Source organism: Flavisolibacter ginsengiterrae DSM 18136 (assembly GCF_059568575.1).
This window is the reverse complement of sequence record NZ_JCANTR010000013.1, coordinates 1-169,244: the sequence shown is the minus strand read 5'-3', so window position 1 is coordinate 169,244 and position 169,244 is coordinate 1. Positions and strand designations below refer to the sequence as shown.

Annotated in this window: 139 protein-coding genes, 2 tRNA genes and 1 rRNA gene; 86 read left to right on the top strand and 56 right to left on the bottom strand. The window is 43.2% G+C overall.

Annotated elements, in window-relative coordinates; translation table 11 throughout:
- Positions 1-891: 891 nt before the first annotated feature.
- Positions 892-4,170 (top strand): S41 family peptidase, encoded by a 3,279-nt coding sequence (locus BP74_RS14700; RefSeq protein ID WP_496375108.1) that lies wholly within the window; start codon positions 892-894, stop codon positions 4,168-4,170.
- 54 nt (positions 4,171-4,224) lie between these two features.
- Here BP74_RS14700 and BP74_RS14695 read toward each other — a convergent pair whose 3' ends face one another.
- The 3 genes from BP74_RS14695 to BP74_RS14685 form a co-directional block, all read right to left on the bottom strand.
- A complete protein-coding gene (locus BP74_RS14695; RefSeq protein WP_496375107.1) occupies positions 4,225-4,680 on the bottom strand; it encodes a methylglyoxal synthase in 456 nt (151 codons plus the stop codon).
- 81 nt (positions 4,681-4,761) lie between these two features.
- Positions 4,762-5,055 (bottom strand): hypothetical protein, encoded by a 294-nt coding sequence (locus BP74_RS14690; RefSeq protein ID WP_496375106.1) that lies wholly within the window; start codon positions 5,053-5,055, stop codon positions 4,762-4,764.
- Positions 5,056-5,171: 116 nt separating this feature from the next.
- Positions 5,172-5,750 carry a porin family protein gene (locus tag BP74_RS14685; RefSeq protein ID WP_496375105.1) on the bottom strand — a complete coding sequence of 193 codons (579 nt, stop codon included), beginning with the start codon at positions 5,748-5,750 and terminating at the stop codon, positions 5,172-5,174.
- 277 nt (positions 5,751-6,027) lie between these two features.
- On the opposite strand from BP74_RS14685, the gene BP74_RS14680 reads away from it, so the two are divergent.
- On the top strand, positions 6,028-6,159 hold the full coding sequence (locus BP74_RS14680; protein ID WP_262494390.1) for a hypothetical protein: 132 nt from the start codon (positions 6,028-6,030) through the stop codon (positions 6,157-6,159).
- A 266-nt stretch (positions 6,160-6,425) separates the two neighbouring features.
- Here the strand turns inward: BP74_RS14680 and BP74_RS14675 are convergent, their stop codons facing one another.
- On the bottom strand, positions 6,426-6,653 hold the full coding sequence (locus BP74_RS14675) for a CDGSH iron-sulfur domain-containing protein (protein WP_496375104.1): 228 nt from the start codon (positions 6,651-6,653) through the stop codon (positions 6,426-6,428).
- A 188-nt stretch (positions 6,654-6,841) separates the two neighbouring features.
- Between BP74_RS14675 and BP74_RS14670 the strand changes: the two genes are divergently transcribed.
- From BP74_RS14670 to BP74_RS14645, 6 genes are all read left to right on the top strand, one after another.
- On the top strand, positions 6,842-8,467 hold the full coding sequence (locus tag BP74_RS14670) for a DNA recombination protein RmuC (protein WP_496375103.1): 1,626 nt from the start codon (positions 6,842-6,844) through the stop codon (positions 8,465-8,467).
- Positions 8,468-8,521: 54 nt separating this feature from the next.
- The gene (locus tag BP74_RS14665) at positions 8,522-9,028 is read left to right on the top strand and encodes a hypothetical protein (protein WP_496375102.1); all 507 of its coding nucleotides are present in this window, start codon (positions 8,522-8,524) and stop codon (positions 9,026-9,028) included.
- Between the two features lie 229 nt (positions 9,029-9,257).
- The gene (locus BP74_RS14660; protein WP_496375101.1) at positions 9,258-9,590 is read left to right on the top strand and encodes a DUF2752 domain-containing protein; all 333 of its coding nucleotides are present in this window, start codon (positions 9,258-9,260) and stop codon (positions 9,588-9,590) included.
- Complete coding sequence (locus tag BP74_RS14655) at positions 9,547-9,903, top strand: TM2 domain-containing protein (protein WP_496375100.1); 357 nt, start codon at positions 9,547-9,549, stop codon at positions 9,901-9,903. The genes BP74_RS14660 and BP74_RS14655 overlap by 44 nt, the downstream gene beginning before the upstream one ends.
- A gap of 60 nt (positions 9,904-9,963) precedes the next feature.
- Positions 9,964-10,887 carry a M48 family metallopeptidase gene (locus BP74_RS14650; protein ID WP_496375099.1) on the top strand — a complete coding sequence of 308 codons (924 nt, stop codon included), beginning with the start codon at positions 9,964-9,966 and terminating at the stop codon, positions 10,885-10,887.
- 236 nt (positions 10,888-11,123) lie between these two features.
- On the top strand, positions 11,124-11,567 hold the full coding sequence (locus BP74_RS14645; protein ID WP_496375098.1) for a DoxX-related protein: 444 nt from the start codon (positions 11,124-11,126) through the stop codon (positions 11,565-11,567).
- A 143-nt stretch (positions 11,568-11,710) separates the two neighbouring features.
- On the opposite strand, the gene BP74_RS14640 is transcribed toward BP74_RS14645, so the two are convergent.
- The 4 genes from BP74_RS14640 to BP74_RS14625 all read right to left on the bottom strand — a co-directional run bounded on the left by BP74_RS14640 (position 11,711) and on the right by BP74_RS14625 (position 15,117).
- Complete coding sequence (locus BP74_RS14640) at positions 11,711-13,852, bottom strand: glycoside hydrolase family 97 protein (RefSeq protein ID WP_496375097.1); 2,142 nt, start codon at positions 13,850-13,852, stop codon at positions 11,711-11,713.
- A gap of 164 nt (positions 13,853-14,016) precedes the next feature.
- Entirely contained in the window at positions 14,017-14,193 is a 177-nt protein-coding gene (locus BP74_RS14635) for a hypothetical protein (RefSeq protein WP_496375096.1), read from the bottom strand.
- Positions 14,194-14,360: 167 nt separating this feature from the next.
- On the bottom strand, positions 14,361-14,753 hold the full coding sequence (locus BP74_RS14630; RefSeq protein ID WP_496375095.1) for a hypothetical protein: 393 nt from the start codon (positions 14,751-14,753) through the stop codon (positions 14,361-14,363).
- A 106-nt stretch (positions 14,754-14,859) separates the two neighbouring features.
- Positions 14,860-15,117 carry a hypothetical protein gene (locus BP74_RS14625; protein WP_496375094.1) on the bottom strand — a complete coding sequence of 86 codons (258 nt, stop codon included), beginning with the start codon at positions 15,115-15,117 and terminating at the stop codon, positions 14,860-14,862.
- Between the two features lie 404 nt (positions 15,118-15,521).
- Here BP74_RS14625 and BP74_RS14620 point away from each other — a divergent pair, with 404 nt between their 5' ends.
- Entirely contained in the window at positions 15,522-15,980 is a 459-nt protein-coding gene (locus BP74_RS14620) for a hypothetical protein (RefSeq protein WP_496375093.1), read from the top strand.
- 13 nt (positions 15,981-15,993) lie between these two features.
- On the opposite strand, the gene BP74_RS14615 is transcribed toward BP74_RS14620, so the two are convergent.
- Complete coding sequence (locus BP74_RS14615) at positions 15,994-17,094, bottom strand: serine hydrolase domain-containing protein (protein WP_496375092.1); 1,101 nt, start codon at positions 17,092-17,094, stop codon at positions 15,994-15,996.
- Positions 17,095-17,286: 192 nt separating this feature from the next.
- On the opposite strand from BP74_RS14615, the gene BP74_RS14610 reads away from it, so the two are divergent.
- Positions 17,287-17,862: an alpha-ketoglutarate-dependent dioxygenase AlkB gene (locus BP74_RS14610; RefSeq protein ID WP_496375091.1), complete on the top strand. Its 576-nt coding sequence runs from the start codon at positions 17,287-17,289 to the stop codon at positions 17,860-17,862.
- A 7-nt stretch (positions 17,863-17,869) separates the two neighbouring features.
- Here BP74_RS14610 and BP74_RS14605 read toward each other — a convergent pair whose 3' ends face one another.
- The 9 genes from BP74_RS14605 to BP74_RS14565 all read right to left on the bottom strand — a co-directional run bounded on the left by BP74_RS14605 (position 17,870) and on the right by BP74_RS14565 (position 26,378).
- Positions 17,870-18,403, bottom strand: a complete 534-nt coding sequence (locus tag BP74_RS14605) for an outer membrane beta-barrel protein (protein ID WP_496375090.1) — start codon at positions 18,401-18,403, stop codon at positions 17,870-17,872.
- A gap of 84 nt (positions 18,404-18,487) precedes the next feature.
- A complete protein-coding gene (locus tag BP74_RS14600; RefSeq protein WP_496375089.1) occupies positions 18,488-19,390 on the bottom strand; it encodes an SAM-dependent methyltransferase in 903 nt (300 codons plus the stop codon).
- Between the two features lie 95 nt (positions 19,391-19,485).
- On the bottom strand, positions 19,486-20,607 hold the full coding sequence (locus BP74_RS14595) for an ABC transporter permease (RefSeq protein WP_496375088.1): 1,122 nt from the start codon (positions 20,605-20,607) through the stop codon (positions 19,486-19,488).
- Positions 20,604-21,710: an ABC transporter permease gene (locus tag BP74_RS14590; RefSeq protein ID WP_496375087.1), complete on the bottom strand. Its 1,107-nt coding sequence runs from the start codon at positions 21,708-21,710 to the stop codon at positions 20,604-20,606. The genes BP74_RS14595 and BP74_RS14590 overlap by 4 nt, the downstream gene beginning before the upstream one ends.
- 44 nt (positions 21,711-21,754) lie before the next feature.
- On the bottom strand, positions 21,755-22,516 hold the full coding sequence (locus BP74_RS14585) for an ABC transporter ATP-binding protein (protein ID WP_072834897.1): 762 nt from the start codon (positions 22,514-22,516) through the stop codon (positions 21,755-21,757).
- A complete protein-coding gene (locus tag BP74_RS14580; RefSeq protein ID WP_496375086.1) occupies positions 22,509-23,435 on the bottom strand; it encodes an ABC transporter ATP-binding protein in 927 nt (308 codons plus the stop codon). Before BP74_RS14580 ends, BP74_RS14585 begins: the two co-directional genes overlap by 8 nt.
- Positions 23,432-24,376, bottom strand: coding sequence for an HlyD family secretion protein (locus BP74_RS14575; RefSeq protein WP_496375085.1), 945 nt, complete (start codon positions 24,374-24,376; stop codon positions 23,432-23,434). The genes BP74_RS14580 and BP74_RS14575 overlap by 4 nt, the downstream gene beginning before the upstream one ends.
- 10 nt (positions 24,377-24,386) lie before the next feature.
- Positions 24,387-25,685 (bottom strand): TolC family protein, encoded by a 1,299-nt coding sequence (locus BP74_RS14570; protein WP_496375084.1) that lies wholly within the window; start codon positions 25,683-25,685, stop codon positions 24,387-24,389.
- A 207-nt stretch (positions 25,686-25,892) separates the two neighbouring features.
- Positions 25,893-26,378, bottom strand: coding sequence for a TetR/AcrR family transcriptional regulator (locus tag BP74_RS14565; RefSeq protein ID WP_496375083.1), 486 nt, complete (start codon positions 26,376-26,378; stop codon positions 25,893-25,895).
- A 145-nt stretch (positions 26,379-26,523) separates the two neighbouring features.
- Here BP74_RS14565 and BP74_RS14560 point away from each other — a divergent pair, with 145 nt between their 5' ends.
- Together BP74_RS14560 and BP74_RS14555 are read left to right on the top strand one after the other, a co-directional pair.
- Positions 26,524-28,110, top strand: a complete 1,587-nt coding sequence (locus BP74_RS14560) for a sensor histidine kinase (protein WP_496375082.1) — start codon at positions 26,524-26,526, stop codon at positions 28,108-28,110.
- A 156-nt stretch (positions 28,111-28,266) separates the two neighbouring features.
- Complete coding sequence (locus tag BP74_RS14555) at positions 28,267-28,662, top strand: response regulator (RefSeq protein WP_496375081.1); 396 nt, start codon at positions 28,267-28,269, stop codon at positions 28,660-28,662.
- A 191-nt stretch (positions 28,663-28,853) separates the two neighbouring features.
- Here the strand turns inward: BP74_RS14555 and BP74_RS14550 are convergent, their stop codons facing one another.
- Positions 28,854-30,272 (bottom strand): sensor histidine kinase, encoded by a 1,419-nt coding sequence (locus BP74_RS14550; RefSeq protein WP_496375080.1) that lies wholly within the window; start codon positions 30,270-30,272, stop codon positions 28,854-28,856.
- Between the two features lie 274 nt (positions 30,273-30,546).
- Between BP74_RS14550 and BP74_RS14545 the strand changes: the two genes are divergently transcribed.
- The 3 genes from BP74_RS14545 to BP74_RS14535 all read left to right on the top strand — a co-directional run bounded on the left by BP74_RS14545 (position 30,547) and on the right by BP74_RS14535 (position 33,116).
- The gene (locus BP74_RS14545) at positions 30,547-31,821 is read left to right on the top strand and encodes an NfeD family protein (protein ID WP_496375079.1); all 1,275 of its coding nucleotides are present in this window, start codon (positions 30,547-30,549) and stop codon (positions 31,819-31,821) included.
- 9 nt (positions 31,822-31,830) lie between these two features.
- Positions 31,831-32,613, top strand: a complete 783-nt coding sequence (locus BP74_RS14540; RefSeq protein ID WP_496375078.1) for a slipin family protein — start codon at positions 31,831-31,833, stop codon at positions 32,611-32,613.
- Positions 32,614-32,885: 272 nt separating this feature from the next.
- Positions 32,886-33,116, top strand: coding sequence for a hypothetical protein (locus BP74_RS14535; RefSeq protein ID WP_496375077.1), 231 nt, complete (start codon positions 32,886-32,888; stop codon positions 33,114-33,116).
- Positions 33,117-33,186: 70 nt separating this feature from the next.
- Here the strand turns inward: BP74_RS14535 and BP74_RS14530 are convergent, their stop codons facing one another.
- The 4 genes from BP74_RS14530 to BP74_RS14515 form a co-directional block, all read right to left on the bottom strand.
- Positions 33,187-34,461, bottom strand: a complete 1,275-nt coding sequence (locus tag BP74_RS14530) for a cryptochrome/photolyase family protein (protein WP_496375076.1) — start codon at positions 34,459-34,461, stop codon at positions 33,187-33,189.
- 123 nt (positions 34,462-34,584) lie between these two features.
- Positions 34,585-35,172 (bottom strand): DUF6642 family protein, encoded by a 588-nt coding sequence (locus BP74_RS14525; RefSeq protein ID WP_496375075.1) that lies wholly within the window; start codon positions 35,170-35,172, stop codon positions 34,585-34,587.
- Between the two features lie 109 nt (positions 35,173-35,281).
- Positions 35,282-35,560: a hypothetical protein gene (locus tag BP74_RS14520; protein ID WP_496375074.1), complete on the bottom strand. Its 279-nt coding sequence runs from the start codon at positions 35,558-35,560 to the stop codon at positions 35,282-35,284.
- 222 nt (positions 35,561-35,782) lie between these two features.
- Positions 35,783-36,133 (bottom strand): ArsR/SmtB family transcription factor, encoded by a 351-nt coding sequence (locus BP74_RS14515; protein ID WP_496375073.1) that lies wholly within the window; start codon positions 36,131-36,133, stop codon positions 35,783-35,785.
- A gap of 580 nt (positions 36,134-36,713) precedes the next feature.
- On the opposite strand from BP74_RS14515, the gene BP74_RS14510 reads away from it, so the two are divergent.
- From BP74_RS14510 to BP74_RS14495, 4 genes are all read left to right on the top strand, one after another.
- Positions 36,714-37,136 carry an SgcJ/EcaC family oxidoreductase gene (locus BP74_RS14510; RefSeq protein WP_496375072.1) on the top strand — a complete coding sequence of 141 codons (423 nt, stop codon included), beginning with the start codon at positions 36,714-36,716 and terminating at the stop codon, positions 37,134-37,136.
- Between the two features lie 121 nt (positions 37,137-37,257).
- Positions 37,258-37,692 (top strand): hypothetical protein, encoded by a 435-nt coding sequence (locus tag BP74_RS14505; protein ID WP_496375071.1) that lies wholly within the window; start codon positions 37,258-37,260, stop codon positions 37,690-37,692.
- Positions 37,682-37,954 carry a short-chain dehydrogenase gene (locus tag BP74_RS14500; protein ID WP_496375070.1) on the top strand — a complete coding sequence of 91 codons (273 nt, stop codon included), beginning with the start codon at positions 37,682-37,684 and terminating at the stop codon, positions 37,952-37,954. The genes BP74_RS14505 and BP74_RS14500 overlap by 11 nt, the downstream gene beginning before the upstream one ends.
- 27 nt (positions 37,955-37,981) lie before the next feature.
- On the top strand, positions 37,982-38,341 hold the full coding sequence (locus BP74_RS14495; RefSeq protein WP_496375069.1) for a hypothetical protein: 360 nt from the start codon (positions 37,982-37,984) through the stop codon (positions 38,339-38,341).
- A 212-nt stretch (positions 38,342-38,553) separates the two neighbouring features.
- Here the strand turns inward: BP74_RS14495 and ligD are convergent, their stop codons facing one another.
- From ligD to BP74_RS14480, 3 genes are all read right to left on the bottom strand, one after another.
- A complete protein-coding gene (gene ligD / locus BP74_RS14490) occupies positions 38,554-40,602 on the bottom strand; it encodes a DNA ligase D (protein WP_496375068.1) in 2,049 nt (682 codons plus the stop codon).
- Between the two features lie 710 nt (positions 40,603-41,312).
- Positions 41,313-42,413 (bottom strand): SGNH/GDSL hydrolase family protein, encoded by a 1,101-nt coding sequence (locus BP74_RS14485; protein ID WP_496375067.1) that lies wholly within the window; start codon positions 42,411-42,413, stop codon positions 41,313-41,315.
- Between the two features lie 1,292 nt (positions 42,414-43,705).
- Entirely contained in the window at positions 43,706-46,768 is a 3,063-nt protein-coding gene (locus BP74_RS14480) for a T9SS type A sorting domain-containing protein (RefSeq protein ID WP_496375066.1), read from the bottom strand.
- A gap of 949 nt (positions 46,769-47,717) precedes the next feature.
- Between BP74_RS14480 and BP74_RS14475 the strand changes: the two genes are divergently transcribed.
- The 4 genes from BP74_RS14475 (at position 47,718) to BP74_RS14460 (ending at position 52,056) form a co-directional block, all read left to right on the top strand.
- Positions 47,718-48,707, top strand: coding sequence for a YncE family protein (locus BP74_RS14475; RefSeq protein ID WP_496375065.1), 990 nt, complete (start codon positions 47,718-47,720; stop codon positions 48,705-48,707).
- Positions 48,708-48,981: 274 nt separating this feature from the next.
- Positions 48,982-49,155, top strand: a complete 174-nt coding sequence (locus tag BP74_RS14470) for a hypothetical protein (RefSeq protein ID WP_496375064.1) — start codon at positions 48,982-48,984, stop codon at positions 49,153-49,155.
- A gap of 118 nt (positions 49,156-49,273) precedes the next feature.
- Positions 49,274-50,839 carry an FMN-binding glutamate synthase family protein gene (locus BP74_RS14465; protein ID WP_496375063.1) on the top strand — a complete coding sequence of 522 codons (1,566 nt, stop codon included), beginning with the start codon at positions 49,274-49,276 and terminating at the stop codon, positions 50,837-50,839.
- A 614-nt stretch (positions 50,840-51,453) separates the two neighbouring features.
- Entirely contained in the window at positions 51,454-52,056 is a 603-nt protein-coding gene (locus BP74_RS14460; protein ID WP_496375062.1) for a hypothetical protein, read from the top strand.
- A gap of 122 nt (positions 52,057-52,178) precedes the next feature.
- Here BP74_RS14460 and BP74_RS14455 read toward each other — a convergent pair whose 3' ends face one another.
- From BP74_RS14455 to BP74_RS14445, 3 genes are read right to left on the bottom strand one after another with little or no spacing between them, the layout of a single operon-like run.
- Positions 52,179-52,979, bottom strand: a complete 801-nt coding sequence (locus tag BP74_RS14455) for a HEPN domain-containing protein (RefSeq protein WP_496375061.1) — start codon at positions 52,977-52,979, stop codon at positions 52,179-52,181.
- 10 nt (positions 52,980-52,989) lie between these two features.
- The gene (locus tag BP74_RS14450) at positions 52,990-53,214 is read right to left on the bottom strand and encodes a helix-turn-helix domain-containing protein (RefSeq protein ID WP_496375060.1); all 225 of its coding nucleotides are present in this window, start codon (positions 53,212-53,214) and stop codon (positions 52,990-52,992) included.
- A complete protein-coding gene (locus tag BP74_RS14445) occupies positions 53,198-53,875 on the bottom strand; it encodes a hypothetical protein (RefSeq protein ID WP_496375059.1) in 678 nt (225 codons plus the stop codon). Before BP74_RS14445 ends, BP74_RS14450 begins: the two co-directional genes overlap by 17 nt.
- A gap of 193 nt (positions 53,876-54,068) precedes the next feature.
- Here BP74_RS14445 and BP74_RS14440 point away from each other — a divergent pair, with 193 nt between their 5' ends.
- From BP74_RS14440 to BP74_RS14400, 9 genes are all read left to right on the top strand, one after another.
- Positions 54,069-54,512: a helix-turn-helix transcriptional regulator gene (locus tag BP74_RS14440; protein WP_496375058.1), complete on the top strand. Its 444-nt coding sequence runs from the start codon at positions 54,069-54,071 to the stop codon at positions 54,510-54,512.
- A gap of 436 nt (positions 54,513-54,948) precedes the next feature.
- On the top strand, positions 54,949-56,523 hold the full coding sequence (locus BP74_RS14435; RefSeq protein WP_496375057.1) for an AAA family ATPase: 1,575 nt from the start codon (positions 54,949-54,951) through the stop codon (positions 56,521-56,523).
- A 6-nt stretch (positions 56,524-56,529) separates the two neighbouring features.
- Positions 56,530-57,588, top strand: a complete 1,059-nt coding sequence (locus BP74_RS14430) for a hypothetical protein (protein WP_496375056.1) — start codon at positions 56,530-56,532, stop codon at positions 57,586-57,588.
- Between the two features lie 65 nt (positions 57,589-57,653).
- Entirely contained in the window at positions 57,654-59,375 is a 1,722-nt protein-coding gene (locus BP74_RS14425; protein ID WP_496375055.1) for a type I restriction-modification system subunit M, read from the top strand.
- A gap of 9 nt (positions 59,376-59,384) precedes the next feature.
- Positions 59,385-60,962, top strand: coding sequence for a DNA recombination protein RmuC (locus tag BP74_RS14420; RefSeq protein WP_496375054.1), 1,578 nt, complete (start codon positions 59,385-59,387; stop codon positions 60,960-60,962).
- Positions 60,962-62,272 (top strand): restriction endonuclease subunit S, encoded by a 1,311-nt coding sequence (locus BP74_RS14415; RefSeq protein ID WP_496375053.1) that lies wholly within the window; start codon positions 60,962-60,964, stop codon positions 62,270-62,272. The genes BP74_RS14420 and BP74_RS14415 overlap by 1 nt, the downstream gene beginning before the upstream one ends.
- Before the next feature lies 1 nt (position 62,273).
- Positions 62,274-65,258: a type I restriction endonuclease subunit R gene (locus tag BP74_RS14410; protein WP_496375052.1), complete on the top strand. Its 2,985-nt coding sequence runs from the start codon at positions 62,274-62,276 to the stop codon at positions 65,256-65,258.
- Positions 65,259-65,291: 33 nt separating this feature from the next.
- Entirely contained in the window at positions 65,292-66,794 is a 1,503-nt protein-coding gene (locus BP74_RS14405; RefSeq protein WP_496375051.1) for a sensor histidine kinase family protein, read from the top strand.
- A gap of 3 nt (positions 66,795-66,797) precedes the next feature.
- Complete coding sequence (locus tag BP74_RS14400; RefSeq protein ID WP_496375050.1) at positions 66,798-67,727, top strand: hypothetical protein; 930 nt, start codon at positions 66,798-66,800, stop codon at positions 67,725-67,727.
- Between the two features lie 35 nt (positions 67,728-67,762).
- Here BP74_RS14400 and BP74_RS14395 read toward each other — a convergent pair whose 3' ends face one another.
- Complete coding sequence (locus BP74_RS14395) at positions 67,763-68,767, bottom strand: helix-turn-helix transcriptional regulator (protein WP_496375049.1); 1,005 nt, start codon at positions 68,765-68,767, stop codon at positions 67,763-67,765.
- Positions 68,768-68,827: 60 nt separating this feature from the next.
- On the opposite strand from BP74_RS14395, the gene BP74_RS14390 reads away from it, so the two are divergent.
- The 4 genes from BP74_RS14390 (at position 68,828) to BP74_RS14375 (ending at position 71,701) form a co-directional block, all read left to right on the top strand.
- On the top strand, positions 68,828-69,103 hold the full coding sequence (locus tag BP74_RS14390; protein ID WP_496375048.1) for a hypothetical protein: 276 nt from the start codon (positions 68,828-68,830) through the stop codon (positions 69,101-69,103).
- A 428-nt stretch (positions 69,104-69,531) separates the two neighbouring features.
- On the top strand, positions 69,532-70,074 hold the full coding sequence (locus BP74_RS14385; protein WP_496375047.1) for a hypothetical protein: 543 nt from the start codon (positions 69,532-69,534) through the stop codon (positions 70,072-70,074).
- A gap of 17 nt (positions 70,075-70,091) precedes the next feature.
- Entirely contained in the window at positions 70,092-71,075 is a 984-nt protein-coding gene (locus BP74_RS14380; protein ID WP_496375046.1) for a DUF4407 domain-containing protein, read from the top strand.
- A 5-nt stretch (positions 71,076-71,080) separates the two neighbouring features.
- Positions 71,081-71,701, top strand: a complete 621-nt coding sequence (locus tag BP74_RS14375) for a hypothetical protein (RefSeq protein WP_496375045.1) — start codon at positions 71,081-71,083, stop codon at positions 71,699-71,701.
- Positions 71,702-71,900: 199 nt separating this feature from the next.
- Here the strand turns inward: BP74_RS14375 and BP74_RS14370 are convergent, their stop codons facing one another.
- The 3 genes from BP74_RS14370 to BP74_RS14360 form a co-directional block, all read right to left on the bottom strand.
- Positions 71,901-72,164, bottom strand: coding sequence for a hypothetical protein (locus BP74_RS14370; RefSeq protein WP_496375044.1), 264 nt, complete (start codon positions 72,162-72,164; stop codon positions 71,901-71,903).
- A gap of 66 nt (positions 72,165-72,230) precedes the next feature.
- Positions 72,231-72,527: an ABC transporter permease gene (locus BP74_RS14365; RefSeq protein ID WP_496375043.1), complete on the bottom strand. Its 297-nt coding sequence runs from the start codon at positions 72,525-72,527 to the stop codon at positions 72,231-72,233.
- A gap of 49 nt (positions 72,528-72,576) precedes the next feature.
- A complete protein-coding gene (locus tag BP74_RS14360) occupies positions 72,577-72,888 on the bottom strand; it encodes a hypothetical protein (RefSeq protein WP_496375042.1) in 312 nt (103 codons plus the stop codon).
- A gap of 550 nt (positions 72,889-73,438) precedes the next feature.
- On the opposite strand from BP74_RS14360, the gene BP74_RS14355 reads away from it, so the two are divergent.
- From BP74_RS14355 to BP74_RS14345, 3 genes are all read left to right on the top strand, one after another.
- A complete protein-coding gene (locus tag BP74_RS14355; RefSeq protein WP_496375041.1) occupies positions 73,439-74,533 on the top strand; it encodes a nickel-binding protein in 1,095 nt (364 codons plus the stop codon).
- Between the two features lie 1,193 nt (positions 74,534-75,726).
- Positions 75,727-76,116, top strand: coding sequence for a DUF4242 domain-containing protein (locus tag BP74_RS14350; protein WP_496375040.1), 390 nt, complete (start codon positions 75,727-75,729; stop codon positions 76,114-76,116).
- A 74-nt stretch (positions 76,117-76,190) separates the two neighbouring features.
- Complete coding sequence (locus BP74_RS14345) at positions 76,191-76,820, top strand: hypothetical protein (protein ID WP_496375039.1); 630 nt, start codon at positions 76,191-76,193, stop codon at positions 76,818-76,820.
- A gap of 67 nt (positions 76,821-76,887) precedes the next feature.
- Here BP74_RS14345 and BP74_RS14340 read toward each other — a convergent pair whose 3' ends face one another.
- Positions 76,888-77,394, bottom strand: coding sequence for an OsmC family protein (locus BP74_RS14340; RefSeq protein ID WP_496375038.1), 507 nt, complete (start codon positions 77,392-77,394; stop codon positions 76,888-76,890).
- Between the two features lie 103 nt (positions 77,395-77,497).
- On the opposite strand from BP74_RS14340, the gene BP74_RS14335 reads away from it, so the two are divergent.
- The 6 genes from BP74_RS14335 to BP74_RS14310 all read left to right on the top strand — a co-directional run bounded on the left by BP74_RS14335 (position 77,498) and on the right by BP74_RS14310 (position 92,641).
- On the top strand, positions 77,498-80,458 hold the full coding sequence (locus BP74_RS14335; protein WP_496375037.1) for a GH92 family glycosyl hydrolase: 2,961 nt from the start codon (positions 77,498-77,500) through the stop codon (positions 80,456-80,458).
- A 70-nt stretch (positions 80,459-80,528) separates the two neighbouring features.
- A complete protein-coding gene (locus tag BP74_RS14330) occupies positions 80,529-81,437 on the top strand; it encodes an ROK family protein (RefSeq protein ID WP_496375036.1) in 909 nt (302 codons plus the stop codon).
- A gap of 309 nt (positions 81,438-81,746) precedes the next feature.
- Positions 81,747-84,197, top strand: a complete 2,451-nt coding sequence (locus tag BP74_RS14325) for a glutaminase family protein (RefSeq protein ID WP_496375110.1) — start codon at positions 81,747-81,749, stop codon at positions 84,195-84,197.
- 317 nt (positions 84,198-84,514) lie between these two features.
- Complete coding sequence (locus BP74_RS14320) at positions 84,515-89,473, top strand: T9SS type B sorting domain-containing protein (RefSeq protein ID WP_496375035.1); 4,959 nt, start codon at positions 84,515-84,517, stop codon at positions 89,471-89,473.
- 74 nt (positions 89,474-89,547) lie between these two features.
- Positions 89,548-90,558, top strand: coding sequence for a PorP/SprF family type IX secretion system membrane protein (locus tag BP74_RS14315; protein ID WP_496375034.1), 1,011 nt, complete (start codon positions 89,548-89,550; stop codon positions 90,556-90,558).
- 70 nt (positions 90,559-90,628) lie between these two features.
- A complete protein-coding gene (locus BP74_RS14310) occupies positions 90,629-92,641 on the top strand; it encodes an OmpA family protein (RefSeq protein ID WP_496375033.1) in 2,013 nt (670 codons plus the stop codon).
- 71 nt (positions 92,642-92,712) lie between these two features.
- Here the strand turns inward: BP74_RS14310 and BP74_RS14305 are convergent, their stop codons facing one another.
- Complete coding sequence (locus BP74_RS14305; RefSeq protein WP_496375032.1) at positions 92,713-93,489, bottom strand: DUF4846 domain-containing protein; 777 nt, start codon at positions 93,487-93,489, stop codon at positions 92,713-92,715.
- Between the two features lie 181 nt (positions 93,490-93,670).
- On the opposite strand from BP74_RS14305, the gene BP74_RS14300 reads away from it, so the two are divergent.
- Positions 93,671-94,531, top strand: coding sequence for a DUF4349 domain-containing protein (locus BP74_RS14300; RefSeq protein ID WP_496375031.1), 861 nt, complete (start codon positions 93,671-93,673; stop codon positions 94,529-94,531).
- On the opposite strand, the gene BP74_RS14295 is transcribed toward BP74_RS14300, so the two are convergent.
- The gene (locus BP74_RS14295) at positions 94,532-94,906 is read right to left on the bottom strand and encodes a YccF domain-containing protein (RefSeq protein ID WP_496375030.1); all 375 of its coding nucleotides are present in this window, start codon (positions 94,904-94,906) and stop codon (positions 94,532-94,534) included. It lies immediately after the preceding gene.
- A 246-nt stretch (positions 94,907-95,152) separates the two neighbouring features.
- On the opposite strand from BP74_RS14295, the gene BP74_RS14290 reads away from it, so the two are divergent.
- The 3 genes from BP74_RS14290 (at position 95,153) to BP74_RS14280 (ending at position 104,286) form a co-directional block, all read left to right on the top strand.
- Complete coding sequence (locus tag BP74_RS14290) at positions 95,153-98,419, top strand: TonB-dependent receptor (protein WP_496375029.1); 3,267 nt, start codon at positions 95,153-95,155, stop codon at positions 98,417-98,419.
- A gap of 308 nt (positions 98,420-98,727) precedes the next feature.
- Positions 98,728-103,263, top strand: a complete 4,536-nt coding sequence (locus BP74_RS14285; protein ID WP_496375028.1) for a lamin tail domain-containing protein — start codon at positions 98,728-98,730, stop codon at positions 103,261-103,263.
- A gap of 225 nt (positions 103,264-103,488) precedes the next feature.
- Positions 103,489-104,286 carry a DUF6662 family protein gene (locus tag BP74_RS14280; protein WP_496375027.1) on the top strand — a complete coding sequence of 266 codons (798 nt, stop codon included), beginning with the start codon at positions 103,489-103,491 and terminating at the stop codon, positions 104,284-104,286.
- Between the two features lie 76 nt (positions 104,287-104,362).
- On the opposite strand, the gene BP74_RS14275 is transcribed toward BP74_RS14280, so the two are convergent.
- A complete protein-coding gene (locus BP74_RS14275; protein WP_496375026.1) occupies positions 104,363-109,321 on the bottom strand; it encodes a PKD domain-containing protein in 4,959 nt (1,652 codons plus the stop codon).
- Between the two features lie 1,009 nt (positions 109,322-110,330).
- Between BP74_RS14275 and BP74_RS14270 the strand changes: the two genes are divergently transcribed.
- Positions 110,331-111,647: an IPT/TIG domain-containing protein gene (locus BP74_RS14270; RefSeq protein WP_496375025.1), complete on the top strand. Its 1,317-nt coding sequence runs from the start codon at positions 110,331-110,333 to the stop codon at positions 111,645-111,647.
- Between the two features lie 58 nt (positions 111,648-111,705).
- On the opposite strand, the gene BP74_RS14265 is transcribed toward BP74_RS14270, so the two are convergent.
- Positions 111,706-113,472: a hypothetical protein gene (locus tag BP74_RS14265; protein ID WP_496375024.1), complete on the bottom strand. Its 1,767-nt coding sequence runs from the start codon at positions 113,470-113,472 to the stop codon at positions 111,706-111,708.
- Between the two features lie 244 nt (positions 113,473-113,716).
- On the opposite strand from BP74_RS14265, the gene BP74_RS14260 reads away from it, so the two are divergent.
- The 5 genes from BP74_RS14260 (at position 113,717) to BP74_RS14240 (ending at position 118,214) form a co-directional block, all read left to right on the top strand.
- Entirely contained in the window at positions 113,717-115,606 is a 1,890-nt protein-coding gene (locus BP74_RS14260) for a hypothetical protein (RefSeq protein WP_496375023.1), read from the top strand.
- Positions 115,607-116,239: 633 nt separating this feature from the next.
- Positions 116,240-116,644 carry a hypothetical protein gene (locus BP74_RS14255; RefSeq protein WP_496375022.1) on the top strand — a complete coding sequence of 135 codons (405 nt, stop codon included), beginning with the start codon at positions 116,240-116,242 and terminating at the stop codon, positions 116,642-116,644.
- Positions 116,645-116,652: 8 nt separating this feature from the next.
- On the top strand, positions 116,653-117,078 hold the full coding sequence (locus tag BP74_RS14250) for a hypothetical protein (protein WP_496375021.1): 426 nt from the start codon (positions 116,653-116,655) through the stop codon (positions 117,076-117,078).
- Positions 117,075-117,563, top strand: a complete 489-nt coding sequence (locus BP74_RS14245) for a transposase (protein WP_496375109.1) — start codon at positions 117,075-117,077, stop codon at positions 117,561-117,563. Before BP74_RS14250 ends, BP74_RS14245 begins: the two co-directional genes overlap by 4 nt.
- Positions 117,564-117,641: 78 nt before the next feature.
- The gene (locus BP74_RS14240) at positions 117,642-118,214 is read left to right on the top strand and encodes a transposase (protein WP_496375020.1); all 573 of its coding nucleotides are present in this window, start codon (positions 117,642-117,644) and stop codon (positions 118,212-118,214) included.
- Positions 118,215-118,721: 507 nt separating this feature from the next.
- On the opposite strand, the gene BP74_RS14235 is transcribed toward BP74_RS14240, so the two are convergent.
- Positions 118,722-119,789 (bottom strand): ankyrin repeat domain-containing protein, encoded by a 1,068-nt coding sequence (locus BP74_RS14235; RefSeq protein WP_496375019.1) that lies wholly within the window; start codon positions 119,787-119,789, stop codon positions 118,722-118,724.
- Between the two features lie 851 nt (positions 119,790-120,640).
- On the opposite strand from BP74_RS14235, the gene BP74_RS14230 reads away from it, so the two are divergent.
- The 5 genes from BP74_RS14230 to BP74_RS14210 all read left to right on the top strand — a co-directional run bounded on the left by BP74_RS14230 (position 120,641) and on the right by BP74_RS14210 (position 123,457).
- Positions 120,641-121,591 (top strand): sugar phosphate isomerase/epimerase family protein, encoded by a 951-nt coding sequence (locus BP74_RS14230; RefSeq protein ID WP_496375018.1) that lies wholly within the window; start codon positions 120,641-120,643, stop codon positions 121,589-121,591.
- Positions 121,592-121,881: 290 nt separating this feature from the next.
- Entirely contained in the window at positions 121,882-122,067 is a 186-nt protein-coding gene (locus BP74_RS14225; RefSeq protein WP_496375017.1) for a YybH family protein, read from the top strand.
- Positions 122,064-122,240 carry a nuclear transport factor 2-like protein gene (locus BP74_RS14220; RefSeq protein ID WP_496375016.1) on the top strand — a complete coding sequence of 59 codons (177 nt, stop codon included), beginning with the start codon at positions 122,064-122,066 and terminating at the stop codon, positions 122,238-122,240. The genes BP74_RS14225 and BP74_RS14220 overlap by 4 nt, the downstream gene beginning before the upstream one ends.
- 117 nt (positions 122,241-122,357) lie before the next feature.
- Entirely contained in the window at positions 122,358-122,858 is a 501-nt protein-coding gene (locus tag BP74_RS14215; protein ID WP_496375015.1) for a sigma-70 family RNA polymerase sigma factor, read from the top strand.
- A gap of 2 nt (positions 122,859-122,860) precedes the next feature.
- A complete protein-coding gene (locus BP74_RS14210; protein ID WP_496375014.1) occupies positions 122,861-123,457 on the top strand; it encodes a hypothetical protein in 597 nt (198 codons plus the stop codon).
- 1,132 nt (positions 123,458-124,589) lie between these two features.
- Here BP74_RS14210 and BP74_RS14205 read toward each other — a convergent pair.
- Positions 124,590-125,729, bottom strand: a complete 1,140-nt coding sequence (locus BP74_RS14205; RefSeq protein WP_496375013.1) for a sensor histidine kinase — start codon at positions 125,727-125,729, stop codon at positions 124,590-124,592.
- A 307-nt stretch (positions 125,730-126,036) separates the two neighbouring features.
- On the opposite strand from BP74_RS14205, the gene BP74_RS14200 reads away from it, so the two are divergent.
- Positions 126,037-127,557 carry a PAS domain-containing sensor histidine kinase gene (locus BP74_RS14200; RefSeq protein WP_496375012.1) on the top strand — a complete coding sequence of 507 codons (1,521 nt, stop codon included), beginning with the start codon at positions 126,037-126,039 and terminating at the stop codon, positions 127,555-127,557.
- Positions 127,558-128,010: 453 nt separating this feature from the next.
- Positions 128,011-128,613, top strand: a complete 603-nt coding sequence (locus tag BP74_RS14195) for a hypothetical protein (RefSeq protein WP_496375011.1) — start codon at positions 128,011-128,013, stop codon at positions 128,611-128,613.
- An 830-nt stretch (positions 128,614-129,443) separates the two neighbouring features.
- Here BP74_RS14195 and BP74_RS14190 read toward each other — a convergent pair.
- The gene (locus BP74_RS14190) at positions 129,444-131,099 is read right to left on the bottom strand and encodes an ATP-binding protein (protein ID WP_496375010.1); all 1,656 of its coding nucleotides are present in this window, start codon (positions 131,097-131,099) and stop codon (positions 129,444-129,446) included.
- Between the two features lie 184 nt (positions 131,100-131,283).
- On the opposite strand from BP74_RS14190, the gene BP74_RS14185 reads away from it, so the two are divergent.
- The gene (locus BP74_RS14185) at positions 131,284-131,946 is read left to right on the top strand and encodes a hypothetical protein (RefSeq protein WP_496375009.1); all 663 of its coding nucleotides are present in this window, start codon (positions 131,284-131,286) and stop codon (positions 131,944-131,946) included.
- 203 nt (positions 131,947-132,149) lie between these two features.
- Here the strand turns inward: BP74_RS14185 and BP74_RS14180 are convergent, their stop codons facing one another.
- Positions 132,150-132,338, bottom strand: coding sequence for a hypothetical protein (locus BP74_RS14180; RefSeq protein WP_496375008.1), 189 nt, complete (start codon positions 132,336-132,338; stop codon positions 132,150-132,152).
- Positions 132,339-132,826: 488 nt separating this feature from the next.
- Here BP74_RS14180 and BP74_RS14175 point away from each other — a divergent pair, with 488 nt between their 5' ends.
- The 3 genes from BP74_RS14175 to BP74_RS14165 all read left to right on the top strand — a co-directional run bounded on the left by BP74_RS14175 (position 132,827) and on the right by BP74_RS14165 (position 135,071).
- Positions 132,827-133,363: a Cif family virulence factor gene (locus BP74_RS14175; protein WP_496375007.1), complete on the top strand. Its 537-nt coding sequence runs from the start codon at positions 132,827-132,829 to the stop codon at positions 133,361-133,363.
- A 236-nt stretch (positions 133,364-133,599) separates the two neighbouring features.
- The gene (locus BP74_RS14170; protein WP_496375006.1) at positions 133,600-134,751 is read left to right on the top strand and encodes a hypothetical protein; all 1,152 of its coding nucleotides are present in this window, start codon (positions 133,600-133,602) and stop codon (positions 134,749-134,751) included.
- Between the two features lie 158 nt (positions 134,752-134,909).
- A complete protein-coding gene (locus BP74_RS14165) occupies positions 134,910-135,071 on the top strand; it encodes a hypothetical protein (RefSeq protein WP_496375005.1) in 162 nt (53 codons plus the stop codon).
- Positions 135,072-135,095: 24 nt separating this feature from the next.
- Here the strand turns inward: BP74_RS14165 and BP74_RS14160 are convergent, their stop codons facing one another.
- The 5 genes from BP74_RS14160 to BP74_RS14140 all read right to left on the bottom strand — a co-directional run bounded on the left by BP74_RS14160 (position 135,096) and on the right by BP74_RS14140 (position 138,607).
- Positions 135,096-135,689: an HNH endonuclease gene (locus BP74_RS14160; protein ID WP_496375004.1), complete on the bottom strand. Its 594-nt coding sequence runs from the start codon at positions 135,687-135,689 to the stop codon at positions 135,096-135,098.
- A 63-nt stretch (positions 135,690-135,752) separates the two neighbouring features.
- Positions 135,753-136,031, bottom strand: coding sequence for a phosphorothioated DNA-binding restriction endonuclease family protein (locus tag BP74_RS14155; protein WP_496375003.1), 279 nt, complete (start codon positions 136,029-136,031; stop codon positions 135,753-135,755).
- Between the two features lie 113 nt (positions 136,032-136,144).
- The gene (locus BP74_RS14150) at positions 136,145-136,909 is read right to left on the bottom strand and encodes an HNH endonuclease (protein WP_496375002.1); all 765 of its coding nucleotides are present in this window, start codon (positions 136,907-136,909) and stop codon (positions 136,145-136,147) included.
- A 114-nt stretch (positions 136,910-137,023) separates the two neighbouring features.
- Entirely contained in the window at positions 137,024-137,554 is a 531-nt protein-coding gene (locus BP74_RS14145; protein WP_496375001.1) for a DUF3267 domain-containing protein, read from the bottom strand.
- Positions 137,555-137,566: 12 nt separating this feature from the next.
- Complete coding sequence (locus BP74_RS14140) at positions 137,567-138,607, bottom strand: tetratricopeptide repeat protein (protein ID WP_496375000.1); 1,041 nt, start codon at positions 138,605-138,607, stop codon at positions 137,567-137,569.
- Between the two features lie 295 nt (positions 138,608-138,902).
- On the opposite strand from BP74_RS14140, the gene BP74_RS14135 reads away from it, so the two are divergent.
- Together BP74_RS14135 and BP74_RS14130 are read left to right on the top strand one after the other, a co-directional pair.
- A complete protein-coding gene (locus tag BP74_RS14135; RefSeq protein ID WP_496374999.1) occupies positions 138,903-139,238 on the top strand; it encodes a YybH family protein in 336 nt (111 codons plus the stop codon).
- A gap of 101 nt (positions 139,239-139,339) precedes the next feature.
- Positions 139,340-140,020, top strand: a complete 681-nt coding sequence (locus BP74_RS14130) for a GNAT family N-acetyltransferase (protein WP_496374998.1) — start codon at positions 139,340-139,342, stop codon at positions 140,018-140,020.
- A 103-nt stretch (positions 140,021-140,123) separates the two neighbouring features.
- Here BP74_RS14130 and BP74_RS14125 read toward each other — a convergent pair whose 3' ends face one another.
- Complete coding sequence (locus BP74_RS14125; RefSeq protein WP_496374997.1) at positions 140,124-140,951, bottom strand: hypothetical protein; 828 nt, start codon at positions 140,949-140,951, stop codon at positions 140,124-140,126.
- Positions 140,952-141,273: 322 nt separating this feature from the next.
- On the opposite strand from BP74_RS14125, the gene BP74_RS14120 reads away from it, so the two are divergent.
- The 6 genes from BP74_RS14120 to BP74_RS14095 all read left to right on the top strand — a co-directional run bounded on the left by BP74_RS14120 (position 141,274) and on the right by BP74_RS14095 (position 145,851).
- Positions 141,274-141,855, top strand: coding sequence for a Crp/Fnr family transcriptional regulator (locus BP74_RS14120; RefSeq protein WP_496374996.1), 582 nt, complete (start codon positions 141,274-141,276; stop codon positions 141,853-141,855).
- A gap of 113 nt (positions 141,856-141,968) precedes the next feature.
- Positions 141,969-142,472, top strand: a complete 504-nt coding sequence (locus BP74_RS14115; RefSeq protein WP_496374995.1) for an NAD(P)-binding domain-containing protein — start codon at positions 141,969-141,971, stop codon at positions 142,470-142,472.
- A 33-nt stretch (positions 142,473-142,505) separates the two neighbouring features.
- Entirely contained in the window at positions 142,506-143,609 is a 1,104-nt protein-coding gene (locus tag BP74_RS14110) for an alkene reductase (RefSeq protein ID WP_496374994.1), read from the top strand.
- A gap of 49 nt (positions 143,610-143,658) precedes the next feature.
- Complete coding sequence (locus tag BP74_RS14105; RefSeq protein ID WP_496374993.1) at positions 143,659-144,360, top strand: DsbA family oxidoreductase; 702 nt, start codon at positions 143,659-143,661, stop codon at positions 144,358-144,360.
- A 25-nt stretch (positions 144,361-144,385) separates the two neighbouring features.
- Entirely contained in the window at positions 144,386-145,066 is a 681-nt protein-coding gene (locus BP74_RS14100; RefSeq protein ID WP_496374992.1) for a type 1 glutamine amidotransferase domain-containing protein, read from the top strand.
- A gap of 68 nt (positions 145,067-145,134) precedes the next feature.
- Positions 145,135-145,851: a 3-ketoacyl-ACP reductase gene (locus BP74_RS14095; protein WP_496374991.1), complete on the top strand. Its 717-nt coding sequence runs from the start codon at positions 145,135-145,137 to the stop codon at positions 145,849-145,851.
- 107 nt (positions 145,852-145,958) lie between these two features.
- Here the strand turns inward: BP74_RS14095 and BP74_RS14090 are convergent, their stop codons facing one another.
- Positions 145,959-147,116, bottom strand: a complete 1,158-nt coding sequence (locus tag BP74_RS14090; RefSeq protein ID WP_496374990.1) for a ScyD/ScyE family protein — start codon at positions 147,114-147,116, stop codon at positions 145,959-145,961.
- A gap of 336 nt (positions 147,117-147,452) precedes the next feature.
- On the opposite strand from BP74_RS14090, the gene BP74_RS14085 reads away from it, so the two are divergent.
- The 5 genes from BP74_RS14085 (at position 147,453) to BP74_RS14065 (ending at position 153,860) form a co-directional block, all read left to right on the top strand.
- A tRNA-Asn gene (locus tag BP74_RS14085) sits at positions 147,453-147,526 on the top strand.
- Positions 147,527-147,790: 264 nt separating this feature from the next.
- Entirely contained in the window at positions 147,791-149,461 is a 1,671-nt protein-coding gene (locus tag BP74_RS14080) for a DUF3472 domain-containing protein (protein WP_496374989.1), read from the top strand.
- Positions 149,462-149,603: 142 nt separating this feature from the next.
- Positions 149,604-150,506 carry an NmrA family NAD(P)-binding protein gene (locus BP74_RS14075; RefSeq protein WP_496374988.1) on the top strand — a complete coding sequence of 301 codons (903 nt, stop codon included), beginning with the start codon at positions 149,604-149,606 and terminating at the stop codon, positions 150,504-150,506.
- A gap of 281 nt (positions 150,507-150,787) precedes the next feature.
- Positions 150,788-152,575: a choice-of-anchor Q domain-containing protein gene (locus BP74_RS14070; protein ID WP_496374987.1), complete on the top strand. Its 1,788-nt coding sequence runs from the start codon at positions 150,788-150,790 to the stop codon at positions 152,573-152,575.
- Positions 152,475-153,860: a T9SS type A sorting domain-containing protein gene (locus BP74_RS14065; protein WP_496374986.1), complete on the top strand. Its 1,386-nt coding sequence runs from the start codon at positions 152,475-152,477 to the stop codon at positions 153,858-153,860. Before BP74_RS14070 ends, BP74_RS14065 begins: the two co-directional genes overlap by 101 nt.
- A 120-nt stretch (positions 153,861-153,980) precedes the next feature.
- On the opposite strand, the gene BP74_RS14060 is transcribed toward BP74_RS14065, so the two are convergent.
- From BP74_RS14060 to BP74_RS14040, 5 genes are all read right to left on the bottom strand, one after another.
- On the bottom strand, positions 153,981-154,331 hold the full coding sequence (locus tag BP74_RS14060) for a Rieske (2Fe-2S) protein (protein ID WP_496374985.1): 351 nt from the start codon (positions 154,329-154,331) through the stop codon (positions 153,981-153,983).
- Between the two features lie 13 nt (positions 154,332-154,344).
- A complete protein-coding gene (gene hflX, locus BP74_RS14055; protein WP_496374984.1) occupies positions 154,345-155,535 on the bottom strand; it encodes a GTPase HflX in 1,191 nt (396 codons plus the stop codon).
- 78 nt (positions 155,536-155,613) lie between these two features.
- Entirely contained in the window at positions 155,614-156,342 is a 729-nt protein-coding gene (locus BP74_RS14050) for an outer membrane beta-barrel protein (protein ID WP_496374983.1), read from the bottom strand.
- Between the two features lie 281 nt (positions 156,343-156,623).
- Positions 156,624-157,946, bottom strand: coding sequence for a LamG-like jellyroll fold domain-containing protein (locus BP74_RS14045; protein WP_496374982.1), 1,323 nt, complete (start codon positions 157,944-157,946; stop codon positions 156,624-156,626).
- 493 nt (positions 157,947-158,439) lie between these two features.
- Positions 158,440-158,688: a YetF domain-containing protein gene (locus BP74_RS14040; protein WP_496374981.1), complete on the bottom strand. Its 249-nt coding sequence runs from the start codon at positions 158,686-158,688 to the stop codon at positions 158,440-158,442.
- 367 nt (positions 158,689-159,055) lie between these two features.
- On the opposite strand from BP74_RS14040, the gene BP74_RS14035 reads away from it, so the two are divergent.
- The 3 genes from BP74_RS14035 to BP74_RS14025 all read left to right on the top strand — a co-directional run bounded on the left by BP74_RS14035 (position 159,056) and on the right by BP74_RS14025 (position 161,197).
- Positions 159,056-159,421, top strand: coding sequence for a DUF6799 domain-containing protein (locus tag BP74_RS14035; RefSeq protein WP_496374980.1), 366 nt, complete (start codon positions 159,056-159,058; stop codon positions 159,419-159,421).
- A gap of 231 nt (positions 159,422-159,652) precedes the next feature.
- Positions 159,653-160,543, top strand: a complete 891-nt coding sequence (locus BP74_RS14030) for an NAD(P)H-binding protein (RefSeq protein WP_496374979.1) — start codon at positions 159,653-159,655, stop codon at positions 160,541-160,543.
- A gap of 138 nt (positions 160,544-160,681) precedes the next feature.
- Positions 160,682-161,197: a nuclear transport factor 2 family protein gene (locus tag BP74_RS14025; protein ID WP_496374978.1), complete on the top strand. Its 516-nt coding sequence runs from the start codon at positions 160,682-160,684 to the stop codon at positions 161,195-161,197.
- Between the two features lie 134 nt (positions 161,198-161,331).
- On the opposite strand, the gene BP74_RS14020 is transcribed toward BP74_RS14025, so the two are convergent.
- Positions 161,332-161,405: transfer RNA gene (locus BP74_RS14020), tRNA-Ile, on the bottom strand.
- Between the two features lie 76 nt (positions 161,406-161,481).
- Complete coding sequence (locus tag BP74_RS14015; protein WP_496374977.1) at positions 161,482-161,721, bottom strand: hypothetical protein; 240 nt, start codon at positions 161,719-161,721, stop codon at positions 161,482-161,484.
- Between the two features lie 127 nt (positions 161,722-161,848).
- Between BP74_RS14015 and rimP the strand changes: the two genes are divergently transcribed.
- From rimP to BP74_RS13995, 4 genes are all read left to right on the top strand, one after another.
- Positions 161,849-162,319, top strand: a complete 471-nt coding sequence (gene rimP / locus BP74_RS14010) for a ribosome maturation factor RimP (protein WP_496374976.1) — start codon at positions 161,849-161,851, stop codon at positions 162,317-162,319.
- Positions 162,320-162,379: 60 nt separating this feature from the next.
- Entirely contained in the window at positions 162,380-163,627 is a 1,248-nt protein-coding gene (nusA, locus tag BP74_RS14005) for a transcription termination factor NusA (RefSeq protein WP_496374975.1), read from the top strand.
- Positions 163,628-163,737: 110 nt separating this feature from the next.
- Entirely contained in the window at positions 163,738-166,704 is a 2,967-nt protein-coding gene (gene infB / locus BP74_RS14000; RefSeq protein ID WP_496374974.1) for a translation initiation factor IF-2, read from the top strand.
- Positions 166,705-167,647: 943 nt separating this feature from the next.
- Positions 167,648-169,179, top strand: a 16S ribosomal RNA gene (locus BP74_RS13995).
- The last annotated feature ends 65 nt before the right edge of the window (positions 169,180-169,244 follow it).

The following is a 169,244-nucleotide window of genomic DNA, read 5'->3' as shown; positions in this document are numbered from 1 at the left end:
TTTGTTGTAAATCGATTGTTGAAATGCAGGCATCAAACTTTTCCATGGCCATGTCAATGCCGATTCCATAACGAATAGCATTCATAAAAAAAGTTTAGGACATTAATAATAATATCAATTTCTTCTACTGCCTTGGCTCATGATTTATTCAAGATTGAAATATATTATTTCATCTTTAAGTACTGTTCAGGCTAAGGAAGAAAAGGCACAAAGAAGATGTCTCGCGCCAACATAGTGAAATGTCACTTGTTTAGTCTCAATTTGAGGTATCAATGTGCCTTGATATCTATAGTAATTTAATTATTTAGCAAGATATGAGTCTCTTTGCATGAGTATAACATGATTCATCGAGCAGAATCATAAGCAAAGGACTCGCGGCCATTGAAATTTCATAGCTTAATCCACCAGGCGTACCTACGGCACGCTGATTTATCCACGATCTTTCCTGCTACCAACAAAATGTTCCTATGGAACATGAAGAACTCCAAAACTACAATCACGTATTCTCTCTCCTACACATTGAGCATTGCCCGTTGGGTAAAGACTGTAATTAAAAAAGACGCTTTGACCTACACTTCATCATTCAATATCCCACTTAATACCGCAGAGGGCGCGGTGCCTCTTTGTGACCCTCTACTTCCGTGGATCCTCTCTCTTCCTTCGAAATTCGATATTCCTTGTTCGACATTCGAGATTCTCTCTTCTCTCCCGACTCCTGACTCCCGACTCCCAACTCTTTCTTGTCAACCTTTCAACCTATCAACTTTTCAACCTCTCTATACTTCAAGCCTTTGCCGCTGCCACTCCTCAAAAATCCTTTTCAATCCAGTCAATCCTGGTTCTTTCTTCTTAAATTCATTACCTCAACATTTTTAACCCTCAACAGATTTTATGAGAAAATTGCTTGCCCTGCTGGCAGGGGTGTTTATGCTGCTTTCTGTTCATGCGCAGATAGATGCCGGTCTATTCAGGTTTCCTGATGTTTCTGCATCACAGATTGTTTTTACCTATGCCAATGATCTCTGGGTGATGCCTAAGGAAGGCGGCCAGGCTACACGTTTGAGTTCACCAGCAGGTGTGGAGATCTATCCCAAATTCTCCCCTGATGGCAGGACCATTGCTTTTACTGGTAATTATGATGGTAACAGCGATGCCTATACGATTCCCGTTACCGGTGGTATACCCGTGCGGCTGACAGCCCATGGCTATCCTGACAGGGTGGTGGACTGGACCGTTGATGGTAAAAATGTATTGTTTGCCTCCGGACGTGAAAGTGGCAAAGCAAGGTTCAACCAGTTTTATACGGTGCCCGCCACAGGCGGTGCCGAGCAGAAGCTGCCTCTTGCCTATGCGGAATATGGATCCTATTCTCCTGATGGTAAAGAGCTGGCACTGGTGTTTCGTTCACAGGTTGGCCGCAACTGGAAGCGCTACCGCGGTGGATGGAAGGCCGACATCCATATTTTCAACCTCCAGAACAATACTTCAACAAACATTTCACGTAATGATGATGCAGGTGCCGAGTTTCCCATGTGGCATGGCAACAGCATATACTTTCTTTCTGACCGCGGCCCGGAACTGCGCATGAATATCTGGAAGTACGACATTAACAGCAAGGCATTTTCACAGGTAACCCATTTCGGAGATTATGATGTGCATTATCCCTCCCAGGGACCTGATGATATTGTCTTTGAAGCAGCAGGAAAATTATGGCTGCTTCCTTTTTCATCTGCCCAGCTAAAGGAAGTGAAGGTGAGCGTGGTTACCGACAGGGCCATGCTGAAGCCAAAGATGGAGACAGCAGAAAAGCTGGTGGAAAATGTGGCGCTAAGTGCCGATGGCAACCGTGTGCTGGTAGAAGCGAGGGGAGATATTTTCTCCGTACCTGCAGAAAATGGCTTTGTAAAAAATCTCACCCGCAGCTCAGGGTCTGCAGAGCGGTCCCCGGCCTGGTCACCTGATGGAGAACATATTGCCTATTGGAGTGATGAATCTGGTGAATATGAATTGTGGATGGCGGAACCTGCAAAAGAAAACAGCGCCCGCAAGCTTACCAGTTATGGACCTGGCTTCCGGTACAATTTATACTGGTCGCCTGATAGTAAGAAGCTGGCATTTATAGACAAGGCCATGAACATAAGGGTGTATGATATTGCCAGCAAAACCACTACTGATGTTGATAAAGCCCTTCGCTTTATGCATGGCGATCTTTCGGGATTTACCTTCAACTGGTCGCCGGATAGCCGCTGGCTTACCTATAGCCGTGACCTGGATAATTCACACAGGGCGATTTTCATCTATGATTACCCGAATAAAAAACTGCACCAGGTAACGAAAGGTTATTATAATACTACCAACCCTGTGTTTGATCCTGAAGGCAAATACCTCTTCCTGATCACCTCTCAAAGCTTTCAGCCCAATTACAGCGATGTAGATAATACATTCATCTATGCCAATACCCAGCAGCTGGCTGCTATCAGTTTAAAAAAGACAACCCCCTCCTTGCTGGCTCCAAAGAATGATACGGTGACGCTGAATCTTCAGTCCCCCGAAAAGAAAGAGGCCCTGAAGAAAAAGGCGCGCAAGGAGAAAAAAGATTCACTCTCTGTTCAGCCTTTGCCGGAAGCAGTTAAAGTGGATATCGACTTTGATGGCCTTGAACAAAGGCTGGTGCTGCTGCCTGCCGCTCCGGGGAATTATGGAACCCTGGCTGCTACAAAAGATAAAGTGATTTATTTAAAGCAACCTAATACCGGCCAGACTGATGGAAAAGGAGTAATAAAATATTACGACAAGGAAAAGAGAGAAGAGAAAACCTTGCTGGAAGATGCCAATTACTTCCTGCTTTCAGAGAATAGGGCGAAGATCCTGGTGTTCCGTAATAATAATGCCTTTGCCATCATTAAGCCTGAGGAAGGGCAGAAGTTTGATAAACCCCTGAGACTATCGGAAATGCAGGTGATGGTGGACCCGGCAAAGGAATGGAAGCAACTGTTCCTTGACGCCTGGCGCCTGGAGCGTGATTATTTCTATGATCCAAAAATGCATGGCGTTGACTGGAACGGGGTGAAGGACCGGTATTCCAAAATGCTGGCGGGAGCCATGACCAGAGAGGAAGCTGATTTTGTAATAGGAGAAATTATCGGTGAGCTCAATGCTTCGCATACCTATCATGGTGGCGGAGATATGGAGCACCCTGAGCAAAAGGCGGTAGGTTACCTGGGCGTTGACTGGGAAGCCGATGGCGATCATTATAAGGTGAAAAAAATTATCAGGGGTGCAGAATGGGATGCTGAAGTGCGTTCACCGCTTGATAAGGCAGGTGTAGATTTGAAAGCAGGAGATTATATCCTCGCAGTAAATGGAGTGCCTCTGACCACCGCGCAGGAACCCTTTGCCGCCTTTGCAGGTTTGTCCAAAAAGGCAGTGGAGATCACCTATAACACTACTCCTTCCTGGAGTGGCGCTAAAACAGCTATAGTAGAAACCCTGGATGACGAATCCCGACTGCGCAACCTGGCATGGATCGAAGCCATGCGCAAAAGAGTGGAAGAAGCCACCAATGACGAGGTGGGATACATCTATGTGCCCAGCACGGGTATTGATGGGCAGAATGAGCTGATGCGGCAATTCAGTGCCCAATGGGACAAAAAAGCGCTAATAATAGATGAGCGTTTTAATAATGGCGGGCAGATACCTGACCGCTTCATAGAAATGCTGAACCGCGATCCTCTGGCATTCTGGGCTATCAGGGATGGCAGTTCCTGGCCTTGGCCACCATATGCCAATTTTGGCCCTAAAGTGATGTTGATCAATGGCTGGAGTGGTTCAGGTGGCGATGCCTTCCCGGATTATTTCAAAAGAAAAGGCCTTGGACCTTTGATCGGTGCCCGCACCTGGGGCGGGTTGATCGGTATCTCCGGCGCACCCAACCTGGTGGATGGTGGAAGCATTACCGTGCCTACCTTCCGTATGTACAATCCTGATGGTACCTGGTTCAGGGAAGGACATGGAGTGGATCCGGACATTGCGGTGGATGAAGACCTTGCTTCTATGGCTAAAGGGGTTGATCCGCAATTGGAACGGGGTATAGCAGAAATTAAAAACCTGCTCAAGACAAAGGCATTTAAACAGCCACCTGTACCCACCACGGAGAAAAGGGCCTATTAAGCATTTGGAGAGCCGTTAATAATAGTAATGACCCGGGATGGCCCGGGTCTTTTTTTATTCGTTCATCCGGTTTAGGTATTTGGAATAGTCAGGGATACTGATAGCATGTTCCTCCTCCATTAGCAGGGAGGTCAATACAAAATCTGCCGTACTCCTGTTGCAGGCGATGACAATATTCCAGGCAACGGCAATACGTAACAGGGCTTTTACATCACTGTCGTGTGCCTGTGCCATCATCGGGTCCCAAAAAAACAGGATGATATCCAGCTTACCTTCAGCTATCATGGCGCCTAATTGCTGGTCACCACCCAAAGGCCCGCTCATCAGCCTTGTAACCGGGGTTCCAATGATTTTTTCCAAAAGAGATCCAGTCGTACCCGTGGCTATCAACCGGTGACGGGTCAGTACTCGTTTGTTATAAGTAGCCCAGTCCAGGAGGTCGGCTTTCTTATTATCGTGGGCCACAAGGGCAATACGTTTGACCGGCTGCATTTTTCTTGACGAATCCATAGTTCACATTTTAAGGGTGAAAAGATCCTCTATCCAGGCAGCGATTGTTAGCAGTAAAAACCAGTAATGGCCGGGGCCAGGTTAGTTATGTATGATCTGAACATTCTTTCCCGACTGTAAAACGGCCTGTATCAAAGGCATGTCATTCACTTCCGGGGTATAAATAATCACATGGTCGATCAGTTCATCTTCAAGGATGAATTCTTTCTGAGCCACGATCTCGGCCTGCGGATAGCGATGCTTAAAAAAGGATGCATCCACCTCTGAAGGGATATATAATTTACTAACTGAAGTATTGGGATGGAGCTCAGTATTTAAATTGAACTCCTGGGCTTTTACGCCACATTTTATTATTGCTGTTTTACTTGTTGTCATGTTTAGGGGGTGTGTATTATGTACACATTAAGAACAAAGTAACGCCTTTTTGGATAATTAGGGTTTCCCGGGTTGTTAATCAATTATGATCAAATGGTTTATTGACCAGGAACAAGTTATTGAAAAGCATATAACAGGCTTATAGTCAAACCATTAGACCTTCCATCTTCGTTTTTTAAGAGGGAAGTGATGCCAAAGTTGTAACGGGCGCCCATACCAAACCTCCCTTTTAGGTAGCCGCCACCCACCGCACCTGAAAATATCCAGCGGTTTGTCCAGGTATCAATCGGGAAAAAGTCAATAGCTCCATTATTGTTATCAGCCTGCTGCTTGCCACTAATGCGCAGCCCCACCTGCGGGCCTGTTTCAAAGTAAAGGCCATAACGGGTCCTGAATTGTAAAAGAACAGGCAGCTGCAGGTAATTGAATGTATTGGTGATGGTTTCAGCATTATTTGAAAACTTCCAGCCCTCCATGGAAAAAAGCAATTCAATTTGTGTACTGAAAACCGGGGTGATATTATGCCTGTACCAAATACCGGCATCAAGCCCTGTTCGGCCAGAAACCCCATCGCCTCCCGGGCTGATGGTATAAAAGCCAGGTCCTGCCTTCAGACCATAAAAAGAAGGGATGCTGTCCTGTGCCTGGCATAGTTGGGTAATTAGGGCAGCTAATAAAAGAAGTAAGCTTTTCATTGGCAGTAGTTCTGTTTTACTTACTTATCCTAAAGTTCCAACAATCTTACCAGCAAACAAGATTTAGTATAAAAAAAGCCAGGGCTGGTACCAGGCCTGTTCCGAAAATAATATCTCTTCCGGGCTTAGATCATAGAGGACGTATCTATTCTTTGCCGGTCACGGAAATACACCTCGTAATTGTTTGTGAGGGACCATGTTTCTTTTCTATTTGCTTCCATTTCATCAAGGTCCGCTGTAAATTGGTGGAAGAAAACACCTCATTAAATAGCATCCTATGAAACACCTGGTCAATCTTTATCAAACCAACCGCCTGGTAGCCCTGCTGCTTGACGGCATCGCTCTTATTGTATGCTCCCTGGCACTCATTTTCACATTAACCATTATTGCGGTGGCTTGTGCATTATAGCCCCCTAGCCGGGAGTTTTCAACAGTAGCATTAATGATCCTCCATCCAGTTTGCGTCCATTTTGGCCCATCCTACTGTATGCTTCCTCTATAGTTACGCCCTATCTACGGTATAGGAAAGGTATAGATACTCCGTGCCCGCACGGAGTATCTATACCGTAGATAGGGAGTAGATAGGGCGTAGCTATGCCTTAAGTATAGGTTAAACGGGCTATAAATACAAAGGACCGCCATTGGTTGCGTCCTGGTTACAAATAAATAACTGGTTTAGGCTTCTTTTTTGGGAGGCAATGCAAAGGCTACGGCATTATGTTCAAAATGCCCCCTGTGTGATCCATCACAAAAAGGTTTATTATTGGAAAGACCACACCTGCAAAGGGATACGATGGTACGGCCACCAAGGTCATAGACATTGCCATCTTTGTCCACTATTTCAAAATCCCCTTCAATGCGGGTAGATCCATTGCTATTGATCACGAGTTTTGTTGTTGCCATATTTTCATTGGTTTGCGGTAAAAATAAGGATAATCAAAGGCCAGTAAGCTTTAAAATAGCAGTAACCTTTTGAAGGAGAATATCTTATAATAACAAAAGGACCGGAATTGCCTGGCCGTCATCATACCATTTCTCAATTATATTCGTTTAATTTATCAGCTTAATTATTCTTATTTATAAAATTCTCTATGGATATCCTTCTTTATGTTGTTTGCGCGCTGGTAATAGTGGCCATTGTGTTGATCATCGTTTTTCGTCCCCGTCCCAATAACAACCTTTTTGCCTTGTCTTACAAGCTGGATGAACTGTTTTCCAAGCTGGATAAGATAACCGATAACCTGAAAGAGGATTTCCGTACCAACAGGGAAGAGATCTCCAGGGTGTCGAGGGAGAACCGGGATGAACTAAGTGAAACCCTGCTGAAGTTCAAAACCGAGATGAACGAGACACTCAGGCTGATAACAGAACAAAACCGTGCGGGTGCTGAGACCATAAATAAGACCCTGGAAGACAGGATATCCGCTTTGGTCCAGAAGGTGGAGACAGGGCATAAGGATAGCCGCGAAGCCATTAGTACAGACTGGAAGGAATTCTCACTGGTGCAACGCAATAAGTTTGACGAGTGGAAGATGCTGCAAAAAGAAGGAACCAAAAATACAGTGGAGCAACTGGACAAGATCACTATGAGGGTGGAAGAAAGACTAACCGCTGTCAACGAACAATCTAAAGCGGACAGTAACCAGATGCGGCAGGCATTGGAGGCTTCTTTCAAGGGTTTCAGGGAGACCTTTTCCAAAAGTGTGGAGGATATGAACAACCTGCAGCGGGAGAAATTCGGCCTGATGGAGGTAAAGCAGACAGAATTGGTGCAAAAGACCGAAGAGAAGCTGGAAAAGATGCGGGAAACAGTGGATGAGAAATTACAGAAGACCCTCAACGAGCGTTTAGGTCAGTCCTTTGAACTGGTGGGCAAGCAGCTCGAAAGTGTTCAGAAGGGATTGGGTGAAATGCAAACGCTGGCACAGGATGTAGGCGGACTGAAAAAAGTGCTGAGTAATGTGAAGATGCGTGGTGGACTGGGAGAAGTGCAACTGGAGATGCTGCTGGAGAATATCCTGGCGCCTGACCAGTACGAGGCCAATGTGCGTACCAAACAAAGTAGTTCTGACGTGGTGGAGTTTGCCATCAAGATGCCCAACCGGGATGAAGACCGTAATTATGTTTGGCTGCCCGTAGACGCCAAGTTCCCAAGGGATGCCTACGAATATTTGCAGGAAGCATATGATACCAATGATATAGTAAGAATAGAAGAAGCGCAGAGGAACCTGGAGGCCACCATTAAAAAGATGGCGCGGGATATTTGCGAGAAATACATTGACCCACCCAATACCACTGATTTCGCCATTATGTTCCTGCCTTTTGAAGGCATCTATGCCGAGGTAGTGCGCAAGGCCAGCCTGCTGGAGGATATTCAAAAGAATTGTAAGGTAGTTGTAACAGGGCCAACCACATTTGCGGCTATACTAAACAGTTTGCAGATGGGTTTCCGCACCCTGGCCATTCAAAAAAGAAGCAGCGAGGTATGGACGATACTGGGAGCTGTGAAGAAGGAATTCGAGGCCTTTGGTGGCATGCTGGAGAAAGCACAGAAAAATATTCAAACTGCCAGTAACCAACTGGATGAAGTAATGGGCAAGCGCACACGTGCCATCCAGCGTAAACTGAAAGGAGTGGAAGCCCTGGAAGATGGGGAGGCGCAGGTGGTGCTATCGAATGTTACCACTAAGGAACTACTGGAAGATGAAGAGCTGTAAATAAATTAGATGCTGTGATGAACAGCTGATAAATAGATATACCCAAATAATTAGATGAACAACCTAACAGAAGAGCCACCAGATTTCAATTATCAATGTGCGTTTTGTGGTTTAACAATTGTCGAACGTTCAGCAGTCACAATTACATGGGCCGAGACTGAAACTCCCGATGAGGTTCAATCGGTAATGGCTCACAAAGCCTGCTTAACTTCAGTTTTACACCACAGTATTCCTAATAAATTAAGTTCTGATAGTGAAGATTTGATTAATCAAATTGATAATAAGATATTAAAACTTCTTAAGTGTAGAGACTCTATAGAAGTTTTTGCTAAACCGAAATTACGGGCCACAATATGTAATGTCATTTCTAAAGCATATTACTTGCAATCAATAATTCTTTTAAAAGAGAAATTTGAAGAGAAACAAGACGATCAGTTTTTTTCTGCCAATACTTCAGTCAATAGACACTTTAGAGATTGGGGTGTTGATAAAGTTGGAGATATTTATAATGAACTTCAAAGTATTGCAAAAGATTATATTGTCCAGTCAAACTCAAAATAAGATATTCAAGATTAGGGCAGGCAAGATACTATTTTCGGCAACTTTGAGTTTCCATAATGTTTTTAGCTAATAGTCAAATCAGTTGTGATCATAAAAACAACAAACATTATTCTAATTATCTTCAATAAGTGATTTGAGAAACAGAAAGCGGCAATATTATTAAATCCAGATTTGTTGGTTGCGCGATTTGTGAAATAGACAGGTATATTGATTGGGAATCATACTGCAAATGCCAGTTATAAAGAACATAACACGTTATCGTGAGCCAGCTATTTGGCTGGCCTCATTGTGCATGTTGTTTTTCATGAACACTGATGGACCTTCTCTATGCCTGTTTCGATGGATAGGTTTTTATTCCTGCCCGGGATGTGGATTGGGTCATTCCATGCACGAAGCCTTACATGGCAACTGGAAGGCGTCTTTGAATTATCATATTCTTGGACTGCCTGCTGTTTTGTTACTGCTTTCACATATTGCCACCAGCATATATTCTATAACCAAAACAACCAACCAATTATATGGATCAAAGAATGCTTATGATGCTGCCGGGACTTCAGCCTGAAGAATTGCAAACCATCCAGGACATAACCCGGGACATGACTGAAGATCAGCAACGGCAATTTATTTTATTCTATAGCGGGAAGCGGAAAGAAGAACAAAGCCTGATGATCATGGCTATTATCGGCTTTTTTGGAGTGGCTGGGATACACCGGTTGGTAACAGGTGAAACCGCCCTGGGCATTTTGTACCTGTTTACTGTTGGATTTTGTGGTGTGGGTACCATCATTGACCTAGTAAATATTAAAAGACTGACATTGGAATTTAACCAGAAGAAAGCGATTGAAGCGGCACAGATGGTGCGTATGATGGGGTGATTTCAATCAAAGTTTTGTAAAGCCTTGCTAATTCATTTTTCTTTTGCCAACAAGGCAGGGATGCTGCTATCTAATTGGCGTTTGTTTTGCAGTCTACAGATCATGATACGTTACCTGGTACTATTTGTTGCATTATTTCAATTGATTGCCTGCGATAACCTGGCGCAGGATTCGGACAAACCTGTAAACAAAAGAGCACAGAGCTATTCGTATAGCTGCATTGACAGCGGGGTGGCCGCCAAACCAATGAGCCGAAAGCTGGAGAAGGCCGGTGACCTGATCCGCAACCTCGGTGTTTCCCGCAAATCCATCACGGATAGTGTGCAAACAGCTTATGGGCTAATGTTTCATCAACAAATGCTCCAGGAAGGAGAGTTTAAATTGGTTAATGATGCTGCTCTGAAAACAAAACTTACCAAAGTGATGAACGATTTATTGAGTGTGAGGGAAGATCCTTCACATATTCAATATGCCATCTATGCTTTGAAGGATACCATGATCAATGCCTTCACTTTTGGTGGCCGTATTTACATCACCTCAGGCATGCTGGAAAAATGCAAGGGCAAGGATGATTTGCTGTATGCCATTATAGGGCATGAAATAGGTCATTCAGAAATGGGACATATTAAGTCAACCATCCAGGAGATGGAATTGTCGACAAAGGTGTTTGGTGAGCAAACCGGGGCTACCGTATTTGAACTGAAAAAATTTCTCACGGCTTCCTTCAATCAAAAGAATGAGCTGGAAGCAGATTATTATGGCATCAACCTTACCAACGAATTGGGTTATGATGTCTGCACTGCCGTTTCCTTCTGGATAGAAATGGCAAGTCATGAGAACCGCTATAATGAACTGGAAGATTTCTTTCGTACGCACCCCTTTTCTTCTTTACGTGCAGAGTGCCTGATGAATCATATACGTACCAATTTTGGAAAAGACTGCGGTTTGGATAAAAAGCAATTGTTGCCACAGGTGGTCAAATGAAAAAATTAGACTCCCCGGTTCATTGTAAGGGAACGGGGCAGTAAATCCTTGATGATATTGTAGAATCTTCAAAGCTCAATCACAGTGTTGAATGGTACATTTAATGCCTGTTTATGGCTGTCTTTGTTAACCTGGTTAACGTAGGGCTCCCCCTGGATGTGAAATACATCCGCTTATCCTCTTAAACCGGGGCTGCCATTGAAAAATAGTAACTTTATAGTACTAAATCTATGGTGATGAATCAACACATTGTTTCGAGGATCGCCATCTATATCTTAGCTATAGCAATGATCGTTTTTGGAATTCAACATTTCCTCCACCCTTACGATCTGCTGGTCAAAGTCCCTGATTTCTTGCCCGGAGGCATAGCCTGGGTTTACCTGGTGGGAACCGCTTTTATTTTAGCGGCCATTTCCTTCATGACCAACATTTGGGTGAAAACTGCTGCCTACCTGTTGGCCCTGATGCTATTTAGTTTTGTTCTCACTATTCACCTGCCCAATTTTATGGATACGGCAGATAAGGCTTATCGCCAAATGGCCCTGTACAATTTACTCAAGGACTCTGCACTGGCTGCCTTTGCGCTTTACATTGCCAGCAATGCACGACATCAGCGCATACTGGAGAATGTGGAAGAAGTGAAGGAACGTGAGGAGCGTTTTGAATTGGTGGAACAATAGCTAAGTAAAAACAGCGACATCCTGCTAAGTAAGGAAGTGCCTTACCTTAAGAGCCATTATATGTAGGTAAAAGGAAATTGGCCCTGGTTGGGAGCTTTCAATGAATTAAAAAGCCCGGTGGTGCCGGGCTTTTTTTATCAGATCTATTTCAGCTTCTTCAATTTTTTCAGGTCATCCGTACCTGCCTTCTTCACACTGATGGCAAAGCCTCCGCTTGCTGCCAGTTTTTGTTTCAGCTTCGATTTGCTGGTCACAATGGTTTTATAAATATGATAGCTCTGTGGATTGGTGATGTAATGCGCATCCTTACCATCTTCATAGATAGTAGCTACATAAGATGTATTGGGGTCCAGGAAACTAAAGTCCACTAAACTGGTACGAGGATTCTCATCGGTGATACCACCCACATACCAATCATCCTTGCCCTTGGCTTTACGGGCAATGGTGATGTAATCTCCTGGTTCAGCGCCGAGGATCTTTGTATCATCCCAGTCTACAGCCACATCTTCGATGAACTGAAAAGCATCAGGGAAGCGCTCGTAGTTTTCCACCAGGTCAGCTGCCATCTGCAATGGGCTGTACATGGTAACATATAAAGCGAGCTGTTTTACCAGCGTGGTTTTTACAAAGCGTTTATCTCCTTTTTCATAATAGTCCAACCTTGTCTGGAAGATGCCGGGCGTGTAATCCATAGGTCCACCCATCAGGCGTGTGAATGGCAGGATGGTAGTATGCTCAGGATTGTTGCCACCAAAGGTTTCAAACTCCGTTCCTCTTGCTGCTTCCGCTGCAATGGAATTGGGGTAGGTACGGTTCAACCCTGTAGGATGCACCGACTCATGTGAATTCACCATGATCTTATAGGTGGCTGCTTTTTGTATGGCCCTGTTATAATGGTCTATCATCCACTGGCTATAGTGATGCTCGCCACGGGGAATAATATTGCCTACATAACCAGATTTTACTGCATTATAGCCATGATTCACCATGAAACGGTAAGCAGTATCCATCAACCTGTCGTAGTTGGTGGCTGATGAAGAAGTTTCGTGGTGCATGATGATCTTAACACCTTTAGAGTCCGCATATTTGGTAAGCATGTCCACATCGAAATCAGGATAGGGCGTTACAAAGTCAAACACATATTCTTTGGAATGACCAAACCAGTCTTCCCATCCCTGGTTCCATCCTTCTACCAGCACGCCATTGAGGCCATGCTTAGCCGCAAAGTCAATGTATTTTTTTACATTGGCATTGTTGGCGCCATGGGTTTTGTTGGGTTTCATTTTTGAATAATCACTGATACCCAGGTGCACATTATTGGTATCGGCATAGCTCCAGGACCCTCGTCCAGGTACAAACATCTGCCACCATACACCCACATATTTTACTGGTTTTATCCAATCAGTCGAAGCATATTTTGTAGGCTCATTCAAATTGAATATGAGTTTAGAAGCCAGTATTCCTTCTGCATGTGGGGAGACTACTACTGTACGCCATGGTGTATGAAAAGGTGTTTGTATATAACCTTTATTGCCCTGTGCATCAGGAGTGAGGTGGGTTTTCAGGATAAAGTTTTTATCATCCAAAGTCACATTCATTCCTGCATAACCCAATAGCGCCGCTTCATGAATATTCACATACAGACCATCATTGGTCTTCATCATGAGCGGAGTTTGCAATCCCATTGGGATGAGGGTCTGAGATGCATTGCCATCGTAGCTTTTGTCAAACAGTTTTGAAACCTCTGATAGCTTAGATGTAGTATAACTGTATTCTTCCGTATCATAATCACCCGGTATCCACCAGGTCTTATTATCGCCCGATAGAGCGAATTGCGATTCCTCCTCTTTGATAACAAAATAATTCAGGTTCTTTTGCTGCGGGAATTCATACCGGAATCCCAGGCCATCATTAAAAACCCTGAAGCGTACAACCAATTGCCTGTTGGCAACTCCTGGTTGTGCCAGTGTCACTTCCAGTTCATTGTAATTGTTGACAATTGTTTTAAACTCTCCCATCACCGGGTGCCAGCTTTCATTGAAAGAAGAGGTCTTTTGATTTGCCTGTACAAATCCTGAAATAAATGATGGCACATCAACGGTTGACAATCCCAACTTACTGGGTTTGATAACAGCAGCGCCTTTATAGTTCAACTGGTAATAGGGTACACTGTCTTTAACAGAAAACTGCAACTGCAGTTGTCCATCAGGTGAGGTAATGGATTGGGCCATAACCATACTGCCTGTTAGCATCAGCAACAAGAAAAAAGAAAAAGCTTTATTCATTTGGAAATGTTTAATTGGAAGGCGTTATTAAGAATGCAAATAAAAAGTACTTAGGGCAATAAAACTATGACCCCAGGCATTTTCCTCCTGTAATTTCCATTCAGCTTTTGGCCCATTGCAATGGCTAACTATTACCCGGTCATGCCTTGTGACAGGCGCGAAAATTATTTCTCTTCTTTTGTGGAAGTTTTTTCTTTACCCTCATCCAGGGGTTCAAGTCTTTCATTGGGATCTACGAAGCCTCTCAGCTCTGTAAGGTTGGGATCTGCTTTTTCCTGGTGACTGGGATTGGGCATTTTAGGTTCTTCTTTACCTACTGTTGTTTTATCGTCCTTTTGCATACAATTCTTTTTAATGATAGATGAGTTAAAGGATAAAACACTTAAAAAATCATTCCAGATTGCTTTGATGGAAAATATACACGAGTGGTAAGGGAAGATAAAACATGAAGACTCAATGCATTATATTCAAAATGACGATATTATATCTAAACAAGTAAAAAGATCAGTTATACCTGGCCTTTAAAATAAATGTCCTGGAATCCAAGTATCGACTGTTTGAATTGTAACCAGGAAGTTTTTTTGTCAGAATCATTATTGTCCGAAATAAAGCTGATTTTTTCACTGGCTTCCTTTAGAAGTTTTTTCAGATCAAGGTTGCCTGAAATCACCGCTTCGCCACAATTGGATTTTACTTTATTGAACAATATTTCCATATCTGCTCTTTCCTTTCCTGCATCTATAGGTGTATTATTCCAAAGCCTGTTTTGAATATCTTTCAGGTAGGTTGTTAAGGCCTTTAAGCTCAATGATGCTTTAGAAGAGCTAAAGCTCGTTATCAATGCAAAGGTTACTAAGGCCAGTGTGATAAGTAATAAGATGATTTGAAAGGGGGTTATCATAAATAGATGTTGTTGATTACATTCCTTGAATTGCTTTTTCCATTCAGTAATTTGATCATTCATTATGTTGTTCAAACTATTTGGTTTTTTGAACTGGTGATCAATGTCAGGTTAGTTTGTTTTGAAGGTATTCAGCCATTTGCTCCCTGAAATCAATATTATTTTCACTACAGCTGAATAGCGATCCAATATTGGCCAGGGGAAGGGTGCCTGATGAAATAGCGGCTGCCAGCAAAGGATTTGCCTCCACCCAATTCTCATTCATACTATTATATTTCATAAAGGAGATCAGCATTTCCTGCTTGTACGTACCAGGAAAGTGTGCAGTACCTGCATTAATGTCTTCAATGTCATCTTCAATCATTGGAAAGTTATACGAATTGAACTGATCAGTGTCTTTGACTAAAAACCTTGGATATTCGAACATACAATTGCGTAAATAGTAATAAAAAAAGATATGGCTACAATGCGGAAACCAGGGATGAGAACATCACAAGGTAGACCTATCTCCTCTATTACTGGTATTTGTTTTATTGTAATTGTCCTCCCTGCTTAATTTGAGAATATGTACTGACAAAGCAATGCCTTAACACCTGCTTCGTGGTAATAGAACTATCTTTCCAGTTGCATTTTTCTTGCGTACAAAAGGTTGATAAATACTGATTTAACACAAGAAATCGCATTGCTTGCTGTAACTACCGGAGACGGGTTCTTCTATGAATGGTCATTTCCTCTATACAGCTGTGCGCATTAAAGGAAAGAATACTAATGGTAGATCCAAAAGACATACGACCAGGTAATATGGTGTTAAGGGTAACAGGCAAAGATGTAACCGGCAAATCCTTTTTTGAATATACACCAGTAGCAATAGATGAATATTTCTTCACCTGGGCTAAGTATTGCTTTCCTATAAAATTAACCCCTGACCTTTTAAGTAAATGTGGCTTTGTATTTAATAAAAATGTTTGGTATATCAATCCTGCCCATTTCAGTTGGGAATATGACACGCCATTCCTGAGTTGGAATCCAAAAGAAGGTTGGTTTTTAAAAGACCTGAAGTTATTATACCAACCTGTTTATTTACACAAGCTTCAAAACCTTTATTATAATTTGACTGGCAAGGAACTTGTAATAGATCCTATGCTTTTTCAAAATATAGATATTATCGGCCCTATAAATTTTGCAGGAAAAGTTATTTCAAAAGCACCACCACGGCCGCTTTTATAATAGATGGTTGTTATTATTGTAGAGCCTCATCTACCAGTGATTTTAATTCCCTGTACTTTTCGTTTCTTCCCTTGTTCTTCAGGTTATAGGTCATCAAAAAAGCTGCATAGTGTTTTTCGTTGTCAAGCCATGGGAAGGAACCAAAGAGTCCGGGACTGCTAACAGATTTGGTAGTTTTAGATCCCTTTGGCTGGTCCATGATCCACTCACCATAGCCATAACCAAATCCCCCTGCTTCGGAAGGAGAATAGGCGATCTTCACTCCTTCTTTTAACCGGTTCACCTGCATTTCATTGATGCTTTTTTCGCTCAATATCCTTTTGCCATTGAACATTCCTTTGTTTAGAATCATAACGAGGAAGTTCATATAATCTATGGGTGTGCTGTACGCACCGCCCGCCGGTAGTGCCACCTTGTTTTTCCCAAAATCTGTATTCGTCATACCAAGTGGTTTTGCTATGCGTTCGGCAAACAGGGTTTCAAAGCTTTTGCCACTGATCTTTTCCAGGACAGCACCTGCTATCTGAAGGCCAGCATTGCTATAATGAAAAACGGAACCCGGTTGTCCTTCCATTGACAGGTCTGCCAATAGCTCAATGGCTTCATCCATAGTTTGTATTTGCTTCATCCCGGCCAGGCTTTCCTTCAATGGAGGAGCATTGATGCCTGTAAGTTGCGACAGGCATTGGCTAATGGTAATACCACCTTTTCCATGCGCGGTCAACACTGGTAAATACCTGCCCACGGTGTCTGAAAGTGTAAGGCTTCCATCATCAATAAAGGTCATCACCAGTGCTGCGCTTAGCCATTTGCTGCAACTGGCAATTGGTTGCCTGGTGTTCACATCATAATCTTCTATATTGGCATTTTTGCCCTGTCGCCGGGCAATCAACCGGTTGCCCAGTTTTTGTTTGGGGCTCATTTTATTCACGGCTTTGGAATAGACTATTTGTCCACCTTTATAAATCAATAGCATCGAGCGTCCACCCAATGCCGGGGTATTTTCTTCCATCCAGTTATCGAGTTTTTTGAATGACTGGGCCTGGGTATGTATGGCCAGGAGAGCAGGTATGATTAGAAAAAGGGCGTAATGCCTGTATTGTTTTGGATGCATGGCCGTATGACTAAGCAGTGGTTGAAAGGTTTATTGATGGGAAACTATTGCCAACAATTTTAAAAATTCCTGTGATGGAATCATTAACTTAAAATATTGAAATATAACGTGAAAGGCTATCCGTTCTTTGTTGTTAAGGCAATTATAAAAACTAGTTTCACATGCTGGCATAGCTTTTACTTCAATGATTATATGAACACCTTATTCCCTGTTGCGCCTGAGTTTCCACCTGGGTTTCACTATTATCCTGATTTTATCAATGAAGCTGAAGAGGCGAAGTTAGTTTCTGCCATAAGAGAAACACCATTGCATACTTTTCATTTCCAGGGCTATGAAGCGAAGAGGAAGGTGGCCAGTTTTGGCTATGACTGGAGCTTTGAAAAACGAGTGCTGTCAAAAGGAAAGGAAATCCCGCAAAGCTTTTCCTGGGTAGTTCAGAAAGTTGCTGCATTCATGGATATAACCCCTGATCATTTTGCAGAACTGCTGGTGACTGAATACCCCTTGGGTTCCGTGATCAACTGGCACCGGGATGCTCCGCCATTTGATATTATTGCGGGCATTTCATTACATACCGATTGTGTGTTTCGCCTGCGACCACAGGAAAAAGCCAAACAAAACAGGAAGTCTGTTATTTCATTTACTGTTCAAAGGCGTTCATTGTACATCATCCAGGGAACAGCCCGAACTGAATGGCAACATAGCACCTCGCCTGTAAAAGAAGTCCGTTATTCTATTACATTGCGCAGTTTGAAGTCACCAGTATGATACCCGGTTATCGTTTGACGAGGCTGTAGCCTGCATTAATGCCAAAATAGCTAATAGTACCACCTCCCGGGAAGCCTGCCTGGTAGCGTAATCCCAGGTCTAAACGGCTGACTTTGACACCTGCGCCCAAGCCGAGCGTGAACCCGGAATCTGAACTTTTTGTTGTTGTGCTGGTACCACCATTATCCACTTTCGTTTTAAAGTGGTACAATCCCAGGCCAGCCTGCGGATGCGCATAAAATAAGGACCAGTTGTATTTATATCCTATAAGCAAGGGGATGATGGAAGTTTTAATTTTTTCATTAGCAGGAGGTGTCTTGAACGTAAACGTATTGTACCCGGTGGTAAAAGAAACCTGTCCTGATTCACCTACACCCAACAGTCCCTGGACCCATCCGCCAACACCTGTTTTATAAGAATTAAAATCACCGGTAGGAAAGGCAGCTTCCACACCTAAAAGAAAGTCATAGGTTCCGCGTTGGGCTTTTGCTGAGATAGATAAGCTTGAGCTAATTAGCAGCAGGAGTAAAAATTTATTCATAAGTAGTTTTTTGTTTATGAGTTGCAAAAAAAGGACCACTGATAAGTTTATTATTTTCTTCAGTCTTATAATTCTTATTATCCTTTATTTCTTTTCAAAAACAATACGGAAGTGATCCATCAATTCCCTTTCAAAACATTTTTGATTGGCCTTATGCCTGAATACCTGCAGCTTGTACCTGAACTCTTTGTTTTTAATGAAACTGGGTAATAATTTCAGGTATAGTGCATATTTCTCCAGGCTGAATTGCCTGATACGCTTTCTCCATTGTTTGGTGGTTTCAATATAGTCAAGCCGGCCGCTGCTGTAATCAATTACGTTAAAGAAAGGTGCGGCAGTATCAAAGATCATTTCCTTTCCATAAGGTAGCCAGGAACCAGGGAAGTGGTCCGTCATCAACCTGATAAGAAAAGCATCAGACCCCGGCGCTGCATTTGCATCCAGTACATCCACTGGTATCATATTCTTTCCCCATGCCATGGTTTGAAGGTAAAATCTTCCTTTTGGGGGCAACAGGTTATAAACCCTTTCAAAAAAATCATGGTAGATCTTTTCCTGTTTACCCTCCTGGTATTCTGCGTAGGAACAAAAATGTTCAAAGGCTCCCACAGAAACGATGGCATCAAAGGTTCCAAGATCTCCAGGCTGAATAGAACGTGCATCTTTGATATGTACATCAAATCCATTTTTCCTGCATGCCTTATACTGTCCTTCGGAGAAGGTAAGGCCTGTAGCTACTGCTCCCCGTTTAGTGATATAGGCCAGGAAGGGCCCCCAGCCACAGCCCATATCCAGTACCCTGCTGCCCTTTCCAATATGAAGTTGTTCCGCCATATAACCATGCTTGGCCGCCTGGGCTTCTTCCAGCGAAAGCTTAAAATTTCCATTGTACATGGCGCCGCTAAAGTCTGCCGTTTCGCCCATGCTTTGGCGGAATATGCGGTCCATGGTGGAATAGGTAAAATCTATATCCTGTTGAGTAGCCATATGTAATTATTTTATTCGTCTTCAACAGGGAGATAAAGGAAAGAATAGTATAAGTTACAGCTTTTGTAATGAATAGTCATTAGCAAATTGAAGGGCTAACTACTTCTTTTGCGATAGCTTATAATAGCCCATGTGTTCAGTACAATAGCAAACCCGAAAACAGTAATTATATGCCTGGTGATATCAGAAAGATCACTCCCTTTTAATACGACAAGGCGCATAACTTCAATAAAATAGGTCACAGGGTTGAAGCGGGTAAACCACTGAGCCCAAATGGGCATACTTTCTATGGGAGTATATAGACCTCCCAACAAGATGAATACCATGAACAAAAAGAAAGTGATCAGCATGGCCTGTTGTTGAGAAGATGCAAAACTGGATATGAGTAAGCCAAAACCCAGCACAGCCAGCAGGTACACTGCCGCAAAAACATAAATAGTGAAAAGGCTGCCAACGGGCACTATGCCATAAAGCAACCAGGCGATGAACAATCCTATGGATAATATGATAATACCTAAAAACCAGAATGGTATCAGCTTACCCAAAATGAAATGGTATTTCTTTATGGGCGTTACATTGATCTGCTCTATAGTCCCTACTTCCTTTTCCTTTACAATGTTGAGACAGGTAAGGAAGGAGCCGACAATAGTTACCAGCATCACCAGGATACCCGGTACCATGAAGAACTTGTAGTTCAAGAGGGGATTGTACCAATTGGAAGGCCTGATGTCTATATTAACTTCAGGATTGAAGCGGGGCAGCTGAATCCATTTGCTGCGAACTTCATTATTAAAATCATGAATGATCGATTGCAGGTAAGAGGCTCCCAGTCCTGCTTTAACTCCATTGATGGCATCAATGGATAAAAGCAGCGTAGCTTCATTTTCCCTCACCAGGTCTTTTTCAAAGTGAGCCGGTATTTCCAGGATGATATCAGCCCTGTTCTTTTCAATATCCACCAGGGCTTCTTTATAGGAACTGGTGTACTGGTCCAGTAAAAAATAACCGGAAGATGTGATCTTTGAGATCATCTGCCTGGTGTAACTGCTATGGTCATGATCGATAACGGCCAGCTTTATATTCCGCACTTCATAATCAGCAGCCCAGGGTAGCAGCAATAATTGAAGTATGGGCACCACGAAGATCACGCGCAGGATGGCCGGGTTCCGGAAGATCTGCCGGAATTCTTTTTCCAGTAAAAAACGGAGTGTTCTCATGCCAGCCTTGTTTTAAAATTTTTCAGGCTTGCCAGCAAAAGCATGACTGCCATTCCACCCAGTATCACTGTTTCTTTCCAAACGGCAGATAGTGGCAACCCCTTGATCATAACTGCCCGTACCACCTGGTAAAACCAGCGGGCAGGGAAAATATTGGACGCTACCTGCAAAGCTTTTGGCATGTTTTCAATGGGGAATAAAAAACCACTGAGCATTATAGTGGGCAGTAATAAACCGGTAAGAGATATGAACATGGCCATCATTTGGGAATCCGTCGCTGTAGATATCAATAAACCAAAAGAAAGGCAGGTGATGGTGAACAAAATGCTTTCACTCATTAACAGCAACAGGCTTCCGCGAATGGGCACCTCAAGTACAAAATAACTCAGTAACAATATGCTGATGATATTGATTATGGATATAATAAGGTATGGAACGGCCTTGGCAACGATGACTTTAATGGGTGATACCGGCGATACCAGCAATACTTCCATGGTGCCTGTTTCTTTTTCCCTTACTACAGTTATGGCTGTCATCATGGTGCACACCAGCATCAGGATCATGGAAATGACACCGGGCACAAAGCTGTAAGTGCCTTTCTGCTGCGGATTATAGAGCATCCGCACCCTCGTTTGAATGGTATATGGATATTTCCTTTCCTGGTTATAGCGGTTTTGGAAATCCATAATGATGTTGCCGGCATAATTGGTGAGCGTGGTAGCCACGTTGGGATCTGAAGCATCTGCTATGATCTGTATTTGTGGATTGTGCACATGCTGTAACTGGCTTTCAAAGGAGGGAGGGAAAACCAGGATCAGCTTTGCCTTGCCTTTGTGAAATATGTCCTCAATTTCATTATAGCCATGAATTTCAGCAGCAAGGTCAAAATAACGACTGGTTTCCATTTCATTCGTGATCTCTCTTGTAGCGTTGTCTTTGGAAAAATCAAGCACCGCAAAGCGGGCGTTCTTGACCTCGGTAGTCAGTGCAAAGCCAAAGATCATGATCAGGGCTATGGGCATGCCTAGCAGTATGAGCAGGGTTTGCCTGTCTCGCAGGATATGGTGAAATTCCTTCCGTACAAATGATAAAAACTGTTTCATACTTGTTTATCCCATTTACGTTCAACCCCAATTGTTAGAACATGTTATGCTGTTTTTACTTCATCGCCATTTCTTTTTGCTTTGCGTGCCAGTTGCAGGAACACTTCATTCATGCTCGACGCATTATAGGTTTGTTTTAATGCAGATGGTGTGTCCAGTGCTTCTATTCTGCCATCCACCATAATGGTCACCCGGTTGCAATATTCTGCTTCGTCCATATAGTGGGTAGTTACAAATACGGTGATGCCTGTGGCTGCAGCCTCGTAAATAAGGTTCCAGAATTCACGACGGGTTACGGGGTCAACTCCACCCGTTGGCTCATCAAGGAATACAATACGTGGCTCGTGAAAAACAGCCACAGAGAAGGCCAGCTTTTGTTTCCATCCAGGTGGTAAGGAGCCTACCAGTTTATTTGCCTGGTCTTCCAGGTGCAGTTGATGCAGCAACCTGGCCGTTTTATCTTTAATGAAGGCATCGCTTTTTCCATAGATACCCGCATAAAACCGGATATTTTCTTTGATGGTCAGGTCCTCATAAAGGGAGAACTTCTGGCTCATATATCCTATGTTTCTTTTCAGGCCTTCCGTTTGTTTATACACATCAAATCCTGCAACAAAGGCCTTCCCCGAAGTGGGCATCGATAAGCCACAGAGCATGCGCATGGCAGTGGTCTTGCCTGCACCATTGGCACCGAGAAATCCAAAGATCTCACCCCTCTGTACCTCAAAGGAGATCGCATCTACTGCGGTAAAGTCACCAAAGCGTTTGGTCAGCTGCTCAACGTGTATGATAGATTGTTCATTCATGCCGGTATTGCATTAGTTGCATGAAACAATCCTCAATAGAAGGAGGGACAGTTTGAATGTAAATTTCTGTATGTCCCTTGCTTGCAAGGAATGATTCCATATTGACAAGTGAATAACCATCCTTCATAACTGCATGGTGGCTCTCTCCGAAAGAATACACATCTTCTATTTCTTTAAAGGAGCGCAGATCCTGTAACAATCGAAACATATCGGCTGACCTGACAGCAAGGATAGTTTTTTTGAAAGAATTCCTGATCTCACCGGGGGTGCCAGTGGTCATAAATCTTCCTTCCTGCATTAAGGTTACCCGGTCGCAAAGGGAGGCTTCGTCCATATAAGGCGTTGAAACCAAAATGGTGATCCCCTGGGCTTTTAGTTTACTGAGCATATCCCAGAACTCTTTTCTTGACACTGCATCCACCCCAGTTGTGGGCTCATCCAAAAACAATACGACGGGTTTGTGGATAAGGGCGCAACAAAGCGCCAGCTTTTGCTTCATACCCCCGGATAACTTTCCGGCCCTGCGTTTTTTAAAAGGTTCTATCTGCACATAGATATCCCTGACAAGATCATAGTTTTCGGCAAGGCTGGTTTTAAAAAGCGTGGCAAAGAATTCCAGGTTTTCTTCCACTGACAGGTCCTGGTACAAAGAAAACTTCCCCGGCATATAGCCCACCTTATTGCGAATAGCCTTATAGTCTTTTACAATGTCCGAACCATCAACCGTGGCAGTTCCTTTATCGGGAAGCAACAGGGTGGTCAGCATGCGAAATAGGCTGGTCTTACCTGCACCATCAGGACCAATGATGCCAAATAGTTCACCCCGCGACACTTCAAATGATACATTGCGGACAGCTTCAACAGAAGCTTTTCCGCTTTTATAGTGTTTGTGCAACCCATAGGCTTGTACAGCACTCATGGCGCCGGGGTTGGAAATTTTACCTCCCCATACATGCCAATTTTCAGGTAGCCGTCATTGGGCACCCTTATTTTCACCGCATATACCAGGTTGGCCCTTTCTTCTTTTGTCTGGATGGTCTTTGGAGTAAATTCTGCCTTGTCTGATATCGATGTTATGGTTCCCTTATACATGCGATAACCTCCTTTGCCATCGTCAATACCCACATTCACCTGCTGGTTGAGCCTTAGTTGTGAAAGCTGGCTCCCTGTTACATAGGCTCTTAGTGTCATTACAGAAAGGTCCGCTATCTTATATAAGGGCTTACCGGCCGTGGTTACCTCTCCCTGTTCGGCGTATTTGGTGAGCACTATGCCGTTGGTGGGGTTGGTGATCCTTGCCCTGGATAATTGTTCTTCCACCAGCGCCACCTGTTTCTCCAGGGGTGCTTTTTCACTTAGGATACCTCGGTTCTGCGTGGCTACATTGGAACGTTGCACGGATATCTGCTGGCGGGTCACTTCCATCTGCCGTTTGGTAACCTCTATTTGAGAATTGATATCATCCAGTTGCTTGCCGGTGGCGGCATCAGCTTTGACCAGGCGTTCTATCCTTTCTTTTTCATGTGCCAGGTTCTTTAATTGCGCCTGTTGAACCGCTAACTGGTTATTGAGCAATTGTACCTGCGGGACTACGGTTTGTGTTTTTTCTGAAAGGGAATGAATGGTGGCATTGACCTGGGCTTTTTGCAGCGACAGGGAACTGGAATCAATGGTACCCACCACTTGTCCCTGGGCCAGTGAATCGCCTTCATTTACTGAAAAATTCAGTAGCTGCCCGTTAACCAGTGATGACACCACCACTTCGTCGGCTTCAAAACTACCCGAGGCATCAAATTCCTTTTTGTTGGAATGACAGGAGAAAATGAAGGGAATCAGAGATAAAAAAACAATACGCTTCATAAAAGCCAGTTTATAATTTACCTGATATGATTAGATAGTTTACCTGTGCCTGCAGCCATTGTAATTCATGAAGGATCATTGCCTGGCGCGCACTATCTTCTGCATTCACCTGGATCAGGAAATCATTCGAGGTGATTACAGCATTTTCCAATTGGGCCTTTGCCGATTCTGTCACCTGGCGGCGGAGCTCTATGATCTCCTTATCTGTGGCCAGCAAAGCTGCATACTTATCTATATCTGCCTGCTGTTGCAGCAACTGCGACCTGGTATTCAATAAAAATGTCTGCTTTTGAAGGTCAATAGTTTGCTGGCTGATGACTGCCAGCTTTTTTTCCCTGCCCGCTGTATACAGGCCACCCAATGGCCAGTTTACCTTAAAGCCAGCTATGTAGAAGGGTTTAAATTCATTGGAAAGCAGGTTAAGCCCCGGCTTTCCATAGCCACCCTGGAAAAAAGCATTGGCCTTTGGCAGGTTCCTTGACCGGATCAGATTTCTTTGCCCCGCCACCAGGTCTGACTGGCTTTGAAACAATTGTAATTCAGGCCGCAGCAGCAAGGTATCAGCAACCCAGGTCCCGGGAGGTTTTTGCAGGTGAAAGTTTACTGGTAATGGCTGCCCGATGTAAATGGAAAGCATTTCCAGCAATCCTTTCCTGGCAGCAGTTATTTCCAGGTTCTTTTGCTTCACTTGCAGCCGTTCTGCCTGTAACACCAATAGGTTGGAGCGCAACATTGTTCCGTTCTGCACCTGGGGTTCCACTTTGGCTATGCCTGCCTGGATGTTTTTTGATACCAGCTCATTCTGTTTCAGTAGTTCTTCCTGCAATAACACATTAAAGTATAGCTGGTTGATCCTGGTCTTCAGTCCATATAACTCCACCTCTACTTTATTTTGCTCCACAGCCGTATTGAGTTGCTGTATCTCTTTTTGCGTTTTTACCATTCCACCGTCGTATACCAATTGTTCCACCCCGGCTACCACGCGGTATTGGTCCTTTCCCGGAGAAGGAATGCTGAATCCAGGGAAAGGCAGTGAAAGGCCTGTGACCTCTGATTGGTAGGTGGCCTGCCCATTGATGGTTGGCTGTGGCAAATAGGCGGTACTGATATTCCGGAGGTTAAGTTTTTCCGTTAATTGAACCAGTTCTTTTTGTCCCAGCAGGGGATAGTGACTTTGGGCCAATTGAATGGCCTGGGACAATGAAAGGCTATCCCTGTCCTGTGCATCCATCAACCGGGGCGCCAGGATAAACATCACCAATGGCACCATTTTCATTAACCAAGACAACCATTTTGCTATCAAAGGCATACCATCAGTTTTTAATAGATTCTATAATAAGTTGGGGCACCAGCTTTTTCCTTTCCTCCATCAATGCCCTGAAATTTTTAGCCTCCATACCTGTGATCAGTTGAATCATGGGGGAGGCGAGGAAGGGGAATATGCAGAGGGACAGGGTGTTCAATAACAATTGCAGCGGGTCTATATCTTTAATGATACCTGCTTTTTTCTCCTTTTCTATCTGCAGTAATAACTTTTCAACTGGCGGCCTGTACTGCCCAAAACTTTTTTCAGGAAGGCCTGGGGCTGCCGGTTTACTTCATTTAAGATAAAAATGGGAACATAGGGTGTTTTGATCTCCTGGCTTATATAGGTTTCGCAAAACTTTTCGATTTTAACGAAAAGCGGATCATCAGATTGGAAGATGGTAAATATCCTTGGAAGCATGGAGGAGGCTACTTCCAGGAAGATATGCTCAAACAGTTTGTCTTTACTACGGAAATAATAATGGAGTAAGGCCTTATTGATGCCTGCCTCATCGGCAATATCCTGCATCCTGGCCCCATCCATTCCCTTGTTCAGAAAGACTTTCCGGGCTGCTAACAGGATCTTTTCTTCGGTTGACTGGTCCCTGGTATTAACCATAAGATTTAACCAATTGGTTAACGAAGTTACTATTGAAAACCAAAACAATGAATCATTGCCTGAGTGTAATTGTTTCAAAAAGGATATTATTCTAATTTAACTATCTTTCCTATGCGTTAGAATGGCTGAAAACCATTGATAATACTGCCATTGAAGTTTAGTAATAGTGTAACGCATAAGGGACTTATTTTTACAAGCCAGGGAAGACCCCGGTTATAGCATTATGCTGGACGAAAAAATTCATATAGACCGTGAAAGTTACCGGCTCCTGGTACAAAGCGTAGAGGATTGTGCCATATTCATGATGGATGTTGATGGCCATATCATCAGCTGGAATAAGGGGGCTGAGCATATTAAAGGATATACTGCTGAGGAGGTGATAGGAAAACATATTTCACTGTTCTATACTTCTGAAGAAATTGAAAAGAATGAACCGGGTCGCAGTCTTGAACTTGCCAGGCAATTGGGCCAGTTTGAAATAGAGGGTTGGAGGGTAAGAAAGGATGGCTCCTTGTTCTGGGCCAATGTGGTTTTTACAGCCTTAAAGGATTCACAGGGAAAATTGGTGGGCTTTGGAAAGGTAACGAGAGATTCTACCCGCAGGCACAATGCGGAGGAAGAGATACAACGCCTCAATGCACAATTGGAGAACCGCCTGCAAAAAAGTCAATCTGAGACCTCCCTCTATAAATATGCTATTGACGAGTCTTCTATAGTAGCCATTACTGACCAAAAAGGTATTATAAGACATGTCAATGATAATTTTTGCAAGATCTCGAAATATACCCGAGAAGAATTATTAGGCCAGGATCACCAGATCATTAATTCCGGGTACCACCCTAAAGAATTCATTCGGGATCTATGGGTAACTATAGCCAATGGGGGCATCTGGAGGGGAGAGTTAAAGAACAAGGCTAAGGATGGAACATTCTATTGGGTTGACACCACCATCGTTCCTTTCCTGAATGAACAAGGAAAACCTTATCAATATTTGGCTATCAGGTCAGATATTACCCAACGCAAACTGGCAGAAGAGGAGATCTTACAGATCAACGAGGACCTGGAAAATAAGGTTACGGAAAGAACCCTTGAGCTGACCGAAGCATTAAAGAGAGAACAGGAATTAAGTGAAATGAAATCTCGTTTTGTTTCCCTGGCCTCTCATGAGTTTCGCACCCCTTTAAGCGCCATACTTTCCAGCATTTCACTGGTGGACCACTATAAATCTGCTGACCAGGAGGACAAGCGGAAAAAACATATCGACCGTATTAAGGCCTCTGTTCGTAATCTTACAGATATACTGGATGATTTTCTATCCCTGGATAAACTGGAACAGGGCAAGACTGAAGTGATTTGCCAGGATATCAGTATTCAGCCTTTCATCAAAGACATCGTGGAAGAAATGGAAGGCATGGTGAAGAAAAAAAGCCAAAGGATTCATGTTGACTTCAATGGCCCAGAAGAAGTGTACCAGGACAAAAAGATCTTACGCAACATATTGCTCAACCTGCTTTCCAACGCGGTCAAATACTCCCCTGAGAGCAAGGATATTTTTATAGCAGTAAATGAAAAAGGTGACCAGGCCATTTTTTCAGTCAGGGATGAGGGTATCGGTATTCCTGAAGAAGCGCAGAAAGAACTTTTCGGCAAATTCTTCAGGGCCAGTAATGCCTATGCCATACAGGGAACCGGCCTGGGTTTGAATATTGTAAAAAAATATGTTGAGCTTTTAGGTGGCGATATCTCATTTGTAAGTAAAGAAAACGAAGGTTCAACTTTTACAGTGGAGATCCCCAAAGTCAACGACTAATCTTTCTCCCATATGTGCTTTTTCTTCCCATAAAAGTATTCCTGCGATACGGAAGCTCCCAACAAATTCTTAAAAGCCCGTTTTACTGTCCATAGTTACATAAAAGGCTGATTAAACTCATTATTTTCTCCTCCCGCGAAAGTTAGTTTTGTTTCTGTGAATAATATTCTGATCATAGAGGATAACAGGGAGGTTAGAGAAAATACGGCGGAGTTACTGGAACTCAGTAATTACAAAGTTTTCACAGCTTCCAATGGTTATATAGGCTATGAGCTGGCCAAAAAGCACCAGCCTGACCTGATCCTTTGTGATATGATGATGCCTGAAACAGATGGAAATGCCTTTTTGCAATTGGCAAAGGAAGATGGTAATCTTGCCGGCATCCCACTAATATTTTTCACTGCGGGTACCCCCAGTCTTGAAATGCGAAACCGCATGGTAAAAGAAGGGCACCAGTTTTTATTCAAGCCATTTACCGAAGAAGCTTTATTGGGAACCATTCAAAGTGGCCTGCTCAAAAAGAATGGCCATTACAATTCAGTTAGCCTCTGATCCCTTCCCACAATATTATCCTGTTACTTTCATTGATCCCTACAATTCCATTTGATTGGTCAGTCTTTGCAGTTAAGGCAAAAAAATAGGGCTCAAGGTAGAAACCTTAGCCCGTTTATAATCCGTACCCTATGAAAACTGTTTAGAGTACAGCAATAATTGTGCTATACTCATTAAAACATCTTCTTTATTTATATTTTATTGTAAGGAAAGTAGATTTCAAACAATGTTCCCCTGTTAACCCTGCTTGTCGCCCTGATAAAACCATGGTGGTTTTCAATGATCTTTTTGCAGATGGTTAGCCCTATACCAGTGCTCTCATCACTGTGGGTGGTGTGTACCCGTTGAAACAGCTGGAAGATCTTCTCAGCATAGGTTTGCTCAAAGCCCAGCCCATTGTCCCTGAAAATGATCCTGTAGTATTGATTGGCCTTTGTAAAGCCCGGCTTTTTGATCTTTGTTTTATCGATCAGCGAACTTTCTATAGAGATGACTGGTGCAGTACCTGATTGTTTATATTTCAGGGAATTGAGAAAAAGATTCTCAAAGAGCTGTTTCAACTGGAAGGGAAGTCCCCTGATCACAGGCAAACCTTCAGCCTGAATACTGGCTTTATTTTCTTTTATTTCCTCGGCCAGGTTTTCTTCCACCTGCCTGATGATCGTGTTGAGGTCAACATCTTCAAAGTCCGCGGTGGGCCTGGTTGTGTGTGAATACAACAAGAGGTCATCCAGCAGGTTTTGCATTCGCTTTACTGAATGTTGAATCCTTTCAAAATAGGACCTGTGCTTTTCCGTTAGGCTTTCGCCAACCTCCTCGGCCACAAGGTTAGAATAGGTGGTAATTTTTCTTAAAGGTTCTTTCAGGTCATGGCTGGCTATGTAAGTAAATGAATCCAGTTCTTTGTTGTACAATTCCATTTCATGGTTCTTTTGCCTCAGTTTACCATTTACGATTCTCAGTTTTGCCAGTAATTTCCTGGTGCGCACCAATTGCTTCATAGTTCGGTCATAAAAGAATATGAGTATGCCCAATGCCGTTAGTATGAGTATGAACGCATAAAAAGGCGCCAGCAAACTGTGTTTTCTTTTAATGTGCTCTCTTTCTGATAATAGTTTTTTTTCAATATCCTGTACCGCTGTTATGTGTTGCCGGATATTGTCCATCGAACTGGCACTGGCCAGCAGGTGCATTTTCCTGGTGGCAGCACTGATGCCTTCCATACTGTATTGCTCTATTACCGTATTGAAATTGCGAAACCGGATCTTGACAAATGTTTCCAGGGCATCCAGGTTCTTTTGTTGTTCTGCATTATTGCGGGTGAGACTGTGTAATTCTTTTAAGAGGTATTCAGATCGTTCATTGGCTCCCTCCATTGGTTTTAAAAATCCCGAGTCTTTTGTCAGCAGGAAACCGCGCTGGGCTATTTCTGCATCTTTCAATGTAGAAAGTACCTGTTCCAGTTTTAAATTGACAACGGTGGCTTCATTGACCTGGTTATAGGAAGTCAGGAGATCTTTCACCTGTGCATATAAGATAAAGGAAAGTATAAGCAGGATGCAGGCTGTGGCAATAAAGATTAGCCTGGCTAACCGGGTGGACAGTTGCATGGTGGTGGTTTTCAATGAAAGAAATAGGTTGCCAGTACCGGTCTGCTGCTCTATTGCCGCTCACATGGGCCAGTTCGCTTTGACCTGATGAGCAAAAATTAAACCAATTAACCTGCTTGCAGGTAGGTTGGGAAGGTCTATTGAAAGCCGTTAAAATACAATGTATTGACTATTAACCAGGTGCATGAGCTTTGTATGGCCTGGATAGTTCGCAGTATTATAAGCCCAAAGCTCTGTGAATGGATGCGCTTTCTTTTTTGTAAATTACAGTATTGTGAAAGCGATCCTTTTACTGTTCTTTCTTTCCTTTCCTTTTGTGTTACCTGCGCAAAAAGTGGCCTCCATTACTATAGATGGAACCATCAACCCGGCTTCTGCCAGCTTTATTGAAAGAAGCATTCAAAAAGCCACGAAGGAAAATGCCCAGTGCCTGCTCATCCATTTGAATACCCCGGGAGGCTTATTGAAGTCTACAAGGGTCATTGTAGGTGCCATCCTGGATGCGCCGCTTCCAATAGTGGTCTATGTTTCACCCAGTGGTGCACATGCAGGGTCTGCAGGTGTTTTTATTACGCTGGCCGCACATGTAGCAGCCATGGCCCCGGGCACTAATATTGGGGCCGCCCACCCGGTGTCTGAAGGCCAGATGGATACTACCATGAATGAAAAGGTGACCAATGATGCTGCAGCCTTTGTACGCACCATTGCCGAAAAAAGATCCCGCAATATTGGCTGGGCAGAAGAAGCTGTTCGTAAAAGTGTTTCGCTTACCGGCAGTGAAGCCGTGCAGCAAAAAGTAGTGGACCTACTGGCTACTGATACGCGGCAACTGCTGGAACAGATTGATGGCCGCACCATCGAACTTTCAACTGGAACAGCCACCTTGCACACCCGCTCAGCCTCAGTCGAACAACTGGAGATGAGCTTTTCTGAAAAAGTATTGAATATCATCAGTGACCCGAACCTGGCCTACATGCTCCTTATGCTGGGATTCTATGGGTTGCTTTTTGAACTATATAATCCAGGTGCCATTTTTCCTGGTATAGCAGGTGTTTTAGGACTTGTATTAGGTCTGTATGCCCTGCATACATTACCAGTGAACTATGCCGGGCTGGCCCTGATCATCTTTGGTATCATTCTCTTCCTGCTCGAAATAAAGATCACCAGCCATGGCCTTTTAACGATCGGGGGCATTGTTTCCCTATTGCTTGGGTCTCTTATGCTGATACGCGACGATACTGCCTTTCCTTTACTTAAAATATCCACCACGGTTATCATATCCACCACCGCTATTACTGCCTTGTTCTTTTTATTTGTTGTAGGAGCCGGAATCAGGGCCCAGCGTTCGAAGCCGGTAACAGGTCTGGAAGGATTTATCGGGGAGACAGGTATTGTGCTGGAACCACTGGACCCGTTGGGTAATGTAAGGGTGCATGGAGAGATATGGCAGGCCCAGTCAATAGCGGGGCGCATTGAGCCTGGAGAAAAGATACGGGTGCTTTCCATGAAAAATTTCCGTCTCACGGTCGAACCTCTTCAAACCACTTAATGAAAGAATATGGAACAGTATCCGATTGTGCTCATTGTAATCATCGTCTTTGCGCTGATCATTTTAAGTAATGCCATTCGCATCCTTCGCGAATATGAGCGGGGGGTTGTGTTCAGGTTAGGTCGCCTGGCTGGCAAAAATGGGGTCAGGGGTCCCGGCCTGATACTCTTAATTCCTATCATTGATAAAATGGTGAAGGTGAGCCTGCGCACCGTGGTGCTGGATGTGCCGCCGCAGGATGTCATCACGCAGGATAACGTATCTATTAAAGTGAATGCCGTTGTTTACTTCCGGGTCATAGAACCACAGAAAGCCATAGTGCAGGTTGAGAATTTTCTCACTGCCACCTCGCAGATATCGCAAACCACGCTGCGAAGTGTGCTGGGTCAATCGGAGCTTGATGAGATCCTTTCCAAAAGGGATAAGATCAACCAGCAATTACAACAAATTATTGATGCACATACAGAGCCCTGGGGCATCAAGGTGTCGAATGTTGAATTGAAACAGATTGACCTGCCGCAGGAAATGCAACGTGCCATGGCCAGGCAGGCAGAAGCAGAAAGAGAAAGACGTTCCAAGGTCATTTCAGCAGAGGGTGAGTTCCAGGCATCTCAACGACTGGCAGATGCTGCCGAGATACTTGGCAGCCATCCCAGTGCACTAACATTGAGATACCTACAAACACTGGTTGAAATATCATCGGAGAATAACACTACCACTATTTTCCCTGTACCTATTGACCTGTTGCAGGCTTTTATTAAAGGCGGTAAAGTTGAAAAACTAACAAGCTGATTTGATCTAAGAATCAAGATGTAGTCAAATTATTAGAAAGGCATAGACGTTCCCTTTGCTAATTCTATTTCTTTAATAATATATGCAGAGGAGGTGACGTATTGACCATTTATGGTTACTAACCTCTGCTGTTACAGCATTTTGCCTTATTTCTCATTATAAATATTGCTTATAGAAATAAGTAAAAACCACTAGCGCTCTATATTCGTCCAGTAGAAATGACTCCCGTGTTAAAGGAGTAAGTAATTTGTGTCACTATCCTATTCCAGCCTATGAAAACTTCTTTTACAAAAAAGCGGCTTCTGTCCGCGGCTGCTATTGAAACAGCCTCTGAACAAATCATCATGCAAAATATGGGTCTCAGTGATGAAGAATACCAGGAGATAACCCAGGTATATGGTGTTAGTGCTACGAGGCTTCTTGAGCTCATGAAGTTGAGTAAGTATAGCTTTATCTTCCCTTCAAAAGCACCCGGTCAATGTGACTTCCGGTGGAAAAGCTGAAGGGATTTTTCCTTTAAAATAACACCATGGGATATGCGAAATAAGGCATGAAGGTTACAGTTCATTGATTTTAACCTGCCAGTCCTTTTTTGTAAGCCTCGAGTGCACGTTTTCTTGCCATTTCATGGTTCACTATCGGTTCAGGATAACCGAAACCATCCATTTCGGGCACCCATTGCCTGATATAGTTTCCATCCTTATCAAATTTCTTCGCCTGAGTCATAGGATTAAAGATCCTGAAGTAGGGTGCTGCATCGCATCCTGTTCCGGCCGCCCATTGCCAGTTGCCATTGTTGGATGACAATTCATAGTCCAGCAGTTTTTTGGCAAAATAAGCCTCACCCCATTGCCAGTCTATCAATAAATGTTTGCAGAGGAAGGATGCTGTCACCATGCGCACCCTGTTGTGCATGAAGCCTGTGGCATTCAGCTGGCGCATGCCGGCATCCACCAGCGGGTAGCCGGTTTTTCCTGCACACCATTTCTCAAATTCTGCCTCGTTATTTCTCCAAGGTATCCCGTTATAAGCTTCCCTGAAATTTTGATGCACTACGTGTGGGAAATGAAACAGGATCTGCATAAAGAATTCACGCCAGACCAGCTCACTAAGGAAGGTAGTATGCCGTGGTTTTAAACTGGCTACCAGTTGCCGGATACTTATGGTTCCAAATCTTAAATGCGGACCAATATGAGATGTAGAACGCGAAGGAAAATCCCTGTTGGAAGCATAATCATCCAAAACACTGGCATCAAAGGAAGGTACTTTTATGGCAGACTCACGGAAGCCAATATCCCTGAGCGATGGCATAGGAAAGTTTGCCTTATAAAACTTATCCCATTGAATAGGTTTGGAGTTTGATGAATGCTCAAGGGCCAGCATCCATTTATTTTTGTAAGGCGTAAATACTGTATAGGGCCTGCCATCTTCTTTTACAATTTCCCCTTCCTCAAAGATCACCTGGTCCTTATAACTATGAAATGCAATACCATTTTTACTGAGAAGTTTTTCAATGTCTGCATCCCTTTTCCTGGCATAGGGTTCATAGTCCTTATTGGTAAAAACCTGTTCTATTTCATATTCATTGATCAACTCTTTCCATACTGCCAACGGATCGCCTTTTTTACATAGCAGGGAACTTTCCCGTTCTTTTAATTGATGGTGTACCTGCTCGAGTGAGTGTACTATAAAACTTACACGGGCATCGTCTTCAGGCAACTCCTTCAATATATTTTCATCAAAAATAAATAAGGGTAGAACAGGCAGCCCCGAGGCCAATGCATGCATCAATGCTGTATTATCCTTCAGTCTCAGGTCTCTTCGTAACCATAGTATTGCCAGTTTCATCTGCTATAAAACAAATTTGTAGCAGTAAAGTTGGGTGAAAAGGGAGTATAGGTTAGAAATTTGAAGGTTTAAAAGTTGATAAGCTGAGATAGGTTAGTACAGGTTACCAGGGACCTTTGTTGATCATTTCTCATAGATCAATCTGAAACCCAGCTCTCTTGCCAGTTTGCCATAGTATTGCTTCACATCCTGTTCTACCAGGTACATCTTTTGGTATTGCTGGCAAAATTGAAAATAGAGCAGGTCGAGGAAGGTGCTGGGCATGAAATCAATGCTTTTTTCATAGCCTGAAACAGCCAGTGCGCCGGTTTTTTTCAGGAAACGGTTTAGCTGAGGCTTTTTTACTTTCAGTGTTTCACAGCTTCCAAAATGAATGATCTTATTTTGTGCCTTTTCCTCCAGCATTTCCGCTATGGTATCAATAGAGATACTGGCTCTTTTACCTACCTGTAATATCCCTTCATGGCCATGAAATGCCAGGTAAATAATACTATACCGCTCATATTTTCGGAAGAGGGATTCTTTTAGCAGGTTCTCAAATTCCGGCAGGGAAGAACATTGCCTGTGTATATGCAGAACATGTTTTTTGGAGTAAGAATTATGTTCCAGGAATTCCAGCCCTGTCTTGATACTTCTTTTATCGCGTAGGTCATGTGTCCAGTTGCCTTCAATGCAGTATATATTCTTGTGCTTTGCTTTGGCGATCTTCATAGGATATTCAGTAAAAATCAAAAATAAAAATCCTTAGGTATTGTGAAAGGTAAAAATAGGAGCTGTTACAGGATCAGTTCTTCTGCAGCTTCACCGGTGTGCAGGTTTTTTAGTCTTCCAGGTCAATATCAATAGCATTTACATTCAGGAGTTCCTGTTTCACCTGGGCCACTTTTTTCAACGCTTCTATTAACAGGTCCACATTCCTGTCGCCGGTTTCTTCAAACATGGCCACTTCCAGGTTGATCACTTCACCAACATCGTGAAGTTTTGAAAGATCATCATAGGGACCTTTAAAACCAACATTTACCATTGCGGTAAACAATTCTATCTCTACTCTATGTAAGGTGCGCACTGCTTCTTCCAGCGCAAAACGGTAGTCATCCATGGGCATGGATGTAAAATAAGGATTTACTCAGCGCATCCGGCTTCTATGCCAATGAATTTCTATTGTGCAGTGAAAATATTGTAGCTAAGTACTGATCGTTTCCATACAACCAGGTTGCTGTATAATAAAAAGCCAGGTAGTTTGGCCTGGCTATATGTTTTCCCCCGGGACCCTTGAGATCTATCAATTATTTGGATCCACTAACCTGAGTAGTGGAAGTCCTCAATTAGCTGCTGCCTCAGACATAGCCATATTACTGTTGGTACTATGCAATAGCTGTTTGGTAAAGGCATCTACTTCGTCGAAGCGGGCGTAATTCACCTTGTAATAGATAAACTTTCCTTCCCTGTCAGTGTTCAGGAAACCAGCTTTGCGAAGGATGGCCAGGTGTTGGGAGGCAACTGATTGTTCCAGGCGCAGCTTTACATAAATCTCAGTTACTGTGATTCTTCCGGCACTATGGATCAATTGCACGATCTGTTGCCTTAGCTTATGGTTGATCGCCCTCAGCACCATAGCAGCTTTTTTTACCTCGATCACATTAATGTTTAAGTTGTTCTCGTTGGATTGCATATTTGATGTTTAATTAATGATTGGTATATCAAACTTAACATGTTATACTTGCCTTGCATGTGACAAATGTCACAGTAACGGTAAAATATATACGATTTTTAAATCAATTCCAATCTTGTTTAACAGTTGAACAATAAATCAGTTTAATAATGAAACAAGAGTTTAGCAGGATAGCTGTATTGTATTATTCATAATATTTTGACACATAAGTAAATAACCTGCTTCAAGGTATCATTTTACCGTATCATGGATACATTCATTGATCATAGTCAATAAATTTATATAAACATATAATTCCTTAAAATAACAGTTATACAAAGGGTTAAGTTGAATAATATTTCACCAATCAACTGGCAGGGCTGTATTTAAAAATTAAGCAATCTTCCAAATCCTGCTCTTGATTCCCGGTTTAATTACTGGTATTTTATCACAATATTTCAGACTTGCAATTCAACCTCCATTTAAAATCATTCATGCAAGCTTTCTGCCAGTTAAGGAATAGTTGGCTTTTACATGAGTGTATGTCTTAGTAAACTTTGTATATGCAATGCAAGATTTTTGATCATTAAAACCTTCTACCATGATACGTGAACTGATAGCTGCTGAAGAAGCGATAAAAATGACCATCGATAGATTGGCAAGGGCCTGGAATGTACATGATCCCAGGTCATATTCTTTAACATTTGCCGAAGATGCTGATTTCACCAATGTATTTGGACAGAGTTTTCATGGAAGGCAGGCTATAGAGGCCCAACATGCGCCCATATTCCTTACCATGTTCAAGTCCAGCCATCTCAGTACGGAGCGACCTGTAGTGCGCCTGATCAACAAGGATCTTGCTGCTGTTGATGTGACATGGTATATGAAAGGGGCTACCGATCCGGTAGGAAATGCCTGGCCTGACAGGAAGGGACTGATGAATTTGATCATGCGGAATGAGGGAGGACACTGGTTGATCCTGATTATGCATAATATGGACCTGCCTGCTTTTACATTAAATTGAGGCATGAGTATTGAAAATGATCATGCGAAACCAAACCAGATTATTTAAATTACTTAGTACAATTCTTAATAATCCATCACTGAATTATTTCTCTGCCAGTCAATGCAAAGCTCCCTAAGCCTTGTTAACTTCTCACCTCCCATTCCTTTCCTCAGAAATAAAGCGTAAATTTGAGGCATACTTTGAGTTTTTAGCAGTTTTGTTATCTCTTTCCCGATGTTTTGAAACCCTTCACAACTTTGCTATCTCAGACGGAATTAAAACATTTATGGTTATATATATTTCCAATTTAGGAAAAAAAGTTACGGCTGATTCTTTAGAACTGCTTTTTGCTACACACGGAATTGTTTCTTCTACTACATTGTTAACCAGCAATTTAAGTGGTGGACCTAACGGTGAAGCGCTTGTTGAGATGACTGATGGTCACGAAGCTCAACATGCTATTTATAAATTAAATGGCAGCATTATTGACGGCCATATTATGGCTGTAACCACTATGAATCCAGCTACCTGGGTTGATAGGATAAAAAATAAATTAGGCAATTATGAATATTGAAGAAATCGAAAAATTCCTGGCTAAAAAAACCACGGAACCGAACAACTATGTTAAGATCACTTTCAAAAAAAGGGATGCTATCTATGGTTTGTTTATAAAGGACAGGGATTACAGCGACCTGAAGTCAAAGAACTTCTGGCGGATTGTTACCCGTACACATTTCGATGCTTATAATCAAACAAAGAATGTTGGCCTCGCCAAGATTTTCTGTGGTACTGAGTTTCAAAGACTCACGCCTCATGCTGAAGCATTTGAGGAATAAGCATTATTCATAAGAAATAATATAACTATGTATACAATGACCTGGGGCAAGTATTTGCCCGTTATTAAGATCCTTTTGAAAAAATCATTATCTGCTGAGCAAAGCCTGGCTATGAACAGCATCGATTTTCAAAAAGGCAATGTGGCCAAAAAAACGGGCTACTCTTTTTCTTTCGACACTATTGGCGGTCGTATCAGGAACAGCACCAAGAACAATGTTCCTGCAAAAGACCTGGCCGATACCTTATTGCTGGATAGTACAGTAAAAGAATTATTGTCCCGCGAGGATTTTCATTTCAGCATGGATTCCAAATTCAACCTGTCGATCAAAAATCTGCCAAAAGAAGTGGAAGTTCCCGCTGAACTTATCGAAGCCACCGAGCAGTAGTTTCATTTCTACTCAACATTTTAAGGAAGTCCGGTGGTCTTCCTTTTTTTGTTGACTGGCGTGGATTACAGGCTGAAAAATTGAAAGTTTGACAAGGACATTATAGACAATTTTGCCTCTTTCAATTACATAACCATACATTCTCTTATTGCTGGTTTGAGCCTTAACAACATTGCGGCCTCTTGCTGCATTGTTCGACATTCCTTGTTCTATTATTCGATACCCGATATGGCCTTCACCGCTTTCTCCAGGTTTATCCCTTTCCCCAGTACTCCTTTAAAAATATCTCCCTGGTCTTTTAGCCTTGCTACTGCGTTTCCGATATGAAAATCGGTATTTCGAAGGCCTTTTTTCACCTCCTCCCAATGCAGCGGCATGGAAACGGGGGCACCCGCTTTAGGTCTTAATGAATAGGGAGCGGCTACAGTGGCCTGTGGCCTGTTTTGCAGGAAATCCAGGTAAATGCAGCCCTTCCTGTCTGCAGTCTTGCGTTCGATAGAAGTAAATCCTGGTATCTCGGCATGCACGATCTTCATTAAGCTTCGGCCAAATTCCTTAGAGCTTTCATAGCTGTACTTGCCTCCAAATGGTATATAGATATGCAGCCCCGTAGATCCCGATGTCTTGGGCCAGGAGGGCACCTTTATACCGTCCAGTACTGCTTTCACAACCTGCGCTGCCTTGATAACCTGCTCAAAATCGTTCTTGTCAGGATCAAGGTCTATGATGCACCAGTCCGGATTATCTGGCGTGTTCTTCTTGCTGTGCCAGGGGTTGATCTCGATGCAGCCCAGTGAAGCCATATAAAGCAGGCTGGCCTCGTTGCTACAAACCAGGAACTCTTTCTCTCGTTTATCCGCATAGCTGTAATACGGATAGGTCTCTATCCATTCCGGGGCCTTACCCTTCACATCCTTCTGGTAAAAGCTTTCCCCTTCAATGCCGTGCGGGTGGCGGTTGAGTGTATGCGGCTTATCTTTCAAATAGGGCAGCATATAGGGTGCCACCTGGAAATAATAATTGATCATATCCCGCTTGCTTACCTCCTTTTTATAGCCTTTTGGGGCCTTTGGCCAGTATATCTTACTTAGGTTAGTGAAGCGGATTTCATGACCTCCAACTATGCGGGTCTGGGATTCTTCCTTGGGATTCAGCAACGTTTTGCGCTCTTTTTTGGGGGGTGCGGTCAGGACCTTCTGGGTTGCCATTTTAGAAGCTTTTACCACCTCAGTTGTTTTTGCGGGTACTTCCCTTATTACTTCTGAAGCTTTCTTATCTTCCCGTAAGCCCTTAAACGAAGGTTGCCTGAAAGCGCCATCCCGGGTCAGCTCGCGATACGAAATTTCCGCGACCAGCCTGGGTTTCACCCATGTAACTTCGGCTTTTGGAGGGTGCGGGCGAAAGCGGGAAGGCTTATTATATTCAGGTTCCGTATCAAACTGCGACTTGCTGGTTTCAAAGGGTTTGAGTTTTTTGATGATCAGTTGCTGCATTTCCTTATTGAAGCCCGTACCCACAGGAGTTGCAAAATTGAACTTACCAGCTTCCATGATCCCCAGCAAAAGAGCGCTGAAAAGCTTATTGGTTCCTTCATTCCTGGTGTAGCCACCTATCACCAGTTCCTGGCGTTTCTCTGTTTTTATCTTCAGCCAGTCCTTACTCCGGGCGCCAGGTACATACACCGAACCTTTTTTCTTGGCCATAACGCCTTCCAGGCGCATTTGTTCGGCCTCTTTGAAAGCCTCTTCACCAGTGGCTGAAAGGCTTTCACTCAGACGTACCGATGGGAATCCGGGCATAATGGATTTCAACAACTGCCTTCGTTCTTCCATGGGCAGGTCCACTAGAGAGCGTCCCTCCAGCCATAACAGGTCAAAAGCATAGAACACCAGGTGACCGTCAGCTTCGCTGCGCCAAAGCTGCAGGTCTGAGAAATCCGGGAGGCCCTGTTCGTTGAGTACCAGTATCTCCCCATCCACGAGGGCATTGATGCCCCAACGGGCCATGATATCATAGATAGAGTAGAATTTTTCATTAAAGGATTTATTGTTGCGCGAGCGCAATTCAACGTTCCCATTTTGTAAATAGGCTAATGCCCGGTAGCCATCCCATTTCATTTCATAAACCCATCCTTCCTCCTCAACGGGTTGTGTCACCAATGTTGCCAGCATCGGTTCCAGGTCTTCTGGCATGGGCGCGGCTTTCCCTTTCTTCCATATCAATTCCGCGGTTTTACTGAGTTTCAGGGCTGTTTTTGGCATCTTTCCCACCTTCTGTTTTGCCTGTACTATTCAAAAACTAAACCGGGGAAATGAGTCTATAGTCGGGAGTTGGGAGTCGGGAGAAATGAACCACAAAGCCAGGGAGACACATAGACGCACAGAGAAAAGTCAAAAATATTAATTGCCAAAAATAGTACTAACTGCAATCGCTCACACTTTTCCTTGTCATGCTGAGGCACGAAGCATCTTTGGACTGTAGTGAAGCGACGTTTTTATTTGGTAGTACTATTTGACCATAGACTACTCTTTGATCATACCTGTCCCGACGAATGGCGGGATAACCCCGCCACATGCGGGGTCTGTGGTAAAAGTATAGGCGTCATTGTATTAGTAATGTTTTTTTGACCTAACGGAAATGGTTGACTGTTTTATCAATTCCCGCCGTGGCAATCTCATACTACTGAATAAAACTTAATAAGCTTCCATAGATAAAGACTGCTTTGTTCCTCGCAGTGACGAGTAAATAACCGTTACCATAGATAATGTTTCTCCCTCCTAAACCATTTCTTCATTAATTCCATTTCTCAGTGAGTCTTTGTGGCGCTGTGCCACAGTGGTTCTTCTCTTTCACTTCATCATTCGATATTCCTTGTTCGATATTCGATATTCTCTTAGTGCTCCTTCGCGTCTTCGTGCCTTTGTGGCCCTTCTCCTCCACAATAATCCTTCTAATCCTGCCAATCTTAGTTCTACTTCAGTAGGGTTTTAAAAAATGGCAGCAGTTCTTCTGCCAGTATCGCATGATCTTCCACGCTGGGGTGCCCGCCGCATCCCCTCGCTTCCATCGGCTTGAAAAAGAACAAGGAGACTGGCTTTGCGGATGGATAGAGTCCATCAATATGTTGCTTCACGGCTGTCAAACAGTTTTCCAAAAGCCTGGCCTTCGCGCCCTTCACCATTGGGCTGCTCAATAAAGCTATGCGGGCCTGTGGATTTTTGGAACGTACCAGTTGCACAAACCCTGTATAATCCCTGACAAAGCGGGCGCTGTCAAATGCCGCCCGGGGATGTACGCCATCACCATCGCTGAAGTCATTGGTGCCCAGGGCAATGCCGATCACCTGTGGTTTGTACAGGTTGAAATCCCATTTGCGAGTACCCTGCTCCTGGAAGTCAAGTGTTTCATATACCTGTGGCATCGAAGGATGGGCCATGTTCCAGGTGCGATAAATGCCAATGCCACTCACACTACTCATAATGTATTCGGTGCCCAGTGCCCGCGCCACTCTTGGCCCATAGGCATAATAGGCATTGTGCTGGTCATGGTACTCACCCTGTCCACAAGGGACTTCGGATGGATCCGCCGCCGCTCCGCAGGTAATGCTGTTGCCAATGAATTCTATCAATGGCATCACAGGTTTTTCAATGGCCCTGATGTCTTCGGCCTCTATCTTTTGTATCATCACAGGGCCGGTAGTGGCTTCTGTGGCTTTATAGATCCATACCGTATGCTTTCCCGCTGCCGGTGCTTCAATCACCAGTGGTTCGGTGCTTCCATTTTCTATCCGCAATCTTTTTTGGTACACGCCATCCAGCTCATACTGCAGGTAGTTGTGTCCTCCCTTGTAGGGAAAGGAAGCATAGACCTTGCATTGGTTTCCTGTGAAGCTTAAACCAAAATGAGCGGCGGAACTGATCAACTCCAGTTCATGATTGCTGGTGGAATACCTTCCATAGGTTTTGAAGGCCGTGGCCGGAAGACTGTAGGTTGTTCCTCCTGGCTTGCTGCTGCTACAGCTAACAGTAATAAAGCAAATCGTTGCGATGAGTAAGGTATTGATGGTACGCATATGTTCATTGGGATAAAGAATGAATATAATCAGTTTGTGGTATTGCTTAAAAAAAGCCCCTCATAAAAGGGGCTAATACTGTTGTGTGCAAAACAGCATTCCTGCGGAATGCGGGATATAAGGTAAATATTAAATCCAGGATTTTATAGTGGTGGTTAAAATAGTATTGGAAATGGAGAGGAAAGGTTGGTAAGTTAACAGGTTGATAGGTTGAAAAGGAGAGAAGAGGTTTATTGGCGCTATGGGGCAAAAAGCGGGAAAAGTGCCATTGTCATTAATTGTTAGCTAGCTAAATTATCATCAAATATAGAGTTACGTCTACTGAACAAAATCCCCCTTTAGAACCTTCCTGGAAGAGCAGAGTGGCTACTTTCCCCCTTTGCAAAGGGGGACTTCGGTCAGGTCGCACATTGGGAACTTGCCAGAGGGGGATTTTGTTCAATGAATAGCGTCATTACTTTAAATTCATCCATTGTATCAGATTGGCAAGGGCACATGTGCACAACCAGGCTGGATCTTTGAACTGCACTGTAAGCCATTTTTTTCAACATACACTTTTCTCTCTCCCTTGAAAATTGAGCATTGAGCATTGATCATTGAAAATTTTAAATGACCTAAAAAGGACTGTCATAGATAATGTATCTGCGACCTAACCACTTCATCTTTCGACATTCCTTGTTCGATATTCTGCGGTTCTAAAGAATCACCCGGGGTCCCCCTTGCTAATTCACAAAGCTCAAAAGGGTAGACCCCAGGTGGAGTATTTTCCTTTAAAACTTTTTTCTGTGAACCTCTGTGCCGCTTTGTCCCTGTGGTTCTGCCTTCCCTCATCATTCGATATTCCTTGTTCTATTATTCTGCGGTTCCCTTCCTTATCAACCTGTCAACTTTTCAACTTGTCAACATACATTTTTCTCTCTACCTTGAAAATTGAGCATTGAGCGTTGATCATTGAAAATTTAAATGACCTAAAAAAGAGCTGTCATGGTTAATGTCTCTCCGACCTAACCACTTCATCATTCGAAATTCCTTGTTCTATTGTTCCGCGGTTCTAAAGAATCACCCGGGGTCCCCCTTGCTAATTCACAAAGCTCAAAAGGGTAGACCCCAGGTGGAGTATTTTCCTTTTAAACTTTTTTCTGTGAACCTCTGTGCCGCTCTGTCCCTGTGGTGCTCCCTTCCTTCATCATTCGAAATTCCTTATTCTATTGTTCGATATTCTTTTCAATCCCCCGTGCCCCACCGTGTCGCTCTGCCTCCGTGGTTCTGACTCCAGGCTCCCGACTCATGACTCACTCCACCACCACCTTCACATATTCCCTCGTCCTGCTGCCAAGCAATTGAACAACATACTGTCCCTTGCCAAACACTTCCAGGTTATTGATATCAAATGAATTCATTCCGGGTAGCAACACTACATAGCGCTGGAACACCATTCTGCCATTCATATCAACCAGGCTTACGTTGATCTTTTCAGTTGTCGTACTACTCTTGCTGATCGTAATGAAATGAGATGCCGGGTTAGGACCCACTACCGTGCTGTTGTGCAGCATGCCAGTAAGGTTTACTATGCGGCTATAATGAACATTACCATTAAGGTCTATTTGTTTGATGCGGTAACAAACATCCTGTCCGTTCACTGCGTTATCGGTGTAGGTGTAGGTGTTCGTTGTTCCTATGGCTTGCTTAAATGCAACCTGCCCTTTCACACTGAAATTGCGGCAGTCAATACTTTTCTCAACCTCGTAGCGCAGCACATCCAGTTCATTGGCCACCGACCATGTCAGCAGGGCGCCATTGCCATTGGGTTGGACATTCACGCTCAGGAAGCTTACGGGAAGCGTAACAGGATTGACCGTGATGCTCGCAGTGGCAAAGCTGGCCGGGCAACCCGTTAATTTATCAGCGGTCAGCTTCAGGTTATAGGTGGAAGCTGTATTGATCGTTTTGGTGGTAATCGTAAAACCGGCGGTGGTGGTTCTGTACTGCGAGGTACCAAAACTGTTACCGCTATAATCCATCAGTGCATACCAGGCATTGGCAGTGACATTACTCACGGAGAAGGTCACAGTCTGTCCCGCATTGATGGTAGAAGTTGTTGGTGTGATCGCCGGGGTAAGCGCTGGCGTACAGGCCACGGTTTGACTGGCGCAGGAAATACTTTCCGCCGCGATGGCCGATTTGGCGGTCACCGTCAGCACACCGTTGTAATACAATGTATTGGCAAGCCCGCTAAAGGTATAGGTAGTAGCACCTGTCAAGGCAGTAGATGTGGCTATCAAGGCCCCGTCCTCGTATAAGCGCAGCGTGCCGGTGAAAGCACTCATGTTGACCGTTACACTGCTGCTGTTGTCGGAAGAGGCAGCGGCGAAGCTGATACCCGGGCAGGATGTTGGACCAAGTACGGTAGCCTGCGAAGAAGCCACGCTGGTGCAGCCTCCTGTTGTCTGCATACAATAATAAGTTTCTCCATCAACGAGTACCGGTGTGGTCACCGACCATGATCCGAAACTATTCACTGTGGCAGCACTGCCCACGGTAGTACCCGATGGTGACGTGCCTTTATACAATTGAACAGAAGCACCGGGATAAGATGATGATCCGGTCACCGTGGTCGCGCCAGCTACCAGGTTGCCCGTGGCATTGAGGGTGATCACCGGTGGCGTGGCATAACAGCTCACGGTAAATGTGGGCGAAACCGTCATGCAGGAACTCCCTTTTTGAGAATACACCTGCAGCTGGTCATTCGAATTCAGCGAAAGCCCGGTAAAAGTAAAGCTGGTGCCCGAAGCGGTAATACTGGTTTTGTATTGCCCGTTGATATACAATCGCAGGATATCATTCAGGGCTGAACCGGTGCCGCTAAGGCTGGTCTGGTAGGGATAGATGGGTGTTGTAAGGGAAAGCGTATTGGATGAAAGACCCAGGATGGAGCTGCTGCCCGAGGTAATGCACTCAAACCGCGGTGCGGAAGTGCAACTGCCATTGGAAGCCACCACCATATAGGTGCCGGCACTGAGCACCGGGCTGCCGGAGCAGCCGTTGCTCATAAAGGCGAAACTGGTTGCCGTAGGGTAAGTAAGGTTGCTAACCGTACTTACCGGGTTGGATGTGGGTGAAGCGCTGGTCGTGGGCAGGAAATAAACAGTTACGGTGGCTCCCGAGGTGATAGTGCCCGAGATGCCCTTGGTAGAGGCGCATGTAAGCACCGGCATAGCCAGTGGCGTGCTGCATCCAGCAGAAATAACGTTGTTAGACTGCAGGCATTCCGACTCACCTGTGGCAACCGCTTTGGCGTAAAAAAGGTCGCCGGTAGTTACAGATGCCACCGTGATACTCCAGGTATTGCCGGTAGTCACCGTGGTAGTCCCTACAGGCGTGCTATTGTTATTTTGGTATAATTTAATGGTAGCTGTGGAAGGCTTGCTGGCATCCATCCTTGTCCATGTGCCGGTAACGGCAATACTGTTTCCCGCCGTGATAGGGCTGTTCAATACAGGGGCCGCTGTGCAGGTAGGACCTGCAGGAACAAAAGGACTGAGAGGGATGATGGGCTGGGCATTGATCACTGTCATCCAGGCCTCCGCCGTACTGGAATAGTTGGCATCATTCACCCCATACACATCCGACCGGGTGCCGGTAAGGGCCGAACCGGGAGCGGTAAGGGTGGTGGCCACCATGCGCAGGATCGCTGGACTGCCAATAGCGGTCAGTGGCACGTACCAGTCGTAAAAATAATCGGGGTTATTGCCATCTGTGGACAGGGCCACGGAGATCTGCGAATTGGTATTCAGGGAATAGCTAGTAGGTGCCGGGGGTATGCCCACACCATCGATAGCATATACGGCCACCTGGTTGTTCGTTTGAAAGGACACCTCGTATTCAAAACCGGGGTTGCCATTGCTGCTGCCCGAAGGAGCTACGTAATTGGGATCGGCCGAACTGCCGCTGCTGCCCATCTTGCCATCGGTGTCCAGTAAAATGGAGTAGGATTTGGAACCTGAGATCACGTTGCCCAGGCGCAGCCTGAAATAGATATTGGTAGCGTCCTTATACAGGTATAAGCCGTTGCCATCCACGCGGGTCACGATATCGGTAAATCCACCTGTAGGACCCGTTTGAAGGTCACCGGTAGGTTCAATGATGGCGGCAGGAACTATGGTAAAAGGCAGTTCACTTTGAGAAATATCGTCGGTGGTAAAGCCGATTGTTCCTGTAGAACTATAGGCATTGCCATCAGGATTTAAGGCAGTGATGCCCGGAACGGGCAGTGGGCGGATGATAAGTCCGGGAGATTGGGAATAAGCATTCGTTATCAAAAGCACACTCACCAGCAGTGAGAGTAGATTTTTCATAATCAATTAGTTTTGGAGGGTCCCGAAAGACCCCGGAAAACAACAGAATATTTTACTTAATTTCAGGACATTAGGGTAAACCCTTAGTTCGGGGCGTCCAGCGGGCCCATCTGTACGGTGAAACCCTTAAATTATCCGTTCAAAAACAGGTATTTCCCTTAGCACACATTAGGGAAATCACTTAATTGGAGCAGATTGTTGAAATTTTAAAGAGAAGTATTGAACAGGCTATCTGATCGAAATAGGGGGATATCAAATAAAGCTAAATGGCAGCATACCTATGAATTTTTTTGCGTAATTAGTAACGCAGAGAACACGGAGATTTCGCAAAGTATCGCTAAGAAGAAAGCCAACCAGTTTTACACTTTACAATCAGACTGTTATTAGCATTAATCTAACGAAACCAAACACTGCAAAATTTCAGACTGGTCCAGTGCCTCATTGCGGGTATTCGATTACTGAAACCTTTATAGGCCGAAGCCCACCGTCCGCAATTCAGCACCTTAAGTTTCTGCGCATAGCACGTGATTGATCTTTCTGTGTCTAACTATATGATGTGAAGTATACGCTTTCAAGAAAAGACCCTAATCCAAGGTATCAACCTATATATTGTAAAGACCGTTGTGCGCTGGCCTCCTTGCGCTTGCGGAGCAATAGCGGCAAGGTGCCCTTTTCTTTGGTTACTTTCTTTTGGGCAGCAAAAGAAAGTGACTCGCCGAAGGCACCAATCATAAAAAATAAAACCACGCTCAATCCAATACGCTGAACAAAAAAAAGACTTCATTGGCCAATGACAACATACCTATGCATCTTGGCGTAATCAGTATCGCAAAGAACGCAGCGATTTTTCGCAGAGGTTCGCAAAGATGAGGGCAAGACTCTTTAACACCTTAACTCCTCCCTATTCCACCAAATCAGTTTATATTTATTACTCTTCCAACAATTACCCATGTTCAAAAAATTCTTATTCCTCCTCACCCTTCATAGCCTGCAGGCCTGCGCCCAGCAACCTGGTTATTCCGTTGTAAATACCTATAAGATCCAAAGCCACGGGGGATGGGATTACATCCGTTTGCATAAGGGAAAGCTCTATCTCTCCCACAGCACCCAGGTCAATATAATCAATGCCGCCACCGGCGATTCGGTGGGCGTTATTCCGCAGACGACCGGGGTACACGGGATAGCCTTTGATGAGGCATTGAACCATGGCTATACCAGCAATGGCAGGTTGAACAATGTCACCGTATTTGACCTTGCCACTGATAAAGTACTGACCCAGGTACCCACCGGCGACAACCCCGACGCCATTTTCTTTGAGCCTTTTACCGGAACCATCATCACCTGCAATGGCAGTAGCAAAACTTTGTCTTTGATCGATCCAAAAGCGGATAAGGTCATTCAAACAATAGAAGTAGGCGGCAAGCCCGAAGAAGCTGTATCTGACGGGAAGGGCCATTTGTATGTGAACCTGGAAGATAAAAACGAAGTAGCGGCAGTTGATCTAAAAACCAATAAGGTGACCGCCCGCTGGCCCCTCGGTGCCGAAGGACCCACAGGCCTGGCCTATGACAAGGCCACCAACCGATTGTTTGCCGGCTGCGATGGCTACCTGGTAGTGCTGAATGCCGCCAATGGAAAAGTGGTGACCAAATTACCTATCGGTGATGGCTGTGACGGTGTGGCTTTCAATGAAGCCAAAAACCTGGTATATACATCCAATGGCCAAAGTGGCAACCTGAGTGTGATCAAGGAAACGGATGCCGACCATTATGCTGTGGTAGGCAACTACCCCACTAAAAGAGGCGCCCGCACTATTTGCTTTGACGAAGCCAGCCAAACCATTTATTTACCTACTGCAGATTTTGAACCTGCTGTCGGCACTGCTCGTCCCAAAATAAAACCCGGGACTTTCCAGGTGCTGGTAGTGAAAGAAAAATAGGTTTTACTGGTAATTATCCAGGACGCTTCCCGTCTTTCATTTCAGTGTATAGCTTCCTGTTATATAGCCTATCAAAGAAAATTTGGAATACTGTCCACCTTCCGAAAAAATGCTGGTTGGCTATCTGTATTGATAGTACCATTAGCCATATCGAAAAGATTGTCTATGCAATCGAATATGGCTAACTGCTTTGCTATAATTACCTCTCAGCATTAACAAATGAAAATATCTTTAACGAACCATTCATGGTTGTAACAGGCTTTCATGATAGATAATGAGTAAGTTTGTACCAATGCATTTTGCACACAATCATACTAATCATTGTTCACCCATTCCATTGGTGATAGACATGAGTGATTGCTATACCGGCTCTTTCCCTGAGTTTGTACCATTCTGCAGGGATATTTTTTATTTCTCCTCTTTCAAGGCCTATAAGCCACTTGCCTAACCTGGTTTAGACAGGTTCTCAACAACCGCCAGGTTCCAATAAGCATTGGACAATCTATCAGAAATTTTAATTGATCTATTTGTGATCAGGTAAATCCATTTACCATAAATAAATAACTATGAGCCGGCTTCAAAAAAAGGCATCCGCCAGTAATATGATTGCAGGGGTGCTGATGATCATAAACATCATCATTATAGGTTTTGCCTATACCCATAATCAAAACCTATACTGGTGGTTACTCCTGTCAGTACCCTTATTGCTGCTATGTACCTGGGATTTGAACCAGAAGAACCATGCGATCCTGAAAAATTTCCCGGTGCTGGGGCATTTGCGTTATTTGTTAGAAAGCATACGCCCGGAGCTGCGGCAATATTTTTTCGAAACCGATTTGGATGGCAAGCCATTTAACAGGCGCCAGCGATCAGTTGTTTACCAGCGATCGAAAAATGAAAAGCAAACGGTTGCCTTCGGCATGCAGGCCGATCCAACCAAACCTGGCTATGAATGGGCAGCCCATTCTGTATACCCGGTGCGTGTTGATAAAAATGATCTACGTGTATGGATTGGCAATGGACAATGCATGCAGCCTTACCATGCAAGCATCTATAATATTGGGGCTATGAGTTATGGGGCGCTGAGCAAAACAGCTATAACATCATTGAATGAAGGCGCCAAACTGGGAGGCTTTGCCCACAATACGGGCGAAGGCGGTATTAGTGACTATCACCTGAAAGGAGGCGATCTTATTTGGCAGGTAGGAACAGGCTATTTCGGATGTCGCGACCAGCAGGGCAATTTCAGTGCGATGGCATTTCGTAAACAAGCCTTGCATCCTGCCATAAAAATGATTGAGCTGAAACTTTCCCAGGGCGCCAAACCGGGACATGGAGGCATATTGCCAGCTAAAAAGAACTCACCTGAAATTGCTGCCATCAGGCAGGTGGTAGCCGGAACAGCCGTGCATTCACCAGGTGCGCACAGCGTATTTAATTCACCCGAAGGATTGGTGGAATTTTTACAATTGCTGCGCGAGTTAAGTAACGGGAAACCTGTTGGATTTAAAATATGTATCGGGGACAGGCAGGAGTTTATAGATATCTGCCATGCTATAAAAACTACCGGCCTTATCCCCGATTTTATTACCGTTGATGGTGCTGAAGGGGGAACAGGTGCTGCACCACTTGAGTTTACCGATAGCCTGGGCATGCCGCTGTATGACGCCATTGCTTTTGTAAAACAAACATTGGACAACTATAACTTAACCGGCAGTATAAAGATCATTGCCGCAGGAAAGATCATTACAGGGTTTGATATTATGAAGGTGTTAGCGCTTGGCGCCTCTGCCTGTTATAGTGCCAGGGGGATGATGATGGCATTGGGTTGCATACAGGCATTGATTTGCGATACAGATAGGTGCCCTGTAGGGGTGGCCACTCAAAACCCTTCTTTATATAAGGGATTGGATCCGGAAGTAAAGAAGGTACGCGTAGCTAATTTTCATGCGAACACAATGGAAGCCACAAAAGAACTGATGGAAGCTTGTGGTTTTAAAAACCTGGCTGGCATAGTGCCCTCCAAATTCTTTCGACGCGTGAACGAGTACCAGGTGAAAAATTTCGAACAGATATATTTTCCCGGAAAGCAAAGCAATTTGCAATACAAATATTCTTCACAACTGAATTAATATAATGAATTAACCGGTGTCCCCTGGCGATGCACAAACTAAGGTTGATAAGGATTTTTAGGAGGAAGGGAATTAGTCTGAAGTCGGGGTGAGAGAGTTGAAAAGTTGACAGGTTGACAAGTTGAGAAGGAAAAGAACCGCAGAACAATAGAACAAGCGGGGCCCCGGGTGGTCATAAACGACAACGTTTTTATTAAATGATTCAATGTCTCCCGCCTTTGCTCCATGCTATGAAAGGTTCAACCCCGGGTGACTTAAAGCTGAACTCCTTCTTACTTAAGTCATTATAGATAGCAGAGTACCTCCTATTAACGTCCTGGCTACGGTATAGATACTGCGTGATCATCACGCAGTATCTATACCGTTGGTATGCTTCAACATAACTTTAGCCTGCAAGGAAGCATGCCTTAAGCATTGCTATGGAATTTGCATGTTTACAAACCAACAAGTTGATAACTAATAAAATAAACTTATAATCCAGTCCCATTCATAGGCCCGGGTTGACCCTTTCTGGCCCTTTTCCGGCTAAAAGCGGCAAAAACGGCCCATTCCTGGCCGGAGGCTTTGAACTCTAAATCGTGTTTGCAAACTTGCAGCCATAAAAACAATACTATATGGCTAAGCAAAAAGGGCGTGTGAAAATCAGGGGTACGGTGGATGATAACCTGAACTTTTATTATGACATGGTTTGGGGCTACCTTTTAAGACTGCTGCCTGGAGTGGATAGTCATCGCTTCTGGAATGATCCGGCCTTTGAAGGTAGCAGGAGGAGTTCCAGGCGCTTTGGTGAGGGCAATATCATGTCTTCCATTATCTACCGCTTTGTACCTCAAAATAGAAGGTACAGGTATTTATTTAAACAGGTAAGAGCCATAGCCATTGTCTGCCTGAAGCATAACATGTCAAAAGCAGATGTATTCACCGCCATTTATACCTTCCTGGAGCAAGAAAAGCGGATCTCTCTTACAAGGGAACAGTTTGAGTTATTGGTTGCTTCCTTTGAACAGGAATTATCTGAAAGGCTCAATGAACCAAAGGAAGAAAAGGTAAAGAAGGCAAGGAATAAGCTGGAGCTCCTAATTACAGCACCCCTGCAGCAGGAAGACAATGAGTTCTTAGCGCTTTATATGGATGATTATGAATGGAAGGTAAGGTTTGAAGGAACGTTTCCCGAAGATCACCAGGTGCCCCTGTTTTTACTACAGCATGTTGCCTGATACCTTGCTGCCATAGCATGACATAACAAAGCTGTTTATTTTGTTTTCCCCTTTTTTGCACTGGTTTTTTTCAATGGACTGGTTAACTGCGGAACTCTCTTTTTACCGGCCATTGTTTTTGTTTAGGTGCCTTCAGGAAGCACAGTGGTATGGGGATGATACAGGATCCCTAACATTTCTTGCATGTGCAATATGGCTGCCTGGTGCAGCTGTTGCACCAGATTCAAGAGTTGCTGCACATCTTTGGAACTGATTTGAAACTGATCGACATACCTGGCACTAGAATACGCTGATTCAAGTAACAAAAAAATGCGTTGATGTTTTACCGCTATTACACAAAAGCAGCTTGCTACTTCGGGCGCAAACCTGGCGATATGATTTTTCAATTCAGCTAGTACATGTGTACGGACCACCTGGCCGGTAAAGGCAATGATCAGGGCCCGCAGGCAAAGCTCTGTGGCCTGGTGCAGCATGAAGGAGGCCATTGGATTATTTCCCTTTGCCCAATAAAAGCAGGCGCCCTCATAAAATGACCGGGCTTTTGCTATGCCGGTTTGAAAAGCTTCGGCTGCCTTATCCCTGGCATTTAGCAGGCGTTGCCAAAGTGATTCCACCTGGCTGCCATCGGCAGCATACACACAGTTTTGTGGGATGCAGAAGGTGGACAGGAAAATATTACCCAGGCGGTACTGCAGTTCCAGTTCCGACTCCTGGCAGAGGGTATAGCTGGCATTTTCTGCCAAACGACAGGCCCGGATGATTTTTTGATACTGCTTGTGCCTTTGCGTATGCGTACCATTCAGAATAATGATAAAATGCTGGTGGCGCCAGAAGATCATTTGGGGGTGCAGGGCGGTTACCAGGCGTTTGATGAATGTTTTGGGAATTGTCGGGACCTGATTTACAATGGCAGAAGGTGGCATTTTATTGTTTTTAAAACAGGTGCTGAAGTGTACAGTGGTAAAACCTGCATAACAAAACGAGGGTGGACAAACTAAGATGGAAGAGGTTTCCATTTTCAATTTTGCAAAGAAGCATGACTTCCAGGCCTGTGGCATGGGCTGTACCACAAAGCGTTTCCCTGCGCTCTTCTCTCAGCATTGTTAGCCTTCGTCCTATATTTTCAAGTATAGTCTTATGGTCAGGATTTTTCTTCATGGACAGTGGTTTCATTTATGGTTTCTGTTTCTGCCGGCCGGAGTTCATTGTTCTTCCATTTGGGGCGTGGCCGGCCATCCAGTTCTGTAATAGCTCTTACATCTATTAGATGGCAGGCCTCCAGGAGTTTGTTGAGTAAAATATAGATTTCCAGGATATTGTAATTGTCCCCGGCATCAGAGAAGCTGCCTTTCAGGAAAGTATAATCCCGCAGTTCGTTGAAGATGAATTTCCAGGTTTCTTCACTGGCAAATGCTTCCAGTTTTTTGAATACTTTGTAAGGATTGAAGTATTCCTTTTCACTAAGGCTTCGGGGCGTGTAATACCAGGATGCCTGCCGGAAGTGCCAGCCACAGTATTGGGGATAGTTGGTAAGGTCCGGGGCCTGGTCTTCAGTAGGGGTAATAATGGCTGTATCCCTTTGCAAGCCGCTTTGGTGAATGAGCATGGAAGCAGCATACAATTGCTGCAGTCTTTCAAAAAAGTACAGGATATTGGAGACGTCTATCCCAGATTTTCGATTGGCATTTGATGCTTTGAGGATCTTTTGCAGGTATTTACGTGCCTGGGCTAAAGAGTATGCACTGAAAAAATCAGAGATCTCTGCATAGCCGGCCTGTATTTTCAGGCTTTCCAGCTTGTTATAAGGTGAAGTATTCATGATCTGTTTTTGTTGATGAATGATATGCAGGCATCCCGGCAACCCCAGGATTTGCAGGACATATAAAGTAACACAGGTGTTCGTTTCTAAAATATTCCTGCAGGTATATTTTAGAATAACAAATGACTATTTTAGAATGGCCGTTACAGGAAAATTGATTTATTTTGAAAGGTAAAATTGTAAAGCAAACATGATGGAAACTGCAGAACCAAGGGTGCACCAGGGAAGAAATATAAAACGATTCCGGGAGATGTGTGGCCTAAAGCAGGAAGCACTGGCCCTGGAGCTGGGTGCTGACTGGAACCAGAAAAGAATTTCCCTTTTGGAAGCCAAGGAAGAAATAGAGCCTGAGATTTTGAAACAGGTAGCTGATGTACTGAAGATGCCGGTTGAGGCTTTTACTAAGCTGGATGATGATGGTGCCATTAATATTATTTCCAGCACATTGCATGAGTCTTCAATAGCAAGTAATAATTATAATCCAACTTTTAATTATAATGTGGGTGATAAATGGATTGAAGCATTGGAAGAAATCAAGAAACTGAATTACGAGAAGATTGAATTATATGAACGCATGTTGAAGGACAAGAATGAGATGATTGAAAGACTGCAAAGATTAATAGCAGAAAAGAAATAATTAATTATAACGATGTACGATCAAGAGCTGCCGAAAGGTGGCTTTTGTTTTTTGTGGGACATTATTTAAACTTCTATATGGTGGCAGATGAATGGATCTCTACAAGTTTTAAAAATTGATTCACTGAATTAATAATTGCCAACCACACAGGTAGCTTTCAATGCGATCAATAATTTATTGACCGATATCTGTGTTAAGGATCTGAGATGGCATATTAAGCTGACTAATCCGTGATTGGAAAAGGAAATAAGGAAAGCGGGGGTGATGAAAACCCCCTTTTCTTATTTAATACTGCTAAATCAGAAGTATAAAATTTATGAGGGCAAATAGGGTGCACTCTGAATTTTGACATTTGTAATAATAAAACATTTTGTTTCTTATTGGTTTTTAATAATTTGTGCTAATCAATCTACTCTAGATTTAAATCTCTTTATAGATGCAACAACTCCTTTTTGAAAATTTCAAAATATTTAACGAACAAGTTCAAATCGATCTTGCTCCTATTACTCTTTTTACAGGGAAGAATAGTGCAGGTAAATCCACTATCATAAAGGGGCTATTGCTATTGTCAGACTTTATGAATGCTGATGTCCAATTGACAATAAATTTAAATAGCAGGAATTCAATAAAACATCGGCTGAACGTTTGGGAAAATGTAAAAAACTGGTATTCACAAAGTCAAACAGTTTCCTTTGGCTACTCACAAAATGACCTAAATTTTTATTTTTCTTTCTCTGCCGCTTCCGATGAATCAGGAGCTTTGTTGGATTTATTCGTCATGGAAGCTCCGGAAATCAACGATTATCTGGCTTTAAAAAGACGTTCTGAATTTATTTTGGATTTGACTGTAAGTCAAAGTTTCCTAAATTATTTGATTGGAAAACGGTTAAGAAACTCAGCAGATCATGATTATGAATCTCAAATTGCTGTCTTGAAGAAAAATCTACAAAGTATCAGGAAGAAAAAAGATAAAGCATCCCAACAGGAACTTATAGGCTTAATAACAGATGAAAAATCTACAGAAAAACAATTGACCATCTTTCAGGAGCATCAAAAGAAATCAGAAGTAACAAAAAATGAAAGGGAAATAATTTACAATCCGCAAATAGATGTAGAAGATGAAACATTTACAAGCTATCAGTTGCCAAACATAATAAGGTCAGCGTTACGTAGGTACATGGTTGAAGATTCGAAAAAGGGTGGAAAGCATGAAATGGAAAGCAGAAAACAGATGGACCTAATCTCATTTCGATTTGCAGATGCATTCAAATTTAGATCACAGTTTGCAGTGTATCATTTGAGTCCAGGTCGCATTAAACAGGCCCGGTTATATTACCTATATGAAGGCAATAGTGAATTTCATGATTTAATTAATTGGTATGGGAAACATGCAATACGTGCAGGAGAAGAACATCGATTTCTGCTTTACTGGATGAAAGAATTGGGTATCGGTGAAGATCTTAAAGTTAAGACGATCGAAGGTGAGGCTGCTACAGTAAAAATAGAACTTGTCGGAAGTGGTCAATACGTCGACTTAGCCGATCTTGGTTATGGTGCAGGACAAGTACTAAGTATTTTACTCGCCATTGTGAAAGTTCAATCAGATTTTGAGGATCTGGACTTAAGGTCAAGTCATCTAAAAAGGAACACTATATTAATGATTGAAGAAGCAGAATCGAACTTACATCCTCTTTTACAGAGTAAACTAGCAGAAATGTTTTATGAGGCATCCAAACTTTTTAAAATCCAGTTTATTCTCGAAACACATTCTGAATACTTAATTAGGAAGTTCCAGGTATTGATTGCTTCTCAAGCAAAAATTGCAGAAAAGTCAGTAGTATCAGAAGACATATTGATATATTATGTTGATAGTGTAGAAAACAAGAATGTTATAAACAAAATTACAATTCTTGAAGATGGTTCATTATCCGATCGCTTTGGTGAAGGCTTCTTTGATGAAGCTGATAAACAAGCAATGGAATTATTTAAGGCACAGAATTCAAAAAATTAGTGTAGAATGAAATTTCGAAATGCCTATTGTACACAAACTGCATTCGAAGAGATTTTTATCTTCAATGAAGAACATACAGATCTTTATAAGATAATAACAAAAGAGTGTCAGCTTAATATTAATCTTACGAAAGATGAATTAGCAGAGCACATCTTTAAAAGCATTTCTTTAAAAAGTTTTTACAAATCATCAGGTAAAATAATTCCATCACCTGAAGTTTTTGATCAGCTTCCTGATAAATTAGATTTTAGTGCTTACAACGGAGCTTTATTTATTGTCAATGCGGAGCCAGATAAGTGTGAGAATATTCGTAAGAAATATGGAGTATTGACTGTGTCAGCTTATAACCTTGAAGAATTTAAGAAAATCGTTGTACCACCAACCCCTTGGTCTTGGTCAACTGGTGAACGGAAAAAGTTTACTTGTCCGACGGGAAAATCATATTTAGGTTGGGGGGCTATTCTTCGACCTTTCTGTTTCCCTCAATCTTTGTCTGCTGCCAACCTAATTATAAATGACGACTATTTATTAAAGTATGAAGACCATTGGCTTATTGCTAGAAACATATTCTCAATTACTAAGGGTTTTCTTTCTGATTATTTGACTGGAGAAATGCAGGTATTGATTGTGTCAGGTTCAAGTAAGGCAAATCCTGGGGGATTTCAATTGAGTTCTGAAAAACTCGATAGCATATTACAAAAGTTAAACAGTCTTAAGGCAGAAGTCACGACCTGTAAGATTCGATTTGGTATACTTACTCATGATATAGATAATCATAAAAATGGCGAGTTCCATGAGCGATTTATAATTGCAGATTATTCTATTACCACTTCTAATTGGGGTTTCCTGGAATTTATTGATGATGCTGCACAAAGAGAAAATGATCTTAATTACCAATGGATTTTTTATAACATATCCAATAACAACGGATCTGATATTCCTTTCAAAAAAATGCAAAAGAAGATTGATGCAGTCAAAAGCTTAAAGGAAATGAACATTAGGATGAATTCGACGAGTACTCATTTTTTCAGAGGGCATTATGAAAATCGCTTATTAAACCTATAAGTGCAAATACCCTGCACTCATAAGTTTTTATCTTCGCAAACAAACATAAAAGAACAAGACCAAACATGTCTGACCAAAAACCAACTATAGATTTTATATACCGTATCACCAATGAGGTTCTTTGGAACACATTTAAAAAGAATGAGTTAGGCGACGTATTGCTTCCTTTTATTGTGCTTCGCCGCCTGGATTGCATGCTGGAGCCCAATAAAAAGAAAGTCAGAGATGCGTACCTCCAATTTAAGGACAAAGTAGCTCCTGATAAACTTGCTCCAATATTAAAGAAGGCTGCAGGCGGGTTGACGTATTTTAATACTTCTCAATACGATCTTAAGACTTTGGTGCAAGATGCTGCTAACATTGAAATTAATTTTCGCAGTTATATTAATGGATACTCAGAGGATGTTCGGGAGATACTGGAAAACTTTCAGTTAGACAAAGTAGTTGCCCGACTGGTTAAAAACGGCTTATTGTATAAACTTGTTGATGCCATGAGCCAGGTAGATCTTCATCTTGAGGCTGTGAATAACCATAACATGGGCTACATCTTTGAAGAGATTATTCGGATAGCCAATGAACAAAGTAATGAAACAGCTGGTGAGCACTTTACACCTCGTGAGGTAATTCGTTTGATGGCGCATATTGTTTTCTCAACAGAAAAAGACGATCTGAAGCAGGAAGGAGTTATCAGAACAGTTTACGACTGCGCATGTGGAACCGGCGGTATGTTGTCTATAGCTAAAACCTATGTTAAGGATGTTCTGAAATCACCGGCCATCATCAACATTTTTGGTCAGGAGATTAATGAGCAATCTTTTGCCGTGGCCAAATCGGATCTGCTTATTACCGGTGAAAACCCAGATAACATCCGTCACGGAAATACATTCATTGAAGACAAATTTGCTGAAAGAAAGTTCAACTACCTTTTTGCCAATCCTCCTTATGGTGTAAGCTGGAAGAAGGATGAATTGGATGTAAAGAACGAGGCACTTAACCCTATGGGCCGCTTTTCTGCCGGATTGCCTGCAACAAGCGATGGGCAGTTGCTATTTCTTCAGCACATGATCTATAAAATGGATCCCAAAGGAAGCCGGGTTGCTGTGGTTACCAATGGCTCCCCTCTTTTTACGGGAGACGCCGGGAGCGGTGAAAGCGAAATTCGTAAATGGATTATTACCAATGACTGGCTGGATTGCATTATTGCCTTGCCAGGAGATTTGTTCTACAATACCGGCATCCCAACCTATATCTGGATCATTAGCAATAAAAAGGAGAGCAAACGCAGAGGGAAAGTACAATTGATTAATGCTGCTGACCTGTGTAAGCCCATGAAGAAAAGCCTTGGTAATAAGCGTAAGGTGATAGCGCCAGAGCATATTAAAGAGATTGAAAAAATCTATCTAGAGTTTAAAGAAGGGGAACGTTGTAAGATTTACGACAATAACTTTTTTGGCTATTTTAAAGTAACAGTGGAGCAACCCGAGTACGACGAAAAAGGAAAAGCCAAAAAAGATAAGAATGGTTCGCTCAAGCCTGACTCAAAGAAGAGAGATACAGAATACATTCCGCTAACGGCTGATATAGAGCAATATTTTGACGAAGAAATAAAGCCGCACGTGTCAGACGCCTGGATAGATAAGAGCAAAACCAAGATTGGCTACGAGATCAACTTTACCAAGTATTTCTATAAATATCAAAAGCCTGTAGAAGCTGCCGTATTGAGGCAGGAGATCATTGCGCTGGAAGATGAAATACAGGGCTTACTAAAAGAAGTATTGAATAATTAATCTGCTTATATGGAACCAATACTAATTGTTGTTATTTCATTCATTGTGGGTGGTACTATGGCCTGGTTGATTGCCAGAAATAAAGCCGCTTCCTCCCTGGCTGTTTGCGAAGCCAGTTTGCAAGCTGAAAAAGGATTGCATCAACAAACCAGGGATAGTTTGACACAAACCTTAAGTGAAAAAAAGATCTTAGACGAAGCAAAAGGAGAGGCTGAACGCAAGGCCGCAATTGCTGAAACGAATTTTGAGAATGAAAAATCTGCTTTTGCGGGATACAAGAAAGAAATAGAAGGAGAATTACTTGAATTAAATGAAGCAATTACTTCGTTGAGAGAAGCCAATACGTCTTTGCTGACTGAAAACGAAGGATTGAAAGCCCGTCAGGAGGCAACCTTTGTAAGTATTAAAGATCAAAAAGAATTCATAGAGAAGGCAAACGAAAAGCTGAAGGATGCCTTTGGTAATCTTTCTGCTCAAGCGCTGAAATCAAATAATGAATCTTTTGTAGAACTGGCAAAAGCTAAGTTGGAAGAAAAAGTGACAGAAGCAAAAGGAGATCTGGATAAAAAACAGCAGGCCATCGATCTAGTAGTGAAACCCTTGGCTGAAAGCTTATCGAAGATTGATGAAAAAATTAATTCCCTGGAGACAAAGCGGGAAGGTGCCTACAGCAATATTGCTACCCTGCTTGACCAGATGAAGGCCAGCACCCTTGCGTTGGATAAAGAGACCCGTAGCCTGGTAAGTGCTTTAAAAACCAGCACCAGCCGTGGCCGATATGGTGAAATTGCCTTGCGCCGGTTGGTGGAATTTGCCGGCATGATGGAGCATTGCGATTTTGTAGAGCAGGTGAGTACTGAAACTGAGACTGGAAAGCTGCGCCCTGATTTGATTGTAAAGCTGCCTGAAAACCGGAAGGTGGTGGTGGATAGCAAAGTGCCCCTTTCCGCCTACCTGGAGGTTTTTGAAACGGAGGATGCAGAAGTTCAGAAACAGTGTATGGACAGACACGTCGTGGCCATTAAAAAACACTTGAAAGATCTGAGTGGTAAAGCCTATTGGGACCAATTTAATGAAGCGCCGGACTTTGTAGTGCTTTTCATGCAGATTGAAAGCAGCTTCGGCGCTGCTCTGCAGGTTTGGCCGGGAATGATTGAAGAAGCATTGAACAACCGCATTATCATAGCAACTCCCACAACGTTGATTACCATGCTGCGTAGCATAGGGTATGGTTGGAACCAGATGAAGACCATTGAGAACATTGATGAAATACGAGATGCCGCAGTGGAATTGTATGAACGCAGTGTAACCTTGATGGAGCATATGAGCAGCGTAGGTACCAGCTTAAAGAGCACAGTAAACCATTATAACAAAGCCATTGGCAGTTTGGAAAGCAATTTTCTTCCTCAGGGCAGAAGGATTGCGCAACTCTCTAAAGCTTATACAAAAAAGGCATTGCCTGAATTAAGTTCCCTAGAAGTAACAACAAGGGAAATTGTTGCTCAGGCTCCGGAGCAATCCAGTCCTGTAACAATTCTTAGCTTAGAAACATCGACAGATAATACAGAAGAAAAGGAAAAGATTTAATGAAGCGATACGATACATACAAGGAGTCTGGTATAGAATGGATAGGTAAAATACCAAATGATTGGAAAATTAATAAGATTAAGTATTTGGCCACTGTAATTAATGGTTCTACACCCGACAGCGGAATAGATAAATATTGGGATGGTGATATTGATTGGGTAACTCCTGCAGATATCAGCAAGATTCAAGACAATTATATTAGCAATTCAATAAGAAAAATTACAGAAGAGGGATTAAACAATTGTGGAACAACTCTGGTACCAAAGGGCAGTGTTATACTTACTACAAGAGCCCCGATAGGCAATGTAGCTATTGCGGGAAAAGAACTTTGTACAAATCAAGGATGCAAATCACTTTTGTTTAAATCTAATTCTAACTTTTACTATTATCAATTCCTTGCTTTTAAGGATCAATTAGAAGCCGCTGGCAATGGATCTACTTTTAAAGAACTTTCAACTACTTCTTTAAAAGGTTTTCCATTTGTTATGCCTTCTAAAAGGGAAAAAGATTTGATTTCCTCATATTTAGATAAGAAGACGGAACAAATCAATCAAATTATCCAACAAAAAGAACTCCTTCTCGAAAAACTTCAGGCAAAACGTCAGGCAATTATCAATGAGACGGTAACTAAAGGATTGAATCCTAATGTTCGGATGAAGCCATCTGGCGTTGAATGGCTGGGAGATATTCCGGAGAGTTGGCAAGTTAAACGCATAAAGCACATTTCGGAGATTCAAGGGCGTATAGGCTTCAAGGGTTATACAAAAGAAGATTTAGTGGAAGCAGGCGAGGGTGCTCTTACTTTAGGTGCAAAGCACATTGATAAGTTCAACCAGTTGAAGTTGTCAGATCCGGAATATATTAGTTGGGGAAAGTACTACGAATCACCTGAAATAATGGTTCAACAAGGAGATTTAGTATTCACCCAAAGAGGTTCTCTTGGTAAGGTTGCTGTAATTAGGTCAGATATTGGACCAGCTACAATTAATCCAAGTATGATCTTATTAAAGAATCAAAAAATTGACTCTGAATTCTTTTATTATTTCTTAATCTCAAATTTCATTATTTCCAAGATAAAATTGATTCAAACATCTACGGCAGTGCCGATGATCAGTCAACGACAATTAGGAGATTTTGAAATTCTAGTTCCGAATGTAATAGAGCAAAAGGAAATAGTTAGACATCTAAATAACATCAATAAGAAGTTTAGAAAATTAGAAGATATTATTATTAATCAAATTGAAAAGCTGAATGCTTATCGCCAATCCTTAATTTCAGAAGTAGTAACCGGTAAAATCAAAGTAGTTTAAGATGGCATCAGGTGTAAAAGAAAAAGATTTTGAAGGACATATTGTAGAACATCTGTCAGCGCCATCAAAAGGGGGTTATATCCATCTTTTGTCTGAACAGTATGACAAAAGCTTGTGTATGGTGCCAGAAGAGGTTTTAAATTTTATCCAGGATACACAGCCTAAAGCTTATAAAGCCCTGCACGATCAATACGGTGCCCAAACCGACCAGCGCATTTTACAAAACCTGAAAACCAATATAAAGAATTACGGTACGCTACATGTTCTCCGCAAAGGCTTCCGTGATCGTGGCCAGGATATCAAGCTTTGTTATTTTAAGCCAGCCAACAGCAAAAATGCTGAGCACCAGGAATTGTATGAAAAGAACCGCTTTGCAGTCATTAGGCAATTGTACTTTTCTGATCGTTCGGAAGAAAGCATTGATGTGGTCCTTTTCCTGAATGGTTTACCCATCATCACCGCTGAAGTAAAAAATGCATTAACCGGTCAATACCTTACCGATGCCATCCGGCAGTATAAACAGGATAGGGATCCAAGGGAGCCATTGCTCGCTTATAAGCGTTGCCTTGTTCATTTTGCCGTAAGTACCGAGAAAGTGAGCATGACGACAAAGCTTGCAAAAGAAGCTACGTTTTTCCTGCCCTTTAATATGGGAATTGAAAACCCAGTGAATGAAACTGGTTTTGCCATATCTTATCTATGGGAAGATGTCTGGAGTAAAGACAGCCTGCTCGATCTGATTCAGAACTTCCTCCACATACAAAAGGAAAAAGAAAAGTTTTACGACGAAGCCACTAAAACACTAAGGGAAAAAGAAACGGAAAAATTCATTTTCCCCCGTTTTCACCAACGTAGGGCAGTTTACAAGCTGTTGGAGGAATTAGAGAGGGATGGCGTTGGTACTAACTACCTGATTCAACACTCAGCCGGTTCGGGAAAGAGTAATACCATAAGCTGGCTGGCACACCGGCTTTCCGGCTTCTTTAGAAATGCGGATGACCAGAACCGGATGTACGACAGTGTAATTGTTGTCACTGACAGAAGGGTGTTGGATAAACAATTACGAGATAATATCCGCCAGTTTGAACAAGTGCCAGGCGTAGTGGAAGCCATCGATGATAAAAAAAGTGCTCAGGATTTAAAGCATGCCATTGAAAAAGGCAAAAGCATAATCATTACCACCCTGCAGAAGTTCCCGGTTATTTCGGAAACCATCAGGCAACTTCCCAATCGTAACTATGCTGTGATTATTGACGAGGCGCATAGCTCGCAGACCGGAGAAGCAGGCAGGAAAATGCGTAAAGCGCTAAGCCTGAAAGAAGCGGAAGTAGAAGAAGAAAGAGAAAAGACCCTGGATGAATTGGTGTTAGAAGAAATTGAGAAAACAGGGAGGCAAAAGAATATTTCCTTTTTTGCCTTTACTGCCACACCAAAGAATAAAACGAAAGAATTGTTTGGTACCATGATCAATGGCGAACTGCAAGCCATTGAAAAATATACCATGGAACAAGCCATAAAGGAAGGATTTATCCTGGATGTTTTGAAATCGTACGTTTCTTTTAAAAGATATTACAAACTTGCCAAGCGTCCGGATATTGATGATAAGGAATACGATAAGCGTAAAACCATCCGGTTATTGAACTCTTACGTTGACCTCCAGGATGATGCTATAGAAACCAAGAGCAGGATTATGCTGGAGCATTTTGTCACCAAAACTGCAAAGGAAATACAAGGTAAGGCCAGAGCCATGCTGGTAACACGAAGCCGCTTGCATGCAGTACGTTACAAGCGAAAGTTTGATGATATTATGCGGGAAATGAATCTGCCGTATAAAGCTTTAGTAGCCTTTTCCGGCAGTGTGTATGATGCCGAAACAGACCAGGAGTACACGGAAACAAGTATGAACGAGCTGCAAGGCAAATACAGTATTGTTGAAGCCTTTAAGCTGCCACAATACCGCATCTTAATAGTAGCCAACAAGTTTCAAACAGGATTCGATGAGCCGCTGCTCCACACCATGTTTGTCGATAAAAAGCTTGGTGATGTAAATACGGTGCAGACTTTAAGCCGCCTGAATCGTACCGCCTTTGGTAAAAACAGCACCATGATCCTGGATTTTGTAAATGACCCGGAAAAAGTACAGGAAGACTTCCAGGATTATTATACCTACAACTTCATGAAGGAGGAAAACCAAACCGATCCAAATGAGTTGTATGATATTTTGACAAGCCTCACTTCGTTTCCTGTTTTCAACAAACAGGATGTGGAGGCCTATGCTGATATCTGGTTCCGTAAAGGTGACAACATGGAACGGTTACAACCGATACTAAATTGCTGCAAACTTCTTTTTGATGAATTGAATGATGACGAAAAAGAAAAATTTAGGAAGAATACCAATGATTTTACAAGGCTGTATCGGTTCCTGAGTCTCATTATTACATTTAAAGATGTAGACCTTGAAAAGCACTATATATTCCTGAGCCATTTAATAAGAAAGCTGCCAAAGAATGGCTTCAGTTTGCCCACTGAAGTTTTGGATGAAGTTGAATTGGCCACCTATAAAGTGCAAAAGCAGTTCGAAACGGAAATGAGCATGGTATCTGAGCCAGGAGAACTTTATGGCATGCACCGGAGTGGCGAAGGCAAACCACCGGAAGATGAGCAGGATTTGTTGTCCAATATTATTAAGGCGTTGAATGATACATACGGTTTAAACCTGAAAGAGGAGGATAAGAAAGATTTCACAGTTATGAGGGATAAGATAAATGCAGATGCAGAACTTGCTTCTTATTTCAATCCAGCGAATTCAAAGGAGAACATCAGGGATAAATTCAATGAAAAGCTGGATGAGGCATTATTGGACTTTATCAATACAAAGCTTGACCTGTATAATAAGCTTTCGGAAGATAAGGCTAACGCTACGATGAAGAGAATGTGGTTCAATGCTATGTATGATCATTTGGTGAGAGATATGAGAAGAATTTAATGTCTGAACTAAGTAATTTAAGCCACTTTATCTATGACACTAACTGCCAATATTAGAAAAATATTATTTCGCATAGCAGGATTTAAAGATGAGCTACTTTTTACACCTCCAATCCGAACAAGGATAATTTGGGTTGCTATTTTTCAATTATTTGTGGCTTTAAATGCTTCCCTTATTTTTTATAATGGTTCTGTAGCTAAAAAAACTTTTTCGATTAAATATTTAGTTATTTCAATTTGTTTTGGGCTTTTGGTATTTACAGCAACAAGAGTTCTAAAAACAAGTTGGAAGGGAAATATTATTTCTGCCATATTTATAACGCAAGCATTGGCATTAATTCTTTTTGTTTTTTCAATTCGAGGTTTATACGGAGATGATAAAATAGAAGAACAAGCGGAGATGATCAAAAATAGTTACGCAAAAAAAAAGGTAGATGAGTGGAAGCATACAGGAGATTATTTGGAACTAAAAAGGACTGTATTAAATCAAATAAGAATTGAAAATATTGATAACGGAAAGAACCTTTCAACTGATTCGATCAGAATTTTAGCATCAAATAGACTTTCTATAAAGGAGAATCAAATTTTTAACTTAGGCAAGGAAGAGTATAGTAAAAAACACTTTAAAAAGATTAATGGTTTTTTGTCTCTAATAAGTAATAATTGGCAAAAAATATTTTCCAGCATTATTACTTTTATCTTATTTATTTTTTTATTAAATACTCCAGCAATTCTTTATCGGGATGCAAGTGATCGTTTGTTGGAAATTAAGAACGAAAGAAGAAAATCCTTATTAAATCAAATCAATATTTTCTCCTCTATTCAACATGAATTAGGTAATAAATTACCAGCTTTAAAAAATGACATATCTGATTTGAAAGACTTTTTTATGTCTTATAAGCAGTCCATTGGACTAGGAATTGAACAAAAAATAAGAAATCCTTTACCGGGGGAAGATATAAATGAAATTGATAGTATAGCAGATGTACTTAATAGAGTTGAAAGTAAATTAAATTACTCAATCAATATTGTAGATAATGCTGGTGGAATTATTAAATCTGATCCAAATAGGTACGCTCCACATAAAGTTAATTTGATTAAATTTTTAAAAGAAGAAACACATAAACACTTGGATAGGTCCCGACAAATAGAATTTAAATTTATTGGCGACGAAAATACTTCGATAAACTTGGATACAAAGCAATTTTCAATTATGATAAATAATTTTATCAATAATGCAATTAGACATGGATTCACTGATCCAAACCTAAAATACCAAATGATATTTCAGATTTTGGAAGAGAAAAATGCCATTAACCTTTTAATAAAGAATAATGGCAACCCTTTTCCAGACAGTTTTTCTTTGGAAAAATATAAGCAGCCATTTTCCTATTCTGGTGCCACAGGAAACACAGGTTTAGGTGGTTATATAATTAGTAATGTATTGCAGAATCACAACGCTACTCTTGAAATTAAAAAAGATATTAAGCCTGAGGATAACTTTAAAGTTCAATTTATAATAAAGTTTTTAAAATAAGTTATGGATTATCCAATAGAGATTTTAATGATAGATGATGATATAGACAATTATGAATCTTTGAAAAACTTTGCTGCAAAAAATAGGGTAATACTACGTTATTCAAATAATCTCAAAGATGGGGTAGCCAGGCTTAGAGAAAGTAAAAAAATAATGGCTGTTATTTTAGATGGAAAGGGATTTATTGAGCCTAACCAGGAGCGCGGATCGGAAAGGGAAGATTTTGTGCATGAGGCATTGACAATGTTAGCACTATTAGAATCTGAGCAAAAGAGATTTATTCCAAAATGTGTTTTGACGGCATGGTATGATAAACTTTTGGAAAGCTTAGAAAGCAGAGTAAAAGTTTATGATAAAAAAAAGATAGTATTAGATGAGGAAGTAAAAACTGAACTTTTTGCTCATTTAAAAAAGCAAGCTTTTGAATCAGATTTATATAGAATTAGGAAAAATTACTTGAATATATTTACGGCTATAGGGCGATTAAATTTTCACTCTACTATAGATACTAATTTATTTTTCGCTTTATCTAAAATTGAATCACAATCAATCAATAAAAGCGATTTCAATAATTTAAGAGATTTATTTGAAGCCATTTTAACTAAAATAAATTCTATCAGTTCTATTACTCTTCCGAATAATTTATTTAAAGCAGATGGAAGGCCAAACTTAGAGTTTTGCATTCGATATCTTTCTGGGCTTCAAATTAAGGCAAATGACGTCCTTTTATATGATAAGATTGAAAACCCAAGAGTAGATGCCCATATTGCATCAGCATTTGTTTATGTAAAAAATGGTACAAGTATTTTGTCGCATAATTATAAGTCGAAATGGTCTAATTACTTTTATAGTTCAATTGTATTCGCATTATGTGAGATATTTATATGGTTGGAACAATTTCACTTAGATGGAAACAAACAAATCATAAATTGAGAAGACATTTTTAATTTATGAATAGTAATAGTCAATTATTTATTTTTTGGGAGATAGTTTTCTTTTCCTAAGGTAAATAGATTACTAATTGCCTGTCGTAAATTTTCTGGTGCAATTACTTCTATATTCGGACCATAACTAAGTAAAAGAGCTTGCATTTCAAAGTTAACGTAGAGTTGAAATTGAACTTTTATGGAACCATCAGCATATTCTTTTAAAACTTGCTGACTTTTATGTATAGGTTTTGAAAGAATGTAATCTGCAGATTCCTTATTTACTTTAATTATTATTTCCTCTAAAACCTTTTCTTTCGGGAAAGTAACACCAATTAAATCATTGAAATAAGTATCGGGGTTAAATATGTCATTTTCTTGAAACACTTCTTTGCAGTTACTTAGTTTTTTTATTCTGTCCAATGCAATATTAATTGCATAATTAGTGCTTGTTATTCTTCCTATTACATACCATCTGTTTCTATATTCTTTCAGCATATATGGATGGAAAATCCATTCGCGAATGTCTTTTCCAAAGGGCTGGTACGTAATCTTAATTGCACATTTATTCAAGACTGCGTTAAAGAGGTCGTCTAAATGCTCCTGGCCTAAAGCCTTTGTATGCTCTTCAAAAGCAATCATTGTGGTGCGGTTGGGAACGTTGGTATGTACTTTGTTTTCGAGTTTTGTTACAATATCATCGATATCCTTAATAATATTTAAGTCAGTTGCTTTTTTAAGAATTTCTATAGCCTGCCTTAATAGGCCGACATCTTCTTCGTCAATAGGTACATTCTTGATTGAGAACTTTTCAGAATAATAAATGTAAGGATCTGATTTTGTCGCCCTTTTTATAGGCGCGCCAATTTTATTCTCCAGATGTGCAATATCATTATAAAAGGTGTGACGTCCAATGCGGCTATAGCCTCCTTCTTCAAGCCTTTCATTTAAATCATACATCAATTCCTGCATCTTCCTTCTCCTCGGACTACCTAGTAATTCGTCCAATATCTCTACCCTGATTTGAAAACTTTTATTTAATGGCATATGAGTGCAAATAGATTGCAGTAAGAACGTAAAAATTCGCCAAAGTAAAAAAATATGAAAATGGAAAATATTGATTTTGACCCTAAAGGCCTTGGAAACACTGAAAATCCCAAAGAGGAAAATAATTCTGAGTTCAGTGAGTTAAGCAATTCGGTTGAGGAAGAGGATGATGAATATATTGAAGATGAAGAGGATTTCAACACACTAAATGAAGATGATAACTATGACAATTATGGCAAAAGTAGTGAAAAATATGGGTGGTATAATGGCTGGAGCGACGACGTTATTGACGACGCTTTTGAGGGTGATCCGGAGAATACGTGGAATGTAGATTAACGAATGCAAATAGCTTGCACCTTCAATTTACAACTTTGCTAACAGTTCTTTAAATCAGCTCATTTTCTAGCTAAAGTGCTTTGCAGAATGAAAATGGTTGAGTGCAGATACATTGGACTGATGAGAAATAACATTGCAATATCAAGATGATACAAACTCTAACATATAGCGAATTGTTGCTCTCGGAGCCATGGCGACGAAAAAGAGAGGTAATACTAAGAAGGGACAAAAATAAGTGCTGCAATTGTGGATCAGCGAAACAATTACAGGTACACCATCGCCAATATCATGTGCACCCTGTGACAGGTGATAAACGAGATCCCTGGGATTATGATAATCGGTTCCTAGTTACTCTTTGTGAAACATGTCATTCCTCAGGCCATAAACAATATTCTATTCCATCTTTTAAACATTAAAATATATTATTTATGTCTTTGTTCAATTTTTTTCGCAAATCAGAGAGAGCTATAGAAACCCAGGTAGAGCCTTTAATTGAACCTACAATTAGCAAATCATTGTTTGTCGATACAGCCGAGCCGCAGGTTGCAGAACCAGCCCATAGACAGTCTGCTATTTGTACTTTCCTAAATAAGGATTATATGACAAAGGGATATCATGATGGATACTTATACCCCAACGCCGAGTTGATGGATGCTAATATAAAAAAGTTGCGGTCTGACTTTCGTATGGCAGTCGACCATGTGATAGATGATAAACGCACAGCCATTAATGAACTGAAGTTGCATCAGATTAATACCAAGGGCATATCTGAAAGGCTAGAAGAAGAATTAAATCAAAAAGTTCAAGAGCTTGGAAACCTGATTCACGAACTGGATACCCAAAAGATTCTCTCAATAGAAAATGAAGGGCTGATATCAGGTGCTATAAATGACTACCGGATAGGTTTTATAAAAGGTATTGAGCAATACCGCCAGGAAAAACTTTTGGCAGGAAGTACCAGATTGTTTTAACTATAAAAATTCATGCTATGCTTAAGTTCTATTGTTTTATTACTGGTGACCAGTATTCAATGTTAGTTGAAGATACCCCAAAGAGTAAGCAAAAAGTTGCATTGATGGCGAATGCCTTGCTTCTTCCTGTCCTTGCTTGGGCAATTAACGGGTACCTGTTAACCAGACAGGTGTTAGAAACATCCTGGGGTGTGGCACTTTTCACCAGTTTTATATGCGCATTCGTAATCTTCCTTGTTGAGCGAATCATTATTATGTCGACAACAAGTGAAGGAATGAAACGGTTCCGTATTGTCCTGGGCGTTTGTGTGGCATTGCTGGGATCCCTGGCACTGGACGAGGTAATTTTTAAAAGTGACATTGACTACCAGCTTAATATAAACAAAGAGCAATTCGCAGAAATAAGAGCTAAAGAAGCCGGTTTTCGATTTGATACATTAAATGGGATGGCGGGACGGCTGCAATCAATAAATCAGGGTAAAGATAATATCGGTGTTGCCGAACAAATTGCCATCAATGAAATGGATGGCAAAGGAAGTGGTGTAAAAGGAGCGGGTAAAATCGCACAGAAAAAGCTGGATATTGCTGCCAACAGGAAAATTGTTGTTGAACTTGAACAGCGATCTTATGATTCACTTATTCAAGCAAAGACTACTGAATTAAATCTTGTCAAGGAAAAAGCCAAAGCGGAATACAAAGATGGATTGATGATCAGGGTGGATTCTCTCTTTCAACTAGTATTTAGCGATTGGGGAATGGCTATTGCTTATTTAGTTCTTACCGTATTAATGTTTTGTATTGAGTTTATTGTTGTCCTTGTAAAGTCCAAAACACCTGAATCCAATTACGAAAGGCGTGTTAAACTAATAGAGTCTATAGGCGAAAAAAGGATGCAAATTTTAAGCAGCAAAGATTCCCCATTAATAGATCCAGGTTATTGTCTGCCTAATGCACAATCTGCCAGGCAATCATTAAATAAAAATCAATCACTATTTAATTAATAAAAATGAGACATAAAGTATTTAACCTAATTATTTTAGATGAAAGCGGGTCTATGCAGTCAATAAAGAATTATATAATTCAAGGATTCAATGAAGTGGTTCAAACTATCAAAGGAATAGAAACTCAATTTCCCGAACAGGAACATTTTGTTTCTTTTGTCAGCTTTAATGGTTTAGGACGAAAAACTTTGTTATGGAATGTACCAGCCAAAGATCTTCAACTAATAGATTCTGCTAATTATAGACCTGAGGCAAACACTCCATTATTTGATGCAATTGGATATTGTGTAACCAGGCTTAATACAGACTTGAACGAAACCATGAATTATAATGTTCTGGTAACGATCATAACTGATGGTGAGGAAAATTCCTCACAGGAGTATAATCAATATTCTATTAAAAGAATAATTGAAGCACTAAAGGAAAAAAGATGGACATTTAGCTATATTGGTACTGATCATAATGTTGTCCAGGTTGCTACTTCTATCTCCATAAATAATAGTATTCATTTCGAAAAAACATCCTCTGGATTAAAAGATATTTTTGCCAGGGAGAAGCTTTCCAGGTTTAACTATAGCCAAAATATCAGGGATAAAAAAGATACTAAGGATAATTATTTTGAGTAGATAATAGCTATTAGCTATTAGCAAATTCATGATACAAACAATGTTATTCTTCAGAATTTTTATCTTGTTTTCTCCTTATATTTAAACCAGACTTGAAAACCACACCATATTTGAATTCAATCCTTAAGATCTTAATAATTCCCCACTTGGTTGATAAGGAGAGAAGGTCACCAAGCTAAAACGCTGCCCCTACCTTCTTTTATTTGAACTGGTTAATTTTAAAAACCCAATACCCTGCCACAATCAGCCCTGCACTGTATAAAACCGACATCCATTCAATCCATATCATACTTTTTTCAAAGACCGGGAACATGACCATGATGGTATAGGAATAGGGAAAGCAATTGGCTAAGGATGAATGGCTGTTAAAAACAAACCATATGCCCATGGCCCAGAGCACCAGTCCAATGGCAATGGGGGCAATGAAGTTTTTCAGCTTTAATCCTAATAAAAACTGCACCATGATGATGGTGAGTACGGAGAGGTAAATCTTTAATAAGTAGCCTGCTATGGTTTTCCAGTCCAGTGCTTAGGAAAATAAATGCAGCGAGGGATCAATACGGTCAATAATGAATGAGCCAATAGCTGTACTGGTAATAAAACTGGTGAGAAATAATATTACCAGCATTTGTACCAACAGGAATTTGGAAACATATAGCTGTGCCAGGGGCTGCGGGCTGGCAAGCAATTGTTTCCAGGTATTGGACCTGTATTCGGTTTGGGGCAGCAAGGTGCTGACAAGGATCACAAACAATGGCAGGATCATTACATTAATGGCTATAATCCTTCTATATAAAGAATTATAGCTATTAAACCAATTACTCATGTCCTTTCGATCAGTAGAATGTTAGTCCAATGATTATGCTGCAACTCCATTACTTAAACATCAAATGCAACGATACCATATTTGAACTCAACCCTTCTGACCTTACATAATGTCCAACTCTTAATTTAACGCTGCTTAAATGCTGAATGCCCAGGATACCATTAGGAGGTCCTATCCTTAAGTTGCCTCCAAAGAAGTGGCTGTGAAACTTCGAGAGATCATAATCGCTGGTGAAATAGGATTCTGAGGCGGCATGAACTCCATAAGGTGCAAAATAGCTGGCTGCCTGTAGGGTATGTCTTAGCCTTTTCCCGGCGTTCTCTTCGTATTTGCGGTTAAAATGGTTTCGCTGGGAACGCAAACATCCTTCTCTTTTATGGGTATTTATGGGTAAATTTTCGGGTAGGATATAATTTGGACAAAGCCAGGATTCTTCTTCACTATATAAGAATACGGCTCGTAAAAAGTTCCATATTTCTGTTTAAATCTGTATAAGTACATGATGCTTAATTAATTAATTAAAATATTAGTATTGCCTTTAACCCTTCTTGATATAAAGTAATCTTATTTACGGTTAAGTTTAGTTTCATGCCCTTAAAGTAAACTTAAAGAAAAATAAATGTTGTTAGTCTGCATCCTACAAAGGGATATAGAAGAGGTTTGTCAACTTAGTACTAAAGCTTTAAACTATATGGTAAACCTATTTTTAGAAAAGGGGTGGTTGAAGAAAGTTAGTTTATCTGAAAGATACCGTTCCTTCATTTTTGAACCTTACCTTAAACTTTTCGAGTAAAACATAGACTGACTGCATAGCATAAAAGTTCATCAGCCCTAGTTTTTACTTCTGCATTTCATCCCTGGTAAATATGATCAAAATTCAGTATCTTGAATGGAACGAAAACTGACCCCATATGCCAATCTACATGGATGTGCACAATGTGCCCGGCGTTAAGGCGGGCGACGTAGCACAGGCGCATGCCAAGGACCTGCTTCACCAGGATGATTATGGTTGTAAATGCATGACCTATTGGGTAGACGAATGGCGGGAGACCATCTTTTGCCTGATAGAAGCTCCGGACAAGGACGCGGTGAAAGAAATGCACCGTAGTGCTCATGGCCTGGTACCCAACAAGATCATAGAAGTCAGCAGCTCAGTAGTGCAATCTTTTTTAGGCCGGATCTATGACCCCGAAGAGGCTGAGGTGAACAACGAAGGTTTTAAAGTATTCAGCGATCCTTCCTTCAGGGTCTTATTAATGACCAATACCAATGACCCGGTGCTGCTGCGGCACCAGCTGGGTACAGATGCAGCCAATGAGCTATTGAACAGGCATAACCAGATCATCAGGAAACATATTGCGGCATACGGCGGAAGCGAAGTGGAACATGGGGGTAATGGCTTTATCATCTCCTTTACCTCGGCTGCCAAGGCTGTGTCCTGTGCGCTCGCCCTGCAACATGAAATGCATGAACTGGAAAGCCTGGGCATTAAAATGAGTATCAGTGCTGGTGAGCCCATAGAAAAAAGCAATAAGCTTTTTGGGGATGCCATTCAAAAGGCGCAATGTATGTGCGCTATCGGTAAATACTTCCAGGTGGCACTGGAATCTTCGGTGAAAGAAATGGTGGCCAAAGACTATAGCACCAATGGAGGCAATGGCTTTTTTACCCTGGCACCGCAGGATGAGCAATTGCTGGAAATGTTATTTGCCAAACTGGAAGCGCACTGGCAGGATCCTGATTTCGACATTGAAAATTACTGCCATGAAATGGCCATGAGTAAATCGCAACTATACCGCAAGACCGTGGCCCTGACCGGCCTTTCACCCAATACATTGCTGAAGGAGTTTCGCCTGGAAAAGGCCAAGCAGCTGATGAAGAAACAATACTATAATGTTTCGCAGATCACTTTTGATTCCGGATTTAGCAGTCCTTCCTATTTTACCAAGTGTTTTAAAAAGAAATATGGTTTGTTGCCCATGAGCTATATGGGGATGCTGCATTAGGTATTTGAGAGTTAATATTTAAGATGTAATATTAGGATGAACTAAGTTCAAGAATTTCTGAAACTTCAGAACTATTTGAATGAAATATGGTTGACTTCGGCAAGTTCCTTTTTGTTCGTTTTTTTGCTTGCCCAAAAAAAAGAACCAAAAAAAAGGGCAGGCAAACCCCAACGCTCCGCGGGTTTTGCCAGGCCAGCGCACAACTGTCATAACTACTGGTTGCAACAATCATTTTGAATACTGGCCTTCCTTGAAAGTGTTTACTTCAAGAGATATAGTTAGACACTGAAAGAGCAATCACGTGCTATGCGCAGATACTAAATCCTCCTTCGCTTAGCTTCGGCGGACAAAGGGCGCTGAATTGCGGAGGTTAGGCTTCGGCCTATTTAGCTTTCAGTACTCGAATTTCCGCAATGAGGCGCTGGACGAGTATGAAAGATCGAAGTGTTTTTTGTTACGTTGAATTTGGGGCATTTTAGGTAATACAGGCTTTGCTATTTCAACAGTCGCTTATGTTTTTTCCACAGACCCCGCATGCAGCGGGGTGATCCCTCTATTCGTCGGGACAGGCATGGCCGTGGGTGAATAATAGCAGTCTGTATTTGGTTCGACAATCTTAATATTTAAAGCAATGAATGAAACTAGACCTGACTGCAAAGTGTAAACAATGATTCTCTTTCATCCCGCCTTGGCGGGATCTTTGAACTGAACATGGAGCGGCGGAACTATTGTTGAAGCATAATTGAGCTTGCATACAATAGGAGCGTTCGGTTATTTTTTACAGGTCAAAAAGGCTTTAATATATCAACAGTCACCTATGCTTTTGTCACAGATGCTTCGTGCCTCAGCATGACAAATTCAGATTGTGACTTATTTCAATCATTACTATTATCGACTATTAAGATGCTCAACTTACCTCCGTGTCCCTCGGTGCCGTTCTGCCGCTGTGGTTCCTTTTCTACTCCCGACTCCAGACTCCCGACTCTCTCTCCTTATCAACCTGTCAACCTGTCAACTTCTCCTCCTTTGTGCTCCTTTGTGCCTTAGAGTCTTAGTGGCCTCTCTCCTGAATAAATTTTACCATTTGTTGAACGATTTGTTACAGACAGAGTACCATTCATTGAACGATTTGTTACAGGGTATGGGCATAGTGTGAGGGTACCTTTATGCTTCAACACTCTAAACAAATTATTATGAAACGAATGACCAAACAATGCGTCCTTTTTGTTGCCCTACTGCTATTGGGCAGCTATAGCGCTATGGCCCAAACTACCAGTGGTAGTGGGGCGCCCACTGCCCATGCTCCCGTATTAAAAACCTACCTGATTGAAAGGGAGATACCCGATGCGGGCAAGCTGACACCTGCCCAGTTACAAACCATTTCCAGGACCTCCTGCGCGGTGCTGAAAGAAATGGGCCCCTCAATTCAATGGATACAGAGCTATGTTACCGGAAACAAGATCTACTGCATTTACAAGGCTGAAAATGCGGAACTGATAAAGGAACATGCAAAAAAAGGCGGCTTCCCTGCCAATAACATCATCGAGATCGGCTCGGTGATCAGTCCTGCTACGGCACAATGAGTCCAGTTTCTCCCCCGGGAGATCATTGAACTCTTTGCCTGTATTTATTCATTCATCATTTAAACAGATAGAAAATGAAAAATTCTAATAACAGCGCCTGGCGCTGTAACCAGACTGCTATTGCCCTTTACCAAACCATTATTGGTTTCCTGCAACATCCTGTGAAACTCACATCTTTCCTGATGCTTTGCCTGGCGGGTACTGCCTGTCAAAAGGAAGGGATCAAGGAAAATACAAGCACCGAAGCTATCCAGGCCATCCAGGGAAAGGAAGGCCGCAGTGAGGTGATCAACTATTATTCAGGACTTTCCTGGCAGACGACCATGGAACTGCAGCAGGCACGCGCAGCTACCGCCAAATACCGTAATATAGACAATGCTATCAAGGACGGATATGCAGATATAGCTGTGGATGTGCAGCACATGGGTCACCACTATATGAACACCAGCCTGGTTGATGGCACTTTCGACATCAGGCACCCCGAGATACTGGTCTATAATAAAGATGAAAATGGCAAGCAGGTATTGGTAGCCGTAGAATACGCGGTACCACTGACCGATCCAATGCCAGAAGGATTTACAGGGTCAGCAGATGTATGGAACGGAACCTCAGGCTTTCCCTTATGGTTATTACATGCCTGGGTATGGGCCTACAATCCGGATGGTGTGTTCAACTGGACCAACGAATCTGTGGAACTGCATTAATATAATGAACCTGATTAGTTTTTCGTTTCAGCCTTACCTGTCCTGGCATCTGCCGGGGCAGGTTTTTTTATGCCTGCTGGTAGTGGGTTTCAATGCCTACACCTTTGACCAGGGTCTGGTACACCACGCAATATCTTTCAGTAAGTTTGGATAGGCTGGCCATTTGCTCCTCCGTGGCATTGGATTGAAGCTTGAATGAAAGACGGATGGCTTTGAATCCTACAGGTGCTTCTTTGGAAACGCCCAATGTTCCTTTAAAGTCAAGATCACCTTCTGCCGATACCGTGCCTTCGGTGATATCCACGCCAATGGCAGTGGCAACCGCTTTGAGTGTAACGCCCGCGCAGGCCACCAATGCCTGTAAGAGCATATCACCCGAACAGATCTGCAGACCGGTGCCTCCCGTAGCAGGGTGCAATCCCGCCTCACTAAGCGCCCTTCCCGTTTCTACACTACAGGATATGCCTTCACCCACATTGCCACGGGCTTTTAAGGTGATAATAGCGGTGTCGGGCTGTTCGCGGTACTTATCTTTCAAGGGGGCTTGAATCTCCTTTAGATCTGATGCATTCATTTGTACAAATTACAATAATTGGATGGCATTAAACTAACTTGTCCGGACTTTTGAAATCCGGATTTTTATTAAACGGACTGCTATTAATCAATAAACATAGAAGATGAAAATGATTGTAAGGAATAGCCTGGTATTAATGGTCGCAGGTTTGCTAGGCATGGATGCAGGGGCGCAAATGGTAAGTAAGGTGACAGACCCCGTGGAATGGATCAATCCATTGATGGGAACTGAATCCAAACCCAGCCTGTCTAACGGAAATACATACCCGTCAATCTGCGTACCCTGGGGTATGAACTTCTGGACGCCACAGACAGGCAATATGGGTGATGGCTGGGCCTATACCTATACGGCTGATAAGATCAAAGGGTTTAAACAAACCCACCAGCCCTCTCCATGGATGAATGATTATGGACAGTTTTCCATCATGCCGGTAACAGGCAAATTGAAATTCAGGCAGGATGAGCGGGCCAGCTGGTTCTCTCATAAGGCAGAAGTTTCCAAACCCTATTACTACAGTGTGTACCTGGCCGATCATGATGTGACCACCGAGATCGCACCAACGGAAAGAGCTGCACAATTCAGGTTTACCTATCCCCAATCTGACAGTTCCTTTATCGTGATCGATGCGTTTGATAAAGGTTCTTATATAAAGGTGATACCGGAAGAAAGAAAGATCATCGGTTATACCACGCGGAACAGTGGTAGTGTGCCCAAGGATTTCAAGAATTATTTTGTTATTTATATAGATAAGCCATTCACCGTTTCCTATACATGGAAAGATGATGCATTATCGCGTGATAAGGAAGCAAGTGCAAACCATACCGGTGCGGTGATAGGTATTAAAACTTCCAGGGGAGAGCAGGTGGCATTGAGGGCCGCATCATCCTTTATCAGCTATGAGCAGGCTGAGATCAGCCTGTCCAGGGAGATTGGCAAAGATGGTTTCGAGGCTACCAAAACAAAGGCCAAGGCAGCATGGAACAAGCAATTGAACCGCGTGCTGGTAGAAGGTGGTACCATCGACCAGGTGCGCACTTTTTATTCCTGCCTGTACCGCACCTTGCAGTTCCCGCAAAAACATTATGAACTGGACCAGCAGGGAAAAATAGTTCATTACAGTCCTTACAATGGAAAGGTGATGCCGGGTTATTTATTTGCAGGAACCGGCTTCTGGGATACTTTCCGGGCCTTATATCCTTTTCTCAATTTCTTATATCCCTCCATCAATAAAGAGATGCAGGAAGGCCTGATCAACGACTATAAAGAAGGTGGCTTCCTGCCCGAATGGAGCAGCCCAGGTTATCGTGACATCATGGTAGGTAACAATTCAGCCTCCGTGGTTTCCGATGCCTATATGAAAGGCATGAGGGGTTATGATATCAATACATTGTATGAGGCTTTGTTGAAAGATGCGAATACGGAAGGACCTGTATCTGCAGTGGGCAGAAAAGGCGTGAACTATTACAATGACCTGGGCTATGTTCCTTACAATGTGGGCATCAATGAGAATGCGGCGCGCACACTGGAATATGCCTACGATGATTTTACCATCTACCAGCTGGCGAAAGCACTGAAGCGTCCGAAGGCAGAGATAGACCTCTATGCCAGGCGTTCACAGAATTACCGTAACCTGTTTGATCCTTCATCCAAACTGATGAGAGGCAAGAACGAGGATGGTTCTTTCATGTCTCCCTTCAATCCCTTCAAATGGGGCGATGCCTTTACGGAAGGTAACAGCTGGCATTATAGCTGGAGTGTGTTTCATGATATAGCAGGATTGATAGAGCTGATGGGTGGCAAGGCAGCATTCTCCAATATGCTGGATTCCATCTTTAAAATGCCCCCTGTATTTGATGACAGTTATTATGGTGGGGTGATCCACGAGATACGCGAAATGCAGATCATGAACATGGGACAGTATGCGCATGGCAACCAGCCCATTCAGCACGTTTTGTATTTGTATAATTATGCTAATGAGCCCTGGAAAAGCCAGTATTGGATCCGCAATGCCATGGAAAGATTATACAAGGCCAGTCCTGATGGCTACTGTGGTGATGAAGACAACGGGCAGACCTCAGCCTGGTATGTTTTTTCTGCCATGGGATTTTATCCTGTTTGTCCCGCCACTGACCAATACGTTTTAGGCACACCCTTATTCAAAAAGATGACCATCTCTTTTGAGAATGGCAAGAAGCTGGTGATCAATGCGCCCAATAACAGTGCGGAAAATGTATATGTGCAATCCTTGCAATTCAACGGGAAGTCATATGGCAAAAACTTTATCAGCCATTTTGATATACAGAAAGGCGCTTCCATGAACTATGTGATGAGCGCAGTTCCTAATAAGAGCCGTGGCATTACTGCTGCCGATCTGCCTTACTCTTTCTCTGAAGACAAAGCCAATGCTGATATTATTAAGCAGGCGAAAACAGTGAAAGAAAAAAAGGTTTCCTACAGGGATGAGGACTCCTTGCATAAGGATGGGTACACGTTGATCATTAAAAACTATGACCCTTCATTCGATCCTTCTGAAAAGCAAAAACTGATCAACACATTCTTTGAAGTATACCCTCAACAGGCCAAAGCTTATAATGCCAACACCCTGAAGCGCATCACATTTGTCATTGATCCCAATTACACTGGCGTTGCAGAAACAGGAGATGGCGTGGCCCGTTACAGTTCTCATTGGCTGAAAAAGAATCCGGAGGATATAGATGTTGTGACACATGAAGTGATGCACGTGGTACAGTCCTATCCCAATGAGTCGGGACCGGGCTGGCTTACGGAAGGTATTGCTGATTACGTGCGCTATAAGTTGGGTGTGAACAATGAGAAGGCAGGTTGGTCCTTGACACCATTCAAGGCAACGCAAAGCTATACGAACAGTTACCGCATTACGGCGCGCTTCCTGGTTTGGCTGGATAAGAACATAAAGCCCGGGATCGTATATCATCTGGATGCCGCCATGCGTACCCAAACCTATACACAAGCCATATGGAAAGATCTTACAGGCAAATCATTGGATGAACTGTGGACAGATTATACCCTTAATCCTGCAATTTAATAATCCCTAAAGATCATGAAGCCTGGTCATGGTGAGCAGGCCTATGAAAATAAAAAAGCAAAATCATATTATGTCGGTTGTGTTAGGTGTTGATATTGGCGGCTCGCATATTACCGCTGCGCTGGTGGACCTGGAATCAAGATCAGTAATACCGGGATCCGGAAAAAGGAAACTGGTCAACTCGCAGGCTTCCAGCAAAGAGATCATTGATGAATGGTGTGCAGTGATCAGGGATGCTTTCACTGATGCAGTTGCTGGTGGCTGGAAAGTAGGTATAGCCATGCCGGGTCCCTTTAATTACGATGAAGGTATTTCACTGATCAAAGACCAGGATAAATTCCAGTCATTATACCATAAGAATGTCAGGAATTTGCTGGCCAATGAACTGGGAATCGGGCCCGCATCTGTAAAGTTTATGAATGATGCCTCCTGCTTTTTGCAGGGCGAGGTTTTTGGAGGGGCTGCAAGGGACTACAATCCCGTACTGGGATTGACCCTGGGCACAGGCCTGGGATCAGCAGTTTGCCGGAATGGCGTTGCGGAAGATGCAGATCTCTGGAAGTCACCCTTCAGGGAGGGTATCGCCGAAGATTATTTATCTACCAGGTGGTTTGTGGCCCGCTATCAACAATTGAGTGGTCAAACCGTAACAGGTGTGAAAGAACTGATGGAGGAAGATTCTCCATTTGTACAACAGGTATTCCTTGAATTTGGGGCCAACCTGGGCGCGTTCCTGGTGCCGCATATCCTATCCAATAAAGCAGAAGCAGTGGTGCTGGGTGGCAATATTGCCAACGCGCTACCTTTTTTCCTGCCTTCGCTGGAAAAGGTCATCAGGGAACATAACCCAGATGTGGTGCTCAAAAAAGCATTGTTACATGAAGATGCTTCATTGATAGGTGCAGCCAGTTGTTGGCAGATGGGAGAGTCGGGAGTTTGGAGTCGGGAGTCGGGAGTCAGGGAACAGTTGAAAAGTTGACAGGTTGATAAGGATCTGCCTGCGCTAAAGCTACGGCGGACGAGGGAGGAACCACTGAGGCAGAGAGACACGGAGAGGCACGGAGATAAGTTTGTAGTTTGTAGTTTATAGTTTGTAGTTCTTGGGTCTGTTCCTGGTTTATAGTTTTTGGTTTATGGTTCTTTAAATGGAAGAGACTTTACCAGGGTGCAGTCAGAACTAATGTATAGAATGATGAAATTAACTTGATCGTCTTGGCGTAGTTGTTCGGGAGTTTTTGAACGCCTTAGATGTATTATATGGTACTAATACAATTAAATTATGAAATTAATGAACAGGTTTACCAGGCTAAGTTTGATCACTGTCGTTTTGAATATGATCTGCCTGCAGTTGATGGCGCAGGTGCACAAGGCGCCGGCCTATCCTTTAATTACGCATGATCCCTATTTCAGCGTATGGTCTTTTGCTGATACGCTGAATAGCAAACCCACCACGCATTGGACGGGCAGCAGCCAGCCATTATTGGGCTGGGTAAAAGTGGATGGTCAAGTATATAGTTTCCTGGGTGATAAGGAAAAAGCCTGGAAGACCATATTGCCTGCTTCAGATGAATCCAGTTTTACTGTCAGATACACGGAAGAAAAACCAGCTGATGATTGGGTGAAGGAAGGTTTTGATGACAGTAAATGGAATACAGGCACAGCACCTTTCGGAAATAATGATGTAGCGCCCACTAAATGGTTGAAACGCGATCTGTATGCCAGGCGCGTATTTGAATTGAAAGATATGGACACTGCCATTTTCCTGAAAACAGTGCATGATGATGACTGCGAGATATTTTTAAATGGGGAGAAGGTGTATAGTTCTGCATTGATCAGGAAATATAAATACACCAGTATTCAGAACCTGTTGAAGAAAGGTAGGAATATCCTGGCTGTCCATGGTATCAATACAGGTGGTGATTCCTGGCTGGACTTCGGCATAGCTGCAGAGAAGATGGAAAATACCAGTGCGCCAGCAAAAGCTGTTCAGCAATCTGTTACCATAACAGCCACGCAGACCAAATATGTTTTTAACTGTGGCAAGGTGACACTGGATGTGAAGTTCATCTCTCCGTTATTGATGGATGACCTGCAATTATTATCAAGACCGGTTTCTTATGTATCATTTAAAGCAACATCAAAAGATGGCGTTGCACATAGTGTGCAGGTATTTTTTGGTGCATCTACTGATCTCGCTGTCAATGAGCCTTCGCAACAGGTAACCGTACAAACGGTGCCATCTAATTCACTTAAGGTAGTAAGAGCGGGAAGCGTGGCGCAACCTGTTTTGCAGAAAAAAGGTGATGACCTGCGGATAGACTGGGGTTATGTATATGTAGCAACACCTGCTGCAGGCAGATCAGTCCAGTACACCACATCAACGCAGGATGCGCTTGCGAGTTTTACTTCAGGCAAGAACAATAGTAGCATTCCATCGGGCAAGCAACTTTCATTGAATACCGTACTTGACCTGGGAAAGGTAGGTAACAAGGCGGCTGAGAGTTATATCATGCTTGGCTATGATGATCTGTATTCGATAGAATATTTTGGTACACGATTAAAGCCGTGGTGGAGAAATGGAAAAGACAGTACCATGCTTTCGCAATTGACAAAGGCAGCTGCAGAATATAAAAAAATATTGCAACGATGTGATGCCTTTGATGAAAGGCTTTATGCAGATGCAACTGCTGCCGGAGGAAAGGAATATGCAGATGTCTGTGTGCTGGCTTACCGCCAGAGTGTGGCAGCGCATAAACTGGTGAAGAGTCCTGCTAGTGAGTTGTTGTTTTTATCCAAAGAAAACTTCAGCAATGGGTCCATCAACACGGTTGATATTACCTATCCTTCTTCACCCCTCTACCTGATCTACAATCCTGGTTTATTAAAAGGGATGATGAATGGCATCTTTTATTACAGCGAAAGCGGGAAATGGGCCAAGCCGTTTGCAGCGCATGACCTGGGCACTTATCCAAAGGCCAATGGGCAAACTTATGGCGAGGATATGCCTGTGGAGGAATCTGGCAATATGATCATTTTGACTGCCGCCATTGCAAAGGCGGAAGGAAACGCCTCCTACGCCAAAAAACACTGGAAGACGCTGACCACCTGGGCTGAGTACTTAAGCAAGGAAGGCTTTGATCCTGCCAGCCAGCTTTGCACGGATGATTTTGCCGGCCACCTGGCACGCAATGCCAACCTTTCAGTAAAAGCAATTGTGGCGCTTCGTTGTTATGGCATGCTGGCTTCCATGCTAAAAGATGAAACCAAAGCAGCTACCTATAATAACATGGCAAAAGAGATGACAGGCAAATGGATGCAGCTGGCCGATGCCGGTGATCACTATGCCCTGACCTTTAATGATAAAAATACCTGGAGCCAGAAATACAATCTTGTCTGGGACAAGGTGCTGGGGTTAAACCTGTTTCCTGCCGATGTTTATAGCAAGGAAGTGAATTATTACCTGGGTCATCAAAATACCTATGGCCTTCCCCTGGATAGCCGTAAAACCTATTCCAAATCAGACTGGATCCTGTGGACAGCAGTGCTTACAGATAAACCAGCGGAATTTCAAAAGCTGGTGGCACCTATCTATACATATGCCATGGAAACTTCCTCGAGGGTGCCTTTGAGTGACTGGCATGAAACAACCACCGGTAAAATGGTTGGTTTTCAGGCAAGAAGTGTGGTGGGTGGCTATTATATGAAGCTCCTGCAGCAAAAGATAAAAAATAAGAAGTAGTATTCTCTCATATAGTAATATAGCAGTCACGACCCATTGTTTCTACAATGGGTCATTTTTTTGTGGTGACAGGAGCCGCAAATAAAATGTTGTTTTCTTTTCCACCATTCATCAACAGGATATATACGATAAAGACCCGGGTAAAATTACAGGTTCAGTAAACCAGGGTGCAGAACAGGAAATTCAAACGGGGTAGCACATATGTAATTCGTTTTTTATAAAAAAATCAGATAATTAATTTGAACCATTACAAATATTTTCTATTTTGCCGCAGATAACCAATAGGAACTAAGTGTTTCTACTAACTGCCAGTATCTATGAATTCAAGAACCTTACTTAGCGTTATTACGCTACTTTTTTCCTTCTTCTTCAGTGTAACTACTAAAGCACAATCGTTTGGAATTAATTCCTCTGCTGCCTGGATCACCAATTGCAGCCAGAACGATTATTTCAATACTTCGGGGAATGGTTCCAACCTGATAGGACCAGCAGGGAACACCTTTAACAATACTAACCTTGGGGCCTACACGCAAAACTCTGAAACACTTGTATTAAGAGGTGGAGAAGTAAGAAGTTTTAAAGTGCCAGGCGTGGCTAATGTGTGCAGTGCGCATATGTATTACAGGGTATACCTGCAAACCGGGGCACCCGGAATTTTTAATGCAATGGATCTTGCCTTTACGGATGATTGCAATGTGCCTGCGGGTACATATCCATCTGGTGGTTCCTGTGTGACAGGAGACCAGAAATGGAGCCGTGTGGTTAACGATGGAACTACTACACCTTATGCACCTGTAAATCTTACGGCCTATACACCGGGTAATTATGTGCTTGAAATATATTATGATGTTACAGGGTCTAATAGTTCTACCAGCCTGTGTAATGAAACGATGACCCTGAACAACGGGGGTAATAACTATAAAGCTTTCTTTTCTATACAGGCACCGGTATTGGCTAGCAATAACCCAACCACCTGTAATGGCACTGAAGGTTCTATATCTATTAATGGATTAGCTGCAGGGGCGAATTACTCCATCAGTTATTCTGATGATGGAGTGCCGGTAGGTCCATTAAGCTTTACAGCCAATGCTTCCGGCCAGGTCATAATTAGCAATTTGAAAGCCGGCACCTATGCCGATTTTACCATAATAAGTAATGGTTGTCCTACGGATCTGAATACAGGTGTTATATTGTCAAACCCTGTATTTACGCCTAAGTTTACCAAGATCGCTCCATTTTGTGCAGGTTCCACTGCACCGGTATTACCAACCACTTCAACGAATGGAATTGCCGGTACATGGAATCCTTCCGTTGTTGACAACCAAAACTCACGTACGTACACATTCACACCCAATGCCGGCCAGTGTGGCATACCCACAACTATGAGCGTGACGGTGAATCCAAAGCTGACTCCAACGTTTGGTTTTGGAACTTCCCTGACCATTTGTGCAGGAGGAACAGTGCCTGCATTGACCAATACTTCCACGAATGGGATTACAGGAACATGGAGCCCTTCGGTTGTTGACAATCAAAATTCAGCCAACTATACATTTACGCCAGCGGCTGGCCAATGCGCCAACCCTGCAACATTTACTGTGACGGTTACGCCTAATATTCCACCTACATTTAGTTTTGGCACTGCCCTTACTATTTGTGCAGGCCAGGCAGTTCCTACTTTACCAACTACTTCCAGCAATGGGATTACAGGTACATGGAGCCCTGCAACAGTTGATAATCAAAATTCTGGTACTTACACGTTCACGCCTACTGCAGGACAGTGTGCCACTACGGCAACATTTACGGTAACTGTTAATCCGAATGTCACACCAACATTCAGTTTTGGTACTTCATTGAATATATGTGCCGGCGGATCGGTTCCATCATTACCTGGAACATCAGTTGAGGGGATCACAGGAACCTGGAGTCCTGCAACGGTTGACAACCAGAATTCTGCTACCTATACTTTCACGCCAACTGCAGGCCAGTGTGCTTTGAATACCACATTCACTGTAACCGTAGCGCCTAACATTCCACCAAGCTTTGCCTTTGGCAGTTCACTGACCATTTGCGCAGGTGGTGTTGTGCCTTCGTTACCCGCAACCTCAGATAATGGAATAACTGGTACATGGAGTCCCGCAACAGTTGATAACCAGAATTCTGGTACCTATACGTTCACACCCACTGCAGGACAGTGTGCCACAACGGCAACATTTACAGTAACTGTTAATCCGAACATCACACCTGCTTTCAGTTTTGGAACAACATTGACTATTTGCGCAGGAGGAACAGTGCCCGCATTGCCCACTACATCTACCAATGGCATTACAGGTACATGGAATCCTGCTACTGTGGATAATCAGAATTCCGCCACCTATACATTTACACCTTCCGCAGAGCAATGCGCTGTTACCACAACATTTACTGTAACGGTGAATCCGAATGTAACGCCCACATTTAGCTTTGGAACTTCTTTAAATATATGTGCAGGTGGAACGGTGCCTGCTCTTCCGGCAATATCAACAGAAGGTATTACCGGTTCCTGGAATCCTGCTACCGTAAACAATAATGCTTCCGGTACATATACATTTACACCTACTGCAGGTCAGTGTGCCACTACGACCAACTTTACAGTTTCCGTGGCGCCTAATATTCCACCAAGCTTTGCCTTTGGTAGTTCATTAACTATCTGTGCCGGAGGATCAGTACCGGCATTGCCAGCTACTTCTGATAATGGCATTAATGGTATTTGGAATCCAGCTACAGTTGATGATCAGAATTCCGGTACCTATACATTTACGCCTACTGCTGGCCAGTGTGCCACAATAGCCAGTTTCACTGTAACAGTGAACCCGATTGTTACGCCAACATTTAGCTTCGGTACCAGTTTATCTATTTGCGCCGGCGGTTCAGTACCAGCTTTACCCGGCACATCTTCCAATGGAATAACAGGAAGCTGGAGCCCGGCCACTGTGGATAATCAAAACTCCGCAACCTATACGTTTACACCAACTGCAGGACAGTGTGCTGTGAACACCACCTTTACTGTATCGGTTAATTCCAATACAGCCCCGGTATTCTCATTTGGATCTTCATTAACCATTTGTGCAGGAGGAAGCGTTCCAACACTACCGTCAACATCAGACAATAGTATTAATGGTACATGGAGTCCTGCATCAGTTAATACCCAGGCTTCCGGTACATATACCTTTACACCTACTGCTGGTCAGTGTGCTACAACAGCTACATTTACCGTTACTGTTAATCCGAATATCACACCATCATTTGGTTTTGGAACTTCATTGACAATATGTGCAGGCGGATCAGTTCCGGCCCTACCTAATGCTTCTGATAATGGCATCAACGGTACCTGGTCGCCGGCTACTGTAGATAATACTGCTTCCGGTACTTACACGTTTACTCCAACAGCAGGGCAGTGTGCGCTTACAACCACATTCACTGTAACGGTGAATCCGAATGTAACGCCAACCTTTAGCTTTGGAACTTCCCTGGCCATATGTGCCGGTGGAACAGTGCCTGCTTTACCAGCTACATCCGGAAATGGTATTACCGGTACATGGAGCCCGGCTGCTGTTGATAACCAGTCTTCCGGTAGCTATACATTTACACCTACTGCCGGCCAGTGTGCAACTACCACGAATTTTGATGTAACAGTAACACCGAATACGGTGCCTGTATTTAGCATAGGATCAACAATGACTATTTGTGCGGGAGCGGCAGTTCCAGCCTTAGCTGCATCCTCAGATAATGGTGTTGCGGGAACCTGGAGTCCTGCAACAATTGATAACCAGGCTTCCGGTGTTTACACATTTACACCATCGGCAGGTCAATGCGCTACCACAGCAACATTTACTGTAACAGTGAATCCGAACATCACGCCTACGTTTTCTTTTGGCACGTCCATGAGCATATGTGCGGGATCTGGTGCGCCAGCCCTGCCGACAACATCTGTTAATGGCATCACAGGAACCTGGAATCCTGCCACGGCTGATAATCAGAATTCAGCTACCTATACATTCACACCTGCTGCTGGACAGTGTGCAGTTAGTACAACATTTAGCCTGACAGTAAATCCGAATTTGACGCCAACATTTGACTTTGGTATTTCCATGACCATCTGTGCGGGATCAGGTGCGCCTGCATTGCCGGCAACTTCTAACAATGGTATCACCGGTACCTGGAACCCTGCAACAGCGGATGACCAGAATTCGGCAACCTACACCTTTACCCCTTCTGCCGGTCAGTGCGGTACTACCACGACCTTTACATTAAATGTCACGCCGAATACCATACCCACATTTGGTTTTGGTACTTCGCTAACCATTTGTGCCGGAAGTGCAGTGCCCGTATTGCCTTCAACTTCTGACAATGGTATTGATGGATCCTGGAGTCCTGCAGTTGTCAGCAACCAGGCTTCTGGTATCTATACATTTACACCGGTTACATTGCCGGGTCAATGTATCAGCACCGTAAAATTTAATGTAAGGGTTAACCCGATACTCACACCAACCTTTAGCTTTGGGACAACACAGGTAATATGTTCAGGTTCTGCCGTACCGGTATTGCCTGCCACTTCCAATAATGGCATCAAGGGTGCCTGGACTCCGGCAGTGGTCAGCAACCAGGCTTCAGCTGTTTATACATTTACTACTGATCCTGGCCAGTGCGCAGCACCAACTGCCAGCTTTACGGTTACAGTGCCACCTGTTGCCACGGTCAATGCGAAGAATGATACCACCGTCAATGATGGTGACCTGCTTCCATTATTGACCATTGCAGGTACACCTTCATCGGGTGTGACCTATGCATGGACCAATTCAAATACCGCTATTGGCCTCGCGGCGTCCGGGACTGGAAACATACCAGCTTTCACAGCAACGAACAAGGGCAATGCTCCTATAAAAGGAACTATAACCATTACACCTTCTATAAACGGTTGTGCAGGTACGTCCCGAAGCTTCGTGATCACTGTCAATCCATTGGATAAGGATGTATTTGTGCCAAACGTGTTCTCTCCCAATGCTGATGGTAAGAATGATAAACTGTTTGTGTATGGTAATTATATCACGCAAGTTGATATGCACATCTTCAACCAGTGGGGACAGGAAATATTTATTATAGACAGCAAGACAAAGGGATGGGACGGAACCTTTAAAGGGAAGCCACAGCCTGTTGGCGTGTATGTATATGCGCTGAAAGCAGTGATGACCGATGGACGAACCATATCCATGAAAGGGTCCATAACACTGGTAAGATAAAAACTAACTGCACGGGGCAGTGTTGACTGCCCCGGGTATAAATAATATCCAATAAAAAAATGAAAACGTTTACGATGAAACTTTCTGCTTTACTCACCACCTGCCTCGTTTTGACCGGGATGCAACGGTTGGCTGCGCAGACAGACCCTCATTTTACGCAGAACTATACGTATCCTATGTATGTGAATCCTGCGCTGGCGGGAAGTGGCAATGGAGACTACAGGGTTTCAGCGATCTATCGAAGCCAGTGGGGTGGAGTAGGTAATCCTTATCGCACCACGGGTATATCCTTTGACACCCGCACAGATAAAAATATAAATCTGGGTGTCAACCTGATGAACCAGGCCGCCGGTGATGGTGGATTCAATTACTTAAATGCCTATGCATCCATTGCCTATACAGGGGTGAAATTTGGCAAGAACCTGGAGCACAGGCTGGTATTTGCTTTACAGCCCGGGCTCATCAATCGTCGTATTGACCAGAGTAAATTCAAATGGGGTGAGCAATGGAATCCTATCACGGGTTACAATGCTTCCAATCCTACTTCTGAAAGCTTTGCGGCTACCTCCGCTACAACATTTGATGTAGGTGCCGGCGTATTGTATTATGATGCTTCGGAAAACAAAGATTACAATGTGTTTGGCGGTCTCTCTTTTTTCCATTTGAATGGACCCAAAGATCCCATCATCTCTTCTCAAAGTGATGTATTGAATACCATACCCTTGAGATATACTGTACATGGGGGCGTCAGCTTCAAAATGGAAGAAGGTCTTAGTATAGTTCCCCATATCCTTTACATGCAACAGGGAAATGCCAGGGAAACCATGTTCGGAGTGTACGCACAAAAGAATGTGAATGAAGAAACAGATATTATGTTGGGTGGGTACTATCGGCATAATGATGCCTTTGCACCATTTGTTGGTGTTGATTACCGGGACTTCCTGGTTGGGTTGAGCTATGACATGAACACATCCAAACTGGGAAGCTTATCCAGGAACATCAACAGCTTTGAGTTGAGTGTTTCTTACAATCCTAAAAAAGGCTCGAAAAGCATTTTTGATTTTATACGTTGTCCGCGTTTGTAATTCTATTACATAAAAAGTTAGCAGCCATATTATGAATGCCCTTCAATCTCTTCCCATAAATAACCTTACCATGAATCTGCATAAGGTAAAGAAAACTGCTTTGCTGGTGCTGGCGGGATGCGCCCTGGCAACGCAGGCTTACAGCCAGGCAGACAATAGCCTGGTGCTGGCCGATAAATACTTTGCTTCCGGTGATTATTTTACCGCGGCAGGTCTTTACGGGCAATACCTGCATCCTGTTAAAAAACAAACGACCAGCGACTTTCCTTTGAACATAAGAAAGAGAGGAGGAGCTGGTAAAGGAAATTATGTAAATGACCTTGCCATCCAGTTCAAACAGGCGGAAAGCTACAGGCTGGCCAATTACTGGAACGAAGCCGCTGTGCTGTATAAAGATTGTTTTGATAAAGACCCTGCTACCTATCCCAATGCCTTGTATTGGTATGCCATATGCCAGCGCAGCCTGGGAAATTTTACAGCGGCACAGGAAAGTCTTGACCAGTTTATTTCCGGTAACCCGGGAACTGCCTACCAGCAGGAAGCGGGTAAGGAAAAGGACAGGCTGGTTTTTATCAGCCAGCAAAGGACAAGACCCGATTCTGTTTTGTATCATTTGCAAAAACTTTCTGTTAATGCTGGTAATGAATCTTCAGTATATGCGCCAATGAGTGCCGGGGGCGATCAATTGATAGTCACCAGTACAGTGAAAGATTCAGTGGCAATGCCAGGCCAAAACCCTTACCATAACAGGTTGTTTCAATCAGCAATGGTCAATGGTAGTTTACAAAACCTTTCGCCTGTAACGATAGAAGGAAATGACTATAGTTTGAACCAGGGCACGGCATCACTTAGCCCTGATAGAAATAGGATATATTTTACACAATGGAAAAAAGAGAACGGCGGATCTGTTGCTGCGATCTATTATGCCATCAAAAAAGATAATGGATGGAGTCAGCCGGTGTTGTTGGCGTCGATAAACCAGGAAGGCTCTAATAGTAAGCAGCCATTTTGCACTGCAGATGGAAAATATTTATTCTTTGCTTCCGACAGGAAGGGAGGATTGGGACAGTTTGATATATGGTATGCTCCTTTGCAGGCTGATGGCCAGGCGGGAGAACCTGTAAATGCCGGCACAGTTATCAATACTGCAGGCAATGAACAGTCGCCTTTCTATCATGCTGCCAGCAATACCCTTGTATTTTCTTCTGACCGCATGCCGGGTATGGGTGGCTATGACCTGTTTTCCTCTATTGGAAAAGAAACAAACTGGCAGGCACCGGAGAATATGGGATACCCGGTTAACTCATCCCGCGATGATATCTATTATTATGCGTCAGAAAAGGGTAACATTTACACGGATGCCCTGTTCAGTTCTGACAGGGGATCGGAATGCTGCCTGTCAACCTATACGGTTTCTAAAACAGCGAAAAGAAAACTCATAGCAGGTGTTATCAAGGATTGCAAGGATAATGCACCGCTTGCCGGAACCGAAGTCGTAATGAAAGAAACATCAGGGAAAAGCTATAAGTTCACAACGGGTGCAGATGGAAGTTATGTATTTGAATTATCGGGTGATATCAACCAGCGCCAGTTCCTGGTTAATAAAGAAAAATATGCAGGCAAAACTGCTGAAATGGAAGTTGATGGCGGTAAAACAGGATGGCTGATCGATACCATTTACAATGCACCGCTTTGCCTGGAAAAGAAACTGGTGATCAAGGTGGAGAATGTGGTAACAGTGTACTTTGATTTTGACCGCAGCTTATTAAAGGACCGTGCCACCCAGCAACTGGATTCTATCTATAATGTATTGGTAGAAAATCCAAAGGCAACCATCCAGGTATCTGGTTATACCGATGGATTGGGCTCTGTGGAATACAACAAGATACTTTCTGATAAGCGTGCCAAAGCCTGCGCAGATTATTTAATTGCAAAAGGCATAGACGCCTCGAGGATCAGTTTTGAATCATTTGGCGCCTGTTGCCCTGTGGAAATGGAAATGATCAATGGTAGGGACAATCCAGATGGAAGAAGTATGAACAGGAGAGCCCTGATCAATATTGATAAACCATCAGAAGAATAATTGAGCAATACATAGTTGTACTGAAATATAATAACATCAAATGCTGACCCCCTGGTCAGCATTTTTGTCTCTTACTCAAATGTTCTTAAAGCGTAATGATCAAATAGATAGGAAGCAGTGGTTATAGTTCCCTTATGTAATGCATACCATGGGCTAATGAAAGTATTAAAAGGGTTGCTGACGACATACATGGTTTGCGCGGGTGAATAGCCCTCTACTAATTTGAACAATCGTTCACCGGTGGTAGATAGTTTCTCGTCAACAATGATGCAGCAATGTCCCGGGCTTCCGGGAGTAATGATAATGACACCTACGCCAAAATCTTGGGCAGGCTTTAAATGGTTATAGAGTGATATAGTGCCGGCCCAGGTGTAAACAATATCCAGGTAGGCGCGCAATGCTTTGTGTGAAAGAAGAACAGGCGCGGATCTTGCGAATAGTACACTGTTGCCCCTGGCAACCGGTCTTTTGCCATTGCAATAATCCATAAAAGAATAGTATTGGCCATCCGTGAAATGGAAACCAATGGCATAAAAACGTTCCCGGGCAAACAGGTATTCAGCCCTTAGGCGCATCAGCGCATCGGCACATTGCTGCAGATCACGGTTACCTACATCAAAAGCCACTATGCCTGCTTGTTTGGATTGGTTGGCAATAGCATTGCCTTTATAATCAAGGATGACACCTTCTTTAATGGGAAGATGTTGCAGGAAGAATTCCCAACTGTCTTTGTTGAAAGTTGGCACCATTGAATCTTTATGGATGGTAGTTGCAGGCAAGGCTTGTATAGAAGCATGATCAGTTGTTTGCAAACAACCGGCAAGGAGTACAGTCAATAGTACCCGCATATAGTAAGCTTTTCATTGAGATGCATGGTCACTGGATTTCCATAAGACCTGTTGAATTAATTTATTGTTCTGTCTCCATATTTTATTTAAAACAAAGGATTTCAAAGAATGGTAAAAGTTTAAGAATCCTGGAAGGTTACCTTTTTGGTAAGGGTGGTATCAATAGAAACAAAACCAGGTTATGAAACGATTGCTCTTCTCCTCCTTGCTGTGTCTTACAATCTGCAGCTGTCAAAACAACACCGGTGAAAAGGACATAGTAAATTCTCTGACAGATACTACATCCATCACTGGTCTCACAGGTGATTCAGTTAAGCTGGTGAAAACGGCCAGCATTGATGTAAAAGTAAAAGATGTTGAAAAAGCTGGCTGGGGTGTTTCTGCATTGGCCCAACAATTAGGTGGAAAGGTCTTTCATCAACAGTTGGAAACAATGGAAGGAGAAAGGAAAGAATTAAAGTTATCTGATGATTCTCTTATGGTCATAACTGCATATACTCCTCGTGCAGCTATAACCGTAAGGGTACCATCTGAGAACCTGGAATTGTTTCTCCATAACATAACTGAACTGGGTTATTATACCAACCGCAGTCAACTGGATATAGATGATAAATCCCTGGTCTTTCTTGAAAATAATTTAAAACAAAAAAACAGGCAAGGTGAAATATCTAAACCACGAAATGGGGCTCAAGACCTTTCATCCCTGGCATCGATCAATGTAAAGGATGCCATGATCGAACAGGGCATTACTAACAGGTCTATTGATGCTGATGTCCATTACAGCCTTGTAAATGTTTCCCTGTTTCAAAACTCCCTGGTGCGTAAAGAAGTCATTGCCAATTATATTCTTTCTGGTTATGAATTGCCTTTTTCTAAAAGGTTATTGAATGCAATTGGCAATGGCTGGGAAATGTTCCTCAGCTTTATTCTTTTCCTGGCGCATTTCTGGATGTTCCTGTTAGGCGCAGGTATTGCATGGATCACCTACCGCTATATTCAGCAAGCCAGGAAGATGGCTTACAGTAATGTCCCGTTGAAATAATTATACAGAAACGATCTTCTTTCCAAAAGGCATCAATGAGATCTCTACCAGTTTAAAATGTTGCCTTCCGAAGGGTATGCCAATGATAGTGATGAATAAAAGGATCCCGAAAGCTATATGGGTCAGGGCCAGCCAGACTCCGCCGAAAACTATCCAGATAATATTTAAAAAAACGGAGATCGTTCCTGAAGAGGAAGGATTGGTAACGGCCTTCCTTCCAAAAGGCCAGAGGACAAAACCCGCCATTTTAAAACATTGAAGCCCAAAAGGAATTCCGATAACGGTGCAACAAAGTATAAAGCCGCCAATACAATAGCCAATGGCGCTGATAAGACCTCCGAAGATCAGCCAGATAAGATTGCCAACCAGGTTCATAAGGAAAGTTGTTTTGGTTTTAAAGCGCTAATATGATTAAAATATTGCAACATTGATGTATTTCCCTTTGTTGAAAAGAATAATATATGGGCAGGCGGTTTTAAAATTCTACCATTTTCGCTTTAACTACTTCCCCAAATAAAAAAAATAATAATACGAACCTGTGTTGGTAATATTTATTTAATACCTACCTGCATTTTGTATTCATTAACACTTCATCTTTGCGGCCGAAAATTCAAACACATTATGCTTAAAAGACTGACCGTATTACTTAGTTTTCTTTTATGCCTTTCCGTTTGCCATGTTATGGCGCAGGAAACAACCTCTGAGATCCAGGGCGTGGTGACCGGTGATAAAGGAACAGGCCTGGAAGGTGCTACAGTTGTAGCAACACACCTGCCGACAGGTACCCATTATTCCACCTCAACCCGCAAGGACGGCCGTTACAACCTGCCTAACCTGCGTGTGGGCGGACCTTATGAACTGACTGCTTCTTTCGTGGGCTTCGGCACAGAAAAGCGTTCAGACATTACGCTGACCCTGGGAACTGCTTTCAGGGCCGATTTTGCAATGACTTCCACTGAAGGTGCGCTTTCTGAAGTTACCGTAACTACCGGAAGCCGTGTATTCAGCAGAAGCCGCACTGGTTCTGCTGAATCTATCAACCGCCAGCAGATTGAGCGTTTACCAACAGTAAACCGCAGCATCAACGACCTTACCCGTTTAACACCTACAGCCAACAGTAACGCAACCTACGGTACCAGCTCTTTTGCCGGCCGTAATAACTCCTATAACAATCTTACCGTTAACGGAGCATCTTTCAATAATACTTTCGGTTTGGCAGCCGGTCTTGGTGGACAGGCCAACTCCCAGCCAATCAGTATTGACGCCCTTGAGCAGATCCAGGTAAATATCGCTCCCTATGATGTTACCCTGGGTTCTTTCACAGGCGCAGGTATCAACTCTGTTACCAAGAGCGGTACGAATGAATTCAAAGGATCTGTGTACAGCTACTGGAAAAGCCCAAGCCTGACCGGTACTAAAGTAGGACCAACCACTATTGCCAAACAGGATTTCAATTTTAATAACCGTGGCGCCAGCATTGGTGGCCCGATCATTAAAAACAAATTGTTCTTCTTTGTCAGCGGTGAGCAGGAGAGGGTTAGCCAGCCGGCAACCAGCCTTGTAGCCAGCCGTAATGGATCAAGCGGTTCTGGTATCTCCCAGGCTAAAGCTGAAGACCTTGAAGCTTTAAGCGCTTTCCTGAAAACCAAGTATGGTTATGAAACAGGACCTTTTGAGAATTACACTTTCGATACGCACAGTGACAAGATCACTGCAAGAGTGGATTTGAACATCAACAAGAAGAATACACTGAACGTAAACTACTATTACCTGAAATCCTACCGCAATGTGCCGCCAAGCAACAGTGGTGCTATCAATGGTAACAGGCAGCCAGGTACTACAGCTATGCCTTTCTTCTCTTCTTCATACGTGATCAATAACAACTTTAATATTGTTATCGCGGAGTTGAACACACGTATCAGCAATTCGGTTTCCAATAAAGTGCAGGTTGGTTACAACCAGCTCAGGGATTTCCGTAGCAGCCCCGGTGGCGTATTTCCACTGGTGGATATTGCTAATGGAAATGGAAGCACATTTACCTCTTTCGGATATGAGCCATTCACTGCCTTCAACGTGTTGAATACAGATACATGGCAGTTCAATGATATCCTGAACTGGTACAAAGGCAAGCACACATTTACTTTCGGTACACAAAATACCTACAACAAGTTCCGCAACGGTTTTGCACCCAATTATTATGGTGCTTACCAGTTTGCCAACCTGGATAGCTTTTATAAGAGCGCCAACACAGGATCTTTAAGCGCCAGCCGCTACGAGGTTCGTTATTCAGCACGTAAGGGTGGTGAGTTTCCTTATGCAGACGTAGCAGCTTACCAGTTAGGCTTTTTCGCCCAGGACAAATGGAGCGCAATGAATAACCTGGTGATCACTGCAGGTGTGAGAGCCGACGTGCCTATTTTCAAACAAAGCTTTATTGCCAATACCAATGCTGACGCCTTAACCTTCCGTGATGGCGTACGCATCCACACAGGTGAAGCACCAAAGACCTCCATTCTATGGAGCCCAAGGGTTGGTTTCAACTGGGATGTAATGGATAACAAACAAACACAGGTTCGTGGTGGTTTGGGTATCTTCTCTGGTCCTCCTCCATTTGTATGGATCAGCAACCAGGCCAGCAACAATGGTGTTGACTTTGGATCTAAAGTGATCACTTCAGGTGTTGCTTTTTCTCCTGATGTTGATGCTTACCGTCCTGCAGGTGCTGCTGCCAACGTGAGCTATAACCTGGCAGTAACAGACCAGAACTTCAAATTCCCTCAATTGTTCAGAACTAATTTGGCTGTTGACCAGAAGCTTCCTTTTGGCATCGTAGCTACATTAGAAGGATTGTATAGCAAGGATCTGAACGCGGTTTATTTACAGAATGTCAATCTTCCTTCTACTGGTGTTGCCTTAGTAGGATCAGATAACAGGATTCGCTATGACAGTACAAGGATCTACAATACCATTAAATCCGGAAACACTGTTTTAAATACAGCAACAAGTCCTGATATCACCGATGCTATTTTAATGAGAAACACATCAAAAGGATATACCTACAGCGCTACTTTACAATTGCAGCGTAATGTAAAGAACCTTTACACGATGGTTGCCTATACATATAGCAAAAGCAAATCAGTTAACGATGGTGGTTCTATTGCACAATCCATGTGGAGAGACCGCAATGTATCCGGAGATCCAAATGCTGATGTGTTGTCATACTCCAACTTCTACCAGCCCCACCGTGTGATCGCTGCAGCTTACTACCGTTTTGAATATGCCAAACACCTGGCTACTTCTATCGGCTTCACTTTTGAAGGAGCTAACGGCGGCACAGCCAGCTACACTTATGGTGGCGATTTGAACAGGGATGGTTTAAGTGGTAATGATCTTATTTACATTCCTAAAGATCAGAACGATATTGTGCTGACCACTGAAAATGCAGCGGATACACGCACGCCTGCAGTGATCTGGGGACAATTGAATACCTATATCAACCAGGATCCTTACCTGAGCCAGCGCCGTGGACAGTATGCTGAAAGAAATGGTTTATTGTTACCATTCTACAAGCGTCTTGATTTGAACTTCTCACAGGATGTAAACCTGAAAGTAAATACAAAGACCAACACGCTGCGTTTCTCCCTTGACATCTTCAACTTTGGTAACCTGTTGAACAAGAACTGGGGTGCTACCTATTTCGCCAACAGAACAGCCTTGTTGAACTTCAAGAAGGTAGAAACCACTGGTACCAATACAGGCAAACCTGTGTTCAGCTTCCCTTACCTGGATGCTGCCAACCAGGTTCCCCTGACAAGTTCTTTCCAGAAAAGCACTAGCCAGGCTTCCCGTTTCCAGGTTCAGTTAGGCGTACGTTATATATTCAACTAAGCATAATAGATAGCCTTTTTATAAAGCACCCGCAAGGGTGCTTTTTTTATGCCTGGTGGTTAACGTCATGCACGTCCTTATTCATTGATAATGGTGATTCTCCTAAGTGTAATTACGTAGCAGAAAAGAATTTGTCAACATAATGATTAATTAATCTACACTGCCTGCTAATGGTTTTTGAATTCTTATATATTTGATTTCATTGTCCATCCATCCTGTGTAAAGCATTTCCATATTTTATCCTTTCGGAAGACCATTATTGCAGCAACCTTTTTTACACACTCTTCAAACTATAATGAAAAGCACACATGAAAAAAATCTACCCATTTCTGATGGCTTTGATAGCCATGCTCAGTTCATTTTGTGTACAGGCCCAGGCCGATCATATTGTCATCAGCCAGGTCTATGGCGGTGGTGGTAATACTGGCGCTACGTACAAGAATGATTTCATTGAATTGTTCAATCCCACCAATGCCACTGTTGATCTTACAGGGTGGTCAGTGCAATATGCATCTGCTACAGGAAATTCATGGGCTGTGACTCCATTAAATGGATCAATAGCTCCGGGGCATTATTATTTGGTACAGGAAGCTGCCGGTACCGGTGGAACAACAAACTTGCCAGTTCCAGAAGCAACAGGTACTATTCCTTTGAGTGGAACAGCGGGTAAAGTAGCACTCATAAATTCAACAACAGCACTTATCGGAACCTGCCCAACAGGGATAGTGGATCTGGTGAGCTTTGGATCTACTGCCACATGTTTTGAAGGTGCCGGTCCAACACCTGGACTTACAAATACGACTGCAGCTGTAAGAGCGAATGGTGGTTGTACTGATACTAACAACAACGCTGCTGATTTTTCAACTGCCGCTCCTGCACCCCGTAATAGTGCAACGGCTGCGCACCTGTGTTCTGGACCGCCATCGGAAACGATTTCAGTGGCTAAAGGTTCAGATGCAGCAGAACCTGCCACCAATGGATCTTTTACAATCACACTTTCTTCACCAGCACCAACAGGTGGATTGGTTGTAAATTATATGCTTGGAGGATCTGCCTCACCAGGATCTGATTACAACAATCTTCAAACAAGCAGCATTACCATAGCCGAAGGTTCCACTTCAGGTACAGTAACCATTGCTGTGAAAGATGACGGGATACTGGAAGGCGCTGAAACTATCAACATGACCATCACCCCACCAACAGGTTACCAGGCTGGTGTCCTAACTGCCAGCATCAACCTCGCGGATAATGAAACTGCTGCACCTGCCCATGTGGTCATCAACCAGGTATATGGCGGCGGTGGAAACTCAGGTGCTGTTTATACCAATGACTTTATAGAGTTGTACAACAACGAAGATGTGCCAGTCAATCTTGCTGGCTGGTCTGTTCAATATTCCAGTGCAACTGGAACCGGGAACTGGACCCCTCATGTACTATCAGGAATCATTCCGGCGCATGGTTTCTTCCTGGTACAGGAAGCAAAAGGTACTAATGGAACAATGGCGCTTCCAACACCTGATGCAACAGGAACATTATCCTTAAGCGGTACGGGAGGAAAAGTTTTGTTGAGCAACACTACCACGGCACAATCAGGCGGTAATCCTGATGGGCCGAACGTCTTAGATAAAGTTGGTTATGGAAGCGCGACAGGTTATGAAACAACACCTACTGCTGCCACATCTAATACGACTGCTGTAAGAAGAATTACTGATGGCGTGGACACTGATAATAACAGTACAGACTTTATGATAACCGATCCACTGCCGCGCAACAGTACCTACACTATTTCGGCACCACTTGTGGTTTCAATGACGCCACCATCTGGTTATACTGGTGCTCCTGCTACTATAACTCCAGCCATCAGTTTCAACAAACCTATTCAAAAGGGCACAGGGAACATTACCATTTATGAAAATGGATCAGTACTGACTGTTATTGATGTAACAGCAGCAAATGTTGTTTTGACCGATGCCTTTACCCTATCATTCAACGCCACATTATCTCCTGCTAAAACCTATGCTATTCAATTGGATGCAGGAACAATTAAAGATGTTTATGGAAACGCTTTTGCCGGTATTAATGATCTAACAACATGGAGTTTTTCCACTTACGATAATTCAGTGCCTGTTACGCTGCCTGCCAGTTTTGATTTTCAAAACTGCCTGGGCAATGGTTTATTACCAGGTGGATTCACTCAATATAACACCACGGGTTCTGCTGTATGGGATTGTACACCCTTCGGCAGGGATCCCAATGCGCCGGCAGGTACTGGCGCTTTCCCCAATGCAGTACAGATCAATGGATATAATGGCACGGCCAATATACCGAATATTGACTGGCTGATCTCACCATCGATTGATCTTTCCGGCACCACCTATCCCTTGCTTTCCTTCTGGAGCCGCACTGCATTCAACGGAAGACCTTTGCAGTTGAAAGTATCCAATGATTATGTCAGTGGAGATCCTTCACTGGCAACATGGACAGATATCAATGGAAGATTTCCTGAACAATCCACCAATACCTGGACCCTTTCACAAGACATCAACCTGTCTGCATTCAAAGGCCATAATGTGCATTTTGCCTATGTCTATACTTCATCCGATGAAGATGGAGCAAGATGGACACTGGATGATATCAATGTAATTAATTCTTTAACACCTCCTCCCCCGGTTCTTACTGCAGATACCAGGGATATCCAGTTCCGCTTTGCAGCCAATAGTACAACTGCTGACCGATCATTCACCTTCATTGGTAATGATATCATTAATGATGTTACCATTACAAGCACTGCAGGTTTCCTTATCTCAAAAGATGGTACGAACTTCTCGTCTTCTATATCATATACACAGGCCGAAGCCAACAATGTTTTCGAAAAAGTCTATGTGCGTTTTGCACCATCTGTTGCTAACCAGGATTTTTCAGGAAAGGTAACCATTGCCAGTTCCGGCCTGTCAAGTGATATCAATGTGAAAGGGACCAGTATAGATCCTGCTACTACGCTCGAAGTAGTGAACTGGAATATGGAATGGTTTGGTAGTACTGATCCAACCCTGGGACCAACCAATGATGATCTGCAGGAGAAGAATGCTGAAACCGTATTAAAAGCGGCAGATGCCGACATCTATGGTTTGGTGGAAGTGGTGGATGAAGCCAGGCTGGCAAACATTGTCAGTCACATGCCCGGCTATAGTTATGTTATCTGTAATTATGGATCACATGTCAACCCGCCGGATCCTTCAGGCGGTCCATTATCTGCGGCGCAGAAAGAGGCCTTTGTTTACAAGACTGCCTTATTCAGCAATGTTAGCACCAGGGCCCTGATCAACAATCAAAGCACCAGTAGCACTTCCTACAATAGCTGGTCCAGCGGAAGGTATCCATTCCTGTTCACAGCAGACCTCACCATGAACTGTGTGACAGAGAAGATCAATTTTGTATTGATACATGCCAAGGCCAATACTTCACCTACCTCAACGGCTTACACACGCAGGCAGGCAGCTGCTACAGAGTTACATGATACATTGCAAACCTATTTCCCGGGTGAAAAACTGATCGTACTGGGAGACTTTAATGACGACCTGGATCAATCAATCACTGCAGGCTTTACCACCACTTCCTATAGTGCGTTTACGAATCAGCCGGATTCATTTTATTCGCCTACGCTGGCACTAAGCCTGGCGGGTAAAAAATCCACTGCCAGTTTCAATGATGTCATTGATCATGTGTTGATCAGCAATGAAATGGTGCCGTATTATATGCCGGCATCTGCTACCATCTTAACAGATGTAGCCAGTGATATCACCAAATACAGCAGCACCACTTCAGATCATTACCCTGTTTATACACGCTATAGGTTTGCCAATACAACAGCACCGGTAGTGAACACATGTCCTGTAGTTGATCCTATCTGCTCCACTGCCAGTGGAACTTATTCGATCCCTGCTTTTGTAGCCACAGATGATTGTCATGATAATTTGCAATACAGTTACACTATAACTGGTGCCACAGAGAGAAGCGGTAACAGTAATGATGCCAGCGGTGCTTTTAACCTGGGTTCAAGCCTGGTCACCTGGACAGCTACCGATAGCTGGGGCAACAGCACTACCTGCAGCACTTCAGTGGTGGTAAATCAAACCCCTGTTGTAACGATACATGATGCGAATGTCTTAGCACAGGGAAGCAGGATCAATACTGTGTACACTGGTTATGCGCCTGCAGCTATTTTAAGTTTACCTGCTACAGGTGGCAGCGAAGGATATACCTATACATGGACAACAGCTGATGGACTTGCCATCGTTGCCGGGACAGCCGATCAGCCGACGGTAAAAGTGTATGCTACAAAGGCAGGTAATTACACTACCTCTGTAACTGTATTGCTTACTAGTACCAATGGTTGTACTGCTACAGCTTCACTACCTGTTGCTGTCATAGATGTTAGAAGTGGTCGTAATAATGATAAAGTAACTGTTTGTCATAATGGATTAAACCTTTCTATCGGAAGCACAGATGTTACCTACCACCTGGCACATGGAGATATGCTGGGATCCTGTGCGTCTTCAGCTGTGACCGCCAGGGCATCAAATGAGACTACTCCTGGTAAGCTGGCAATATCGGTAAGGCCCAATCCTTCTTCCGGTAATTTTACTATCGGGTTAGCCGGTGGGTCTGCATCCATCCATCTACTGGTTACAGATATACTGGGGAGGATCATTGATCAAAAGAATAATCTTCCTGGTGATCAAACCATATTGATCGGGCAGGATTATAAGCCGGGTGTATACTTTGTGCAGCTGTTCAATGGAACTGAGCGCAAAGTATTGCGACTGGTGAAGACCAGAGAATAACTGGTAAGTTGAAAATAATGCGGCTGTCTCCTATTGGATGGGAGGCAGCCGCTTTATTTTGGCTATTGACATTGCAAGTCTTTAAACTTTCGCTTTGATAATTGAACAACACAAGGTCCGGAGGTTGAGCCTGATCAACTATTTACCTGCTCTGTAAACGATTTTCCCTATTTCGGGGGTGCCAGTTGCTGATTAAAAGCCAGCTTTGCATCCTTTATGATATCAATGAAAAAACTTACCATTCTTTTACTATTTACTTTTATCCTTCATTATGCCCAGGCGCAGGACAGGTATTTTGCACGTACCTATACCTCTAATGTATTGCCCAAAGGGAATTTTGATATAGAGCTATGGCATACTTCCCGCTTTGGACACGAAGGTCAATTCTTTCATGCCATGGACCAGCGTATGGAGTTTGAAGTGGGCCTGGGAAAACAGGTACAGACGGCATTCTATTTCAACCGGTACCAGAAAAGTTTTACAGACAGTACGGACCAGATCAGCCATGCCAGCGAAATAGGATTTAGTAATGAATGGAAATGGAAAGTCACTAATCCATCCAGTAAACTGGGAGTTGCCCTGTATGGAGAACTGGGTGTGAAAGGAGATGAGCTGGAAATTGAAACAAAGATTATCCTTGACCGTTCTTTTGGTAAAAACCTCCTGGCTTTTAATGGCATTTATGAACTGGAAGCTGAGGCAGAAAGGGAGAATGGTGCCAATGAAATGGAATTTGAAGAAACACCTCTTGAATTGGACCTTGCTTATATGTATAATGTTTCCCTCAACCTGGGTTTGGGCGTGGAGCTGGTCAACCATAATGACATTTCAAAAGGCCATTGGAACAACTCTGTACTGTATGCAGGTCCCACCCTAAATTACCGTGGTGACCGATGGTTCTTTATCGCTAATTATTTACCACAAATCAGGAACCTGCATAAGACCGATGTGTCTCCCAAAAACAGGGTGTTGGATGAACATGAAAGAAGCGAAGCAAGAATATTAGTTGGATTTTCTTTTTAGAACTATCGCTATAAATAGAAGAACCCGTGGTTTCCAGTTGAATGGGAATCACGGGTTCCTTATTTTCAAAACAATTTTAATAGATCACTGTCACCGTTCCTTTTTTTGAAAAGACCTGTCCCGAAGCACACTGGAAGGATGCCAGGTAAACATAACTACCTGCCGGCACATTCATGCCTCTGAACTTTCCATTCCATGCCGCACCGGCATCACCAGGAAGGAAGTTTTTCTTCTCAAATACCAGTTCACCCCAACGGTTAAAGATGGCAAAGGAAGAAACCAGTTTTACACCACTGCCACGGATGGTAAATGTATTGTTCAATGCATCGCCATTAGGCGTAAATGCATTGGGAATGTATAAATGACTCTCCCCGCACTCAGTTACCACCTTAATGGTATCTGCTGCCGAACACTGATACGCATTTTTGACTGTAATGATATAATCCCTGTCGGCAGTAGGTGTGGTCAATGGCGAAGGGCAATCAGTGCAGCTCAGGTCATTCGCCGGTAGCCAGCTATAACTTACCACATCATTGCTGTAAATGGGCTGTAATTGATAAGGACTGCCACCTGTGATCACCACGTCTGCACCTGCCTGCACGGTGGGCAATGGATTGACGGTTACCGTCACGCTGGCTGTATCTATAAAACAATGATAGCTGTCACGGCCTTCCACGTAATAAGTTATGGTTGAACCAGGCGTTGCTACCGGGTTGGCAATCGTTGCATTGTTCAAACCGGATGTATTACCGATCCATTGGTACGACGTTGCACCTGCGGCTTTTAATTGCACATTGTTCCCCTTGCAAATGACAAGATTGGAATTGACTGATAAATTCATGGGAGGCGCTACAACCAGTTTAACAGAGTCATTTGCCGTGCAACCAAAATCAGACTTAGCTTCCAATACATAGGTGGTAGTAGCGGCAGGCGATGCCACCGGGTCGGCAATGGTATTATTATTTAACCCGGTCGCTGGTTGCCAGTTGTATACTGCTCCGCCACTGGCATGTAATGTCATGGTGCTGCCACTGCATAATACGGCCTCTCTTTGCCCCAGGTTGATCACAGGTTTTGGATGAACTGTGAGCTGGTGCAAACTCGTATCAATACAGGCACCGTTTTTCAGCATCAGGGCCACTGTATAATTCCCGGGAACGGCATAGGTTAATGGAGCAGGATCCTGTTGCGCAGAAGATATCCCTTGCCCTAAATTCCATGACCAGCTTTGTGGAGTCGCTGCTGCCGAACCTTTAAAGCTGGCGCTGCCTCCTTCACAAATACCTGAAGGTCCGTTGATGATGCCCTTGATCTTTTCATTTACCACGACTGTCTTTGTCGTTTCCTTCAGGCAGCCCGAAGGTGAGGCTACCCGAAAGCGAACAGTATAATTTCCGGGTTGCGTATAGGTAAAGTTTGGCTGTTTTACATTGGAGCTGTCTGCAGGATTACCAGTTCCAAAATCCCAATGATAGGACAGGGTTTGCTGCGCCCTGTCAGCAGCAATGCTGGTTACCTGTGGCTGGAAGCTGATGTTTGAAATGGTACATGCCGAAGGTATGTTCCCAATGTTTATCTGCAGGCTGTCAACTACTATCTTATTGGCAAGGCTGGCAGCAGCGCTGCATCCATCGGCATCCTTTACCACCAGTGTTGGTGCATACACACCCGCAGCAGTAAAAGAATGTACACTGGTGGAATCAGTTGTTATTTTCACCAACCCATCTCCATAATCCCAGGCATACGACCTGCCTTGCTTTCCCGGTGAGTTAAAGGAAATAGACTGCGCTGTACAACTCATGAACTGGTTGGCATTGAGGCTGGCAGAAGAGGATTTGATGATTACTGAATCCCTTGTCGTATACACAGTGCCGTTATCGCTGTAAACATTCAGTGTTATAATGTATTGACCTGGCGCTGTGTAGAGGTGCGATGGGTTGAACACATTTTCTGCCCTTGCCCCATCACCAAAATCCCAGGTCACCCGGCTGGCATTACTGGAGGTATTGGTAAAGCGTACCAATACTGGTGGACAGGTACTGGCGCCTACAAATGAACTGGCAAATGAGAATGCCGAATTGATATACTTCACCACAATGGTTTGCCTGGCAGTATCCGTGCAGGCATAGGTAGCATTTTTCGCCAGCAGCAACACGGTATAAGTTCCTGGTTGGGTGTAGGTGTGTTGTGTATTGAAATCAGTAGCCGTGGTTCCATCACCAAATTGCCATTCATAGCTGGTACTGCCCGTATAGTTGTCGAAACTGTTGTTGTAAAAACTGACAGATGAATTGGGTGATATTGTATTGGCCGATACATTAAAAGCAGCCTGCACACCACCCACTCTTACATAGGGTGTCCATTTCTGGTCAGTGCAGCCATCTGCGTCTTTTACTGTCAGGTACACATCATAGGAATAGGGTTGGGGATAGGTATGCGTGAATGGTGCAGAGGTTGTATTTGTCAAACCCTGGCCGTCACCAAAGCTCCAGGCCCAGGAAGTAATGGGCACATTGTTCGAGCCTTTGGAACTATCTGTGAACAGCATGGTAGCGTCGCAATAGGCAGGTTTTAAACTGTAGTTGGCAATGGGTCCCCTAACGTTGATGGGCATGTAATTGGTGGTATCTAAGCAGCCAAAATGGTCAGAACGCAAAACAACGCGGAACTGGTGGGGGCCTCTTTCCATTTGCATGGCTTTCAGATGCATGGTAGGACCGGGATTGTAATTGTCCAGCCCATAGGACCAAATCTCGGCCAGGCGACCACCTTCATATTCATACCTGTAAATACCATACTGCGCCCAATCATAATAAGCAGCCCAGTTACGCTCTAAATGGTCCAGTGTTATGGTCATTCCATCATTGCTGCACACATTCGTGGTGGTTGCGCTGACTTGGGGTGATTGTTTCAACAATACCTGTACCATCATCGAGTCCTTTACAGTGCAGCCACCATTTATTGTTGTAAGTACAGTTTTATAGGTTCCTGTTTTGGTATAAGTATGCTGGATCGTGTCCTTATAACTGGTATAGGAAGTTGTGCTGCCATCGCCAAAATCCCAACTCCAGCTATTGGTTTGTTTAGAAGATTCAGTAAAAACAACTAATCCCCTTGTGCCATCGCAGGTATTGGTATAGCCTGTTATTTTAGGAAAGGGAGGACTCACCTTCACATAGGCCAGCTTTGTAACCGTGTCAAAGCAATTTTCAATCTGCCCGCTTAAAGTAACTGTATACACTCCTTCTTCTTCATACTTGTGACTCACCCCATTGCTGTTCCAGCCATAATGGTATTCTGTTTTCCCATCACCAAAATCCCAGTACCAATCCTGGTATTCTGTACCTGTGGCAGAAAACTGCACCGGCGTATTGCCGCAAATAGCCGTTCCGGAAAGGGAAGTGAAATCAAATTTGGGTTTTGCTCGAACACGGATATCATCATAGGTGATGGTCCCCGTACAACCATTGGTCAACACGTAATTGAGCGTGACTTTGTGAATGCCTGCTTTATTAAACACATGTACCACCTGTGCATCGGTTGAACTGGTATTATCATCACTGAACACCCATTTGTAGGAAGCAACCAGGTCGGGGCGGCTGGCTTTAAAGCCTAAGGTCAACCCCAGGCAGCCATAACGATAGTTGTTTAACCCACTGGAATAAACCAGGTCAATCATCATATAAGGTTGGGTCAGGTCCAGGTATTGGAAACCAGTGGTGGAACAGCCTTCAGCATTGGTCACCGTAAGCATCACATTGTAAGTGCCGGCATAGGTGAAGTTCTTTACCGGTTCTTTGGTGGTGGCGTCAGGGGAAGGGCAATTGTAATTACAAAAGAAGTTCCAGTTCCACTTCACTGCATCGCTTGTGGTGTCCTTAAATTGAACGTCCACAGGAATGGCGCAGGGAGAGGCTCTTTCGGCTATCCAGCCTGTGAGCTGGGGTGTTTTTTTAACTGTAAAGTCCTTATAGACGGTATCCTTGCAGCCTCCAAAGGTGTTGATCATCCGAAGTTTGTAAGTCCCCGGGTTGTATATATAGTAAAACACTGACTGAGGTCCCTGGTAGCTCCACCCATCACTGTATTCAGGAATATTCCATTGCGTCATTGAAGGTTCGGGAGTACTCCTGTTCATGAACTTTAATTCCTTTCCTGAACAATACAAATCTGGCGCAATGATCTCCGACTGGTAATTGGCCACATTCAAATAACCTGTTAGGGTCTTCGTGTTGGTACAGCCTTCGGAGCTTTTCACCTGCAGGGAAACGTCATAGGTGCCCCTGGTATTGAATACATGTGAAGGTTCTTTAGTAGTGGCGGTGTTGCCATCTCCAAATGTCCAGGCATAGCTTAAAGTGCCAGGCCCTTTACTGCTATTGGTAAACGTGACAGCATCAGTGATACGGCAAAGGAAAGTTTGGTTGGCTGCAAAGCTGGCCTCCAGCACAGGCAATACCTCCACCAGGCTATCCTTTACCAGCGTTGATTGGCAACCCATGCTGTTGGTTACCGTGAGGCTTACAGAAGCCTGCTGGGCAAAGGTGAACGTGTGTGGTACCTGTGGGCTGGATCCCGACAGGGTATTACCATCCCCAAAATCCCAGAAATAATTTTGAATACTCCCGTCACCTGGCGTGGCAGACGCAGTAAGAGTTGTATTCAATGGGGCACATCCCCTGGTAATATCCGTTGAAAGCTGCAGGGTGGGCTTTTTATAAACCGTAACAGTTTGTGTTTTGGAAGAACTGTTGCTTCCGTCTGTCACGGTGAGTTTGACCGTATAGGTTTTTTCCACAGTGTAAATGGCAGCAGGATTTGTTTCAGTAGAAACATTCCCATTACCAAGGTCCCATTGATAGCTGGCGCCGGCACTCGCACCTTTGGTTAAATTGATAAAGGTTACTGTAAGCGGGGAGCAGCCCCCTGCCTGGCTGATATTAAAATCTGCGACCAGTTGGGCATTGCCCTCCAGGTTGGCCAAAAAAGCGGGCAAGAATAGGATCAATAGCTTCTTCAGGGATACGTGAGGCATTACAAGCAGTTTGGTTTGGTGGTTTACCATGGCCTGTTCCGGGCATGGGAATCCGGGGACAAGATAATCCACGAACCTCATATTTTCACGTAACCGGGGTCATTACCAGGGTAGGGGATGCATGTTGATTATCAGGTGAATTATTTTAGGATAAAGGGCAGTTTATAAATGTGCATAAACTGTGGTAAACTTTGGAGCTATATCCTTGTAAATAGCGTCACATGAAGGTAGCTTGCTGCTGCTTATAACCCATCCAAAATATTGAACGACTTGATATGGTGGCTAAACCATGAAGGGGAACTGAAAGGTTCCCTTCTTTTATTCATTGAATATTGAAAATTGATCATTGCTCATTGAGCATTTCTTAAACCTTAGAATAAGATAGCTAGTCGGTTGCAATGCCCAATCTTCAAATGATTTTACTTGTTTGCAAACATTAAAACAGTTTACTATTTACCTCGGCATTTCTTGTTCGTTTTTTTTGCTTGCCCAAAAAAAAGAACCAAAAAAAAGCAGGCAAACCCCAACGCTCCGCGGGTTTTGCCGGGCCAGCGCACAACGGTCATTACTACTAAATGTTTAATGCATTTGGATTACAGTCATTTCTCTGGGTGTTTACTTCACTTCATCTGGTTAGAATCTGAAAGTTGGTCACGTGATATGCGCAAAGTCTGGAGGCGCTGAATTGCGGACATCCGACTTCGGACTATAAGGGCCTCAGTAATCGAATTTCCGCAATGAGGCGCTGGACGAGGCTGAAAGATCGAAGTGTTTTCCTCTCGTTAGATGTAATATATATGCGCAGTTCTGACTACAAAGTATATACCTGGTATTTTGTCATTCCGAGGCACGAGGAATCTTTGGATTGCATAAAGGCGACGGAATTGCTAGTGAACAACTTTCATTCTTTCAACCCTCTCTTCCTTCCTTGTTAACTTTTTTAACTTGTCAACCGCCCATTTTGACTTCATTTCTCTTCCCATTATCTTGTACCCCAATCTACCTGCCTATGAAAGCGTTTTTAGGTTGCCTGTTAATTGTAGTTACATTGTTATCCTGTTCAAAAAAGGATACTGACCCGGTAAATACACCCGGGAACCCGGTCATTATTTCCTATAGTCCTTCCAGTCCAACAACAGGGGATAAGCTAACCATCACGGGAAAGTTTTTTGGAATGGATATATCAGCGGTATCAGTAAAGATCGACTCTGTATCACTGGTGATCCAGTCAGTCAATGACACTACAATTGTTGTGTATATACCATCCAACCTGTTGTCCTCCGGGCAGAAATCCTATACTCTCAGTGTCTACATAAACGGACGCCTAAGCAATACATTGACCATTTCAGTGGCCTTTGCTGTTCATGGATGGAGATATGTCAGCCCCTCCTTGGACATTTTAAATGGTCAGCCCTTGCAGCAGGTTCGTAATATCGCTTTCTCCGATTACAACAGGGGCATGATCTCGGGTCCCGGAATCGTAGCCAGTTCCCTCGACGGTGGCACCAACTGGGGTGGCGTATTCAATGGAGGTAACACCCTGGGCTATGCGCTTTCTGTTGCCAATGAAGACCATATCTGGATGGAGCAGGACCGATTTGATATTATGTACCGCGATCAGCATGACCCCATCTTTTATCTTTTCAGCATAGCACACCTCGACACCATCACTACTGTGCCTTATTTCCAGGGCAGATCTATCACCGGCGTATATACCTATAAGCCTTTCAGAGGTTATATTCTCAACCAGGAAGGCAGAGTGTATAAGGTTAATGGGTCTTTCTCGCCAAAAGATATTTCACTTGAGTACACCAGTACTTATCATACGGATGCCACTAATTCTTCAGACACAAGATTTTACGATATATCCGCATTGGATAGCATGAACATGGTCATGGCCGGCTGGCCGGGAACCTACCCCAATACCAAACTGGTATTGATCCATAAAAAGAATGGCGTGTACACCGAATACGACCTGAGTACCAAGCTTCAGTATAGCTTTGCCAGGATTCAGCTGACAGATCCCAACACGGTTTACATCCTTGATGGATTTTACAATATGTATAAATTCACTAACGGAACACAGCTTATCACATTACCTATCCAGGCTTATTCCTTTTGTTTTGTCAATTCACAGGTAGGCTATGCCGCCTTTAAGGATAGGATCTATAAAACAACAGATGGTGGTCAAACCTGGAATACGGATTTTGTACTGCGCACTGCGGATTATATTTCAGCCATGTACACCAAAGACCAGAAAGTATGGGCCATTGGAAGGGCCAACGGCGGATCCGCTTCGGGATTTGCTATCAGGTACGATCCATAATAAAAGATCCATCCTTTGTTGTATGAAACAGGAAGGATGATCTATGAATTCAATTAAGTTACTTATTCTTCAGCCGGAAGGTGGCGCTTAATTTATGCAGGGCGCCCGCATTGTCCTTAAGGTCTATGGACACCCAGCCTTCTGTGTAACCCGTACCTGCAGCATCCACATGTGACATATAGTTTTCGTAGCTACCCATCGACTGGTCTATCTGGTAGGCTACTCCATTGATCATTACCGGACTGGTGAACCAGTTCCACGGACCAACTGTGAGGGTGCCGCTGGCAATATCCACCCCTGTTCCATTCTTCACACTACTGATATGCCCCGCAGCATAAGTAATAAAGGGAGATGCGCTGCTGGCATCATCTGTCAGTAAATATTTTTTATTATCCAGCGTATAATTAAAATACAATTTGGTAGATGTTGTGCAGGTATAAAAATTCAGGTCATACTCCTTGCCTTGCTGCGCATAGGGCCCCGATCCTAATACCAGTTCCGCGATACCGCCCTGGCGAACGCCACCCGGGTCAAGGATGCTTACATACACTGCATCATAGCCTCCCTGTAAATATATAGATGTGGTAAACCTCCCGTTTTTAATGGGCACGTAATATTCACGGGGCATCACATTCGAAACGGATAACAGGGCGGTCCCATTCTGAACAGGGTTTCCAACACAATCAAACACGCGTCCATATAAAGTGGTCAGTCCTGGTGTTGTTTTTACAGGTATGTTCACGTCCACCTCCGATGCGGTGGGAAATGATCCAATATCTTTTGTTTTGTTAAGGGGATATTCATCCTGGTAATTGTACTGGTCAGGGTACACGTATAAGGAGATCTTTTCATTGGCCGGTACGAATAATACGCCACTGCCTTCCGCATTGGTACGTCCTGTCGCTACTTCCTGGTCATTTATTTTAGCAACCAGCTTCATATTGGTGAGTGTAGCCGCACTGTCAGAACGCAGGTTCACTTTCAGGTACACGCCTGCTACCGGCATGGCTATATTCCACAGCGAGCTGGTACTGATAGGCACCTGGTAGGTATTATTGATTTTCTTAGCCATAGCCCCGCGTACCCATTTCCAATTCTCGTATTTATAGGCGGGTACAGAATCAGGCGCGGTGGACTGCATGGAGGGTTGAATAGGAATGGTCAGCTTTACGCCTTTGTTGGCCGGGAAATAGGTGTCCAGCCAGTAAGAACCGAAGGACCGTAAGAACCATCGTTTATTGACGGAGTCCACACTAAAATCAGGCATGCTCAGTGCAAATCCTTTGGCCACAGGGTTCAGGTAAGCGGCGTAACCAAATCCCTGCAATCCACCATTTGGATAATTAGCAGGGTCCAGTGGTCCATAGGATACACTGCCACCTGCCGGCAGCCAGAAATAGCCATTGTCAGCTCCTGAACTGGCGCTGTAAACCAGTTCACGCGGGATCACCGTGGCATCAGCATAATTCTGAAAAGAGGGTGTCAAAGGGAGTACTCTTGGCGTATGAAAATAATACAGGTCTGAAACGGTTAGGTTGTTGCGTTCAAATATTTGGGTTCTGAAAAGGTCTGTTTGAATCACTCCACTGGTAAAGGCATTGTACTGGAGGTTGTAATTACTATAGGCTCCATTGATCGAAACTTGCGCAGGGTTGTTGGTCTGACTGTTACTGTGCATATACGTGATCAGGGAAGTGAAAACAGGTGTATAGGGTGTTACAGGTGTATAATTCAGCGAGGGATCAACAGGATTATTTGGGTCAGTAGATTTTTTGCATCCGCTTACAAGGAATAGAATAAATAGCAAAGCAGTTATTGTTTTCATAGCCATGGTTTTGATCATTTCTTCAAGGTGATTGTATTCTACACACTGGAAGAAAATTCATTAATGTTTTCAAATTCCAAAACATCAATAAACCGCCTCAAGATAGGGTGCAATTGCTGATTATTCAAGTGAAGCGGGGGCAAAAAAGCTTGTTATATGACAAAGAGGCATATGAAATATACCTACAAAGGAGTATTGACTCGGGTACATACACTCTCTATTTTCGCCCATTAAATCAAGACCAATGAAAACTGCTTCGGGCCGCTTACATACGGGTAAATTATTGCCGTTACTTTTCTTTTTATGTTATTACCTGGTAAGTTGCCAGAAAAGTAGTTTTGACCCAGAGCCACCTCCTACACCCACTGATTTGAATCTTTCAGTATCCGTGTCACAGGCTGCGCCTTACCAGTTCATTAAACTGCAGTTGCCCGCCGGCACCAAACCTCAAAGTCTTACAGCCACCACGGTGCCCGTGCATATAGGCGCTTCCATCGTTGATGCCTATGCCGATCAAAAAGCCCTGGCTGCCAACACCTATGCTTATTATGTTATGGTGCCCGAACTTCCCACAGGAGCCCAGGAAATAACCATAACGGTTGCAGAAGGTAAAACAGCCAAAGGATCTGTAAAGCTTACAGCTTTTAATAAGATAGCAGATGTGGACCTGTATATCAAAAACCAGCAGGATAATGCATTGAAAGAAGTTACAGATGCCAAAGCTGCTTATGATGCGCAGGTTCAGTCAGGACATATGCGTGCCTCGACCCGCGATAGCCTGAATACATTTTTGCAGCAATCCTATAATAAGAACAAAGCGATCATTGATGCCCTGCCCGCTGAAGAAAAGCAAACCTATGCACAGCTCATTGATGCCAACAAAAGCTGGCTGAATGATTTTAAGCAGGTGTTCATTAATAACCCACTCAATAACTACCGGGAAAATACCCAGGGAGATTGTGAGGAACTCAGGCGCCAGCAAAAAATTTATTGGGATAATGGTGATATTGGCAATGCGAATGACTTAAGAGTGGAAGCCGACCAATGCGAAGCAGATAGAGAAAAGCAAAGACTCGATGCCAGTAAGGTCTTCACCGGGAAGATGAAAGAAGCCTTTAATGCTGCCAATGAAGAACGCAAAAACACCAATGGAAGGGCAAAAGCTGCCTGGGCCTTTGTTTCCACTTTCGTAACAGAAGCATCTAAAGGTTTGTTTGAGACCGTAACAGGTGTGAAGGATGTGGATGATCCTTTTGCCGTGCTGGAAATTGATGATACCCAACAGCAACGTATAACCGCACAGGAGTTTGAACTGGATAAGGACTATGCATATAGCGCGGGCCTTCAGTTAGTGAACCTGGGTAGCCAGAATGCAGCCACATTTCCTGCTTTTGCCGGTATCATCGATGGCATTAATAGTTATAACACGGCCATGACCGACCTGGGACAGTTCCTGCCTTATGTTCCGGAGATGCATGTGCCCACTGCTAAAAATGAAAAGCTGTATGTGTCCGGCTATACGGTTGACCAGGTAAGTGATAACCGCGTCAGCGTTGAGATCAGGAATGGTACAAAAGGAAAGCTGATCAAAGTAGGATTGAAAACACCTGTTGTTGAAACAGTCATCAATTTCACCTTCAGGGTAAATTATACCAGCAATTATGGCAATGGTTCCAAACAGATACAGGCTACGCTAAATATTCCACTGGATAAAATGTTGGTAAGGACCAGTCCTCTGACATTCACAACATGGAACGAAGGTGGTGTGGACCTGTTTACCATGCATGAATACTGGCGATGGACCTGTGGCACCACGGAATATATCAACCGTGAACAATTGCTGGGCGCCAGTATCAGTTTTGCGGATGGCGGCACCTGTAACGTAACAGAGAAATACCATGAAATTTATTATGATAATCCCGGCACCACCTGTGCTACGGTCAGAAAGGTGGACCAGGAGAAAACTTATAGCAGCACTTCCACCTGGTCGGCCAATAATGCCACCAAAATGCTCACTGTCACCTTCAAGGACGACCAGGGCCAGGATCAAACCCTGACAGCACCTGCTGTCATTCAAAATGGAGTGCTGACCATCAGTGCGGGTGGAGTTACCATGGCATTGCAGAAGAAGTAAAAGGAAGCATACATGCATAAAAAAATCCGGGAATTGCTCCTGGATTTTTTTTTGGCTCAATAAGGAAAGGTTGTTGATAGGTTGACAAGTTGAAAGGTTGACAAGTTAACACGGTTTAAAAACGTACATCGTTTTCTTACTTCATCATTTGACATTACCTCACCCGGGCTCCTTCCCTGGCTCTGCACAAGGCCATAATAGGTTAGACACCGGGAGGGGTGGAGTATCATTTCCTTTTGAGAAAACAATATGGAAGTATATTAATCTTTTAGGTTCTCACTTTAGTTTGGTTATTAGTACTTGCCTCCCGCCCGGGGTCTACCACTGCGCGGGCTTTGTTGAGTGGTGGGGACCCCGGGTGAATTTGAAGAAGTCCCTCATAAAAACCGATTTTAATTGACCACTAAGTCATAGAATCATCCAGGGGTACCCTGGCCTAACACAACTCCTTAATAGTGTAGAGGCCGGCCGAGTGCCATTTCTTTTGAGGTTCTGCAGTATCATATCGGGATCTTGTTAAGCTCCGGGGTGACTAAATGCTCTTCATAAAATATCGTTTTCCGCCCGGGGTCTACCCAGGCGTGAGCCTTGTGTCTTATCCTGAAATAGGTTTACACTTAAACATGTAAACTTATGCGATACGCTCCACGGAATAACGGTCAATTTGTTCAGATCTATTCAGAAGCTTTTCGACGAAAGGTGATTGAAGAGTACCTAAGCAGTAATGTATCAAAGATGTTTTTGCTTCGCAAGTATGGCATCAAGATGAAATGCGGTATTCAAAGATGGATGAAGCTCTATGGTTATGAAGACAATAAACAGCAGGTAATTATTAAATTTAGTGCTGAAGGGCCTCATGCATTAATCAGAAGAATGAATACAGGAAAAGCAAGCAAAAAGCAATTAGAAGAGAAAATAAGAGAGCTAGAGCGTCAGTTGGAGGATGAAAAGCTACGCTCTGAAGCTTATCAGAGAATCATTGAAAAGGCCGAGAAAGACTTTAAGGTGCCGATTAGAAAAAAGCCCAATACCAAGTAATCCGCGAAATGAAGGACAGTTATCCCTCTGTTAGCCTGGAGAGATTCTGTTGGTTACTTGGTCTAACAAGGCAGGCCTTCTATAAAGACACCTGGAATAGTAAACGTAAAGGAAGCAAAGAGCAGCTCGTAGTGAGTGAAGTTAAAAACATTAGGCGCGAACATCCTGCGATAGGAACAAGGAAACTTCATAATCTATTACAGGGCTTTTACCAGCAGCATTCCATTAAGATGGGAAGAGATGCACTGTTCTGCACTTTAAGTAATCACCGGCTTTTAGTTAGAAGAAGAAAAAGAAGAATTTTCACTACCCAGTCGCATCATTGGTTAAAAAAGTATTCTAACCTGATTAAAGGCTGGTATCCACAAGTACCCGAACAACTATGGGTGTCTGACATTATTATGTACCCTGTGGGGGGCGACATCTTTACCTGAGCCTTGTTACAGATGCTTATTCACATAAAATCATGGGCTACCATATAGCAGATACCCTGGAAGCCGTTCACTGCATAAAAGCACTTAGGATGGCACTTGCCGGAAGGTTGCATCCAAGTGATAATTTAATCCACCATTCTGATAGAGGAATACAATATTGCTCTACTTCATATACAGAACTTTTAATGCAGAATAAAATAAGTATCTCAATGACCGAGAGCGGTGATCCTCTGGACAATGCTATTGCTGAAAGAATCAATGGCATTATAAAACATGAATATCTCAAACATTATAGACTCTCTAACCTTCAGCAAGCAACAGAACTGCTGAAGCAAGCAGTGGAAAACTACAATGAAAGAAGGCCGCACCTAAGTATACAGATGCATACCCCTGATAAAGTTCACAAGCAAAAACTTCAAGTAAACAGACAATGGCAAAAATCAAAAAGAACTCCTACTATTGTAAACAAATTAAATCATTTGTAAACTTATTTTAGGACGAGACAGTGTGTATTGAGGGGGACCCCGGGTGTTTTATTTTACAGTTCTTTTTATCTTAACACCATGGCAGTAAGGTTGCAACAGCAATGCGACAACGGTATTTATTTTATTTCATTTACCTGCTTCAGGTGGATCTCACTCTTTGAAATAGCCAACACTTATCATAGTATTTACAAATGGTTTGATCATATGCGTGAACATAATAGTTCAATTATTGGCTATGTCATCATGCCAAATCATCTTCATTTGTTGGCTCATTTGCCAACCAGTTTAAAAACTGTAAATAGAACTGTGGGTAATGCCAAGCGATTATTAGCATATGATATCATTAAAAACCTTGAGTTACAAAAACGGGAAGACCTGTTACAACAATTATTTGATGCTGTAAAGCCTAATGAAAGAAGGAAAGGGCAGCGGTATAAAGTCTTCCAGGAGAGTTTTGATGCAAAGCTTTGTCCCAATATTGAATTTGTATGGCAGAAGCTGAATTATATACATTATAATCCTGTAAGGGGTAGATGGAATCTTGCTCCGGACTTTACATTATATCCTCATAGCAGTGCAGGTCATTATTATGATAGCAAAATAAATGCGTATAAGAATATTGTTTCGGTAGATGAAGTAACGGAGATGTAAGAATCACCCGGGGTCCCCCTTGGCTTAGCACAAAAACCATGAAAGGGTAGACCCCGGGTGGAGTATCGTTTCTTATGAACGTCATAAGATATGATTGAAGTATAAGCGGGGACTTCCACCTAAATCTCATCATCATCCTATATTCTTCGTGCTGCTTTGTGCCTTAGTGCCTTTGTGGCCTCTCTTCCTTCTCAATAATCCTTTTAATTGTACAAATTCTTAATTCTCTCTCATTTGAATATTGAACATTGAAAATTGTTTATTGAGCATTATTTTCCCTTCAACTCTTCGTGCTGCTTTGTGCCTACCGCCTTTGTGGCCTCTCTTCCTTCTCAATAATCCTTTTAATTGTACAAATTCTTAAATCTTTCTCACTTGAATATTGAACATTGAAAATTGTTTATTGAGCATTATTTTCCCTTCATCTCTTCTTGCTGCTTTGTGCCTTAGTGCCTTTGTGACCTCCCTTCCTCCTCAATAATCCTTTTAATCCTGTAAATCCTAGTTCTACATCTTCCTCGTAGCCGCAATGCTCATCACGCTATTAGTGGGAGGAAACAGTCTCCCGCTTTCCAGCTTGCGGATATGCATGGTGATGGCGCTTGTTTGATTGCGCAGGGTCCAGTTCAATCCTTTGTATCCTTTTTCAATGATTATACCCGGACCTGCAGGATCAGCGGACCATTTGCCCTTAAAAGTTTTTCCATCCATAGTTTTCCATGTATAAGTTCCATTGGCAAGCACCTGCAATACATCTGTAGCAGTATGATAGGAATACTCGTTGTGTTCGTAGTTGCCTTCTGTGCGGGTATTCACGGCCATTACTTCACCCAGGTTCCAGGTACCCATGAACCAATTGCTCCACCAGGGCTGACGGGTTAAGCCTGCTACAAGGCTCCAGTCCATCCAGTCCGGCCAGTTGGCATAAGCGTCAGGGGCTACCAGGTATTTATTCTCACCAGTAGCTGCATTCTTTGCGGCAGCATTGTATGGTGTGCCTGCATCTTTTATGGTACCCCGTTTCCAGCCGCCAGCATAAAACAATACAGAATCTCCTTTATGATAGGTTCCCAGTGAAGGCCATGAGGTGGAGTTGCCCGTAGTTTTTAAAGTAATGACCTGGTTGGGAACAGGCGTATTGTTAACCGGCAATGGTTTTATTGCCAGGTTGGATGCCGCAGCTTTCGTATCATTTTTAGTACTTGCTTCCATTACTTTCACTACTTCATTTGCACCAAAGGAACGGGCACGGTCAAACGCAGTTTTACCATTGTTGTCTTTCAGCTCAGGCTTTGCACCCTGTTGCAGCAGGAATTCCACTACGGCAGCCTTGTTGGCAGAAGCTGCTGCCATTAATGGGGTGAGGTAAGTATAGGATAACTGGTAATTTACATTGCCACCACCGGCCACAATGCTCTTCACTTCTTCCAGGTTGCCGGCATCGGCTTCCCGCACAAGGGCGTCGCCTTTGAACTTGTCATCATATTTGGCCCATGGACCTGTCTGTGCATGGAGTGTTATTGATAAAAATATCAAAGAAAAGAATGAAAGGATACGAAATGCAGTTTGTTTCATTGGTTTAAAAATTGCCCGACAAAATAATAAATTTATTGAGCCCAGAAATAGTTCAAAACTTATTTTAAGAATCACCCTGGTCCCCTGGCTTAGCACAAAAACCTTGAAAGGGTAGACCCGGGCGGAGTGCCATTTCATTTGTGGTTCTGCAGTATCATAATTTGGATCTTGTTATTCCCCATGGTGACTAATTGCGATCGCCCTCCACCCGGGGTCTACCCAGGGTTGGTCTTGTGTGTGGCTGGGACCCCGGGTGACTATCTATATTTTCCTGCTTCATTATGATACCAAAATAAATGCGTGTAAGAATATTGTTTCGGTAGATCAAGTATAGGAGGTCTAAGAATCACCCGGGGTCCCCCTGGCTTAGCACAAAAACCTTGAAAGGGTAGACCCCGGGTGGAGTATCGTATCTTATTAACGTCAAAGTATGATTGAAGTATAAGCGGATACTTCCACCTAAGGCCCATCATCATCCTATATTCTTCATGCTGCTTTGTGTCTCGGTGCCTTTGTGGCCTCCTTCTTCCACAATAATCATTTTAATTCTACGAATCTTAGTTCTCTCTCACTTGAACATTGATTATTGAAAATTGTTTATTGAACATTTTTCTTATTCCTAAAAGAAGACCGCTATAAATATTTCTTCTCCGACCTAAACCTTCATCATTCGATATTCCTTGTTCGAAATTCTTCTGTTCTCTTCATCATTTAATAAAAAACACCCCCGATCCTTGACTATCAAAACATAATTCTTAAATTCCCTATTCAATCTGCCCGAATATGAAAACGGCCATCGAACATGGTTTCTAAAAAATATTTAATAGTACATCCTAAATAGTAAATAATCTATGTCATCACGCAGAGAGTTCCTGGCACAGGTAGGCGGCGCTACCGCACTGGGATTATTAGTATCAGCCTGTTCCAGCTCAAAGGCAGCAAGCAGTTCGGGCTCGCCTTTCTTTTATGAAATGTCACTGGCAGAATGGAGCCTGCACAAAGCCTTGTTTGCTAACAAAATCACCAACCTGGATTTTCCAGGCATTGCCAGAAAGCAATACGGCATCAGCGTGGTGGAATACGTCAACCAGTTCTTTAAGGACAAGGCCCATGACACAAAATACCTCAATGATCTGTTAACCCGTTGCAAGGATAATGGTGTGACCAACCACCTGATCATGTGTGATGGTGAAGGATCATTAGGCGACCTTGAGGCCGCCAAGAGAAAGCAGGCCGTGGAGAACCATTACAAATGGGTTGATGCTGCCAAATATTTAGGTTGCCGCACCATCAGGGTCAACGCCTTTGGTGAGGGCAGTGCAGAAGAAGTGCAGAAGGCAGCTATCGAAAGCCTGTCACAATTAGGTGAATATGCAGGTAAGGTAGGCCTCAACGTGATCGTTGAAAATCACGGGCACTATACTTCTGATGGCACCTGGATGGTAGGACTGATGAAAGGCGTGAACAGGAGCAATGTAGGTGTGCTGCCTGACTTTAATAATTTCTGTGTAAAAAGAGAAGGTGGAGGCACATGGACTGGAAAATGCATCGAAGAATATGACCGCTACAAAGGTGTGAAGGAAATGATGCCTTATGCAAAGGGTGCCAGCGCCAAGACCATAGACTTTGATTCCAATGGCAACTGCGTGGAAACGGATTATGTTCGCATGCTCCAGATCATTAAAGACTCCGGATTTAAAGGATATATCGGTATCGAGTATGAAGGGGAGAAGCTCGGCGAGGATGAGGGTATCAGGAAAACAAAGGCCCTGTTGGAGAAAGTTACGCCAACGCTAGCTTGAGTCGGTAGTCGGTAGTCAATAGTCGGGAGTCGGTAGCCAGGGAACCACGGTGACACAGCGGCACGGTGATGCACGGAGAAAATGCAGGCCACTAAGTCGCGAAGACACCAAGGAACGCGAAGAAGTGTGTAGTTTGTAGTGTGTAGATTGTTGTTCTTGAGGCAGTTTTCGGATAATGATTATGGTTGTTAGTTCAGAAAAACTTTTGATGGCGCATCAAGTCCAGGTCGGAGAGCTTTGAATTCATTTCTATCAAATATCAAATATTAAATTTTACATCTTACATCCTCATGTCTCCTAAACAAACTGTATTAGCATGGGTTGAGGCTTTCAACAGGACAGATGTTCAGGCCCTGGGTAAGTTGTACCATGATGAGGCCATCAATCACCAGGTGGTGAATGAACCTGTTGTGGGTAAGGAAGCCATTATTGCCATGTTTGAAAATGAATTTGCCAGGCAGAAATGGTATGTATGATCGAGAACCTTTTTGAGGATGATGAATGGGCTATATTGGAATGGAAGGATCCATTGGGACTTCGAGGCTGCGGTTTCTTCCAGGTGCGTGACGGCAAGATCCTGTTCCAAAGAGGATACTGGGATCGCCTCTCCTTTATGAAATTACATAACCTGGATGAATGGCGGGATTAGTTACTTTCCAACTTTGACTGGCGCTCTCTCCTTATCAACCTATCAACTTTTCAACTTTTTCCTTCACTTCTGTAACATTTTGTCCCACTTAACGACTATTCTTATAAACTAACCGCATTGCCACGACAGGAAATAGAAAAGCAGTTCGAAAAGCATATTCGTGAAAATGAATTGCTGATCTATAAAGTATGTCGCATGTACGCCTATACAGATGTTGACAGGCAGGACCTGTTCCAGGAGATCGTGATCCAGCTTTGGAAGGCCTATGCCAATTTCAAAGGCAACTCTTTGTTCAGCACCTGGCTATACAGGGTGGCCATCAACACAGCCATCACCGGCCTGCGGAAGAAAAAGGATTTTATTGATTCCTATGAGCCGGCCAGTCTTCCTGTGAACATTGGCGATGACAATAGTTCCGGTGCCGAGGAGGAACGCATGCAGCAACTATATACCGCCATCGCACAATTGAACCAGGTGGAGAAAGCCATCGTGATGCTCTATATGGAAGACCGCAGTTATGAAGAGATGGAGGAGATACTGGGAATGTCGCAGGGAAACCTGCGTGTGAAAATGAGCCGCATCAAAGACAAATTACGCCTAATGACAAAAAGCAATTGATCATGGAACTCGATGACCTCAAGCAATCGTGGAAAGAAACACCGATACCAAAACCTGTAAATAAAAACATCATGGAAATGATACAACACAAAAGTTATGGCCCCGTGGCGGCCCTGAAAAGAGGCTATAGAAAACAAATGGTCGTAATGGCCCTCATGCCCTTCATTCTTTTGCTTACCAATGCCAGTGACATCAGCAAGCCGCTCACCAGTGTTTTGTACTGGACCTATGTGGTCTTTGCCATCGGCGTCATATTGTTTGCGTACTACAATTACCGCATTGCAGAAAAAATGCAGGATATGAATGAGATGGTGAAATCCAACCTGGAACAACAGGTATCACTCTTACAAACAAGGTTGCGCTGGAAGATCATCGGGCTTCGCATTGCACTAATATTTTTTATTGTTATGATCGAAGTACTGCCCTATTTCCAGCACTATCGTATGCTGGATAAATGGCACTCACTGCCGATATGGGTACGCTATGCTGTTTACCTGGGCTTCATCCTTTTCCAATATGTCATGAGCCCTATAATATTGCAACGCAAGTTCGGCAGGCATTTAACTTATTTGCAATCGCTGGTTAAGGAAATGGAGTAGAGGTTTTGAAAAGTTGATAGGTTGATAGGTTGACAGGTTAACAAGAAGGAAAGGATAAAGTGTAAAGTTTTTATGAATATCATTCGGTTACACTATACGGTTAGTAAGTTATTTATTTGCAATAAAAAAGACCAACTAATCTGTATTAATACAATCTGCAATTGTTCACCCTTTTTCCTGCCTTCAAATAAGTAAGGGCTGCAATCGCTCACCCTCTCACCTTGTCATCCTGAGGAACGAAGGATCTATGGTAAAAGCATAAGCGACTTGTATATTTTTGAAGTTGGTACGACCTAAAACAAAAACAACGTAAACGTTTCTATTTAATTGATTGCTCAATAGCCCTTCAGGGCAATGTCATCGCCTTAGTTCAGTTCAAAGATCCTTCGTTCCTCAGGATGACAAAAAACCAGTGTTTATTTTCTGCAGTCAGAACTCAAATCAAAATTTTAATAGTTGATTCGTTGAGCAGACTAGGCGTATGAATCACGACCATTGAGCTTAAAACTGCCTGCATGGCACACCTTTAAACCTGTAATCCTTGGGCACAAGGGATCAGTGGTACATGCATAAGTAACGTTTGAACCAGTAATGCATGTTTGGCATAACAAAAACAGTTGTGGATGATTCAATCACGTTGGGGACGCCAACACACGTACCGTTTTTTATCACTTAATCGGTCGGTTAATAATTCAAAACATTATTAGGTACTAAGGCCATGGTAGCTGAATTAAATCCCCCTCTGGCAAGTTTTCAATGTGCGGAGAAACCGAGGTCCCCCTTTGCAAAGGGGGAAAGCAGGCACTCCGCATTTCGGACAGGTACTAAGGGGGATTTCGTTCAGTGAGAAATGCTTTTTAAGTATGTACACACTTACTATAAAATGCATACGCTGCTCCACTGCAGTTCAAAGATCCATTCTTCGTCAGGAGAACAATAAAAAACGTTTATTCGTTGTAGTTAGTCTATTATAAATCATAAACTGTCCCGGGAACTACAAACTTTCCTGGCTCAAGACTACAGACCCCCGACTTACTTAGTGTTGCTTTGTGCCTTAGCGTCTTAGTGGCAAAAATCTCCGTGCCCCGCCGTGCCGCTGTGACGCCGTGGTTCCTTTTTTTTCGACTCCTGACTACCGACTCCTGACTACCGACTCTTCTCCATCCTGGTTCTCAAACCTCATCGAAAACATGGTTCCCTCTCCCTCAATGCTGGCCACTTTAATAATGCCACCATGCAGTTCAACGATCTTTTTGGTAATGGATAATCCAAGACCCGTACCAGGATATTCAGCCTTGCCATGGAGCCGCTGGAAAGATTCAAAGATCTTTTCGTAGTTCTCTTCGTTGATGCCGATGCCATTGTCTGCTACATGCACCCAGGTATATCCATCAACTACGTCAGCGCTGATATGTATCTCCGGCTGCTGCTGATTGAATTTAAGTGCATTGCCAACCAGGTTATAAAACACCTGCACAAGGTAGGGCTCATTACCTTTTATGGTTGGCAGGGGCGCCATATGAATGAGTGCGTTTTTTTCTTTAATGGACAGCTCCAGGTCTTCAAGCGCTGTATGTACAGGTTTGTTAAGATCTGTTGGAACCAGTTCTATTTTGCTGTTCAAAGAAGACAAGGTCAGTATATCCTTAATCAATAATTGCATTCGGCCGGAAGCATCAATGATCTTTTCGGCATAGCGCCTGCTGGGTTCATCAAAATTCTTCTTATTACGGTCATGCAGCAGGTTGGTGAAGGCGGAGATCTTTCTCAATGGTTCCTGAAGATCGTGCGAAGCAATAGAAGCAAAGGCCTCCAGGCCCCGGTTGGCCTCGGCCAGTTGTTTTTCGGTTTCCTTGCGCAGGGCTATCTCGTTTTCCAGTTCAATGATGCCCTTCTGGGAGAATGCCTGTGGCAATACCTTGATCAAATAATACACTGTCAGCAGGCTGGTAACTCCCGTTAAAAAACGCACCAGCGCATTCATGCGGTACATCGGTAACCAGAACATCATGGCATCGAGGAAATGCGTGGAACCACAAAGCAGGATAAATGCTGCGAACCAGAGGTAGGCCGCCTGGAAGCGTATGCCTGTTTTCTTTTTTAAAAAATAGCGCAGGATGATCAGGGGAATTAAAAAATAGGACAGCCAGATCATCAGGTCGCTGGTAATATAGAGCCAGCCATGAAAATCTGTCCAGTTGCCACAATGCCACCTGGCAGGCCATTCGCTGGTAGAGAATAAATTTTTAAAAAAATCTATGACACCATTCATATGTTAGGATATCAATTTTAAAAGCGCTAAAATAACCAACCCTTGGTTGTTTTAACCAGAAACAAACCCCGGGGTTTGCTTATAATTTCCAGGGGGTCAATTATGTTACATATCATGCTTGTTCAATGATGCTCATTATTAAACAATATTATGAGTAACCATTTGCCATTTGGTTTTTTCCTGTTTAAATGATAGAATCCAAAACCACAGGATCTGTTCCTGGTGAAGAAATCGTCCTGGATGAACATCTAATACCTTAAAAGGTTCGTTTTCATTATCTTGCCTGTAACTTAACCACTCAAATCATTTGAATTCAATATTCTCCGAAGAGTTCAAGGGCGAACAATGGTATAAAGACCTTTTTGATAATGCCCATGACCTGATCCACATTGCGGATCCTGGAGGAACATTGATATATGTGAATAAGGCCTGGGAGCAGGTATTGGAATATTCACTATCTGAGATCCAGAACAAATCCATTTACTCTTTCATTGACCAGGCAGACAAAAAGAATTTTGAGCATTACAGGGCTGCTGTGTTGCAGGGCATAAAGCCTCCCAGGGAAGTAAAGGTTTCACTGGTTGCCAAATCGGGCAGGCAAGTCACTGTGGAAGGCTTTCTTTCATTAAAGTCTGATAATGGCCAACCTTTATATACCAGGGCCATATTCCGGGACATCACTTCAAAAATTGCCAATGAAGCACGCCTGGAAGCCTTTAACAAGGAACTGCAGGAAAGAGAATTCAACCTGCAGCAGCTACTGCACTTTGCGCCGGATGCTATAATTGCTATTAATACGGAAGGAATTATCAGTTTCTGGAACCCTAAAGCAGAACAAATTTTTGGCTGGTCCCAACAAGAAGTAAAAGGCAAGTCCCTCGCAGAAACCATCATTCCTCCTCAATACAGGGAAGCGCATAACCAGGGCATGAAGAGATACCTGTCAACAGGCAGGGCCCAGGTGATGGGCAGATCTATAGAGGTAACCGCCCTGAATAAAAAGGGTGATGAATTTTATGTGTCCCTCACCATTTCTTCGGCCATACAGGATGGAAAGACCACTTTTATTGCCTTTCTCAGGGATATCAGTGAACAGAAAAGGAATGAGCTGGAACTGGATAAAAAAAGAAAGGAGTTGGAACAGACGAACCAGCACCTGGAACAGTTTGCCCACGTAGCCAGCCACGACATGAAAGAACCCATTCGCAAGATCAGTCTCTATAGCCAGATGCTGATAGATGATAAGGACAATACATTGTCACCTGCATCGGAAGAGAATCTCAAAAAGATCCGCAAGGCAGGTTCCAGGCTCACACAAATGGTAGAGGGGGTATTGAATTATTCCCAGTTGAAGAATTATAATGAATCTTCTGAAGATATTGCCTTAGCTGATATACTCTGTACTATAGAAACCGACCTGGAATTGTTGATCAGGGAAAAACAGGCTAAGCTTCAGTATGGTGGTTTCCCTTTGTTCAGGGGTGTGCAGTTTCTTATTTTCCAGCTCTTTTATAATTTGATCAATAACTCGCTCAAGTTTTCCAGTCCTGGGGTAAAGCCGGTAATAGCTATTACCCATAGGATCATTGAGGGAGATGCAGGTAATACCTTCATTGAGATATCTGTTACAGATAACGGCATTGGCTTTGATCAAAAATATGCCGAAACCATTTTCAACACCTTTGCCAGGCTTCACTCCAGGAGCCAATATGAAGGTACCGGGCTGGGACTGGCCCTGTGTAAGAACATAGCCGAAAAGCACGGAGGTACTATCCGCGCCGAGAGCAGGGAGCCGGGCGCAGCATTCATTGTTACCCTTCCTTTCTGAAATTATTTGCCTAAGCCCGGTCTCCTCCCTATCAAGGCCCTATCTACTCCCTGTCTGGAGTATAGATACTGCGTGATCATCACGCACTAAGTATAGCGTAGGTAGGGAGATGATAGGGCTTTAGTAAGGATGAGGAGGACAGGAAGAATATCGAACAGATGAACAAGGAATATCGAATGATGAAGTGAGGTTAGGTTGGAGAGGCATTGTTCATTGCGGTCCTGGCTTGGGTTGAAGGAGGAATAATGCTCAATGAGCAATGCTCAATGTTCAATTTTCAAGGAAGGGAAAAGGTTACGGGTCAATGAATTAGAGAGGAAAACGGACAAAAACGGCCAATACGGACAAAACCGGTTATTTCCGGTCAAATCGGTCAAAAACGGCCAAAACGGACATAGGGGTTTTGAACTGAGAGGGATTTTCAAAAACTTGCAGCTATAAAACCGATATCATATGGCAAAGCAAGTAGGCTACATCAAGGCAACAGGTACAGTGGATGATAACGTGAACTTTTATTATGACCCTGAATGGGGCTACCTGGTACGACTGCTTCCAGGAGTGGACTCAAAGCGCTACTGGAGCGATCCTGCCTTTGAAGGAAGCCGCAGAAGCGCAGAGAGGTTTGGTGTGGGCAATATCATGTCTTCGATCCTCTACCGCTTTGTACCGGTAAAAAGAAGGTACAGGCATTTGTTTAAACAGGTAAGGACCATAGCCATTATTTGTTTAAAGCAGGGAATGGCTAAAGGAGATGTATTCACTGCCCTGTACCATTTCCTGGAAGAACTACAGCGTATCTCCCTTACCCAAGATCAGTTTACCCTGCTGCTCTCTTCCTTTGAAGCGGAACTGGATCAAAGGCTGAAAGAGCCAAAGCCCGAAAAGCCAAAGAAGCTAAAGAATAAGCTGGATATTAAAGTGGAAGGACCACTCAGTGATGATGACAGGGAGTTCATGGAGCTATACATGAATGATTATGACTGGAAGGTGAGGTTTGAAGGAGACTTTCCACCGGATTATATGATCCCATTGTTTTTGCTTAAGCATGCTGTTTAAGCGTTTCTGGTTTTTAGTTTTTTGTTTCTGGTTCGTTAGGTCAGAGTGAACTACTGGGTGCAGACAAGCTTTATAGTATACATCTTTGCGATTCCTTTGCGAACATCTTTGCACTCTTTGCGTTACTGAGTATCGCCAAGTGCGCAAAGAGAGAGCCACGCAAAGAATACGCAAAGGGTTCCTGGTTAACCACAATAATTCATTTCTAGTTTAGGTTGAAGAGGATTTATTGTTTTGATGATTGCTTAGCTTTTTATCATAGATCCTTCCTTCGTCAGCATTATAGCATATGAGGGTGAGTAGGACAGACAGTACTTATTAATGAAGTCATATTACACAATACATCCCGCTTTTGCGGGATCTTTGGACTGTATTAGAACAGCGTATCATACCTATAAGACTCTTGAGCCATCTTAAAATAGAATCCGTTTACTTTATTAATTTAGGTCGAAGAGGCTTTAATAGTACAATGGTCGCCCATGTGGTTACCACAGATGCTTCGTGCCTCAGCATGATCCCGCCATTCGTCGGGACAGGCAAGTCAGAGGTGATCGATTACAGGCAGAACTATAATCGAAGATCTAAATTCAATCATTTATACTTTTCGAATTAAGGTATGATTACAAAATATGCACCCTGGTTGTTTGTCATTCCGCCGCCTTGGCTGTAAATCTTAATCTAAATGACAGCGCTACATGCTATAAAGTTTCTTCAACTTATAGACTCTTGACTCCCGACTCCTGACTCCGGACGCCTTTGTGCCTTAGTGCCTTTGTGGCCCAATGCTCTCCGTGTCCCTCCGTGCCGCTGTGTCACCGTGGTTCCTCTCTCTAAACGGGTAGTAGCACAAAAAACACCGATCCTTCCCCCGGTTTGCTTTCTGCCCTGATCTTTCCCTGGTGGTTCTCCACTACTTTTTTAACGATGGACAGCCCGATGCCGGTGCCAGCGTATTCATGCTTGCCGTGCAGGCGGGTGAAGAGCTGGAAGATCTTTTCGGCATGCTCCTGCTCGAAGCCAATACCATTGTCCTTCACTGTTACCTGGTAATAATCGGTATTGTTCTGTCGAATGCTCGAGCCGCAGATCTCAATTTGTACCGGCTCTGTGAGGCTGGAATATTTCAATGCGTTGGAAAGCAAGTTCTGGAAAAGCTGCTGCAGCTGGCGGCGGTAGCCATGAACTGTAGGCAGGTCTACCAGGCGTACGGTGGCGTTTTTCTCCTGTACTTCCAGGGCCAGGTCTTCCAGTATCTGGCGTATGAGGGCATCGAGATCCACTGCCTCTTTTTCATCAGGCAGGGTTCTCAGTTGGGAATAGGTCAGCAGGTCGTCCACCAGGAGGCCCATGCGCACATTGGCCGATTCGATGCGGGAGAACAGTTGCTGCTCATTGTCTGAGAGTTTGGGTTGCAGTTCATTTTTCAGACGCGTGATAAAGAACTGCACCTTGCGGATAGGTTCTTTCAGGTCGTGGGAAGCTACATGGGCAAATTCTTCCAGTTGCTCGTTGGAGCGTTCCAGTTCTTTGATCTTATGTAATAATTCCAGCTGCAGGTGTTTCAGCCTTGTGAAATCAGTAAAGTGTACAACCACTTCGTCTCCCAGCTTCACCGCATTCATTTCATTATACAGGTCAAGGCCGTCGGCGTTATAGTGGATCTCCCAGTTGTCATCCTTACCTGTTTCAAAGGTCTTTGCCACATTGGTAAAGCTGGAGGTTTCAAAATAGCTGGGGAATACCTCGCCCACCTTGCGATCGTTTAATGCTTCGGGTGTGGTATGGGCATAGTTGGCGTAGGCCTGGTTGGTCAGCTTGTAGCGGAAGTCAATGATCCTGTTGTTTTCCAGTATAGGCACCAACACCTGCATCGGTTCTTTGGAAAGGTTGATCAGTTGCTGCAGGTAATTGTTGGACTGCAGCAGGGCCTCGTGGGCTTCTTCCAGCTCGCGGGTGCGCAGTGCCACGATATCCTCGATCTTTTTGCGGTCTACAACGTGCGCCGTGGTTTCGGTGCAGGTCACAAATACGCCATTGATCTTACCCTCATCGTCGTAAACAGGGCTATAGCTGAAGGTCCAGTAAATATCTTCCATGCGCCCGTTGCGGTAAAAGGGCACCAGCTGGTCTTCAAAAAAAACAGGAATGCCCGTGGTGATGACCTGTTGTATCAGGGGACCAATAAATTCCCAGATCTCCGGCCATACTTCTTTGCCTCTTTTGCCAATGGCCGGGTGTTTTCCTTCAATGCCCAGGCTGGGGCGGAAGGCATCGTTATAAAAACAGGTAAGATCCGGACCCCAGAACAGGAACATGGGGAAGGCTGAATGCAGCAGGATGCCGAGGGTAGTGCGCAGTGCCGGGGGCCATTGATCCATGTTGCCGATGGGTGAATCTGACCAATCCTGCTGAAGGATCAATGCACCCATTTCGCCACTGTCCTGCAAAAAGGGGTAGGTCTTGCCTGGTATAGGGATAGTACTCAAAATTTCGTAAGGTTTCTGAACCGGGAGGTTGAAATTACTAGATTTTGGTTTACGCAGGGTGCAGGGCAGGGCGTTAAATTATCCGGACTGCAACAATCCCCGGATTCTTATGAAGATGCTAACAACTTTACGCCTTAACTTTCGTTGTAATACAAACACATACACTCAACTAATAAAGGCAGTTATGAAAAAGGGCATTTTGTTTTTATTGATCGCATTCAGTTTCACGGCAAAGGCGCAAAGCCTGAAAGACCTGTTGTACAGCGGGAAGCTGAGAAACGATTCCAATTCCGTGGTGCGGAAGACCGACGACCTGAAGAGTAAGATAGATACTACCGACCGTAAGGCGGCAGCCGAAAAAGCGGCAGCCAGCCAAACCGTAGTGGCCGTGATACCCAGTGATTCTTTGAAGAAAACCAACCTGCCGGCAGATGCCAATGCTACCGTGGCAGCATCAAAACCAGCGGTACCTGGCCAGGCAGTTCCGGCTAATGATTCCACTGTCGCAGCACCTGTAGAAGCTGTGACCCCACCGGCGCCAGTGAAGACCAATAGTAAGATCTGGAAAGAATATACCGAATCGCTGGTGACCACCCTGAAGGCCGAAGTATTGTCCAATAAAAAAGTGAAGAAGGAAACCTATTACGTGCTGGCAGATTATGAAATTGGAACTGATGGCAAGGCGGAACTGACCAACCTGACCGTTTCCCCTGACAATGCCTTCCTGCTGGAGCAGGTGAAGAAGCGCTTAGCCGACAATCCACCCGCATTTACCCCTGTCATGGACAGCAGCAACCAACCAAAAAAGGTAAAGCGGAAGTTTAATTTTTACCTGACAAAGGAGTGAAGAGGGATAAAGTCAAAAGTCAAAATTAAAAAGTAAAAATGTGTAGCAGGATGGAGATCCCTTGGGATGGTTTATAGCGATAATATTGAAAGAATAAGTTTACTGTAGGAATCAGTTAAGTAATAAAAAAAGCCTGCGTTTGCAGGCTTTTTCATGGGTGTTTTCCAACAATATATTTTCCTGTTGAAAGCTTTGTCTATGGGTTAGCTCTGTGCCCAGGTTTGTGCACCTTCGGCTTGTTTTGCAAATTTGTTCTTAGCCTTACCCAATGCATCAGAGGCCTTGTCTTTTAATGAGCCAAGCTGCTCGTTTACTTCTTCCTGGTTTACTACATAATATACGACTCCAGCTACTGCTGCGCAAACAAGGGCTCCTATTAAGATCTTTGACATAATATATATTTTGTAATACTCATGCAATCCTGGTGCCACGGTTTAGGTTGAATGCCTGGGAACAGGACGCCCCAGCCCAGGGTCATTTATCAGGATTTTTGCCCACAAAGTAAGTCAGCCCGGGACGTATAGAATCAGTACTCCCTTATGCAAAATAATTCCAGGCATGTAACCCAGAATGGCATAACAATTGTAATTATAATAGTACAAGTTGTTCAATTCATTTTTATTCATTTATTAGTTTATTGAACAATCAAGCAGTTTTAGGTACTTACGTATTTATAACTGTAAGAAAGGGCAATCGAAAGATTGCCTTTTCGTTTTTGGGGTAGGTCTTCATCGCTTTGTGCTTGCATGGTACACATTAGTATTTATACATCATTCAGGTAAAAGTTTGTACCTTAATAGTGTCCTCCTATTGATCAGCCTTCTTCGCCCCCTCTGATGCACTGAACACTGCTTTTATTCATTCACTAAATACTTCAGCAATGAAACGATTACTCATTCTAACCGCTACGGGTTTTTTTTCTATGATGCTTTGCCAGGCCCAGAACACAAAGCCGGTGCAGGCCGCCAACGCCACCAGTATGGGGCAGCTTCATAATGGTCCTGTACATAACATTTCCATTGGCAATATGATGTATGCACAAAAAGTGATACAGCTATGGAAGGATTATGATAATAATACCCTGGACAATGTTGGCGACGTGCTGGCCGACGATGTGGTAGCTACTTTCCCTGATGGCTCTATGGTAAAGGGGAAAGACAATTGGGTAAAGATGGTCAAAGAATATCGTAGCAATTTTAGTTCAGTTTCAAGTACCGTAATGGCTTGTACAACTTTAAAGTCACCCGACGATCCAGAGCATGAAGTAGTAAGCATCTGGGGCGAAGAAAACGATACCAACAAAGACGGTACTACTGTGAAAACCCATTTGAACGAGGTTTGGTTTTTTAACAAGCAGGGCAAAGTGGCCATGTTCCATCAAATGGCGGCAAAGGACCAACCTGATAAAAAGAATTAGAAGTAAATGAAACTATAGGAAAGGGCGATCGGGAGATTGCCCTTTTTTTGTTATTTGTGTGTACTAACAATGACTATTGACATTCCTTAAAATTTCATATATCAAATGTTTTTCCTACTCTCTTTTTGAAAAACGTACGAATGCAAGCTTATGTTAAAAAAGCCTGCAATTACTATTGTGTAGTTAATAATAAAATCACATATTGCACCTTAAACCAAAACACCGTTCATTACCTTATGAGAAAGTTTTTTCTTGTTGCATTCCTGCTCTCAACTTCTTTTTATTCGTTTAGTCAGATTAAAGACACCGCTATTTTAATTATTCCTTGTAAAACTGGCGAACTGGTTATTGATGGGGTCTCGAAAGGGAAAATAGAAGCTGAAGATGTACACAGAGTAACCCTAGGATATGGGGACCATTACATTCAACTAAAAACTGAAAATGTAAAAATCAATTCTACAGTAAAGATTGATAATACTCTTTCAAGTAATATTCTAAAGTTAGGTTGTGAAGTAGCAAATACAAATAGTATAAGACTTGTTGATAAGCAAATTTCTTTATCTGGCTCTTTATTAAATAATGACGAGGATAATTATTTTGCTTTGGACGAAGGAGATGAGTTGAAGATTCAATCTTCGGTATTAAACAAAAAAGGCAGCGCTAATATTTCTATCATAGAATATGATAATGGAATGGAAATTTATAAAAAAAGCTCTTTTACAGTAATTCAAAATGAAACGGTAAGAATTCCTAAAAGAAGCATTTATAAAATTGTTTTAAATACTGATGCTTTGTTTGGTAAAGATGCAAGATTAATAGTAGAAAGAGTTCCTTCAAAAAACAGCAAACCCGATTTTAAAACTACAGTACATTATGTACTTGATACTATTGCTACAGAAGTCTTAAATACTACTAACCGTGTATACTCTACCTCAAATGTTGATCATTCTAATAAAACATCCATTAGAATTAATCTACCAGCAACAACAACATATTGGGCCTACTGGATTGGAGTAGGCCAGGAGTCGAAAGATAAGATGAAAGGTTTTATTTCAACGCTTTCCAACGTTGGAGAGATTTTGGGAGCTAATCCATTGTTTTTATTTGGAATGAAATTGATTCCTTCCCTACCAATGTTGAATACAACTTCTACCATCAACTATAAATTTATGGATGCTATAAATGCACAACTATTTCAAAATAATATGAATTACTCCTATTACACATTTAAATACGGCAATAATATTTCTACAGACTATTCATTGGTAAATCAAGTAACCAAAGATTTAACACTTTCCTTATGGAATGAAAACACTATGACTGGTCAGGATGTGGAAGTGAGAGTTATGGCGTTTAGTGTAAAGAAAAGATTGGAAATGGATTTATGAAAATGTGCCAACTTCCAATATTTTTTTACACTTATACAATAACTTCGAGTGATATAGTCTATACGTATGTAAATTATTACACTTAATAATTATAATCCAGTAATTCGGATTTTTAATTCTGCAGATGTATTTATAATTTGGAGAAAAAATATATAATTATGGGCCCTATTGGATTCAATGAGCTATTAATTCTTGTTTTTATATTAATTGTATTGATTATTATTCCAGTAATATTTATTTATAAATATGGAAAGCAAAAAGGCAGATTAAAGGAATTGGAACGCCAAATGCAAAAAGGCGGAAATACTACTGAGGTTTAATTGTTTTGAGTCTTTCTTAAAGATTCAAAAGTTGTATCGAAGCCTATGTTTCATTAAGTTATTCATTGAAGGATGAAACTCTTTTTCATTTGGTAATTTAATTTGTATGCCTTCAAATTGTTTTATTGAATATGCATTTTCGCCTTCGTGAAAGGATTTTACTATTACACGATACTCCTCATTGATGGCAATAAGGCCTCTGTCAAAGGCACGGTGTAGGTTAGGGCATAATGAAAGTCCATTACTTATTGTGTCATCACCAGACTCAGAAAAAGGAACAATGTGACAAGCGTCAATCATTTGTACTTCTTTGTCTGTAATAATTCGCATTCCAGAGATACAGCAGGTGTAGTTATAAATTTTAGGTATTTCTTTTTTAAAGACACCACCACGTATAAAAATTTCTTCTTCATCAAAGTAGGCAGCTTTGGTTTTATAAGAAGCTGGCGGTTCGTGCAATATCTGGTTAATAATTGTAGTAATTAATTCATTATTGGCAGATAGATTATGTGTTGAAGGAAAGTAGGTAGATAAAATGGTTTGCTTAAGTATTTCACGTGTATGTTGATTAGTCAATATTGTAAAAAGATCTTCATTGAAAGAGGCATAGTCTATCACTTCTTTTAACTGAGCAAAGCTTTTGATAGAATGTGATGCCGTTAAGAGGATTTCTCTACCAATTCACGTATGCAAATGCCAGAACCCATCACTTTTTAAATGATAGAAAGGTAGGGCGAAATTGGAGCTAAATGTTGTAGAGTGAACGAGTCGATGCCATAAATCTTTGAATGTAGCAACGAGATCGGGGTCAATGTAGATTTTATTGTTCTTTATTTCTCCTTTATCTATTCTGGTAATAATTGCTAATAATAAAACAGGTTTATGTGGCGCTGAAATGCCATTAATTTTAGCTGTTCGCAGACGGGAGAATTTTTTTATATAGGAGGGGAGATAGTTCATAAATAGAACAACTAACCGAAAATAGGATTATTCAGAAGTAATAGATGGGAGTCTGCCAAAATTATTCTGGCATCTTTGTAATCTTAAAAGAAATAAAATAGGTGAGTCATATATTAAGGTTTGAATGATTCATTATGTATTTTTAAAAACTCTCTTGAGGGAGGAAATTTTTTAGGAATGGCTATCGGTTTGCCGTGATACTGTTGAAAATATTCAGATCCTATTTTATCCTTTTTTTTAATTACAGAAGATATTTTAATGGTATAATCTTCTGCTGATATTGTTAGTAGCCCAGCATCAAAAGCTTTGTCATGCAGAGCATTTAGGCAAAGTCCGTTCATAGGATTGAGCCTGTTATCTTTAAACATACTCCAAGAGGTGATATGGCTGGCAATCAATAAAATGGGCTCCCCTAGGCCTGTAATGCAACACTTGTTATTGTAATTTGATAATACTAATTGACGAAATCGATACTGGTTTACTCGTGTGTTAACAAGGCGCTTTATGTCAAGCCCTTTTTCATATTTAGATATTTCGTTCAAATAAAGTTCTTCCACATTGATTTTCTTGGCGTTTGCCAACAGTTTTTCACTTTCTTCAAAGGCATCATCCCAATTATTGTAAAATTGATTCCATACTTCTTTATCAAGATTGCCGGAATTGGCAGCCCCTTTGATTCCTCGCTTTTGCAGATTAGGATCAAGGCTGGCAAAGTTCACTAGCTTAAAGGCAACAGAACCGGGTGTTCGTTTTATAAGAGTGGCGAGTTCAATTACCTGCGGGTTGCGGCTATGCATTTTACCGAAGGGTAATTTCGCATAAAGATTAATGGCAAGAAGAAGTTCATCTTTTGTCCAAAAGCGTTGGCCAGGTTTCATGAGTACTTGTTTTGCTTAAAAGAGTGTTCATAAGTACCCTTATGATTAAAATACTAAGTGTATAACTATCTGGCATTTATTATAATTCCATTTAACTGTAAGTATTTGTTTGTTTTAACTCACCAAACCTATTATCAAATGTGGAAGCCCCACAACTACACCAATTCCATAAAGAAGGTCAAGCCAGAAAAATGAGCCCAGTGCTCCTAGATAGATAAGGCCAACTATTGGATAGGCAACTGTTTTAACCCATACAGGTGTCCCTTCTTCCTTCAAACTATTCCAGATTGACTGGGCATCACCGGTGCTGGGAAAGGCATGCATGGCGATTGAAACACCGAAATAAAGGAGCACGTAATCAAGTGGTCCGCCATTATTAAATTCCATCACGGGCAAGGCTGCGGGAAGGGCTATAAATGCACCTAATAATGTATTAACAATGAAAGGGCCAATTCCAATCATCAGCGATTGCCATTTATTGGCGGGTGCTTCATGCAATACATAACCAGCGGGGTTCTTAGCCTGGAAATACACTACTTCGAATACGGGTATTTTATAGAGGCGGCAAAATAGCTGGTGGGCCAGTTCGTGAACAATAACACCGGGGAAGGTAATAAGCGTAATAAGAATGCCTGGAATAAACATACAATAGGGTTTTTAGTCTCTGAATTTTTCTTTACCGGAAACAATATTGCTTACATAGTCAAATGATTCCATTAGCGAACTGTCTTTTTGGGCCATGGCTATCAGGGCATCCCGTTTTGGAATGTCGTTCCGGTAATGATAAATGAGCGCCATGGTGGCCAGTCCATATGGTGAAGAAGGATTAAGGTTAAGGCTTTGACGGGCATCTTTAAATGCTTCTCCGTCCTTATGCTGTTTTAAAAGCGTTCGTGCCCTGGAAGCTATAGCATAAGCATCTTCCTTATTTAATGCCAGGAGCTGGTTTATAAAATAGTAAGAGGAGTCAAATTGCAGTTGATCACGTTTTAAAGGAATTTTAATTACAAGCGCATGGGTATGAAAGGGGTTATCCTTTAATACCAGGTTTAACGCACTGTCAGCGCCAGCAAAATTCTTTTGATCATATAATAGGCTGGCATACCTGGTCAAAGCATAGGCATCGTGCGCATTACTGTCAAAATAATTCCTGTAATCTGTTTCAGTTAGCTGCCCTTGTTTTTTCTCCAGTAGGAGGTTAAAAGAGTCAGTAGGCAAAAGAGTTCCCATGCGGTTCAACACGTCTGTAACATCCTTAAAAAGATCCTGGTCTTTTACTTCCTTGTTCTCGATTATTTTATAAGTTGAAAAAACTGTTTTATAGTCTTCATTAAAAAATGCTGCGATCAGCAGGCGGCACTGAGCTTCGGTATAATGAGGCTCATGATCTACTACCTGTTGCAATTCTTTTTGGGCAGTATAATATCGTTGTTCCGAAGCAGCTTTAATGCCTTTTTGTAAATGAACGCCAGTTCGGATCTGTCCCGGAAGGGAAACGAGTGAAAAAACCAGCAACAGCAGGATGCCAGCTCCAAATGCCCTGATCCATTTAGGAATGGGAAAATTGATAAACTGGGCGCGGCAGGATTGGCATAAGGGTATTTTCCCTTCCATTACAGGAAGCGCAACCTGACAGTTACGGCATACATTAGCAGCAATAGGTTCCGGAGATGGTTCAATTTCATCTACTGGATTCATAAGGTAATTGTTTTGGTGCGCCAATGTAATGAAGATTATTAAATAATAAAAGAACCTAATGTTTTATTTATGATCTCTAATTGCTTTCAGCAGGAAAGAAAACACTTGCGAATCATAAATTATAGAAAAGCAACTACCGCTTATGTGTTTGTTAGTAAGATGAAAGAATCTGTAGATTTGAACAAATCAATTACATGCATAGATATTTTAGCCTGATCATGTTTATAGGATTGACCCTTGCTTCCGGTACACTCAGAGCCCAAACAGGAAATGCTGAAAACAAATTATCCAGGCCATGAATGAAGCAGCGGAGCAATGGAACAAAGGAGACCTGGACGGCTATATGGCTTTATATGATACATCAGCAACCATGATGCTGCCAAAGGGTAGAACCAAAATAAATGGCATGCGGGAGCTGTATGAGCAATATTACTTCGAAAGCGGCAAGCCCAAACAATTGCTTGGGTATGATACTTATGAGTTCACTGCACTGGGGAAGGACTATGCCTTGCTTACCGGCCGTTTTATACTGAAGGCCAATGAAAAGATGAAGGAAAGGACCGGCACCTTTTCCCTGGTCTTTGTGCACACAGCCAATGGCTGGAAAATACTGCATGATCATTCAGGTTGATTGATCAATTATCACGGATTGCAAATTGTTAGGACACGGCCATAGACAGAAGCTCCTTCAAAATTTTAGCCGACACCATTGAAGATGAATAGTTTTGCAAGGTGGAGCCTATTTTACATAACCCCGTTTACCAGGGTTTAATATCCGGAGATCAGCATCTAAGTTTGGGTTCAGAAAACGTACGATTCTTTGATGAAGCAGTATCTCCTTTTGTCGCATTCGAAGAAGGGTATGAGAATGGATTTGAAGAACTCTACGATCTGTTACCGCCCGGGCGGACTATCCTGTACGCTATTCCTCAACCCATAGAACCACCAAAATGCTGGCAATTGCTGCATGAAATAAATGGCGTTCAAATGGTCTATGAGCCGGGTAGTGATGTCATGCAAAATTTCTTCATGCCTGTTCCATTGGATAAACAACATACAGCAGAAATGGTGGAGCTGGCAAAGCTTACCAAACCCGGTCCCTTTGGCCTGCGCACCATTGAGTTTGGTCACTATTACGGGATCTTTGACCAGGACAAACTGGTGGCCATGACAGGACAGCGCCTGCACCCGCAACAATATACCGAGGTGAGTGCCGTATGCACGCATCCCGAACACCTGGGCAAGGGCTATGCCTCCGCACTGGTGCAGCACCAGGTGCAACTGATATTGCAACAGGGCCAGGTACCTTTTTTACATGTACGCGGTGATAACAATAGAGCGATTGCACTCTATGAAAGGCTGGGATTCAGGATCAGCCGCAATATGAATTTTTATTTCATGAGGCGGTTGTAATCATTAATACTGTAATGATCATTCAACAATAGATCTTGTTTCATTGATCTTTTTTGAAAGATGTAAAGAATACCCTTTTAACAGGTACAACTGTCTTCCGCAATTATTCCTGGTAAAAAATTTCAGCCTTAGCTATATCAGCACCCAGGAAAAGGGCAGTTGTATATTGTTGCCTGAACACCAGGGGAAGTCCCCTATTATTATAGCTTTCAGCAGTTATCGCATTATTCCGGCTATAGTCTCTTGCTACAAACATAAATACCTCATGAGTTCTTTGAGGGTTTACCTGGTTATCATACACCAACGGTATGGATTGCCCCTGGGGCGTGTATCCTGTTCTTGCCAGGTTCCCATTACTATCATAGTTATAGAAATAATCATGACTAACGTTATAAAATACCTGGTGAATTTTAGTTATCCTGCCCTGGCTGTCATAACTATAATAGTTTATCGATGTATCCATGCCAGGTTGAGGTATTTCACCCAGCATCTGTCCAAAATATTGAGTTGTATCACCTATTATGTTTCCTTTCTGATCATAAACAAATTTGTACCAGTCAAAATATGAATTTGTATACGATTTGATGGCATCCGTCAACTGGTGCTTTTGATTGTATTTAAACAACCAATTGGTAGTTTTGTCACCAGTGCTATTGAAATCAAACAGTATTCTAACAGGGTCACCCCATTTATTGTATTCAAAAACACCTGTTCTTGTTGGAACATAATAGAAAGGCAGGTCATGCTGAATTATTTTTTGGATCCTCGCCTTCTTTACAGTTAACTTTTCACGTGCGCCGGTTTTGTTTGCGGTGTTACCCTCCTGCAAGCCAGGATCTTGTAACAATTCAGTATTCTTTTGACAGCTGGTAAGGTAAGTGCAGATCAGCAGGAGGATAAGCTTTCTCCAGGTAATTTGTTTAAGGTTCATAACAGTTGGTTTTGAGTGATCAATTTTGATTTGACCAATTTGGTTAAGATGAAATGTGTTGTAAGGTTGGTTTACAGAAGGGTCGTATGGGATGCGATCAGAGAATACAGTGATAGAAAGTATTAGTAATATATGACAATTTGCTGATATAATAACCGGGCATCATGGGGCACTGAAATTTTATTTCATGGATCCTTTGCTAATGTTATCTCACACTGCCCTGGATGTAACCTAATTATTTTATCGCTTGCTATTGCTTTAATGCAACACTTAAAAGCAATCGTCAACTGGCAGGATAGGAATTCCTCCTACTTTTGAAACTATGTTCGGGGAATTGCTATCCAATATCAGTGAGAAGGTTGCACTTACAGGCGAAGAGCAGGAACTGCTAAAGTCATACTTCACTCCCAAGAAGCTGCGGAAAAAGCAATACCTGCTGCAGGAAGGGGATGTATGCAAATACCTGGCCTTTACCGAAAAAGGCTTGCTGCGTTTGTATAGTGTGGATCAAAAGGGTATTGATCATATGATCCAGTTTGCCTGGGAAGGCTGGTGGATCGTGGACATCTATAGTTACCTTACAGGTGAACCTTCTGCCTACAACATAGATGCTATTGAAGATGCGGAATTGTTGTTGATCCCGCACAGCGGATTTGAAGAGATGATGGTGAAGCTTCCAAAAATGGAACGCTACTTCCGCATACTTTTCCAGAACAATATCATTGCCAAAGAGCGCAGGTTGATCAGTTCCATTTCTTACGGGGCTGAAGAAAGATACAACCTACTGGTGCAGTCAAACCCCGGGATCATCCAACGCATACCCCTGAACCTGGTGGCTTCCTACCTGGGTATTACACCCGAAACCTTGAGCCGCATCAGGCGCCAGTTATCACAGAAAAAGTAGCGCTACAGGCTGGTTATTCCTTCTTAACGCTTGACATTTGTCAAGACTGTTTCTTATCGTTTGTCAACCCCGGTGGAGGCAGCCGGGGGTAGCTTTGTGTCTCAAAGAGATAAATGGCCAAGAAAGAAATGATAGCAGTAATAGGGGCGGGTGGTGAAAATGCCCGGCTGGTGGTGAGCCGCCTGGCCAGCACAAACCGGCAGATCCTGATGATGGATGCAGATGCTGCCAAACTGGACACCTTTTTTCAATCCCTTTCCGCCCTACCTGTTGTGGCACACATAGAGATCCTCAGCTGTTGCCGTGAAGCTTCCTGGGAGGCAGACATGATCATCCTGTCTGCTGATATTGAAGACGCCAACGCTGTCATGGAAAAGATGAGGGAAGTGGCAAGGAATAAGGTGGTGATCATTCTATCCGAAAACGGTGATCATCCATTTGGCTCCTTGACAGATGCCCTGCCATTCTCCAGGATCGTGATGGTGCAAATGCACCTGGATGCGAATAAAGACCATCCCTCGGTGCTTATAGAAGGAACCAATTGCGATGCCACTACTTCCGTAGCCGCGCTTTTTGAATCCATTGGCCTGGTCACAGCAGCACATAGTTTACAATAAACAAATCATACAATAACATTAATTCAATAACACATGAAAGAACAGGCATTATTAACAACATACCAATTAGGACCCATAGCATTACAAAACCGTATGGTGATGGCGCCTATGACACGTAGCCGTTCCAACAACGAAGGCAATGTGGCCACCGCCATGACCGCTGAATATTATGCACAAAGGGCATCGGCCGGGCTGCTGATCACTGAAGGGACATTTGTAAGTCCTATGGGCGTGGGCTTTATTAATGTTCCGGCCATTTACAGCGAAGCACAGGTGGAAGGATGGAAGTTGGTAACCGAAGCGGTGCATGCCAAAGGCGGGAAGATCTTTGCGCAGCTATGGCATGTGGGCCGTATGTCGCACCCCGACCTGCTGAATGGCCAGCTGCCGCATGCTCCATCAGCCATCAATCCTAATGGCAAGGCCTATACACATAATGGTTTTGTTGATACGGTGACGCCGAAGGAAATGACGGTTGAAGAGATCAGGGAAACCATCCAGGATTTTAAGAAAGCGGCGGCCAATGCGGTACAGGCAGGATTTGATGGGGTGGAGTTGCACGGAGCGAACGGCTATTTGCTGCACCAGTTCTTTGTGGGGGCTTCTAACCAGCGCACCGATGCCTATGGCGGCTCAATTGAGAACCGCGCCCGCATTCTTTTTGAATTGCTGGATGAATTGAAAGAGGTGATCGACTTAAGCAGGGTAGGTATCCGATTTAATCCTTCTGCGCATAACCTGTTTGGAATGCAGGTAGATGAACAAACTATCCCAACCTTTGAATACATCATTACGCGCCTGAATGACTATGGCCTCGCCTATGTGCATTTGACAGAGCCATTTACATCGGTTGAAGATGTGCCTTTTGCAGTTGCGGGTGTTGCAAAACATTTTCGTCCCCTGTACCAGGGTACACTGATCATCAATAAAGGATTTACACAGGAGACAGGTAACAGGGTGATTGAAGAAGGTGATGCAGACCTGGTGGCCTACGGTGTGCCCTTTTTATCCAACCCTGACCTGGTAGAGCGCTTCAGGAATAACGTGCCATTGAATGCGCCGGACACGGCAACTTTTTATACCACGGGTGCCAAAGGATATATTGATTACCCGGTGCGTACAGCACAAACTGCCTGAACGTAGCTTAATGTTATAATAATAGTTATTTAAGAAAAAGGAATAGATAATGAAAGTAGAAATATGGTCTGATATCGTTTGCCCGTTTTGTTATATAGGCAAACGAAAATTTGAAAAAGCAATGGAAGGCTTCGGAGCCAGTGACCAGGTGGAGATCGTTTGGCGCAGCTTCCAGCTGGATCCGGATATGGAATATGTGCCCGGCCAATCGGTGCATGAATACCTGGGCAGTCGCAAAGGCGTCAGTGCCAAAGAAGGCAAACAGATGAATGACAGCATGGCTGCTATGGCCAGGGAAGTGGGGCTGGAATACAATTTTGACAAGGCGGTCATCAACAATACCATGGATGCCCACCGTTTGCTGCACCTGGCTAAGACTAAAGGTTTGCAAAATGAAATGAAGGAACGATTATTTAAGGCCTACTATACTGAGGGAAAAAATACAGGTGACCTGGAAACACTGGTTACTCTTGGAGCTGAAGTGGGCCTGGATGCTGAAGAGGTAAAGAATGTGTTGCAGACAGATGCCTACAGGCAGCAAGTGAACCTTGACCAGTATGAAGCCCAACAGGTAGGCGCCCGTGGTGTACCCTTCTTTGTATTCAATAATAAATACGCTGTAAGCGGTGCCCAGCCAACCAATGTGTTCACCCAGGTGTTGGAAAGGGTATGGGAAGAAGAAAAGCCAGCGCTGGTGACTGGTGATGAAGCAACAGCTGGGTTCTGTACCCCTGATGGCGTTTGTAATTAATTTTTGACATTTTAAAAGAAGGCATATGAAAGTATTAATGGTACTCACCTCGCACAGCGAGCTGGGAAATACAGGAAAGAAGACAGGGTTTTGGGTAGAGGAATTTGCAGCACCTTATTACACTTTGAAAGATGCAGGAGCGGAGATCACACTGGCATCGCCAAAGGGTGGCCAGCCGCCTATTGACCCCAAGAGTGCTGAACCCAGTGCTCAAACGGAAGCTACCAAACGTTTTGACAAGGATGCGGAGCTGCAAAAACTACTGGCCAACACCAAAAAGTTAGCCGAGGTGAAAGCTGCTAATTTTGATGCGGTGTTCTACCCGGGTGGTCATGGACCCTTGTGGGATCTAACCAAAGACAACGATTCCATACAACTGATACAGGATTTTTGGTCTGCTAAAAAGCCGGTAGCCGCTGTATGCCATGCACCATCCGTGTTGCTCAATGTTAAGGATGAAAACGGCGAACCATTGGTAAAGGGTAAAAAAGTAACCGGGTTTACCAATTCAGAAGAAGAGGCAGTACAACTTACAAAGGTGGTTCCCTTCCTGCTGGAAGATGAACTGAAAAACAAAGGTGGTCAATACTCTAAAAAAGAAGACTGGGCATCGTACGTAGTAAAAGATGGTTTGCTGATCACAGGACAGAACCCTGCCTCTTCGGAAGAAGCAGCCAGGCAATTGTTGGAATTGTTGAAGAAATAATAAATGGAAAAAGCAGGTCACTCTTATGCATATGCGCAAACTGAACCGACCTGGTAAAGGATAAACTTATGGAATCATTAAAAGATAAGATAGCATTGGTAACGGGAGCAGGCAAGGGTATTGGAAAGGCCATTGCCCTGGCGCTGGCAGCTGAAGGTGTACATGTGGGCCTTATTGCAAGAACTGTGAAAGACCTGCAGGCAGTGGCAGAAGAGGTCAGGTCCCTGGGTGTAAAAGCTGCATACGCCACGGCTGATGTTAGTAACCGCAACCAGGTGGAAACTGCCATAGAAAGTATTGCAGGTCAATTGGGAGAGATAGATATCCTGGTCAACAATGCAGGCACCGGCACCTTTGGGAAGTTTTTAGAACTGGAACCTGAAGTGTGGGAAGCGCAGGTTAAGATCAATGTATTTGGCGTGTATTATGCCACCCGGGCGGTATTGCCTTCCATGATAGAAAGAAAGACAGGGGATATTGTCAATATTTCTTCCACTGCCGGCAAAACAGGAGCAGCAGTTACCAGTGCCTATAGTGCTTCAAAGTTTGCTGTATTTGGATTGAGTGAAAGCCTGATGCAGGAAGTGCGCAAGCAAAATATCCGGGTGACGGCTATGGCTCCAAGTACGGTTGTTACGGAACTGGCACAAGCTGCAAACCTTATAACAGGAGACCCTGAAAGAGTGATGCACCCCGAAGATTTTGCAGAACTGGTCATAGCCCAATTGAAACTGAACCGGAGAATCTTTGTGAAGGAATCCAGTGTTTTTTCCACCAACCCTTAATACCCGGCAATTTCCCGAATACCTGGTTTCAATTATAGTATAAGACAATCTAAAGCCGCCATGTGGGCGGCTTTAGAATTTTACTATTGATACAAAACTGGATCGTATCAGTTCAATTTTACTTTCATGACCATGCCTTCGCCGGGTGCATGACCAAAACCCCTGGCAGATACATATAAATTACCATCAGGTCCCATGGTCATACCTGTTGGAAAATCAAGCCCGGTAGCAATGGTTTGCCGTTGGGATGGATCTTTCATATCGATCCATAAGATCTTCCCGGTGTTGGGGGAAGGGAACAGCGGTTCCGGACCAGTAGGGCCAGTGGCCATTTCCAATATAAACATCCCTTTATTCTTATCCAGCACAAGGCCAATGATGGTGAACAGGTTCGTTGCAACGGTTTCCAGGTGTCCGCCTGCATTTATTTTCATCACCTTTGAATCTCCCATGATAGGGAAGGTGCCCAGGTTGCCTATATAGAAATTGCCTTTATTATCTATGGCTGTGGGAACAATATGCCCTTCTTCAGCAGATATATCCAGGACCCTGTTGATAGAACCATCTGTGGAGATCTTTACAAAGTCCGCATGATTGGCATCAAGGGCATATAACTGGTTGCCCTGTACGGTCATGCTGTACCAGTTGCCATCGGGTTCAAAATCATCTTCTTCAGGCTTTGCTACAGGATGAGAGAGTGTCCAGGCACTGAGGTTGGCTACCAGGGTAGTAGAGCCATCAGCGTTGACCCTGTATATGCCATTGGGTTTTGTGGGATTGCCTTTTGAGCATCCACCACCGGCTGTCAATACATAAAGCGTATTCTGCACAAAGCCTACATCAGTAGCACCAAAAATGTCACCAATGCCTGCGGTAGCTGTTGGAATATCAGTTGTGACAGTAGTTCGGTGGCCCGACATATCAACCTTAGAGACGCGGCCGCCTGTGGGGCTTCCAAGGTAAGGTCCAAAGGGAACGGGAGCCTGCTCAGCGCAATTAAAGTTGGTACTGAGTGTAGTGCCACCCACACCCGCTTCAGCTACATAGAGGTTGCCATCGGGACCGAATTTTAATTGTCGGGGATTATTGAATCCTGTGGAAAAAGGAGTAACGGTAGCTGGTGCCATTACGGTGCGCTGGCGCTCGACAGATGCTGAGGACTGTAAAGTTCCATCCTGGCTATTTGTCACTTCTTTCTTACAGGAAAATAGGAAGACGACAGACAGGCTGGCGATCATAAAAAAGAACGGTTGCTTTTGAAGCATAAAACCTCCTTTGATTAATGGTGAAGAAAATTAATTTGAGGGCGTAGATCCCGAAAGATTAATTCAATAGATTGGAGGTGATCATGGGGAGTGATAGATTAATGGTACGGCAGTCTGGAAGACTAAAGGTAAGTTAAGAAACCTACTGGTTTTTAAAATTTGCGAAGGAATAGGTTTTTATAAGGCGGATTTGCGGGGATATGCGTTGAGGAGGAAGATATTATTGATCAAAAACCATAATCGCTTCATTTTCTATTTGGTAGAAATGTAAAATCTCCTATTTTTGCCGTCCCAAAACGGGAAATGCCGCTTAGGCGAAAGCTTCAGCGGTAAAATTCCTCCTTAGCTCAGTTGGTTAGAGCATCTGACTGTTAATCAGAGGGTCGCTGGTTCAAGTCCAGCAGGGGGAGCAGCAATAGGTCTATAAGGAAACTTATAGGCCTTTTTTGTGCCCTGGAGCCACCTTAAGATGCTATGAAAAGGTACTTATTCAATTTTCAAAAGGGAGCAATATTTATAATAAGAAATTTAATCAGATTAAGTCGCATTTGATAAACATCTGCATTAATTTAAATAAATAAAATAGATAATCTAAGTAACTTCTCTTATATTTAATAAAGCTCCAACCAACACCCCTTCAGAGTTCACCCTTTACTCACTTTCAATCATTTTACATGAAATTTCACAAATGTATGGTTATAGGCCTTTGCCTGTTAACCATAGAACTAACTGCGCAGGAAAATGCTGCACCCTCCATTCATCTTGTATCTTATATGCCTTCTCCAGATGCCATTTTAAAGATGCACAAGATCAAGATTGTCCAATCCGCAGATGCTGAATACTTTGAAGTGAACTACTTTACAAATGGATATAATGGCCTGCAGCAAACACCCAGTAACGCCTGGGGAGCTCATAACATCCTGATATTTTCCTTGTGGGATGTTAACACTGCTGGAGGCATCTATTCTCATGTAGATTATTTTGATCCATTAACAGACACAGCAAGATTTGGAGGAGAAGGAAATGGATACAGGACTATTTACCCTTATAACTGGACACTCAATTCATGGTACAACCTTGTGAATAGGTCATGGAAATCCCATGACTCCTTGCATATTGGAATGTTCATTAATGACCTTTCAACAGGCTCTTGGCTACATAGTGCAACTCTATCTATTCCTGCTCCAGTAAAATACCTGGATGGCTACAATGATTCATTCCTGGAAAACTGGGATGGAACTCAAGCAGCTTATGATGGAAGGTATATAAGAGCAGCCTATTTTAAAGATGCATGGAACATAAACCTAACAGGAGAATGGGAAAAGAATATCTATGCCTCCTTCAGTGCCAATGAAAGCCTTGCAGATCAAACCAGGAATGGTATTTACCATAACAGTTTTAATGCCTATTTTGATCCAGCTGAAGATGCCTATTACCTGCAGCATGGAGGGAACACAACCCCTTCAGCAGCTTTTAATGGAGGAAGAACCTTATCTCTTCCTGCCCAAACCAACCAGGGAAGTACTCCAGTCCTAACAATAGGTACACTAACAGGGGTTTCTGCAAGCAATGCATCAGGTCAAACATCTATTTCATGGACTGTAGACCCATCTAAATCACCACAGCTTTCAGCAAAGGTGGAGATTTTGGATGCCCTTAATAGTGTAGTGGCCAGTTTTATAGATACCATGCCTCAAAGGAGAACATTGGTCCTTAATAATTCTTTACCTGAAGGTACTTATAGTGCCAGAGTTATTATAAGAGACATATTCAGCCAGTTGTCATCCTCCATGACTTCCAGTTTCATTGTATCTGGCCCTTTGCCATTGCATCTTATAAGTTTCAAAGGAAAGGAGAATTCAGGCAAGGTGGAATTGTTATGGGTAACAGATAATGAAGTAAATACCTCACATTTTATCATCCAGCGAAGTTTTGATGGCGTAAACTTTATAAATGTTGGTAAGATCAATGCAAAGGGAAGTAACAGTACCACAAATTCTTACAACTTTACTGAGTTATTAGGCAACCCAAATAGGGTCTTCTATAGGCTAAGCATGATTGATATAGACAACAGAAATACATTTTCTGATGTAATAAGTCTAAATCTCACTGGAGCAAAAGAATTTACTATTTCTCCAAATCCCAGTAGTGGAGTGTTCCAGATAGAAGGGAGGGGATTAAAGCAAATTAATATCTATGATCAAACTGGAGTGATGGTTATAAGTCAAAGTGTCAATACAAATAAAAGCACACTGGATCTTTCAATATATCCCAAGGGTACATACATGGTTAGTATTATTGGGAATGATAATAAGATATATAACTCAAAGGTGTTACTGAAGTAGTTACTTCATGTAGAAATAATACAATGGTTATTTGATCCTTGCTTGTGCAAGGAATGTAACATTATTAAATAACCTGGAATTAGGATCAACTTTAAGGATTGCATTTTGTTGTATGCTAATAGCGAAGATTCAAAAATCAATAATGGAACATACAATATTAGTAGCGGGTGCAACAGGAAACCTGGGTGGGAGGATCGTAAGAGCTTTGATAAAACATGGCGCTGAGGTAAGGGCCGTTGTGCGTCAGACCAGTGATCTTGGAAAAATAAAACAGTTGGAAACACTTGGAGTAAAGGTGTATAAACTGGCCAATTGGAATGTTGAAGAACTGGCAACAGCATGCAACGGCGTGAGCTGTGTTGTTTCGGCATTGGCAGGTCTTCGTGATGTGATCATAGATGCTCAAAAAGTTTTAGTTGAGGCAGCCATTGCCGCAGGAGTGCCTCGTTTCATTCCCTCGGACTATTCGTTAGACTTTACAAAATTCTCTAATGGTGAAAACCGGAACCTGGACATCAGGCGTGAGTTTCACCAGTATTTGGATAAAACCTCTATCTCATCCACCACCATTTTTAATGGTGCATTCACCGATTTGCTAACAGGGCAGATGCCAGTGATCTTCTTTAAGCCAAAATTGGTCTTGTATTGGGGAAATGGAGACAATCGTTGGGATTTTACCACGATGGACGATACTGCAGCCTATACTGCTAATGTTGCTCTCGATACATCAACGCCCCGGTATCTTCATATAGCTGGCGACCAAATCAGCCCGAAAGAAATAAGAAATGCTGTAAGCGAAATAACCGGGCATAAATTCAGGCTTATACGTACAGGTGGACAGGGACTGCTTGGAATGATCATTACAATAGCCAGGAAGTTTTCACCTGGGAAAGATGATCTGTACCCGGCCTGGCAGGGGATGCAGTATATGCACAATATGATCGATAAGCGTTCGAAAATTGATACACTGGATAACGACCGTTACCCTGGAATGCATTGGACGACTGTGAAAGAATTCTTACAAGAACATCGGGAGGTAGAATAAAAACCTAGTACAAAGTATTTAAGCACTTATTTTATTTAATGACCTTTTAGTCATAAATGCCCTGGCAATCTGAAGAAAATTCATATGTGATACCATTCAGCATTATTACTGATGTCTGTCATTGTATATCCTTTCCTCCTTCTATAATTTGCTAATTACTCCACATTGAAGACCCGGGGATGTACCTAACCTCGGGTGTACCCTTATGATGGTGGGATTCTCTTCTTTACTTTTTATCGCTTTAACAATCTTACCAATCTTAGTTCTTTAAACCCCTGGCCATGAAAAAGATATTTACCCTCTTGCTACTGCTTTGTAGCCTGCATCTTTTCTCTCAAACTATTTATTACGTAAAGCCATCGGGCAATGATGCCAACAACGGCACATCGTGGACCACCGCCTTCCGGACGGTGCAAAATGCGCTCGCTACGATCACCAGTGGCGAGATATGGGTAGCTGCGGGCACATATTATCCAGATGAAATAGGTTCAATAAACAACAATGATCGCAATGCTTCCTTTTACCTGAAAAATGCCGTCGCTCTTTATGGCGGCTTTGCGGGAACGGAAACCGCTCTCTTCCAGCGGGACTGGAAGACCAATGTAAGTACCATGAGCGGAGAGATTGATGGAGTGGCCGGTAATGGCAATAACTCTTTACATGTGGTCCGTAGCGTTTCAGTGAACAAATCCGCTGTCCTGGATGGTTTTACCATAACAGCCGGCAATGCCCGTTTTGAAGATGGCGGAGGAATGTTTAATGCTTCCTCCTCCGCTACCATTAGCAATTGCATTTTTAGCGGGAATGCTTCTTATGCTGATGGCGCCGGGATGTATAACAATTCCTCTGCACCCACCATCAGCAATTGTATTTTTACTGGGAATAACTCTGCTTATCATGGAGGTGGAATGTATAATGATTACTCTTCTGCTGCCATCATCAACTGCAGGTTTATCGGAAACTTTGCCGACTATGGAGCAGGAATTACAAACTCAAATTCTCATCCCAGTCTTGTAAACTCCAGTTTTGTAGGGAACATTGGTGGATTTCAGGGGGGTGCCATATACAACCTTTACTCTGCTCATACCATTATCAACTGCAGTTTTACCAGGAACGCTGACCATTATGGTGGAGGAGCATTTTTGAACGTCCACTGTTTCCCTACACTCATTAATTGCATCCTTTGGGGCAACAACGGTTCATTTTATGATGGGAATGAGGGCGGCCAGGTAGTCAGCTACTCTATCGTCGAGGGTGGATATCCCGGTACCGGCAACCTGAATGCTGATCCACTATTTATAAATGCAGTTGCCGGGGATTTGCGCCTGCAGGGCTGCTCCCCGGCTATTGATGCAGGCCGCATCATAGCATTGCCCTCTGGCATAGCTACTGACCTGGATGGAAATCCCAGGTATGTACCTGGCGAAGTTGATATGGGAACCAATGAATTCCAACCGGGTGGAATGCCCAGCATTATTTTTGTAAACCGCATCGTCAGCGGTGGTTTGCACAATGGCTCTTCCTGGGCCAATGCGTTTGACAATCTTACCGACGCCCTGCAGAAAGCCGCTACATGTAAAAACACCGAGATCTGGGTTACGGCTGACACCTACTATCCTATCGGAAACAGTGGTGTACGAACCGCCTCTTTTATGTTGAAAAACAATACGACGATCAGGGGCGGTTTTGAGGGAACCGAAGTTCCCGGTGACCCACGCATTAGAAGATACAACTTCACTACATTGAGCGGGGACATCGATGGGGATGGCACCCCAGCGGGTAATGCCTACCATGTGGTGCAAGGCACGGATGTGGACAACACCGCCGTTCTGGATGGCTTTATCATCACGGGTGGTAATGCGGATGGCGATGCCAACTTCAATACCGACAGGGGCGCAGGAATGTATAACGAGCGTTCTTACCCCACCGTTACCAATTGTATTATTACAGGCAATATTGCGCTTAATTATGGAGGAGGGGTATTTAACAGCAACAGTGATCAACCCCCGGTTTTTACCAACTCTCTTTTTACTCAATACCAGCGACTATGCAGGCGGAGCTATTTATAACATCGCCTCTTCGCCCCGCATCCTTAATTGCACCATTGCAGACAATATAGCTTCGGCGAAAGGCGGTGGTGTATACAATATCAGCCGATCAAACCCTGTCATCATCAACAGTATTATATGGGCCAATAGCAGTGCCATAGACACGGTGCTGGGCGCCAGGCCGTCAGTTTCCTATTCACTGGTGCAAGGAGGATGGACGGGTACCGGAAACCTTGCTGGCGATCCACTGTTCGTTATAAATGACTACAGTTTAAGGCCCGGCTCTCCGGCCATAAATACAGGAAGCGATGAAGCCGCCGCCGGCATGATTACCGACCTGGAAAGCCATCCCAGGAAGCAAGGTCTTCATGTTGACATGGGAGCGTATGAATTCGCCTCAGTCGGAAGTACACCTGGCCCCAATGAGCCACTAACGATAGCCTGCCCCGAAAACTTTATTTTATACACAGGTGAGCAAAGTTGCGGAGTAACTATTGACTTCAATGAAAGCTATCCTGCCCTTGTCATGGGCGGTAAACGGCCTGTTGCGGTAACCTATACGCCTGCTTCGCCAGGATTCTTTCCAACAGGAGCGCATACCATTACTGTAACCGCAACTGATAGTGATGGCACAATTAAAACCTGCTCCTTCACCATAACGGTGGTAGATACTACTGCGCCGGTGATCACAAGTGTAACGACTACTCCTTCTGTGATCTACCCTCCAAACCACAAGATGCAGGAAGTACAGGTAAATTATAACCTAAGCGATAATTGTTCGGATGTTTCTACAATTCTATCAGTTTCCAGCAACGAGCCGGCATTTGTCAATAGTAGCGGGGATAAAGGGCGTGATTGGCAAATGGTCGATGAGCATCATGTCAGGTTGAAAGCAGATAGGTTTGGTAATGGCACAGGCAGAATATATACTATAACTATAACCGCTACAGATGCTGCGGGGAATAGGGCTAATGCCAGTACCACTGTTACTGTGCCTCACGATAATGCCCCTACCATAACAATCCAGGGAAACAGGGAAACAGGTGAAGCGATAAATGGTTTGAATGTGCTGGCAATTCCTAACCCGACCAGTGATGGATTCACCATTAAATCTCAAAGTTTTTCCATGGAGCTGATCAACATCCTGGTAATGGATGACCTGGGCAGAATGGTAGAGAAGAGGACAGGGTTAAACGCAAATGGAGATGTTTACCTTGGAAGTTCTTATAGACCGGGAATATATTTTGTAAAAATAACACAGGGCCAAACTGTGAAAACTTGTAAAATAATCAAGCAGATACATTAAAAAAGTGGTCCGCCTCCAATAATGTAAGGCAACCGAAAATGGTTGCCTTTTCCTTGTTTCTAATTCAAAACTTAACAATTGTATCATTGCTATGGACAAATCAATGACTCTGTTTGGATTCTACAATAGTCCAAATAGCTTATTTTTTTCCAATCCCACAAACACCCCTTCTTCCCTTATCTCCACAGGCCAGTGCTTCAGATAATAGCCTTCACCACTGACATTGCGGCCATTTTTCATGCAAAACTTATAACGGTGAATGGGGCAAACCACGTTGCCTAATGCATCAACATAGCCTTCGGATAAATAACCACCGGCATGGGGGCATTTGGAGGCAAAAGCAAATATTTCATGATCACGGCGACCCAGGCAGATCTTTTTGCCATCGGCATCCACCTCCGCCAGGTTGTTGTTGCCAAAATCTATTTCCTCTATACTGCCGGCTATTTTGATCCACCTGTTTTCACTCATAGGTGCTTACTTCTTAATAGAAAAATTCAGACTTGTAAGGATAACGGATACGGTATAGTTCCCTCACTTTTTCCAATATGGTGCGGCGCAATTCGTCAATATTGGTACGCTCCAGGGCCGAGATAAAGATGGCGTTGCCATTGGTATGGTTATGCCAGCGGGCTTCAAGGTCTTTCAAAATCTGCTCCTTGGTACCTTCATCCAGCCATTCATCAAAGGTGTGCTTAATATACAGGTCCATCTTGTTGAATACCGTAATAATTGGCTTGTCAAAGGCGCCGATATCCTGCAGGGTCTTGTCCACCACGCCAATCTGGTCCTCGTAATTGGGGTGCGAGATATCTACCACGTGCAGCAGGATGTCTGCTTCCCGCACTTCATCCAGGGTACTTTTAAAGCTTTCTACCAGGTGGTGGGGGAGCTTGCGAATGAATCCAACCGTATCACTTAAAAGGAAGGGTGTATTCTCATAAACCATCTTACGGGTAGTGGTGTCAAGTGTCGCAAATAGCTTGTTCTCAGCCAGCACTTCGCTTTTACTGAGCAGGTTCATGATGGTGGACTTACCTACATTGGTATAGCCTACAAGGGAAACACGGATAAATTCACCCCTGTCTTTACGCTGGGTAAAGGATTGCTTGTCTATTTCCGCCAGTCGCTTGCGCAAAAGAGAGATCTTGTCCCGCACAATACGGCGGTCCGTTTCTATCTCCGTTTCACCGGGACCTCTTGTGCCGATACCACCACCCAGTCTTTCCAGGTGTTTCCACATTCCCCGCAGGCGGGGAAGGATGTACTGGTATTGTGCCAGTTCCACCTGGGCCTTGGCCTGTGCCGTCTTGGCTCTGCGGGCAAAGATGTCGAGGATCAGGTCGGAGCGGTCAATGGTCTTCACGCCCACTTCTTTTTCAATATTCATGATTTGTGAACCATTGAGCTCGTCGTCGAATATGAGCACATTGATATCCCTGTCACTGATGTATTTCTTTATTTCTTCCAGCTTACCCTTGCCTATATAGGTGCGGCTATCGGGGTGGGGCAGCTTCTGTATAAATTTCTTTACGGCCACAGCTCCGGCAGTTTCCGCCAGGAAGGCCAGCTCCTCCAGGTATTCCATTACCTCCTGTTCCCGCTGGTCTTTTTGAATCAGTCCAACCAGTACGGCCCTTTCTTCGTGGTGTATCTTTCTTTTCTTATCGAGCATGTGCAAAGGTATTAGAATTAAAAAAGCGATCCCGCCTTGGGGGCGGGACCGCTATATCACAACTATTGTGCAAATTAATTATAAGCCGCTTAATGTCAGTCCGATGGTCAGTGGACGCACAGTTGGTCCTACACCTTCCTTGAATACCGGCGTAATGGCATAGGAAGTGAACAGGCTGAATTTTCCATATCCAAGGCGTCCCATTAAAGACAGGCGGTTGGTATTGAAGAAATGCTTGCTCTTTTCCTTATCAGTATAAGATCTCAGCGTATTGCCATTGCTGTTCACCTCTGTCTTACCCTTGGTCCAGGCAGCCAGCATGGTACCCACTTTCACACCCAGGGCCACCTTAACACTGTGCTTGTCATCCAGCGGGTTGGAGCTGTAGCGCAATTCAACAGGTGCTTCCAGGAAAGCGGTGGATAATTTATATTTTTTAAAATGTGTGGTATCAGATACATCATCAAAATGCACGGTAGATGTGTTTTTGGTGATGCCGATATCCATTTTATCAAAAAACATATGGTCGGTTGCGAACCCTGGTCCCAGCGCCACACTCAAATGTGGATTGGTTTTAAAAGGGAAGGCAAACATGAAATACATATTGAAAGTGCGGGAAAGACCCTTGGTTTTAATAGAATCAGGTTTTCCCTGCCATTGGGTATATCCCAGCTGGAGCAATAAATGGTCATTACCACCCACGGAGGCAGTTGGTGCAGGTGCCGTTTTGTGTACTATAACTGTATCCTGGGCAAACACAAAATGAACAGCACAAAAAGCCAGGGCGGTCAAAACAATTCTTCTCATATTATTGGTTAATTCAACAAATGTATTTTCCTATCGGTTAATGAAAGGTTAATGCGGGGGCAAAAATACGGGATTGGGTATTGTGATGGGTTTATTGTTGTTAAGCAGACTTGTTAGAACCACTGGGGCATGGAGGCTTAGAGGATCAGGGGAAACGGGATGTTGACATGTTGAAATGTTGACAAGGAGTGGGTGCTGCAGAACAGGAAGGCTTTAAACAAAATCCTCTAAACAAAAAAAGCCGCACCCTTCCAGGCGCGGCTTTGTATGTGTTGGATGGTTTAGAGCTTGATGAAGCGAACGGATTCTTTTGTGCCTTCAAACAACACCTGGTATGAACCTTTGGCAAGGTTGGATACATCGATGTTCTGTGAGTTGGCCAGTTGAACCCTCTTAACCATGGCACCATTGCTATTGAAGATGCTGATGGTGGTAGCCTGTGGCAATTGAACAAATAGCTGGGAAGATGTTACCGTTGGATAGGCTGTGAACAGGGCGGTAAAGGCATCAACAGCTACAATATTCGAGAACTTAGGCTGGCTGTTATTCTCCAGTACTTTCAGGCGATAGTAATTCTTACCACTTGGGAAGGATCTGTCTTCCAGGGTGAAAGAAAAAATGCCCTGGGAATTAGGAATGTCGCGTGTACCAACCGTTTCGAACTTATTTCCATCTCTGCTGCGCTCAATAACAAACTGGCCACCTTCGCCTGTAGAATAAACTTTCCATTGCACCTTCACAGAATTACCGGCTTTCTGTGCATCGAAGTTGAGGATGTACACTGGTAAGACAGATAGTGATATAAAGGTTGCATCAACACCGGGTTCTATGGCAGTAGTTGTCCCCAGTGTAATAGGTCCAACTCCCAAACCTGATAATATTGCAGAATTGGCGGCTGTTTGAGAAGTAGGAACATCCTCAAAATGATATAAGGCGGTAGTATTTACATCATCTGTGAATGTATTGGCAGGGGTGAAATTTGAAGTATAACGTAACGTATTAGAAATGCGTAATTCATCAATGGCTCCATTAAAATAGGAATCAGTCGGAAATTCTGATTTGCCAAGCCAATTATTAGTAGTGGCGCCCATTCCTGCTACTGTATAAGGAGTATAAGGAACTGGTTCAGCAATGTCGAACATATCCTGGGGCGATGGGCCGGTCTTAACTCCATTCACATACATATATGCTTTAGGGTCTAAAGGATTTGCATAATCCACAGTTACAGCGATATGGGTCCAAACGCCAACTGGCATAGCAAAAGCAGATGTAACTCTGCGCTCTGTATGGCCATTCATAGCCCAACCGAAAACAATTTCCTGTGGATTTCCTGCTACCAAAACTCCGGAAACTGATAAATACATATAATTAGATGTACCTGTACCTATGTCAAACACTCTTTGCCAATCACCTCCTCCTCTCCAAAAAACCCAGGCTTCAATGGTAAAGTTGCCAGTGCCTATTCCAGAAAGAATGTTAGATGGCAACGTTGCATACTGGTTTGGTACAAAGTTCAGTGCCTGCCCTGACTGGGCCTGTGATTGAAAGGAAATGAAAAACAGGGACAGGACTGTCCATAACAAGCGGGTAAAGTTTTTTTTCATGCGACTGGTTTTAATAGCGTTAAGAGATAATGCACCGTATAGCTACAGTGGTTTGAATAAATTAATTGGTTTTGCCAGAGGAGTTAGTGTGCTTTTCGGCAGGAATGGAGTTATAACAAGCGGATTCTTGTGTACCTGAAGATAAAAAGAAATTGGTAATAAATATCACTTGTTCCTTCCCGTTTCAAAAGAATTTTTTGAACCGGCGAAACAAGTTGGCATAACCGCAAACTTTTTTTCCTTTGTCCAAAATACAGTCAAAACCCAGGCCATGGTCAGTTCCTTTGTGGCGGTGGTCAATCAATGAATGTAATGTCAGATCAAACCCCATTTCACTTGCCAACCCTTCACTCCTGGATAAACTATTCCGATGTAAGTGGATGGTCTCAATAGAAGGATGATTTTGAACTGATTGTGGTATAAGTTGTATAAATTGGTTTAAAAATAATTGTTTAAGTCATTACAGATCATTGCGATTTAGGATGCAGCTTTTTCAAAAGGGTATGATGGAAATGGTGCCGTCCTTTTCCAATACAGCGTATTTAATTTTTTCCATTTTTTCAAGGCCCTGGTTATGCCTGGCGACATGCAGGATGTCTTCTTCATCTACCTGTGTCTTCTTCATTCTTTTTTTCAGCGGCTTTCCATGATCTACAATGACCAGGGGCGTGACCTTCCGCGGAATACAGGGTTCATAATTATGGGTAAATAAAGTGTTGTAATGAAATAGAGTCCTTGCCATGTATTTTTATCAACCCTGAGTTATTTCCATAACTCCCGTTTCCAGGTAAATGTTCACTGTATGATTTTTCAGTAACAGTTCTCATCCATTTCAAGATCATGCTTCACTGTTTCGATTCTTTGTCTTTTGGCTGGCATGGCTTATTTCAGCTTTAGGCCTGCAGTCATGCAATTGTATTCAGCGATCCCCAAAGCAAACAGGTGAATGAATGATATATCCATATTGGTTGAGGTTAAAGATTCGCGGTTTCAACTCTGCCTTAGTTTTAAAAATATCCTGTTTATCAATATGCCATGCGAAGTTTTTAGCCAATGAATTTTATGAGCTAACTTAATAGGACCATTTCTTAACCTAAAAATGTAGCTATATGAAAAAGGTAATTTTGCTGGCGCTCGTTTGTTGCCTTGGCGTATCACTTCAGGCACAGGATTCCATGACCAAAAAAACAATGGCCCATAAGACTATGACAAAGAAGAAAATGGGCATGCACAAGCAAATGAAGGATTGTGTGATGATGGAAGACGGAAAGATGATGTCCATGATGAATGGTAAGTCAACGCCTATGGAACAGGACATGACCATGAAAAATGGTACCGAAGTAATGACCGATGGAACGGTAAAAATGAAAAATGGAAAGACTATGACCTTAAAGAATGGAGACTGCGTGTACATGGATGGCAGTGTCACTCACCATTCAATGTCTAAGATGAAGTCTAAAAAGAAAATGCAATAACAATTGCAATTTTTATTAGTTGCCCGTAAACAGGAACTGATACACCTATTCACACAATTAAAGAAATACTTCTTACAAACCGGTTGATATTATACATCATCCGGACCCGGTTGTTTCAGTTCCTGATTTTTATTGCCCTTTCCTGATCATAAATCAATCAAAGAATAATTGAATGCTGGCCAAACTAATGGATAAAAGTGTTGTTCCCTTTCAAAGTAAAAAAGTAAAATCATGAAATACGTTATTACAGGATCAGCAGGAAACATTTCGAGACCACTCAGTGAAAAATTATTGGCTGCCGGTCATGAGGTTACTGTTATCGGCCGCAATGAAGAACATTTGAAATCATTGACCGATAAGGGCGCTAAAGCTGCTATCGGCGAATTGGAAGATGCAGCATTTTTAAATAAAGCCTTCGCCGGGGCTGATGCAGTGTATACCATGTTTCCACCCCAATATGCATCAATGGATTTGAGCGCTTACAAACAACAGGCTGCAAAATATGCATCTGCTATTAAGGCAAACGGCATTAAGTATGTTGTAAACCTAAGCAGCATTGGGGCCCATATGCCGGAGGGATGTGGACCTGTTAGCGGTTTACACTTTGCAGAGCAGGAATTAAATACATTAACAGATGTAAACGTATTGCATTTGCGTCCTGGTTATTTCTTTGTCAACTTCTATGGAAGCCTGGCAATGGTGAAGGGCATGCATATCATTGGTAATAATTCAGGTGATGGTACGGCCAAAATCATTCTTTCACATCCTGATGATATTGCCGATGCAGCAGCAGAAGAATTGTCAAAGCTCTCATTCAAAGGGCATACGGTGCGTTATCTAGCCAGTGATGAAAGAGCGCAGGGAGAAGTGGCACAAGTGCTGGGTACTGCAATTGGCCAACCGGGGTTACCCTGGGTAGCATTTACCGACGAGCAAAGTTATGATGGCATGACCCAGGCGGGATTGCCTAAAGAAATGGCGAAAAAATATGTAGAGATGGGCATGGCCATGCGAACAGGTAAAATGTGGGAGGATTTCTTACATCATCGGCCACAATCACTTGGTAAAACCAAATTGGAAGACTTTGCCCAGGATTTTGCAGCTGCATACAAGCAAGCTTGACCTGGTTGCATATGCATAAAAGGAATTCTCAAGAAATGCAATCAAGAGGATAGTTTCATGACTTCAACTATATAGAAGTTGAAGTCATATCCTTAATTTTCTCATTATTCATTTCCTCTTAAAGAAATTATTGCGTTTATGAAAATGCCCGGGAGAGTTATATACTATGCCTTAATAACAATTATAATCAATACCGCTTGCTCAATTTCAAAAAATCCAGGTGCACGGGCATCTAACTATTCACCTGTTTCTAGTGAATTATTTACCAGCATTGCCTACCAGGACAGTATATTTTTCAATGCCTTCAACAGTAAAAACCTTGCTGAACTGAAACTTTTGCTTTCTGAAGACCTTGAATTCTATCATGACTTAGGAGGCTTGACAAATTATGCTCAAAATATGGAAGCATTTAAAAGGACATTTGGAAGTGATCGAAAACTGAGAAGAGAATTGGTAAAGGGCAGTTTGGAGGTATATCCTATAAAAAATTATGGTGCCGTAGAAACCGGCATCCATCGATTTTATGCAACAGAGAAAGGGAAACAGGAGCAATTAAGCAGTGAAGCCAAATTTGTTCAGGTTTGGCAGCTAAAAAACGGAGTATGGAAAATTACCCGCATTATTAGTTATGGACATAAAGAGTATTTAAAGTAATGGAAACAGAAGGTTTTTGCTTTGCCGATAAAAGCATTCGGGGCACTGACAAAATTAAAAGCTACAGAACGAGGTGGAAATACTTCTTTAAAATAAAAAAGGGTCTCAATTTCTTGAAACCCTTGTCAGTAGTGTGGATCCTGCTGGGATCGAACCAGCGACCCTCTGATTATGAGTCAGATGCTCTAACCATCTGAGCTAAGGATCCTTGTCCTTTCCTGGTTTTACCCATGAAAAGACCAATTATTTATTCCGCGGGGCTGCAAAAATAGGGAAATACATAATTAATCTTTCAATTCTTCAAACTCAATATAATCACCGGGCTTGCTATCCTCGGATTTTTGCTTTTCCACCTGTGGCTTTTGAGGTGTAAAGCCTTCAGTATGCTGCCGCATGCGCTCATTCATCTCTCTAAAACCCCTTTTAACTTTTTTTGTGGTCCGGTAAACCGGAATGATGAAATCAAAGACCAGTCTATAGAGCATATAGAACAGGAAAACATAGAAAAGAAACCTTAAAATCATACGATTCAAAGGTAAAGCGTCCAATTAATCAAAGCTTAATTTGGAATGTATTTAACGTTTGTTGTACCTTCGCCCCGGCTAAGAAACTGAAGGAAGGGAACGAAAGTTCCCTTCTTCTTTTACCGATATGCAACTAGAAACACAAATCCAGGCAATAGAACAGAAGGTCAATACGCTGCTGGCGGGGCATCCCACTCACTTCCTTGTAGATATTTGGGTGAAGCCTACCAACAATATAAAGGTCTTTATAGATGCAGATGAAGGAGTGAATCTTTCCAACCTGATAGAGTATAACCGCAAGTTGTATAAGGATCTTGAAGAAAGCGGCATGTACCCTGATGGCAATTTCTCCCTCGAGGTTTCCTCGCCGGGTTTGGATGAGCCCTTAAAGAAGCGCCGCCAGTATAATAAGAATATTGGCCGTTTCGTGGATATCACCCTGCAGGACGGAACCAAAAAGGAAGGAAAATTGCTGGAAGTAACAGAAGATGCGGTGCTGATAGAATGGGAAGAAGGCAAGGGTAAGAAAAAAGAGACTAAACAGGAATCAATTTTATTTGATCAGATAAAAACCACAAAAATTCAAATCAAGTTTTAAAGAAGCCAGGGTAGTTACAGTCAAACCTGTAAATGGCCGGGCCAGCTAAAAATCGAACATATGGCAAGTATCAATTTAATGGAGGCTTTCCAGGAATTTAAGGACGCAGAAAATATCGACCGTCCCACCCTGATGCGTGTAGTGGAAGATGTGTTTAAAACACTGCTGCGTAAGAAATATGGCAGTGATGAGACCTTTGACGTGATCGTGAATGCGGAAAAGGGTGACCTTGAGATCTTCCGTCGCCGGACCATTGTGGAAGATGGTGATATTTATAATACCCTGGAAGAAATTGAATACAGTAATGCCCTGAAGATCTCTCCTGACTATGAAGTGGGAGAAGAATTATATGAGGAGGTGAACCTGGTTGACTTTGGCCGCAGGGCTATCCTGGCAGCCAAGCAAACCCTTGCCAGCCGTATTTCCGACCTGAAGAAAAATGTTTTAGCCAAGAAATACCAGGACCGCATTGGTGAGATCATCAGTGCAGAGGTGTACCAGGTTTGGAAAAAAGAGATCTTATTACTTGATGAAGAAGGAAATGAGCTGATCCTGCCAAAAAGTGAGCAGATTCCACAGGATTATTTTAAGAAAGGGGAAAGCATCCGTGCCGTTGTAAAAAAGGTAGATATGAAAAATACTACCCCGGTTATTATCCTTTCCCGTACCTCGCCAGATTTTCTGGCAAAGCTTTTGGAAATAGAAGTACCGGAGATATTTGATGGACTCATTGTAATTAAGAAGATCGTTCGTGAGCCAGGTGAAAGAGCCAAGGTAGCCGTTGAATCCTACGATGACCGTATTGATCCTGTTGGAGCCTGTGTGGGTATGAAAGGTAGCCGTATTCATGGCATTGTTCGCGAGCTGAAAAATGAAAATATTGACGTTATCAACTGGACCAATAACATCCAGTTATTGATACAGCGCTCCTTAACCCCCGCTAAGATCACCAGTATGGAACTGGACCAGGAAGGAAAACATGCCAGTATTTATTTAAAGCCAGACCAGGTATCCTTAGCTATCGGGCGCAGGGGTGTCAATATCAAACTGGCTTCTGAGCTTACTAACTATGAACTGGATGTTTACCGCGATAATGAAGGAGAAGTTGAAGAATTTGATATTGACCTGGAAGAATTCAGTGATGAAATAGAAAGCTGGGTGATAGATGAACTGAAGCGTGTAGGTTGTGATACGGCAAGAAGCGTATTGGAACTGACCGCTGAAGAGCTGGAACGCAGAACAGACCTGGAAAAGGAAACCATCGAGGATGTAAGGAAAGTGTTGCAGGCAGAATTTGAAAAAGAATAAAAAAAGTTTACGGTTCACAGGTTTACGGTTTCATGAGTTGTAGCTTGCAGCTTGTAGAACGGACTTGGTAACTCTTAAACTTGTAAACAAGAGAACTATAAAAACAGTTAATGGCAGAAACAATAACAACACCAAGGTTGATGGCCGCCGCCAAAGAGTTTAACATCGGTAAGGATACCCTTGTGGATTTTTTGGTAGGCAAAGGGTTTGACAAGGACGAGCTGAAACCTACAGCAAAGCTATCGGTAGAGATGTACCGTGCTTTGCAGACTGAGTTTCAGAGCGATAAGGTAGCCAAACTGAAGGCAATCCAGATCGATTTGCCCAAGGGAGCTGCTGCCGAACCTAAGAAGAAAAAAGACGAGGAAGAGATACATTTCCGCAAGGAAGAAAAAGCCGTTAAAGCGGTTAAGAAAGAAGAGCCGGCGCCAGCTCCGGTTGTTGAGGAGGTAAAGGTTCCCGAACCTGAGCCAACACCTGCACCTGCACCTGTCCCTGCTCCTGTGGCAGCTCCTGAACCTGTTCAACAGGAAGAAGTAGCTCCCCCTGCGCCAAAAGCACAGGAAGAGCCGGAAGTAATGAAAAGAGAAACTCCGGAGATTGAAGGGCCCAAGGTGTTGGATAAGATCGACCTCTCTGCCATTGACTCGTCAACCAGGCCAAAGAAGGGGGTTAAAAAACCAAAGAAAGAAGCTGCACCAGAAGAACCAGTGGCACCTGCTGCTGAAGCGGAAGTTGCACCGGTAGCGGAACAAGCTCCAGCCCCTGTGGAACAACCAAAACCTGAAGTTTCCCAACCACAAGAGGAAGAGGAAGCTGAACCTGTGATAGAAAATATTAAAGCAGAAAAAATAGAAGGGCCTAAGATCTTAGGCAAAATAGAATTACCGGTGGACAGTGATACGCGGCCTAAGCCGAGCGACGAAAAACGCAAGCGCAAACGCATTCCCATTGAGAAAAAAGATGGTGGTGGTGCCCAGGGATTCCAGAGAGGACCACAGGGTCAGCAAGGAGCTACCACAGGACAGGGAGGCGGAGGACGCTTTACTATCCAGCGTAATACAGACCGTGGAAGAGGCGGACAGCAGGCTGGCGGCAGTCGTGTGGGTCCAGGCGCCCGGCCGGGTCAGCGTCCTGCCTTTGCCAAGCGTGGTGAAGACAAGCAAATTGACGAAAAGGAAATTCAACGTAAAATACAGGAAACCCAGGCTAAGCTTTCAGGCAGTGGCGGTAAAGGAAAGAACATCAAAGCTAAGCTGCGTCGTGAAAGAAGGGCTGAAATGGCCGATGCCATGGAGGGTGCCGAGGATAATAAACTGCAGGTAACAGAATTCATCAGCGTGAGCGAACTGGCCAACCTGATGGATGTTTCCTTTGCTGAAGTGATCTCCAAATGTATGGGCCTTGGTATCATGGTGTCTATCAACCAGCGTCTCGACGCCGAGGTGATAGAACTTGTTGCTAGTGAGTTTGGCTTCGACGTGGAGTTCATTGATATGGAGAAGCAGCTGGAAATGGAAGAGGAAGAAGAAGTGGATAATGAGGAAGACCTCCAGTTCCGTTCACCTATCGTTACCATCATGGGTCACGTTGACCATGGTAAAACCTCTTTACTTGACTATATCCGTAACGCCAGCGTAGTAGCCGGTGAAGCGGGTGGTATCACCCAGCACATTGGTGCCTACCAGGTGAAATTGCCAAATGGTAAGGACATTACCTTCCTTGATACGCCAGGTCACGAAGCCTTTACGGCCATGCGTGCCCGCGGTGCCAAGGTGACGGATATTGCTGTAATAGTCATTGCAGCGGACGATGCTATCATGCCACAGACCCGTGAGGCTATCAGCCACGCACAGGCAGCAGGAGTACCCATGATATTCGCTGTAAACAAAATAGATAAGGACGGAGCCAATCCGCAAAAAATATACGAACAACTGGCCCAGATGAACCTGTTGGTAGAAGCCTGGGGCGGTAAATTCCAAAGCCAGGAGATCAGTGCCAAACAGGGACTGAACATTGACCTGTTGCTGGAAAAGATATTGCTGGAAGCTGAGATCCTTGACCTGAAAGCCAATCCCAATCGCGAAGCCAGTGGTACTATTATCGAAGCTACCCTTGATAAAGGACGTGGTTATGTTGCCACTATCCTGGTTCTCAATGGAACGCTCCGTGCTGGTGACCTGGTGGTGAGTGGTCAGCATTTTGGACGGGTAAAGGCCATGATGAATGAGAGGAACAAGCGGGTTGACGAAGCGCCTCCATCCACACCGGTATTGATACTCGGTCTGAATGGTGCGCCACAGGCTGGTGAAACCTTTAAGGTATATGCTGATGAAGCAGAAGCCAAAGATATTGCCAATCGCAGGGCGCAGATACTTCGCGAGCAGGGTATGCGTGCCAAGAAGCACATTACCCTTGATGAAATCGGCCGACGACTGGCGCTTGGAAACTTTAAGGAACTGAAAGTTATTATCAAAGGTGACGTGGATGGTTCTGTGGAAGCCCTTAGCGACTCACTGCAGAAATTATCTACGCAGGAGATCCTTGTTAGCGTGATCCATAAAGGTGTAGGCCAGATCAATGAAAGTGACGTGGTATTGGCTGAAGCTTCCGATGCCGTTATCATTGGATTTAACGTTCGTCCTTCTATGCAGGCCAACAGGATCGCTGAGAATGCAGGTATCCAGATCAAGACCTATTCCATCATCTATACGGCCATTGACGAGATCAAGAGTGCCATGGAAGGAATGCTTGAACCGAAGATCCAGGAGAAGATCGTTGCCAACGTGGAGATCCGCGAGGTATTCAAATTCGATAAGGCAACCGTTGCCGGTTGCGTAGTGATCGATGGTAAGATCAGGCGAGATAATAAGGTGAGAGTGATCAGGGACGGTATCGTGGTTTATCCAAATGCCTCCGCAAGTGCTGAATTAGGCTCCCTGAAACGCTTTAAAGATGATGTGAAGGAAGTATTGGTAGGTATGGAGTGCGGTTTGACCATCAAGAACTACAATGACATCAAGGTGGGAGATATCGTAGAGGCTTACGAAGAAGAAGAAGTAAAAAGAACACTGTAAACAGTAAAAGATAATTGCCTCAAGGCTGTTCCTAATAGCGGGACAGCCTTTTTAATGCTCTTGACTAGGGCAAGTAGGTCAAATAGACCAATAGGTCATTAAGCCTTATAACCCCCACCGTTATCATTCCATTTCCAGAAACTAATTTGAATGCCTAAAGGTCCAACCTGGTTAGGAATTTCGAATATCGAACAATGAATATCGAATGATCAAGGAAGAGGAAATGGCCGCAAAGTGAGCAGAGACGCGAAGGGGTACAAAGAATTTAAATTTAAGACAATAGAACAAGTCTGCCTGGCTGGATCAGTATGACATTTTTTAAGCCGAAGTTTTGAAATATATCCTAATGCTATTCCACTAACATTTTTGATATGTTTTCCTGCACCAGGCTAGCATGGGCTTTACCCTGGTATACATAGTCGGGAAATTCTTTGCATTTCGCATGTGCCAGCCCGTGAAGCATAATTACAATAGGTATCCTTCAATTGATTTCTACGGTATCATATATGATGGAATTGTCCTGGTGATTTGGTGGGTTTATTAAGGATAGTTATATCTTATTCTTCTTCAATGGGTTGAAGCGATGATTGTTAAAAAAAAATAAAAAGGAAAATAAATTTGGCAGGGTAGAAAAAGCGTGTACATTTGCACTCCCAATCGAAAAAAGCACGGTTGGAAAGTTCTTAGAAAAGGTAAAATACAGGTGAGGCATTAGGGCCTTATAAGATTCGAAATCTTATCATCTGCCAAAGCTTTTTGAAGTAGCCTTTAGGGGTTATGGATTGGAGCAAGTTCTTTGAAAGTTTGGAAGCAACAGCATTGCGGATCTCTTTTTAGTGAGGGGATCTGCAACTCAAAAGGTAAGTCAAGCGAATAAAATTCGAAATTGACTCGTTAATTTTTCAAAATTTGAGAATTTAATAGTCAGTATCAAAACTCATTTACAATGGAGAGTTTGATCCTGGCTCAGGATGAACGCTAGCGGCAGGCTTAATACATGCAAGTCGAGGGGCAGCATGACTGTAGCAATACAGTTGATGGCGACCGGCAAACGGGTGCGGAACACGTACGCAACCTACCCAAAACTGGGGGATAGCCCGGGGAAACCCGGATTAATACCTCGTAACCTAGTGGAGTGGCATCACTTTATTAGTATAGCTCCGGCGGTTTTGGATGGGCGTGCGCCTGATTAGGTAGTTGGTGAGGGTAACGGCCCACCAAGCCTGCGATCAGTAACTGGTGTGAGAGCACGACCAGTCACACGGGCACTGAGACACGGGCCCGACTCCTACGGGAGGCAGCAGTAAGGAATATTGGTCAATGGACGCAAGTCTGAACCAGCCATGCCGCGTGAAGGATGAAGGTCCTCTGGATTGTAAACTTCTTTTATATGGGACGAAACCCGGGAATTCCTTCCCGATTGACGGTACCATAAGAATAAGCACCGGCTAACTCCGTGCCAGCAGCCGCGGTAATACGGAGGGTGCAAGCGTTATCCGGATTCACTGGGTTTAAAGGGTGCGTAGGAGGGTAGGTAAGTCAGTGGTGAAATCTTCGAGCTTAACTCGGAAACTGCCGTTGATACTATCTATCTTGAATACCGTGGAGGTGAGCGGAATATGTCATGTAGCGGTGAAATGCTTAGATATGACATAGAACACCAATTGCGAAGGCAGCTCGCTACACGAATATTGACTCTGAGGCACGAAAGCGTGGGGATCAAACAGGATTAGATACCCTGGTAGTCCACGCCCTAAACGATGGATACTCGACATACGCGATACACAGTGTGTGTCTGAGCGAAAGCATTAAGTATCCCACCTGGGAAGTACGACCGCAAGGTTGAAACTCAAAGGAATTGGCGGGGGTCCGCACAAGCGGTGGAGCATGTGGTTTAATTCGATGATACGCGAGGAACCTTACCTGGGCTAGAATGTAGTCTGACCGTGGGTGAAAGCTCATTTTGTAGCAATACACAGATTATAAGGTGCTGCATGGCTGTCGTCAGCTCGTGCCGTGAGGTGTTGGGTTAAGTCCCGCAACGAGCGCAACCCCCATCACTAGTTGCCATCAGGTAACGCTGGGAACTCTAGTGAAACTGCCGTCGTAAGACGCGAGGAAGGAGGGGATGATGTCAAGTCATCATGGCCTTTATGCCCAGGGCTACACACGTGCTACAATGGGGCGTACAAAGGGCTGCCACTTAGCGATAAGGAGCCAATCCCAAAAAACGCCTCTCAGTTCAGATTGGAGTCTGCAACTCGACTCCATGAAGCTGGAATCGCTAGTAATCGTATATCAGCAATGATACGGTGAATACGTTCCCGGACCTTGCACACACCGCCCGTCAAGCCATGGAAGCTGGGTGTACCTAAAGTCGGTAACCGCAAGGAGCCGCCTAGGGTAAAACTAGTAACTGGGGCTAAGTCGTAACAAGGTAGCCGTATCGGAAGGTGCGGCTGGAATACCTCCTTTTTAGAGCACGTTCCTCTGGGTCCGCCCAAGAGGTAACATTGACTTACTTTGCTGTTGTTTCCATC

Excerpts from the sequence above, each read along its gene's own strand:
- BP74_RS14700 (WP_496375108.1), top strand. The coding sequence starts at position 892 with ATGAGAAAATTGCTTGCCCTGCTGGCAGGGGTGTTTATGCTGCTTTCT.
- BP74_RS14695 (WP_496375107.1), bottom strand. The coding sequence starts at position 4,680 with ATGGATTCGTCAAGAAAAATGCAGCCGGTCAAACGTATTGCCCTTGTG.
- BP74_RS14690 (WP_496375106.1), bottom strand. The coding sequence starts at position 5,055 with ATGACAACAAGTAAAACAGCAATAATAAAATGTGGCGTAAAAGCCCAG.
- BP74_RS14685 (WP_496375105.1), bottom strand. The coding sequence starts at position 5,750 with ATGAAAAGCTTACTTCTTTTATTAGCTGCCCTAATTACCCAACTATGC.
- BP74_RS14680 (WP_262494390.1), top strand. The coding sequence starts at position 6,028 with ATGAAACACCTGGTCAATCTTTATCAAACCAACCGCCTGGTAGCCCTG.
- BP74_RS14675 (WP_496375104.1), bottom strand. The coding sequence starts at position 6,653 with ATGGCAACAACAAAACTCGTGATCAATAGCAATGGATCTACCCGCATT.
- BP74_RS14670 (WP_496375103.1), top strand. The coding sequence starts at position 6,842 with ATGGATATCCTTCTTTATGTTGTTTGCGCGCTGGTAATAGTGGCCATT.
- BP74_RS14665 (WP_496375102.1), top strand. The coding sequence starts at position 8,522 with ATGAACAACCTAACAGAAGAGCCACCAGATTTCAATTATCAATGTGCG.
- BP74_RS14660 (WP_496375101.1), top strand. The coding sequence starts at position 9,258 with ATGCCAGTTATAAAGAACATAACACGTTATCGTGAGCCAGCTATTTGG.
- BP74_RS14655 (WP_496375100.1), top strand. The coding sequence starts at position 9,547 with ATGGATCAAAGAATGCTTATGATGCTGCCGGGACTTCAGCCTGAAGAA.
- BP74_RS14650 (WP_496375099.1), top strand. The coding sequence starts at position 9,964 with ATGCTGCTATCTAATTGGCGTTTGTTTTGCAGTCTACAGATCATGATA.
- BP74_RS14645 (WP_496375098.1), top strand. The coding sequence starts at position 11,124 with ATGAATCAACACATTGTTTCGAGGATCGCCATCTATATCTTAGCTATA.
- BP74_RS14640 (WP_496375097.1), bottom strand. The coding sequence starts at position 13,852 with ATGAATAAAGCTTTTTCTTTTTTCTTGTTGCTGATGCTAACAGGCAGT.
- BP74_RS14635 (WP_496375096.1), bottom strand. The coding sequence starts at position 14,193 with ATGCAAAAGGACGATAAAACAACAGTAGGTAAAGAAGAACCTAAAATG.
- BP74_RS14630 (WP_496375095.1), bottom strand. The coding sequence starts at position 14,753 with ATGATAACCCCCTTTCAAATCATCTTATTACTTATCACACTGGCCTTA.
- BP74_RS14625 (WP_496375094.1), bottom strand. The coding sequence starts at position 15,117 with ATGATTGAAGATGACATTGAAGACATTAATGCAGGTACTGCACACTTT.
- BP74_RS14620 (WP_496375093.1), top strand. The coding sequence starts at position 15,522 with ATGGTAGATCCAAAAGACATACGACCAGGTAATATGGTGTTAAGGGTA.
- BP74_RS14615 (WP_496375092.1), bottom strand. The coding sequence starts at position 17,094 with ATGCATCCAAAACAATACAGGCATTACGCCCTTTTTCTAATCATACCT.
- BP74_RS14610 (WP_496375091.1), top strand. The coding sequence starts at position 17,287 with ATGAACACCTTATTCCCTGTTGCGCCTGAGTTTCCACCTGGGTTTCAC.
- BP74_RS14605 (WP_496375090.1), bottom strand. The coding sequence starts at position 18,403 with ATGAATAAATTTTTACTCCTGCTGCTAATTAGCTCAAGCTTATCTATC.
- BP74_RS14600 (WP_496375089.1), bottom strand. The coding sequence starts at position 19,390 with ATGGCTACTCAACAGGATATAGATTTTACCTATTCCACCATGGACCGC.
- BP74_RS14595 (WP_496375088.1), bottom strand. The coding sequence starts at position 20,607 with ATGAGAACACTCCGTTTTTTACTGGAAAAAGAATTCCGGCAGATCTTC.
- BP74_RS14590 (WP_496375087.1), bottom strand. The coding sequence starts at position 21,710 with ATGAAACAGTTTTTATCATTTGTACGGAAGGAATTTCACCATATCCTG.
- BP74_RS14585 (WP_072834897.1), bottom strand. The coding sequence starts at position 22,516 with ATGAATGAACAATCTATCATACACGTTGAGCAGCTGACCAAACGCTTT.
- BP74_RS14580 (WP_496375086.1), bottom strand. The coding sequence starts at position 23,435 with ATGAGTGCTGTACAAGCCTATGGGTTGCACAAACACTATAAAAGCGGA.
- BP74_RS14575 (WP_496375085.1), bottom strand. The coding sequence starts at position 24,376 with ATGAAGCGTATTGTTTTTTTATCTCTGATTCCCTTCATTTTCTCCTGT.
- BP74_RS14570 (WP_496375084.1), bottom strand. The coding sequence starts at position 25,685 with ATGCCTTTGATAGCAAAATGGTTGTCTTGGTTAATGAAAATGGTGCCA.
- BP74_RS14560 (WP_496375082.1), top strand. The coding sequence starts at position 26,524 with ATGCTGGACGAAAAAATTCATATAGACCGTGAAAGTTACCGGCTCCTG.
- BP74_RS14550 (WP_496375080.1), bottom strand. The coding sequence starts at position 30,272 with ATGCAACTGTCCACCCGGTTAGCCAGGCTAATCTTTATTGCCACAGCC.
- BP74_RS14540 (WP_496375078.1), top strand. The coding sequence starts at position 31,831 with ATGGAACAGTATCCGATTGTGCTCATTGTAATCATCGTCTTTGCGCTG.
- BP74_RS14535 (WP_496375077.1), top strand. The coding sequence starts at position 32,886 with ATGAAAACTTCTTTTACAAAAAAGCGGCTTCTGTCCGCGGCTGCTATT.
- BP74_RS14530 (WP_496375076.1), bottom strand. The coding sequence starts at position 34,461 with ATGAAACTGGCAATACTATGGTTACGAAGAGACCTGAGACTGAAGGAT.
- BP74_RS14525 (WP_496375075.1), bottom strand. The coding sequence starts at position 35,172 with ATGAAGATCGCCAAAGCAAAGCACAAGAATATATACTGCATTGAAGGC.
- BP74_RS14520 (WP_496375074.1), bottom strand. The coding sequence starts at position 35,560 with ATGGATGACTACCGTTTTGCGCTGGAAGAAGCAGTGCGCACCTTACAT.
- BP74_RS14515 (WP_496375073.1), bottom strand. The coding sequence starts at position 36,133 with ATGCAATCCAACGAGAACAACTTAAACATTAATGTGATCGAGGTAAAA.
- BP74_RS14510 (WP_496375072.1), top strand. The coding sequence starts at position 36,714 with ATGATACGTGAACTGATAGCTGCTGAAGAAGCGATAAAAATGACCATC.
- BP74_RS14500 (WP_496375070.1), top strand. The coding sequence starts at position 37,682 with ATGAATATTGAAGAAATCGAAAAATTCCTGGCTAAAAAAACCACGGAA.
- BP74_RS14495 (WP_496375069.1), top strand. The coding sequence starts at position 37,982 with ATGTATACAATGACCTGGGGCAAGTATTTGCCCGTTATTAAGATCCTT.
- ligD (WP_496375068.1), bottom strand. The coding sequence starts at position 40,602 with ATGCCAAAAACAGCCCTGAAACTCAGTAAAACCGCGGAATTGATATGG.
- BP74_RS14485 (WP_496375067.1), bottom strand. The coding sequence starts at position 42,413 with ATGCGTACCATCAATACCTTACTCATCGCAACGATTTGCTTTATTACT.
- BP74_RS14480 (WP_496375066.1), bottom strand. The coding sequence starts at position 46,768 with ATGAAAAATCTACTCTCACTGCTGGTGAGTGTGCTTTTGATAACGAAT.
- BP74_RS14475 (WP_496375065.1), top strand. The coding sequence starts at position 47,718 with ATGTTCAAAAAATTCTTATTCCTCCTCACCCTTCATAGCCTGCAGGCC.
- BP74_RS14470 (WP_496375064.1), top strand. The coding sequence starts at position 48,982 with ATGAGTAAGTTTGTACCAATGCATTTTGCACACAATCATACTAATCAT.
- BP74_RS14465 (WP_496375063.1), top strand. The coding sequence starts at position 49,274 with ATGAGCCGGCTTCAAAAAAAGGCATCCGCCAGTAATATGATTGCAGGG.
- BP74_RS14460 (WP_496375062.1), top strand. The coding sequence starts at position 51,454 with ATGGCTAAGCAAAAAGGGCGTGTGAAAATCAGGGGTACGGTGGATGAT.
- BP74_RS14455 (WP_496375061.1), bottom strand. The coding sequence starts at position 52,979 with ATGCCACCTTCTGCCATTGTAAATCAGGTCCCGACAATTCCCAAAACA.
- BP74_RS14450 (WP_496375060.1), bottom strand. The coding sequence starts at position 53,214 with ATGAAGAAAAATCCTGACCATAAGACTATACTTGAAAATATAGGACGA.
- BP74_RS14445 (WP_496375059.1), bottom strand. The coding sequence starts at position 53,875 with ATGAATACTTCACCTTATAACAAGCTGGAAAGCCTGAAAATACAGGCC.
- BP74_RS14440 (WP_496375058.1), top strand. The coding sequence starts at position 54,069 with ATGGAAACTGCAGAACCAAGGGTGCACCAGGGAAGAAATATAAAACGA.
- BP74_RS14435 (WP_496375057.1), top strand. The coding sequence starts at position 54,949 with ATGCAACAACTCCTTTTTGAAAATTTCAAAATATTTAACGAACAAGTT.
- BP74_RS14430 (WP_496375056.1), top strand. The coding sequence starts at position 56,530 with ATGAAATTTCGAAATGCCTATTGTACACAAACTGCATTCGAAGAGATT.
- BP74_RS14425 (WP_496375055.1), top strand. The coding sequence starts at position 57,654 with ATGTCTGACCAAAAACCAACTATAGATTTTATATACCGTATCACCAAT.
- BP74_RS14420 (WP_496375054.1), top strand. The coding sequence starts at position 59,385 with ATGGAACCAATACTAATTGTTGTTATTTCATTCATTGTGGGTGGTACT.
- BP74_RS14415 (WP_496375053.1), top strand. The coding sequence starts at position 60,962 with ATGAAGCGATACGATACATACAAGGAGTCTGGTATAGAATGGATAGGT.
- BP74_RS14410 (WP_496375052.1), top strand. The coding sequence starts at position 62,274 with ATGGCATCAGGTGTAAAAGAAAAAGATTTTGAAGGACATATTGTAGAA.
- BP74_RS14405 (WP_496375051.1), top strand. The coding sequence starts at position 65,292 with ATGACACTAACTGCCAATATTAGAAAAATATTATTTCGCATAGCAGGA.
- BP74_RS14400 (WP_496375050.1), top strand. The coding sequence starts at position 66,798 with ATGGATTATCCAATAGAGATTTTAATGATAGATGATGATATAGACAAT.
- BP74_RS14395 (WP_496375049.1), bottom strand. The coding sequence starts at position 68,767 with ATGCCATTAAATAAAAGTTTTCAAATCAGGGTAGAGATATTGGACGAA.
- BP74_RS14390 (WP_496375048.1), top strand. The coding sequence starts at position 68,828 with ATGGAAAATATTGATTTTGACCCTAAAGGCCTTGGAAACACTGAAAAT.
- BP74_RS14385 (WP_496375047.1), top strand. The coding sequence starts at position 69,532 with ATGTCTTTGTTCAATTTTTTTCGCAAATCAGAGAGAGCTATAGAAACC.
- BP74_RS14380 (WP_496375046.1), top strand. The coding sequence starts at position 70,092 with ATGCTTAAGTTCTATTGTTTTATTACTGGTGACCAGTATTCAATGTTA.
- BP74_RS14375 (WP_496375045.1), top strand. The coding sequence starts at position 71,081 with ATGAGACATAAAGTATTTAACCTAATTATTTTAGATGAAAGCGGGTCT.
- BP74_RS14370 (WP_496375044.1), bottom strand. The coding sequence starts at position 72,164 with ATGGTGCAGTTTTTATTAGGATTAAAGCTGAAAAACTTCATTGCCCCC.
- BP74_RS14365 (WP_496375043.1), bottom strand. The coding sequence starts at position 72,527 with ATGAGTAATTGGTTTAATAGCTATAATTCTTTATATAGAAGGATTATA.
- BP74_RS14355 (WP_496375041.1), top strand. The coding sequence starts at position 73,439 with ATGCCAATCTACATGGATGTGCACAATGTGCCCGGCGTTAAGGCGGGC.
- BP74_RS14350 (WP_496375040.1), top strand. The coding sequence starts at position 75,727 with ATGAAACGAATGACCAAACAATGCGTCCTTTTTGTTGCCCTACTGCTA.
- BP74_RS14345 (WP_496375039.1), top strand. The coding sequence starts at position 76,191 with ATGAAAAATTCTAATAACAGCGCCTGGCGCTGTAACCAGACTGCTATT.
- BP74_RS14340 (WP_496375038.1), bottom strand. The coding sequence starts at position 77,394 with ATGAATGCATCAGATCTAAAGGAGATTCAAGCCCCCTTGAAAGATAAG.
- BP74_RS14335 (WP_496375037.1), top strand. The coding sequence starts at position 77,498 with ATGAAAATGATTGTAAGGAATAGCCTGGTATTAATGGTCGCAGGTTTG.
- BP74_RS14330 (WP_496375036.1), top strand. The coding sequence starts at position 80,529 with ATGTCGGTTGTGTTAGGTGTTGATATTGGCGGCTCGCATATTACCGCT.
- BP74_RS14325 (WP_496375110.1), top strand. The coding sequence starts at position 81,747 with ATGAACAGGTTTACCAGGCTAAGTTTGATCACTGTCGTTTTGAATATG.
- BP74_RS14320 (WP_496375035.1), top strand. The coding sequence starts at position 84,515 with ATGAATTCAAGAACCTTACTTAGCGTTATTACGCTACTTTTTTCCTTC.
- BP74_RS14315 (WP_496375034.1), top strand. The coding sequence starts at position 89,548 with ATGAAACTTTCTGCTTTACTCACCACCTGCCTCGTTTTGACCGGGATG.
- BP74_RS14310 (WP_496375033.1), top strand. The coding sequence starts at position 90,629 with ATGAATCTGCATAAGGTAAAGAAAACTGCTTTGCTGGTGCTGGCGGGA.
- BP74_RS14305 (WP_496375032.1), bottom strand. The coding sequence starts at position 93,489 with ATGCGGGTACTATTGACTGTACTCCTTGCCGGTTGTTTGCAAACAACT.
- BP74_RS14300 (WP_496375031.1), top strand. The coding sequence starts at position 93,671 with ATGAAACGATTGCTCTTCTCCTCCTTGCTGTGTCTTACAATCTGCAGC.
- BP74_RS14295 (WP_496375030.1), bottom strand. The coding sequence starts at position 94,906 with ATGAACCTGGTTGGCAATCTTATCTGGCTGATCTTCGGAGGTCTTATC.
- BP74_RS14290 (WP_496375029.1), top strand. The coding sequence starts at position 95,153 with ATGCTTAAAAGACTGACCGTATTACTTAGTTTTCTTTTATGCCTTTCC.
- BP74_RS14285 (WP_496375028.1), top strand. The coding sequence starts at position 98,728 with ATGAAAAAAATCTACCCATTTCTGATGGCTTTGATAGCCATGCTCAGT.
- BP74_RS14280 (WP_496375027.1), top strand. The coding sequence starts at position 103,489 with ATGAAAAAACTTACCATTCTTTTACTATTTACTTTTATCCTTCATTAT.
- BP74_RS14275 (WP_496375026.1), bottom strand. The coding sequence starts at position 109,321 with ATGCCTCACGTATCCCTGAAGAAGCTATTGATCCTATTCTTGCCCGCT.
- BP74_RS14270 (WP_496375025.1), top strand. The coding sequence starts at position 110,331 with ATGAAAGCGTTTTTAGGTTGCCTGTTAATTGTAGTTACATTGTTATCC.
- BP74_RS14265 (WP_496375024.1), bottom strand. The coding sequence starts at position 113,472 with ATGAAAACAATAACTGCTTTGCTATTTATTCTATTCCTTGTAAGCGGA.
- BP74_RS14260 (WP_496375023.1), top strand. The coding sequence starts at position 113,717 with ATGAAAACTGCTTCGGGCCGCTTACATACGGGTAAATTATTGCCGTTA.
- BP74_RS14255 (WP_496375022.1), top strand. The coding sequence starts at position 116,240 with ATGCGATACGCTCCACGGAATAACGGTCAATTTGTTCAGATCTATTCA.
- BP74_RS14250 (WP_496375021.1), top strand. The coding sequence starts at position 116,653 with ATGAAGGACAGTTATCCCTCTGTTAGCCTGGAGAGATTCTGTTGGTTA.
- BP74_RS14240 (WP_496375020.1), top strand. The coding sequence starts at position 117,642 with ATGGCAGTAAGGTTGCAACAGCAATGCGACAACGGTATTTATTTTATT.
- BP74_RS14235 (WP_496375019.1), bottom strand. The coding sequence starts at position 119,789 with ATGAAACAAACTGCATTTCGTATCCTTTCATTCTTTTCTTTGATATTT.
- BP74_RS14230 (WP_496375018.1), top strand. The coding sequence starts at position 120,641 with ATGTCATCACGCAGAGAGTTCCTGGCACAGGTAGGCGGCGCTACCGCA.
- BP74_RS14225 (WP_496375017.1), top strand. The coding sequence starts at position 121,882 with ATGTCTCCTAAACAAACTGTATTAGCATGGGTTGAGGCTTTCAACAGG.
- BP74_RS14220 (WP_496375016.1), top strand. The coding sequence starts at position 122,064 with ATGATCGAGAACCTTTTTGAGGATGATGAATGGGCTATATTGGAATGG.
- BP74_RS14210 (WP_496375014.1), top strand. The coding sequence starts at position 122,861 with ATGGAACTCGATGACCTCAAGCAATCGTGGAAAGAAACACCGATACCA.
- BP74_RS14205 (WP_496375013.1), bottom strand. The coding sequence starts at position 125,729 with ATGAATGGTGTCATAGATTTTTTTAAAAATTTATTCTCTACCAGCGAA.
- BP74_RS14195 (WP_496375011.1), top strand. The coding sequence starts at position 128,011 with ATGGCAAAGCAAGTAGGCTACATCAAGGCAACAGGTACAGTGGATGAT.
- BP74_RS14185 (WP_496375009.1), top strand. The coding sequence starts at position 131,284 with ATGAAAAAGGGCATTTTGTTTTTATTGATCGCATTCAGTTTCACGGCA.
- BP74_RS14180 (WP_496375008.1), bottom strand. The coding sequence starts at position 132,338 with ATGTCAAAGATCTTAATAGGAGCCCTTGTTTGCGCAGCAGTAGCTGGA.
- BP74_RS14175 (WP_496375007.1), top strand. The coding sequence starts at position 132,827 with ATGAAACGATTACTCATTCTAACCGCTACGGGTTTTTTTTCTATGATG.
- BP74_RS14170 (WP_496375006.1), top strand. The coding sequence starts at position 133,600 with ATGAGAAAGTTTTTTCTTGTTGCATTCCTGCTCTCAACTTCTTTTTAT.
- BP74_RS14165 (WP_496375005.1), top strand. The coding sequence starts at position 134,910 with ATGGGCCCTATTGGATTCAATGAGCTATTAATTCTTGTTTTTATATTA.
- BP74_RS14155 (WP_496375003.1), bottom strand. The coding sequence starts at position 136,031 with ATGAACTATCTCCCCTCCTATATAAAAAAATTCTCCCGTCTGCGAACA.
- BP74_RS14150 (WP_496375002.1), bottom strand. The coding sequence starts at position 136,909 with ATGAAACCTGGCCAACGCTTTTGGACAAAAGATGAACTTCTTCTTGCC.
- BP74_RS14145 (WP_496375001.1), bottom strand. The coding sequence starts at position 137,554 with ATGTTTATTCCAGGCATTCTTATTACGCTTATTACCTTCCCCGGTGTT.
- BP74_RS14140 (WP_496375000.1), bottom strand. The coding sequence starts at position 138,607 with ATGAATCCAGTAGATGAAATTGAACCATCTCCGGAACCTATTGCTGCT.
- BP74_RS14135 (WP_496374999.1), top strand. The coding sequence starts at position 138,903 with ATGAATGAAGCAGCGGAGCAATGGAACAAAGGAGACCTGGACGGCTAT.
- BP74_RS14125 (WP_496374997.1), bottom strand. The coding sequence starts at position 140,951 with ATGAACCTTAAACAAATTACCTGGAGAAAGCTTATCCTCCTGCTGATC.
- BP74_RS14120 (WP_496374996.1), top strand. The coding sequence starts at position 141,274 with ATGTTCGGGGAATTGCTATCCAATATCAGTGAGAAGGTTGCACTTACA.
- BP74_RS14115 (WP_496374995.1), top strand. The coding sequence starts at position 141,969 with ATGGCCAAGAAAGAAATGATAGCAGTAATAGGGGCGGGTGGTGAAAAT.
- BP74_RS14110 (WP_496374994.1), top strand. The coding sequence starts at position 142,506 with ATGAAAGAACAGGCATTATTAACAACATACCAATTAGGACCCATAGCA.
- BP74_RS14105 (WP_496374993.1), top strand. The coding sequence starts at position 143,659 with ATGAAAGTAGAAATATGGTCTGATATCGTTTGCCCGTTTTGTTATATA.
- BP74_RS14100 (WP_496374992.1), top strand. The coding sequence starts at position 144,386 with ATGAAAGTATTAATGGTACTCACCTCGCACAGCGAGCTGGGAAATACA.
- BP74_RS14095 (WP_496374991.1), top strand. The coding sequence starts at position 145,135 with ATGGAATCATTAAAAGATAAGATAGCATTGGTAACGGGAGCAGGCAAG.
- BP74_RS14090 (WP_496374990.1), bottom strand. The coding sequence starts at position 147,116 with ATGCTTCAAAAGCAACCGTTCTTTTTTATGATCGCCAGCCTGTCTGTC.
- BP74_RS14080 (WP_496374989.1), top strand. The coding sequence starts at position 147,791 with ATGAAATTTCACAAATGTATGGTTATAGGCCTTTGCCTGTTAACCATA.
- BP74_RS14075 (WP_496374988.1), top strand. The coding sequence starts at position 149,604 with ATGGAACATACAATATTAGTAGCGGGTGCAACAGGAAACCTGGGTGGG.
- BP74_RS14070 (WP_496374987.1), top strand. The coding sequence starts at position 150,788 with ATGAAAAAGATATTTACCCTCTTGCTACTGCTTTGTAGCCTGCATCTT.
- BP74_RS14065 (WP_496374986.1), top strand. The coding sequence starts at position 152,475 with ATGGAGGAGGGGTATTTAACAGCAACAGTGATCAACCCCCGGTTTTTA.
- BP74_RS14060 (WP_496374985.1), bottom strand. The coding sequence starts at position 154,331 with ATGAGTGAAAACAGGTGGATCAAAATAGCCGGCAGTATAGAGGAAATA.
- hflX (WP_496374984.1), bottom strand. The coding sequence starts at position 155,535 with ATGCTCGATAAGAAAAGAAAGATACACCACGAAGAAAGGGCCGTACTG.
- BP74_RS14050 (WP_496374983.1), bottom strand. The coding sequence starts at position 156,342 with ATGAGAAGAATTGTTTTGACCGCCCTGGCTTTTTGTGCTGTTCATTTT.
- BP74_RS14045 (WP_496374982.1), bottom strand. The coding sequence starts at position 157,946 with ATGAAAAAAAACTTTACCCGCTTGTTATGGACAGTCCTGTCCCTGTTT.
- BP74_RS14040 (WP_496374981.1), bottom strand. The coding sequence starts at position 158,688 with ATGGCAAGGACTCTATTTCATTACAACACTTTATTTACCCATAATTAT.
- BP74_RS14035 (WP_496374980.1), top strand. The coding sequence starts at position 159,056 with ATGAAAAAGGTAATTTTGCTGGCGCTCGTTTGTTGCCTTGGCGTATCA.
- BP74_RS14030 (WP_496374979.1), top strand. The coding sequence starts at position 159,653 with ATGAAATACGTTATTACAGGATCAGCAGGAAACATTTCGAGACCACTC.
- BP74_RS14025 (WP_496374978.1), top strand. The coding sequence starts at position 160,682 with ATGAAAATGCCCGGGAGAGTTATATACTATGCCTTAATAACAATTATA.
- BP74_RS14015 (WP_496374977.1), bottom strand. The coding sequence starts at position 161,721 with ATGATTTTAAGGTTTCTTTTCTATGTTTTCCTGTTCTATATGCTCTAT.
- rimP (WP_496374976.1), top strand. The coding sequence starts at position 161,849 with ATGCAACTAGAAACACAAATCCAGGCAATAGAACAGAAGGTCAATACG.
- nusA (WP_496374975.1), top strand. The coding sequence starts at position 162,380 with ATGGCAAGTATCAATTTAATGGAGGCTTTCCAGGAATTTAAGGACGCA.
- infB (WP_496374974.1), top strand. The coding sequence starts at position 163,738 with ATGGCAGAAACAATAACAACACCAAGGTTGATGGCCGCCGCCAAAGAG.